Source organism: Sphingomonas sp. BL-S-29, assembly GCF_055521495.1.
On record NZ_CM145482.1, the window covers coordinates 3,582,999 to 3,808,455 of the forward strand.

Below are 225,457 nucleotides of genomic sequence, written 5' to 3' on the forward strand. Positions count from 1 at the left end.
CGCAAAGCTGCCCGCCTGGCCGAGCGCCGCCAGGGTCAGCCCATAAGTGAACTCCTTGACCCGGTAACGCGGCGCCGGCCCCGCGACCGTCTTGCCGCTCTCACGGAACCGGGCGAACACCGGCGTGCCGCTGGCCACGGCATTGTCGAACCCGATCTGGGTATAGGCATTGCCTTCGTTGCTGATGATGATCCCGGCGCGCGAGACATTCTCGAAGCGGACGTCCTTGCCCCACAGCCAGTCGCCATAGCCGCGGTCGATCTCGATCCCGACGGGTACGTTGCGGAGCACGGTATTCACCAAGGTCAGCCCGGCCTCATGCTCGCGGATCGCGGCATCGCGCTGGCCGTCGAACACGGAATCCAGCAACGTGTACTGCCAGGCGGGCGAGGTCTTCTCGGCCAGGATGCCATAGCGCCCGCCATAAAATCGCAAGTCCATGCCGAGATTGCCGACCTGGTAGATGCCGGCGAGCGCCGAGCCGAGATGGAAGTCGATATGGCTGAGATAGGTGTGCTGCGCGGTGTGGAAGCGCACCGCCGTCGCCGCCGGATTGCCATTGCCGATCTCGAAATTCACATTGGCCATCGCCGAATAGAAAGTGCCCGAATTGGCGTCCGCAATGTCTGGATCGAACGGCACGCTGGTCGGCGGCGGCACGGGCACCTTGCCGCGCAACGGCACCCCGCCCGGCCCCGGCGCGGTGCCGCTCGGCTGGTTGCCGGTAAAGAACACCATGCTCCCGACGCCGCGCTGGAAGCCGGGCGTATTGGGCGCGAGCAGGAGAACCGGGCGGGTCTTGCCCACACCGAACAGGCGCACGCCGGGCCACATATAGAGGGTGCGGGTGAGCCGATAACGTCCCGAGGGCAGAAACACGATGCCGCCGCCGGGACGCGCAGCCGCCGCATCGATCGCCGCCTGGATCGCGGCGGTATCGTCAGCCAGGCCGTCGCCCCGCGCCTTGACGGTGACCGCAGCGGGATCGTTCGGGGCGACGGAGAAGGCCGAAACCGCGGGCTGCTGCGCGCCGGCGACCGCACCGATCGGCATCGCCGCGACAATCAAACACCGCGCGATCATGCTCGCCTTCATGCGTCTTCACCTTTCGCGACAAACCCGCATTTTCGCGGTTAGCGCGCAGGGTACGCGGTCGCAGCCATGTCTGCGACCGCGACAAAGGTCGCAATAGTCAAAACCGTCACGTGCCCAATAAGGTCGCCCTGGATGCGTCGCTCGAATTCGCGCGAACGGTGACGAAAGCTGAGGACGCGAGGTGAAGGCACAGGGTAACATGACTGGATTGCCCCCCTGCGCGATCATCGCGATGGGCGTGAGCGGTTGCGGGAAGTCGACCCTGATCGCGCATCTCGGCGCACATCTGTCCTGCCCTGCCCTCGAAGGCGACGATTTCCATGCCGAGGCGAGCGTCGCCAAGATGCGGGCCGGGCAGCCCCTCGACGATGAAGACCGCTGGCCATGGCTAGACCGGCTGGGTGCCGCGATCGGATCGGCGGTGGATGAGCATGGAATCGCCGTCGCCGCCTGTTCCGCGCTCAAGCGACGCTATCGCGAGCGGCTCGAACGTGCGGCGGGCGTACCGTTGCTATGGGTATTGCTCGACGGCGAGCGGGACGAAATCGCCGCGCGGCTGGCCGCGCGAAAGAGCCATTACATGCCGACCAGCCTGCTCGACAGCCAGTTTGCCGCGCTGGAGCGGCCTATGCCCGACGAGCGCGCACTGATCCTGCATTGCTATGCGCCGATCGACAATCTCAGCCGGGAGGTCCTCGCCTGGGCACAGGCCGGCATCCTCTCCACCGCGCGTTAGAGTAGCTTGCATTAAATCGGAGCCACCCGTTCGTCCTGAGTAGCCATCGAGTAGCCGCGTAGCGGCGTATCGAGAGCCCGTATCGAAGGACAGGTTCCGCGCGATAACCTGTCCTTCGATACGGGCTCTCGATACGCCTTCGGCTACTCGATCCCTACTCAGGACGAACGGAGCGAATTAGGCACGCGCTGCTCTAGGTTTCCGGCATCAGCCGCTTGCGGCCCTGCGACAAATGCCAGCGCATCGCCAGTGCGGCGCCATCGGCATCCTGGGCACGGATCGCATCGACGATCGCGTCATGTTCTTCCATCATCGTGGCGATGACGTCGGGTGGACGCGAACGCGAGATATCGACCCCGGCACGCAGGATCAGCATCACGTCTTCCTGGAGACGATCGAGCGTGTCGGCAAAGGCGCTGTTGCCGGTCGCCTCCGCGATGGTCCGGTGCAGCACCCAATCCTCGGTATGGGCCGGGTCGCTGGACAACAGTGCACGGCGTAGCCCCTCAAGCGCCGCGTCGATCGCCTCCATCTGCTGGTGCGAACGCCGCTGCGCGGCCAGGCGGGCGGCTTCGGCCTCGAGCACGAAACGGACTTCATAGGTGCCGAGCGTCGCCGCGAGGCCGTGCATCGGCATGTGCGAGCCGAGCCGTTCCGACGGACGGCGCTTCACATAGGAGCCCGCGCCGCGCCGCGCCTCGGTGATGCCGTCGGCGGCGAGCCGGACCAGTGCCTCGCGCACGATCGAGCGCGACATGCCGAAGACTTCGGCGAGCCGCGCTTCGGATGGGAGCCGGTCGCCGGTCACCAGGCCTTCGTCGTTGATGATCTGAACGATGCCGGTATAGGCGCGCCCCGCCAGCGTCCCTTCCCGCACCACCGGGCCGTCCTTGCCGATGCGGGCGCCGCCGCCAGTCATATGACGTAGCTGAGCGCCACGACCGCGGCGAGCCCGGCCACCGAGATGACCGTCTCCAGCATCGACCAGGTACGGAAGGTGTCGGCCGTACTGGTGCCGACATAGCCCTTCACCAGCCAGAAGCCCGGATCGTTGACATGGCTGAAGAACACCGAGCCGGCGCCGATCGCCAGCACCACGAGTTCGGGCGAGACGCCGGACGCGGCGACCACGCCTGGCATGACCCCGACCGCCGTGATCGTCGCGACCGTCGCTGACCCGGCGGCGAGCCGGATGCCGACCGCAACCAGCCAGCCGAGCAGCAAGGGCGAGATCGCATACATCATCACCGCCCGCGCGAGCAGGTCGGACAGGCCGGCAGTGACCAGCACCTGCTTCAGCGCACCGCCGGCACCGATCGCCAGCAGGATCGCCCCCGCCGCGCCCATCGTCTCAAACCACACGGCATCCTGGATCGCCGCCTCACTGAGCCGGCGCCCGAACAACAGGGGCAGCGCGATGAGATTGGTGACGAGCAGCGCCAGCACCGGGTTGCTGGCGGCGGCCAGCCAGACGGCGTCCTTGAGCCCCGGCACCAGCTTGCCGAGCTCGCCCGCCGCGATCAGCACGATCGGCAGCAGCACGATGAACAGCGACACCGCGCGTGGCGGAGGCGTGAGGTCCAGGGAATGATCGCTGAGGACCGGTTCGACCAACTTCACGCCCCGCGTCGTAAACCTGGCGAGCACCGGGCCGGCGAGAATGGCGATCGGGATCGCGATGATGATGCCGTAGAGCATGGTGAGGCCTAGGCTGGCACCGAGCGCCTCGACTGCGAGCAACGGACCCGGATGCGGCGGTACCAGCGCATGGACCACGCCCAGGCCGGCCAGCGCGGGCATGATCAGCCGCAGCTTGGCGGCATCCCGGTCGCCATCGTCGGGCATCGCTTTCGCCGCCGCCACCACGATCGGCAACAACAGCACCAGCCCGGTTTCGAAAAAGAGCGGAAGCCCGATGATGATGGCGATGCCCAGCGTCGCCCAGGGCGCTGCCTTCGGCCCGGTCAGGCGCAGCGCGCCGGTGGCAAGCGACGCCGCAGCGCCCGACAAATGCAGCATGGCGCCGAGCGACAGACCCAGCGCAACCACCAGCCCGGTGCCGCCGACGATATCGCCAACTCCCTTCTGCACGGCTTTGGCCGTATCGGCGAGCGGCAGGCCGGCCAGCAGGCCGACCGCGAAGGCGCCGCACAACAGTCCGATGAATGGGTGGAGACGCCCGCGAACGATCAACAGGATCGCAAGGGTGATGCCGGCGATGGCGGCCATCACCAGCCTGATATCGGCACCGGTCACCAGCACCGCTCCAGCCGTGGCACGCGACTTTCAATCGCTACGGACATCGCCCCTCCTATCCCGGCGGCGTTTTCACCTCCGGATCCCTATATCATATCTGTAGGACAGGTTTCCGCGTCGTAGCAACGAAAAAAGACTTGATCCACCGTACGTTTCAAGAACATAAATAAAGCTGTCCAACTGATTCCGCGTAAACAGGAACCCGGACAGGGGTTGCGCGACGGTGCGGATGCGCGACACGGCAGGCCGAAGAGCCAAAGGAGCGAGGATGATATGACGGGGAATCGCCAACAAGCTCATCAGATCGGCGCGGGTGTGATGCCATGCGCGATGGATGGCATCGGCGCACCGGTGCGGCTCACGCCGACTCAGGTCAAGGTGATGCGAGGCGTCCGTTCGGGTCAGCTCAACAAGCAGATCGCGTTCGAGCTGGGGATCGCGGAAGCAACGGTCAAAGCGCACATGACGGCGCTGATGCGCAAGCTCAATGTCAGCAACCGGACGCAGGTCGCCATCGCGGCGCAGACTCTCACTCTCTACGCGTCCTGACCTGACCCACCCCTAATATGGGCGCCTTACTGCGACGCCCGTCGCGCTCGCCGAACGGTGACGCAGAAAAGCGGAAAGCCACGCGCGGACGGTGATTCGCCGATATTTCGGGACTCGATCCAGGCGAGGTTTGTGCCCTGGTTCGCATCCTGAAAATCTCAATTCAGTGCGCCATGTCTTGCTTAACGCGCTCCGCCGCCCGCATTACTCTCAGGACATTTTCGCCGGCGACCTTGGCGATATCGGCGTCGCTCCAGCCCCGGCGCATCAATTCCGCGAGCAGTGCCGGGTAGGTCGCGACATCCTCGAGACCGACCGGAAGCGCATCGCCGACACCGTCGAAATCGGAACCAAGCCCGACATGGTCGACACCGGCCACCCGAGCGATGTGCGCGATGTGATCCGCCACTTCCGACAAGGTCACGCGCGGCGCGGGATGGTCCTCGAGCCAAAGCGCATAGTCGGCCTTTGCCTTTTCGGGTTGCCCGATGTCGAGCCCGCCGAACGGCGGCGAATTCAGCCGGCTTTTTTCGGCCACCGAGTCCGCCGACCAGCGGCGATAGGCGTCCGACACATAGGCCGGCGCATAATTGACCATCACGACGCCACCATTCGCGCCGACCAGCTTGAGAACCGCGTCCGGCACGTTGCGCGGATGATCGTCGATCGCCCGCGCGCTCGAATGCGAGAAGATGACCGGCGCCTTTGACAGGGCGAGCGCGTCGCGCATCGTCGCCTCGCTGACATGGCTGAGATCGACGAGCATGCCGAGCCGGTTGAGCTCGAGCACGATCGACCGGCCAAAGTCGGTCAGGCCATCATGCCTGGGATCGTCCGTCGCCGAATCCGCCCACTCGATCGTGCGCGAATGGGTGAGCGTCAGATAACCGGCACCGAGGGCTGCATAGCTGCGCAATACCGACAGATTGTTATCGATCTGTCCCCCTCCCTCGACGCCGATCAGGCATGCGATCCGGCCTGCGGCATGAGCACGGACGACATCGTCGGCGGTCCGGACCATGGCGAAGGTCTGGGGATAGCGCGCGGCGATCGACTTCACGAGGTCGATCTGTTCCAGCGTCTGCTCGACCTGCTCCTTGCCCTCGAGCGCGGACGATACCCAGACGGACCAGAACTGGCCACCGACAAGGCCCTTGCGCAGCCGCAAGATGTCAGTGTTGTAGCGGATGGGGCGCCCCGACAGATCCGTCAGATCCGCAGTCCAGCGCGCATCGCCCTCGCGTTCACGCAGGGCCTCCGGCCAGTCATTGTGCCCGTCGATCAACGGCGTCGCCTTCAGGATGCGTGCGACGCGGGCATTGTAATCCTGTGCCGGCGATGCCGTCGGCGCCGCGAGCATCGCGACCGCGGACAGCAGCAGCAGGGAGCGCCTCAACGGCTCTTCCTGACACGACGCGGTACGCCCGGCGCATCGCCGCCGTCGCTCGCGGCGGTGGCGCCCTGGCGCGGCTCCTCATGCAGGGTCAGCAATGATTCCATCAATTCCTCTTCAGCGCTCGACATCACCGCCAGTACCTCCGCCTCATCGCAATCCTCCACTACGAGACACGCATGGCCCATGCTTGAATCGATATACAATGCCTCTCCCGGGCCCAATGTGACCGGATCGTAGAATTCGGTGTGCGCCAACGATCTTGCCGCTGAGGACGTAGAGGAACTCCTCGCCGGTGTGCCGGACGAGATCGCCGCTCCGCGGACCGGGCACGGATCTTGGTGACCGGGATCATGCGTTGGCAAGCGAACGCGTGGCAGGTTCATCGCAGGGTGAAATTCATCGCGCCGGCGAACCAGCGTGCGCCTTCCGCCTCCGGCTCGATATCGCCGCGTTTCGAGCGCGCGAATATGGTCAGCCCCACCAGCGTGTTGAGCGCGGTGCATCCTGTGTCCGATACGACAACCTGAGTGGCGCGGCCGCCCGGCGCGACGCGCACGGCAAAGCGCGCCTCGATATCGAAAGCCTTTTCGGTCTGGCCGGCAAACTTGCACTCGCCCTTCTTCAGCAGATCTTCCACGGCGAGGACAAGCTGGACATAAGGGAGGCGACCATGAAGCTTCAGGGCGGACAGCTTCTCCCAATTCGCCGTGCCGATGGAGATGCTCTGATCGGGCGCCAACTGGCCGGCCTGCAACGCCTCTTCGTATGAATAATCATCCTCTGCACGCCGCTCCACGCCCGAGCTATTCCAGGAAGCTTGCGTCTTGCAGAGGATGCGCTGCTTCAGGATGGAACCGGTTTCCACCGACCTGCGGCACACCACCCTGCCGGAATCATGACGTGGCCTCTCCGCCCGATCCGCGGCCTGGGCTGGCAAGGGCATCACGGCGAGGACGGCAAGCGCCGTAGCAACTGCAAACACGTGAATCTCCGTCGCGCATCCGCAAGCCTGCCCGTGAAACGGAACAGGAAACATGCGGCCAACGCGCCGTTGCCACAATATGGGCTGCACGGTCTCGCGCAATCGCTCGCGTCGAAAATCGCGATGTCCGCCGATATGGTAAAAGCTGTCCTGCAGGACCGGCAGGGCCAACCGCGATCGGCTATGGCGATCTTCTGCCCTTGGCGGCGTGGAAAGCAGGGCGCCCCGGTCGGCGGGCTGCCCGCTTTGGATGCGTGGCGCCAACCACGATGGGAGCGGCCATTCGTCGACCGCCCCCTCTCGTTGGTTCGACAGCTATTACTGGAAGTACTTCTTTCTGGCCAACCGAACCGCCGAAACTTGAGGCGGCGGCAGTCCGGCCGTCTCGGGCGTAAAGCCGCCACCGTTCACGCCGAAGAACAGGAAGCTGAAGTCGAACCCGTTCTGAGTCTGCGCGACACCATGGCACCCCTGGCAACCACCGCTCGACGTGAGCGACCCCCCGCTATGATAGTCGATGACGTTGACCTGATTGCGGATATTGGTGAGCACACCGTTCGTAATCGGCGGGAAGCCCCGGAACAACTGGATGCCCGGCTGGCTGCTTTCGACGACGATGTTGGCGAGATAGAAATCCCGGGTGCTTTCATTGTTCGTCGGGACCGCCTGGACGCCGGTGAGCTTGTAATATTGCCAGGTGAAATTCTGGTTGAAACCGGGAATTCCCTTCATCGCGGCGAGCGCCTGGGCGTTCACCGAGGCGACTTCCGGTACGGTCGGGACCGGTGAGGTGACCGGGATGGCGACCCCGCCAGGCACGGGCTTCGCCCCGGGGAAGGTGCTCGTATTGCCCTGGGGCAAGCTCACGCTGCCATTCACGCCATAAGGTTTCGCCGTCGGCTGAGCAGGGTTGAAGCCGATATTCGGGTTGGGCACCACCTGACCGGTAGGCGGAAAAGTCGTGGTCGCCGGCGTCGTGTACCCGACCGAATTGTAGGACGGGACATAATAAACGCCCGACGGTTGCCCGGTGACCTGGTTCTTGAAGTCGTCCACCTGTTCGAACGTCGCGAAGATGAAGGCGGGATAGTTGGGGGTCTTGTGGATGATGTGAAGCGCGATGAGCGCATAGGGCACGACATTGGTAACGGGCGCGGTGTCGGTGCCGGAATAAGTGAGCACATTCGCGATGTGATAGCGATAGCGCTGGTTGGCCGGGATCGACGATACCGGGCGCCAGGCGGCCTTCACCTCGACGGTCGTGGTCGGAAGATTGACCACCGGGAAGAGGCGGAACGGTTTGAACTGCGGAATGAAGCTCTTGTAATTCTGCGTCACATAATTGGATTCATACTGGTTCACCTTCGCCTCGAACAATATCTGGGCATCGGTGGCCGGTTGCGGATTTCCCGGCTGGGCCGGATAGAACAGGATATTCTGTCCGATCTGGTTCGCTTCATCGAGGTTGTTGAACGGCACTGGCCCGCCGCCCGGCACCGTGATGGTGCTACACAGGTTGTTGCTCGCGGCGGTCGTGACATATTTGGGAGCCGCACCCCAGGGCTGTGGCGGTATCGGCGACGTCACCGGCCCGGTCGAAGAACTGGTGGCATTGCACGGAAACAATTCGGTCCGATGCTGATAGGTCTCCCAGACCAGCGGGCCCTTATTGGCACCGGTGCCCGAGGCCGCAAAACTGCCGCCAGGCACGCCGCGCATGCCCGATTTGTTGGGTGATACGGCCGAGATGAACTCGAGCCAGGCAAAGGTCGCCAGATCCTGATGCGCGACAGAGCTGTTGCGATAGATGTCGCTGGGGATCAGCGGATTGGTGTTGGTCATATCCGCTGTCTGCACCGTCCGTCCCGGCCCGACGACTGGCCCGAATGGCGGCGCCAGCGGTACGGCGGAAGAAGAAGACGAAGAGGTTTGCGCCACGGCGGCGGCAGCCACCAGCGAGCCTGCGCACAGCAGCAAAGTAAGTTTCTTCATAGCGGCCCCATTTCAGAGAGATCGGCAAGCAGCTTTAAATTCTGCAAATCTCTATATTGCCACAGCCTATAATGGGGCCCGACGGGCAGCAATCGAAGAAGAGGCCAGAATGGCTACATCGGAGGAGGAAACTCTTGGCCGATGCGGTACGGACCCGGGATCACTTGATCCGAATGCCATCCACGGCGGCGATCCATCGATCCGGCGCGATCAGCCATGCATCCACATGGTGCATGCCCTTGCCGTTCCACCCTTCACCCGCCGGGCCGAGGATCGGGCTTTCGGCGGATTCGCGCTCGGCATAGAGATCGGGCGTCAGGCGCGTTATCTCGAAAGCCCGCACGCCGCTGCCATAGCGCGGCCCGCAATCCTGCGCGAAGCGGTACAGGCGACCGTCCCATACCACCACCCGCCCACCGGGCCGCGACCTGCTCTTGTCTTCGGTCTTCAGCGGACTGGCCGGATGTTCGCGCCAGGGGCCATGGAGTGAATCGGCATAAAATAGCGCGAGCGCGTCATGCGTGGACGGCGCCGGACAGGCGAACATCCACCACCGCCCCTCGAACCTGAACAGGGTGGGATCGGCCAGCCGACCCGAAATAAGGTCGGCGACCGGAACCCAGCGCGTTGGAAACGGATCGGCGCGGTAAAGCCGGACAGCGTTGGCATCGAGCGTCTCCGGAACCATGAAGACCTCGCCCTCATGTTCGAACACATAAGGGTAAGACAGATGGAACGGCTCGCTCAGCACGATTCCCCGATAGGACCAGGCGGTTGCATCCAGGCTGCTTGCCCAACCGATCTCGCCGGTCCGGCCATGGTTCAGCACCTCGAAGAACAAATGCCATTCGCCCCGCCAGGGCAGGAGGAACGGGTCGGCGACAAAGGCCGCCGGCACATCGGTCACCTGCTCGCGCGTCATGATCGGATTGGCGATGCCGGCGGGCGGTGCGAGATGAAGCGGATCGGGCCCGGCATAAAGGCCGATCGACCACGGGTCGCCGGGGAGCGGGTCAGTCATGGTAGCCGGCCGATCTCGCGCTGCCCGGAGCACCAGCGCAGCTTGTAGGTCTCCACGCCGCGAAGATAGTCGAACTCGGCCAGGCCAAGCGCGCACGCCTCGCGCACCGCGGCATTCGCCATCAGCATGCCGGGAGAGAAAGTCGCGAAGTCCGCGACGAACCCGGCGTTCCAGTTGCCGAGGCTGTCGGCACCCAGCATGCAGATGTCCAGTCCGATCAGCCGCTCCCCGGCCCACAGCCCGAACAGCGGTACACTGCCTTCGCGCCACAGCGCCGGGAGCATCGCGGTCGCAAAGGCCCGTGCCGCCGGATCGCGCAGGAACAGGCTGCGCTCGCCGAAGCGCGCTCGCTGCATGTCGAGGAAGAAAATGCCCGGGTCGACGTTCGTGTCGCGCTCGGGATCGAGCCGACGCGCGACAAGGCCGTTGCGCGCCGCGCGGCGCACGACAAGGCCAAGCTCGCGCTGGAAGCCGGGGCTGCGTCCGGCGAACCAGCCATCATAGCCGCCGGAAAGATCGGCGGTCGGGCAGATGAATGTCTTCTCGACGAGCATCGGTGCCCTGCCCTCGGCCGTCGCGCAGTTCGCGTCGGGACGGATGCAGGTCAGGTCGAGCCGGGGAAAGCGGTCCCGCGCAAAGATCATCAGCCGCCGCGCGACCGCGACGTCGCCATCCGCCACGATCAGGTCGTTATAATCGCTCAGCAGCGTGGCGAAACGCGCCGTTTCGTCGCGCGAGTGCCGGACCAGCGGAAAGATGCCGACGAGCTGTTCGCCGCGGCGCGCGGCGATCACACAGGGCAGGTGCTCGGGCCAGGCATCGAGCGCCGCCAGATACCAGCTCGGTCCACTGAAGGCGCGGTTGCAGCGAGAGCGTTCGAGCAGCGCACGCCACGCTCCCGCGATCGTCTCGACCGCCTCGCGATCCTCGAGCAGGTCGCAGGCGATCCCTCCGGTGACGATCTCCAGGTCAGCCGCGACCGTGTCCCGATCCGCATGGATCAGCGTGGCGACACCCGCCACCGGTGGCTGGGGTTGCCCGGCCGGTGCGTTCCAGGCGATGCGCTGGGCGGAAGGCAGCTTTTCGATCTGCCCCCTGAGGCTGTCGTCGCGCAGCAGTGCCATCGCGGTGCCGCTGGCCAGCGTATAGCGCCGCGAGACCTGGTCGAGAAAGCCGGCTGGATCGAGGCAGGATTGCACCAGCAGATCGAGCTGACTGGTCCCCGTGGCCGCGCGGCACATCAGATGGGCCGGCGGGCCACCATGGAGGCGAGCGCCGATCTCCACCAGCACCGGGCCGTGCTCATCGACGATCACCTCGCAATGCCCGGCACCGTGACGGATCTCCAGCGCATCCAGAACGCGCACGGCGAAGGCGAAGAGCAGATCGGCCAGCGGCCCCTCGGGCGGCAGCAGTTGCTTGGTGGACAGAAGCCCGATCGAGTCGAAACCCGGCGCCGGCTTGCCATAGGCCCACAACGCCGCCAGCCGATGGTGTCCATCATGGCTGACGGTGTCCACGACATATTCCGGCCCGCTCAGGAATTCCTGCACCAGCACGGTCTCGTTGCTGAACCCGAGCCGGTCGACCTGGCCGTGAACGGCATGGAAGGCGCGCGCCACCTCGTCCCGCGACGCGCACAGATGAACGCCCTCCGATCCCTTTGCGAGGCGGGGCTTCAACACCGCCGGCCAGTGACCGCCGGCATCCAGCCACTCCATGATCTCGTCGAGCCGTCCGGATTCGATCTGCCGCGGCACCCGGATACCGTGGCGACCGACCTCCTCGATCATGCGGGCCTTGTCACGGCGTGCCTGGCTGAGACGGATGCCGTTGCCCGCCAGGCCCAGCGCCTCGCCCAACCGATCGGCCAGCATCACGCCCCGTTCCGATCCGGCAATGACGCGATCCACCTTATGGCCACGCAACGAGGCGACGGTTTCAGTGATATCGTCATGCCAGAAGATCAGATCCCGGAAGGCCGCTGGATCGAAGGACGATGCCGCCTCCCGCGGAACTGCTGCCGTGCTTCCCACCATCACCGCCGCCACCCCATGCTCGGCAAAGGCGGGCGCCAGCATCGAACCGGCATCATAGGGATCGACGATGGCAATCGTGCGCGGCGTCACGGCTTGCGAAAGGCTCCGCGCCAGACCTGCTTGATCGGGTTTCCGTCCGGATCGAAGCTCGTCACCGGCTCCAGCACGAGCTGTTCCCAGCCGGCGAGCACGGCCTGGCAATAATCGCGGCTGAAGAAATGCATCGTCTGGCCGCCGGCGAGGATATAGGATCGAGGCCCGAGCTGGCGCTCCGGGGGCTGGAAGGCGAGCCTGCGCTCGAGATCCGCCATGGAATTGGCGTGAAACAGGAACAGCCCGCCGGGCCGGAGGCAGCGGCCGACCTCGCCGACGATGCGCCTCAGGACGATATCGTCGAAGCTGTGCAGCACCAGATTGCTGACCACCGCGTCGAACGCCTCGTCCGCATAGTCGAGCGGCAGACCGACATCGCCCTGGCGGAAATCGATCGCGAGCCCCTCCCCATCGGCGAGCTGTCGCGCCTGGTCGATCGCGACCTGCGCAAAATCCATGCCCTCGACCTGGAATCCCCGCCGCGCGAGCGCCAGCGCATCATAGCCGGTACCGCATCCGAGATCGAACACGCGGCGGCAATCATGCTCGTTCAACAACGGCAGGAACGGTTCCATCCACTGGCTCGACCGGTCCGGCTCGCCCATGGCGAGGATCGAGCGGAAGCGCGTATCCCAGACGCTCGCCCCGGCATAATGCTCTTCAGTCGCCATGACAGGAAGAAGGCCCTTTCTCCGGCACCGCGAGCGAGGCTAGACTTGCCGCCCGAACAGTTCATGTCTTGTTGGCCCAGTCCTTCCCGGAGCGAAAGATGACGAAACCACCGGAAGCGGTTCGATTCATCATCTTGAATGCCACCAGAACCGGCAGCAATTTCCTGTGCACGGTGCTGAATTCCCACCCGGGCATCCTGTGCCATCACGAAATCTTCAACCCTCATGTGATCGGGGTGGCGCGACACCTGCAGGACAGCGATTTCCGGCTGGGCAGCATGGAGGAGCGGGAACGCGATCCGGTCGAATTCCTCGATCGCGTATGGCGCACCGATCTCGGGCGCGCCGCGGTGGGGTTCAAGATGTGCCTGTGGCAGCACCAGCCGGCCTATGACGCCGTCGTGCCGGACGTGTCGGTGCGCAAGATCATCCTGAAGCGGCGCAACCGGGTGAAGAGCTTCGTGTCGCTGCTGCTGGCGCGGCAGACCGGCGAATGGGTGGTCTATGACGATCGCGGCGCGCCGGCGCCCCGCCCCCAGGTGCATGTCGATCGCGACGCCCTGCTGGAGAATATCGCGCTGCACGAGCGCTTCTATGCCGAGACCGAGCGCGCGCTGTGCGAGTCAGCGCAGGACCATGTGCTGCTCTGGTACGAGGATCTGTTCTCGCCAGACGGGATAGAGCCGGCGCTTGTCTTTCTTGGCGCCCAAGGGCGGCCGGCCCAGCCGGAAGGCCAGACCTGGAAGCTGACGCCGGTTGCGCTGCGGGAAACCATCGCGAATTTCGACGCGCTCAGCGAGGCATTGCGCGGAAGCGATCTCGAAGCGGAACTGCACGAGACGGGACGTTGAGCATCACTCCCCATTCGTTTCGAGCGAAGTCGAGAAACACTGACGAAGCGCCAAGCCCTGTTTCTCGACTTCGCTCGAAACGAACGGAGGGGGGGATACGGGTGAGTAGTTTCAGAGCGATTCCAGATAGCGCAGGACATGGCCCGCATCGGTTTCCGGCAGGAAGCGTAGCGCCGCCTCGCGGGACGCGTTCGCGCAGCGGCGATATGCGTTGCCGTCCAACAACAGGCTGTCCAGCGCAGCCTGCCACGGCGCGATGTCCTGTGGCGGCGCGACATGGCCTGCACCCGTTCGCCGGGCAGGCGCGACCGGCAGGATGAAATCCACCCCGAGCTTGGCCTCGGGCTGCCCGCCGAGATTGCCCGCGAGGACCGGGATGCCGCGCAGCATCGCGTCCAGCGCGACATAGCCGAAGGTTTCCGGCACCAGCGACGGCGCGACCAGAATGCGGGTGGTGCGCAGGACGGTGCCGACATCGTCGTCCGGCTCGAGAACCGTCATATTCGGCAGGCGCAAGAGCTGGTCGCGGACCGCCGCGTCACCACCCCAGGTCGGCACTGCGGCAAACGGCGTATCCGGAAACAATCCCGCCAGTTCGAGGAAGATCGGCAGCCCCTTGACCAGACAGGGGTTGATCATCGTCACAGTGCCGGAATCCGGTCGCCCGACCGGGTCGAACGAGCCGTCGCCGAATACCGGAAAATGCAGGACGACCGAGTCCAGGCCGCCAAACTCCCGGAGATAGGCCCGGCTATGTTCGCTCACCACGACGATGCTTCGCACACGGCGCAATCGTTCGTGTTGCGCCGGATCATGGACCTCGGCCTCGGGACCGAACGGCAGGTGAAAATGGGTATGTACCAGCGCCACCACCCGGTCGGGCGCGCAGGCCAGGGCGATGTCGAGCAGGATCGCCGGGCGATCGTCGGAGACGAGGATCCAGTCGGGCCCGATCCTGCGGATGGTCTCGGCGATGCGCGCCGGCGCCTCGGGACTGCCGAGATCGAGCGCCTCGACGCTCACTCCCTCATGGCGATAGGCCATGCCGCGCGCGCCGGTTTCGACCGCAATGCCGCGTGCCTCCAGCGCTTGCGCGCTGAACCGGTCGGCCAGGACCCGGCGCCCGGCGGGCAGGCGCGACACGGCGTGACAATCGAAGCCGCGCGCCGCGAGCGCCGTCAGCAAGAGACGGTTGGCCTTGTTGCCCCCGCCATAGGACGGGAAATACGCCGCATCCTGCAGCAGGAGTATCGTGGCGCCCATCGCCGCCACTAGGCCTTTCGGCACGCGTCGCGGTCAAGCCGGTTACCTGTCAAAATGGGGGCATCGACTATGCGCCTCGTCCGATCCGCCCGGTAGAGTCGTGCATCGACCTGGGGAGAGACATGTGCGCGACCTGATCTGCGGATTGCTCGGTTCACCGGAAAGCGCTGGTACCGGGACCCCGGCGGGGCGTGCGCGCGACCTCACCGTATCGTGGCTGCGCTGGCATTATTTCGGCGCGATCATCGAGGGTGCCGATCTCGACACGATCCTCACCCGTGCCCGCGAAACGGGCGCCCGCTATTGCCTCGTTCAGGGTTACGGTCATGTCGTCGCCGAGCATGCCGGCCCGAACGGCGGCAAGGCCCGCAGCTTTTTCGACGCGCTGGAGGAATGGACCGGCGACCACGACTTCGTCTTCGCCGGCCTTCCCGGTCGCTGCCTGCTGGTCGACCTCGCCGCCTGGGCGCGGGACGGCGAGCCGGACCTCGACACGGTTGCGGTGCTGCCGTTCGGCCCAGGGCTGGATGGACATCTGATCGACCTGCGGCCCGACCTCGCCAATGCGTCGGGCTTTCTCGGTTTTCTCGACGAGATGTCCGAAAAGGCCGGGCGCGGCGTATTCGTGCTGAATTACGAATCCTATGACGATGTCGCTGAGCCCCCGCCCGGTTTCGCCACGCCCGTGTCGACCCTTTATTGCGTCGCCGCCGGGCTGAAGCCCAACCGAATCCTCGCGACGCACGGCGTGGACGCGGACAGCCAGGTGGTGTTCTTCGATTACAGCAACCAGGCACTGGAGTTCCGGTGCACGCTCGACAGCGAATGGGACGGGCGCGACTATCCGCTTTTCCTGCGCGGCCTGTTCGCGCGGCAGAACGGGGCCCATTATTATCTCTGGCCCGGCGCCTCGCCCGACAACATGGATTGGGCGGAACTCGACCGGCTATGGGCGGCCGAACTGGCGCGCTGGGGCGGCGCGGTCGCTTTCGAGGATCATTGGCGGCAGTTCCGCATATTGAAGCGCGAGTATCTGCTCTGCAACATCCTCGAGGCCGACGTCCTGCTCGCGCGCATCCGCAACGAGCCCGGCGCGCTGATCTGGTGGAGCAATGCCTTTTGCACGATCTTCAGCGCTACTCATTACAGCCTGGAGCAGAAGCGCCGCATCTATGAGGACTGGATCGTCCGCCTCGCCGAGACGGCACCGGACATCTTCCTCTACGGTTCGGACCACAGCAACAGCAGCGTCAACGCGATCACCGCGCACGACTATCGCGAGCGCTATTTCGCGCATGGCGGGGATCCGCTCCTGGCGCGCGCCTTCCACCGCCATTCGATCCGGTTCTGAGGCACAAAAAACCCCGCCGCGAACCGAGGGTCGCGGCGGGGCGGATCATTCAGGCGGAGATCAGCGGAACGTCACCGTGTTCGGGAAGACGTGGCTGACGCTGGTGCCTTGCGTGCCGTTGAAGTCGCCATGGCAGCTGAAGCAGTTGGCGGCCGTGGCCTCCGGATCGGGATTGCCCGGTCGGACCTGCTGGAACGTCTCCATCGTCGTGTTCGCGACGAACTGCGACCCGATCAGCTGGTAGCCCGGCTGCGGCGGGATGATGCGGTTGCTCCAGATCGCGCCGACCAGGAAATAATTGGCCAGCGCCTTGCCGGTCGTGCCCGACGCGGCCAGCTTCGGTTGAAGCGATTGCATCAGCGATACCAGCAAGGTGTTGTTGAGCACGGCCGGGTCGGTCGGTGTCGGTGTGGCCGGCTGCTGACTGCCCCAGGGATTGAGGCGTGCGACGCTGGCCGGCGTCAATTTCGCCCCGGCCGAGACGATGCTGACGATGTTGGGGTCTTTGCCGGACGATGCCGTTTCGACGATCACATCGGGCGCGGTGGGAGCCCCTTTCGTGCCGTTGTAGAAAATCGAGGACTGGCTGCTCGTCTGGCTGAAGGTGACGGTGTTGAGGCAGCTCGTGCTCGCCTTGCACGCCTTGGTGGCGGGATCGTAATTCTGGTTGAGATAGGAATAGGTCGCATCGGGGCTGTTGAAGTTCGATTCGAACGTCGCCCAGACCATTTCCGGATGAGAGTTGACCGACCCCACGACGTGCATGCCGACCATCGCCAGGGTCCGCGTGACCATGGTCTCGCCATCCCAGGTCAGCACCAGTTGCCCCTGGGTATTGGTCGATTGGGTAAAGGCCGGGACGTCCGACTTGATCCGGATGAGGCTGCCGGCCTGAGCGGTGGTGAGATAGGCGACATCGACCCAGGCGGTCTTCACTTCGATCGCGAGCTGCTCGAGATTGGGCAGAGTCTTGCCGGAGGCTTTCTGGATCTCCTTCGCCTGGTCGAGCGTGATCGGGAAATTCGTCTTGTTCGGGCCGACCCGATAATAAGGCACCTTGCGCCAATGCTCCTTGAGCGCTGTGAAGACGTCATTTTCCTGGATCGCATAATAGACGACCGGATAGGTCGACATGCCGGGCGCGCTGGGCGCCGCGATCGGCTGTCCATTGACGATCAGCACGCCGCCGCCCGCCTGGCCGGTCGAGTCCGTATCGCCCGCCGGGCCGCCGACCACGTTATTGGTGGCGTTGGCCGATTTGAGCAGCAGCGTCCTGGGCTTGTTGACGCGGACGCGGAACGAGACGTTCGACTTACCCTGGGCATCCACGCCGGTGCTGTTGACCAGCTGGAAAGCACCAGTCGCGGTGTCCTCGACGGCATTATCGAACTTCGGCGAGAACATCAGCAGGTTGCCGCGCGCGTCCTTGGTGGTCAGCCAGAGGAACATCTGCGACGACCATTTGTAGAAAGCGCAATCCGATGAGGGCTGGAAGCTGGAACTGCTCGGCGGGGCGAAATTATTGCCGACCTTCCAGGTGGCGAACTCGGCGCTGCTGACGGCGCATAATGGCGCCGGGCCGGCGGGCGTCTGGGACTGGACGGATGATTTGGCGGCGATGCCGACAAACAGAAACAGGCCGGCCGATAATAGCCATTTGCTCGGTTTCATTTCGCATGCTCCTTCAGAAATTCAGTGAAATCGGGAACGCTGACAACATCGGTAGATTGCGGTCGAGTCAGGTGGCGCCGACCCGCTGGGTCATCGCGCGATAGACGTTGCGGACGGCGAGATCGGGGACGGACACGAGATAGATTCCCCCGTCATAGGAGGAGGCGATCAGCCCATCGCCGCTGCGCGACAGCGAGCTAATGCCGTTGGCGGCGATGGTCCGGCGGCTGACGCGGCCCGTGCGCAGATCGGCCTTGACCAGCGCGCCCCAATAATCGCCGACGATCACCGTCTCGGCATCCCAGAAGCAGAGCGATTTGGGGGAACGGCGCCCAAGCTCGATCGAATGAGTCAGCCGCGCGTCGGCCAGGTCATAGACGTTCAGCGTGAAATCGCGCGACGCGCTGGCGATCCGGTCGCCCGTGGGAGAGATGTCGACATCGTCGACGATCGCGGTGTGGCCCGGGAAGTGATTGAGGATCTCCCCGTCGAGCGTCCAGGACAGCAGCCCGCCATCGGCGCTGCAGCTCACCCCGATCGCCTCGCTCGGGTGCAGGCGCAGCGCCTTCACCGCGCCGTCGTGCAGCCCATGCGCCTGAACGTCCCGCCCGTCCGGTGAGACCCGAACGATCGCGCCGCTGTAGCAGGCAGCGAACAGCGCGCCTTCATGGCCGGCACACTGCGCCACCCGGATCGAATTGATCGGCCCCTGCCCCAGCGCCACCGCGGCCACGCTTTCCAGCCCGGCACCGAAGATATGCAGCTTGTGGTCATGCGAGCCGGCGATCACCCGGTCAGCGCCGGGATCGCGGGTCACCGCGTTCATCAGGCGGCGCCCGCCGGGCGGGGCAGTACGCGCGACGAGACTGGCCTCCCGATCGGTCAGGCGGATCAGCCGCACCATCCCGTCATCGGCGACCAGCGCCACGCTGCCGTCCGGCCCGGCGGCGGCCTCGTTGAAACAGGCATTGCCCTGGTCACCCGGCGCGCCGCCGATCTCGCACAGGATCCGGCCTGACGCCGCATCCCATTGCACGACGGTGCCGTCGAAGGTGCCGGCAAGGATGGTGCTGCCGTCCGGGGACCAGCCAAAGGACCGTTCCCATTTCGCCGCATGGTTTTCCAGATCGACCCGCGGCGCGAAGGACGCCGCATCCCAGATCCTGATCACCTGATCATAGGCGCAGGACAGGATGTCGCCATTGACCGGCGATACCGCGACTTTCTTGATCCCCGATCCGTGCGCCTCGATCGAGGCCAGCGCCGTGCCCTCACGGGCATCGAAGACGCGGATGACGCCGTCGTCGCAGCCCAGCACCACGCGGCCGTTCAGCATATCGATGGCGCAGGTGTCGGTTTCGGTCTCGAACGGGCCCCAGGTGCGGATCAGTCCGCCGGTGGCGAGATCCCATTGGCGCAGCGTCATGTCGTCGCCCGACGAATAGATCAGCCCGTCGCGGCAGGCGACCGACAGCACGTCCTTCTCATGCCCCTCGATCGTCCGGCGGATGGTGCCAGTGACGAGATCCCACACGATGATCCGCCGGTCGCGCGAGGCGGAAACGCCGGCCGACTCGTCGACAAAGGCAAAGCCTTCCACATCGTCGCTATGCCCGCGCAGCACGAGCGCCAGCTTCCGCGCCGCCAGGTCCCAGATATAGATATCGTAATCCGAGGAGGACGAAGCCGCCCAGGCGCCGTCCTCGCTCACCGTCACATGATTGGCGAGGTGGCGGTGATAGCCGAGCAGCTCGGCCGTTCCGGCATCGAGATCGAACAGGCTGACCGCGCCATCATAAGCGACGGCGACCGCGGCAGCGCGGCCCGGAATGGCGGCGACCGAGGTGACCGGGCCGCGGTGGCGGGTGAAGCCATCGGCTGCGATCGGGGCGATGTTGGCGTTGAGCATCAGCGGCGCTCCTACGGCGTGAAATCGTGGTGATGGAGTTCGGGCATGTCGCACCGGTAGAGATCGTCGAGCAGCGTGGTCCCGCGCAGGGCGCCGGCGAGGTCGTCGAAATTCTCCACCACGGCGCCCAGATCGGCGGGGCCGCGTTTGTGGCTGGCGGCCGACAGCGGCGACGGTGCCGCTATCCCCAGAAAGGAAAGCACGCCGGCCATCTCGCCGGGATCGCCCAGCGCCTCATAATGCGTGTCGCGCCATGTCTGTCCGGACGCGCGGAGCGAATCCACGATCGCGGCATAATAGGCTGCATTGAGAGCGCTGTGCCGGATCAGGTCGCCCGGCTCGACATGCACCACCGGCAGCGCCGGGTCGGCCGGCGCGTCGTAGCTCTCCCAGATTCCGGTCAGCTTCGCGATCTCCTCGGACACATAGGTCCGCACCCGGTTGCGCCGCCTGAGCAGGATCTTGCGCACCGACGGGTCGCGCAGGAGGATGTCCACCGCATCGCCATTCTCGTCCCGGTTCATCTTGAAGCCGATCGCCCGGGCATCGCCGCCCGAGGCCCAGACCGAAGCGATGAAACCCGCCGGATCGCGATCCCGCGCCGCCAGGCCGCCCGGAAAAGCGCCGTCCGGCTGCCAGTCCCGCGCCCAGTGAAGCCCGTCCGGATTGAACAGGCCGTGATGACACAGCACATCGGGATGAGCGTTCAACAGGCTGCACAGCAGGTTGCTGCCCGTCCGGGGCGCGGCAAAGATGACGAACCGGACCGGCTGGGCGAGCATCACCGCGCCGCCCCCGCCGCGAGCGCAACCTCCACCACCCCGGATTCGAGCAGGAAACCTTCGCCAAAGGCGCTCGCCCGAAACTCGACGGGCAACACGCCAAGCGTGTCACGAGCACCGCGATCGGCGCCCTCCGCCGTGCCCGCGCGGACGTAGATCGTCACCCGGTCGGCAAATCCCTGATTGAAGAAGGACCGCAACAATGTCGGCCCGCCCTCGACCAGCAGGCTTTCGATGCCGTGATCATAGAGCGACGTCAGTGGCCCATGCAGATCATGACCGTTCATCGCCAGCGCGACCGCGCTGGGATCGACATGGTCGTGCGAGCTGACCACGAACGCGGGGGCGCCGGGATGCGACATCGCGCAGGGTTGCGACCCGGCGAAGATGACCCGGTTCGGTTGCCGGCGCGGTTCTCGTCCCAGCTTTTCCGGCCGAACCGTCAGGCGGGGCCGATCGATGTTCCAGGTCCTGCCGCCGACCGCGATGGCATCGTAGCGCTCGCGCAGGATGTGCACCCGGTGCCAGTCGGCGCCACAGGAAATATTCCCGGAGATTCCCTGCGGCTGGCGAACGCTGCGCACGTCCTCCGTGGCGAAATTGATATGGATGAAGGGCCGCCGCATTCACTTCTCCAGCGCCTCTCCCCCCTGACCATCGTTGTCCACGACAATTGCATGTCGCAGAAAACAGGGCATCGCGCCGGCGCTGAATAGCATGGGAAGAACAGTGAGAAAGAAGTGTTACAACCATTTATAGTGGAACTTGCCGCACTGCACACAGAACATTGATTTCGCAGCTTGTCGGTGTTTACCACCATTCATGTGACATCTTGTCTGGACTTTTTATTTCACGTTTGCAGTAGCCATATCCTACCTTAATAGTATGAATTATACTACCGCGCCTTGCATGGAGTCGCGCGTCAGCAGAGGCGCTGATCCGATCGCACGAACGCGGTTTTGGCCGTTGTGCGGCCGAATTTTTCTGCACCTGTTATGTTGGATTCGGCGCGCGGATTTATCGTTCCGATCGAACACTTTAGGCACCGCCACCTGTTATTCGCCGAACAGGTGGGAACAGGTGGGATTGCCGGCGAAACAGGCAGCGCTTGATTCAAATCATCGGCGCGATCGGGTTTGAAGGCGGTGGGATCAACCATGGCTGGAACGATGACATGACCAGGCAGAGATTTGAATCGAGGGTCGAAACGAGGGACGACAACGACGCGCGGCCAACGCAGCGTGTTCGGGGGCGGTTCGCCAAGGGCAGTTCCGGCAACCCCGCTGGGCGTCCTTCCGGACGGCGCGCGACCGGCGCGCCAGGCGACCGCCTGCCCGGATCGGATCAGCCGACGCGCGCGATGATCCTCGAGGAGGCCTATCGCCTGGTGAGACTCGGCGAAGGAGACGCCGCAATCGAGCTGCCGGCGCATCGGGCGGTCTTCCGATCGCTCACCGAGGCGGCGATGAAGGGCAACCAGGCGGCATTGCGGCGCTGGACTCAAATGGTGCAGCAGGCCGAGAACGACCAGATGCGCGACCAGCTCGCGCTCTACAATCTGATGGAGCGGGCGCCTTATGGGCGTGAGCCCGAGGCTTCCTATGAGGACGACATCCTGGTCGATTCGCGCTCCGGGCGGGTGATCATCCGAGGCGGGTATGGTGAGGAGGGAGGCGGCGCGAAATAGCGGCGATCAGCCTTGGCTCCGGCCACTGATCCAGGTCGCCAGCGTACGGCCCTCCGAATCGAGCGCGACGAGATCGGCGGCATATCCCGCCGCGATCCGGCCATGGGTTCGATCGAGGCGCAGGAACCGCGCAGGATTGCGCCCGGCCATGGTCAGCGCCTGGGCCTGGGATACGCCCAGCATCGTCTCCGCATTGCGCACGGCCTGGGCCATATCGAGGTCCGAACCGGCAAGCGTGCCGTCCTCATTGACGCAGACTCCGTCGACCACCTCGACCCGGTGCCCCTGCAGCACGAAGCTCTTGTCGGTCTGGCCGACGCTCGGCATCGCATCGGTGACGAGCATGATGCGGTCGCGCTTCGCATTCACCGCCACGCGCATCGTCGCGGGATGGACGTGCCGCCCGTCGACGATCAGCCCGCACCAGCTTTCCCGATCCTCGAGCGCCGCGCCGACCGCGCCGGGCTCACGCGAGGCGAGCGGCGACATCGCGTTGAACAGATGGGTGAAGCCGGTCATCCCTGCGTCCAGGGCCCCGCGGATCGCGTCATAGCTGCCGTCGGTATGGCCTGCCGCGACGATCACGCCCGCCTGCGCAAGCCGCGCGATCATCGCCGGATTGGTCTTTTCCGGCGCGAGCGTGACGAGGGTGACACCGTTCTTCAGGCCAGTGACCGCGGCAAAGCCGTTATCGTCCAGGGTGATGATCTTGTCGGGATCATGGATGCCCTTGCGCTCCACATTGAGGAACGGCCCCTCGATATGAATGCCGAGCACGCCCGGCACGCCGCGCGCGATCGCGTCGTCCACCGCGGCCACGCCAGCGCGCACCGTAGCGAGATCGTCGCTGATCAGGGTCGGCAGGAAACCCGTCGTGCCGAAACGCCGGTGCGCGGCACCGATCGTCGCGATCGTCTCGACCGTCGGCGCATCGTTGAACAGCACGCCCCCGCCGCCATTGACCTGCGTGTCGATCAGCCCCGGTGCCAACACCGCGCCGTTCAGGTCGCGCCGTTCGGCCGACGCGGGGATATCGCGATCCGCGATGACCGCCGCGATCAGGCCGTCTTCGATGAGCACGGCCATGCCGCCGACCAGCGCGTCGTCGATCAACAGGCGGCAGTTGAAAAGGGCAGTGGCCATCAGACGGTTTCGGTCACTTTGCGCAGATGGGGCGGCGAATCGGGATCGAAGCCCCGGCGCACCGATAGCGCGTTGACCGCGCGGTAGAAGGACTGGATCTGCAGCATCGGCTGGGTCGCCGGTGCCGCGTCAAGCGTCGGCAGGGTGACCGCGCCCGAAATGCTGCCGCCCGCACAATAGACGATACCGCCCTGCCCCAGCGCTTCGCGCACCAGATCGTCGACGCCCGGTGCGGTCTCATCGTCCTGGCGGAACACCAGCACGGGAAAGTCGGGGCCGATCAGCGCCATCGGCCCATGCCGTACCTCGGCCGCGCTGAACGCTTCGGCATGCAGCCCGCAGGTCTCCTTGAACTTCAGCGCCGCTTCCTGCGCGACGCCGAGACCGAGGCCACGCCCGATGACATACAGGCCCCGCGCGTCAGCGAGCCCGTCGACCAGCGGCGTCCAGTCGGCTTGCCAGGATTTGGTGAGCAACTCAGGCGCTGCATCGAGCGCCTCTGACAGTGCAGCGTCCTCAGCCCAGGCCGCGACCAGCCCCACGATCGCCGCCAGCGACGCGATATAGCTCTTGGTCGCCGCCACGCTCTTCTCCGCGCCGGCGTGAAGCGGCAGCGGCGCATCGGCCAGCACAGCGAGCGGCGAGGTCGCGTCGTTGACCATCGCCGCCAGATAGGCGCCGCCGGCCTTGCCTGCCTCGACCATGCTCAGCAGGTCGGGGCTGCGACCAGACTGCGAAATCGCCAGCAGCAGCGTGTCGTCGAGCTGCGCCGCGGCATGATAGACCGAGGACACCGACGGCGCGGCCGAGCTGACGGGCACGCCAATCACCGTCTCGATCAGATATTTGGCGAAGGTCGCGGCGTGATCCGAAGAACCACGCGCGCAGGTCGATACCGCGCGCGGCGGCGCGGCGCGCAGCCGCGCGGCGAGCGCCTCGACCGCCCGGCGATTGGCCGCGCGTTGACGCGTAACCACCGCCGCGGCTTCGGCCGCCTCGGCGAACATCAAGGTCGATTCGGGCGCGATGCTCATGCCAGCGCGTTCAGCTCAGCGACGAAGTCATAGGCGTCACCCCGGTACCAGCTATGCGTCATCTCGATCGCGCGGCCATCCTCCAGGAAACCGCGACGCTCGATGAACAGTCCCGGCGCGCCGACCTCGATGCCGAGCAACGCCGCCTGGTCCTTGTCGAACAGCACCGCCCGCAAGCGCTGCAGCGCGCGTACCGGCCTATGCCCCGCCCCTTCGAGCGCTTCGTAGAGCGACACGCCGACCACATCGAGCCCGGGCAGGCCGAAGCCCGGCACCGTCGAATATTCCAGCGCCATGGGCTGATCGTCGGCGTAGCGGATGCGGTGGAAGCGGAACACGCGCGATCCGGGGCTGAGACCCAGGGTCAGCGACTCGTCCGAATTCACCGTGCTCTCGGTCTGCATGATCCATTCGCTGCGCGCGGTGCGACCGCGCGCCGCCATGTCCTCGGAAAAGGAGGTGAGCTTCGAGAATTGCTTCTCGACTCGTCCGCCGACAAAGGTGCCCGCGCCCTGGCGGCGGGTGAGCATGCCGTCCGCGACCAGCCCGTCGACTGCCTTGCGCACCGTGATGCGCGAGATGCCGAATTCCTTGGCGATATCGCGCTCGGGCGGCAGCGCTTCCTGCGGCCGCAGCGACCCGGTCTCGATCCCGCGCCGCAGGGCGTCCTGCATCTGCTGATACAGCGGCGCCCGCGCATTGCCGTCAAGCGACCCGATCTTGTCGGCCAGATTGGTCATTCGCGCATCCCCGCTCCTGCTCGCCAGCCGTTGCCGACCCAACCTCTATAAGACCAATCAAATACCATTTTCCACAACAAAATTGCACCAACGTGACTGGACTTGCAAAAATCCTGCTTGACGCTGTCATTGGTATGACACATGTTTCACAAATTGGTATGCGATTGGTAATCAATTGGCATGCCGACAGGGACAAGAAGGGGAGAACGGCAATGACCGCAATACGACTTCTGGCTGCATCCGTGAGTTCGTTAGCATTGGCCGCCACCGCGCAGGCCCAGAGCACCGTCACCGCCAACAACGCGCCACCCGGCCCGGCCCAGTCCGCGGAGGGCGATTCGGGCGAAAGCGACATCGTCGTCACCGGCATCCGTCAGTCGCTGCGCCTCTCGATCGACGCGAAGCGCGATTCGAGCGTCATCGCCGACGTGTTGTCGGCCGAGGACATCGGCAAATTCCCCGACAAGAACGTCGCCGAGGCGCTGCAGCGCGTACCCGGCGTCGTGATCAACCGCGAATTCGGCGAAGGCGAACGCGTCTCGCTGCGCGGCACCGCGCCGAACCTGACCAAGACGCTGGTCAACGGCCATGCCATCGCCACCGCCGACTGGTTCATCCTCGAACAGCTCGCGGCAACGCGCAGCTTCAACTACCTCACGTTGCCCGCCGAGATCGTCGGCCAGCTCGACGTCTACAAATCGGGCCAGGCGGACGTCGAGGAAGGCGGCATCGGCGGCACGATCAACGTGCACACCCGTAATCCGCTCGACCTGAAGGCCTTCACCGTCTCCGCCTCGGTCCAGGGCGTCTATTCGGACAAGCGCGGTTCGTTCGACCCGCAGGTCTCCGGCCTGTTCAGCTGGAAGAACGATGCGGATACCTTCGGCATCCTGATCGGCGGCGTCTATCAGAAGCGCGACATCCGCCGCGACGGCATCGAAGTGCTCGGCTATCAACCCGTCACCGTCGGCGGCCAGACCGCACAGATCCCGTCGTTGATCGGCTCGGCATTGTTCCAGCAGGAGCGCGAGCGGTACGGCGGCAACATCGCCCTGCAGTTCCGCCCGTCGGACGATCTCGAGCTCAACATCACCGGGCTCTATTCGAAGTTCAACGCCAACAACTTCAACCAGAACTACCTCGCCTGGGGCTCCAAGGCGCTGGGCGACGGCGGCACGCTGAGCAATGCGACCGTACGCAACGGCACCGTCGTGTCGGGCACCGTCACCTCGCTGCCGGGCAGCCGTGCGGCGGTCTATGACGCGATCGACCGCCAGGCCTTCGCCAAGACCTATTCGGCCGATGCCGATCTGGTGTGGCATCCGACCGATGCCTCCACGCTGCACCTGAAGGCCGGCTACACCAAGGCCAACGGCAACACGGAATCGCAGCCCTTCTACGAGGGCGCGGCGCCCGGCGCCTTCACCTTCGACATCAGCGGCAAGGTGCCGCAGGTGAAGTTCACCGGCATCGACCCGACCCAGCCGAGCAATCTGATCTTGGACTTCGCCTCGCTCCACAAGATCACCAACAGCGACGAAGAGAAGTATTTCTACGTCGATTACGAGCATGAGGTGGATTGGGGCCCGCTCCACGCGCTGAAATTCGGCGGCAAGTTCACCGATCATGACCGCGTCACCCGCTTCCTCGCGACGACGTACGGCGCCTTCTATCTCAACCTGGTCGGCGCATCCGGCTGCGGCAGCCATGCCTGCACCTCGGTCGATTTCGCCGGCGGCCCGACGCCCGACGATTTCCTCGACGGCGTCGCCCTGCCCGGCACGCTCACCAACTTCTTCCAGGTCGATCGCACGAAGCTGCAGACCATCCTGAACAACCTGCCCGCGTCGGCGCGTGAGCGCATCCTCAACCCGCCGGAGAATTACTCGATCAACGAGAAGACCTATGGCGGCTATGCCATGGCGAAGCTCGGCGGCAAGGAAGACGGCTGGAGCGCCAATTTCGGCCTGCGCATCGTGCGCACCGACCAGGATTCGCTCGGCAACCTGCTCGGCGTGCCGGCCTCGACGCCGGGTGCGGTGACCACCAATGCGTTCGGCGTCTATGTGCCGGTCGAGGTCAAGCGCAGCTATACCGACTTCCTGCCCAGCGCGAATTTGAGCGTGAACGTCACCCCCGACGTCATCGTGCGCTTCGCCGCGAGCCGCAGCGTCGCCCGGCCCGATTATACCGACATCGTGCCGCGCGTGTCGCTCAACCCGGGCTCGCTGACCGGCGACGGCGGCGATCCCCGCGTCGATCCATACCGCTCGAACAATTACGACCTGTCGATCGAATGGTATCCGGATCACGACACGATCGTCGCGGCCGCGCTCTACTATAAGGACATCCAGTCCTACATCGTGAACCGCACGGTGCAGGAAGTCTATCCGGTGCAGAACGCGACCAACCCGAACGCGTCGCGCTGCACGGTCGCGTCCAACTCGACCCCCGCCAACCCGCTGTTCAACTGCGCCTTCGACATCAACCGCCGATCGAACGGCGCGGGCGGCACCAACAAGGGCGCCGAGTTCCAGATCTCGCGCCCGATCGCCTATGGCTTCGGGGCAATCATCAACTACACCTATTCCGATGCGAAATCGGAAACGGGCGATCCGATCCCCGGCAATTCGAAGCACGCGCTGAACCTGACCGGCTATTACGAGAACGACTTCGCCTCGTTCCGCCTGTCCTACAACTACCGGTCGTCCTTCTTCATCAACATCGACCGGGCGGCACCGCTCAACCAGAAGGCGACTCAGTCGCTCGACGCCTCGGCGAGCTTCAAGGTGACCGAGAACATCTCGCTCACCGCCGATGCGGTCAATCTGACCAACAGCAAGATCGAGCAATATTCCGGCACTGAAGACCGGTTCCGCGCGATCTACGACAATGGCCGGCAGTTCTACGTCGGCGCGCGCCTGCGCTTCTGATAGGCATTGCGGGCCGGGGGATGCTCCGGCCCGCGTCCCTTCGTACAAGGACCTGTCCGTGCCGCGCATGATCCAGTTCCTCGGCAAGTCACTCCCGGCGCTCGCCGGGAGTTTCTTATGGGCGACGCCGCTTTCGGCCCAGGCGCTGCTCCCCGCCCCGCAATCGATGAAAGTCGCTGAGGGCGGCTTCACCCTGACCCCCGCAACGGGCATCGCCATTCCTCCGGGCGATGCCGGCGCCCGCAACGCCGGGGCGCGGCTCGGCGAATTGCTCCTCCGCACCGGCGGGCCGAAGCTCGCGGTAACCACTGGCGGCAAGATCCGCTTCGAACGCGTGACCGGCCTTCCCGCCGAGGGCTATCGCCTGACCACATCCGCCTCGGGCGCAACGATCAGCGCGAGCGACGATGCCGGCCTGCTCTATGGCGCCGTCACGCTGTGGCAACTCGCCCGCGCCGGGGAGACCAGCCCCTTCATTCCCGCCGTCTCGATCGACGATGCGCCGCGCTTCAAATGGCGCGGGCTGATGCTGGACAGTGCGCGGCACTTCCAGTCGCCCGCCTTCGTGAAGCGGCTGATCGATGCGATGGCGGCGAACAAGCTCAACACGCTTCACTGGCATCTGGTCGACGATCAGGGCTGGCGCATCCCGATTCCTAAATATCCGCGCCTGACCAGCGTCAGCGCGTGGCGCCGCCCGGCCACCGCGCCCGGCGCCCCTCCCCTGCCGGTCATCGGCGGTTTCTACACGCACGAACAGATCCGCGATATCGTCGCCTATGCCGCCGCGCGCGGCATCACCATCGTGCCCGAGATCGAGATGCCCGGCCATGCGCTGAGCGCGATCCGCGCTTATCCGCGGCTCGGCATGGGCGTTCCGATCCCGCCGGGTACGGAGAGCGACTGGGGCGTGTTCCCCTGGCTCTACAACAGCGACGACGCGACCTTCACCTTCCTGCAGGACGTGCTCGACGACGTGATGGCGCTGTTCCCGTCGCGCTACATCCATGTCGGCGGCGACGAGGCAGTGAAGCAGCAATGGGCCGCTTCGCCCGCGATCCAGGCGAAGATGAAGGCGCTCGGCATCACCTCCGAGGACAAATTGCAAAGCTGGTTCATCCAGCGCATCGGCCGTTATCTTGCCGCGCATGACCGGCGGCTGATCGGCTGGGACGAAATCCTCGACGGCGGCATCATGCCGGATGCGACCGTGATGTCGTGGCGCGGGCTGGACGGCGCGGTTGCCGCGGCCAAGGCGGGCCATGATGCGGTGCTGAGCCCGGCGCCGACGCTCTATCTCGACAATCGCCAGGGGGTCAGCGCCGCGGAGGGCACCGGGCGCGGCAATCTCATCACCCTGGCGACCGTCTATGGGTTCGATCCGGGCCCCGCCTCGATCCCGGCGGAGCAGCAGCGCCATATCCTTGGCCTGCAGGGTAATATCTGGGCCGAGCATCTGCGGAGCGAGTCCCTCGTCGCGGCGGCCGCCTTTCCGCGTGGCGCGGCGATCGCCGAACTAGGCTGGTCGAGCGGGAAACGCGATTTCGGCGATTTCGTCCGCCGGCTCGCGCCGCAGATGCAGCGGCTGAGCAGGCTCGGCATCGAGCCCAGCGCGGCGGTGTATCGCCCGGTGGCGAGGCTCGCCCCGGATGGCGACGGCGCGAAGGTCGTGCTCACCGGTCAGTCCGACCTGCCGGTTCGTTATACCATCGACGGCAGCCTCCCCAGCCCCACATCGCCGCTCTATTCGGGGCCGGTGACCTTGAAGCTGCCTGCCCGCCTCCGTGCCGCGACCATGCTCGACGGCGCGGCGCTGCCGGGTGCGATCGACCTGAACCTCACGCCAGCCTCGATCCGCCGGCGCGACGATACGCAGCTCAAGCTCTGCTCGCAGGGCATCGCGCTGCGGCTGGCCGACGACGCGCCGGCGAGGGAGCCGCGCGCCGCGCTGATGGTCGACGTCGCCAATCCGTGCTGGATCTATGATGCCGCGCCGATGGACGGCGTGCGATCGATCGCCGTCTCGGTCGGGCAGGTGCCGTTCAATTTCCAGATCGGCGCGGACAAGGACAAGATCAGATTCCGCCCGCCCGCGACGCCCGCCGGCGAGATCGAAATTCGCGACGGCTGCGATGGCGCGCGTGTCGCGACCCTGCCGCTCGCCGCCGCCGCTCGGCGACCGGGGATCACGTTGCTGACCACGTCGATCGCGCCGCTCAAGGGCCATCATGACCTGTGCATCACCTACACCGCGAAGGGCGTGAACCCGCTCTGGGCGGTGAGCACCGTGCAGCTGGTGACCGCTCCGTGATCGTCCGCCTGCACGCGCCCATGGCCGGCTGGGCGCTCGATCTGGCGCAGGTGCCCGATCCGGTCTTCGCCGAGCGCATGATGGGCGAAGGCTTTGCGATCGATCCGCTCGAAGGCGTGATCCGCGCGCCCTGCGACGCGACGGTCATCGCCGTCGCCCCGACCCGCCATTCCGTCACCCTGAAGCTCGCCAATGGCGCCGAACTGCTCATCCATGTCGGGCTGGAAACCGTCGCGCTGGCGGGAGACGGCTTCACCGCCAGAGTCCGCGACGGCGAGACGGTGACGCTCGGCCAGGTGCTGCTGGAGGTCGATCTCGACCCGGTCGCCGCGCGCGCCAAAAGTCTGATCACGCCGATCACCATCATCAGCGAGGGCTTTGCCGTCACGCTCCACGGCCTCGACGCTCGCGTAAAGGCCGGCGATCCTCTCGCCGATATCGCACCGCTCGCTACCGACAAGGTCGCAACCGACCTCGGCGAGGATACCGCCCGCTGCACGATCCGCGTGCTGCTTCCCAGCGGCATCCATGCCCGCCCCGCAGCCCGCATCGTCGCGGCACTCAAGCCGTTCACGGCCGAGGTAACGCTCTCCGCGCACGGCAAGACCGCCAATGCGCGCAGCATCGTTGCGCTGTTGTCGGCGGGCATCCGCCATGACGACGACATCGAGATCGCCGGAGGCGGCCCCGATGCCCGCGCTGCCATCGCCGCCGTCGCCACCCTGATCGAGCAGGGCATAAGCGAGGAAGCGCACCAGCCCGTCACCCCCGTCGCAGCGCCTGCAGCCGATGGCCTGATCCACGGCGTCCGCGCCGCGCCCGGCCTTGCCATTGGCCCGATTTTCCAGTTCCGTCCTGCCGATATCACCGTGCCCGAGCAGGGTGACGGCGCGGCTGTCGAGGGTGCTGCGCTTACCGCCGCTCGAACACGGTTGCTGGCCACCGCCGCGAATGGCCATGGTGCCGGCGCGGACATCGCCGCCGCGCACCGCGCCCTGATCGAGGACCCCGAACTGCTCGCCGCCGCGCAGGGCCTGATCGCGCAAGGCAAGAGCGCGGCGTTCGCCTGGCGCGGGGCGATCCGCGGCCATGCCGAGGCGATCCGCGCGACCGGCGACCGCTTGCTGATCGAACGCATCGCCGACCTGAAGGATATCGAGCGCCAGATGATCGCGCTGCTCGTCGGCGCCGATACCGCGATGCCGACGCCACCGCGCGGCGCGATCTTGGTCACTGACGAACTGCTCCCCTCGCATTTCGCCGCGCTGACCGATGCGGGCGTTGCCGGCATCTGCACCGCTTATGGTGGGCCAACCGCGCACGCCGCGATCCTCGCCGCCTCTGCGGGCATTCCGATGATCGTCGCAGCCGGATCAGCCGTCCTCGATCTCGATGACGGCCGCGAGGTCGTGCTCGATGCCGACTGCGCCACCCTCGATCCAGCACCGGAACCTGCCGCTCGCGATGCAGCCACCACTCGGCTGCTCCGCCAGCGCGACCGTGCTGCCACCGAAACCGCAACGGCGCGGGAATTATGCGTCATGACCGACGGGACCCGCATCGAGATCTTCGCCAACCTCGCGACCAGCGCTGAGGCGGCCCCGGCGGTAGCGCTCGGCGCTGAGGGCTGCGGTCTGCTACGCACGGAATTCCTCTTCCATGACCGCAGTTCAGCCCCTGGGGAAGAGGAGCAGCGGGTCGCCTATGCTGCCGTCGCTGAAGGGCTCGCCGGCAGGCCGTTGATCGTGCGCACGCTCGACATCGGTGGCGACAAGCCGGTCGCCTATCTGCCCCTTCTCCACGAGGAGAATCCGGCGCTCGGCGCGCGCGGTATTCGTTTCTCCCTCGCCAATCCCGGCCTGCTCGCGGTCCAGTTTCGCGCGATCCTGCGCGGCGTACCAACCGCACAATGCCGCATCATGCTGCCCATGGTGGTCGATGCGGGCGAGCTCGCCGCTGCCCGTGTGATCCTCGATCAGGTGCGCGCCGATCTCGGGATCGACGAACCCGTCCCGCTCGGCGTGATGGTCGAAACACCCGCAGCCGCTTTGCTCGCCGACAGCTTAGCGCGCGATGCCGACTTCCTCTCGATCGGCAGCAACGACCTGACTCAATATGCGCTCGCCGCCGATCGCGGCAATCCGGCGGTGGCGGCGATGGTCGATGCGCTTCACCCCGCCGTGCTGCATCTCATCGCCCGCGCCGCCGAGGGCGCGAGCAAGCATGTCCGCTGGCTCGGGGTCTGCGGCGGCATCGCCTCCGATCCGGCGGCTGCGCCGATCCTGATCGGCCTCGGCGTCACCGAACTTTCGGCAACGCCCGGCGCCATCCCCGCGCTGAAGGCGGCGGTCCGCACGCTCGACATGCCGGCCTGCCGAGCCCTCGCTGCAAAGGCCCTGTCGCTGTCCACCGCGGGCGACGTCCGCAAGCTGCTGGAAGGAGCCGAATGATGCGCCTGCGGATCGACGCCCTCCAGCCGCTCGGCCGCGCGCTGATGCTGCCGATCGCGGTGCTGCCGGTGGCGGGCCTGTTGCTGCGCCTCGGCCAGCCGGACATGTTGAACATTGCGTTCATCGCCGCCGCGGGCGAGGCGATCTTCTCCAATCTCGGGCTGATCTTCGCGATCGGCGTCGCAGTCGGGCTGGCGCGCGAGAACAACGGCGCGGCGGGCCTTGCCGGCGCGGTCGCCTTCCTCGTCACCGTCGAGGGCGGCAAGGCGCTGCTTTTCGTCCCGCCCGAAGTGACTGCCGCCTTTGCCGATCAGGCCGCACGCGATCTTGCTACCGCCGCGTGGAAAGCGAAGGAACTGGGCAAGCTCAGCGTGCCCGCCGGCATCCTTTCCGGGCTGGTCTCGGGCTGGCTCTACAATCGCTATTCCGGGATCAGGTTGCCCGACTATCTCGCCTTTTTCGGCGGCCGGCGCTTCGTGCCGATCGCGGCCGGGTTCGCCGGGTTGATCGGCGCGGCGCTGTTCGGCCTCGGCTTCCCCGCGCTCGAAACCGCGATCGACACGCTCAGCCGCTGGGTGGTCAACGCCGGGCCCATCGGCCTGTTCATCTACGGCACACTGAACAGGCTCCTCATCGTCACCGGCCTCCACCATATCCTCAACAACATCGCCTGGTTCATCCTCGGCGATTTCCATGGCGCGACCGGCGACCTGAAACGCTATTTCGCGGGCGATCCGAGCGCGGGCGCCTTCATGAGCGGCTTTTTCCCGGTGATGATGTTCGGCCTGCCCGCCGCCTGCCTCGCCATGTACCGCTCTGCCCTGCCCGAGCGGCGCATGGCGGTTGGCGGCATGCTGCTCAGCCTCGCGCTCACCTCGCTGCTGACCGGCGTCACCGAGCCGATCGAGTTCACCTTCATGTTCCTCGCGCCGCTGCTTTACGCGGTGCATGCGGTGCTGACCGGCCTGTCGATGGTCATCATGGACGCGCTGGGCGTCAGGCTCGGCTTCGGCTTTTCGGCGGGGCTGTTCGACTATGTGCTCAACTATGGCCTGGCGACCCGGCCGCTGCTGCTGCTGCCGGTCGGCGCGGCCTATTTCGCCATCTATTATTTCGCTTTCCGCTTCTGCATCGTCCGCTTCGACCTGAAGACACCCGGGCGTGAGGTGGAGACGGACAAACCCGCCGGTTCCGGCGCCACGGGCGATCAGGCGGCCGGGCTGGTGCTTGCCTTGGGCGGGGCCGCCAACCTCCAGTCGATCGATGCCTGCACGACGCGCCTGCGGCTGATCCTCATCGACCCGGCCAAAGTCGACGAAGCCGCGCTCAAGGCACTCGGCGCGCGCGGTGTGGTGCGTCCTGGCGGCAATGCGCTTCAGGTGGTGCTCGGCCCGATCGCCGACCGCGTTGCCGGGGAGATGCGCGCACTGGGCAAGACCACCCCCGTCCCCGAGGCAAAGGACGACGTCTGGCTGGCCGCACTAGGTGGCCGGCAGAATGTGCTGGAGATCGCGGTGAACACCGGACGGATGCGGGCGCGCCTGGCCGACATGGCGGCGATCGATTCCGCGGCGCTCGACAAGGCCGCGCCGCGGGGCTGGAGCGAGGTCTCGCCCGGCATCGTCCACGCCCTCATCTGAGCGCTCGCGAAAAAAGTTGCGGATTTTTCATTACCGCCCGTCTATCACGGTGCCGGCGATGAAGAATCGCACGTCGAAACGAGGAACCACCGGACCGTGCAGGGCATGTCGGCAGTGACGAAGAAAGCAGCGGCCTCCGCCCTGTCTTCGCACGCCCGAATGCCCGGCGTCCCCGCTCGCGCCTCGATCCGACTTATTATCCGGACCCGAATTACGACCGGGCAGATCTCCGCGATCTGACCCCAAAGGTCACAGGCGCTGGCGCGGGACGCATCCGCCACGCCGACTTACATAATTCAGTGTTTTCCGAAAGCTTCATCATGGACTTTTCCCATGCGCGCGACGCGCATCCGCCCGAGCAGGTCGTTCGCCTGCAGGATTCCGCCAGCGGCCTTGACGGTGTCATCGCCCTTCATTCCACGCATCTTGGCCCAGCCGCCGGTGGCTGCCGTTTATGGACCTATCCCGACTTCAACCACGCCACCCAGGACGCGCTCCGCCTCGCCGAGGGCATGAGCTACAAGAACGCGCTGGCCGGCCTGCCGCTCGGTGGCGGCAAGGCAGTGCTGCGTCGCCCCGAGGGCGATTTCGATCGCGCCGCGCTGTTCCGTGCCTTTGGCGAAGCAGTCGAGGAACTTGGCGGCCGCTATGTCACCGCCGAGGATGTCGGCACCACCGTCGGCGACATGGCCGAAGTAGCGCGGCAGACGCGCCATGTTGCGGGCCTGCCGCCGCAGGGCGGACGACCCGGCGGCGACCCATCGCCATGGACGGCGCTCGGCGTGTTCCGTGCGATGCAGGCGGCGGCGGAGCATCGGCTCGAACGCCCGATCGGCGACTGCACCGTCGCGATCCAGGGACTCGGATCGGTCGGCGCGGCGCTCGCCTATCTGCTCCATGATGCGGGGGCGAAGCTGATCGTGGCCGAACCGCGCTCCGCCGTGGTCGCCGAAGTCGCGACGCGTACCGGCGCCGATGTCGCCTCGCTGAGTGGCGTGCTGGAGGCGCGGTGCGACATCTTCGCGCCCTGTGCCCTTGGCGGCGTGCTCAATGCGCGCAGCATCCCGAAGCTGCGCGCCGCCGTGGTCTGCGGCGCCGCCAACAACCAGCTTGGGAGCGAGGAAGACGGCGCGGCTTTGGCCGAGCGCGGCGTGCTCTACGCCCCGGATTATGTCGTCAACGCCGGCGGGATCATCAATGTCTGCGCCGAATATCTCGGCTGGGACAGCGACGAGGTCGCGGCGCGGATCGATGCGATCCCGGGCCGCCTCCACCAGGTCTGGGCCGATGCCGAGCACGGCGGCATCGCCGTCAACCTCGCCGCCGACCGCCTGGCGCGCGCGACGATCGCGCGCGGCCGCACCCCGGCGATGGCGCTATTATGAGGGAGCTCAAGCGCCCCGTCGCGCGCTATCGGGTTCATGGCACCGATGATCCCGAGCTGGTCCCGCGCGTCTTCGGCCAGTTCGCGCGGCGCGGGCTCGTGCCCGCCTTCGCGCTGATTCGCCGTTCCGCCGGACTGGTCAGGATGCAGATCGAGGCCGATGTCGCCGATCCCCATCTCGCGCGCATTCTGGAGGAGACCTTGCGCTCCCAGTTCCTGATCAGGGAAGTAACGCTCGATTATGGGGATTCGGGATAGCGGCATGATCAGGAACGCGATCGAAGCGGATATAGGCACCCTCGCCCGCTTGTGGTTCCACGGCTGGCAGGACGGCCATGCCGCCGTGGTGCCGGCCGACCTGGCGCGGCTGCGTACGCTCGAGAGCTTCCACGAACGGCTCGTGGAAGCGCTCGACCGCGTACGGGTCTGCGTGCGCGACGGGACGCTGCTCGGCTTCTCGATGCTGAAGGACGGCGAGCTCTATCAATTCTATGTCTCGGCCGAGGCGCGCGGCAGCGATGTCGCGCCCTCGCTGATGGCGGATGCGGTGGAGCGGCTGCGCGCAAACGGTGTCGAGGTCGCGTGGCTCGCCTGTGCGATCGGCAATGATCGGGCGGCGCGCTTCTACGAGAAATCGGGCTGGCATCGCGCTGGCGTCTTCACCAGCGAGTTGTCCACGCCGGACGGCATCTTCCGCCTCGATGTCTGGCGCTACGAAATCCGCCTCTGACCGGACTGGCGAAAAACCGCGTCAGACGGCAGAAAGACTTCATGTCCTTCTCTCCTGCCGATGCGCCCCGCATCGAAACCTTCGCCGGCACCGCGACCGAGGCGGTCGCCCTCCTCCTGCCGCTGTGTGACGCCGTGTTTCCAGGCTTCGATCCCGCCTATCTCGCGGGCCGGCTGCCGCACGTCGCCGATCCGCATCTGCTGCTTGCCCGGCGGGAGGATGGCGTGCCGGTCGGATTCAAGCTCGGCTATCGCCGCGGCGATAGCCTGTTCTACAGCTGGCTGGGCGGCGTCGCGCCCGAGGCACGCCGCATCGGCCTCGCCGCGCTCATGATGGAGCGCCAGCACGCCGAAGTACGGGCGCTCGGCTATCGTCATGTGGAGACGCGCACGCGGGCCGCGAACAACCCGATGATCCTGCTCAACCTGCGCCACGGCTTCCATGTCGCGGGCTTCGAGGTCGATGCGCGCGGCAATGCGGTGGTCACCCAGCGCAAGGCCTTCGAAGAGTAGCGCGGAGCCCGGCCGCCCCGCGCATCCCGAACGCCGGGTTCAACGCGCGGCGGTGATGATGATCTCGACCTTATAGTCGGGCGTCGCCAGCCTGGCCTCGCCGGTGGCGCGGGTCGGCGCGTCCTGGCCGCCGATCCAGGCATCCCACACGGCATTCATCTCGCCGAAATCGGCCATGTCGGCCAGCCAGATCGTCGCCGACAACAGCTTCGACTTGTCGCTCCCAGTGCGCGACAGGAGATCCTCGATCTGTGCGAGGATCGACTTTGTCTGCGCCGTTACGCTCTCGCCCGGCGCGCCGACCTGCCCTGCCAGATACACCGTGTCGCCGTGAACCACGGCCTGGCTCATGCGCGGCCCTGCATCGATACGAGTGATGGTCATGCTTCAAATCTCCCGGCGCTTGCGCGCGCTTTTCAGGTGCAATCGACGATCCCCGGTCGCCCGAGTCGATCGCGCGCTGCCTGCCGGAGATGGCTCCCGCGCGCAACCGACGGGGAATCGGCGCGAATCGGACACCCGGCACGACTGATCTGAAAGCGGGTTGGCCCGTCCGAAAATATGGCGGCGTTGTTGCGCCGCTGCCACACTGGCATCCATCCGGCACGCCTGAGCCGGCAATGCCGCGCCGCGTCGTCGGAGACCCGAATCGCGCGGTGAATCGCACGCCAACCCGCGCATTTGTGCGGGATTTATACGAGCTGAACCATCGGCGCGACCTTGCTGCGCGCGCTAACATCCGGCACCGCCGAATCCATCACCCGGAAAAACATCGTCATTATGGTTTTATTCTCCTCGTCAAACTCGTCTCGTCGTCGTTGACAACGTCAGACATTTTGGTACCGTTACCATCAAGCAGCGCGAATCCTGCTTGCAGAAAACAACGGCCCGGGCGCCTCGCGGCGCGCCGGATAGGAGGGGTGATTTATGAAAAGCTTTGGGCGTTCGTCGGCGTTTGCGCGGTCCACATCCGCAATCGCGGTCGCGGTGTGTCTGATGATGCCGGCCGCAGCGCTGGCGCAAGCTGCGCCGGCCACGGCTGCCGATGGACAGTCGGGCGATACCGATCAGGACATCGTTGTCACTGGTATCCGCGCCAGCCTCGAGCGGTCGATCGCGATCAAGCGCGATTCTGCCGGTGTCGTCGACGCGATTTCGGCGGAAGATATCGGCAAATTCCCCGATACCAACCTGGCCGAGTCGCTTCAGCGCATCACCGGCGTGTCGATCAACCGCACCAATGGCGAGGGCGCGCTGGTCACCGTGCGCGGTTTCGGCCCTACCTATAACCTCGTCACGCTGAACGGCCGCACGCTCGCGACTTCGGTCGTCTCGGTCGTCGGCGGCGACCAGAACTCGGACGGCGCGCAGGGTACCAGCCGCTCGTTCGACTTCTCCAACCTCGCTTCCGAAGGCGTGAAGACGCTCGAAGTCTACAAGACCGGCCGCGCCGTCATCCCCTCGGGCGGTATCGGCGCGACGATCAACGTGGTCTCGCGTCATCCCCTCGACGGCAAGTCGGGGCTGTCGGGCAGCATCGGGGCGAAGGCCGTCTACGACACCAGCGTGAACGGCTGCCTGGACTGCGGCTCCAAGGTGACGCCGGAAGTTTCGGGCGTGCTCAACTGGGCGAATGACGCCGAAACGTTCGGCGTGTCCGTGTTCGGCAGCTACCAGAAGCGCAACTATACCTCGATCGCCGCGACGTCGAACAACTGGAACATCATTCCGTACAGCACCTTCCTCTCCGGCGGCTTCGCCCGGTCGGGCGGCGCCTGCCCCTCGTCCACGCCGGGGCCGAATTGCACGGTCGTCAACAATGCGCCGACCAATGCCAGCCAGCTGGTCGCGATCCCGAACGACAGCCGTTACCATTATGCCGAGGGCACGCGCGAGCGCTTCAACGGCCAGGGCGTCCTGCAATTCCGTCCCACCGAGTCGCTGACCCTCACGGCCGACGCGCTCTATGCGGAAAACAAGCAGCGTGAGGTCCGCTCGGATCTGTCCAACTGGTTCAGCCGGCCGTTCGACGTCGTCACCTTCGACGGCAACCCGACCGTCGCGACCGCGACCTATCTGCACGAGACCCTGGGCGGCCCCAAGGACGAAGGCTTCGAAGCGCAGAATCGCGCGCAGCGGAGCAAGCTGCAGGATTATGGCCTGAACGCGAAATGGGACTTTGCCGAGAATTTCTCGCTGAACCTCGACGGCCATATCAGCAAGTCGTCGAGCCGGCCTGACAATCCCAACGGCAAGAGTTCGACCCTGGTCGGCATGGGCGCGAACGTGGTGGCGGCGCACTCGGTCGACTACACCGGCGGCATCCCGAAACAGGCGATCACGATCAGCAGCAACGGCAACGGGCAACTCGACATCAACGATGTCGGATCGCAGGTCGGCCGCACCTTCGCCTCGACTCAGGACCAGACGGTCAAGGAAGTCCGCGCCGACTTCGGCTGGGATCTCGGCGGCGGAAGCCGGTTCGATTTCGGCGGCAATTACCGCACCGCCGACATGCACCAGACCTTCCTCGCGACTCAGCAGACGCTGGGCGACTGGGGCATCACCAGCCCCGGCGACGTGAACAAGCTGGCACCGGGCGCGCTTCAGGCCTTCTGCCTCGAATGCAAGTTCAACCAGTATAACCCCGGCGGCGATGCGCCGTCGCAGCTCGCCTTCCGCGGCAATGCGGCCAATATCTATTCGATCCTCTCGCCTTATTATGTCGGCCTGGATGCGAACTCGGCCACGAAGCCGCACGCTGTCGGCATCACGTCCAACCAGGACAACCGGGTGAAGGAAACCATCTGGGCAGCCTATGGCCAGATCACCTGGGACGGCGAGATCGCCGGCCGCAAGGCGAGCATGGTCGCCGGCGTGCGCTACGAGAACACCAAGACGACCTCCACCTCGCTGGTCGCGGTTCCGGCGGCGATCAACTGGGTTTCGGACAACGACTTCACCGTCGTCATCTCCAACCAGAACAGCTTCCTTACCGACAAGGGCAGCTACAACAATCTGCTGCCGTCCTTCGATTTCAAGATCGAGGCACTGCAGAATTTGGTCGCACGTTTCTCCTTCAGCCGGACGATCGGCCGGCCGAACTATAGCGACCTCTACACCGCAACCACGGTGGGCGGACCGCCGCGGCCGATCAGCAATGGCGGCGTCCCCAGCGGCAATACCGGCAACGCCCGGCTGGCGCCGCTGACGTCCGACAATTTCGACGTCTCGCTGGAATATTATTTCAAGCCGGACAGCTATGTGTCGATCGGCCTGTTCGACAAGCGCGTGCATAACTTCATCGGCCGGGGCCAGTTCACCAGTGACCTGTTCGGTCTTCGCGACCCCAGCTCGGGTGCTGCCGGCTCGCGGTCGGGCTCGGCAAAGACCGCGCTCCAGGGGCTCGGCGTCGATACCAGCGACGAGAATCTGTTCGCCATGACCGCGCTGATCCAGCAGACCGGCTCGGTGGCGGCCGCGACGGCGCAGTTCAGCGCGAACTATGATACGGCCAATCGCCGGTTGAACACCGCCTATCTCCAGAACATCAACAATACGCTCGACGTGACCGCCAATGCGAGCGATCCGCTCTATCAGTTCCAAGTCTCGCGCCCGATCAACAACAAGGACGCGAAAATCTGGGGCATCGAGATCGCCGGGCAATATTTCCTCGGCAATACCGGCCTCGGCGTCGCCGCGGCCTATACGATGGTCCGGGGCGATGTCGGCTTCAACCTCGGCGCGAGCCCCAGCGAGGATCAGTTCGCGCTGCTCGGGTTGAGCGACACGTTCAACGCGACGCTGATCTACGACAAGAACGGCCTCTCGGCCCGGCTTGCCTATAACTGGCGCGACAAGTTCCTCTCGGGGATCAACCGCCAGGATTCACGTAATCCGGAATTCACGGCACCGTTCGGCCAGCTCGACATGAACATCAGCTACGATGTCACGTCGAATGTTTCGGTCACGCTGGAAGCTCTCAACCTGCTGGAAGAAAGCGTCCGCACCTATGCTCGCGCCGAAACCGAGCTGTGGTACGCGCAGGAACTCGACCGGCGCTTCATGCTGGGTGCGCGGTTCAAATTCTGATCCGCCCCATCGATCGACTAAGGGGGAAGGCCGCTGTTCGCAGCGGCCTTTTTCCCGTTGGGAATTGAGCTTGGCCGGGCTTTGTCCCATCATCGTCGCCAATCCCCGTATCGGCGGTTGGAGAGCCGCCCGGTCGAAAGGCCGCACGTTCCAGGGGCTGGATATCATCGCATGACCAACCGTGTGCCGCTGAACAATGTCGACCACCCGAATCTTCGGGTGATCGCGCATCATCGCGCCGAGTTCGGCGACAGCGTCAACCAGGTGCTGGTCTTCCCGACCGAGTTCGAGGAGATTCAGCGCGAATATCCCGTCTTCTTCCGCCGCGAGGAAAGCGGCGCGTTCCAGGCCGTCGCGCTGCTCGGGCTGGACCGGGACGAGAATCTCTTTCTCGGCGAAGATGGCTGGCAGGGTCGCTACATTCCGGCCGTGCTGCAGCGCGGCCCCTTCCTGATCGGCTTCAAGGACGGCGGGACGGAGGGGGAGCCGATGATCCATATCGATCTCGACCATCCCCGCGTCAGCCATATAGACGGGCTTCCCCTGTTCCTGCCGCATGGCGGGAACGCGCCTTACCTCGAACATATCGCCGGTATCCTGCGGACGATCTATACCGGGCTGGAGGCGAACCAGCCGATGTTCGAGGCGTTCGAAGAGGCTGGCCTGATCGAGCCGGTCGCCGTCGAGATCGAGCTGGACGAAACGCGCAAATATGTCCTGCCCGATCTCTTCACCATCTCTCGCACCGCGCTGGCGCAACTCGACGGCGTCCGGCTCGAGCGGCTGAACGCCAGCGGTTTCCTGCCCCTCGCCTTTTTCGTGATCGCCTCCATGGGCAATATGAGCCGCCTGATCGACCTTAAGAACCGAAAGGCCGGCGCCGCCTGACCGGCGCGAACCGATGATGACCAGCCTCCGCAAAACCAGGGTGATCGAAGGCGTCGCAGCGGACGCGGTCCCGCTCGATGCGCTGATGGAGGCGCAGCAGCCGACCATCCTGCGGGGTGTCGCACGCGACTGGCCGCTGGTGCGAGCCGGGCTGGACTCGCCCGAAGCCGCGATCGCCTATCTGAAATCCTTCTATCTTGGAAAGCCGGTCGTCGGCTTTGTCGGCAAGCCCGAGATCGAAGGGCGCTTCTTTTACGACGAGGGAGCGACGGCGATGAATTTCGAAGCCGGTCGGATGCTGCTCGACGAGCTGCTCGACCGGCTTCAGGCTGAATGGCATCTGGATCGGCCGCCCTCCTATTATGTCGGCTCCACCGATCTCGACACCTATCTGCCGGGCCTTCGGCACGAGAACGACCTCGGGCTCGATCAGGCGATGCTCGGCGACAGTCCGCCGATCGTCAGCATCTGGATCGGCAACCGCACGACCGCGTCGGCGCACTACGACATGTCGAACAACATCGCCTGCTGCATGGTCGGCAAGCGCCGCTTCACGCTTTTCCCGCCCGAACAGGTGCCCAATCTCTATCCCGGCCCGCTCGAGCCGACACCCGGCGGCCAGGTCGTCTCGATGGTCGACTTCCGCGATCCCGATCTGGATCGACACCCCCGCTTCGCCGAGGCGCTGGCGGCGGGCCAGGTGGCCGATCTGGAGCCGGGCGATATCCTCTTCTACCCGGCGCTCTGGTGGCACCATGTCGAGGCGCTCGACCGCTTCAACGTGCTGATCAACTATTGGTGGAACGCCTCCCCCGCCTTCATGGATACGCCGCAGAACACGCTGCTGCACGCGCTGCTCAGCCTGCGCGATCGCCCGGAGTCGGAGAAGCGCGCCTGGCAGGCACTGTTCGACTATTATGTCTTCGGGCCCGCCGACCAGGCTGGCGCCCATCTGCCCGAGGCGGCGCGCGGTAATCTCGCGCCGCTCGACGAGACCAGGGCGCGCCGTTTGCGCGCCATGCTGCTCAATCGCCTGAATCGCTGACATGGGAGGCCCCGGCATGGACGGACAGGTCGTACGCAAGGTCGTCATCGCAGGCGGCGGCACCGCCGGCTGGCTCGCCGCCGCGGCCCTTTCGAAGCAGCTGGGCGGGCTGCTCGACATCACCCTGGTCGAATCTGACGAGATTGGCACGATCGGCGTGGGCGAATCCACCATCCCCACGGTGCGCGCCTTCCACACGCTGCTCGGCATCGACGAGCAGGAATTCATGCGCGCCACCCAGTCGAGCTTCAAGCTGGGCATCGCCTTCGAGAATTGGGGCCAGATCGGCGATCGGTACCTCCACTCGTTCGGCGTGCTCGGCAAATCGACCTGGATGGCGGATTTCCACCATTTCTGGCTTCAGGCCCGCGCCGAAGGCCATGCCGGCCCGATCGGCGACTATTGCTTCGAATTGCAGGCCGCCGAGGCAAGCAGGTTCGCGACGGGCGAGAATGCCCAGATCAACTATGCCTATCATCTCGATGCGACGCTCTATGCTCGCTTCCTTCGCACCCGGAGCGAGGCCAACGGGGTCAAGCGCGTGGAAGGCAAGATCGCGAAGGTCGAGCAGGACGCCGAAACCGGCTTCATCCAGTCACTCGTGCTGGAATCGGGACAGACGGTTTCGGGCGACCTGTTCATCGACTGCACCGGCTTCCGCGCCCTGCTGATCGAGCAGACGCTGCAGACCGGTTATGAGGATTGGGGTCACTGGCTCACCACCAACGGCGCCTATGCGGTCCAGACTGAATCGGTCGGCCCCGCCGTCCCCTATACCCGGGCGATCGCGCACAAGGCCGGCTGGCGCTGGCGCATCCCGCTCCAGCACCGCGTCGGCAATGGCCTGGTCTTCTCCAGCGAGCATATGGCGGATGAGGAAGCCAAGGCGCTGCTCCTCGACCAGATCGAGGGCGAGCCGTTGTTCGATCCGCGCCTGATCCGCTATCGCACCGGCACGCGGCGCAAGGTCTGGAACCGCAACTGCATCGCCCTGGGTCTCGCCAGCGGCTTTATCGAGCCGCTCGAATCCACCAGCATTCACCTCATCATGATCGCGGTGACGCGGCTGATGCAGTCCTTCCCGTTCAATGGCTTCGATGAGGCGCTGATCGATCGCTACAACCAGTTGTCGCGCACTGAGCTGGAGGGCGTCCGCGACTTCGTCATTCTCCATTATTGTCTTACCGAACGCGACGACAGCGCCTTCTGGCAGCGCTGCCGCACCATGGAACTCCCCGAAACGCTCGTCCGCCGCATCGCTCTGTTCCGCGAAAATGCCCAGGCCTATCAGGCATCGGACGAGCTGTTCCGCGTGGATTCCTGGGTCCAGGTCATGCTCGGCCAGCGGATTCAGCCCCGCGGCTATCATCATCTCGCCCGCCTGATGCCGCCGGGCCAGCTGCGCCAGGCGCTTGTCGATCTGAAGACCGGCATCGCCGGCGCCGTGGCGAGGATGCCCGCCCACCAGGATTTCCTTCAGCGCTACGGTGCCGCGCCCTTATGAGGCCTCCGCGCGATTTTCGCGCTGGCTTGGCGCGAAACTGGGCATATACGGCAGGAAAGCCGGGCGTATCGTAGCGTGCGGCGAACCAATTTTACCGATCGGCGTTCCATCACGCACATGATCAAGGTCGCCAGCTACAATATCCACAAGGGCATCGGCCTCGATCGCCGCCGCGATCCCAACCGGATCCTCGAGGTCCTGCGCGAGGTCGATGCCGACATCATCGCCTTGCAGGAGGCGGATCGCCGCTTCGGCACCAAGGCGGGCGTCATCCCGCTCCACACGCTGGAAGAACATAGCCCGTGGAAAGCGGTGCCGCTCGGCGCGCGCACCGGCAGCATGGGCTGGCACGGCAATGTCCTGCTGATCCGCAAGGATTCGGTGGTGATGGATTGCGAGGCGATCCACCTCCCCGCGCTCGAGCCGCGCGGCGCGGTGATGGCCGATGTCCGTGCCGATGGCGTGCCGATCCGCATCGTCGGCATGCATCTCGACCTGTCGGGTCTGTGGCGCCGTCGCCAGGCGCACGCGATCCTCGCTCATGTCGATGCGAGCACCAAGCGCCGCCCGACCGTGCTGATGGGCGACCTCAACGAGTGGAGCGCCCAGGCCGGCTGCCTGCGCGATTTCGGCCGCGATTACAGCTTCGCCGCGACCGGCCCGAGCTTCCATGTCCGCCGCCCGGTCGCCCGGCTCGACCGGATCATGGTCTCGTCCGATCTGCGCGTCACCGATTGCGGGGTCCATCACAGCGCCACCGCGCGCAAGGCATCGGATCATTTCCCGATCTGGGCGACGGTGGAACTCGCCTGATGCGTCAGAAGGAGCTCCGTCTCGCCCTGGTCTGCTATGGCGGCATCAGCCTTGCCGTCTACATGCACGGCATCACCAAGGAGATCTGGCGCCTGGCGCGCGCGAGCCAGGCCTTCCACAAGGGCGAGACACCGGCGGGCGGCAGCCAGGGTGTCTACCGCGACCTGCTCCAGGAGATCGAGGAAGAAACCGGCCTGCGTATGCGCGTGCTGGTCGATATCGTCGCCGGGGCCAGCGCCGGGGGCATCAACGGCGTGTTCCTCGCCCAGGCCATCTCGACCGGCCAGTCGCTCGAACCACTGACCAAGCTGTGGCTCGATTCGGCTGACATCGAGGCGCTGATCGACGATCATCAGGCCCCGTCCTCGCGCTTCTCCAAGATATGGGCGCTGCCGATCGCCTGGTACGCCGAGAGGCGCAGCGGCGACAATATCGACGAACTGGTCGAGGCCGGCGCGCGCGACGAGGTCCGCACCAAGCTGTCGCATTTCATCCGCTCACGCTGGTTCGAGCCGCCCTTTGGCGGTGCGCTGTTCACCGGGCTGATCCTCGATGCACTCAATGCCATGGCCTCGGCCCCGCGTGGCGCCCGCCTGTTGCCGGAAGGCCAGCCGCTCGACCTGTTCGTCACCGTCACCGATTTCCGCGGCCATCCCGAGCGCCTGATGCTCAATTCGCCGCCCGAAGTGCTGGAGACCGAGCACCGTCTCGTCGTCCCCTTCACCGATCACGGCACGTCCGGCGACACGCTTGCGCACGCGGCCGAACTCGCTTTCGCCGCACGATCGACCTCGAGCTTCCCGGGCGCCTTCCCGCCGTTCATGGTCGGCGAACTCGACAAGGTGCTGAAGCACCGCAAGGTCGAATGGCCCGGACGCGCCGACTTCCTGAAGCGAGTCCTGCCGCGCCAGTTCGCCGCCAATGCGGCTGACCAGGCAGTGTTGATCGACGGCTCGGTCCTGGCCAACGCGCCCTTCCGCCCGGCTATCGAGGCGCTGCGCGAACGGCCCGCCCGACGGGAGATCGACCGACGTTTCGTCTATATCGACCCATCGCCCAATGTGAAGCTGCGCTTCGGCCCGCACAATCCCAACGCGCCCGGCTTCTTCCAGACGATCATCGGCGCCGTGTCCGAGCTGCCGCGCCAGCAGCCGATCCGCGACAATCTGGAGGATATCGCCGAGCGCTCCCGCACGATCGAGCGCATGCGCGGTATCGTCGCGAGCATCCGGCCCGAGGTCGAGACTCGGGTGGAGGCGCTGTTCGGCTATACCCTGTTCCTCGATTCCCCGACCGTCTCGCGCCTCGCCACCTGGCGCGCCCGGGCGCAGTCCGCCGCGGCCAAGGCCGCCGGCTATGGCTATGCCGCGTACGGCCATCTCAAGATCGCCGGCGTGGTCGAGGCACTGACCTCCTTGCTCTACCATGCCGGCGGCGAACCGGGGCCGCAGCGCTGGGAGCGCATCCGCGGCCATATCGCCGAGGCGGTCCGCGAACGCGGCTTCGACGAGGTGAAGCCCAGCTTCTCCGGCGGCGCCAGCCAGACGACGATCGGCTTTCTGCGCTCCTATGATCTCGGCTTCCGCATTCGTCGCCTTCGCCTGCTCGCCCGCCGCCTGACCGAGCTCGAAGGCGATCATGACGAAGTCGATCTGGAGCCTGTTCGGGACGCGGTCTACGCCTCGCTCGCCGATTATCTGGAGTGCAAGCGTACCGACCGGCACGCGCATCTGCGCAAGGATGTCCGGCTGCTGCGCGGCGATGCGGGTCCGTTGCTCGACAAGCTCGCCGAATCGCTCGATCTCAAGCAGCTCGATACCGATACCGAGAAACGCCTTGCCGCTGCCTTCACTGGCCTGCCGCGCGAGTTGAAGCGGCCGATCCTGCTGACCTATCTCGGCTTTCCCTATTTCGACGTCGCCACCCTGCCGTTGCTCCAGGGCGAGGGGCTAGACGAGTTCGACCCGATCAAGGTCGACCGCATCGCCCCCGACGACGCCAAATCGATCCGCGCCGGTGGCGCCGAGGCGACGCTCAAGGGCATCCAGTTCAACAGCTTCGGCGCGTTTTTCAGCCGCGCCTATCGCGAGAACGACTATCTCTGGGGCCGCCTCCACGGCGCCGAGCGGATGATCGACATCGTCCTCTCTTCGCTGCCCGCCACGGCGAACCTGAAACCCGGCCGCGTCGCCGCGATCAAGCGCGCCGCCTTCTGCGCCATCCTCGACGAGGAGGAACCCAAGCTGGAGGCGATCCCGGGGCTGATCGCATCGCTGCGCAAGGAAATCGGTTAGCTGCGGCCTCTCTTCCCGTCACCCCGGGCTTGTCCCGGGGTCCATTTCTCCACTCGCGGCGACAGCGCTTGTTGCACAATGGATGCCGGAACAAGTCCGGCATGACGAACTTGGGGTGCGAGGCTGGTCAAAGCGGCACCGGAGACGTAAGAATTACCCAATATGGGAAATCTCAAAGGCCACAGCGCTCGATGCAGTTCCTGAAGATCCTGTTCTGGTGCCTGCTCGCCTTCATTGCCGCGGTGTTCACCCTGGGCAACTGGACCACGGTGCCGATCAAGCTGTGGGGCGGGCTGATCGCCGAGGTGAACCTGCCGCTGCTGCTGTTCGTCACCTTCCTGATCGGCCTGGTGCCGACCATGCTCTATTACAACGCGATCCGCTGGCGGCTGCGCAACCGGCTATCCACCTCGGAGCGCACCCTGGCTGATCTGCGCGGTGTGCTCGCGCCGGTCGCGACCACGCCGCTCGAACCCGATGCGCCGACCATCCCGCCGGCCGCCGTGCCCACCGCCGTTCCGCCGGGGGGCGCATGAGCAGCCGTATCTTCGTCGCGCTCGACACGCCTGACCTGGAAAAGGCCAAGGCGATCGCGCAGCGCGTCCATCACCATGTCGGCGGCATCAAGCTCGGCCTCGAATTCTTCATGGCCAATGGCCGCGCGGGCGTGCGCGAGATGGCCGAGCTCGGCCTGCCGATCTTCCTCGACCTGAAATTCCACGACATTCCCAACACCGTGGCCAAGGCGATCATGGCGCTGCGCCCGCTCGAGCCGGCGATCCTGACGGTACACGCGGCCGGCGGCCGCTCTATGCTCGAGGATGCCAAGGCGGCCGCGCCGACCGGCACCAAGGTGGTCGCGGTGACGACGCTCACCAGCCTCGACGCACGCGATCTCGCCTCGATCGGCTGCCCGGACGATCCGCACACCCAGGTGGTTCGGCTGACCGAGCTGGCGATGAGGGCCGGCGTTGACGGCGTGGTCTGTTCGGGCGAGGAAGTCGCGGCGGCCAAGGCGATCTGGCCCAAGGGTTTCTTCGTCGTCCCGGGCGTGCGCCCCGCCAATGGCGCGGCCGGCGACCAGAAACGCGTGGTGACGCCGCGCCAGGCGCTCGACGCGGGCGCCTCGATCCTGGTGGTCGGTCGCCCGATCACGCAGGCCGAGGATCCCGATACCGCCGCGCGCGAGATCGGCGCCACGCTCTAACCCATGTCCGACCTCGTGATTCGCCTTGCCGCGCCGGACGATCTGCCGCGCCTGCATCCCGTGATCGAGCGCGCCTATCGCGGCGACAGCGCCCGCGCCGGCTGGACTCATGAAGCTGACCTGCTCGACGGCACGCGCACCGATCTCGCCACGCTTCGGGCCGCGCTGGCCAACCCGGCCGAACGCCTGCTGATCGCGCTCGACGACGATACCCCGATCGGCTGCGTCGAGGTCACCGATCGCGGCAACGGTCTCGCCTATCTCGGCCTGCTGTGTATCGAACCCACCCTGCAGGCCGCCGGCCTCGGCAAGCGACTGATCGCGGCAGCGGAAGCCCTCGCTCGTGACGTCTTTGGCGTCTCGACGATGGAAATGACCGTCATCGAGAACCGGGTCGAGCTGATCGCTTATTATGAGCGGCGCGGTTACACCCGGACGGCGGAGCGTCGCGACTTCCCCGTCGCGGTGGAGCCGCCGCTCTACATGACGGTACTGGTCAAGCGCCTCGCCTGACGGCTATGGCGGCGCCGTGCCCGTCACCGCCAAGATCTGTGGCCTTTCGACGCCCGAGACCCTCGACGCCGCGATCCGCGGCGGCGCGAGCCATGTCGGCTTCGTCTTCTTCCCGCCCTCGCCCCGCAGTCTGAGTCGCGAGCGCGCCGCGCAGCTCGCCGCGCGCGTACCGGGGCACGTCAGCCGCGTCGGCGTGTTCGTCGACCCCGACGACGCGCTGCTCGAAGCCTCGATCGGCGCCGGACAGCTCCAGGCGCTCCAGCTCCACAACACCAGCCCGGCCCGCGCCGCGGCGATCAAGGCACGTATGGGCCTCGCCATCTGGGCCGCCATCGCGGTGAAGACCCGCGCCGACCTGGCCGCCGCCGAAAGCTTCGCCGGCGCCGCCGATCGCATCCTCTACGACGCGAAGACTCCGCCCGGCGCGACCTTGCCCGGCGGCATGGGCGTGCGCTTCGACTGGACGCTGCTTCAGGGTTTCCGCCACTCGCTGCCCTGGACGCTGTCCGGCGGACTCGATCCGCTCAACCTCGCGGAGGCCGTGGCGATCACCGGCGCGCCGATGGTCGACGTGTCCTCGGGTGTCGAATCCGCGCCCGGCATCAAGGACGTGACCAAGATCGCGACCTTCCTGGAAACCGTCAAAACCCTCTGAGGTCGCGCGGCTTCACCCGCGAACAGCTTTACTCAACTCGACACCGTCATCCGAGGTGCTAAAGCGCGCGCACCATGAACGTCCCCAATTCCTTCCGCGCCCAGCCCGACGATCGCGGGCATTTCGGCGAGTTCGGCGGCCGCTACGTCGCCGAGACGCTGATGCCGCTGATCCTCGAGCTGGATGAGGCCTATCGCGCCGCCAAGGCCGATCCCGCCTTCACCGCCGAGTTCGAGGATCTGCTCGAACATTATGTCGGTCGGCCCAGTCCGCTTTATTATGCCGAGCGGCTGACCGAGGCGCTCCGCGAGTCCGCCCCGCAAGGCAAGGGTGCCCAGGTCTGGTTCAAGCGCGACGAGCTGAATCACACCGGCGCGCACAAGATCAACAATTGCATCGGCCAGATCCTGCTTGCTATGCGCATGGGCAAGACGCGGATCATCGCCGAGACCGGCGCCGGCCAGCACGGCGTCGCCACCGCGACCGTTTGCGCGCGCTTCGGCCTGCCCTGCGTCATCTATATGGGCGCGCGCGATATCGAACGGCAGCAGCCGAACGTGTTCCGCATGAAGCTGCTCGGTGCCGAGGTCCGCCCGGTCACCTCGGGCGCGATGACGCTGAAGGATGCGATGAACGAGGGCCTGCGCGACTGGGTCGCGAACGTCCACGACACCTTCTACATCATCGGCACCGCCGCCGGCCCGCATCCCTATCCGGAGCTGGTCCGCGATTTCCAGAGCGTGATCGGCAAGGAAGCGCGCGCGCAGATGCTGAGCCGCATCGATCGCCTGCCCGACCTGCTCGTCGCCGCGATCGGCGGCGGATCGAACGCGATCGGTCTGTTCCACCCGTTCCTCGATGACGCCGGTGTCGCGATGCTCGGCGTGGAAGCGGCCGGCCACGGCCTCGACAAGCAGCATGCCGCCAGCCTCGCCGGCGGATCGCCCGGCGTGCTCCACGGCAACAAGACCTATCTGCTGCAGGACGAGGACGGCCAGATCGCCGAGGCGCATTCGATCTCGGCCGGTCTCGACTATCCCGGCATCGGCCCGGAGCATTCATGGCTCCACTCGATCGGTCGCGTCCAATATACCAGCGCGACCGATACCGAGGCGCTGGACGCCTTCCAGCTGCTCTGCCGGACCGAGGGCATCATCCCCGCGCTCGAGCCGAGCCACGCCATCGCCGCCGTTGCCCGCGTCGCGCGCGAGATGGATCGCGACCAGATCATCCTGTGCAATCTGTGCGGGCGGGGCGACAAGGACATCTTCACCGTCGCCGAGGCGCTGGGGGTCGAGATATGAACATCCCCAATCTGTTGACCGGCGCCGTGGTGGGCGCCGCGGCTGCGCTGATCGTGCGCGAGCTGAACCAATATGGCCTCGCTTTTTCCGACTGGCGCCTGCCGCTGCCCCGCGGCCTCGAGGCCGTCGAAATGGGCGCCCTGGTCGGCGTCCTGTCCCAGCTCTTCAGCCAATGGCGCGCTGCTCGATGACTCGTCTCTCCGCTGCCTTCGATCGTGCCCGCGAACAGCATCGTGCCGCGCTCGTCACGTTCGTCACCGCCGGCGATCCGACGCCCTGGGCCACCGGCTCCATCCTCGACGCGCTGGTTGCCGGTGGTGCCGATGTGATCGAGCTGGGTATGCCCTTCACTGACCCGATGGCCGACGGCCCCGCGATCCAGGCCGCCAATCTGCGCAGCCTCGGCGCCGGCACCACCACCGCCGACATCCTCGCCATCGCCAAGGCCTTTCGCGAACGCCATCCCGGCGTACCGGTCGTTCTGATGGGCTATGCCAACCCGATGCTCCGCCGCGGCGCCGACTGGTTCGCCAGTGCCGCGCGCGATGCAGGCGTCGACGGCGTGATCTGCGTCGACCTGCCGCCCGAGGAAGATGACGAGCTCGGCCCGAACCTGCGCGCCGCCGGCATCGACCTGATCCGCCTCGCGACGCCCACGACCGATGCGGCGCGCCTGCCCGCGGTGCTCGGCGGGGCGAGCGGCTTCGTCTATTATGTCTCGGTCGCGGGCATCACCGGCCTGCAACAGGCAGCGCAGGATTCGATCGAGAGCGCCGTCGCCCGGCTCAAGGCAGCGACTGACCTGCCCGTCGCCGTCGGCTTCGGCGTTCGCACGCCCGATCAGGCGGCCGCCATTGCCCGCGTCGCCGATGGCGTCGTGGTCGGCTCGGCGATCGTCGAGCTGGTCGGCCAGCACGCCGAGGGTGCAAGCGGGCCGGTCGAAGCCTATATCCGCTCCCTGTCCACGGCGATCGCCGCGGCCCGAAAGGAAACAGTATGAGCTGGCTCACCAGCGTCCGGAACGCGCTGTCGTTCGTCGTCCCGAAAAAGGATACGCCCGACAATCTCTGGCACAAGTGCAAGGGATGCGGGCAGATGGTGTTCCTGAAGGAACTGGAGGAGAATCTCCATGTCTGCCCGAACTGCCAGCATCATGAGCGCATCGGCCCGGTCCTGCGCTTTCAGTATGTCTTCGACGCGGGCAGCTACACGATCATCCCGCTCCCGCGGGTGCAGGACGATCCGCTCAAGTTTCGCGACACCAAGCGCTATGTCGACCGCATCAAGGCAGCCCGCGCCGCGACGTCGGAAGGTGACGCGCTGATCAACGCGCGCGGCACGATCGAAGGCCGCAAGGCGGTGGTCGGCGTGCAGGATTTCGCCTTCATGGGCGGATCGATGGGCCTGGCGGTCGGCGAGGCGTTCGTGCGCGGCGTCGAGAACGCGATCGAGGACAATTGCCCCTATATCATCTTCACCGCCGCCGGCGGTGCACGCATGCAGGAGGGAATTCTCAGCCTGATGCAGATGCCCCGCGCGACGGTGGCGATCCAGATGCTGCACGATGCCGGCCTGCCCTATATCGTCGTGCTGACCGACCCGACCACCGGCGGCGTCACTGCAAGCTATGCGATGCTCGGCGACGTGCAGATCGCCGAGCCAGGCGCGCTGATCGGCTTCGCTGGCCAGCGCGTGATCGAGCAGACCATCCGAGAGAAACTCCCCGAGGGCTTCCAGCGGGCCGAATATCTGCTTGAGCACGGCATGCTCGACATGGTGAAGCACCGCCGCGACCTGCGCGCGACCCTCGCCAGCCTGATCGATTATCTGTGCGCGAAGAAAGCGGCGTGACCATAAAGCCCTCTCCCCTCCGGGGAGAGGGTTGGGAGAGGGGCAGTGCCGAAGACTGACGAAGCCCTTCTCGCCCGTGCGAAATCCATGCGTAGCGACATGACGCAGCCCGAGCGCGAGTTGTGGATTGCGTTACGGGCCAAGCGCTTCGACGGTGTCAAATTCTCCCGGCAAGTTGTGATAGGCCCGTTCATCGCCGACTTCGTGGCGAGGTCTCGCAAACTGATTATCGAAATCGATGGCGACACGCATGCCGATGCCGCGAGAGACGACCGGCGTAGCGAGTGGCTGAACCAGCAAGGATATCGCGTGATCAGATTTGGCAATTCAGACGTGATGCGGAATTTAGAGAGCGTTCTCACAGCTATAAGCGCTGCGCTCGCGACTGCCCCTCTCCCAACCCTCTCCCCAGAGGGGAGAGGGCTTTAGATGCCCGACTTCGCCACCTCCACCTCCGCCGCGGTCCAGCAGCAGCTCGACCGCCTCTGGTCGCTGTCGCCCGGCGCCGACATCCTCGGCCTCGAGCGCATCACCGAATTGCTCGGCCGTCTCGGCAACCCGCAGGACAGCCTCCCGCCGGTGCTGCATGTCGCCGGCACCAACGGCAAGGGCTCGACCTGCGCTTTCCTGCGCTCGGCGATCGAGGCGGCCGGGCTGACGGCTCATGTCTATACCAGCCCCCATCTGGTCCGCTTCAACGAGCGCATCCGCATCGCCGGCACGCTGATCGGGGACGACGCCCTCGCCGCCCTCCTCGAGGAAGTGCTCGATGTCGCGGGTGATATCGGCGCCAGTTTCTTCGAGGTGACGACCGCCGCTGCCTTTCTCGCTTTCTCGCGCACGCCGGCGGACGCGTGCATCATCGAGGTCGGCCTGGGCGGCCGGCTCGACGCGACCAATGTCATTGCCCGTCCGCTCGTCACCGGCATCGCCCAGCTCGGCATCGATCATCAGAGCTTTCTAGGCGAGACCGCGGAAGAGATCGCCGGCGAGAAAGCCGGCATCGCCAAGCCGGGCATACCGCTGGTTACGATGCGCTACCCCATCCCTATCGCGCAGCGCGTCGAGGCGGTCGCCCGCGCGGCACGCGCGCCGGTGTCGGCGGCCGGAGATGGCTGGTTCTTCGCCGCCGATGACGGCAAGCTCGGCTATCGCGACGCCGCCGGCCGGATCGAGACTCCGCTGCCCGCCCTTGCCGGTCCGCACCAGCCCGAGAACCTCGCTCTCGCCATTGCGATGCTCCGTCACCAGACCTCGTTGATCATCCCGCCCGAGGCCTATCGCACCGCCGCCGAGACGACCCGCTGGCCCGCGCGCATGCAACGCCTCGGCGCCGGCCCGCTCGCCGAGCTGCTTCCGCCGGGCAGCGAACTCTGGCTCGACGGCGGGCACAACCCCGCCGCCGCCGCCACCGTCGCCGCGACGCTTCGCCAGATCGCCTTTCCCGGCACCGGTCGCAGCGAAGTCCACCTCATCCTCGGCATGCTGGCCAACAAGGACCCCGCCGGCCTGCTCGCGCCCTTCGTCGGCTTGGCCACCACGCTTCACGCCGTCCCAGTGCCCGACCATGAACACCATGCGCCCGAGGCACTGGTCGCCATCGCCCGCGGCCTCGGCATGATCGCCAATCCCGCCTCCGACGTCCGCACCGCGCTCGCCGACATCACCGCGGCCGCCGATCCGGCCGAGCCGCCGATCGTCCTGATCCTCGGCTCCCTCTATCTGGCCGGCGACGTGCTCGCCGCAAACGACGAACCACCGACCTGATCCTTATTGCTATTGACTTGCAATAACCAAATCGCGACGCTGCCATTCCAGCAGATGGAGTCGCGTATCATGACGGTCACCCCAGCCCCGGCCCCTACCCAGATGTTGCCGCACGCCATGCCGACCTGCCCCAATGGGCGGCTCGCCTTGTTCGCGATCCGGCGGATCGGAGCGCATGGCCTCGCCGATGCTCATGCAGCGCATGCCATGCTCAACGGTTTCGGCGAGGGTTTCCGTCGCCCGCTCGTGCTGATGCGCGCGCTGATGGCCGATCTCGCGACCACGGCGAACGGCCCCATTTCGATCGCGCCCTGTTGCTGCATGCGCATGACCGCAGCTGAAAGTGCAGTACTGACCGTGCTCGCCCGCGCCGAGACGGCGCCGGAGACGGCCCGGCTGTTGCTCGCCGACCTGCTCGGCATCCGCCGCATCGACGGCGTGCTCGCCAGCGCGATGGCCCTCGCCGCCGCCTTTGCCGATGCGGGTCGGCCGATTACGATCTAGCGCGAAGCTCGCCCAGCCGATCCATCGCCCAGCGATACATGTCGGCCTCGGCCGCGCGCTGCTGCCGGTCGAGCCGCTTCATCCGCGCCTCGACTTCCTCCAGCACGGTCCGCGCCTTTTTCTCCCAGCCCTGGTCGAGCAGCAGCGCGGCATAGCGGCACCGCCCTTCCTCGCCCGGCAGGCGCGTGACGAGATCGGCATACATCGCCAGCGCCTCCTCCTTGCGCCCGAGCGCTTCGAGGATTCGCGCCCGGAGCAACCCCTGGCGGTCGCGATCGCTCTGCGCGCTCGCCGGATCGTTGGCGTCGAGCACCGTCAGCGCCTCGGCCGGATCGCCCGTCTCGAACAGCGCCCGCGCCAGCTTTTCGCCCGTCCGCATATCGGCCGGCCCCCGCTCGATCGCCTCGCGCAGCAGGGGCAGCGCCTCGCCATATCGGCCCAATGCCGCCAGCGCGTCCGCCAGCCGGATGCGATTGGCCGCGGTATCCGCCAGGTCCAGCGCATCGCGCGCCGCCCGGACTTCCCGCTCCGGATCGAGCGCCGCCACTGCTTTGGCACGTGCGGTGCGGACATGACGATTGCCCTGCAGCCGCGGATAGACCTCGATCACCAGATAGGCGATCGTGCTGGGGCCCGGCAGGAACATCAGCGCCATGATCCACAACTGATTGCGCCCGTTGCGGATCACGTCGATCACCAGCATCACCTGGATTGCCAGGATCGCGAGATAGAGGATCATGTCGCGGGCGGCTCCGATGCCCCCGCAACGACGGGAGCCGCGCCAGGCACGGGCGGTTCATCGCCCCCGCCCGCGCTGCCGATCGACCGGTCGACCAGTCCCGACCGGATCATCCACCAGAACAGGAGCACCCCGGGAAAGGCGATCACGGTGGTGAGCAGATAGAAATTCACATAGCCCATGGCCTCTATCAACCCACCAGCCGTGGTGCCCGTCACGAACCGCCCGACGATGCTCGCGGCGGCGGAGATCAGCGCATATTGCGCGGCGGTGAAGCGCAGGTCGGTCAGCGCCGAGAAATAGGCGACCACCGCGACACCGCCGAACCCGCTCGCGAAATTCTCGAAGCCGATCGCGCCCGCCATGCCGATGTTCGAATGCCCCGCCGCGGCGAGCACGGCGAAGCTCAGATTGGACACTGCCATCAGCACCAGGGACAGCAGCACCGACCGCTTCATCCCCATTTTCGCGTAGAGCACGCCGCCGACGAAGATGCCGATCAGATAAGCCCAGAAGCCGATCCCGACATCGTAAAAGGCGATCTCGTCATTGGTGAATTTCAGATCGTCGAACAACAGGCGGAAGGTCAGGTTGGCGAGCGTGTCCCCGACCTTGTGGATCAGGATGAAGGCCAGCACGATCGCCGCGCCCTCGCGGGTGAAGAATTGCGCGAAGGGGCCCCAGATCGAGGCGAGCATGGCGCCGATGCCACGCCGCACCGCAATCTCCCGGTGCCGCGCCGGCTCGCCGACGATCAGGCCTGCCAGCATCGCCGGCAGCGCCAGCATCGCGCAGGCGAGATAAGCCCATTCCCAGCCGCCCCGCGCGGCGATCACCAGCGCCAGCGCCCCGGCGCCGGCCGACCCGATCCGCCAGCCATATTGCGACATGCCGGAGCCGACGCCGAGCTGGCGCGGTTCGAGGATCTCGATGCGATAGGCGTCGATCACGATGTCGAAGGTCGCGCCCGCCGCCCCCACCAGGATCGCGGCAATCGCCGCCGCCATGATATCCGCCTTGGGATCGATCAGCGCGAGGTTGGCGACCGCCGCCATCACCAGCACGCCCGCGAGCAGCAGCCACGACACGCGCTGCCCCAGCCGGCCGATGATCGGCAGCTTCACGCCGTCGACCGCCCAGGCCCATATCCATTTGAGATTATAGACCAGGAAGGCGAGGCTGAACGCGGTGACGGTCTTCTTGTCGATCCCGTCCTGCGCCAGCCGCGTCGTCAGGGTCGCGCCGATCATCGCATAGGGAAAGCCCGAGGAGATGCCGAGCGCCAGCGCCGCCAGCGGGGCCTTTTCGAAATAGGGGCGGACGCCGTCCATCCAGCCGCCCGGCCGCTCGATTTCCAGCTCGCTCATCCCGCTCTTGCTCCCCGGCCTTATCCGGCAGACACTAGCGTCAAAAATCGGGAGAGGAAGCGAGATGAACGCGCCCACCAAGATTACCGTGCCGACCCTGGGCCAGCTCGCGCTGGCCGCGCAGCTTGCCGCCGGCGGGACCCGGCCGACTCTCGGCATCACCCATGTCGATGCCCGCGCCTATACGGCGCCGGAACGCCATGCCGCGGAACAGGCACGCATCTTTGCCAAGGTGCCGCTGGTCATCGGGCCTTCCGCGCTGCTGCCGCAGAACAACATGGCGGTGCCGCATGACGGCTTCGGCAAACCCCTGCTCGTCGCCCGCGGCAGGCAGGGCAAGGCGCAGGTGTTCCTCAATGTTTGCCAGCATCGCGGCACTCGCCTGGTCGAAGGCAGCGAACCGGTCTGCGCGCCGCGGCTGATCTGCCCGTATCATGCCTGGAGCTACACGCTCGACGGCGCGCTCGCCGGCCTGCCCCGGCCGGACAGCTTTCCCGGCCTCGACAAGAGCGGCTTCGGCCTCAAGCGCCTGCCGACGCGCGAGGCCGGCGGCCTGATCTGGTTCGCTTTCGACGATCATGCCGATTTCGCCGAAGCCGAGGCGCTGGGCCATGATTTCGATGCCTTCGATCTCGCCGGCCAGCATCTCTTCCGCCGGCGGACGCACGACGTGGCCGCCAACTGGAAGCTGATCATGGACGCTTTCCTGGAGAGCTATCATGTCCAGCGGCTGCACGCGCAGACGATCGGCCGCTTCTTCAAGGACGGCGTCTCCACCGGCGACCATATCGGCCCGCACCAGCGCTCCGCGGTGGGCCGCGAGGCAGCGCTCGCTGCCTGCTCGGCCGAGGACTGGCCGACGCTGAGGGCGGCGATCACCTATACCTATCAGATGTTCCCCGGCACCGTGCTGATCGTCAGCCCGGACTATATGAACCTGATGGTGCTGATGCCCCAGTCCGAAGGCCGGGTGCTGGTCGAGGACTTCATGCTGATCCCCGAAGCCCCCACGACCGAAAAGGCGCTGGCGCATTGGGAGAAGAGCTGGAACCTGCTCGATGGCGGCGTCTTCGCCTCCGAGGATTTCCGTGCCGCCGCGCTGGGTCAGGAGGGGCTGGCCTCGGGCGCGATCGATCGGGTCACGCTCGGCACGCTGGAAACCGGCATCCGCGCCTTTCACGACCAGGTCGAAGCGAGACTCTGAGCGCCGGAGCTAGTGCAGACGCACGATGCGTGACAGCAAGGTCTCGGTGATCGCGACGAAGCGCTCCGGCTCCCCGAATGCCCGGGCGGAGAGCATCGCACCGTAGATCGCCGACATGAACGCATCCGCCTCTTCCGCCGGCGAGCGGACAAGCGACACGCTTCCCTGCCGCACGCCCAGTGCGAGGATATGCGCGAGCCATCCCGACAGCTCGGCGAAATGTGCGCGCACCGAGTGCGCGAGATCGTCCGGCAGGCTAGGCAGTTCGGCGGCGAGGATCGCGGCGACGCAGAAGGGCGCCGAATCGTCCAGGATGCAGCGCTCCCAATAACCCGCATAGGCGCGAAGCTGGACGCCGGCCTCGGGCTCGGTCTCCGCCAACTGGGCGACCTGCGCGCGGATGATCGCGCGCGATTGCTCCACCACGGCGACCGCCAGGTCGCTCTTGCCGGTGAAATGATGGTGGATGCTCGGTTTGCGGATGCCGATCGCCGCCGAGATATCGGCATAGCTGAACCCGTTATAGCCACGTGTCATGATCAGCTGACGCGCCGTCTCCACAATCTGCTGTGCCGTACTTCCCGCCATATGCCTACCTTCCAATAGGTAGGTATTTGCTTGCAAGCCGATGAGCAAGGGCCTAGTCGCCTACCTACTAGAAGGTAGAGAGAGAATCACTCATGTCGAGCATCGAACAACGCCATTCCCTGAGCACCGTCACGCCGGATGCCGCCGGGCTGCGAAACTATTATTTCCTGCGCGCCGTGGTCGCCGCCATCTGGGTCGCGGCGGCCTTTACGATCGGGGCGGCTTCCGCCGCGATCGGCGCTGCGCTGCTCGTTGCCTATCCGGCCTGGGACGCGCTGGCGAACCTGATCGACGCGACGCGCAATGGCGGACTGGCGCGCAATCGCACCCAGGCGCTCAACATGGTCCTCAGCACCCTAACCGCGGTCGCGGTGGCGGTGATGATCGGAAACCTGCATGCGGTGCTCGCGATCTTCGGCCTGTGGGCGATCTTTGCTGGCCTGTTGCAGCTCGCCACGGGGGTGCGGCGCTGGCAAACCTATGGCGCGCAATGGGCCATGATCCTGAGCGGTGCCCAGTCCGCGCTCGCCGGCGGGTTCTTCATCAAACAATCGCTGGGCAGCGCTACCCCGGGAATCACTGATGTGGCGCCCTATGCCGCGTTCGGCGCCTTCTACTTCCTCGTATCGGCGCTCTGGCTCACCTTCCGGCCAGGAGCCAAAGGCTAGGGTCCTAGGCCGCCTTGTCGAACAGGCTGAACCCGCTGGGCAGCCGTTTCGGCTTCCGGCCTTCGATCACCGCTTCGATCGCGTTGATCGCCGCCAGCAGGTCGCGTTGCGCATAGGGTTTGGACAGGCACCCCGCAGCCACGTCGCGTGCCCCCTCGGGGCACGCGCCGGTCACGAACAGCACCGGGATGCCGGCACCATGGGCCTCGTGCGCCACGTCGATTCCGCTGCCATCGGCCAGGCTGATGTCGACCAGCACCAGATCGATGTCCTCCTCGCCGCGAATCACTTCCACGGCCGTGGCGACGCGGTCCACCGTCGCGACGATCTCGAATTCCGCCTCGCGCAGGAAATGTTCCGTGTCGAACGCGACGAGAGGCTCGTCCTCGACAATCAACACCCTGCAAATGCGCCGTTTCTTTTTGCCGAACAACATCGTCCGGTGCCCGCCTTTGTACTGGGCCCGGGCAAGCAACTTCCCCCGACCTTGTTACGCATCCGTCTCTTAACGCGCGGCTTCGGGATCGGGCGCAATATTTTTTTCATGTCGACACGAAGAAAAGCGGTATCAGCGCCTCTGTGTCCATTTTCAGAGAATCCAAGGAGCAGCAGCGCATCGCCAAGCTGCTCGCCCGTGCCGGCATCGCCTCGCGCCGTGAAATCGAACGCATGATCGCCGAAGGGCGCGTCGCGCTCAACGGCACCGTCATCGATACGCCTGCAACGATCCTCACCTCGCTCCACGGCGTTACCGTCGACGGTAACCCGGTCCAGGCCGCGGCCCCCGCGCGGCTGTTCCTCTACCACAAGCCGAGCGGCCTGCTCGTCACCGAGCGCGATCCCGGCGGGCGCCCGACGATCTACGACAAGCTGCCGAACGACCTGCCGCGCGTGGTCCCGGTCGGCCGGCTCGATCTCAATACCGAAGGGTTGCTCCTCCTCACCACCGATGGCGAGCTGAAGCGCCAGCTCGAATTGCCGGCGACCGGCGTCGAGCGCGCGTACCGTGCCCGCGCCTATGGTGCCGTCACTCAGGCGCAGCTCGAGGAATTGATCCACGGCGTCGAGATCGAGGGCGTGCGCTACGGATCGATCAACGCCAATCTCGAACGCCGCACCGGTGCAAACGTCTGGATCGAAATGATCCTGACCGAGGGCAAGAATCGCGAAGTCCGCCGCGTGCTCGAGCATCTGGGTCTCCGCGTCTCGCGCCTGATCCGCACGCGCTATGGCCCGTTCGTGCTGGGCGACCTGCCGGTGGGCGAGGTCGGCGAAGTCCGCCAGGTCGATGTGATCGCCTTCCGCAAGAACCCGACGAAGAACATCACGCCGGAGAGTTCGCCCCCCGAGATCAAGCGCCGCGCCCCGGCGCCGTCGCCTGTCCGGCTCGGCGCGCAGACGCCGCAGCGGACGACGCGCGCGCCGCGCCATGACGAGCGCCCCGCCGCCGCCCGCGACGCGCGGATCGCGCAGGAAGCGCCCAAGCGTGCCGTCCGCCCCGCTGCCCGCATCACGCGCGAAGACGCGGCCAAGGCGGATCGCGCTGCCTTCGACGTCCGTCCGGCGCGCCGCGCGCCCGCGCCCCCACGCAATGGCGACAAGCCGGCGACATGGTCGCCGCGCGACAGCCGCCCGGCCGAGGAACGCGCTGCCCGTCCGGCGCCGTCGCCCGCGGGCGTGAAGCCCAAGCGCTTCTACGACGCCAAACCCAAGGGCGGCGGCAAGGCCGCGCCTCCGGGCGAAACCCGCCCGGCCCGCGTGTTCAACCCGGAACTCGGCCGCAACGTCCGCGCCAAGCCGCCGCGCCCGCCCCGCGACGAAGCGCCATCGGACTCCCGCGGCACCAAGCCCGCCGGCAAGCCGCGTCCCAAGGCCGGCTGGGCCAAGCCCAAGCCCAAACCCCGCACCCGGAAATAAGTCATGCGTATCATCTCCGGCCTGTGGCGCGGCCGCGCCATTATCGCCCCCAAAGGCGACGCCACCCGCCCCACCGCCGACCGCACGCGCGAGGCGCTGTTCTCGATGCTCACCAGCCGCCTCGGCAGCTTCGAGGGGCTGGCGGTGGCCGATCTCTTCGCCGGATCGGGGGCGCTCGGGCTCGAGGCGCTGTCGCGCGGGGCCGGATCGTGCATCTTCGTCGAGCAGGACCGCGCCGCGATCGATGCGCTCAAGGCCAATATCGCCAAGCTCGGCACGAAAGCCGATGTCCGCGCCCAGTCGGTGCTCGCGCTCCCGCCCGCCACCCAGCCGCTCGACGTGATCCTGATGGACCCGCCCTATGGCACCGGTGCCGGCATGGTCGCGCTCGACCGGCTCAACCGGCTCGGCTGGGTGAGCGATGCGACCTGGATCAGCATCGAGACCGCCAAGACCGAGACGGTCGAGGTCGATGGTTTCACGAGCGATGCCGAACGCACGCACGGCAAGATGAAGATCACCCTGCTGCGCCGCGCCGGCTAGCCCTACTCACTACGTCACCCCGGACCTGTTCCGGGGTCCATCGTGCCGCACACCCATCAGTTGAGGCTCTTGCGCAGACATGGATGCCGGAACCAGTCCGGCATGACGGTTACACCAAAGGCGCGCGTCCCTTGCGCAGCAGCGCCAGCCCGCCAAAGCTGAGCAGGCCCGCCACCAGCAGATAGACCCCAACCAGCCCCAGCCCGCCCTTGGCCGCCAGCCAGGACGCCACGATCGGCGCCATCGCGCCGCCCAGGATGCCGCCGACATTGAAGGTCATCGACACGCCGGTATAGCGCACCTCGGCCGGGAACAGTTCGGGCAGCCAGCCGCCGAGCGGGCCATAGGCAAAGCCCATCACGAACAGCGCAAAGGCCAGCCACAGGAACACGACAAACAGCGACGCCGCGCCGAGCATCGGCCCCATCAGCAGCCCCGCCATCGCGGCGCCGGCAAAGCCCCAGCGCAGCATCGCGGTCGCGCTGTGCCGGTCCGCCAGCACGCTCGCGACGATCACGCCAAGCGCGAGGAACAGGATCGCGGCGAGTTCGACCGCGAGAAACGCCTGGCGGTTATGGCCGAGCGTCGTCGTGCCGTATCCGAGCGCAAAGGCGGTCGCGAGGTAGAAGAGCGCGAAGCAGGCTACCACGCCGAAGATGCCGGCCATGGTCGGGCGGAGATGATCGCGGAACAAGGTGACGATCGGCACCTTGGGCAGCTTCTCCTCTTTTGCTGCCTCGAGGAAGGCCGGAGTCTCGGTCAGCTTCAGCCGCACCCACAGCCCCAGTGCGACCAGCACCGCGCTGGCGAGGAAGGGCAGCCGCCAGCCCCAGTCGCGGAATTGCGCATCGGTCAGGGTGGCGCCGAGGATCAGGAAGAAACCGTTCGCCGCGATGAACCCCACCGGCGCGCCGAGCGGCGGAAACATGCCGTAGCGGTTGCGCCAGCCCGGCGGCGCATTCTCCACCGCGAGCAGCGCCGCCCCGCCCCATTCGCCGCCGAGCCCGAGCCCCTGGCCAAAGCGCAGAATGCACAGGATCAGCGGGGCGACCCAGCCGATCTGGGCATAGGTCGGCAGGAACGCGATCGCGACGGTCGATCCGCCCATCAGCATCAGCGAAGCGACCAGCGTCGACTTGCGCCCGATCCGGTCCCCGAAATGCCCGAAGATCGCCGCGCCCACTGGCCGCGCGATGAAGGCGAGGCCGAAACTGGCATAGGACAGCAGCAATTGCGCCGACTGGTCCTCGGCCGGGAAGAATAGCGGCCCGAACACCAAGGCGGCGGCGGTCGCGTAAATGTAGAAATCGTAGAACTCGACCGAGGTGCCGATCAGGCTGGCGAGCAGCACGCGCTTGTGCGCGGTCATGGGGAGTGAGTTCATGACCACTGGTTCGCGCGGCCAATCCTTTCGGTCAAGAAACTATTCCCTCTTCCGGCAGAGCCGGCGAAATGGCCTGCACTACCTTTCCGGTCCGTCACCCCGGACTTGTTCCGGGGTCCATCGTGCCGGAGAAACAATGCTCGTTGCGCTTGCGGGACGATGGATGCCGGAACAGGTCCGGCATGACGTATGAGGTGAAGGCGGTCGCCCCACCCTTTTTCGTCGCTTCGCTCCTCCCTTCGCTCTCCCGTTGAGAAAGGGACTCCTCAACGCGTCGCGAACGTATCCAGCAAGGTCAGCATCAGCCAGTAGAGCCCGCCCGCCAGCAGCATCGCCGCCGGCAGCGTCATCACCCAGGCCAGCGCCATGCTGCCGATCGTCCGTGCGCGCAGCCCGGCGCCGTTCGCGACCGAGGCGCCGGCCACGCCGCTGGTCAGGATATGCGTGGTCGATACCGGCAGGCCGTAATGTTCGGCCGCGAAGATCGTGCCCGCCGCGACCAGCTCGGCCGAGGCGCCCATGCCATAGGTCAGGTGAGTCTTGCCGATCCGCTCGCCCACGGTGACGACGATCCGCTTCCAGCCGACCATCGTGCCCAGCCCCAGCGCGATCGCGACGGTGATCTTCACCCAGAGCGGGATGAAGCGCGTGCCCTCTTCGAGATGCTTCTGATAACCGTCGATCGTCTTCAGCTCGGGGCCGGAGAAGGTCTTCGCCGCCGCCGGATCCTTGGTCACCAGCCGCGTGGTGTCGAGCACCAGATACATGTCGTTGCGCAGGTTCGGCGTCGCCGCCGCCGGCACCTTGTCGAGCGAGCCGAAGCCGCTGATCCGCTGGCTCACGTCGCGCGACAGCGTGTCGACCGCGGCATAGACCTGCGGGCTCGCCGCCTGCTTGGTCTGGAGCGCATGAGTCAGCGTATCGCGCGCCACACCCACATCGTTGCTGGCGGCGCTGGTGGAGTGGGCGCTGAACGCGGCGCCGGCCGAAGTCGCGCTGGCGACGAAGGCCGGCATCGCGCTTTCCGGCATGGTGCGGTTGAGCGCATAGGCGGTCGGCGCGCAGCCGATCAGGATCAGCATGATCAGGCCCATGCCCTTCTGTCCGTCATTGCCGCCATGGGCGAAGGAGACGGCGGTGCAGGTCGCGATCAGCAGCGCGCGGATGCCCCGCGGCGGCGGCGCATTGGCCTCCGGCTCGCGGTAGAGCTTGGGGTTGCGCAGCACCAGCTTCATCACGAACAGCAACGCCATCGCGGCGAAGAAGCCGATCAGCGGCGCCATCCACAGCCCGGTCAGGATCTTGTAGGCCTGGCTCCAGTCGACGCCCGAGGTGCCGCCCTTGCTCGCCGACAGCAGCTGGTTGGCGAAGCCGACCCCCAGGATCGAGCCGATCAGCGCATGGCTGGAGGAATTGGGCAGGCCGACATACCAGGTCGCGAGGTTCCAGATCACCGCCGCGAGCAGCAGCGCGAAGATCATCGCGAAGCCGGCATTGCTGCCGACATGCAGGATCAGGTCGACCGGCAACAGGGTGATGATCGAATAGGCCACCGCCCCGCTGGAGAACATCACGCCGAGGAAGTTGAAGAAACCCGACCACACCACCGCGACATGCGCCGGCATGGAGTTGGTGTAGATCACCGTCGCGACGGCGTTGGCGGTGTCGTGGAATCCGTTCACGAACTCGAAGCCGAGCGCGATCACCAGCGCGAGACCGAGGAACAGGAACACGCCCGTCGCCATCTGCTCGCCGACCTGGGCGGTATCGAGGAAGATGCTGAACCCGGCATAGGCCAGGCCGCCGAGCAGTACCGCGAGAAACAGCCAGCGGCCGGCAGGATGCATCGACTGATCGAGCCGGGGCCCACCAGAGGATCGCTCGTCCGAATCGGCGAGCGCTGAGAATGTCGTTGCCATGGTGAAACCGCTTTGCGCGCTTGTGTGACAAGTTGATGACAAGGCCCGTCCCCTCCCGGGGCCGTCGGCTTCGCAGCCCTTGTCGTTCGTCCTGGGCGGCGTCTTTACCGATGACGAGGCAGGTCCGCCACCCTTTTCATCTCAAAGATAGGGCGCCGGCGTCACCGTCACCTGCAGCGCTTGGCCGCCGCGCCGGAGCGAGAGCGGCACCGCCGCCGCGCCGCGCCGCCCGTCGAGCTTGCCGATCAGCGGGCCGAACCGCTCGCCGACGATCTCGTCGCCCATCTGCACGCCCGCCTTCTCGCCCGGGCTGCCGCGGCCGACCTGCCCGACCACGATGCCCTCGCCCTTCCGGTCGATCCAGATGCCGGACATGGCGTAACGGTCCGGAACGGGCGGAAGCTGGTTAAGCTGGACCCACATGATGCCTGCCTTGACGTCGCTCGCCAGGTTCAGGCGGCGCAGCAGGGGCAGGCCGATATAGCCGTCCGCGATCTCGTAGCGGCCGGCCGAACCGCTTTCGACCACGACCAGCGGCGCATCGAACCTCGTATCGCCGATCTGCAGGCTGCCCGCGCGCACCAGGCGGCTCGCATGCTCCCCGCGCGCGGCGAGCGGCACCCAGGGCTTCGCATCGTCCCACAAGCCGCTCTTGCGCGAGGCAGGGCCATAAAGCCGCGCCGCGACCGGCGCGCCGGTATCGAGCAGGAAGCGATAGCTCTGCCCGTCGAGCATCACGTCGGCGAAGATATAGGCGGACCCGTTGACCAGATTGTGATGCCGGATCTCGGACGCGAGGCGGACATAGCCGGTGCGATCCTTGATGCCGTCGCGATAGATGCGCCACTCGCCCTTGCCGAAATCCAGCTCGCTGTCGAAGGCGGTCATCGCCCCCGCCGCGAGCGATCCCGACACGTCGTCGCCGAACGACACCCGGTCGGTTCCCGCCAGCGCCACATCCTCGTCGCGCAGGCTGCCGCCGATGATGAAGTCGCGCGCATCGTAGATCGGGTAGATACGTTTCTCCCCGCCGATGCCGAGCGACGCGGTCGTCTTCTTCACCAGCCCCAGCCGCTTCGCGAGATCGTCCCGGATCAGGCCCACCACGCCGCCGGTGTCCATCGCGAAGAAGAACGGCCCCTGCCCCGCCACGCCGCACGCCACCAGCACGCGGCCTTCCTCCAGCGCGATCGGGATGGTCACCGGCGGCCGCGCCGCTGCGGCGGCCCGCAGTCCACCGACGGGCAGGATCGTTGCGGCGGCCATTCCTCCGAGCAGGTTTCGGCGTGAAATCATGATGATGCGACTCCAGGTGGCGGTCACTTTGTAGCCGAGGAAAAATGACGGCGTGAAGACTCGGCATCCCGCCCTACTCCCTCTCACTCCAACACGCGCTTGCCCCCATCGCCCGCGTTCCCTACCTGTTCACCGATGAGTCTCCCCGCGCCCAGCCCTGCCGACCCGCCCTATCTCGCGGGCCTGAACGCCCCGCAGCGCGAGGCCGTGCTCACCACCGAGGGCCCGGTGCTCGTCCTTGCCGGCGCCGGCACGGGCAAGACGGCGGCGCTCACCGCGCGCCTCGCCCATCTGCTCTTCACCAAAAAGGCCTGGCCGTCCGAGATCCTGTCGGTCACCTTCACCAACAAGGCCGCGCGCGAGATGCGCGACCGGGTCGGCCGGCTCGTCGGCGATGTGGTGGAGGGCATGCCCTGGCTCGGCACCTTCCACGCGATCGGCGCGAAGATGCTGCGCCGCCATGCCGAGCTGGTCGGGCTGCAGAGCAATTTCACCATCCTCGACACCGACGATCAGCTGCGCCTGCTGAAACAGCTCATCCTCGCCGCCGATCTCGACGAGAAACGCTGGCCCGCGCGCCAGCTCGCCGGGCTGATCGACCAGTGGAAGAACAAGGGCCTGACGCCGTCCGACATCGATGCCGGCGAAAGCGAGCTCTACGCCAATGGCCGCGGGCGGGAGATGTACGCGCAATACCAGGCCCGGCTGAAGGCGCTCAACGCCTGCGATTTCGGCGACCTGCTACTCCACATGCTGACCATATTGAAGCGCGATCGCGGCGTGCTCGCCGACTATCAGCGCCGCTTCAAATATATCATGGTCGACGAATATCAGGACACCAACAGCGTCCAGTATCTCTGGCTCCGCCTGCTCGCGCAGGAGAGCAAGAACCTCTGCTGCGTCGGCGACGACGACCAGTCGATCTATTCGTGGCGCGGCGCGCAGGTGGAGAATATCCTGAAGTTCGAAAAGGACTTCCCCGGCGCCAGGGTGATCCGGCTCGAGCAGAATTACCGCTCCACCCCGCACATCCTCGCCGCGGCCTCGGGCGTGATCGCCAATAACAGCGGCCGGCTCGGCAAGTCGCTATGGACCGATGCGAGCGAGGGCGAGAAGGTCAAGGTGCTCGGCGTGTGGGACGGCCCCGAGGAAGCGCGTCGCGTCGGCGAGGAGATCGAGTCCTGCCAGCGGGCGGGCAAGAGCCTCGACGACATCGCCATCCTGGTCCGCGCGCAGCACCAGACGCGCGAGTTCGAGGAACGCTTCATCACTATCGGCCTGCCGCACAAGATCCTCGGCGGGCAGCGCTTCTACGAACGGCTCGAGATCCGCGACGCGATCGCCTATCTGCGCGTCGTCGCGCAGCCGGCCGACGACCTGGCCTTCGAACGCATCGTCAACACGCCGAAGCGCGGCCTTGGCGACAAGGCAGTGCAGAAGGTCCACCAGCTCGCCCGCGCCGAGGATGTGCCGCTGACCGTCGCCGCCGCGCGCATCCTCGACACCGACGAGCTGACCGGCGCGGCGCGCCGCGCGCTGGGCAATCTGGTCGGCGACATGGCGCGCTGGCGCGGCATGGCGGGCGAGATGCCGCATCCCGAACTGGCCCGGCAGATCCTCGACGAGAGCGGCTATACCGGCATGTGGCAGGCCGAGAAATCGGCCGAGGCCGCCGGCCGGCTGGAGAACCTCACCGAGCTGATCCGCGCGATGGAGGAGTATGAGACTCTCGGCGCCTTCCTCGAGCATGTCAGCCTGGTGATGGATAACGAGGCGCAGGCGGGCGAGGCGCGGGTGACGATCATGACGATCCACGCCGCCAAGGGCCTGGAATATGACACCGTCTTCCTGGTCGGCTGGGAAGAAGGCCTGTTCCCGTCGCAGCGCGCGCTCGACGAAGGCGGCATCGCCTCGCTGGAGGAGGAACGCCGCCTCGCTTATGTCGCGATCACCCGCGCCCGCCGCCGCGCGATCATCCTCCACGCCGCCAATCGCCGCATCTACGGCCAATGGACCTCGAGCATCCCGAGCCGCTTCGTGAACGAACTGCCCGATGCGCATATCGAGCAGGAAAATTCGATGAGCGGCGGCGAAAGCCTGTGGCGCGCCAACTGGTCCGAACGCGCCGATCCCTTCGCGGACGTGGCGCGCGGGACCGGGCGCGGGCCGGGCTGGCAACGCGCGGCCGGCGTGGCGCCCAATGGCGGCGGATTCACCAGCCGCACCTTTACGCGCGAGCCTTCACGGGTGGTGGAGGCGCGGGCCAGCGCGGTGAGCATCGGCAACAAGGGGCGCGACGACCTGTCCGTGGGGATGCGGGTGTTTCACCAGAAGTTCGGATACGGCTCGATCGCCGAGATCGAGGGGAACAAGCTCGAGATCGATTTCGAGAGCGCCGGGCGGAAGCGGGTGATGGATAGTTTTGTGAGTTTGGGGTGAACCGCATCGGGCGCCGGCTTGAAATCTATAGCTCCAGGGACTACACTATGCGCCATGATGGGCTTGTCCGGCCATGAGCGTCTACATGACCAAGCAGTTTGCGCGCTTTGCCCGCAAGGCTCGGTTGGAAGACTCCGGTCTGATGGAAGCGGCGGCCGATATTGCCGAGGGCCATTATGATGCGGATCTCGGCGGAGGCGTGTTCAAGCAGCGTGTTGCCCGCCCGGGCGGCGGCAAATCCGGCGGCTTCCGCACCATCATATTGTTCAGGGTCGGCGGGCACAGCTTCTTCGCACACGGTTTTGCGAAGAACGACAAGGCGAATGTTACGCCCGTGGAGTTGAAGGCGCTGAAGCGTCTGGCGGAGATATTTCTAGCCTTCTCCACGGACGAGATAGGCGTGGCGATGGACGCCGGGCAATTGATCGAGGTGACGGACGGTGACGACGAAGAACAAGGCTGAAAACGACATCCTGGCCTCGGTCTACAAGACTGCTGCCGGGCTGCATCAGATCGGACTGGTCGACAAGGCGACGATGCGCGAGTTCGACGCACTGTGCCTCACCCCTGTCGAGCCCCTGAGCCCGGTGGAAATCCGCGCCCTGCGCGAACGCGAGCAGGTCTCCCAGCCGGTCTTCGCGCGATATCTGAATGTGCGGAAGGACGCCGTCAGCAAATGGGAACGGGGCGAGAAGCGACCAGATGGTCCATCGCTCAAGCTGCTCAACCTGGTAAAGGCCAAGGGGCTACAGGCTATCGCGTGAGGCCCTTGCGTTCAGGGGTAATTGCACGCTTCCCGGTTATACGGTGCTGCGGAGGCAAAGAATTACGGTGCCAGTTTACTAATTATCGCCGCGCTGTTCGGAAAATCGTAAGCCAGTCGCAACCGATAGAGCCGCAAGATCGCGGGCAAGATCGCCCTGGGGACTCACTACATTATTCTGCGACAATTCGAGCAACGCCCCTTCGAATCGGCGCCTGACAAGGGGATCGGCGGCCAGATATGAAGCGCCCGCCTCGCTCGCCGCGTCGGGCCCGGCGGCGACGAGAAGATATTCTACGAGCGACTTCGGCCAAAGCGCCACATTCTTCACCAGGGGCAAGACCGTCTCGGTCCGCTCGAACGCGGCGAAAAAGGGGAAGATGATCTCCCGCATCGCGTTGGCGGCAGCTGCTCGACTGGAAGCCGGTCAAGGCGGGGGACTTCATCAGGCCGGTCGAAACCGCCCAATGCCTCCGATCTCGAAATCCCGGTGACGTTGCACTTTCAGCCACCGGAAAGCCGCCGTCAGCCCGGCGGCGCGTCAGGATCCGAGGTCAGGGCAGACGATACCGAACGAGCCCGCCGTCAGCGCCCGTACCGGCTCACCCCGGCGACCCCGGCGAGGCTGACCGGTGCGCGGATCCGGAGCCAGGTCGAATCCGATATCGTAAAGCTGCTCCCCCGCACCCAGGAGGAGATCGGCGCGGATCGTGACCTTTGGTTTCTGGCCCGCGGGAATGCCCGACCAGTCGCCCCCGAACGTCATCGCGCAGGTAAAGCGCGTGCTCCATTGCGGCGGGATGTCGAGATCGGCCCACGCATGGGTGAAATTGTTGGCGTTCGTGCTGGTGTCGCGATGGCCGAGCACCTGACCGTTCAGCGGCGTTCCCGATGAAATGGTGTAGCTGCTGCCCTTGGGGATGTTCTCGAATATCACCGAGAAGTCGACCCGGGCTTGCTCGTCGCCCTGATTATAACCCGATTCAAACGCGACCTGAGGCACGTCTCCGCGGATCGAATGGACATTGCGCTGGGCGACGTTCGCGTTGCGCGACAGTGCCGCAGCGAGGCTCGATATATCGCGGACGCCCCTCAGCGGATCGCGATGTTCGCGCGTTTCGGCGATCGCGATGAGGCAATAATACTCCGCGATATCGCTCGGTACCCAGGTGAAGGGATCGGTGGTGGCGCCGATCGCCCCGGGGCCGATCGCGAAGCGCGGGTTCTGGTCACCCGACGAGGTGGCTAGCTTGTTCTGTTCCCACAGCCAGGGATAGAGCAGGATGTTCGGCCTCGCCCAGAAGAGGTTCCACCAGCCCGACTGCGCATCCGGCGCGCAGTTCTTTCCCCGCACATAAAGATAGTTCGGCCAGCCGACATGAAGGCCGTTGTCATAAACCTTGCCATAGTTGCCGGGATCGAGGAGCAAGCCGGGATCCTGAAATGGGACCGGGCCGGCGAGAATAATGTCCGGCGACGTCGCCAGCGCGGAGCGCGGGACCGTGCCCCGCTCGTTCAGCGTGGCCCGGGCGACGATCCCGTCCCATTGCTCGTCCATCGCAATTCTCCTTCCATGCCGATTGCTTCACTCGGCCGAGTGAATTGCGGTGTCAGGTCGCTTAGCCCTTAAGCGATCCGGTGGCGACAGAGATAGAACAGCTCCCGCTGTTTATCCTCGGTCCGGCCTTACGCGCCCCGCCCGGCTATGGCATCCCGCGCCCGGCTCCCCGGCCCCAGCGCCACACCGACGCTCCCGCGAGCCGCCGCCGCCCTGCCGGGAACCCGTCACTCCTATTTCTTCTGAAACTTCTTGCCTGGGCCTTCCCCCGCATCGATCATCAGGGTGGCCCAGGCCTGCATGTCGATCCCGGCCAGCAGCCCGACCATCGATTTCTCGACGGCCGGATCGCTCATCAAGCCCGTCATCGCGGTCTCGCCCAGGACCCGGAAACCCTTTTCCAGGGCGTCCGTCCCGCCGGCCTTGATGCTGCCGATCGCCTCGGCGCGACAGTCGACCGTCAGCACCCGGGTGAAAATGATGCCGGCGGCCTTGGACAAGGCGTCACGCTGCGCCGGCGTGATCGAGGACATGGACGATACTTCCGGGCTGGCCGCCATCACCGAGAAGATCCATTTGACGAGGGCGCTGCGGTCACTGGGGCTGGTATGGGAAACGAGGCACTGCGCCAGCGGATCTTCGGCCTGCGCGTTCGCTGAGGCCGGCACGCCCGCGACGACAAGCAGGCCGCAAGCAAGTGCCGTGATTTTCCGTAGCATCGTCTTCCCCCCGGTTTGAAATCGCAGCATGGAAGAATTTAGGGCGCGATGCCAGTCGGATATCGGGCTGCGCGGCCGAAGCCTGCCGGGCCCGCGCGCGACGTCCCCGGCGGTCGGTATCACCCTTCGCCACCCCATTCACACCACCGTCGCAAACCGACGCTACCGGGCGCGCATCCAGTGCGGATGAACCGAAAGCCGGGAGCGACACGATATGCCGCGCAAGACGATACGGACCGCCCTGACCGCCCTCTCCCTCGTCCTACTGAGCCTGACCGCGGCGGTCGCGCAGCAGGAGAGCAGCGATCCGATCCAGAACGCGCAGCTCGTCGGCACCCTGCCGCTCGACGGGGAGTTGTTCCACATCCAGGGCGTCGATCTCGACAGCCGTCATATCTGGGTCACTTCGGTCGATCTCGCCGGCCACAAGGGCTATCTCCATCAGTTCGACCGGCGCAGCGGCCGGTTGTTGCGGCGGCTGGAGCTGACCGACGGCCCGCGCTATCATCCGGGCGGGCTGTCGCTGCATGACGGGTCGATCTGGGTGGCCGTCGCGGAAATGACCGCGAACAGCTCCGCCACGCTGATGGAAATCGACACGGGCTCGCTGGCGGTTCGCCGCAGGATCCCGGTCGCGGATCATCTCGGGTGCGTCGCGGTCTCGGGCGACACGCTCGTCGCGGGTAATTGGGACAGCCAGCTGTTGCGCATCTTCGATCTGGCCAGCGGGAAGCAGGTCCGGGTCGTGCCCAACCCCTTCCCCACGCGCTATCAGGACATCAAGTTCGTCGACGGCCAGCTCGTCGCGGGCGGCGTGGTGACGCCGCTCAGCGGCACGATCGACTGGATCGACTGGCCGTCGATGAAGCTCGTCCGGACCGCCCGCACCGGCGTCACCGACCGCGCCAGGCCCTATACCGGCGAAGGCATGGCAGTGAAGGGCCGCGACCTGTTCCTCGTGCCCGAAGACGGGCCGAGCCGGCTGTTCCATTTCAGGATGAGGGACGCGGCGGTTTAGAAGTAGCTTGCATCACATCGGAGCCACCAACACCCGTTCGTCCTGAGTAGCCATCGAGGTGCCGCGCAGCGGCGTATCGAGAGGGCGTATCGAAGGACAGGTTCCGCGCGACAACCTGTCCTTCGATACGGGCTCTCGATACGCCTTCGGCACCTCGATCCCTACTCAGGACGAACGGATCAGATTTAACGCTCGCCGCTCTATCCCGCAGGCGACGAAATAGAACCGGATCCCGCTGTTTAACCAGTATCCGGGTTTACAGGCTCCGCCCGGCCATGGCCTGTTGCGGCCCGGCCGCGACCTGTCGCCACGCCGGCGCCATGGCGAGCCCCTGGAGGTGCTTATGAGCGATACGCCCCCGACCGACCAGCCCAACGGCATTGGCGCGGATTTCACATCCACTACCTGCGCGGACCCCGATGGCGGCTCCGCGCTCGGCGCGACGCCGTTGCTGCCTGAGGCCGGCTGGCTCGCGATCAACGGCAACAGCGATCTGCAGGGCTGCGTGGTCGGGCCGTCCGGCGCCGTGGTCACCTGCGCCTATGTCACCAACCAGCCGCCAAAGGCGTATGAACACTATGCCTATGGCATCTGGGTGTTCGGCCAGGGCCCATCGGGTTTCGGGTCCGGCACGTTCCAGCTCGACTTCACCGACCAGGGCGGGTCCGGTTACAGCCTGAAGCTCTATTCCTCCACGCCGGCCTGGCATTACGTCAATTACAATTCGGATTCGCCGGGTATCATCGAGATGCGCTGGGCGCCCAACAACCTCCCCGTGGAATAGCGCTCATCCCCGATCGGGCCGCGCGGATCGGCCGCTACGCCGCCCCGATCCGCCGCAGCTTGGCCAGCAGCGCCTGCTCGTCGAACGGCTTGGTGATATATTCGTCGGCGCCGGCGGCGATGCCCTGATAGATGTCGGGCGTCTGCGTCTTGGAGGTGCAGAACACGACTTTCGGCGCGGCGCCGCCCGCAATCCGGCGCAGCGCGGCGACGAACTCGACCCCGCTCATCACCGGCATTTCCCAGTCGAGCAGGATCAGGTCCGGCATCGCCGCCCGGCACCGGGCGAACGCTTCCTCGCCATTTTCGGCCTCGGTCACCTGATAGCCGATGCCGGCGATGATGCGGTGCGCGACCTTGCGCATCACCCGCGAATCATCGACCAGCAGGCAATGCGGCTGGCGCGGCGCCGCGGCCGGCACGGGCGCCGGCGCTGCCTCGGGCGGCTGCGGGTCCGCGGGAAGGGGCGCGGCGCGACCGATGGCTGCGGCGCTCCCCAGGCGCTTGATCAGACCGTGAATGGCTGTGGCTCCCTCTGGCTCAGAATCTGGCTTGCCGCGGCGGCGACCACGGCCTGGTCCGCTTCGGTCATGCGGACATGGATATAGGGCACCCAGATCTCGCCGAACTCGGCCTTCTGGTACCACACGTCGATGATGTCATAGGACGCCCAGAAGCCGTCCGGCTGGCGCAGGCGCAGCCCCTCCCCGATCCGCGGGACCGCAGCGAAGCGCAGCCCGACCTGCGTCTGATTCGTCTCGTTCTGGACTTCGATCTCGATCAAGGACGGCAACCTCCAGTGCGCCGGGTCACCCTAGCCTGCAATTCTTGCCGAAAAGCGAACGAGCGGCGGGGAAAGTCATGAGGCCTGCCCGCCCGGGGCAAGCCTCCCGGCTCAGCAATCCAACGCTCGACAGGTCCGTGACCGGCTGTCGATTCAACTTTCCGGGAAATCGCCACAAGGTGCCGGCGAACGCAGCATTCGACGCCGCTGCCGCTCTTTGAAATCGTTGGCACGACAGACAGGTCGCTCATCGTCGAGAGACCGCCGAAACCGGCTCGCCGTTCGGGACAGTCTATCCCTGTTCCGCGCCGCTCGCTTCCCTGTTATCCCAATAACAGGGATAAGCCATGAATCCGATTGATATAACACGGAAAATCCAGACAATTTCGCCCTTGAACGTCCCGATAACAGCGAAGAAAAAAACCCTTCCCTGTTCCGTCGCTGTTATCCGCCCTGGAACAGGGAAAGCCGCGCCGTTCAACCGGCCAGGTCGATCGGGATCGCCAAGGCTGCGTTTGCCGGCGCCGAGCGCGACGTCCGTGGTGAATCGGCGCACATTGGGATCGTCGGCGATCCGCCGGCTCATGAACGCGTCATAGGCCTCGTTGTCCCGTGCGGTCACGACCAGGATGAAATCCGCCGTGCCGGTGACGTAGAAGATCTCCCAGGCCAGGCAGACTTTATTCCTTTGTGAGATCATCTTAAGGAATAGGTACTGCCTTGGGTGAAGCAGTCCTACCGGTGCGCATGTAGAATCATCGTTACTAAGACGCACTTGAGCGCGCTCGCCGCTTTGTTCCGTCATATCTTCGTGATATCGGTGACCGGTCGTCTCTTCCGAGGGGCGATGAACCACTGGCGCGAGCGAAATCCTATGAGGATGATCCGGGCGCTTCTCGGTTCAGGTTTGCCTGCCGACAATCGGCCAACGACAAGTCGAAGCAATTTCGGGTCTGCGCAACACAAATCTGAGATGGAGCATGAAATGCATAAAATCTGGATGAAGTTAGCGATGGCCCTGGCTGTCCTGTTCACTCTTTCCGCGACTCCGGCCCTGGCCCAGGCGACTCGTACCTGGGTCTCCGGCGTTGGCGACGACGTCAATCCTTGCTCACGCACGGCGCCCTGCAAGACCTTCGCTGGCGCGATCTCCAAGACCGCGGCGGGTGGCGAGATCAACATCATCGACAACGGCGCCTACGGTACCTTGACGATCACCAAGGCGATCACGATCCGTGCCGGTGGGGGGCAAGCGGGCGTTCTCGCCAGCGGCACCACTGGCTTCAATATCAATGCGGGCACGAACGATGTGATCGTGCTCGACGGCATCGATATCGAAGGAGGTACTACGGGCGTCACCGGGATCAATTTCATTGCCGGAAAGGCACTTTTGGTCATCGATTGCACTATTCGTAATTTTACCAACAACGGGATCAACATGACGGCGTCGGGCGGTGCGGCGCTTCATGTGAGCGATACGATCATCAGCAGGGCCGGACAGAGCGGCACCTTTGCAGGGATCAATATCCGCCCGGCGGGCGCCGCAACGACCGACGTCACAATCACGCGCACTCAGATCACCGGCGGGACCTTTGGCATCATTGCTGATGGGTCCGCCACGACCGGCAAAATCAACGGTGTCGTCCGCGACAGCGTCGTCAGCCGCAATACTCAAAATGGCATCACGACCAGCAACGGCACCGCGGCTAACGTGACGTTACTGCTCGACAATGTTGCCGTTTCCGCCAACGGCAACAAAGGCTTGGCGGTAAGCGGTGCCAATGCAGGCATGCTTGTTGGCAATTCGACGATCTTCGGCAATGTCGCCGGGCTGTTTCCCGCTGCCGGTGGGGTCCTAGCTTCCTACGGGAATAATCGCGTCAACGGTAACAATGGCGCCGACGGCGCCTTCTCGGCAACCATCCCGGTGAAATAACCACCGCGATCCGAACAACGTTTTGCGCGACCATCATATGGGCCTGACCCAAATGATGGTCGCTGCGTTGTCGAGCTGGATGCCCCGCATCCTCGAGATCTTGCTACGAACCGGCCATCGCTCTTTTCTCGAGCTGCGGCCCGCGATAGGCATCGGCGCCTTCTCCTTGCCACAACGGGACACGTCGCCGCATGCACGCCTCCTCCATGGAAAATATGCGCAGATGCTATGCGCGCCACGTTGTTGGAAACGCGCTGGAGACGCAGGACTGCGTACGCGTGCTCGATATTGGCGGCTCCGATGTCAACGGAAGCTACCGCGAAATCTTCGCGCATCCCCGTTACGCCTATACCGCGGCCGATATAGCTGCCGGACCGGGCGTACGCCTGGTTCTGGAGGACCCATATCGACTACCGCTCGACGACGCCTCGATCGACATCGTCATTTCCGGACAGATGCTGGAACATTGCGAATTTTTCTGGCTGACCTTTGCCGAAATGGTGCGCGTCCTCCGCCCTGGAGGTTTCATATTCCTGATCGCGCCCTCGGCAGGGCCGGAGCATCGCTATCCAGTCGATTGCTATCGTTTCTATCCAGATGCCTATCGTGCCTTGGCACGCTACACCCATTGCGAGCTGGTCGACCTTTGGCTGGACGAACGGGGCCCCTGGAAGGATTTGGTCGGTGTCTTCGCACGCCACGGTCCGCCGCCGGCGTCCGCACCGTTGGCGGAACCTGTTGCCATCGACCCGGCGAGCATCCCCCCCGGCACCGATGAGGAAGAGCGGACGCAAGGGCAGCGCGACTATATTCATGTCTTGGCAGATCTGCACCAGATACTGGCACCACGTTCCTATCTCGAGATCGGAATACGTTTCGGACGCAGCCTTGCCTTGGCGCAAGGAGCGGCGATCGGTGTCGATCCAGCACCGGAGATTCGGGTAGAGTTGCCGAGCTCCACACGTGTCTTCACTCAAATGAGTGATGATTTCTTTGCCGACCATGCCAGTACGATCTTTGTGGAGCCGGTGGACCTCGCCTTTATCGATGGGCTACATCTATTTGAAGCGGCTCTGCGTGATTTCATGAATATTGAACGCGTCGTCGGGCCGAATGCTATCCTCGTCGTCGACGACGTCCTGCCCAATCACCCGGCGCAAGCCGAACGACTGCGCCGCACTCGCGTATGGACCGGGGATGTGTGGCGATTGGTGCCCATATTGCAACGCTGGCGCCCCGATCTCACCCTGATATTGCTTGATACGTCACCGTCGGGCTTGCTGTTGGTAACCGGCCTCGATCCTGCCAATCGCGTTCTTTGGGAAAACTACAATCCCATTGTCCGCGAAGCGCTTGCGATGGGTGATCCACCGTCGTCGATAGTGATGCGGAGCGACGCGATATCGCCATCGACACCCGCGTATGACATTTTCCGTACCGATCTCGCGAGCGCGTCTCGAGAAGCCCGGATCGAGGCCTTGCGTCATTTCGCCGCCACAGGCAGCCCGTCGAAAGCCATGGCAGGCGATTTATGAACGGGTCTCTTTCGCTATCGGTGATTGTCGTTAGCTACGAGATGGGCCGGGAATTGCCCCGGACAATCCGCAGCCTGTCTCCCGCGCTTCAGCGTGATATCGGCGAAGGCGACTATGAGATATTGGTCGTCGATAACGGCTCCACGGATCCGCCGACGGCAGATCAAGTAGCGGAATGGTCGCCCAACGCTCGTCTCGTCGCGATAGCGGAGCCTACCGTGTCGCCGGTCCCTGCGATTAACCTCGCGATAGAGCAAGCGCGCGGTGATCTGGTCGGTGTCTGGATCGACGGTGCCCGCATGGCTTCGCCGCGCCTGCTGGCAACCGCGCGCGAAGCGTCACGACTGCACGATCGTGCGGTGGTCGGCACGCTTGCCTTTCATCTTGGTCCGGATGTGCAGATGCGAAGCGTGCTCGCGGGATATGATCAAGGGGTCGAAGATCGACTGCTCGCCTCCAGCGACTGGGAGGAAGACCCCTACAGGCTTTTCAACATTTCCACCTTCGCCGGATCCTCGGAAAATGGATGGTTCGTGACGCCCGCCGAGACCAACGCCCTGTTCCTCACGCGGACGCATTGGCAGGAGTTGGGCGGCTATGATCCGCGTTTCGCTACGCCCGGCGGCGGCCTGGCCAATCTCGATATCTGGGAGCGGCTCTGCGCCGATCCGCTTAACCGCATCATTCTACTGATCGGGGAGGCGACGTTCCATCAGGTGCATGGCGGCGTTGCCACTAATGCCGCGCAATCCCCTTGGGACCGTTTCCATGACGAATATGTCGCCATTCGCGGCAAGCCGTACGCACCGCCCGAAGTGGAACCGTTACTCGTCGGGCGCCCTCATCCCGCGAGCCTGCCGTCTCTACGCGAGTCTTTGGACCGACTTGCAGCCCCTCCCCGCCAGCCGCGACTGTCCGCTATGCCGGTGATTGCCGGCAGCAGCCCACGCGATTTCTCGTCCAATGTACCGAGCCTGGTTCTCGACGGGATCCAGGGAGGTGTAATGCGCTCGGTCTATCGAGGAGTGCCGTTCCTCAAAAGCCCGTTCGACATTGGGCTCTATCTCCAATTGCTCTCGAGATTGCGCCCGCGGACGATTGTGGAGATCGGGTGCCGTTTCGGAGGATCGGCCCTGTGGTTTGCTGATATGATGGCCGCTCACGGTGTCACGCCTCGGGTCGTCACCGTCGATCTGGATCCTCAAACACCATATGAGGATCCACGGATACACGTAGTTGTCGGCGATGCGGCAGACTTGGGGGCCTGCCTTCCCCCAGAATTGCTTGCCGCAGCGCCCAGGCCCTGGCTGGTGATCGAAGACAGCAGCCACTTCTACCGTCATTCACTGGCCGTCCTCGAATTCTTCCATCCATTGTTACAGACGGGCGATTATATCGTCGTCGAGGATGGCGTGGTCGCTCACCTCCCCGGCGAGCAGTATATTCAGTACGAAAATGGTCCCAATCGCGCCGTCGCGGACTTCCTTGCGCGAGAAGGCGCGGGATACCGTCTCGACACCGAACTTTGCGACTTTTACGGGCGCAACGCCACATACAATCCGAATGGGTGGCTACAGCGGCTCTAAGTTTAGTGGACAAGCTTGACGTTGTGACTCCTGGTTGATCCAAGGTTGCTTGTTGCGGCAGCTTTGGCGAGCGGATTGGTCTTCGGGCGAAAAATGAGACCTGATCATGAGCTCCGGTCCTGCCGGCGATGGACCATATCGGAAACAAGCAGGCAGATATTAAGTCAGGGAGTAGAGCCGCAACTAGGCGCCGGTCACCGCCGCAGCTTCGGCGCAAGCATGCCGACCTCGCCCTGATACCGGACATAAGGGTCGCCGAACATGTCGATCAGATCGCGCTCCTCGTGCCGGATCGCGATCAGGATATAGACGAACATCGCGGCGGCGAGCAGCAGATGCCCCGCGGTCATCACTGGGATCGCCCAGAAGGCCAGGATGAAGCCGCTATAAAGCGGATGCCGGACCAGCTTGTAGAAGAAGGGCTTGCGGAACACCGGGGCGCCCGCGGGCGCGTTTCGCGCATGGCCCCACACCTGCTTCAGGCCGAACAGCTCGAAATGGCTGATCAGGAAGGTGCTGAGCAGCACGATCCCCCAGCCCGCGACGAACAGGGCGTAGATCGCGATCACGGCGGCGCGGTTCTCGACCGACCAGATCACCGCCGGGATCGGCCGCCAGAACAGGAACAGGAGGATCAGCGCGATGCTGGCCAGCAGCACGTAGATGCTGCGCTCGATCGGCTCGGGCACGATGCGGGTCCACCACCGCTTGAAGCCCGGTCGCGCCATCACGCTGTGCTGCACGCCGAACAGCGCCACCAGCGCGAGATCGATAATCGCGGCAAGCGCCGTACCGCCTACTGGCCCGCCGCGATCGACCGTCAGCGGCAGCCAGGGCAGATTTCCGACAAAGCCTACGAGATAGAGGAAGGTCAGGAAGAAGATCAGATAGGCGGCAATGCCGAATAGCAGGAACAGACCCCGAGTCATCATCGCCCTCCGATGGCAGTAACATGATATCAGCGACGGGCGCGACGCTGCGGCTGGCGGGCGCGATCGTCTAGGCGATAATCGACCATGGCGACGGCGCTGCGACGGATCAGCGACGGATCGCCGCACCCGACGAGATGGCAGTCGCGATATCGCGTCGATTGGGTCCGCGCGCGTCTGGAACAACCGGCCCTCCCACCCCATATACCGCCCCGAAACGGAGGTACCCAATGACCGAGTATCGCAAGACGGCCGAGGCCGTTGCCGCCCTCACCCCCGAAGAGTTCTACGTCACGCAGAAAAGCGGCACGGAACGTCCCGGCACGGGCAAATATCTGAACAACAAGGAGCCCGGTATCTATGTCGATATCGTCTCCGGTGAGCCGCTGTTCGCCAGCAGCGACAAATATGAATCCGGCTGCGGCTGGCCCAGCTTCACCAAGCCGATCGAGCCCGCCAATGTGAACGAGCTGCGCGACGCCAGTCTGGGCATGGTGCGGACGGAAGTGCGCTCGGCGGGTGGCGACAGCCATCTCGGCCATGTCTTCGACGATGGCCCGCGCGATCGCGGTGGCCTGCGCTATTGCATCAATTCCGCCTCGCTCCGCTTCGTCCATCGCGACGACATGGAAGCACAAGGCTATGGTGCCTATCTCAACCAGGTGGAGGAAGTGGCATGAGTCAGGAAACCGCAATTCTCGCCGGCGGCTGCTTCTGGGGCGTGCAGGATCTGGTCCGCCGTCAGCCCGGCGTCATCTCGACCCGCGTCGGCTATTCCGGCGGCGAGGTCCCGAACGCGACCTATCGCAACCATGGCAATCATGCCGAGGCGATCGAGATCGTCTTCGATCCCGAGGTGACGAGCTTTCGCAACCTGCTGGAATTCTTCTTCCAGATCCACGACCCGAGCACCAGGAACCGCCAGGGCAATGATGTCGGCGCGAGCTACCGCTCGGCGATCTTCTACACCAGCCCGGAGCAGAAGGCCGTCGCCGAGGACACCATCGCCGATGTCGACGCCTCGGGCCTGTGGCCCGGCAAGGTGGTGACCGAAGTCACCCCCGCCGGCGATTTCTGGGAAGCCGAGCCCGAGCATCAGGATTATCTCGAGCGCATCCCGAACGGCTATACCTGCCACTTCGTGCGGCCGGGCTGGAAGCTCCCGCACCGCGCCGACGCGGCGTGACATTGTCGCGGGGAGGTTCGCCCTCCCCGCTTCATTCCGCAACGATCAGCGGCAGCGGCGCTTCTTGGTGATCGTCCGGTCGATCGCGCGACCGGCCAGGGCACCGCCCACGGCGCCCCCCGCCGTGCCGAGCAGCCCGTGGCCGAAGATCGACCGGCCGACCAGCGCACCGCCGACACCGCCCGCGACCAGGCCCGTGGTGCCCTTGGAATAACGGCAGCCGTGATGCCGGTAGGTGCCGTGATTGTAATGGTGCCGCGGTCGCGCTTCGGCACCGCTGGTCGGGAAGGCCATGGTGGCGGGAATGGCGAGTGAAAAAGCGCTGAGCGCGAGGATGGCTGTACGCATTGGATGCTCCGGATTGAAAGAACGATGCGGGCAGAACTGACGCAGCGCCCCGAAGGTTGCGTGACAGACTCTCGCATTGGGGTTCTTCAATCCAGCGCCAATGGTTGCCCATATGGATTGACGCTGAGCCCACCTCCGCTGATGGTAGCGCCCTCGCGCGAGGATTAAGTCATGCTTTTCGGATATCTCGGGGCCGCTGCGTTCGTCACGGCACTCGTCGCGACGCCCGATACGGCATCGGCGCAAACGCGCGACGGCATCCGCTATGATTGCGACACCGCCGCGAACCATTTCTCCGAACTCGTACTGCCTGCCGGTCCGGCTCCTTTCATTGTGACGGGGAAGGTCAAGCTGATGAGCCTGTCCACCAGCAAGGACTATGTGCCGATGACTCAGGTCGCGATCAGCACCGCGAGCGACAAACCCGGACCTGCGGATGAAGACCTGGCTGGCTTCAGATATATCGTCGCACCGACCGCGCAGGGCAAACCGCCCAGCCTCCCGTTCCTGGCCTTCGTGACGCAAAAGGCCGGCGGCAAGGACAAGGGCACGCAGATCGTGGCCAAGCCGAGCGATGCAGAAGTCGGCTTCACGGTCCTGTACGACGGCGCGGATATAACCGTGATTGTTGACGGCCATCAGATGAGATTCGAGCTCAGGGCACCACGGCCGGTCGTGCGGATCACCTGCTCGACTGGCGAGTTCCTCTATTCCGACCTGCGAATCCGGCCGAACGACTGAACGCGCGGGAGTGGGCGAGTCCGCCGACGCCATCAAATACAGCGCGTCTCCGATACATGTGCCGCCGCAGCCTGGCGCGGACGGAACCGTCGCCAGGCCAGCCCGCCGAGCAGCACGACAATTCCGGGCGGCCCGAAAGAACCAGCAGTGTCGGGGTCAATGGCGGTTGTACCCTGGAAGGCCGGTGTTTACGTTCGTCCGGACGACGGTTGGGGTGCATTCAGCGGCAGCCCGGCAACCCGGACAGGATGCGGATCCGGCAGCCCGTCGCCTGCGTTTATCGGGCGGACCGCAACGCCAAGGAGGCACTTATGTTCATCCACGGAGCCCAATGGGACAAGGAACTCAGCGCCCTGCTCGACCAGATCCAGGCCCATCCCTCGCGGGACTGGAGCGCCGAGCGCGAGCGCATCGCCGTCCTGAAGAACCTGATCGCGGCGCGCGACAAGGCACACGCCTGACACCGGCGCCGCGGGCGGTCACCCCGAGAACATGTCGTTCAGCTGCTTGCTCGCGGCCCCTCGCGTCAGGCCTTCGAAGCTTCCCGATGCCAGCGTCTGCGCGGCATCGATCGCCGCTGCCCAGGCGACGCGCGCGAGCCCGCCGCCGACGCTGATCCGGCGCACGCCCAGATCGGCCAGCGCGGCGACTGAAAGGCCGGGCACCGCCACCACGTTCAGCGGCAGCGGCGCGACCGCCCGCACCATCGCCGCGATATGTTCGGGGTGCTTGACGCCCGGCGCGAACAGGCAATCGGCGCCCGCCGCGGCGAAGGCGACCAGCGCGTCGGTCACCGGTCCGGTCGCTTCGGGATCGATCAGCAGGCCTTCCGCGCGCGCCACCAGCACCACGTCCTCGCCCGACCGGTCGATCGCCCGCCTTGCCGCGGTGATGCGCTCGACCGCGAACGCCCGGTCGTGGAGCCGCCCTGGCGCGCCGAGCACGCGATCCTCGATCGACAGCCCGGCAATGCCCGTCGCGATCGCCATCCGCACATTCTCCGCCACCGCTTCGGGCGCATCGGCGAAGCCCGTCTCGAAATCGGCGTTCACCGGGATGTCGACGGCTGCGGTCAGGGCAGTCAGATGGGCCAGCACATCGTCCCGCTCGCAGCCATAATCGGGGCGCCCGATCGTCCAGGCGAAGCCGGCGCTGCTCGATGCCACTGCCTTGAAGCCCAGCGCCTCCAGCATCCGCGCGCTACCTGCGTCCCATGGATTGGGGATGACGAAGCATCCCTCCTGATGGAGCGCACGAAACCTGCGTCTCTTCTCCGCTATGCTCGTCATGCGGGTCTTCCTTGTTACGGCCTCTGGCCGCGACCTGATAGCACGATCGCGGCGCGACATTCACGCCGCGCGCGCAGCATGACCGGTATAAACTCCGGTTGACCGCGCCGCGCCGGCGCGCGACCAAGGCGACGCGACCAGCGCCCCGAACGAAGGATCTCAGGTGCGGATTCCGATCACTCTCGCCGCGCTGGGGGCCGTCTTGCTCTCCGTCCCAGCCGCCGCCGAAACCAAATGCTCCGTCGGCCAGATGCTCGAACTGCCCATCACCATGATGGGTCTCCGGCCGACCGCGCCGGCAAGGATCAACGGCCATGAGGTCAGGTTCCTGGTGGACAGCGGCGCCTTCTACAGTTCCATCTCCCCCGGATCGGCCGCCGAACTTCAGCTGCGACTTACCGCGGCGCCGCCCAATTTTCGAGTCAGGGGTATCGGCGGCGAAGCGCGCATGTCAGTCGCCAAGGTCAAGGATTTCGGGCTCGGGACGGCGACCCTGCACAATATCGAGTTCCTCGTCGGGGGCAGCGAGATGGGCAGCATCGGCCTGCTCGGACAGAACGTTCTCGGCATCGGCGACACCGAATATGATCTTAATGGCGGCGCGATCCGGCTGATGAAATCCAAGGATTGCCGGGACATGAACCTGGCGTATTGGGCCGCGGAAAAGGGACTCGCCGTCTCGACGCTCGACATCGAGGCGCCGACGCCGCTCACGTCGCACACCATCGGCACCGTGCTGCTCAACGGCGTCAAGATCCGCGCGGTGTTCGACACCGGGGCGCCGACCACGATCCTCACCAGGGCCGCCGCGGCGCGCGCGGGGATCAAGCCCGACATGCCCGACGTGGTCGAAGCCGGATCGGTCGGCGGCCTTGGCCGGCGCTTCTCGGAAAGCTGGATCGGTCCATTCCAGAGCCTCAAGATCGGCGACGAGGAGGTCCGCAAGATCCGCCTGCGCTTCGCGGAGATGGGCGATCTCTCCGCCGACATGCTGATCGGCGCCGATTTCTTCCTGTCGCACCGGGTCTATGTCTCGAACGCGCAGAAGCGGATGTTCTTCACCTATAATGGCGGGCCGGTCTTCGACCTCAGCGTAAGGCACGCCGAAGCGCTGGCCGCCGCGCAGGAGAAACAGGCGCCGGCGAGCGGCGCGGGCGAGGGCAATGCTCCGGGCCCCGTCACCGCACAGGAATTCTTCCAGCGCGCCAATGCGCGCGCGGCACGAAGCGACAACAAGGGCGCCCTTGTCGACCTGAATCGCGCGGTGGAGCTCGCACCCGACAATGCCGAATATCGCTTTCATCGCGCGCTCGCTCTTCTGATCACCGGCAAACCGGCGGACGCCCGCGCCGACCTGGATCGCGCGCTGAACCTGAAGCCGGACTATGCCGACGCGCTGTTGCTGCGCGCGTCGGCGCGGCTGCGAACCGGCGACAGGCCGGGCGCCAGAGCGGATCTCGCGACCCTCGATCGCCTGCTGCCGGATGCCTCCAATCTGCGCCTGACGGTCGGCGCCTATTATCAGGACATGGAAGATCCTGAGGCATCCATTCCCCAATATGATCGGTGGATCGCCGCGCATCCCGACGACAATCGCATGCCCACCGCGCTCAACAGCCGCTGCTGGGCACGTGCCCTTCTCGGGCGCGATCTCGACAAGGCAATCTCCGACTGCGACCGGGCGCTCAGGCTGCGTCCGAAAACGGCGGCCTATCTCGATAGTCGCGGCCTGGCGCGTTTGCGCAACGGCGATCTCGACAAGGCGCTGGCGGATTACAACGCCGCGCTGGCGCTCGAACCGAAAATGGCCTGGTCGCTATATGGGCGCGGCCTTGTCGAGCATCGCAAGGGCATGGCGGCGCAGGCCAAGGCGGACATGGACGCCGCTATCGCCCTGCAAAAAACCCTGCCGGAAAGGGCGAAGAAGATTGGGCTGGACGTTCCGCAGTGAAAAGGCGTTCGGACACGCCCGAGCGATAATCGACCAGTGGCTTGGCGTTCCCGTCAGCCCCTTTTGGGCTGACCAGGCAACGGCACCGGGCCGTCACCGGCGGCACTGTCACTGTCGTAATCCTCGCCGGAGCTGCCGCCGCCCGCGCCGACGCCGCTGCCGTGAACTTCTCCTGTCGCAGAATCGATCGAGGCGCGGCGACCATTTTCAGGCGGAATCTCGGGTATGTGGGGGACTGTGTCGGCCATGGCTGTTCTCCTTGGAGCTTGAACGGACCGGATGCCGACGCGTTCCGATCTCGCCCCGACAGGTCTCAACAAAACGCCCGCCACAATTCGGTCATTTGGCAACAGCCGGCTTCAGCGCCTTCGCCAGGAAGGCATCGGCCTGCGCGAGCATATCCGCCCGGACCGTGCTGTCGTAAAGCTGATGGTCCAGCCCGGGATAGACGACCAGCCGGGTCGTCTTGCCAGCTGCCCGCAGCGCCGAATCCATCTTCCGAGAATCCTTGATGTCGACATTCAGGTCCTGGTCGCCATGGAACATCAGTACCGGCGCCTTGAACATCTCTGCATGGCGCGTCGGCGACCCCTCGCTCGCATTGGCACCCGATCCGACAAATTTCGAAACCAGGACGGCGTTCTGTGACTCGCGCGATTCGTTGCGCAACGCCTGCAGATCGGTCACCGGCGCTACCGCAACGACAGCCTTGAACAGCGCCGGGTCGAGGTAATTGACCTGCAATGCCGCATAGCCGCCATAGGACCAGCCGAAGATGCCCAGCCGGTCGGGGTCCGCAACACCCTGTTTGATCAGCCAGCGCCCGGCGTCGGTCACGTCGCCGATCGCGGTGCGCCAGGTCTTGAATCCGCTTTCGTTGAGGAACGCGTCACCATAGCCGGTCGATCCGCGAAACTGCGGCTGCAGCACGGCATAGCCGCGCGCCGCGAAGAACTGGGCCAGCCAGTCGAATCCCCAGACGTCGCGCGACGCCGGGCCGCCATGCGGCATCACGATCGCCGGCAACCCCTTCCCGGTCGATCCGACCGGCAGGGTCAGATAGGCCGGGATGATCGTACCATCGGCCGCGGGATAGGAAATGGCGCGCTGCTCCGCTAGCGTGCGGCCGTCGAGTTGCGGACGCGCGCGCAGCACCTCGGTCAGACGCTTGGTGTCGCGGTTGAAGATATAATAATGCCCCGCATCGACGTCGCTCGCCGCGAAGATGAGCAGCTTGCGCTCGTCCGAACTCGCGCCTTCGAAGACGATCGTCGGCAGGTTGGGGAGCACCTTGGTAAGGCTGGCCGCCAGAGCGCGATATTCCGGGTCGAAATAAACGACATATTTCTTGTCGGTGATGTAGCTGTAGCCGATCGGCCGTTCGTGACGACCGATCGTCTCGACGGAATCCACATCGACCTGGGCATGCGCAAAGACCAGGTCGGTCTTCATCGATCCGTCGAGCGCGACGCGGTATAGCGCGTCACGTCCGTCCAGTTTCTGAAATGCGTAGACGACATTAGTGCGCTCATCGACGATTGCGGGCCTCAGGCCCTTTTCGTCAGCATCGATCTTGCTGAAAATCTGCCAGTCGCCATCGTCCCCCGGACGATAACGATACGTCACCTTGCCGGTGTAATTGTACATGTTGTTGAAATTATAGTCCGCGGTGATGCGGACCGTGCCGTTACCATCAGTGATATAGCTTCCGGCATCGGGCGCCTTCACACGAACGCCATCGGCCGTGCGTGTGTCGACTCGCTCCAGCCCCAGCGCCCCGTCCTTGCGAAATCGCACCATCAGGATCTGCGCGTCGGCACCGGAAAGCCAGTCGACCACGCGCCCGTCATAAGTCTTGGGGCCATAATACATGGAGCGGTTCGGCTTTCCCATCGCCAGCGCCTTGGTGCCGTCGGCATTGACCGCAACGATCCGGTTCCATCCAAACTTGCGGTTCTCGAGTACCGAGACACCGTAGAGCTGGCACACCAGGCGGTCGTTGGCCGACCAGCCGCAATAAGTGAGGCGCAGCGGCTTGCCGTCCGCATAGGTGATCGTCTTCATCTCGCCCGTCGCGACGTTTTCGACCATCGCGACATTCATCGACCCGGCACCGGGCGAAATGAACACGACGTGTTTTCCATCCGGGGACAGGCTGGCGCTCTGCACCCAGGGCTGCGCCCCAAACGCCTCTGCGGTCTTTGCCGGGTCTTCCGAAGCGCGGGCCACACCGCTTCCGGCGGTGGACAGCATAACAAGGATCGCAAGTGGTCTGGTCATCTTCACGCGTGTCGCCCTCAATCGGGCAACTTTATCCTCGGGCGATGGAGGACGACAAGCGTGCGTGACATGAATTCGGTGTCACGACCGAGTGAATTTGTTCAGCAATATCCGTCGAGAGCGTGATCTGCGGCGCTCCGCCTGGCTCGGCCCGACGAATGTAGCGCGACACATGGTCGCGCCGCTCAGTGCCAGAAGATCAGCAGAAGGATGATGATCGGGAGCGGAATGCCGATCAGCCACAACAAGATGCCTTTACCCACGACATGTTCCTCTCGATTGTTACGTTGGTGATAGAACCATTTTGCCGCGTGCCCGTTCCACTTGCCCCTGCCTCTTTCGGATTATTTAACTAGCCGATCAGGACTAATGCCGGTGCTCGGAAAGCGGCCAGCGTCAGAGCGTCACCGTTTCCAGCGTCACCGTCTCCGGCTTGGGAAGTCCGGACGCCTTGTAGGTCGCGATCAGTTCTTCCTTGCGCGCGCGGAGCTGGTCGCCCAGCGCGTCCATGTCGAGCCCGGCATGCCGCGCCTGGGAGAACATGCCCTCCATGCGCTTCTCTTCCTCTTCGACATGATGCTCGATCTGCTCGGAGAGCACCTTCACCTTGGCGTCGTAATAGTCGTCGTCGGGGCTGCCCGCCTCGATCTCGGCGATCAGCACCTTGGCGCCGTCATGCTCGACATAGGCTTCCTTGAGCAGGTCTTCCTCGATCTTGCCCTCACAGGCCGGATAGAAGATTTCCTCCTCGATCGTCGCATGCACGGTCAGCTCCAGGCAGATCTGCATCGCGATCTTCTGCTTCTTCGCGGGGCTGCTCGCACCCTCGAACTGCTCGAACAATTGCTCGACCGTGCGGTGATCCGCCTTGAGCAGAGCGACCGCGTCCTGTTTCGTTTCAGCCATGAAAACCTCCTGTTTGTCGCTGGATCAACCGCAACGCGGAAGGTTCGTTCCGCGCGCTCAGCCTGTTGCGAGTCGTTAGCGGCCGGGCTTGATTCAGATCAGGCCGCTTGCCGCTGAACGACAAGTCATGCAGACGTCACGGCCCGTTCACGCAATCGACGGCAGATCGCGACGGACGTGAACCCAGATCACCAGGCCCGCCGCCCGCGGCGGCCATTAAGGCACGCGCTTGCTCCATTTCCCCCGATCGACTTTCCGGACCACCCGCCTCCAGAACACCTCACCATCCAGCGCCGCCGCCCATGCTATTCCAGGTACATGGGTGACCGCCGGCACGCTGCTCAGCCTCACCGCGCTGATCGTGCTGATGGCGTGGCAGGGACTCCGGATCGACCCCTGGGCGCGCAGCACGCTCGTCTTCTCCGCTCTGGGTGTCGTTGCCGCTGCCATCCGTTATGCCCTGCGCCACTCGCCCACCAGGGGCCGCCGCATCGCGCGCGACATGGCCGAGTATTTTGGCCTGTTCACCCTGATCTCGCTGATGGGCGCGACCGCGACCTATCCGCTATCCGCCGGCAGCCATGGCTTCATCGATCCCACCCTGCAACGGATCGACGCAATGCTGCGCTTCAACTGGATCGCCTGGTATGATCTGGTGGCCGCGCACCGTTCTCTGCAGTTGCTCGGCATCGCCGCCTATCAGAGCATCTTCGTCACGCCCGTCATCCTGCTCGGTTATTTCGCCTGGTTTGACCGCCGCCGTGCGGCTCGATCGTTCATCGCCGCCTTTTGGCTAGCCGCGGTCATCTCGCTGATCCTGTTCCGCTTCATCCCGGCGGAAGGACCGCTCGCCTTTCTGTGGCGCGGACCGATCCCCTATATGCCGGTCAGCCAGCTTTCCGAGGCGACGATCATCCCCGCGCTGCGCCTGCACGCCGTCAGCCATGTCGATCTGGGCGATCTGCGTGGGCTGGTATCGGCGCCCAGCTTCCATACCGCGAGCGCGGTGCTCTATATCGCCGCCGCCTGGCCGTTTCGCCGGCTGCGCTGGCCGCTCACCCTGCTCAATGTCGCGATGCTGCTGTCCACCCCGGTGGAGGGCACGCACTATCTGTCGGACATGATCGCCGGTGCGCTGGTGGCGCTGGTGGCGATCGTCGCCGTCCGGCAACTGGAAATGCGGCGCTCATCCTTAGGGATGATGGATAGTGTCATCATCGCGACCTAGATCGAGCCCATCGCGAACGGATCATCCCGCCCGCGATTGCCTTTACCCCCCGAGGAGACACCGCGATGAGCACGATCACGACCAAGGACGGCACCGAAATCTTCTACAAGGACTGGGGTACCGGGCAGCCGATCGTTTTCCATCATGGCTGGCCGCTGAGCTCGGACGACTGGGACGCGCAGATGCTGTTCTTCCTCGCCCAGGGCTACCGCGTGATCGCGCATGACCGCCGCGGCCATGGCCGGTCGAGCCAGCCGTCCTTCGGCAACGAGATGGACACCTATGCCGACGACGTCGCCGAGCTGACCGCCGCGCTCGATCTGAAGGACGCGGTCCATATCGGCCATTCGACCGGCGGCGGCGAAGTCGCGCGCTATCTCGGTCGTCACGGCACGTCGCGGGTCGCCAAGGCAGTGCTGGTCAGCGCGGTGCCGCCAGTCATGATCAAGAAGGAATCGAACCCGGGCGGTACGCCGATCGAGGCGTTCGACGATCTGCGCAATCAGCTCGCAGCGAACCGCGCGCAATTCTACAAGGATGTGCCCTTCCCCTTTTACGGGTTCAACCGTGAAGGCGCGACGATCTCGCAGGGCGTCATGGACCATTGGTGGCTGCAGGGCATGATGGGGTCGGCCCAGGCGCATTACGAATGCATCAAGGCGTTCTCGGAAACCGATTTCACCGAAGACCTGAAGAAGATCGACGTGCCCGTGCTGATCCTGCACGGCGATGACGACCAGATCGTGCCCTACAAGGACGCGGCATTGCTCTCGGCCGAACTGGTCCAGCAGCCGACCCTGAAAATCTATCCCGGCTATCCGCACGGCATGCTGACGGTGCATGCCGATGTGCTGAACGCCGATCTTCTGGCCTTTATCAAGGCATGAGCGACGCCGCCGCCCTCATCGCCCGGCTGGGGCTCGAGCCCCATCCCGAGGGCGGCTGGTACCGCGAGACGTTCCGCCAGCCCGCGCCTGCCAACGGGCGTGAGCCCGCGTCTGGCTCTGGCCGCGGGCTGGCGACGGCGATCCTGTTCCTGCTCGACCTGGGCCAGAGGTCGCACTGGCACCGGGTCGACGCGGCGGAGATGTGGCTGTGGCACGCCGGTAGCCCGTTGCGGCTGCTGATCGACGACGGCACCCCGCAGGAGCATCTGCTCGGCGGCGACGTGCTGGCGGGCCAGCTCCCCCAGGCGATCGTCCCGGCCAATGCCTGGCAGGCGGCGGAAGCGCAGCTCGGCTGGGCGCTGGTGAGTTGTATCGTCACCCCCGCCTTCGAATTCTCCGGCTTCGAGCTCGCCGCGCCGGGCTGGTCGCCCCGCTGACGCAATGCTCGGGTAGCTGGTCTCACTTGTCTCCGTTCGGGCTGAGCTTGTCGAAGCCCTGCTCTTTCTTTCCGATATCGCAAGAAGAACAGCCCTTCGACAAGCTCAGGGCGAACGGGAGTGGACTGCAGTCAGCCCGCGCCGTTGATCTGCTGGATCAGCGCGCGGTGCGGCGGCAGGTCGAGCGTGGCGCGCTCGCCGAAATTGCGGATGCGGGCAAAGGTCTTCTCCGCCGCGCCGACATTGGGGAAATCGCTGCGACTGGGTGCCAGGTCGGTCCTGAATTCCATGCCGTACAAGATGTACTGGTAGTTGAAGAAGGCGAAGGATTCGAGGTCGAGCGTGAAGTCGAACCGGCCCGGCGGCCGGTGCCGCCACTGATCGAGCATCTCTGCGAGGCGCTCGGGGATCGAGGCGGGGTCGGCGTTGTCGCGCCAGAACGGTTCGCTGCGCTGGCTCAGGCAATAATGCAGCTTCAGGAAATTGACGATATTGTCGTAGCGCGCAGCCATCAGCTCATTGAAGCGCCTGGCCGGCGCATCGATCGGGCCGTTGTGCGGGAACATCTCGGCGATCATGCCGATCGCCGCCTCGATCACCAGTACGCCGGTGGATTCGAGCGGTTCGAGGAAGCCGCCCGACAGGCCGACCGCGACGCAGTTCTTCACCCATTGCTGCTCGCGATAACCGGGCTCGAACAGGATGCGGCGTGGCACGATCTCCTCAGCACCCGGCCCGATATAGTCGCGCAGGATCTCGGCGGCGCGATCGTCGGACATATGGTCGCTCGAATAGACGCAGCCGATGCCGCGCGCACCATTCAGCCCGATATCCCAGGTCCAGCCGGCCTCATGCGCCGCGGCGATGGTATAGCTCTCGATCGGTGCGTCGGGCCGTTCATAGGGAATCTTGCAGGCAAGCGCCCGGTCGGTGAACAGGATCGACCGGACCGATTTGAACGGGACCTTCAGCGCCCGTCCGATCAGCTCGGCACGGAACCCCGTACAATCGATATAGAGATCGGCGTCGAGCCGGCCCTGTTCGGCGGTGACGACATGGTCGATCGCGCCGGCCGCATCGATCTCGACATGGTTGAGCAGGCCCTGGAGGTGCACCACGCCAAGCTCGCGCGCCCGTTCGGCCAGGATCTTCGCCAGCATCGTCGCGTCGAAATGATAGGCATAGCTGAGCGGCCCCGAGAAATCGCCCTCGCCCGGCCCCTTGGGCCCGCGCTTGGCCTCGGCCACGCGATTCTGGATCGTCATCGCCTCGGCGAAGGGCCGGCGCGTCTTTTCGTCCTGCAACAGCCAGTAAGGCACGAGGCTCACGCCCTCGACATGGAAGGGCGCCTCGAACGGGTGGAAGAAATGGCTGTGCTCGCCGTCCCGGGGCGTGCGCACCCAGTCGACGAAACGGATGCCCTGTTTGAAGGTCGCCGAGGTCTCGCGGATGAAGCGGCTTTCGTCGATGCCGATGAACTGGAGCGTGCTGCGGATGGTGGGGAAGGTCCCCTCGCCCACGCCGATGATGCCGATCTCGGGCGATTCGAGCAGCCTTATCTCGAGCCGTTCATTGCCGGACAGCTCCAGGAACTTGGCGAGATAGGCCGCCGTCATCCATCCGGCCGTACCGCCGCCGACGATCAGGATACTGCGTTTCCGGTTCATGCCGCCTTCCTGCCCCATGATCATGCCCTGACGAACAGGTTTTTGAGCCAGAGCGGCCCAGACTTCGCTGCCTGGCGCCAGTCACCATCCTCCTCCGCCGCCTCCGCGGTATAGGCCCAGGGATTGAGCAGCTTGACCCGGCCCGCCTTGAACGCGCCCGGATGGCGCGTCGCCAGGGTCAGACCATGTTCGATGGCGGTCGCGGCGAGCAGGCCGTCACGCGCATCGGCATAAGGCAGTTGCGCGCGCCGCCGCACCACGGCGGTATCGACCGGCAGGATCCGCCCGTCGAACGCGCCAAGCACCTGGTTGTCGATCCACTGGCGGAGCGCCGCTCCGGCGACCTTGTCCCGCTGCGCCGTGCGCGCGACGCCGCTATCCAACTCGAGCAGGGTCAGCGCCGAGATGAACAGACTCTGTCGGGCGAGCCCCGTTGCCCAGCTTGCGAAGCGCGGGTCGCTCTGGCCGGCGCGCGCGTTGCGCAGCTCGAAGACCACGCCGGTGTCGAGCAGATACATCAGCCGATCCCCTCATGCCGGCTCCACGCGTCATGCGCGCTGCCCGCCAGGTCGATGTCGGGCAGGCCCGGCATCGCCAGCAGGTCGACGATCGTCTCGGTCTGGCCGGTAAGCTGGCGAAACGCGTCGATGCTCATCAGCACATGGGTCGGCTTACCGCGATCGGTGACGAACACCGGTTCGAGTCGCGCGGCCCGCTTCGCAGCGGTCACATCCTGGTTGAAATCTCGGCTTGAGACGAGCTTCATCGTGCCGATTCCTGTATCTACATCGCTACAATGTTCACGCTAACTTGTAGGCACATTACTACTCTGTGGCGACTTCGCAACAACTGGGACGCTCCGACCGGAAAAATGACAGCGTGAGGCATGGCGGACGCATTTTCCGGTTGCGCACCGTACCGGATTTCGCCCCCATCATGAGCAGGCAACAGGAATTGCCGCGGGGACGAGCCCGGATTTAGGAGGGGAAGTACATGGCTGACGGAGTCATCGACAGCATCTGGTCTACTGTGGGCGGCATCTTGTCAGCCCATGGCCCGGCAACGCCGGCCGCGGCCGCAAGCTACACGCCGGGCGATTTCAGCGTTCACTTCTTCCTGCAGCTGGCGGTCATCCTGCTGGCCTGCCGCGTGGTCGGCTGGGCCGGCAAGAAGTTCCTCGGCCAACCCCAGGTCGTCGGCGAGATGATCGCCGGCGTGATCCTCGGGCCATCACTGATCGGCCTGCTTTTCCCGGGCCTGCAAGGCGCGATCTTCCCCAAGGAAACCCGCAACGTCCTCTATGCCGGGTCGCAGCTCGGCGTCGGGCTCTATATGTTCCTGGTCGGCACCACGCTGCAGCTCGACAAGTTCAAATCCAAGGCGAAGAGCGCCATGGGCGTATCCTTCGCCGGGATCGGCGCGCCGTTCCTGATCGCGTTCCTGATCACGCCCTTCCTGCTCACCGTGCCCGGCCTGTTCGCGAAGGACATCTCGACCTTCAACGCCACGCTGTTCATGGGCGCCTGCATCGCGCTGACTGCCTTTCCGATGCTGGCGCGGATCATCAACGAACGCGGCCTCGCCGACACCTCGCTCGGCACGCTGTCGCTGACCGCCGGCGCGTTCGACGATGCCTGTTCCTGGTGCGTGCTGGCGATCGTACTGGCGACCTTCGGCGGCGGGCCGGGCGTGGCCGTGCTCGCGATCGGCGGGGGTCTCGCCTATGCCGCCTTCATCATCCTGTTCGGCCAGCGCCTGCTGGCGCCGCTCGGCCGCGCGGTCGAACGCGCCGGGGAGATGAGCGTGACCGTGCTCGCCATCACCCTGATGCTGTTCTGCCTCTCCGCCTTCCTGATGGATGCGATCGGCATCCATGCGATCTTCGGCGGCTTCATCCTCGGCGTCGTCATGCCGCGCGGATTGTTCGTCGAGGAGCTCAAGAAGAAGGTGGAGCCGCTCGCCGTCGTGCTGCTGCTGCCGATGTTCTTCACCTATTCGGGCCTCAACACCCGGCTGGACATGGTCAACTCCCCTACCCTGCTGCTGATCGCACTCGGCATCCTGATCGCCTCGATCCTCGCCAAGGGCGGCGCCTGCTATCTCGCGGCGCGGCTGGCCGGGGAAGACAACCGGACTTCGCTCGGCATTGGCGCGCTGATGAACTCGCGCGGGCTGATGGAACTGATCATCATCAATATCGGCCTGCAAAAGGGCATTATCGGCCCGACGCTGTTCTCGATGCTGGTGCTGATGGCGATCGTCACGACGATGATGGCCGGCCCCCTGTTCGAGCTGGTCTATGGCCGCCAGGCGCGCGCCTCCGGTGAGCTCGGCGCGATAGACGGCGGGCTCGTCGCCAAGCCGGCCTGACCCTTGCCTCCCCTGGAGCGGGCGGCCCACCCCGCCCGCTCCATTTTTTCGAGTTCAAGGATTTGCTCATGAGCAAGACGATGGCGCGGGTCCTCGGACTCGCGGCGCTGGGAACATGCGCTCAGGCCGCCCATGCCCAGGATGTGACGCTGAAGCCGCTGATCGACGCGCGCCTCCGCTACGAACATGTCGACCAGGACGGCATCGCCGATACAGCCGACGCCGCCACCTTGCGCGTTCGCAGCGGCGTCCAGGCGAGCACCGGCCCCTGGTCGGCCTTGGTCGAGAGCGAAGCGACGATCGGGATTTCCAACCGCTATAATGACGGACTGAACGGCCGGCCGCTGCCGCTGGTCGCCGATCCGCAGAATATCGAGATCAATCGCGCCCAGCTCCGCTACGCCGCGCACAAGGCGAGCATCACCGCCGGACGCCAGGTGCTCGACCTCGCCGACCAGCGCTTCGTCGGACCCGCGCCATGGCGCCAGAACGAGCAGACCTTCGACGCGGTGCGGGTGACCTGGGCGGGCATTGCCCGGCTCAGCGTCGACGCCAGCTATGCCTGGAGCGTGCGCACCGTGAACGGGATCGACGGCACGGGCGCTCGTCCCACGGCGGTTCCCGGCAGCAACTGGTTCGGCCTGGTCAGTTACACGGCGCCGATCGGCACGCTGACCGGGTTCGCCTATCTCGTCGATCAGGATCTGGCGGCGGTGCAGGGCTTCCGCCTGTCGAGCCAGAGCTACGGCGTGCGCTTCGCCGGCAGCCGGCCGATCGGCGCGGGATGGAAGATCGGCTATATCGCCAGCGCCGCGCGGCAAAGCGACTATCGCCGCAACCCGAACAACTATGCCGCCAGCTATTATCTCGCCGAGGCCAATCTCAGCGGCAAGGTGATCGCAGCAACGGCGGGCTATGAAGTGCTGGGCGCCGATCATGGTACCGCACTGACCAGCTTCCAGACGCCGCTCGCCTCGCTGTTCCGTTTCCAGGGCTGGGCCGGCAAGTTCGGCACCACGCCGCCCAACGGCATCCGCGATCTCTACGGGACGCTCGGCGCCAACTGGAAGACAAAAGGCCCGATCAGCGGCGTCGGTCTCGGCGCGACCTGGCACCATTTCGACAGCGACCGGCTGTCGCAACATTATGGCGACGAGCTCGACCTGCTTGCCCAGGCAAGGCTGAAACGCTTCACCGTCGCGGCGCGACTCGCCCGCTACAAGGCCGACCGGTTCCAGACCGACACGACCAAAGGCTTTCTGTCGGTGGAGTGGGTGCTTTAAGCCGCTTCGACCGCGATCAGCGCCTCGACATATTTCGCGTCATTGGCGTGGAACAGCGTGCTCGCGGGGAATTCGCGCTCGATCAGCTTCAGCTCGTTGAGCCCGGCGAGCTTGAACGTGCCGATCTTCTCCTCGCGCGGCGGCTTGCCGTCCTTTTCGACCGCCACGGCGTCGATGAACAGGTCGCCATGCTTCGTGTAGATCACGTGCGGCGCGAGCGTCATGGTGACGCGGTTGTAGGTCGCGACCACGCAGCGCTTGCGCACGATCGCCTCGAAAATGGTCGGGACCGGGCCTGCGGGGGCCGCCTTGTCGCTTTCGATGGGTAGCTTCATGACATAGCCATACAATAATATGCTGCATCGCAGCAAGCACAGATCGATGAATTGTGTGTTTCCATTTTTTGGAACCCCGGCAATCGCCCACCCGTTCGGACATGGCAACATCAAGGAAATCGCCATGCCCGATACGCAGGACATCACCGCCAAGTTCTGGAAAGCGCTCCGCTCCGACATGACTCTGATGCTGGGTCTGGACGGCGTCGAGGACGGCCATGCCCAGCCGATGACCGCTCAGCTCGACGGTGACGAGGATCACGGCCCGATCTGGTTCTTCACCTCGAAGGAAGCCGATCTGACCAAGGAACTGCGCGACGGCCAGGGCAGCCGTGCGCTCGCTCATTTCGCCTCCAAGGGGCATGATCTGTTCGCCAGCATCCATGGCAGCCTGTCGCTGTCCGACGACCGCGCCGTGATCGACCGGTTGTGGAATCCGTTCGTCGCCGCCTGGTTCGAAGGCGGCAAGGACGATCCCAAGCTCCAGCTTCTGCGCCTCGACCCCGAGCGCGCGCAGATCTGGCTCAACGGTTCCAGCCTGTTCGCCGGGGTGAAGATGCTGCTCGGCCGGGATCCGAAGCAGGATTACAAGGACAAGGTCGCCGAAGTCTCGCTGGCCTGAGAAACGCGTTACCGGGGCGGCGCACCGGCATCGCCCCGGTTCGAAAAACTTCCCACAGGCGGCAATTTTGTCGCATAGGCGGCCCGTGACGACTCCGCCCCCTCCTCCTGCGGATACCGGTGCCGCCGGTGGCCTTGGCCTGTTCCGCCGCAAGCAGGAGCCCGACAAACACAATAGCGGCGACGGCCTTCCGCTCCCGCGCCGCTATGTCGCCATCGCGGCCATGTCGTTCGGCTCGGCGCTCGTAATCATCGACGGCGGTGTCGCCAATGTCGCGCTGCCCACCATCGCCCGGGATTTGGGCGTCGGGCAAAGCGCGATCGTCTCGGTCGTCACCGTCTATCAGGTGATGCTGGTGATGCTGCTGCTGCCCTTTGCGGGTCTCGGCGAACGCATCGGGCTGAAGACCGCCTATCAGGCCGGGCAGGCGATCTTCACCATTGCCACGATCCTCTGTTTCTTCGCCAAGAGCCTGCCCTTCCTGCTCATCGTGCGCGCCGCCCAGGCGATTGGCGCGGCGGGCGTGCTGAGCGTCTCCTCGGCGCTGATCCGCCAGATCTACCCGTCGAACCAGCTTGGTCGCGGGCTCGGCATCAACTCGGTGGTCGTGACCAGTTCGGCGGCGATCGCGCCCACGATCGGCGGCCTGATCCTGTCGGTCGCGCCCTGGCCCTGGGTATTCGCCAGTGCCGTGCCCTTCGCGCTCGCCAGCCTTGCGCTCGGCCGCGCCATCCCCAATCCGCGCGCGCGCCACGCGACGTTCGACATATTCGGCGCGGTGCTCTGCGCGGCAATGTTCGGGCTGATCATCGGCGGGCTGGAAAGCATGGTGCATGGCGACAGCCCGGTCGTCTCGGCGGCGATCGTCCTGGTCGGCGTGCTGGTCGGCATCTATTTCGTCCGGCGCGAACGCGGCGAGCCCAACCCGATCCTGCCGATCGACCTGCTGGTCCGCCCGGTGCTTGCTTTGTCGGCGATCGGCGGCTTCATTGCTTTCACCGCCTCGATGACCCTGCTCATCTCGACGCCCTTCCGCCTCCACGCGCTCGGCTTCAGCGCAGCGGCGATCGGCGCCGCGATCGCGCCCTGGCCGCTGACCAACATGATCGTCGCACCGGCTTCGGGCTTCCTGTCGGACCGTGTGCCCGCGGGCATCCTGGGCGGCATCGGCATGAGTATCTCGATCGTCGCATTGCTGCTCCTCGCCTTCATGCCGGCGGACCCGAGCCTGTTCGATGTCGCATGGCGGATGGCGCTGTGCGGGTCCGGCTTCGGCACCTATCTGCCGCCCAACGCCAGACTGCTGGTCGGCTCGGCCCCGCGCGAACGCGCTGCCGCTGCCGGCGGCCTGGTGTCGACCGTACGCCTTGCCGGCCAGACCACGGGCGCGACACTGGTCGCGGCACTGCTTGCGCTCGGCATCGGCGAGGGCCGCATCCCGCCGATGGTGTCCGCCGGCCTCGCGATCATCGCCGGCCTGTGCAGCATCGCCCGCCTCCGCCCCTCGATCCGCAACCCGCGCCCCGAAGAGGCCGAAAACGTCCAGCCCGAGGCGCAGAACCGCTAGGGGCTGGCCAGCACCACACCCTCTCCGTTCGTTTCGAGCGAAGTCGAGAAACGTGGCTTGGCGCTCGATCGATGTTTCTCGATTTCGCTCGAAACGAACGGGGTGGTGGTGGCGATCTACGGCTTAGCCGCAGTCTTCTCGTTCGCGAGATAGTTGGCGCTGATCGTCGCATGCGCCGTCGCGACGGGTAGCAGCGTCGGGTAGAATTGCACGAAGGTCGAATCGACCGCCGCATTGGCCTGATGGCAGGCATAGCAGCTCGCATCATAGCCGATCATCGCTGCGGGCTTGGTGCCGTCGAAGCCGAAAAAGCCCCAGCCGCCCTTGAAGCGCTTGCGGTCATGGACATGCACTTCCACCGCCAGCGGCGCGCCCGACTGAAAGGCGCCGCTCCTGTTGATCGATCCTTTCGAGGTGCTGCCGCGAATCTCCAGCACCAGCACCGTTCCCTCGGGCCAGTGCCCGGTCTTCAGGAATGCGGCATGCGCCTCCGGATTGACGAAGACATTGTCGAACGGCCCCTCGGGCGAGGCGGCATTGGCCGAGGCGTTGTAACTCATCGCATGGCCCGAAGTGACAAAGGTCCAGCTGCGATATTCGGCCGGAAACAGCATCTCGCCCTTGTCGTTATAGTGCGCCGCCGCCGCTGCCTCGGGCGCCTTGGCCGGCGCTACCGACATGGCGAACAGCGCCGCCGCGCCCGCTGGAACCAGATATCGCCCGAACCCCATAAAACCCCTCGCTTTCAGACGGGAAGCCATAGGGCGCGGCCGGCCCCGCGAGGATGTCGACTATCCTGCCGTTCCGGACATGCGCCGCCGGTCGCGCGTCACCTCGGGCGGCTCGCCATGCGCGCGGGCATAAGCGCGGCCGAACGCGTCGGGACTGCGATAGCCGGCGAGCCGCGCGACCTCTCCCACCGGCACCGCATCGGCGCTGAGCATGTCGCGCGCCGCCGCGAGGCGCAGCCGTGTCACCAGCGCGCCGGGGCTCTCGCCCAACCCCTCGCGGAACATGCGCGACAATTGCCGCTCTCCGATTGCCGCGCGTTCCGCCAGCGCCGGCAACGACAGGTCGGCCTCCAGATTGGCGCCGATCCACGCTATCAGATCGGCCAGCCGGCGCGGGGCGCGCGCCTGGGCGCGGAGCGGCTCGGAGAATTGCGCCTGCGGACCGGCGCGCATGCTCGGCACGACCATCTCGTGCCCGACCGACAGCGCCAGGGTCGGCCCCAGGTCGGCGCGGACCATCGCCAGCGCAAGATCGATGCCGGCACAGACTCCGCCCGAGGTGAAGCAGGGTCCGTCCTCCACATAGATGCAGTCGCTCTGCATCCGGATCGCGGGAAAGCGCCGCTGCACGTCAGCGATGAAGCGCCAATGCGTCGTCGCCCGCCGCCCGTCGAGCACGCCGGTCGCCGCCAGCCCATAGACTCCAGTGCAGACCGACGCGATCCGGCGGGTCGTTTGGAGCCGCGGCCTGAGCCATCCGGCGACGGCGGCGCTGATCTCCGGTTCCCGCAGGCCGACCCCGCCCGGGACGATGATCGTGTCGTACGCGCCGCCTTCCGCGAAGCCGCGATCGGGCAGGATGCGCATGCCCGCCTCCGTCGTGACCGGATCGAGCGTGGCGGCGACGATCTCGACGCCATAGGCCGCGCGGGCCGGATCAATGGCCGTCGCGGTGGCGAACACTTCCAGCGGCCCGGCAATGTCGAAGCCGTTGACCCGGTCATAGGCGAGCAGGCCTACCCGCCAGCGAACGGGCGAGCCCGCCCCGCTCAAAACACCGCTTTCCCGTCGCCGCCCATCATCGCCTTGCGCACCAGCGGGATCGGCGGGCCGCCAAAGCTCAGGAACTGGTCGTGGAACGCCTTCCACCCCTGCCGCCCGCCATGCGTCGCGGTCCAGTCGTCGCGCAGCTTGCGGATCATCAGCTTGCCCATCGTATAGTTGAGATAGGCCGGGTCATAGGTGCCGCGCGCCGCCTGCTGCCTCGCATTGCCCTCGTCCTGATAGCATTCGTCGCGGAACATCCGGTATGACTGTTCCTGCGTCATGCTGCGCGCATGCAATCCGATCGCCGAGAGATAACGGCAATTGCGCAGCAACGCGTTGGACAGCTGGCCGACATGCGTTTCCGGGTCGCCATCATTGAGGCCCGCGTCCCACATCATTTCCTCGGCATAATGCGCCCAGCCCTCGGCATAGGCATAGCCGACGAACAGCCGCCCGAAGAGCGAGGGCGATTTGTTGGCATGGCGGAACTGCAGGAAATGCCCGGGCATCACTTCGTGCACCGAGGTGAACAGCAGGTCCATCTTGCCCGGCACGAACGAGTCCTGCACGGCCTTGGCCCAGGCCGGATCAGGCGGAGAGATGTAATAGACCGAGGGGATGCCCTTTTCGAACGGTCCCGGCGGATCGATATAGGCGGAATTCTGCCGGTTATAGGGCGGGCTTTCCTCGACCAGCGCCTGTTCCGCGTCGGGGATCGAGACAATGTCCTTGGCGATCACGAACGCCTTGAGCTCGGGGATCTGTCGCCGCGCCTCGGCGACCGGGCCGCCTTCGGGCTTGTTGGCATTCATCTTCGTCATGCAGGCCGGGATCGTCGCGCCTGGCGCGAACTTCGCGCAGGCGGCCGTGAGCGCGTCCTGGTTGCGCTTCAGGTCCGCCTTCCCCGCCGCCTCGAGCTGGTCGAGCGGCACGTCCACGCCCTCGGTCATCTTGACCATGCGGGAGAATTTGTCGGCGCCGAGCGCAAAGCCCTGCGTCGCGGTGGCGCGCTGCCCGTCGAGATAGCCGGCAAGGTCATGCATCGATTTGGCCGCGGCACCCGCCGCCTGGTCGAACTGGCCCTGCAGCTCGGGGCTCTGCACCCCGGCAAAGGCCTTTTTCGCGTCGCCCGTGTAATAATCGGCGAAACCGTTGAAGCCCGCCACGCCATAATCGATGAAGCTCAGCGGCATCGGCGTCTTCAGGTTCGCCTTGATGTTCGCCGCCGCGCCGGGAATCTGGCGCAGGAACTTGATCATCGCCTTCATGCGTGTCGGCGCATCGGCATAGTTGCGGGCGACATAGCCGTTCGGGTCGAGCCCGGCGCCGATATACCAGGCCGGGTTGGTGTGCGGCTGGTCCGCATCGGTCAGCCAGAACAGCTTACCCTCGGCGACATTCACCAGATAGTCGCGCTCGAACGCGTCCTGCTTGCTCAGCTTGGCCGCATCGAAGGCCGATGCCTTGATGATCGAGGCGCGCAGGAAATCAGCCTGGCGCTTCAACCCCGCCTCGCTCCAGTCGCCCAGCCCGCCGTCGAAATCATGCCGCCCCTGATAGACCGCATTGGCCGGGTCGAGCTTGAACCAGCCTTCGATGAACGCCTCTCTGAACGCCGGCCAGTCCGTGGTCGGCAGCGCCAGTTCGGCGTCGTTGGTGATGGGCTTGGTTTCAGACGGCCCGCATGCCGTGACCGCCAGCAAGGCCGCCCCGGCGAGCAATATCCTGCGCATACCCGTTCCTTTTGATTCGTCTTGTCGCGCGATGCTGGCAGGTTGAATCGAGGGGCGCCAGCCCGGGGGGTGGCCGCCCGCAGCGCGGAGGGGCTATTTGTCCAGGTCGACGATCATGTCGTCGGGATGCACCACGTTGAGCTTCTTGCGCGCCAGCTCGTCGACCATGTCCGGATCGGCATGGCGCGGGTCGAGCAAGGCGACGCGGTTCTTCAGCTCGGCGCGCTGCTTCTCCAACACGGCGAGGTCGCTCTGGCGCTTGTCGAGCTGGCGCTGGATGTCGCCATATGCGAGCGCACCGTTCGGGCCCATGATCGCATAGCCACCGAAAAACGCGCCCACGATCAGCAACGCGGCCGGTGGGCCGGCGCGGCGGAGCATGGTGCGGAAGGTGGAACGCTTGGCCATTCCACGATTCTCGCAGGTCGCGACTCGCGGATCAAGCAGGAATTTTACCTACTCGGCGCAAATCAAGCACGAAATCGCGCCCGGAGTCAGGCCCGGAATCAGGCGCGCAGAATCGAGCGCCCCGCATAGACCGCCGCCTCGTCCAGTTCCTCCTCGATGCGGATGAGCTGGTTGTACTTGGCGAGCCGGTCCGACCGGGCGAGACTGCCGGTCTTGATCTGCCCGCAATTGGTCGCGACGGCGAGGTCGGCGATGGTCGCATCCTCGGTCTCGCCCGAGCGGTGCGACATCACCGCGGTATAGCCCGCGCGCTGCGCCATCGACACGGCCTCGAGCGTCTCGGTCAGGGTGCCGATCTGGTTGACCTTCACCAGCAGCGAATTGGCGAGGCCGTCCTTGATGCCCTGCTTCAGCCGCTTCGGGTTCGTCACGAACAGATCGTCGCCGACAAGCTGGACCTTGTCGCCGATCAGGTCGGTCAGCGCCTTCCAGCCCACGAAATCATCCTCGGCCATGCCGTCTTCGATCGAGAAGATCGGATAACGGCGCGTCAGGTCGGCGAGATATTCGGCCATCTCGTGGCTGGACAGGATCTTGCCCTCGCCCGAGATGTCGTACTTGCCGTTCTTGAAGAACTCGGTCGCGGCGCAGTCGAGCGCCAGCATCACGTCGTCGCCCGGCTTGTAGCCCGCCTTCTCGATCGAGCTCATGATGAAATCGAGCGCGTCGCTGGTCGAGGCGATGTTCGGAGCGAAACCGCCCTCGTCGCCGACCGAGGTCGCCAGGCCCTTGTCGTGCAGGCCCTTCTTCAGCGTGTGGAAGATTTCCGAACCGCAGCGCACCGCTTCGGCGATCGACGAAGCGCCGACCGGCACGACCATGAATTCCTGGAAATCGATCGGGTTGTCGGCATGCTCGCCGCCATTGATGATGTTCATCATCGGCACCGGCAGCACATGCGAGGAAACGCCGCCGACGTAGCGGTACAACGGCAGGCCCCGCGCATCGGCCGCCGCCTTGGCCACCGCGAGGCTGACGCCCAGGATCGCGTTCGCGCCGATCCGGCTCTTGTTCTCGGTGCCGTCGAGATCGATCATCACCCGGTCGACATCGGCCTGATCCTCGGCCTCGAGGCCGAGCACCGCGTCGGCGATCTCGGTGTTGACCGCTTCGACCGCCTTCAGCACGCCCTTGCCGAGATAGACGCTTTTGTCGCCGTCGCGCAGTTCGACCGCTTCATGCGCGCCGGTCGACGCGCCCGAGGGAACGGCGGCGCGACCGAAGGAACCGTCATCGAGCAACACGTCGACTTCCACGGTCGGGTTGCCCCGGCTGTCGAGGATTTGGCGCGCGTGGATGTCGATGATTGCGGTCACGTTATGATCCTTCTAACGATTGATGCCCCAGACAGACGGGCGTGCCTCTATCGGCTATCATCGGCGGCGGCAATTCGTCTCGTTCGATGGAACCGCGGACTGCGCTGGCCGGTTGACGATGGACAAGCGAGGAAAGGGCGACAGCATGGCTGACGAAACTCCCAAGGCCCCCAAACCGGCCAAACCGGTGAAGAAGGCCGCGACCACCGCGACACCGCGGAAAGCGGCTGCCGCCACGACCTCGCCTGCCGCGACAACCGCAAAGCCGGCCCCCAAGCCGGCCAAGCCGAAGAAAGGCCCGACCGTGGAAACCACCGCAGACACCGCCACCCCACGCTTCAAGGCCGAGACCAAGGCCGCGACGCAGACGCTGAAGGACAGCGCCTCCAAGCTCACCAAGGACGCCGGCGACAAGGCCCGCGCCTATGCCGAGGACGGCAAGGCCCGTGCGGGCGGCGTGCTCGACGAACTGGCCAAGATGATGACCGAGGCCGCCGGCACCGTCGACGAGAAGGTTGGCCCGCAATATGGCCAATATGCCCGCAGCGCCGCCGACGCCGTCTCGGGCTTTTCGGAATCGATCAAGCAGAAGAATCTCGACGACCTGATCGACGATGCGCGCGGCTTCGTGAAGAAGAGCCCGGCCGTGGCGATCGGCACCGCCGCGGCGATCGGTTTCGTGCTGGTGCGCTTGATCAAGTCGGGCCTCGACGCGGCCGACCGCGACGACGCCTGATCCGACAGGAACCGGGGGGAACATGGCCGAGCAACCGCCGGAAGAGCATGACAGCAACAGCATTGCGGCCCTGTTCTCGCGCCTGATCGACGACGCCGAACGCTTCGTGCGCGCGGAGATCAGGCTGTATCGCGCCCAGTTCCTCAGCCGCGTCGGCGAGGCGCGCACCGCGATCATCCTCGGCGTGGTAGCGTTGCTGCTGGCCCAGTCGGCGATGATCGCGACGGTGCTCGGCCTGTTGCTGATCCTGCGGCGTCCGCTGGGCGAGGTCGGGGCGACGATCCTGGTCGTGCTGCTCTCGCTCGGGGTCGCCGCCCTGCTTGTCCGCTTCGCCATCGCCAAGGTTCGTAAGATCACCGATATGTCGGACAAGCCCGAATGAGCCCGCCTAAAAACCTGCCCGAGGCAATCGACGACGCTACCGACCTGCCAGCGGCGAAGCGGCGGGCCGAGGCGGCGCGCGCTCGCCTGGCCGGGACGCTCGTCGACCTCCAGGCCCGGCTCAACCCGAAGGCGCTTGCCCGCGAGGCCATGGGAGAGTTGAAGGAGGCGGCGCAGGAAATCGGGCGGGACGGTCTGGAAAGCCTCAAGCGCCACCCCCTCACCCTCGCGGGGGGCGCCGCGGCGGTCGGCCTGCTCCTTGCCCGCGGGCCGATCAAGCATCTCATCGAGGTCTATCTCGATGAAACTCCCGAGCGTCCCGCGAGTTTGAAACCCAAACGGGCGCCTGCCCGACGGAAAGGATCCTCCGAATGAACGCCCCCACCACCGAAAAGCCCGCAACCCCGAAGGCCACGCCGCGCAGCACCGCCGAAAAGGCGCTGGAGACCACGCGTGACACCGCGCGCGAGGCCGTGCGCCGCACCGCCGAGGGGATCGAAGCCAATCCGCTCGCCGTTCTGGTCGGCGGCGTCGCGATCGGCGTGCTCGCCGGCGCGGTGATCCCGCGCACCGAGCAGGAGGGCAAGCTGCTCGGCCCGGTCGGCAAGCGCATCACCGACACGGCTGCCGGCGCGGCTCAGGCAGCGAAGGAAGCGGGCAAGGCGGAACTCGACGCGCTCGGCCTCAACAAGGCGGCAGCGCGCGACCAGGTCGGCAAGCTGCTCGACGGCGTGGTCAAGGCGCTGTCCAGCGCCGGTTCGGCCGCCGCCGCCAAAGCGTCCAGCAAGTAACAAAAAGCCGCGCTGGATGGTTCACCTCGCGGAATTCACGCTCTAAGGACGGGTGACTCCTCCCTTGGGAAGCCCGATCCATGAGCAAACTCCACCTGGTCTTCGGCGGCCGCGTCAAGGACCCCCGCCATCTCGATTTCGACGATCTCGATTCGATCGAGGTCGTCGGCATCTATCCCGATTATGCCAGCGCCGAGAAAGCCTGGCGCTCCGCCGCGCAGCGCACTGTCGACGATGCCGAGATGAAGTTCGTGGTGGTGCATCTCCACCGCCTGCTCCAGCCGGACGTGCTGGACACGCCCAAGGCCTAATCCTTCGCCGCGAAAACGCCGTAGCGCTCGCGCCACGCCCCCACTTCGTCTTCAAGATGCGCGGGCGCGGCGTCTCCCGAGAGCACGAGGCTGGCGACGTCGTTGTCCGGGTGCATCAGCATCTTCCTCGACCCGTCGCTGAACCAGACCGGGACCAGTTGATCGCACAGGCTGTCGAGGATCGTCGCCGCCATGCCGGTCTCGATCGCTTCACTGCCGGCGAGCGCGCGGACGTTGATCGATACGCCTTCGAAGCAGTTGCGCGGCTTCTTCTCGAAATTGAGCGACACGAGAACGCCTGACCGGTCCGGCCGGGCCTCGTCGGGCATCGCCGCGACCCGGCGCCAGGCGCAGAACCAAGTCCGGCAGATAGGCGGCCGCACCGCATGGATGCCGCATCCGCGCGCCGTCAGATAAGTGCAGGGCGTTCCCGCCGGCTTGCTGAAATCGGGCGTATCGACGGTGAGCACGGTGCAGCACGCCGTGCACGCCCCGCATACGCGATCGGCGAGGACCGGCCCCAGCAACATGGTCTCCAAGTCTGTCTCGCTGTCCATCCGGGGCCAATACAGGCGTCGCGGTCGCCGCGCCATCGGCCTCGGTTCGTCGCACGCCGCGCTCGAACCGACCGCCGGGACAGAGACTCTCCCGGCCCTGTTCATCTGGGAGACAGCTTCACCCGAACACGCAAGGGCCGTCGGGGGGCAAAGTAGAGGAGATTGCTCAATGCGTGTCATTCCCCAAAGGGCAGGCGTGCCTTTCCTGGCTGCCGCTCTGGCCGTGTCCGTGTCGGGCGCCGTGTCCGCGCAGGATCAGCAGCCGCAGCAGGACCAGCAGCAGCAGAGCGCGCCCGAGTCTAACGTCGTCGTCTATGGCACCCCGCCCGCGATGACCGCCGGGCCCGAGGTCAAGGGCGTCATCACCGCGCGCAATGGCGACAAGATGAAAGTCAGGACCGCCGACGGTAGCGCCGTGGTCATCGCCGTCACCGATTCCACCCGCATCAAGGGCGGCGGCGGGCTGTTCGGCGGTGGCGGCAAGCTCGGCGCAGATGCGCTGCTCAACGGCATGCCGGTCACCGTCAAGACCTTGCAGGCGGACGGCCAGCCAGGCGCCGAGCTGGTCGCGAGCCAGGTCAGCTTCCGCAAGAACGACCTCAAGACCGCGACGATGATCCGCAACGCGACGGACCAGCGCTTCGATGAACAGACCGCAGCAACCGAGTCGCTGCGCGGCCGCCTCGGCGATATCGACAAATATAACATCAAGGGCACCACCAACGTGCACTTCGATACCGGCAAGTCGGAACTCTCCGCTGAGGACAGGGCTCAGCTCTGCTCGACGGCCACCACGGCCGAGGCAACCGAAAACGCCCTGATCCTGGTGGTCGGCTACACCGATTCGACCGGCAGCGACGATATCAACCAGGCACTCAGCGAAAAGCGCGCCAACCGGGTCATCAATTACCTCCAGCAGAAATGCGGCTGGAAACCCTATCGCATGCTCACCCCCACCGGCATGGCCACGGCCGACCCGCTGGCGAGCAACGACACCGAAGAAGGCAAGGCGCAGAACCGCCGCGTCGCGGTCAATATCCTGGTCAGCAAAAGCGTCGACGTGATGTGAAGGGCGCGGGAGCAGCTCCGGAACGCGCCCAATAGCGCTTTCTAAGCTGAATTGATCCACCTCCCCCGTTCAGGTTGAGCGGCGAACGGGGAGGTTATCCATCAGGCCGGGAGCGGCACCCGCTCCCGGCCTGATGTCCGATCAGGTGAGCCGTCATTCCCGCGCCAGTGGCGCAAGGAACACCCGCTCATAGCCCCTGAACGGCGGCGCGGCGAAGCGTTCGATGACGGACGCGGCCTCGGGATCGAGCGGAACCTGTGTGCGATAGTTGTTGTAGCTTTCCTCATCGGGAAACCCGTACAGCGCGATCGCCACATCCTCGGCGCCCGGCTGTCCCTCGCCCGGAAAACTGATCGTCGCATCGCCCGGCGCCGCCCGCGGCATGAAAAAGCCGTAATGGACGCCGCCGTGCCGCTCGATCAACCGGGTCCAGGCCCGGCCATAGTCCTCGAACGCCTCCAGCCTGTCCGGATCGAGCCGGTACCGGATCTCGCAAAACACGGGCTTGGCCTGCATCGTCATCCCCTTACGCAGCGTCACGCATAGGGCGTACCCGCCATCGCCGCGACCAGCCCCACACTCCCCCGGTCGACGATCGAGAGAAAGGCGGCATTCGCTGCCCCCCCATCCCCCGTCCGGCGATAGGTCCCATTCGCCTCGAGAAAGGCCACCGTCCAGGTCGCCAGCAACAGGCCCGCCGCCAGACGCGCATCGCCATCGGGCTCCCGCCCGACGCTCTCGGCCAGCGCCGCCGCCACCACGCCGGCCAGCTCGTCGCGGATCGCCCGCGCCCTCGCCTTCAGCGTCTCGCTCGCCTCGATCGTCGCGATGAAGCGCTGGCTGATCGCGGAGAACTCCACGAACGGCCGCCCTTCCGCCACCAGCCGATGCGCGAGCAGGCGCAGGCTCTCGATCGGCGGAACCCCCGGATCGCGATCCCGCAACGCCTCGCGCAGGACCGCGCGGCCCTCATCGTCGCGGTCGAAGAACATGTCCTCCTTGCGCGGAAAATGATTGAACACGGTCATGCGCCCGACATCGGCGGCGCCGGCGATCTCGTCGATCGTCACCGCGTCGAAGCCGCGCTCCAGGAACAGGCAGGTGGCGGCGTCCGAGATCGCCTGCCGCGTGGCGAGGCGCTTGCGCGATCGGCGGTCGGTCGGCGTTGACAGGTCGCTCATTCACTCCCACCTATTATGTATCGAGTATATATTGGGATTGAGTATATGGAAACGCCCTATGATGTCGTCGTGGTCGGCGCGGGTCCGGTCGGCCTCCTTGCCGCGATCGAGCTGACCCTTGGCGGCGCCAGCGTGCTTGTATTGGAACGGCTGACCGAACCGAGCAAGGTGCTGAAGGCCGGCGGCATCGGCGCGCTCGGCATCGAGGCACTCCGGCGGCGCGGCATGGCCTCGGCGATCGACGCCGCGCAGGCCCGCGCCTTCGCCGCGATGGCGCGGCCGACGGGCCATGGCCAGGCGGCGCCGCGCGGTCCCGGGGGCCGCTATAGCGGCCATTTCGCCGGCCTGATGCTGATCCGACGCAATGCGCAGGTCGAGCCGGACCGGCTCGGCAGCCCGATCGACCAGCAAAATATCGAAGCGATGCTGAGTGAGCGCGCCGGCGCGCTCGGGATCGAGGTCCGCCGCGGATGCGAGGTCCACCGCCTGACGCAGCGGCCCGACGGGATCGATGTCGACTGGAGCTCGGAGACCGGTAACGGCCAGGTCCGCTGCTCATGGCTCCTCGGCTGCGACGGCGGCCGCAGCGCCGTCCGCAAGCTGTCGGGCTTCGCCTTTCCCGGCTGCGACCCGACGATGACGATGTACCAGGCCATCGCCGCGGTGGATCATCCCGAACGGCTTGCCGCCCATGGCTTCCACTACACGTCCGGCGGCATGTACATGTCCTTCGCCGGCCGCCTGGTCATGCTGGATTTCAGCGGCCCGCCCGAAGCCCGCGACGCGCCGATCACCCGCGACGCGTTCGAACAGGTGCTGCGCCGGGTCAGCGGCGCGGACGTGCGCGTGACGGCGTTCGAAAATGCCAGCCGCTGGACCGACAATACGCGCCTCGTCGACACCTACCGCAAGGGCCGGGCGCTGCTCGCCGGCGACGCCGCGCATATTCATTCGCCCTTTGGCGGCCAGGGCCTGAGCCTCGGGCTCGCCGATGCCGCGAACCTCGGCTGGAAGCTGGCCGCGGTGGTTCGCGGGACGATGCCGGAAAGCCTGATCGACACCTATCAGGCCGAGCGGCGGCCGGTCGCCGAAGCCGTGCTGGCCAACACCCTCGCCCAGGCCGCGATCATGCGGCCCGACCCGCAAGCGGCCGCGATGCGCGCCATCGTCGCGACGCTGATGGAGGGCGACGAGGCCAACCGCTTCATCGGCGGGATGATGAGCGGGCTGGCCACCCGCTACGACCTCGGCTCGGAGCATGACGCGGTCGGGCGGCTCATCGGCGACCGGCCAGTCGGCGGCGGGTCGCTCTACGACCTCATGCAGGACGGAATGGGCGTGTTCCTCGACGCCTCGCCGGACGGGTCGGCCTCCAGGCTCGTTTCGGCCGCCACGCAACGGGTGCGCTGTGCGGCGGTCGATACGGGGCCCTCGATGCTGATCCGCCCCGATGCGTGCGTCGCCTGGGCCGGCGAGAAGGATAGCGTGCTCGGCCTGGAACAGGCGCTGGATCGTTGGTGCGTGCCGGCATAGGCTGGGTGCACGGCAGCCGTTGGGCTTAGCCCGTCAGACTCTTGGCGAATGCCTGCCATGCTGGCATCGCGTTCAGCGCGATGCGGATCAGCTGAGTCGCCAGGAAGAACCCGCCGCCCCAGATCGTCGCGGGATGCAGGGTGCCGCGCGTCCTGACATCATAGACCACCAGCGCCGCCAGCATGATGTCGGTCAGGATCATCCCGCCGAAGGCCGGGCTCAGCCCGATATGCGTGAAGCGCGTCACCCGGGCGAGCGGCGTGGTCAGGATCGCCAATGTCCCCAGGAGCATCAACCGCTTGTGCCAGGCTGATCGCTTGCGCATCGTCACGCCCGCGCCGACCAGCACCGCGAAGGTGAGGACCGCCCCCAGGGGAAAGACCAGAGGCGGCCCCTGCGGCGGCAGGTGATGAACCGCCGCGACGTGCTTGGTGATGATCGCGGTCGCGATACCCAACGGGACCATGACGACGGCGAGCACGGCCGCAACCGGCCCGACGAGCCGATGCATGTCGGTGCGCCCCGCCGAGATCAGCGCGGTCTGCGCGACATAGAGCAATATCCATGCGGTGAAGACGAGACCGTGAAGATGCAGCAGGGCCGACAACGGCCTGGCATGGAACGTGGGCGCCAGATAATAGCTTGGCGCGAAGCCAACGAACGTCGCTACGGCGACAGCGATCGCCATGGCTGCGAAGAATCGACACTCGCCCACCGGCTTCCCGCGTCCCACCTTTGTTGGTGTAGCCACATTTGCTCCTCTCGAGGGACGGCGACCCCTTCATCCGGTCGTTGCGTGAACCATGCCGTGGCGGCACCGTGTGGCGCGCTCTTCATTCGGGTAGGAAATGGGAAAATCGCCATGCGGTCCGCGGTTGCCAAGCCCACAGCGATGAGTTTGAAGATGCACATCTTGCGCAATGTTGCCGAGGCCGGTCGACGCGCTTCAGCCCGGTCGCGGCAAAGAAAATTGGCGCCGTTCCCAAATGCGACCAGTCGTCATCCGTATCAAAAATTTACGAGACGATGTCGAATATCGATCCGCTCATTCGTCGTTCCGATGCCACTCGATGGGAGCGGTGGTCCGACGGCACGCCGGCAGCGACGGCGGCAATGCAGTCGTCACGTGGGAGAAACGAGGCTGTGCGGAGGTTATGCGCGTCGCGCCAAAAAGCCCCGCCCAGCAATCAGGTGCCGAAACTCGGCCGACAGCGAAAGGACATCGCATGACAAAAGTTTCGGGCAATCAGCCTGCCACCACAAGAGAGTCAGAACTCCTCGTTGCCATGACGGGCAAAGCCAGTTCGGCCAAGGCCGCAGAAGGGGACAAGCCGGTGTTCGCCTATATCGCCAGTCTACCGCAGCCGCACCGCGCTATCGCCGAGCGTGTCGACGAACTCGCCATGCAGGCAGTGCCTGACCTCAAGCGCGCGGTGAAATGGGGCATGGCCTATTATGGTGTGCCTGACGGCTGGTGCTTCTCGTCCGGCGCCTTTGTCGGCCATGTGAAGCTGATGTTCATTCGGGGCACCGAGCTAAGCCCCGAGCCTCCGGTAACGCCTGTCGGAATGGGCAAGGCCACGCGCGGCGTCGAGCTGGCATCGACGGATGAGCTGGACGAAGCCCAGCTACTGTCATGGATGTCGCAAGCCGCGCTGAAGCCGCTTGCTACGGGGAAAAAGCCGAAATCAGGCTGATGGCCCGTGGCTGGGCGTTTGGTGATGTTGTGAAGGCGCTCAGACCGGCGATTTGCGATCGACATGGTCGCGGGCGGCAATCGCGACGCCATCATCGCTCCCGACTTCAGTGCGTTTTACGAGCGGATTGGGGTTGAGGCAGAGGGCAGTCTAACGTCCCTCCCTCAAGCCTTGCGATAAGCCCAGGCCAGCATTGGCCGTGCCAGCGCCACGCCCGCCAGCAGCCCCCCGATCGGCTCGACGATCGTCACCGATACCGCGAAGCTTTGCGACAGCACGGCAAAGGCGATCTGGATCGCCATCCAGATGCCGGCAAGGATCGCGATCTGGGTCAGCCGGCTATGGTGCCGCGCGATCGGGATGGCGCTCGGCACGCCGTACAGCATGAAATAGGCGCCGATCACCGCGAACACCGATGCGTCGGCCCCGGCGCTGGCCAGCGCCGATCCGGGCGTCAGGATCAGCCGCGCGAGCGCGCCGCCATAGGCGCCCGCGACGAAGATAACGCCCAGCCCGACCGGCCGGATCGCCTTTTCGACATAGCGACCGGCGATCAGCAGGAAGACCAGGTTGAAGATCGCCGAGATGAAATCGCGCGCCAGAAAGGCGGAGGCGAGCGGCGACAGCCAGGACCGGATAGGGTCGTTGCTCCACCCGCCCGCCAGGAAATCACCCGGGGTGAAGCCGAACCAGATCGCGGCGGCGTCCAGGCCGAACACCGCCGTGGCGAGCAAGACGGTAAAGACCGACAGCGCAACCAGCGCGTCGGTGAACCGGCCCCGCGGAAGATCGATTCCGTTCAGATGAATTCGATCTTCGAGACGACGTAATAACGGTCGCCCGACGGCACCGTCACTTCGACCTCGTCGTCGACCTTGCGCCCGATCAGCGCCCGACCCAGCGGCGAATTGTACGAGATGCGACCGCCCTTGGCATCGGCCTCGGTCTGGCCAACGATCTGATAGCGGATCGGCTTGTCGTCCTCGTCGAGCAGGGTGACGGTCGCGCCGAACACCACCTTGTCGCCCGACAGGTCGCGCGGATCGATCACCTGCGCGCGGCTCAGCTTGTCCTCGATATCGGAGATCGACGCTTCGATCTGCCCCTGCCGCTCCTTGGCGGCATGATATTCGGCGTTTTCCGAAAGGTCGCCGTGCGCGCGCGCTTCCTCGATCGCGTCGACGATGGTCGGGCGCTCCGCTTTCAGCCGCTTCAGGTCCGCATTGAGCTTCTCATAGCCCTCTTGCAGCATCGGCATCTTGTCGACGGTCGCCATCCCTTTAGGTCCTTCGTCAAAAAATCTTCTTCAAGCCGGCCCTTCACGGACCCGCCCGCACGTCACTCTCATGTGGGAAATTATTTGTGCGAGTGCGAATAATAGGATTGCAGGGGCCGTACTTCAAGGCTGCGTGTCGCAAGCGCCACGATCGCCTGTGCCGCAGCCACGCTGGCGGGGGCCGTGGTGAAGTACGGGATCTTCTGATTCAGCGCCGACGCGCGGATCGGCTGCGAGTCCTTCAGCGACTGCCAGCCTTCCGTCGTGTTGAAGATCAGGCCGATCTGACCGTCCTTGATCCGGTCCACGATATGCGGCCTGCCCTGCGCCACCTTGTTCACGCGCTCGACCGGCACGCCGTGCGCGAGCAGATAATCCGCCGTGCCGCCGGTGGCGACGATGGCGAAGCCATTCTCGGCGAGCAGCTTCACGCCCGGCAGGACCACCGGCTTGTCGCTGTCCTTCACGCTGACGAACAGGGTGCCGCTTTTGGGCAGCACATTGCTCGCGCCGAGTTGCGACTTGGCAAAGGCCATGACGAAATCGCTATCGATCCCCATCACTTCGCCGGTGGACTTCATTTCCGGTGAGAGCACCGGATCGACCCCCGGGAAGCGATTGAACGGGAACACCGCTTCCTTCACCGCGACATAGTCGATCGCCCGGTCGATCGCCGGCAGCGCCGCGAGCTTCTCGCCCGCCATCACCCGCGCCGCGATCTTGGCGATCGGCGCGCCGATCGCCTTGGCGACGAACGGCACCGTCCGGCTGGCGCGCGGGTTGACCTCGATGAGATAGACAAGGCCGTCCTTCACCGCGAACTGGATATTCATCAGGCCGACGACCGACAGCGCCTTGGCCAGCGCCTTGGTCTGGCGCTCGATCTCGGCGATGATCTCGTCCGACAGGCTGTAGGGCGGGATCGAGCAGGCGCTGTCGCCGGAATGGACTCCCGCTTCCTCGATATGCTGCAGCACGCCCGCGACCGTCACGTCGGTCCCGTCGGAGATCGCGTCGACATCCACCTCGATCGCGTCGCGCAGATACTGGTCGATCAGCACCGGCGAGTCGCCCGACACCTGCACGGCGGTCTGGATATAATCGTCGAGCTGCGCCGGGCCGTCGACAATCTCCATCGCCCGGCCGCCCAGCACATAGCTCGGCCGCATCAGCACCGGATAGCCGATCCGCTCGGCGACCTTGATCGCTTCGTCGCGGCTGCGCGCGATGCCGTTGGCCGGCTGGCGCAGGCCGAGCCGGGTGATCAGCGCGGCGAACCGCTCGCGGTCCTCGGCCAGGTCGATCGCGTCCGGGCTGGTGCCCAGGATCGGAATCCCCGCCTGTTCCAGCGCATTGGCCAGATTCAGTGGGGTCTGACCGCCGAACTGCACGATCACGCCGACCAGCGTGCCGTTCTGCTGCTCGACATGCAGGATCTCGAGCACGTCCTCGGCGGTCAGCGGCTCGAAATAGAGCCGGTCCGACGTGTCGTAATCGGTCGACACCGTCTCCGGGTTGCAGTTGACCATGATCGTCTCATAGCCGGCCTCGGCCAGCGCGAAGCAGGCATGGCAGCAGCAATAATCGAACTCGATGCCCTGCCCGATCCGGTTCGGCCCGCCGCCCAGGATGACGATCTTCCGCCGATCCGACGGCATCGACTCATTCTCGGGCTCGCCGAAGCTCGGCGCCTCATAGGTCGAGTACATGTACGGCGTCTTCGCCTCGAACTCGGCCGCGCAGGTGTCGATCCGCTTGAACACCGGCCGCACGCCGAGCTTGTGGCGGAGCTTGCGCACCTCGTCTTCGGTGATGCCGCCGGTCATCGCCACCACCGCCTCATGGATCAGGCCCGATCCGCGCGCGATGCCGCGGTCCATGCCGCCATGGAGATTGGCCGATTTGAGCGCGAGCCAGGCAAGCCGCTTGTCGCTGAAGCCCATCGACTTGAGCTGGCGCATGCCCGCCGCATCGCGCGGCAGGCCGCCGCGGCACACCTCTTCCTCGGCCGCGATGATCTCGGCGATCCGCTCCAGGAACCAGGGATCGTATTTCGCGATCGCATGCACCTCGGCGACGGTGAAGCCCTCGCGCAGCGCCTGCGCCGCGACCAGCAGCCGGTCGGGCGTGGCGCGCGCCAGTGCCGCCTCGATCTCGTCGCGCGGCGCGCCGACCAGCGCATCGACCTGGTTGAAGCCGCTCAGCCCCGTCTCCAGGCCGCGCAGGGCCTTCTGCATCGATTCATGGATGTTGCGGCCGATCGCCATCACTTCGCCGACCGACTTCATCGCGGTCGACAGGATCGGCTCCGCGCCCTTGAACTTCTCGAAGGCGAAGCGCGGGATCTTGGTGACGACATAGTCGATCGTCGGCTCGAACGAGGCCGGGGTCGCGCCGGTGATGTCGTTGATGATCTCGTCGAGCGTGTAACCGACCGCCAGCTTGGCCGCGACCTTGGCGATCGGGAAGCCGGTCGCCTTGGACGCCAGCGCCGACGAGCGCGACACGCGCGGGTTCATCTCGATCACGACGAGGCGCCCGTCCTTCGGATTCACCGCGAACTGGACGTTGGAACCACCTGTTTCCACACCGATTTCACGCAGCACCGCGATGCTCGCGTTGCGCATGATCTGATATTCCTTGTCGGTCAGCGTCAGCGCCGGCGCGACGGTGATGGAATCGCCGGTATGGACGCCCATCGGATCGACATTCTCAATGGAGCAGATGATGATGCAATTGTCGTTGCGGTCGCGCACGACCTCCATCTCATATTCTTTCCAGCCGAGCAGCGATTCCTCGATCAGCACTTCGGTGGTGGGCGACGCATCGAGCCCCTTGCGCACGATCTCCTCGAACTCGGTCCGGTTATAGGCAATGCCCCCGCCCGATCCGCCCATGGTGAAGCTGGGGCGGATGATCGCCGGCAGCCCGGTCGTCTCGAGCCCGGCAACCGCTTCTTCCAGCGTATGCGCTATGGCGGAGCGGGCGGATTCCAGCCCGATCTTGTCCATCGCGTCGCGGAACTTCAGCCGGTCCTCGGCCTTGTCGATCGCCTCGGCATCGGCGCCGATCATCTGGACGCCGTATTTCTCCAAGGTGCCGTCGTTGAACAGCGCCAGCGCGGTGTTGAGCGCGGTTTGCCCGCCCATCGTCGGCAGGACGGCGTCGGGCCGTTCCTTCTCGATGATCTTGGCGACGATCTCGGGCGTGATCGGCTCGACATAGGTCGCGTCGGCCAGTTCGGGATCGGTCATGATCGTCGCCGGGTTCGAATTGACCAGGACGATGCGATAGCCTTCCTCGCGCAGCGCCTTGATCGCCTGCGTGCCGGAATAATCGAACTCGCACGCCTGGCCGATGACGATCGGGCCGGCGCCGATGACGAGGATCGAGGAGATGTCAGTGCGTTTTGGCATTAGTGGCTCGATCCCGTTTCGGCCATGCAGCCCCAACCTTCATATTCCACGTCGTACAATATCTCGATCTGCAGGCATTGCAGCGTCAGCGCCTTGATCGACGCCGCGTCCGCCTTCTGGTGTCTCGCGAGGAACAGCGATTCGCCGCCATCCTCATTCTCTTCGCGCTCGATCATCGAGAAGCCGAACTTGCCGGCCTCCTCGGAGAGCTGGTCCAGCGCATCCTCGTCGCCGGTGAAGCTGACATCGACCAGTCGCTCGAGCTCGGGCCGGTCGCCGCTCTCGGCCAGCCGCGCGAGCACGTCCTGGTCGCCGAGCCATTCCTGCTCGAACCTGGTCTGGTCTACCTCGGGCAGGCTCATGCCGCCTTCTCCAGCGATCCGACGAACTTTTCGAACAGATACAGGCTGTCCTGCGGCCCCGGGCTCGCCTCGGGGTGATATTGCACGCTGAAGGCCGGCCGGTCGGTCAGCTCGAACCCGGCGTTCGACCCGTCGAACAGCGACACATGAGTCTCGCGCGCGGTGGCGGGCAGCGTTTCGCTGACGACGGCGAAGCCATGGTTCATGCTGGTGATCTCGACGGCGCCATCGCTCAGCCGCTTGACCGGATGGTTCGCGCCGCGATGGCCCTGGAACATCTTGGTGGTCTCGGCCCCCACCGCAAGGCCGAGCAGCTGGTGGCCGAGGCAGATGCCGAACAGCGGGATACGCGTCTCGAGCAGCTGCCGGATCACCGGGACGGCATAGTCGCCGGTCGCGGCGGGATCGCCCGGGCCATTCGACAGGAAGATGCCGTCGGGCTTCAGCACCATGACCTGCTCAAAGGTCGCGGTCGCCGGCAGCACGCTGACCTTGGCGCCGGCCTTGACCAGATTGCGGTAGATGTTGCGCTTTGCGCCGTAATCGATCGCGACGACATGCGGCTTCTCCCCTCCCGCCCCGCGGGAGGGGTCGGGGGAGGGCATGTCCGCAGGAGAGTCAGTAGTCTTACCATTAGACGACAGGCCCTCCCCTAACCCCTCCCGCAAGCGGGAGGGGGAATCTTCATAACCGAAGCCGAGCCGCCAGATGCCGCCCTCCCAGCCATAATGCGTCTCGGTGGTGACCGAGATGGCGAGGTCCATGCCCTCCAGCCCCGGCCAAGCCTTCGCCATCTCCAGCAATAGAGGGATGTCGAACTTGCCGTCCGCCCGGTGCGAGATGACGCCGTTGGGCGCGCCGCCGGTGCGGATGCGACGGGTCAGCGCGCGCGTATCGATGCCGGAAAGGCCGATTCGGTCATGCCGCTTCATCCAGTCGTCGAGCCGCTCGACCGAGCGGAAATTGGACGGCGCGGTCACGTCCTCGCGCACGATGATACCCAGCGCATGCGGGTCGTTCGCCTCGATATCCTCGGGGTTCGCGCCGACATTGCCGATATGCGGGAAGGTGAAGGTGATGATCTGCCCGGCAAAGGACGGATCGGTCATCACTTCCTGATAGCCGGTCATCGCGGTGTGGAAACACACCTCGCCCACCGCCTCGCCTTCAGCGCCGAATCCGCGCCCCCACGCAATGTCCCCATTGGCGAGGACGAGGACTCCCGTCGCTCCTTCGGGCGCAGTTACGGGTTTGGCGTCGGCCATCGTGGCGGGCACTCCTTCGGGTTTCGATGTCGCTAAGCGGCGGTCGCTAAGCCTCGCGGGGCGGAGCGTCAATCTGTTAAAGATGGGGCCGCCGCGCTATCTGTACGGATTACCGAAAAGGACCGACAATGATTCGCGACGACATCAAGGCCGCGCTCGTCACCGCCATGAAGGGCGGAGACAAGCAAGGCACCGCCGCCCTCCGCCTGATCCAGTCAGCGATCAAGAACCGCGATATCGAAGCACGCACCGGCAAGGCGCCCGAGGACGACGACACTTTGGTGGTCGAAGTGCTGCAGAAGATGGTCAAGCAGCGCCGCGAATCGATCGAGATGTTCGTGAAGGGCAACCGCCAGGAACTCGCGGACGCCGAATCCGCCGAGGTCGCGGTGATCGAACGCTTCCTGCCGCAGCAGATGAGCGAGGCGGAAACCTCGGCGGCGATCGAAGCGATCAAGGTCGAGCTGGGCGCGAGCGGCATGAAGGACATGGGCCGCGTGATGGCGGAACTGAAGGCGCGGCATGCGCAGAGCCTGGATATGAGCAAGGCGAGCGGGCTGGTGAAGGCGGCGCTGGCGTAAGAGTCGGCACCACCCCCTCCGTTCGTTTCGAGCGAAGTCGAGAAACCGGGCTGGCAACGCCCTCAATCTGTCTCGACGACGCTCGACACGAACGGGGAGCGTGAGGCACAATGGCCCATGGCTTTCTGGGCATATATTTTGCGGTGCGCGGACGGCAAATTCTACACCGGCCACACCGACGATCTCGACCGTCGCATCGGCGAGCACCAGACCGGCGGATATTGCGATTACACCTCGCGGCGCCTTCCGATCGAGCTGGTCTGGTCCGAGAGTTTCGGGTCGCGGATCGAGGCACTGGAGGCCGAGCGAATCGTAAGCGGCTGGTCCAGAGGCAAGAAAGAAGCGCTGATCGCCGGCGACTGGTCGATGGTCTCGCATCTCGCGAAGCCACCCAAGGAAAGAAACATACGTCCCGTGCCACAAGGTTTCTCGACTTCGCTCGAAACGAACGGTGGGGTGGGTGAATCTGCAAAAAACAAGCGGGGGAACAAAGGCGCGCGCCCGGAGGAGGCGCCCCAATGAGCCTCTCCCCCCAATTCCTCGACGAACTCCGCAGCCGCACCCTCCTCTCGGCGCTGATCGGCCGCACCACCAAGCTGCAAAAGGCCGGCCGGGAATTCCGCGCCTGTTGCCCGTTCCACAACGAGAAGAGCCCAAGCTTCTACGTCAACGACGACAAGGCCTTTTACCATTGCTTCGGCTGCGGCGCGCATGGCGACGCGATCCGCTGGATGACCGACCAGCGCGGCCTGCCCTTCATGGATGCAGTGAAGGAACTGGCCCAGGCGGCGGGCATGGAGCTGCCGGCGATGGACCCGCGCTCGGCCGAAAAGGCGGAGCAAGCCAAGGGCCTGCATGACGCGATGAAAGCCGCGGCAGACTGGTTCGAAGGCCAGCTCGGCGGTCTCGATGGCGGCGAGGCGGTGGCGCTGCTCAAGCGCCGGGGGATTACGGACCAGGCGCGGCGGGATTTCGGTCTCGGCTTTGCCCCCGATTCGCGCGGCAAGCTGCGCACCGCGCTGCGCGATTTCGGCGATCCGATGCTGGTCGAGACCGGGCTGCTGATCTCGGTGGAAGGCAAGGACCCGTACGACCGCTTCCGCGGCCGGCTGATGATCCCGATCCGCGATCCGCGCGGGCGCACCATCGCCTTTGGCGGGCGCATCATCGGCGATGGCGAGCCCAAATATCTGAACTCGCCCGAGACGCCGCTCTTCGACAAGGGCCGCACGCTCTACAATCTCGACCGCGCCGCGCCCGCATCGCGCAAGTCCGGCCGGGTGCTGGTGGTCGAGGGCTATATGGACGTCATCGCCCTAGCCCAGGCTGGTTTTGGCGAGGCGGTCGCCCCGCTCGGCACCGCGCTGACCGAGGCGCAGCTCGAACGCCTCTGGCGCCTCTCCGACATCCCGATCCTCTGCTTCGACGGCGATTCGGCCGGACAGAAAGCCGCGATGCGTGCCGCCCACCGTGCGCTACCGATGCTTGCCCCCGGCCGCAGCCTCGCCTTCGTCACCCTGCCCGAGGGCATTGACCCCGACGATCTGGTCCGCATGAAGGGCCCTGCCGCGTTCGAGGAACTGCTCCGCGCGCCCGAACCCCTGGTCGACCGGCTCTGGGCGCATGAGCTCGCCGCCGAGCCGCTGAACACGCCCGAACAAAAGGCCGGGCTGAAGATGCGCCTCAACGAGATCGCCCAGTCGATCGCCGACAAGAATGTCAGCATCGAATATCAGGCCGAATTCCGCCGGCGCTTCGACCATCTGTACGCTCGGGTCCGCGAGCCCTTCCGCGCCTTCCAGCCGGGGCCGAAGCGCAAGCCCGGCCAGAAGTGGAAAGCGCCCGATCCACCCGTGGGCGACGTCGCCAAGGGCGTGCGTGCCACCGGAATCGACCGGATCCTCGCCAAGGCCGTGCTCGCCGGCCTGATCCGCCACCCGGCCGAAATCGCCCGTCACATGGAGGTTCTCGGCTCGCTGAAACTTGCCGACGGCGCGCTGGGAAGGCTGTTCGAGGCGGTCGTCGATCTCGCCGTTGAAGATCAGGCGCTTGATAGCGACGGCTTGCTCACCATATTGGCGAAATCAGGATTCGATAACATCGCCAGCAATCTGCTACGGGCCGACCAATTATCGTGGTCGTTCACGCTGAAAGGCGCCGAACCCGTGCGAGCGAGGGAGGATCTGGACGAAGCCATCGCCATTCTGGTGGCACGGCCGGAAGTGGATGCGGCACTGGCGGAAGCAACGGCGGCGCTCATGGCGCGTTATTCGGACGAAGCCTTTGAACGGCAGGTTTCGCTGGTGAAGGAACAACAGGCGCTCGACGCACGACTTGCAAATCTGGTGCAAGCGAACGAAGACGCCAGAGCTTTAGGTACCGAGGGCAATTAATGGCGAAGACGGAAATGGCGGACGTCGCTGACACGACCGAAAACAGCGATGCGCCGCTGATCGACTTGAACGATGCGTCGATCAAGAAGCTGGTCGCCCGCGCGAAAAAGCGTGGCTACATCACCTATGAGCAGCTCAACGAAGCGCTGCCGCAGGACCAGATGTCGTCCGATCAGCTCGAGGACGTGATGTCCGCGCTGAACGAGATGGGCATCAACATCGTCGAGAACGACGAAGCCGGCGAGGACGGCGAAGAGGCCGATCAGCCCGAGGACGAGGTCGAATCGGTCGATTCGTCCGAGGAAAGCGCGCCCGCGCTCGACGTGAAGAAAAAAGAGGTCATCGATCGCACCGACGATCCGGTGCGCATGTACCTGCGCGAGATGGGCGCGGTCGAGCTGCTCAGCCGCGAGGGCGAGATTGCCATCGCCAAGCGCATCGAGGCCGGGCGCGACACGATGATCCTCGGTCTCTGCGAGAGCCCGATCACCTTCAATGCGATCATCGACTGGTCGACCGCGCTGAACGAAGGCACGATGCAGCTGCGCGAGATCCTCGATCTCGACGCGATGCTCTCCAAGGATCCGGCTCCCGAGTCGCTGACCGACGACGACGCCGAGGGTTCGGGCGAAATCTCGGAAAAGACCGCCGGCCCGTCGTTCAAGGAAGAGGAAGAGCCCGAGGAGGCCGCCGCCGACGAGGACGAGGATTCGATGACCGAGCGGCGCACGCCGCGGCCGTCGGATGACGAGGAGGAGGACAACACCCTCAGCCTCGCCCAGATGGAAGAGCAGCTCAAGCCCCAGGCGCTCGAGCGGTTCGCCAACATCACGGCGATCTACAAGAAATTCTCGAAGATGCAGCAGCAGCGGCTCGAGGCGATGGCCGCGGGCGGCGAGCTGTCGGCCGCCGAGGAGCGCAAGTACCAGAAGCTGCGCGAAGACCTGACCGCCGAGGTCGAGAGCGTCCAGTTCCACAACGCGAAGATCGAATATCTCGTCGATCAGCTTTATGCCTTCAACCGGCGCCTGACCGCGCTGGGCGGCCAGATGCTGCGCCTTGCCGAGCGCCACAAGGTGCCGCGCAAGGACTTCCTCGATCGCTATATCGGCCATGAGCTGGACGAGCAGTTCCTGCCCAGCGTGTCGAAGCTCGACAAGAAATGGACGGCGTTCGTCGCGAACGAGAGCGATGCGGTCGACCGGATTCGCATCGAGATTTCGGAGATCAGCCAGGCGACCGGCATGTCGCTCGGCGAGTTCCGCCGCATCGTCAACATGGTCCAGAAGGGCGAGCGCGAAGCGCGTATCGCCAAGAAGGAAATGGTCGAGGCGAACCTGCGGCTCGTCATCTCGATCGCGAAGAAATACACCAATCGCGGCCTGCAGTTCCTGGATCTCATCCAGGAGGGCAATATCGGCCTGATGAAGGCGGTCGATAAATTCGAATATCGCCGCGGCTACAAGTTTAGCACCTATGCCACCTGGTGGATCCGCCAGGCGATCACTCGCTCGATCGCCGACCAGGCGCGCACCATCCGTATCCCGGTGCACATGATCGAGACGATCAACAAGCTGGTGCGGACCAGCCGCCAGTTCCTGCACGAGCAGGGCCGCGAGCCCACGCCCGAGGAAATGGCCGAGCGGCTGTCGATGCCGCTCGAAAAAGTCCGCAAGGTGATGAAGATCGCCAAGGAGCCGATCAGCCTCGAAACGCCGATCGGCGACGAGGAGGATTCGCATCTCGGCGATTTCATCGAGGACAAGAACGCGGTCATCCCGGTCGACGCCGCGATTCAGGCCAATCTCAAGGAAACGGTCACCCGCGTCCTTGCCTCGCTCACCCCGCGCGAGGAGCGCGTGCTACGCATGCGCTTCGGCATCGGCATGAACACCGATCACACGCTGGAAGAGGTCGGCCAGCAATTCTCGGTGACGCGCGAGCGTATTCGGCAAATCGAAGCGAAGGCATTGCGCAAGCTCAAGCATCCGTCACGATCGCGCAAGATGCGCAGCTTTCTCGATCAGTAAGAACCGCAATATCTATTTTGCGCAAAAAGCGCCCCGGATTTGTTTCCGGGGCGCTTTTTCGTACACTAAAGCCTGAGTGAATCCGGCTGACGAAGAAAATACGACTGATCCGGGGCGCAAGGCCGATAAAATGGGTGCGATTTGGAAACGCCTAACGGGGTTTTAACCAAGTCTTTACGCCCTTCGGTATACTCCGTGAGCCCATTGATGAACCGCACCGGGATTCGCCGGCGCGTTCACGAAAACCCCGGGGGGTCATGGCTTTCGATTCGGCACTTGGTCAGCGTATCGGCGGCAGCTGGGGCACCATCGCCACGCTGGCGTCCGTCGACGGAACCGCGACTCATGCAGTGCCGCGCTCGCTGTCGGACGCGCATGTCGCGGTAAGGGACCTGGCCGACGCGGTGCACGCCCTGTGCTGGCTGCATGGCCGCCACCCGGGCGTGGTCGATCGCGCCGCTGCCCATAATCACCAGCCCGCCGCGCAGGACTGGTTCGAGTCGGCCGCCGCGGCGTTCGTCGGCGAGCGTACCTATCTCGCGCGGCTCACCGCGGTGGCCGGCCCCCTGCCCTCGACTCCCGGCCAGGCCGAGTCCGAGGCCGCCGTCGCGGGTCAACGCCACGCGCTCGAGATGCTGGCCCAGTCCGACCGTACCGGCTGCGCGACCGGTGCCGCGATCGCCTTCGTGCTCGACTGGGCGGCGATACGAGTCATGCTCGATGCCGCCGCCCGCCGCTTCGGCATCGAGCCGCCCGCCGCCGACCTGCCCGACGAGATGGAGACGGCCTCCCTCGTCTCGGCGCTTGCCGAAACCCCAGCGATCGAACGCGCCATGGCGTTCGGCGCGCAGCAGATCCTCGCGCAGCATCGTGGCTTGTGGGATCTGCTCGAAGCCCGTGCGAGCGCGCGCAATCACCCGTAACGCCGGCTTGCGTCAGGCGTAGTATTCCCTCTATCCCCAAACCCGATATTCGAAACGGGATTGGACGGCTGGATGAAGCGCTTCGAGGGCACGCAAAGCTATGTGGCGACGGACGACCTGAAGGTCGCGGTCAACGCGGCCGTCACCCTGCGCCGCCCGCTGCTCGTCAAGGGCGAGCCCGGCACCGGCAAGACGGTGCTCGCCTATGAGATCGCCAAGGCCGTCGGCGCCCCGCTGATCGAATGGAACGTCAAATCGACCACCAAGGCGCAGCAGGGGCTGTACGAATATGATGCGGTCGCCCGGCTGCGCGACGGTCAGCTCGGCGACGAGCGAGTCCATGACATCTCCAACTATATCCGCCGCGGCAAATTGTGGGAGGCCTTCACCGCGCCCGAGGTGCCCGTCCTGCTGATCGACGAGATCGACAAGGCCGATATCGAATTCCCCAACGATCTTCTCCAGGAACTCGATCGCATGGAATTCCATGTCTACGAGACCAAGGAGACGGTCCGCGCGGTCGAGCGCCCGATCGTCGTCATCACCTCCAACAACGAGAAGGAACTGCCCGACGCCTTTCTGCGCCGCTGTTTCTTTCACTACATCAAATTCCCCGATCGCGAGACGATGCAGGCGATCGTCGACGTGCACTTCCCCGGCATCCAGAAGATCCTCGTCTCGAAGGCGATGGACATCTTCTACGACGTGCGCGACGTGCCGGGCCTGAAGAAAAAGCCCTCGACCAGCGAGCTGCTCGACTGGCTCAAGCTGCTCCTGCACGAAGACATGCCGCTCGAGGTCCTGCAGAATCGCGACCCGACCAAGGCGATCCCGCCGCTCCACGGCGCGCTGCTCAAGAACGAGCAGGATGTCATGCTGTTCGAACGGCTCGCCTTCATGGCGAAAAGGCAGGCGAACAAGAACTGATCGTCGCGCGCGAAGCGAACGTTGCGCGCAACTGGCGCGAAACAGGGTTTACGTGCTAGTAATCATCGCCGATCAGGCAGATGCGGAACCATCGGGACGACGGCGCTTATGCGTATCCTTTCCTCGAACGCCCTTTTGTCAGCGGCCGCCTGCGCCATGTCGTGCGCGGTAATGTCGCCTGCCGGCGCGGCATCCCTGCTCGATTATGTCGGCGAATGCGTGCCTTTCGCCCGCGCCGCCTCGGGCATCCAGATCTATGGCGACGCGTGGACCTGGTGGGACCAGGCCGACGGCAAATACAAGCGCGGCGACAAGCCCAGGATCGGATCGGTCATCGTCTTTGCCAGGACCGCGCGCCTGCCGCTCGGTCATGTCGCGGTGATCAGCCGGGTCGTCACACCGCGCGTGGTGATGGTCACGCATGCCAACTGGTCGCGCCAGAACGGCGAACGCGGCCACGCCGAGCAGGACGTGACCCTGACTGACATGTCGCGCGACAATGACTGGAGCGAAGTGCAGGTCTGGTACCGCGATCGCGACGGCCTCGGCACCACGACCTATCCCGTCTACGGGTTCATCTATGGCACGCCGGAGTCGAAGCAGGTCGCCAAAGCCCGCCCGGCATCCGAACTGACCGGCGACGATCCCGACTATGTCGGCGCGATGATCGATGTCTACGCGCGCTGAGCATAAAAGCATCGACTTGACCGGGATGCAGCGCCTACTCTCCCGACGATGTTCCTGAACTTCCTCGACGAGCTCCGCGCGGCCGGCATTCCGGCGAGCATGAAGGAGCATCTCATCCTGCTCGAGGCGCTCGACCGCGACGTGATCGAGCATACGCCCGAGGATTTCTATTATCTGTCGCGCGCGGTGTACGTGAAGGACGAGGGGCTGCTCGACCGGTTCGACCAGGTCTTCTCCAAGGTGTTCAAGGGCATCGCCACCAGCTTCGGCACGCAGCATGCAGACATCCCCGAGGAATGGCTCCGCGCCGTCGCCGAGAAATACCTGACGCCCGAGGAGATGGAGGCGATCAAGTCGCTCGGCTCCTGGGAAGAGATCATGGAGACCTTGCAGAAACGGCTCGAGGAGCAGCAGGGCCGGCATCAGGGCGGCAACAAATGGATCGGCACCGGCGGCACCAGCCCCTATGGCAATTCGGGTTATAACCCCGAGGGCGTGCGCATCGGCGGCGAGAGCAGGAACAAGCGCGCGCTGAAAGTCTGGGACCAGCGGGACTTCAAGAATCTCGACAACACCAGGGAGCTCGGCACTCGCAACATCAAGATCGCGCTGCGCCGGCTGCGCCGTTTCGCCCGCGAGGGCGCCGCCGACGAGCTCGACATCGACGCGACGATCGACGGCACCGCCCGCCAGGGCTGGCTCGACGTGGTGATGCGGCCCGAGCGGCACAATGCGGTCAAGCTGCTGCTGTTCCTCGACGTCGGCGGATCGATGGATCCCTGGGTGAAGCTGTGCGAGGAGCTGTTCTCGGCCGCGACCAGCGAGTTCAAGAATCTCGAATTCTTCTATTTCCACAATTGCCCGTACGAGGGGGTGTGGAAGGACAATCGCCGCCGCTTCACCGAGCGCACCCCGTTATGGGACGTGCTGCACAAATACGGTCATGACTATAAGCTGGTGCTGGTCGGCGACGCCTCGATGAGCCCCTATGAGATCACCCATCCCGGCGGCTCGGTCGAGCATTTCAATGAGGAATCGGGCGCGGTGTGGATGCACCGCCTGACCACCACCTATCCCGCGGCGATCTGGCTCAATCCGGTGCCTGAACAGCAATGGGGCTATTCGCAATCGGTCCGCATCATCCGCGAGCTGATGAACGACCGCATGTACCCGCTGAGCCTGGCCGGGCTCGACGACGCGATGCGGGAATTGACGCGGAAGCGGTGAGGGATCAGGCAATTCAACGACCGACCGCAGTCCTTGTCTCCGAAGCGCTGAATATCACGACCATCAGGATGGCGGCTATGGTTCGCCCAGCGTGATCCATCTCGAATCGCTGGTTGACCTCACTTTCGTGCCGCGGCTTCGACCGCCCTTGCGATCGCGCTGATCTGATAACCCACCCGCCGGTTACCAGGCATCGCATAAAGTGCCTTCAGATAGGCGACATCCACGTCGGTCACGGATTGCGGCGGGCTCGTTTCGGGATCGAACAGGGTGAGGATCGTGCCGACCTTCGCGCCGCCTTCCACCGGCCTGGTTTTCGCCAGCGCGCGCATCGCGACATAATCGGCAAGCTGGATCACCGTCTTGCCGGCCATGACCGGGGAGTCGATCACCACCGTCGAGGTGTCGATGATCCGCTTGCTCGATGGATTGAGGATCGATGCGGTCTTCACGTTGAGCGAGGAGGGGCCCATCGGGTTGCTGCTCGACGGCGCGGACAGGCGCTGGCCATCCTCGTTCACCGTGGCGGTCGCGCTCCATGCGCGTACCGGGCCGCCGCCGTCGATGAGCCGACGGATTTGCGTGGTCTCCAGCCCAGCGAGCAATTCGGGGTTGGTCGCCCGCATGCCCTTCACCAGCGCCCCGCCATCGGGCGTCGCGACCAGCGCGACATTGCCCGCACAGTCCTCCGGCGCCACCTCGGCACCCACTGCCTTTGCGACCTTGCGGATGCGCGCGACGATCTGGCGCGATATCTCGGGCGTGAATCCGATCACCATCGGGCACACGGGTGCCTCGAACCGGGCCACCTGGCCGTCGCTCTTGCCGGCGGTGATGCTGCTGACGAAACGGGTCGCCTCGTCGCGATCCAGCGGCTTGCGCGCGGTCACGACGACATCGTCCTGCGACGAATCCTGGGCGGCGGCATGTCCTGCCCCCATCAGGCCGATCGCCATGGCGACACTCAATCCGATCTTACGCATCCCACGCTCTTTCCAAGGAAAATCGTGGCTTTCCCCTGAACGTCCCGGCGCCCGATGGCCAGCCTTTACGCCGCAGCCCTGGCCAATAATGCTTCAGCCAGCATCGGCTGTACTGCGAACGCCCCATCCTGCCAGCCTGGGACCAGCCGGTCGACCACCAGCATCAGCCCCAGCCCCTCGTCCTGCGACCATTGTTTGCGCCCACGCCGCACTGCCTTCAACGCCACTCCCGGCGCGTAGACCTTGCCCGGCCCATCGACATAATATTTGTAGATCAGCCATTGGCCGAGCCCTTCTATCTGCAGGAAGATATCGTCGAGCGGCTTCCACTTAGCCCCCGGCCCGACGAACCACATCGCGTGCCGCACGCGCATCGCCGTCAGCGCTTTTCGAGCGAGCCGGCGCGCCTCGGCATCGGTCGGTGCCGCCGCGGCGGCGTAGAGCAGGTCCGTCTCCGCCAGCCAGGCGCTGACATAGGCGGGGTCGTCCTTGAATGCGGCCTGGATCGAATCGTCGTTGATGTCCTCGGGCAGGCCATAGCGCTTGCTCAGCGCCGCCATTGCCGGGTTGGCGAAGGCGAATTGCCGCGTGTGCATCATCTCGTGCAGCAGCACGCCGTCCATCAGCGTTTCCAGGCCGAGTTCGCTCGTCACCCCGCCTTTCCGCCACACCGACGGCATACTCATCACGAAGAAGCCGCGCGGGTCTTTCGGATTCGGGCCCGCAAAGGACATCACGCCGACGGGCGCGCCGTTGCCGTCGGGCATCATCACCTTGCCGTGATGCAGCCGCCCGCGCCACCGGATCGGCGCGCCGGTGTGCGGCACGGCATTCGCCTGGCAGGTCGCATCGACTGCCACCACTTCCGGCATCGGCACGGCCGGCCGGTGAAGCATGTTGGTTTCGGCCCAGCGCCAATTGCCCAGCGCCCGTTCGGTCCACAACCGGTCGGCGGGTTGCAGCCGGCAAGCGCGTCCGTCACCTGCCACGGCCGATGCCGGCCCCATGGCTAGGCAAGCCAGAAGGCCAAGGTGCCGCATCCACATCATCGGTCGCATGCTCGCCTCCGCCGGTCCCGCGGCGCATCAATACAGCAGATAGGGCTTCCGCTCTTCCACCCAGGCGCTCTCGTCCGGGCGCGCTACAGCATCCAGGTCGCCCGCGACCGCCGCCGCGTCGTCGACCCATTCGCGCAGGCCGGGCCCGCCATTGATCACGTCGATCGCCAGCTTGCCGAATTCATATTCGTACGGAAAATCGCGCCACAGGTCATAGTCGGGGTATAGCAGCCGGATCGCCTTGAACCCGAGCGCCTGCACCCGCCACGGCTGGAAGGCATGATGGTCGTAGAACGGCCCCTCGGCATGGATATGCACGCCATTGCAGAGCTTCCCGACATGCTTGTGAAAGGTCGGCTGGAACCAGATGTCGCGCAGCGCGCAGCCCTTCAGCCAGTCGGGTGCGAGCCGCCGCATCTCGGCGATCACCGCGCGCGCATCCACATCAGGCGCGCCGAACAGTTCCAGGGGCCGCGTGGTGCCGCGCCCTTCCGACAAATTGGTGCCCTCCAGCATAACGGTACCGGCATAGGCCCGCGCCATGTTGACATTGGGCGCGTTCGGACTCGGGTTGATCCAGATCCGCTCGTCCGGCCAGCCGAAGCCCGGCGCGGCCTCGGGCGTCCAGACTTCCATCTCGATCACGCGGTAATCGACATTGAGTCCCTTCAGCGCGACGAACCAGTGGCCGAGTTCGCCGAGCGTCATCCCGTGCCGCATCGGCATCGGCCCGGCGCCGACGAAACTCTCCCAGCCCGGCAACAGCGTCAGCCCCTCTACCGGACGCCCGGCCGGGTTGGGCCTATCGAGCACTACGACGGTTTTGCCATGCTCGGCCGCCGCCTCGAGCACATAGAGCAAGGTCGTGATGAAGGTGTAGATGCGGCAACCCAGGTCCTGCAGGTCGAACAGCATCACGTCGAAGGTGCCCATCGACTGGCCGGTCGGCCGGCGCACTTCGCCGTACAGGCTGAACACCGGCATACCATAAGTCGGATCGGTGAAGTCGGGCGACTCCATCATGTTGTCCTGCAGGTCGCCGCGCACCCCGTGCTGCGGCCCGAACACTGCGGTAACGTTCAGCCCGCTCGCCACCAGGGCGTCGAGCGAATGCGTGAGATCCGCCGTCACCGAGGCCGGATGAGCAAGCAAGGCGATACGCTTCCCCTCCAGCGGCGCACGCAGGGCGGGGTCGGCGAGCAGGCGATCGATACCGAATTTCATGGGGCGGTGGGTGCCGCGAGCCGTGCCGTAAAGCAATCCCGATCGTGGAAATCCTCCGGCCCCGCCGGATGCGCCAACGCCCAGAAGGACTTGGTCCCGTCGCGTTCCTCGATCACCGTGGTCAGCGCGACATCCCAGTCGACACCCGCCAGCCCTGGCAAGTCGGCGGCCGCCCGCAATTCCGCGACCTCCGCCTCCGGCTGCCACATCACGTCACTCACCGCCGCACCGGCCGCGCGGCGCATCCCGGTACGATGATCGTCGAAATCATAGGCCGCCCATTGCGCCGACGGCGCGATATTGAGCTCCACATAGCGCGACGTCCCTTCGTCCCCGACAAAGGCCTCGAAGCAGCTATGCCGCCACAGCTCGTCCCTGAAGCCGGGCTCCGCCGGCTCGGGCCACAGCACATCGCCGATCGCGCCGGTAACGCGATAGGTCAGGCTCAGCCGGTTCCCATCCCGCCGCGCCGTGACCGCGATCGATCGTACCGCATTGCTCGGACAATCGGGGTGCGGGACGAGCGAAAACGATTCCCCCTGCCCTTCTTCCTTCCCCGGCGAAGGCCGGGGTCCAGTCGGGATGTCGGTCATGGTTGCGCGATCCGGTCGTAAAGGTCTTCCCAATCGGGATTGAGCCCCTCGATCTCACGCACCTTCCACGCCCGCTTCCATTCCTTCATCCGAACCTCTCGCACCCTCGCAGACTCAAGATCGCCGTGCATCTCGTACCAGACCAGCAACCGGCAATCGTATTTCTTCGTGAAGCCCGCAATAACGCCGTTACGATGCTCCCACGCACGCCGGATCAGATGGTTGGTCGAGCCAATGTAGATCGCGCCGTTTCGCCGGTTCGTCATGATGTAAACGTAGAATTGCTCTTCCATTCCAGCGTCCCCCAACTGGACCCCGGCCTTCGCCGGGGAGGGCTATGGTGGCAAGAGCGACATCCTCAAATGCCCCTTATAGCAGCGCGAAAACCACGCCCATCACCGCATAAATCACCAGCCAATACCCCGCATCGATCAGGAACAGCCGCAGCGACTGGCGCGAGAACAGATAATTCACCCCGATCGACGGCACGATGAAGCCCAGCGCGATGCCGCCCGAGATCATCACCGACAGGCTCAGGCCCGGCGCGCCATAAGTGGTCAGCGTGTGATCGAGGATGAAGGCCGAGAACAGGTTGAGCAGAAAAGTCAGGCCGAAGATCATCGGCATGTTGGCGTTCTTCATCGCGTCGTCGCTCAGGCCGCGCGCTGCCTGCCACGCCTTGCCGAAGACCGGGCCGTACCACAGCCCGCCGACAAGAAACCCCGAAACCGCGGCGACCAGGATCGCCAGCCAGTGCACTTCCGTTCCCATCGTGCTTCTCCCCTCGTTTCGTCCGCGGCACGATATGCTCGTTCTGGCCCGACAGGAAGCCGACTCTCCGGCCCATGAAGGCGATGACTGGAAAATCCCGCGCGATGCGCCTATGTGGCGCGTTCCCCATGGCAACGATTCTCCCCACCCCGCCGAAAATCGGCATGGTTTCGCTCGGCTGTCCGAAGAACCTGGTCGACAGCGAACGCATCCTGACCAAGCTCCGCTCGGACGGTTATGCGATGTCGCCCGACTATGCCGGCGCAGACGTCGTGCTCGTCAACACCTGCGGCTTCCTCGATTCCGCCAAGGAAGAGAGCCTCGAAGCGATCGGCGAAGCCATCGCCGAGAACGGGCGGGTCATCGTCACCGGCTGCATGGGCAAGGAAGCCGAGACGATCCGCGCCCGCTTCCCCAATGTCCTCGCCGTGACCGGCGCGCATCAATATGAAGAAGTGGTCGGCGCCGTGCATGAGGCAGCGCCGATGCCGCCCAGCGCCTTCCTCAACCTGGTGCCCGAAAGCGGCCTGAAGCTCACCCCGCGCCATTACAGCTATCTGAAGATCTCGGAGGGCTGCAACCATCGCTGCTCCTTCTGCATCATCCCGTCGCTGCGCGGCGACCTGGTCAGCCGCCGCCCCGACGCGATCCTGCGCGAAGCCGAGAAGCTGATCGAGGCCGGCACGAAGGAACTTCTGGTCATCAGCCAGGACACCTCGGCCTATGGCGTCGACATCAAACACCACCCACGCATGTGGCACGGCCAGGAAGTCCGCGCGCACATGACCGACCTGTCGCGCGAGCTCGGCAAGCTCGGCGCCTGGGTGCGGCTGCACTATGTCTACCCTTACCCGCATGTCGACCAGGTCGTCCCGCTGATGGCCGAGGGGCTGGTGCTGCCCTATCTCGACATCCCGTTCCAGCATGCCTCGCGCGCGGTGCTGAAGGCGATGCGCCGCCCGGCCAACGAGGCGAAGGTGCTGGAGCGCATCAGGAACTGGCGCACGATCGAACCCGATATCGCGATCCGCTCGACCTTCGTCGTCGGCTTCCCTGGCGAGACCGAGGATGATTTCCGCTATCTGATGGACTGGCTGGAAGAAGCCCGGCTCGACCGGGTCGGCGCCTTCCGCTTCGAACCCGTCGAGGGCGCCGCGGCGAACGACCTGCCCAACCCGGTGCCCGAAGAGATCAAGGAAGAGCGCTACGCCCGGCTGATGGAGCTGACCGCGCGCATCTCGGCGGAAAAGCTGGAAGCCAAGATCGGCCGCACGCTCGACGTGATCATTGACGCGGTCGATGGCGACGGCGCGACTGGCCGGTCCAAGGCGGATGCGCCGGAGATCGACGGCGAAGTCCATCTCCGCGACGCCGGCCATCTCCGCCAGGGCGATATCGCCCAGGTCGAGATCGAGGATGCCGACGAGCACGACCTGTTCGGCGTGCCTGTCGCGTAACCAAAAAGGGAGGCGGCGCCCTGACGGTCGCCACCTCCCCCTCCGATCGCGGTCAACCCCTGTTGGTTACGCCGCCGATACCATCGACGATGCTGCCGACCAGCACACCGCCGGCAAAGCCGGTCAGGGCGCTGGCGAAGATCCCCGCCTCGCCGATCACCGGTGCGAAGACGGTGCCCGCGAGTACGCCGCCGATGGCCCCGGCAAGACCGACGATCCACCACCAGGGATCCGGCTGCGGCGGCCGTGGACCGCGCCACCAGCCGGGCCATTTAGTCCCGCACCACCCCATCATCGCCAAGAATGCATATCCCATGGACAACCTCTCCTGCGTCTCAAATGGCGGACATCGGTCCGACTGGCCGGTGTCTCGCGGGGAGCATCCTCTCATTTCGGGCGTATTCAAGTCATGTTGGCACCGATCTGAGGATTTTCGGGATGCAACTGGCATTCAACATGGCGCTTACTTGCTCACGACATGATATGGTCTTTCACCGTAACCAGTGTTTCCGTCGCTGCCGCATATTGACAGTGTATTGCTTAAACAATACACTTTCGCGACGATGACGAAGGGGTGACAATGGTCAAGACAGCGGTCCTGATGTCGGTGCTCGCGGCGACCCTCGCCGCCTGCGGCCCGGCGCATTTCGACGAGCTGGCCTATTCGGCCGATGTCGATGCGAATCAGAGCGTCGCTCTTTTCACCTGCCGCATATCGTCGAGCGGCAAGTGCGTCTTCCGCTTCGACGGCAATGCCAGCCCCTCCACCGCGACCGTCGCGGTGAACGAGACCGGGGCCGTCAGCGGAATCGGCCCCGGCACCAGCTATTGCGCGACGTCAGGCGCGGACGGCGCGACATGCCATCCCCAGACGCTCCAGGCAGGCAAGCAGACGATCCGCCACGTCAAGCGCAGCTCCTAGGCTTCGGCCCGCTCGCTGCGATAATAAGCGAAGGTCAGCCAGGTCGCGACGGCGCCGAGCAGGTGCCAGATCGCGTGCCCCTGGATCAAGCTGGACGGCGCACAGGCCAGCCCGTGCTGGTCGAGGTTCCAGATCGCGAAGGCGATCGCGTTGACCAGGATGCCGGCCAGATAGAAACGCAGCCGCACCCCCTGCCGACGGGGACGCGCAAGGCCGAGTTCGAGGACGATCGCCGCGATCAGCACCACCGCGAACAGCCAGCGCCGGACCTCGGGCGCGACGATCAACACCCCGACAAGAACGAGGCACAACAGCAGGTAGAGCGCGATCGCCTGCCCGTCCGCCATACGCCGCCAGCGAGCCAGCGCGCTCACCAGCAGGAACGACCCCACCAGATACATGCCGAGCACATCGAGGAACTGCCCCCACAAGGTCAGCGTCGCATGGAGCAGCACGGAGCCAAGCCCGACGATGATCGCGGTGATCCCGAAGGCGACCGCGGAAACCGGCGTCATCGCCGAATGCCAGGCCGGCGCGCGGGCCAGCACGATCATCAGGCACCCGGCAAACACGAAGCCCAGCGACGACCAGCTATTGGCCCGCTGGAGGATCAGCGCGCCGATGCGCGGCATCTCGCAGAAACATCGCGTCGCGGTGCAACTCGCCGGAGCATAGACGCTCCAGTCGGGGCCGAGCGCCAAAAGCAGCAAGACGATGCCGATCCCGGCAAGGGCAGTCGCCGCCAGGGCGATCGCCAATGGGCGCAGTCCTGTCTCCTGCATCGCTCTCCCCCTTTGGGGGAGGCTAGCGCGCGCGAGGCAGGTCGCCAAGCGCGCGCCGATCCGTCAGGCCAGGTTTGCCTTGTACAGCTTGAGCAACTCGCCCCACGCCTTTTCCGCGGCCGCCTCATTATAGGTCTGGCTGCCCGGCACGCACCAGCCATGGTCGGCGGGATAGACCTCGACCGTCGCGGGGCGCCCGGCGGCCTCGAACGCTTTTTTCAGCACGTCCTTCGCCTCGGGCTGGCGCGCATCGTCATTCTGGGCGACCGCGACCAGATAGGCCGCCTTGGTCTTCGGAATCAGCAGATGCGGGCTGGACGGCTCGGCGGTGACGAGCCCGCCGCCATGAAAGCTGCCGACCGCGCCGATCCGCCCCGGTACCGCAGCCGCCGTGCGGAACGACAATGGCCCGCCCATGCAATAGCCCTGCACGCCGACCTTCTTCTTTTTATTGGTCTGCGGTTGCTGGTCGAGAAAGGCGAGATAGGCGGCGGCATCCGTGTCGACGCCGGCGTCGGTCATCGCCTGGCGGAAGCCCATGACCTTGGCGCGGTCGTCCGGCTTGCTGAAATCGAACGCCCCGTCGACCACGGGCGCGCGCTTGCTGCGGTAAAAGGGGTTGGGCACGAGCACGACATAGCCTTCGTTCGACAGGCGCCGGCCCAGTTCGCGGAACACCGGGCGCAGGCCGAGAATGTCGGGCCAGACCACCACCGCCGGCCAGGGCCCCTTGCCCTTGGGGTAGAAGAGCGCGGCGTCGGCTTCGCCGTCGGCGGTCTTCACCGTCACGTCGGTCTCGACGACATTGTCCGCGAGCGCCGTCGTCGCCAGCCCGGCCACCGCCACGCCAGCGATCACGAACGCCCGGCGGGACAATGCGGACGTCTCTACCAGCCCTTGATGGATGTCGCTGTCACACATGCCGTCTCTCCCGGTTTTTGCGTGGCATCATTCGACGGGCGGCGTCGGCGCCTGTCAAGGGCTGTGGCGGCCCTATCGGCCCTAACTCCGCTGCGGCAGGGCATAGGCGATCACCTGGTCGCCGATCGGCGTCTCCATGAAATGATGCCCGCCGGTCACGATCACCAGATATTCGCGCCCGCCCTGTTCATAGACCATCGGCGTTGCCTGCCCGCCCGCCGGCAGCACGTCGGACCAGAGCGTCTTGCCCGTGCGCAGGTCGATCGCGCGGATCAGATTGTCGGTCGCCGCCGCGACGAACACCAGGCCGCCCGCCGTCACCACCGCACCGCCATTGTTCGGCGTGCCGATATGGAAGGGCAGCATCGAGGGGATGCCGAACGGCCCGTTGGTCCGCGCGGTGCCGAGCGGCCGGTCCCACAGGGTCTTGCCCGTGGCGATCTCGATCGCCCTGATCCCGCCATAAGGCGGCTGCTTGCAGAGGAGGCCGGTGAAGGGCATCCGCCAGCCGGCATTGACGTTGATCGCATAGGGCGTGTTCGCCTGCGGGTCGCCCGCGCCCTCGATGCCGCCGATCTTGCCGCGTGCCTGGTCGCGCGGCGTCCAGCCGCGCTTGTTCGCCTCGGCGCGCGGCACCAGCCGGACATAATTAGGCATGTCGTTGTAATTGGCGACGATCACCCCGCGCTGCGGATCGACCGCGATACCGCCCCAGTCGCTGCCGCCATTATAGCCGGGATATTCGATCGAGGGCCGATCAGCCTCGGGCGGCGTGAAGAAGCCCTTGTAGCTCGCCCGGTGGAACTGGATGCGGCAGATCATCTGGTCGATCGGCGACATGCCCCACATGTCGCGCTCGGTCAGCGCCGGCTTGCGCAGCGTCTGCCACAGCGAGACGATCTGGGTCGGCGCGCGCTGCTCGGGTTCGACCCCGCCGCCCGGCGCCCTGATCGTGCCCACCGGCGTCAGCGGCCGCCCGGTGCGACGGTCGAGCACATAGAGATCGCCCTGCTTCGACGGCAGCACCAGCGCCGGCGTGCCCTTGTAATCGATCAGCGTCGCCTGGCTGCCGAAGTCGTAATCCCACACATCCTTGTTCACCGCCTGGAAGCGCCAGCGCGGTTTGCCCGTCGTCACGTCGATCGCGACCAGCGAGGTGGCGAAGAAATTCTCCGCCGGGCGGCGCAGGCTCGAATAATAATCCGCCGTCGAATTGCCCATCGGCAGATAGACCAGGCCCAGCTGCTCGTCGCCCGACGCCGTGGTCCACATGTTCGGCGTGCCGCGCGTATAGGTCTGGCCCGCCGGCGGCATGCCGGTGATGTCGGGGCGCATCATGTCCCACGCCCAGCGCAGCTTGCCGGTCACCGCGTCATAGGCCTGGATCACGCCCGACGGCTCCCAGCGATCCTGTCCGTCGAGCACCTGGTGCCCGGTCACGATCACCCCGCGCACGATGGTCGGCGCTGAATTGATCGAGACATAGCCCGGCGGCACCGCGCCCATGCCGGCCTTGATGTCGACCTGCCCGCCCGTGCCGAAATCGGCACAGGGCTTGCCCGTCGCCGCGTCCAGCTCGAAAATCCGGCCGTCGAGCGTTCCCTCGACGATCCGCGCCGCGCAGGCCGATCCGGCGGCGGCGCCCGGCACCGCATAATAGCTCACCCCGCGGCAGGCCGCGGTATAGGGGATCGCGTCGTCCGCCACCTTGGGGTCGAAGCGCCAGCGCTCCTTGCCGGTCGCCGCATCGAGCGCGATGGCGAGGTTCTTCGGGGTGCAGAGATACAGGCTGTCGCCGATCTTGAGCGGCGTGGTCTCCGCGCCATAGGTCCCGGCGATCGCCTTGCTCGACGGCATGTCGCCGGTGTGGACCAGCCAGGCACGCTTCAGCCCGCCGACATTGCCGTTGTTGATCTGCGCCAGCGGCGAGAAGCGCCGCGCGCTATAGGTGCCGCCATAGGCCGGCCAGTCGGGCCCGGTCGCCTGGCCCGAGGGGTCGGCGAACCCGGGCGATTGCGGCGCGGGCAGCGCGGCCACCGCCACATCGTCGCGCGTGCCGAGCATGCCGAACAGCACCACCGTCGCGACCAGCAGCACCGCGATCGCGCCCTGCGCGATGCGCCAGCGCTTCGGCGCGGTCGACAGGGTCGGCATCACCGCCAGCACCGCCACCAGCAGCACGATCGGCGCGATCACGCGCGGCACCAGCGCCCAGACATTGGTCCCGACTTCGGCAAACGCCCATAACAGGGTGAGCGCAACCACCGCGACATAGATCCAGCCGCCCAGCAGCCGCTGGCGGACCAGCAGCACCCCGGCGGCGACCATCGCCACGCCCGTCACGAGATAATAAAGCGACCCGCCCAGCACGGCGAGCCAGACCCCGCCGATGCTCAGCACTGCCCCGATCAGCGCGACGACGATGCCGATGATGGCGGCGATCCAGCTGTGACGGACCGGCATGACGATTTCCCTGTTGCCCCGCTCCATCCAAACCAGCGAAGGCACTGGTTGTTTCCATGACAAAATCGTCATCGCCGCCCCCTTCCCTTTGCGGCGCTAAGGTGAAAAGACGGGCTCCCCCGCCACTGGCAAGGTGACCGATTGACGATGCTGCTCCGCTCGACGCTGACTCTGGTCGCGCTGTTCGCCGCGACCCCCGCTTTCGCCCAGGCCCTCACTGCCGAGGAGCGCGCCCAGGTCGACCGGATCGTCACGGACTCGCTGAAGGCGACCGACGTTCCCTCGGCCTCGATCGCGGTGGTGCGCGGCGGCGAGATCGTCTTCGCCAAGGCCTATGGCAAGCAGGCCGAGAACCAGCCCGTTCCGCGCGACGAGGCGCCGTACCAGATCGCGTCGGTCTCGAAGCAGTTCACCGCCGCGGCGCTGCTGCTGCTCCAGAAGGACGGCAAGCTCAGCCTCGACGACAGCGTCGCCAGATATGTCCCGGACATCACTGACGGCGACCGGATCAGCATCCGCCAGCTGCTCAGTCACACCTCGGGCCTGCAGGATTACTGGCCGCAGGATTACAGCTTCAAGGCCATGGCTACCCCGGTCACGCCCCAGGGCATCGTCGATCGCTGGGCGAAGAAGCCGCTCGATTTCGCGCCGGGCACGCAGTGGCAATATTCCAACACCGGCTATGTCGTCGCCGGCATGATCGTCGAGAAGGTCGCCGGCATGCCGCTGCTCGACTTCCTCGAGCTGCGCATCTTCAAGCCGCTCGGCATCACCGCCTACGATCAGGATCTCGCGATCGGCAAGGGCTTCCCCCAGGGCTATGGCCGCGCCGCGATGGGCCCGGTGCGCGTCGCTACCCCCGCAGCGCATGGCTGGCTGTTCGCCGCGGGCGAGCTGGCGATGAGCGCGCGCGACCTCGCGAAATGGGACGTCGCCCGGCTCGACCGCAAGATCCTCGCCCCCGACGACTGGATGCTGCAGGAAACCCCAGTCAAGCTGACTGACGGCAGCTCGACCGGCTATGGCCTGGGCGTCTCGATCGGCAATGCCAATGGCCGGCGCTTCATCGAGCATAGCGGCGAGGCGGTCGGCTTCCTGTCCGAGAATATCGTCTATCCGGACGAGAAGGCGGCGATCGTCGTGCTGACCAACACCTGGTCGAGCGACGCCTTCATCTCGATCAGCCAGGCGCTCGCCCGGACCCTGCTCCCGCCCCTGCCCCCGGCCGCCGCCGACACCGCGGACGCCGCCGCGCTCGGCACCGCGCGGCGCGTGTTCGATCAGCTCCGCACCGGCGCGCTCGACCGCGCGCTGCTGACCGACAATGCCAATTATTATTTCACGAGCGTAACGCTCGACGATTACCGCGCCAGCCTGGTCCCGCTCGGCGATCCGGTCACCTTCGTCCAGACCGGCCGCGCCCGGCTGCGCGGCGGTTTCGTCGGCCGTTCCTACCGCGTCACCTATGCCAGTCGCGCGCTGACCATCAGCAGCTATGCCGACCAGAGCGGCAAGATCGAACAATTCCTCATTACCCCGGTGCAACGCTGATGCCCACGAAACTGCTCCAGCCCGATCGCGGCCAGCCCGCGCATGCGATCGAAATCGTCGAGGCCGACGGCTTCGAGGCGTGGATCAAGGCTCAGCCGCCCCGTATCCGCGCGGCGGTCGCGGCGCAGAAGCTCAGCGGCAAGGGCGGCGCCAAAGCGGGCGCCAGCGCGATCCTGCCCGGCGAGGCCGACGACTGGTCGGTCATACTGGTGGTGAAGCACGCCGCGCTCGGCGCCTGGGATCTCGCCAGGCTGGCCGAGACGCTGCCCGAGGGAAGCTACCGCCCCTCGCGCGATGCCGGCGCCGCGATGCTCGGCTGGGTGCTCGGCCAATACCGCTTCGACCGCTACCGCAAGCCCGAGGGCGAGGGCCCGCGTATCCTGTTGTCGGGAGAGCCGGCGCGGTTCGAGGAGATCGTCCGCATCGCCGCCGCCACCAACAAGGTGCGCGACCTGGTCAATATCGGCGCGTCCGATCTCGGCCCGGCCGAGCTCGAGGCCGAAGTCGCGACCCTCGCCGAGGCGCATGGCGCGACGCTCCACGTCACCAGGGGCGAGGCGCTGGCCAAGGGTTATCCGATGGTCCACACCGTCGGCCAGGCCGCCGCCAAGGGGCGCGAGCCGCGGCTGATCGAACTCGAATGGGGCGACCCGAAACACCCGCGCATCGCGATCATCGGCAAGGGCGTGTGCTTCGATTCCGGCGGGCTCGACATCAAGCCCTCCTCGGGCATGCGGCTGATGAAGAAGGACATGGGCGGCGCGGCGCACGCGCTGGCGCTGGCCGGGCTGGTCATGGCGGGACGGCTCGAGGTCCGGCTTCACCTGCTGATCCCCGCGGTCGAGAATGCCATTGCCGGCAATGCCTTCCGCCCCGGCGACGTGCTCAGAACGCGCAAGGGCCTGACCGTCGAGAACACCAATACCGATGCCGAGGGCCGGCTGATCCTCGGCGACGCGCTCACCCGCGCCGGCGAGGACAAGCCGGCGCTGATCCTCGATTTCGCGACCTTGACCGGCGCCGCGCGCGTCGCGGTCGGGCCCGATCTCCCGGCGACCTTCGTCAATGACGAGCCGCTGGCGGACGCGCTGTTCGCCGCCTCGCGCGCGGTGGACGACCCGCTGTGGCGCCTGCCGTTATGGGACGGCTATGATGAGATGCTCAAATCCGACATCGCCGACATGGTGAACTCCCCCGATGGCGGCTATGCCGGCGCGGTGACGGCAGCGTTGTTCCTCCGACGCTTCGTGCCCGAGGGCACCCCCTGGGCGCATCTCGACACCTTCGCCTGGCGCCCCGCCGCCAAGCCCGGCCGCCCCAAGGGCGGCGACGCCCTCGGCCTGCGCGCGACATGGGCGATGCTCAAGGCGAAATATAGCTGAGGCGCCACACATCCCCCGTTCGCCCTGAGCTTGTCGAAGCCTGTCCTGAGCGCCTGCCTTGGCAGGCAGTCGAAGGGGGCTGCTCTTCTAAGTCGCCAGCCATGAAGAAGGTTAGTCGACGGGCTCGGCACGAACGGGTGAAGATGTAGGACCGGGCCCTACTGAACCACGATCGTCCCGGTCATCCCGAAGGTCGAATGCATGAAATGCGTGCAATGCGCCTCGTAGCGGCCGGCCACAGGCGCGGTCAGGTGCACATCGGCCGACTGGCCGCCGTCCAGCGCGATCTTGCCCTTGGCGATCGCCGCCCGATCCTCCGGCGCGACGCGCGCCGCGTCGAAGAACGCCTTGGCCTCGAAATCATGCCCGCCCTTCACCTGGTTGACGACGTGCAGCACATAGGGCTGGCCGTGCTGCAGGGTGATCGTGTCGGGCGTGAACTTGAAGTTGGACAGGTCGATCTCGACCCGCTGCGCGTTGCCCTGTGCGGGCGCCTGCGCCCCGGCCAGGGCAAGCAGCGCGACGGCGGAGAGAATGAGCGGTTTCATGTGGCGATACTCCGAACGGGCACCCCTGCCGATGCCTCAATAGGAGCGCGCTGCCGGTGCGTTCAACCATATCTTGGTTGGGGGCATTCTCGCCCTGCCCCCGCGGCGCAACGGATGTCACTGATACCGTGCCGGCCGGCGACGTCGCCATCATGGATAAACTGAGCAGTCACAAACGGCTCGCCATCCGTAAGGCGATCCGCAGCGCCGACGCCAGGCTGTTGTTCCTGCCGCCCTACAACCCCGATCTCGATCCGATCGAGCAGGTCTTCGCCAAGCTCACGCACCTGATGCTCAAAGCCGCTGCAGCGGATCAGCCATCCCGGCGAAGGTTGGTTCGAGAAGGATCTGGCGTCGCTGTTCCTCGACCTTGCGCAACGGCTATCCGAAATAGAAGTCGTCGGGTGTCAGCGCCTCGAGAATCCCGCCCCACAGGGTGATCGTGTTGCCTTGCGATATCGTAATGACAACATCGCCGCCAACCTGTGCACTCGCGGCCATCACCGTATCGTAATCGGTGAAGACCGATGGATCGAACACCAGCAGGTCATGTGCCGGTCCACGTCCGACCTCGGCGGAGAAATCGTAGATGATGTCGTTGCCGGTCGCCCGATCGCCGAAGTAGAAATGATCCTCGCCCGCCTCGCCGCGCATCTGGTCGTTCCCGGCACCGCCCATGAGGCCGTCATTGCCGGCACCGCCGTAGAGAATATCGTTCCCGGTGCCGCCGACCACCTGATCGTTGCCGTCGCCGCCCCAGAGCTGGTCGTCGCCCGCATCGCCATAGATGAAGGCACCGGTGTTGGTCCCGCTCACCTGGATCAGGTCGTTGCCGTCCTCGCCATAGAGCAGGTCGCCGCCGCCGGCCTTATCGAAGATGAGATCGTCGCCCGCGCCGCCGGCCAGCTCGTCCCGGCCCTCGCCGCCTTCGAGACTGTCATTGCCAGCCTCGCCAAAGAGGTGGTCGTCATTGCCATAACCCTCGAGCGTATCTTTTCCGTCGCCGCCGTAGAACCAGTCGGCAACGCCCCCCCCGAGCCCCGAGCCAACCGACGAGCCAGCGATGTGGTCGTTGCCCGCATAACCGAATACCGTCTCGGTAGCGCCACCACGACTCATATTAATGGAGTCGGCATACGGCGTTCCATAAACAAGATTACTTTCCGCGTTATCAACGAACGAGGCGCCTCTATTATTAGAGCGCGCGAGAAACCCATCTGTAACAAACAGATAAATACGTTCTACGTTCTCGACGCCACCCGTACTTTCGCTATCAAGCAACATGACAGTGTCATAGCCACCCCCCACTTCCTCCCGAACGCTATCATCGTTTCCTTGAGCCCCGACTATCCAATAGGTGTCGTCGCCGGCGCCGCCATAAAGCGTGTCCCTGATGGTGCCAGAGTTGTTGTTATAGACACCCGTGTAATTATACCCCCAGCTGTACAGGATATCGTTGCCGTCGCCGCCATAGAGCGCGTTGCTGCCCCAGCCGCCGTTCAGGAGATCGTCGCCGGCGCCGCCGTAGAGCGTGTCGTCCCCTGAAAGATTGACGAATTCGTCGTCGCCGAACAGGCGGTCATTGCCGTCCCCGCCGTATAAGGTGTCAGTGCCTTGCCCGCCTGCGACGAAATCGTCGCCCTCATCACCATAGACGATGTCGTCGCCGCCGCTGCCACGGCTCGGATCGAACGCCGATCCGCCGTACAGCGTATCATTCCCCAGCCCGCCATGAATGAGGTCATAGCCCTCCTTGCCGTCCACCTGGTCGTCACCGGCACCCGCGTCGATATCGTCCTGGAGGTTGGTGCCCACCAGGACGTCGTTGCCCGGCGTGCCGGTGATCGTCGCCATGGCGACTATTCCAGGATCGTTCTCGGGCAGGATCGTCGCCACATAGCGTCCCCCGAAAGGATATCCGACGCCACCGATGGTCGAGACATCGACCCTGCCGCGATCATTTGCCAGAAAACTGCTAATGGCTGCCATGGAATCTCTCCGGATCAGCCACCTGAGCGCGTGACCGGGGCCATGAATAACTCTCTAACAGGCCGATGCAAATCGGTTTTTGGCGCCACTGTCCTTTAGGCTGGCTCGTTGGGAGGCGTTGACAAATTGTCGCATCCACAGGCGGATTGAGACGAGATGTACGAAGCCGAAATAGCTATCGATGGGTTGCGAGACGCCCGGCGTTCTTGACCTTGTCGAAGCAGCGCTCGACCATGTTGCGCAAGGCATAGATGTCGGCATCGACGGGTAGTTGCACCTATTTCGGCCCGCCATCCGTAAGGCGATCCGCAGCGCCGACGCCAGGCTGTTGTTCCTGCCGCCCTACAACCCCGATCTCGATCCGATCGAGCAGGTCTTCGCCAAGCTCACGCACCTGATGCTCAAAGCCGCTGCAGCGGATCAGCCATCCCGGCGAAGGTTGGTTCGAGAAGGATCTGGCGTCTCTGTTCCTCGACCTTGCGCAACGGCTATCCGAAATAAAAGTCGTCGGGTGTCAGCGCCTCGAGAATCCCGCCCCACAGGGTGATCGTGTTGCCTTGCGATATCGTAATGACAACATCGCCTCCAACCTGGGCACTCGCGGCCATCACCGTATCGTAATCGGTGAAGACCGATGGATCGAACACCAGCAGGTCGTGTGCCGGTCCACGTCCGACCTCGGCGGAGAAATCGTAGATGATGTCGTTGCCGGTCGCCCGATCGCCGAAGTAGAAATGATCCTCGCCCGCCTCGCCGCGCATCTGGTCGTTCCCGGCACCGCCCATGAGGCCGTCATTGCCGGCACCGCCGTAGAGAATATCGTTCCCGGTGCCGCCGACCACCTGATCGTTGCCGCCGCCGCCCCAGAGCTGGTCGTCGCCCGCGTCGCCATAGATGAAGGCACCGGTGTTGGTCCCGCTCACCTGGATCAGGTCGTTGCCGTCCTCGCCATAGAGCAGGTCGCCGCCGCCGGCCTTATCGAAGATGAGATCGTCGCCCGCGCCGCCGGCCAGCTCGTCCCGGCCCTCGCCGCCTTCGAGACTGTCATTGCCAGCCTCGCCAAAGAGGTGGTCGTCGTTTCGATTGCCTTCAATCCGGTCGTTTCCTTCGCCGCCGTAGAGCCAGTCCGCCGCGGGATCGCCCCGGAAATAGTCATTGCCAGCGCCGCCATATACAAGCTCGGTGGTGTCGCCCTGATCCACATAAAAACGGTCGTCGCCCGGTGTTCCATAGACAACGTTGCTTAGCTTATTATCGTTAAAGGTCACGCCGCTAAAGGGCTGGATTGCTGCGAATCCGGGAGAAATGAATAGATAGAATCGCTCGATGTTCTCTCCAGGAAACATCCCGTCATTATTCAAGATCATGGCCGTATCGTAGCCACCGTTGGGGTCCTCACGCATGATATCCCGGAAACCGTTGGCGCCAATTACCCAATAGGTGTCGTCGCCGGCGCCGCCATAAAGCGTGTCCTTGATGTTGGCAGAGTTGTCATAGACATCCGGGTTGTAGTCATACCCCCAGCTGTACAGGATATCGTTGCCGTCGCCGCCATAGAGCGTGTTGCTGCCCCAGCCGCCGTTCAGGAGATCGTCGCCGGCGCCGCCGTAGAGCGTGTCGTCCCCTGAAAGGTTGACGAATTCGTCATCGCCGAACAGGCGGTCATTGCCGTCCCCGCCGTATAAGGTATCAGTGCCTTGCCCGCCTGCGACGAAATCGTCGCCCTCGTCACCATAGAGGATGTCGTCGCCCCCGCTGCCGCGGCTCGGATCGAACGCCGATCCGCCGTACAGCGTGTCATTCCCCAGCCCGCCATGAATGAGGTCATAGCCCTCCTTGCCGTCCACCTGGTCGTCACCGGCACCCGCGTCGATATCGTCCTGGAGGTTGGTGCCCACCAGGACGTCGTTGCCCGGCGTGCCGGTGATCGTCGCCATGGCGACTATTCCAGGATCGTTCTCGGGCAGGATCGTCGCCACATAGCGTCCCCCGAAAGGATATCCGACGCCGCCGATGGTCGAGATATCGACCCTGCCGCGATCATTTGCCAGAAAACTGCTAATGGCTGCCATGGAATCTCTCCGGAGATCAGCCACCTGAGCGCGTGACCAAGGTTATGAATAACTCTCTAACAAACCAGTGCAAATCGGTTTTTGCAGCCGCTGTCCTTTAGGCTGGAATTACGGTGACAGGAATTGCGGTGGAATTGCGGTGGAATTGCGGTGACATGACCATATCTCCACGCCTGCAGCCGCGCAGTGCCGGCCCAGCAGGTCGCGGTACAGCGCATAATCCTCATCGCCGAAGAAGGTCTGCGCGCGACCGCTGCCGCGCTGCGTCACATGGTGGGCGTGACCCGTGAAAACCGCGCGAGCACGGCGACCCATGCGGTAAACCATCGCGACATCGCTGACCGGTCAATTGAATGGACTGTCGCTGGAACTACGGTCAAATTGAGTGGACTGTCACCGGTACCATCCGTCGCCCCCGCCTTGACCTCGTGCTTCGAGATCTTCTGGCGGCCCGGCTGGATAGAACTCACTACCCATTTTACCGTCGACAGTTCCAATGAAACGAAAATCGCGCCAAGATCGGTGCGGATAGTGGTCTGTTCGATCGGGCAGTCCAAAAGCTTCACGGTCGCCTCCAGGGTTGGTGTTAGCAACCGCATCCTGCCAAAGGCCGGGCCGCCATCCACCACACATGGAATCTGTCACCGGTACCTTCTCGCTCCAGGCCGATCATGGCGACGCGCGTGGATGCGGCACCGCGACCTCAAGGGTGGCGCGAACGTCCCTTACTGCACCACGATCGTCCCGGTCATCCCGAAGGTCGAATGCATGAAATGCGTGCAATGCGCCTCATAGCGGCCGGCCGCCGGCGCGGTCAGGTGCACATCGGCCGACTGGCCGCCGTCCAGCGCGATCTTGCCCTTGGCGACCACCGCCCGATCCTCCGGTGCGACGCGCGCGGCATCGAAGAACGCCTTGGCCTCGAAATCATGCCCGCCCTTCGCCTGGTTGACGACGTGCAGCACATAGGCCTGGCCATGCTGCAGGGTGATCGTATCGGGCGTGAACTTGAAGTTGGACAGGTCGATCTCGACCCGCTGGGCGTTGCCCTGCGCGGGCACCTGTGCCCCGGCCAGGGCAAGCAGCGCGACGGGGGACAGAATGAGCGGTTTCATGTGGCGATACTCCGGACTGACAACCCCCAGGCGCTACATGGGTGGGAGCGTTCTGGCCGTTCAATCATATTCAGGTATGAACGCCGACCACTCATAGCGCCCGCCGCCCTCGCACGCTCAATCTAGCAGAAGCGGGCCCGATTACGGGCGACCGGCACTCGCCTAGATGAAGATTTCGCGCCTCAACTAATGCCATCCGAACGCACAGGGTGCTATCGTGCCATTCCGTCATCATTCACATACGCTCTTGCGCCGAAGAACGGCTTTCTCATCGTCGCCATAGCCATGATAGGTAATGTCAACGCAAATCTTCTTCGAAGAAGTCCTGTCAGCAAATCCCTTGTCTAGAATATTGAATTCAACGTTCGTTTCTCCAGGCAACACCTCAATTTCGCACTCACCCGCTATATCTATCCCAGTCCGGTTCTCATAATTTCTGGTAACGCCGAATCTATTATAATACATCTTGTAGGTAACGATGCAGATTTTTTCGGACGCCGTTATACGCCCGACTAAGCCGCCCTCTCCTCTTACGACATTGACGTCAAAACCCGGACCGACATCGCGACATCCGCAGAGAAGGAAGATCAGCAATAAATATAGCGATCTCATTTTAATGCCCCACCACCAACGCCGCATAGCTGTCGGCGTTATTCAACCCGTCATTCCAATGCCATGGCAGATAGCTGGACCAGCTGTGCGTCAGCGCGGCGTCCGCGGTCATCCTGTAGGCGTTGTCCACGGCCCCGAATATATGTGTCGGTTCATGGATCAGTGTGCCTTCGCGATGCCACGCCGGCTCCGTGTAATAACTCGGTAGGATATTTATCTTTTGAGAGCCCAGGCTGGTGTAGGCCACGGCGTTGCCCGGCGCGCGCGCTGCGGTGACTTCACGGGCCGACGGCGTATGGTAATTATATTTCGCCCCGCTGTCCGCCAACACGCGCTCCGAATTGCCAAGCATGGCATCGACTTTCTTGAGCGTCGAATTGCTCGTCGAACCGAAGACTTTCGAAATAGCGGCTTTCACGGCCGCATCGCCGGCGGAGAGCTTACCGCCGCCCTCGATTCGACCGATCGCGCTCCTGACGGACCGCACATCTGTGAGCGCCTTGGCCTGTTCCTGCATGAGAACCGCACAATCGCTCTTCGAAACCGTGCCATCGCAGCCTGCAAGGCCTCTGGGATCGCTGCGATTGATCGGATCGTTTCCGACATAGGAATACAGATCCATTTGATCCTTGTATCCGATCGGGTCGGTCTGCAGAAATCGGCCCAGCTTTGCCGAGTAGATCCGCGCCTTGTAATGATACATCCCAAGGTCCGGCAGCCATGCCTGCCCGGTATATTGAAAGCGGCCGACATTGCCCGATCCAGGCACGCCATATTCGTCATAGCGATTGATCGCGGTCGGATTGCCCCAGCAATCTGCCTGCGCCACGATCGAGCCCTGGTGATCGCTGTGGAGGAACCGCGTCTGCGAACAGTCCAGCGCGCTGCCGGTATCCGCCAGGATCGGCTCATCCTGGCCGGCGCCATGAACATAACGTGCCAGCATCGCACCCGCGCCGTCATATTCGGCGACCAGCGCATCGCCATCGTACAGAAAGCGGGTGGTGCCCGACGCTCCGCCGGAGGTCTGGAACAGGCGGCCGAGGGGGTCATAGACCATGGTCGTCGTGAGCGTGCCCACCGCCGAGACCAGGCGGTTTTCCACGTCATAGGTGAAGCTGCTTCCGCCGGTCGATGCCAGGTTGCCGTTTGAATCATATCCAAGCGACCCCGCGCCGACCACGGTATATTGGTTCAGCCCGTTCACCGCATAGCCGGTCGTCCCGGCCACATATCCGGCGAACGCATAGGCGTCGTTCGATAGGTTCTGGCTGACGATCTGGCTCGCCGGATTATAGCTGAACGTCGTCGCGCCGTTCGACGCGCCCGAGGTGAAGGACTGAATCTCCGAAGCCAGACGCGACACTGGATCATAGCCATAGCTCGTCCCGCTGCTGGCGCGCAGCGTCGCCACTCGTCGCCCCTGCGCATCATAGGGGATGGTCAGGAACGGAACCGTGCCGGAACTCGCCGTATGCCAGGCCGCACTCGTCATCCGGTCGAGACCATCATAGCCATAGTCGACATAAACGCCGTCCGGATGGGTCAGGCGGATACGGTTGCCGTCGGCATCATATTGATAGCCGAGCGTGCGGCTGAGGCCGGCCATGCTGGTGTTGCTCGAGGTGAGCCGACCCGCGGAGTCATAGGACTGGGTGACCCCTTCGCTGCCCGCCGCGCTACTGTCGAACCGCGCGCTGAGCTGAAGCCCGCGTATGTCGTAATCATAATAGACGCTACGCACCGCCCAGGACGGCGGCGTCGTGCAGGCATAGCCGGCCACGCAGGCGCCGCTCACCAGTTTGGAGGTCATCCGGTTCAGCGCGTCGTAACCATAGGTCAGCATGCGCCCGTCACGCTTTCTCACGCTGGTCCGGTTGCCGTTCGCGTCATAGCCATATTCCTCATAGTCGGTTGCGCTGACGGCGCCGACCGCCGTCGCGGAGGGGAAACGCCAGCGATTTTGGCGATCCTGGCCGTCATATTCATATTGCGCCACATTGCCGTCGGCGTCGGTGACATATTGCTGCTTGCCATTGGGCGTATAGCTGTAGCCCGCATAGACCTGCTCCAGCGGCGTCCCCACCGCCTTCCTCGTCTGGGCGAGATGCCCGGCCGCGTCGTAGAGCAATTTGGTGATGCGGTCGGTCCCGAAGCTTCCCTGCGCGCCGAGGGAGCAGGCGCTTGCCGGCAAGGACGCGAAAGCGGCTGGATTCATCCGGATCGCAGTGCATTCGAGCCGCCCCATCGCATCGTAGCTGTACTGAGTCAGGATATGGATAATGTCTTCGCCCGACGTGCCTTTGGTGATGACGCTTTCCGTTACCTTTCGGTCCATCGCGTCATAGGCGGTCCTGACGATCTTGAAGACGGTGAAGCCGGCCCAGTCGGCCGGCCTGACGGTCTCCGCCTGCCATGCGGCGAGTTCTCCCGTCTCGACCTCCACCAGCCGTCCTGACGCGTCATAGCTGTTGCGCGTCGCGGCATGATGCAGCCCCCCCGCACCATCGGGATCCGCGGAAATATCCCCCGTCAGGCGCTGCATCAGGTCATAGCGGTGCCCGCTGGTAAAGGGCGACGCCGCGGATTGCGCCACGGCCTGTCCCGCCCCCATCATCATGGGCAGCGCGGCGATGGCGCCGATCGACTTGCTGTTCATCGAACGGATTCTCCCGAAGCCACTCATGGGCAACTCGTCAGCCCCGCACGGGGCGAGGTTTCGGACATGACATTGCCGTAGTCGTCATAGCCGTAGCACGAGCGCAGATTGAGCTTTCCGGCGCCCTGATCGACTACCTTGCCCCGGGGCAGCAGCGTATTGGCTGATCCGGCCGCGCCATATTCGTAGGTCGTCACGACCTTCACCGCACCGGCTGCGGTCGAACAGGCGGCCGCGCTGCTGCCGGCCGCGCCTTCGCATAGCGTCTCGCTCGTCAGCATCGACACGGGGCTGGCCGCCTGGGCCAGCGAACCGGCACTGTTCTTCACATAGGCATAGAGGTCGGCATAGGTGAATAGCTTCACCTGCCTGACATTATGGGCATCCGCAGGGCCGACTTCCGAGACCGGCTGACCGTGCCCGTTGTACGCGATCGCCGTCACGCCGCCCGCGGGGTCAGTGACGGTTCTGGGCTTGTCGCAGGTCATCGAACTCCATGTGCAGGGATCGAATGTCTGGTGACGCGCCAGGGTCGGCCCGCCTGATGGCTTGGGATAGGCGATCTCGTCGACCGCATTGCCGGCGGCGTCGCGGACCGAACTCACATAGTTGAGCTCAGGCCATTGCGCCTTCGTCTCCATGCCATCCTGGTTGGTCTGGAATGTATAGACACGGTTGAGCGGGTCGACCCACTGAACCAGAGCGGATTCGCCATCGCGCAGTGTGTTTTGAGAGTAATATTTGTTGATCACTCCGCCCGGCTCGGTGGACGTGACCAGACCGGCAGACACATTATAGGCGTAGCTGGTCGTCTTTCCCGGCAGGATCGCGCTTACCACCCGGGAATCCGACCCCATCGAACAGGCGGACGGCGGGCTGGCGGGAACGGGGACGCACTGCGGCACATAGTTGAAGACATATTTTATGTTTTCCACCGTGCTGCCGGGATTGGTGATCGACAAGGTCGAGGAGGGGCCGCTCACGCTGCGATAGACGGTCACGCCCCCCATCGCGTCCGTGACGGAGGTGGTGCCGATGACCGGCGGGGAAGTGGGGGAACCGGTCGAGGTATAGGAATAGGTCGCCGTCGGCCACGGATGGGACAATACGCAGGAATCCGCGTCCGGATCGCAATATTCGACGGCGTTGTTGATCGCCTTCGCCGATGTCCGGGTGCCCCACCCCGCACCTGTCACGATGTTGCTCTGATAGGTGAACTTTATCTGATAGCCGGTGTTCGTGGTCACCGATTGAATGCGCACGGCGGGGAAATATGTCTGGGGAATAACCTTGTAATGGATCGTCCAGACTACCCCGCTGCCGTAGACGACCGAATCCGCGAGACGATATACGTCCTCTGATCCGTCCCCATATGATCCGTAATGATCCCAGATGCTAAGGCCGAATATTACCTTGGTGCCGTTCCTCTGCTTGTAGACCGGGACCGCGCTAGTTTGGGAGCTGATAGTGGCGCCCGGCCCCACGCCCCAACTCCCGAAACTGTCGCCGGCCGGGCCGAAGGATGCGGTAATGGACTGATACGGCGCATCCATCGTGTCGACTTCGTAATAGGTATTGTCGAACGAATCGCGGAAGATGCCGCCGCCGAGATATCGCGCGAAGTGCAACCCGTTTTCTCCGGGCGGCCCGATGTCGAGCTCCGCGCGGAAATAGACCGGGTTGCCGGTCCGCACGTCGACTCCGTTCGAATCGATGCGCGGGCTCTTGGGCGGTGGCGGGAGCTGGGCGGAAGCCTGGGCACCGATCGACGCCAGTATCGCCATGGCGATATAACCTGGTCCACCGGCAAGCGACGAAAAACGTCTGGACGACGTGGATCTTCCGATAATGCGCGACATCTGGAATGGGCTCATTACAGTTCACCCCGATAAATATACGCCATTCAGTCAGTAATTTGATGCCGCCCGGCCGGGCGGGCCCGCGATCATGCGTGTCCGCCGGTCGGTCATTGGAGTCCCCCTCCGCTGCACGCAAGGACCGGCCCAGTGACTTGCACCGAGAGCGTGCCGGTGGATGACGCGCCCAGGCTGTCCCGCACCAAATAATTGAAGGTCGTGCTGCCCCTGTCGCCGGCATCGACCTGTACCGAGCTGCTGCTGACTATTGTCGCGACCGTGTCCGATCCGCCGCTGACGGAAAGCAGCACGAGCGGCAAGTTGTTCTCCGGATCGCTGTCATTGGCGGTGAGGTTCACCGTGGCGCTGGTCCAGCAGCGCAGGCTCAGCGAATCCGCGACGGCAACCGGCGGAAGGTTTGTCGGGGTAGGTGTGGGTGTGGGTGTGGGTGTGGGTGTGGGCGTTGGCACGGGGGTAGGTGTTGGTGTTGGTGTTGGTGTTGGCGTCGTCGCGCAGGAGGGCGCGCCGCTCGTCCCCACGAAATACTGAGTCCGGTTGCCCGCCGGATCGAAGCATGTCGCCATGGTTACGCCGCTGCTCGGCCCGCCGGTCCTCGTCGTCGTTACCAAACGGCCGAGCGAATCGTACGTGTAGCTCGTCGTTTCGGAGGCGTGCGCAGGGGTTCCGGCAACGAGCACCGCGGGCGCAACCCCACAAAGCAGCAACCGACGCGCCGGCATATGGCGATCCCTCCTCCGCCGTCCGGATCCTGCCCGAACCGCACGCCGAAACTCCGTTATCCCGCCCGAGTCGTCAATCGCGCGGGCGGCAGATGGATCGGATTTGGTTGCTTTAACCGACTCATTTTGCAGGGTTTATCCTGCGCGCTGGCGCCGAGCCCGTCGAATGGCGCTTCGAAAACGGATATGCCGGCGTCACGCCGATAACCGGTTGAAGCGAACAACACAGGATGCGACCACAGCGGACTTTCGGCGACCTTCCGCCGCGCCTGGCTGGCGCAAACGTCCGGCCGCTTTCCCGCTCCAATGCGGCAAGAAACGCGGCATCGCCCACCGGACGGCCGATCGTCTCGGCTTTCCGCAGTCTCGCAAACCGCGCCTCCTCCTCCCCGGCCGAAAGCAAGGCGTGGAAGTCGGGCTGGCGCTCCCGCACCGGCGCGACCGCCGTCACCCGGTCGTCCGCGACTTGGCCCAGATGCGCATGAAGGCTCGACCGAGAGACCGCCCCTGCCACATTCCCCCCGAATCGTAATCATCGATCAGACATCGCCAGACTACGTGCCAATCCTAAGATCAGGCACAGGAGATGCTTCGAAAATGGCGGTTATTTTATTCGCCGGGGATTGAGGTTACCTCGAAACGCAGGGGCTTGCCGTTACCCTGCCGGAGCCAGTATCGCTGGCACGCGCGACCGATTTTCTCAAGCGTCGCAGGCGACTGCGTCACCCTCGCGATTCGTGCGGCGACGTCGCGAACCAGGCGCCGGCCGGCTTGGGCGCATGCCGATAGCTGGCCCGATTATCTCCATTATCGCGCGAATTGCGCCAGCGGATGGCACGCCCCCGGCCACAGCACAGGTCAATTCAATCGCCCCGCGCACCCGCCTAAGCTGCGCCCGCCGCCGGCATCGCCACCGCCGCCGAAGGGATGCGCCATGACAGTAAACCCGACCCGCCCCACCTATTCGCAACTACAGCCCCAAGAACAACCGATAGGGGTCGCGAAATTCGGAAAGAACCCGCCCAATCCACGTCCCGGACTTTTTCACCGCGCGTTTCTTGCCGCACCCGCATCAATAGTAACGACTACGCAACCCTCGCCGCAAACCGCTAATACCGCCCGATTCCGCCCCTCTCGCAAGTGGGTCGCGAAATTCCGCGAATACTGTCCGATTCGCCCCCGCTTCCAACACCAATACTTCACGCGAGGCGGCGCGCCCTCACCCCAGCGCCGCGCCTGCCTCGATGATCGGCACGAACTTCGCCGCGGTCAGGCTCGCCCCGCCGACCAGCGCGCCGTCGACATCGCCTGCCCCCAGCAGTTCCGCCGCATTGTCGCCCGTCACCGATCCGCCGTACAGGATGCGCACCGCATCGGCCTCCACGCCGATCAGGTCGCGCAGCCGCGCGCGGATCGCGCCGTGCATCGCAGCGACGTCGTCGACGGTCGGCGTGCGCCCGGTGCCGATCGCCCAGACCGGCTCGTATGCGATCGACAGCCAGTCGGCCGCCGTGCCCTCGGGCAGCGATGCCGCGAGCTGCCCGGTCACCACGTCTTCCGCCCGGCCCGCATCGCGCTCGTCGAGCGTCTCGCCGACGCACAGGATCGCGCTCAGCCCGCCGCGGCGCAACGCCTCGGCCTTGGCCTTCACCTCGGCGTCGGTCTCATGGCAATCCGCCCGGCGCTCGCTATGCCCGACGATCGAGAAGACGGCCCCCGCCTCCTTCACCAGCGCGACCGAGATGCAGCCGGTATGCGCGCCCTTGTCGACCGGGTGCACGTCCTGCGCGCCGATCGCGAGACTAGGCACGCGCGCTGCGGCGCCGGCGATCAGGGTCGCCGGCACCGCGATCGCGACATCGACGCCGGGCGCCGCCACCGCCGCCGCGGCGATGCCGTCCAGCTCGGCCAGGGCAGCCAGGCTGCCGTTCATCTTCCAGTTCCCTGCAATCAGCCTGCGTCGTGCCAAAGCCGCGTCTCCCCGTTTGATGCGTCAGCCGATAGCGCCCCCTTTCCGGATCGCACAAGCTTGAAGGAGCGTGCCGGTCCCCGTAAAGCGTCGCAGTTCGTTACCTTTCAGCCCCAATAGATCGGCTCTTCTCGACCATGCTCAGTCTCATCCGCCGCGCCGTCAATTCGAAGGTGGGGGTCTTCATCACCCTCGGCGTGCTCGCGCTGATCGCGCTCCTGTTCGGCATGGAAGGCACCGGCATGGGCGGCTCCGGCCGTATATCGGGCGATTCGGTCGTGAAGGTCGGCGGCACCCAGCTCAGCGAGGTGGATCTGCGCGAGCGCGTGCAGAACCAGCTCGACGGCGCCCGCCGCGAGCAGCCGACGCTCGACATGGTCCAGTTCGTCAACCAGGGCGGCGTCGAGTCGACGCTGGAAGGCACGATCAACACCTTCGCGCTGACCGAGTTCGCGCAGGACCAGGGTCTGGTCGCGTCGAAGCGGCTGGTCGACGGCCGCATCGCCAGCCTGCCCGCGGTCCAGGGGCTCGACGGCAAGTTCAGCCAGAGCGCCTATGAGCAGTTCCTCGGCCGCGCCCGCCTGACCGACCGGCAGCTCCGCGCCGAGATCCTCAACGACACGCTCACCCAGCATCTGCTGGTGCCGACCTCCGGCGCGTCGCAGGTGCCGGTCAAGATGGCCCTGCCCTTCGCCTCGCTGCTGCTCGAAAAGCGCGACGGCCTGGTCGGCTTCATCCCCACCCCCGCCATGGGCAAGGGCGCGCCGCCCACCGATGCGGAACTCGCCACCTTCTACAAGCGCAACCTCGCCCGCTACACCGTGCCGGAACGCCGCGTGATCCGCTACGCGACCGTCACGCTGGACGGCATCAAGGCGATCGCGATCCCGACCGAGGCCGAGATCGCCAGGGGCTATGCGGCGCTGCAAAAGGCGAAGTTCCAGGCGACCGAGAAGCGCGACATCGTCCAGGTCGTCGTGCCGACCCAGGCGGCGGCGGCCACGCTCGTCGCCGCGGCCAAGGCCGGCTCGCTGGAGGCGGCGGCCCGCGCCGCCGGGCTCGAGCCCAACACGGTGAAGGCCGCGGAGAAGCCCGCTTACACCACTGCCAACTCGCCCGAGATCGCCAATGCCGCCTTCGCCGCCGCCAAGGGCGCGGTGCTCGGGCCGTTCCGCACGCCGCTCGGCTTCACCGTGCTGCGCGTCGACGGAATCGAGAAGGTCGAGGCCAAATCGCTCGAACAGGCCCGGCCAGAGCTGGTCACGCAGCTGAGCGCCGAAAAGGCGACCGCCATGCTCCAGCAGAAGCGCGATGCGATCGACACGGCGATCGGCAACCACGCGACCTTCGACGAGATCGTCGCCGACCAGAAACTGGCGGCCGCCAACACCGCGCCGCTCACCGCCAACGGCCTCAACCCCGACGATCTCGCCGCGAAGGCCGATCCCGCTTTCGACCAGGCGCTGCTTGCCGCCTTCGCCGCCGAGCAGGGCGACGATCCGCAGCTGGTGCCGGTCGGCCAGGACGGCAGCTTCTCGCTCGTGTCGCTGGCACGCATCGTGCCCTCGGCCGCCCGTCCGCTCGCCCAGATCCGCGAGAAGGTCGCCAGCGACTTCGTCATCGATCGCGCCCAGCGCGCCGCGCGCCAGGCGGCGGTCGACGTCACCGCGCGCGTCAACAAGGGCATGACGCTCGCCCAGGCCATGGCCGAGACCAAATTGGCCATTCCCGGGCCGCAAACGGTCCCCGCCATCGCGCGCGGCCAGATCGAGAATACGCGCGAGCCGGTGCCGCCGGCGATCACGCTGATGTTCAGCATGGCGGAAAAAAAGGCGCGCATGATCGAGGCGCCGAACAAGGCCGGCTGGCTCATCGTCTATCTGAACCATATCGAGCGCGGCAACGCCGCCGGCCAGAAGCCGGTGATCGACCGCGCCCGCGCGCAGATCGGCCAGGCGATCGGCCGCGAATATATCCAGCAGTTCACGGAGGCGGTGCGCCGTTCGGTGGGCGTGAAGAAGAATGAAAAGGCGATCGGCGTGGTCCGCGCAGCGCTCACCGGCCAGGGCGGTTCCAATTAATCCTGGAGCGTCCGGAATGACCGAAGCTGCTGTCGCCGCCCTCGCGGCGGGGCGGCCGGCCCTCGTCTGGCGCCGCCAGATCGCCGACACCGAGACCCCGGTCGCGGCGGCGCTCAAGCTGATCGAGCCGGGCCGCGGCGACTTCCTGCTTGAATCGGTCGAGGGCGGCGCGACGCGCGGGCGGCACAGCCTGATCGGCCTCGCCCCCGACCTGCTGTTCCGTGCCGCCGGCCCGCGCGCCGAGATCAACCGCCACTGGCTGACCGACAGGGCGGCGTTCGAACCGTGCGACGCGCCGACGCTGGAGGCCTTGCGCGCGCTGGTCGCCACCTGCCGCATGGACGTGCCGGCGGAGCTACCCCCAGCGCTTGCCTGCCTGGTCGGCTATTTCGGCTATGAGACGGTCGGGCTGGTCGAAAAGCTCGATCGCCCGGCGAACGATCCGCTCGGCCTGCCCGACATGATGTTCGTGCGCCCGACGGTCGTGCTGATCTTCGACCGGCTGGCCGACGCGCTGTTCCTCGTCGCCCCGGTCTGGCCCGATACGGCGCGCGAGCCGGGCGCGATCGTCGCCGAGGCCCAGGACCGCATCGACGCCGTCGCCGCCCGCCTCGCCACCGCTGCGCTCCCCGCCCCGGTACGCGCGGTCGATACGGCCGAGATCGCGCTCACGCCCGTCCTGGCCGAGGGCCGCTATGGCGAGATGGTCGCGCGCGCCAAGGACTATATCGTCGCCGGCGACATCTTCCAGGTCGTGCTCGCCCAGCGCTTCACCGCGCCCTTCGCGCTGCCCGCGTTCGAGCTCTACCGCGCGCTGCGCCGGATCAATCCGTCGCCCTTCCTCTATCATCTCGACCTGCCCGGCTTCGCGCTGACCGGCTCGAGTCCCGAGATCCTGGTGCGCGTGCGCGACGGCGAAGTCACCATCCGCCCGATCGCCGGCACCCGCCCGCGTGGACGTACGGCAGTCGAGGACGAGGCCAACCGCCAGAGCCTGCTCGCCGACCCCAAGGAGCGCGCCGAGCATCTCATGCTGCTCGACCTCGGCCGCAACGATGTCGGCCGGGTGGCGGAGGCAGGCTCGGTCAAGGTGACGGCGAGCTACACCACCGAGCTGTACAGCCATGTCATGCACATCGTGTCGAACGTGGTTGGGCGGCTCGACCAGAGCCACGACGCGCTCGACGCACTGTTCGCCGGCTTCCCCGCGGGCACGGTCAGCGGCGCGCCCAAGGTGCGCGCCTGCGGCGTGATCGCCGAACTGGAGCAGGAAGTGCGCGGCGCCTATGCCGGCGGCGTCGGCTATTTCTCGCCTGATGGATCGATGGACAGCTGCATCGTGCTGCGCACCGCGGTGGTCAAGGACGGCGTCATGCACGTCCAGGCCGGCGCCGGCATCGTCGCCGACAGCGACCCGGCCTATGAACAAAGGGAGTGCGAGGCCAAGGCCGGCGCGCTACTCGCGGCGGCACGCGAAGCGGTCGCGCAGGCATCGTCAGTGGGGTTCGGCCAATAACTCTTTTCATCCCTCCCCTTCAGGGGAGGGGCAAGGGGTGGGGCAGCCTTGATCGGGGCTCGACGCCCCGATCAAGGCTTCGGGCTTGGCGGGACGAGTTTTTCGGAGCGCGCAGACACGCGCACCTACCCCTTAACCCCTCCTTTTCGGCGAGGGGGAGGCTCAGGGAATTACGCTCTCCTGGCGCTTCTTCTCCGCGCGCTCGGCGGCGAATTGCTGATTCATCTTCAGCGCGCAGCCGGTCTGGCCACCCGATCCGACTGGCGAGCAGGTGTCGGGCAGACCGCCCGCCTCGCGCCCGACCTCATCGAGCGTCGCCGCGCGGTTGACCCAGCTGTTGGTCGCGGCGCTCTTCTTGGTCTCGCGCAGCGCCTTGGGGATTCGGTACGGCTCCTCCAGCGTGCTGCACACCACGACTTCGCCATCGACCGGCTTGGGGCAGGTTTCGGCGCCGGTCAGCGTCACGTTGCGGATGCGCTCGGGCGGCTTGCCGGATTCGGCCTGCTGGTCCTGCGCATGCGCAACGCCCGAGAGCGACAGCAGAGCGGCGACGGCAATCATACGAAACATAAACGCGACCTCCTGGGCGGGCATCACTTCCACGCCTCGCTATTGCTCCGCCCTGAATGAAGCGGGAGCCGGCCCAAACCATGTCGGTATCGTGGCGTGGTTGCGCAAGCGCGCGCATCCTATATGGCGACGCGCATGATCCTCGTCATCGACAATTACGACAGCTTCACCTGGAACCTGGTCCATTATCTGATGGAGCTTGGCGCCGAAGTGAAAGTCGTGCGCAACGATTCCCTCACCGCCCGCGAGGCGATCGAGAGCAACGCGCAGGGCTTCCTGATCTCGCCCGGGCCCTGCACGCCGAACGAGGCGGGCATCAGCCTGGAACTCGTCGCGGCCTGCGCACAGGCCGAAAAGCCGTTGCTCGGCGTCTGCCTCGGCCATCAGGCGATCGGCCAGCATTTCGGCGGCCAGGTCGTGCGCGGCGGATTGATGCACGGCAAGACCTCGCCGGTGGTGCATGACGGCACTGGCCTGTTCGAAGGCCTGCCCTCGCCCTTCACCGCGACGCGCTATCACTCGCTGATCGTCGAGGACATTCCCGCCGACCTGATCGTCAACGCGACCGCCGACGACGGATCGGTGATGGGCTTCCGCCACGCGACCCTGCCGATCCACGGTGTGCAGTTCCACCCGGAAAGCATCGCGACCGAGCACGGCCATGCATTGCTGGCGAATTTCGTGCGGCTCGCCGGTATCGATGTGAAGGCGCTGGCGTGAAGGCTGGAGGCGCTATCGCTCGCGGCGAAACTCTCCCCTCCCGCTTGCGGGAGGGGTCGGGGGAGGGCCTGTCCAATTCAGGGCGGCTTTCGGGGACGTGCCCTCCCCTAACCCCTCCCGCAAGCGGGAGGGGAATATGACCCCCCTCCCCGATCCCACCACCCCCCTCTCCCACGAAAGCGCGGCACAAGCGTTCGCCGACATTCTCGACGCGAAGACCTCGGAAGAGGCCATCGCCGAATTCCTTATCGCGCTCAGCGAGCGGGGCGAGACCAGCATCGAGATCGCCGAGGCCGCCAGGGCGCTCCGCGCCCGCATGATCCCGATCGACGCGCCGCACGGGGCGATCGACGTGTGCGGCACCGGCGGCGACGGCCACCACACGCTCAACGTCTCCACCGCCGTCTCGATCATCGTCGCGGCCTGCGGCGTACCCGTCGCCAAGCACGGCAACCGCGCCGCCTCGAGCAAGGCCGGCGCCGCCGATACGCTCGAGGCGCTTGGCCTCGACATGGAGCGCGCCGGCCTGAACGCCGAGGCGAGCTTGCGCGATATCGGCATCGCTTTCCTGTTCGCGGCGAACCATCATCCGGTGATGAAGCGCATCACCCCGATCCGTCGCCATATCGGCCGCCGCACCATCTTCAACCTGATGGGCCCGCTCTCCAATCCGGCACGCGTCACCCGCCAGCTGATCGGCATCGCCCGCCCCGATTACGCCTGGCCCTATGCCCAGGCGCTCGAACAGCTCGGTATCGAAGCTGCTCTGGTCGTCTCGGGCGAGGAAGGGCTGGACGAAGTCTCGGGCGCCGGTCCGACCGTCACGGTCAGCATCGGCAGCCTCTCGATGCCGGCCCGCATCGCCCCCGAGGACGCCGGCCTGCCCCGCCATGCCATCGCGGCGATCCGCGGCGGCGATCCCGAATACAACGCCGCGGCGCTGCGCCGCCTGCTCGCCGGCGAGCAGGGCGGATATCGCGACGCCGTCCTCCTCAACGCGGCCGCCGCGCTGATGGTCGCGGACAAGGCCGCCGACCTGACCGAAGGCGCCAGCCTGGCCGCTGAAGCGATCGATTCCGGCGCGGCCCGGACTCTGCTCGATCGCTGGATCGCTTACCCATGACTGACATCCTCGCCCATGACTGACATTCTTGAACGCATCCTCGAAACCAAGCGTGCCGAAGTCGCCGCGCGCAAGGCGACCATGCCGCTGTCGGAGATCGACGCATGCATCGAGCGCCAGACCAAGCCGCGCGGCTTCCGCGCCGCGCTCGACGCCAGGGCGAAGACCGGCCACGCGCTGATCGCCGAGATCAAGAAGGCGAGCCCCTCGAAAGGCCTGATCCGCGCCGATTTCGATCCCCCCGCCCATGCCCGTGCCTATGAGGCCGGTGGCGCCGTCTGCCTCTCGGTGCTGACCGACGAACCCTGGTTCCAGGGCGCGGATTCCTATCTTACCGCCGCGCGCGATGCGTGCAGCCTGCCGGTGCTGCGCAAGGACTTCATGGTCGATCCCTGGCAGGTCCCCGAATCCCGCGCGATCGGCGCGGACGCGATCCTGCTGATCATGGCCGCGCTCGACGACAGCCTGCTCGCCGAGATCGAGGCGAGCGCGCTCGAATGCGGCATGGACGTGCTGATCGAGGTGCACGATGCGAAAGAGCTCGAACGCGCGCTGAAGCTCAAGTCGCGGCTGATCGGGGTCAACAACCGCAACCTGCGCGATTTCAGCGTGGATTTCGAAAACAGCTACCGCCTCGTCGGCAAGGCGCCCGCCGGCTGCACCTTCGTCGCTGAAAGCGGCCTCACCATCCGCGCCGATCTCGACCAAATGGCAGAGCACGGCGTGCACTGCTTCCTGATCGGCGAGGCGCTGATGCGCCAGCATGACGTCGAGGCAGCGACACGGGCGCTGGTGGGGTAACCTTACCTCCGTCATGCCGGACTTGTTCCGGCATCCATGTCTCCGCAAGAGTTGCGTTCGGTGCGTGTGCGGCACGATGGACCCCGGAACAAGTCCGGGGTGACGGTCAGTTTATAGGGCGAAGTGGGTGCATCAGGGCGCAAAGACCCGATTTTCCTTCCGTTCGTTTCAAGCGTAGTCGAGAAACAGGCGCTAGAAGGATTGGGACAGACAATCCCTCCCCCGTTCGGGCTGAGCTTGTCGAAGCCCTGTCCTTCCTTCCATGGAAGAGAAGAGCAGCCCTTCGACAGGCTCAGGGCGAACGGGGAGTGGATCGCTCGCACGAAAAACGAAGGCCGGCCCTATGACCCTCACCCATCTCGACGAAACCGGTGCCGCCCATATGGTCGATGTCTCGGGCAAGCCCGTCACCGCCCGCGAAGCCAGGGCCACCGGCCGCATCGAAATGTCCCGCGAAGCCGCCGGCGCGATCCGCGACGGCACCGCGCTGAAGGGCGACGTCCTCGCCGTCGCCCGCGTCGCCGGCATCATGGCCGCGAAGCGCACCAGCGAACTGATCCCGCTTTGCCACCCGCTGCCCCTCACGCGCGTCGCCATCGACCTGTCCGTGGACGAGACCGGCGTGACCGCCACCGCCACCGCCGCGACCGAAGGCAAGACCGGCGTCGAGATGGAAGCCCTCACCGCCGTCTCGGTCGCGCTGCTGACGATCTACGACATGGCCAAGGCGATCGACAAAGCCATGACGATCGGCGGCGTCCGCCTGCTGACCAAGACCGGCGGCAAATCGGGCGACTGGAAAGCCTGACCTCTCCATCCGCGGCAAACACTAAAGCAATTGCCTAACTATCGACGCCGCGTTAGTTAGGCATATGCTTAACCAACACGATTCGCTCGATCTCGCCTTCAGCGCGCTCGCCGACCGCACCCGCCGGTCGATCGTCGAGCGGCTGTCGCGCGGTGAGGCCTCGGTCAGTGAGCTGGCCCGCCCGCTCGCCATGTCGCTGCCCGCGGTCATGCAGCATATCGCCCTGCTCGAAAGCTCTGGGCTGGTCAGGTCGGAGAAGATCGGCCGGGTGCGCACCTGCAGCCTCAACACCGCCGCGCTCGGCCACGCGGAGCAGTGGATCCAGCAGCGTCGCGCCGAATGGGATCACCGTCTCGATCGGCTTGGCGACTATCTCGGCACGCTCATGAACAAAGGAGAAGACCATGGCACAAAAGGCTGAAACGCTTGAGCCCCTGCGCATCTCGCGCGTCTATCCGGTGCCGCGCTCGCTCGCCTTCGAGGCGTGGAGCACGGCCGAGCATGTGAAGCAATGGTTCGCGCCGGCGGTGTTCACGGTCCCCGAGGCGACCGTCGACATGCGGGTCGGCGGCACCTTCGATGTCTGCATGCGCGGCCCCGACGGCACGGAGCATTGGTCGCGCGGCAGCGTTGCCGAACTCGTGCCAAACGAGCGGCTGGTGCTCGACATGCGCGCCGAGGGCGGGGACGGGAAGCTGCTGTTCAACGCCTGGACCGAGGTGACTTTCTCGGACGAGGCCGGCGGCACGCGGATCGACGTCGTGCAGACCTATGTCTTCGCCGACATGACCTTGGCGCCGATGATGGTCCAGGGCGCGCCGATGGGCTGGAGCCAGACGCTCGACAAGCTGGGCGAGGAACTCGCCCGCATGGCCGGCTGAGTAATTCCTGAGCCGCTGCCCGTCAGCCAAGGCCTGACGGCAGCTATTGGCCACCCTCCGTTCGTCCTGAGTAGGGGCTGAGTAGCCGAAGGCGTAGCGAAGACCCGTATCGAAGGACATGGCGTGAGGCCTGTCCTTCGATACGCCATTTCGACAAGCTCAATGGTTACTCAGGACGAACGGAAGATATAAAGGTGCTTAGCGGAACTTGCCGCTCACCGAGATACCGATGACGCGCGGTTCGTTGAACACCGCCGCCATATAATTCTCGATCACACCCTTCAGGTTCTTCTCGTTGGTGATGTTGCGCCCGAACAGCGCAACCTCATAGGCACCGCCCGGCGCGGAGTATCCGAGCTTCAGGCCGCCCTCGAACGTGCCGTCCGAATAGAACTCCTTGGTCTTGTAGAGCACGAAGTTCGTATAGCCCTGCAGGTTCCAGTCGGTCGCCACGAACACCTTGCCGCCATTGCCCAGCGGCACGTCGTAACGGCCGTTGAAGTTGACGGTATATTCCGGCGCGTTCGGCAGCGGCTGGCCGTCGATCTGGGCGAACACCGCCGGCGATCCGAACACCGGCACCGTGATCGTCGGGTTCTGCACGGTGCAGACCACCACGCCGTTCAGCGCGCAGACCTGCGCATAAACGCGCTTGTCCTTGATCTCGCTGTGCAGCAGGCTGAGGCCCAGGCCGAGGCTCAGGTTGGACGTGGGGCGGAACTCCGCCTCGGCTTCCAGGCCGTACGCCTTGGCCTTGTCCGCGTTGAACAGCACGCCATTGCCGTTGGAGTCGTTGCCGTTCAGCTGGATGTCGTCGACGGTGTAGGTGAAGGCCGTCGCGTTCAGGCTCAGCATGTTGTTGAACAGCCGGCTCTTGAAGCCAGCTTCCCAGGACAGGATCGTCTCGGAATTCGCCGTGGTGAAGTCCGAATTGAACACCGCCGAACGACCCTGGATGGTCGGGCCGCGGAAACCGCGCGCGACGCGGGCATAGAGGCTCACGTCCGGATTGACCTGGTAGAGCGCGCTGAAATCCCAGCTCGGCTGCGTGTCCTTCAACTCGACGAAGCGGCGGCCGGTATAGGTCACCGCGTTCGTCGCGCTGTTGGCGGTCTTCAGCAGCTGGGTGGTCTTCTTGTCCTCCGTCACGCGGCCGCCGGCGGTGAGGGTGAGGCTCGGCAGGATCTCGTAGCTGAGCTGGCCGAACGCCGCCCAGGAGGTGTTCACGTCATGCAACCGCACCCAGTTGTTCGGGTTGCGCGCGGCAGTGGTGAGGAAATAGGCGCGCTGGTAGAAATCGGTGATGTCGCGAGAATCGAAATACATGCCGCCGATCTGCCACTTGAAGCGGCTGTCGCCGTCGCTGGCGAGCCGGACCTCCTGGGTGAACTGATCGAGATTGCGCACATTGCCTTGCGACTCGCCGAAGCCGGTGCCGCCGAAATTAGCCGCCGCGCCGCCATCCGTGTCGCCGCGGCTGAAGCCCGACGTCGTCTCGTACGCGCTGATCGAGGTCAGCACGACGCCGCCGAAATCATAGGCGGCGCGAACCGACTCGCCATAGGTGGTATAGGCTTGCGGGTTGTTCATCGCTTCATCGAAAGCGACCTTGTCGCGCGGCTCGGCGTCGACGCTGTTCGAACCCTTTTTCAGCGCGGCGCGGTGGAACAGGGTGGAGGTGCCGTCATAATCGCGGGCATGCGCCGAGAGGTTGACCGAGAAGCGGTCGCCCGGCGTGAACAGCAGCTGGAAACGGATGTCGCGCTCGTCGAAGCCGCCCATCGCGTCCTTCTTCGGCGAGACGGTGCCGTCGGCGCTGGTGCCGGTGAATGTGTTGTCGACCCAGTCGTCGCGGTGCTGGTACAGCGCCGAGACGCGGAACGCGAGCAGGTCCTTGACGATCGGGCCGCCCACGCCGGCATCGGCCGTGATCGTGTTGTAGCTGCCATAGGAGAATTGCCCGCGGCCTTCGAACTCCTGGGTCGGCTTGATCGTGTCGAACTTGATGATGCCCGCCGTGGTGTTGCGGCCGAACAGCGATCCCTGCGGCCCGCGCAGCACTTCGGTCTGCGCCACGTCGAACACCGGGTTCGACTTCAGCACGACATGCTCGAGCACGACATCGTCCTGGATGATCGATACCGGCTGCGACGCGCCGAGATAGAAATCGATATTGCCGAGGCCGCGGATGTAGAAGCGCGGAAGATGCGGCCGGTCGTCGTCTCGGCATACAGGCCGGGCACGCGGCCGGAGAGCGAGAGGATGTCGTCGCCGCCGGTCTGGAAGGAGCGCAGCGAGTCACCGGTGAGCGCCGTGACCGACAGCGGCGTGTTCAGCAAGGTCTCGGGGCGCCGTTCCGCCGTCACCACGATATCGTTCAGCCCGACCTCCGCCGACTCCTGCGCCACCGGCGCGGCGGCCTCCTGGGCGGAGGCCCCGGTCGAACAGAGCAGCGCGCTGATAGCGGCACCGAACAGGAGGGAAGATTTGGCAACGGTGGATCTGGACACGGGAAACCCCTTTTAATCTGAACAAGACGCGCGGCTTTTTCCGAACCGAGACGAACGTCACGGTCCCCCGAATCGTTATCGATTTCGCTGGACGAGCCCCACGGACCGGGCCCCTAGGCGCGGAATAAGACCGTGGAATGACAGAGTCATTTCCTAGATGGAACGATCTGGTCGATTCAATCCGGAAGTGATCCGTGCGAGCGCGGCGCCCCGGGCAGCCGGCGTTCTTTCTCATCGTAACCATGAATGGTGGCGGCTCGGCCTGCGCGCTACAGCGGAAAGCAACCGCTATTTCCCGCGTTTTTTCCGTCAAAATCGACCGATTTTTCCGCTGTTATGCCGTAACAGGGAAACGCGACCTAACGCGCTGCGAACAGAGCGAAAAATCGCGCCGAAAATCCAACATTACAGCGGAAGAAAAAAGAAGATCGGAAACGGCGCTAAAAATCGCGCGCCGTCGTGGGAATCAGTCGAGCTTGCGACCGGCGATCCAGACCTGCTCCAGGCTGTGCGTGTTGCGGATATCGGTCAGCGGATTGGCCCCGAGCACCAGCAGGTCGGCCTGACGCCCGGGCCGCAAGGTGCCGACCATGTCGTCGATGTGCATCACCTTGGCCGCCCCACCCGTCGCGGCGACCAGCACCTTCATCGGCGTCAGGCCGGCCTCTACCATCATCTGCATTTCAAGATGCTCGAAATAGCCCTGCCAGCGACCGGTGGGCGCGCCGGTGTCGGTGCCCATCGCGATCTGCACGCCGGCATCGGACAGCAGCTTGAGGTTGCGCTCGGCCTGTTCCAGCGCTGACTTGATCGCCTGCGCGCTGGCGCTTGCCTTCACCCTGGCCTGGGCCTCGGGATCGAGCAGCGGGGCGAGCGGCGCGCGATAGGCCGCTTCCTTCGTGAAGAACGGATCGCTCGTGAAATCGGGGGTGGATTCATACACGAACACGGAAAGGTCGCGCGTCAGGGTCGGAATATAGCCCACGCCGTTCGCCTTGATCGCGGCGATCAACGCCGGGTCGACGTCCCGGTCGCGGATGCTGTGCGCCAGGATGTCGGCGCCGGCATCGACCACGCCCTTGGTCTCGTCGGCGGTGAACATATGGACGGCGATGCGCAGCTTCTCGAGATGCGCCTGGTCGATCATCGCGCCATAGACGGCCGGGGTGCGGATCGGCGCGTCGGGCGGCCCTTCCAGCCGGATCTTGATGATGTCGACGCCGCGCGCGGCATTGGCCGTGACGGTGGCGCGACCTTCCTCCGGCGTCTTCGCGGTGAGCACCGGGCCGGAGACGTAGAGCCGGGCCATGCCGGGTCCAAACGGCGCCGTGCGCAGTTCGTCGCGCAGCTTCACCGTCTCCACCCCGTCATCGCCCAGGCTGTAGACGGTGGTGACGCCGTAGCGGGCATAAAGCGCGAGCTGGTCGGTCAGCTGGGTGCGTGGCGGCACCGCCGACTTCGCGTCGAAGAACAGATGGCCATGCGCGTTGACGATGCCGGGCATGATCGTCTTGCCGGTCACGTCGATCACCGTGGCACCGGCGGGGACCCGGGTCCCCGCCCTGGTGCCGACCGCGACGATCTTGCCGTCGGTCACCACCACCACGCCGTTCGCGATCGGTGCCTTGCCGGTGCCGTCGATTACGCGTGCACCAGTAAAGGCGATCGTCTCGGCCTGGGCCGGCGCCAGTGCGACCAGCGACAAAACCCAGAGACCAAGCCCGCTCAACAACCGCATGCTCTTACCTCTTCGCAGCCAAAGCCGGAGCATAGCAGCGCGACCGCGCTTGGGTAGCGCGGTTCAGCCCTCCCCGCCGCCGAGCCGGCGTTTCCGCTCGAGGATGCGCACCACGCCGAAGATCATGAACAGCACGACCGGGATCAGCGCCACGACTTGGAAGGACCGCGTCGCCGCATAGGCCAGCACATCGTTCAGCACCGGCCCCGGCTGAAGCGCGGCAAAGGCTGCCTCGCCCCCTGCCCGCTCAAGCTTGGCCTTGTCGTAGATCGCGCCGAGCTTGGGCAGCACCAGCTGGATCGCCATCGCACCGGCAAAACCGACCAGCCCGATCGTCCAGGCCCCGCCGCGCGGATAGCGATAGGCCACCGCCGCGATCATCGTCGGCCACATGAAGGCGACACCCACCGCCCACACCGTCGCGGCGACCAGCGCCGTCACCGGCGAGGACGCGACGCTCAGCAGATACAGGCCCAGGCCGGCCGGTATGGTGCACAGCCACAACAGCCCCATGTCGGACACGCGGTGCGACAGGACGCCAGCGAAATGCCGCATCACGAACATGATCGCCGAGACATAGACGAGTAGCAGGATGCCCTTCATGCCCACCGTGTGCGTGAGCGCGACGTCCACCCAGGAACCCGGCGCCAGCTCGGCCGACGCCGTCAGGAACATGATCGCGAAGAAGATCCAGAAGGTCGGCCGCTTGAACGGCACCGCGATCATCTCGCCGAACCCCACGCCCAGCGCGGCGCTCTCGGTGGGCGGGAATTTCTGGGTGAGCGTCCACAGGCCGAAGGCGACGCCCGGCACCATGATCAGCGCGATGTCCCAGCGCCAGTCGAGCCCGATCTGCCCCACGCCGATGCTCGCCAGCCCGCCGACGACGATGCCCGCCGGCCACCAGGCGTGCAGCACGTTCAGCCGGTGAGTCTTGTCCGCCGGATAGAGCGCCGCCGTCATCGGGTTGATCGATGCCTCGGTGCAGCCCCAGCCCACGCCCGTCAGCGCCATGCCCAACGTGACCAGCGTCCCGATGCCCGCGCCGCTGCCCATGCTGGGCGCGAGCACCATCAGCAGCGAGCCGCCGACAAAGCTGCACGCCGCCAGCAGCAGCACCCGCTTCGCCCCGATCACGTCGAGGAACGGGCTCAGCACCAGCAGCGAAAAGGCGAACCCGCTGAACGCCGCGCCGAGCGCGCCGCCGATCATCCGGCCCGAATTCGCTGGGTCGATCGGATCGAACACGGCCTGGCGGATCGCATCCGACGCGGCGGTGCGCATCGAAAAGGCGACCGCGGCGGTGAACAGCGCCAGCACGCAGATCCAGAACAGGGCAGTACGATTATAGGCGTCAGGCGCCGGTGCTTGCGTCATGCATCTTCCCCCGTGACATGGCCCATGGCCATGCGAAGCACCCCGCCGACTTGATCGCGGCCAGTCTGCTACCGAAGCGATTGCTATAACACTCGTTTGCAAGATGGTAGCGGTAACTGACACGCCTGCCGTCTCGACCCATGGCGCCCCGCCGGATAGGGATGCGGGATGATCTCCGTCACCGAAGCCCAGGCCCGCCTGTTCGCACTTGCCCCTCCCGTCGAGATGGAGACCGTGCCCCTGCGTGAGGCAGCCGGACGCTGGACCGCCCGCAACATACTCGCCCTGCGCACTCAACCTGCCAGCGACCTTTCGGCGATGGACGGCTATGCGATCCGCTTCGCCGACTTGCCCGGCCCCTTCACCCTGGCCGGCGAGAGCGCGGCCGGCCGGCCCTTCGCCGGCGAGGTCGGCACGATGGAGGCGGCGCGTATCTTCACTGGCGCCGCGATGCCCGCCGGCGCTGACACCGTGCTGGTGCAGGAGGAGGCAAGGCAGGAGGGCGACCTGATCCTCCTCACCGGCGAAGGGCCCGGCGCCTGGGGCAAGAACACGCGCCGCAAGGGCCTCGACTTCTCCACCGGCGACCTGCTCATCCCTCAGGGCGCGCGCCTCACCCCGGCCCGGATCGCGGTGGCGGCAACCGGCGGGCACGGCGCTCTCCCCGTCACCCGCCGCCTTCGTGTCGCGATCGTCGCGACCGGCGACGAGCTGGTCGTACCGGGCAGCGCGCTGACGGACGAAGTGCTGCCCGAGTCCAACGGCGCCATGCTGGCCGCGCTGCTCGCCGACCTGCCCGTCGAGGTGATCGACCTCGGCATCCTGCCCGACCGGCTCGATGTAACCACCGCTGCCTTTGCCGCGGTCGATGCCGACATCCTCGTCACCACCGGCGGCGCCTCGGTCGGCGACCACGATCTGGTCCGCCCGGCGCTCGCTGCCGCGGGCGGCAGCATCGATTTCTGGCGGATCGCGCTCCGCCCGGGCAAGCCGATGATGGCGGGCCGGCTCGGCGGCGCGGTGGTGCTCGGCCTGCCGGGCAACCCGGTTTCGGCCTTCGTCACCGCCTTCCTGTTCCTCCGCCCGCTGATCGCTATCATGGCGGGCGCGCCCGATCCGTTCCCGCGCACCTCCACCGCGATCCTCGGCGAGGACCTGCCGGCGAACGACCACCGCCAGGATTATCTGCGCGCCGCGATCCGCGACGGCCATGTCTTCGCCGCCGGCATTCAGGACAGTTCGATGCTGCTGACGCTCGCCCGCGCCGACTGCCTGATCGTCCGCGCGCCCAATGCACCGGCGCTCGGCGCCGGCGAGGTGGTGGAAATCCTTCCATTCGCTTGACACGGCACCGGAACATTGCATAAACGTTCCCAGTCTGTTCCGACGGAGGAATTGGGATGCTTACCCGCAAGCAGCACGAGCTGATCTGCTTCATCAACGACCGGCTCGAGGCGAGCGGCGTTTCGCCCTCGTTCGAGGAAATGAAGGAGGCGCTCGACCTCAAGTCCAAATCGGGCGTCCACCGCCTGATCAGCGCGCTGGAGGAACGCAAGTTCATCCGCCGCCTGCCCAACCGCGCCCGCGCGCTCGAAGTGCTGCGCATGCCGGAACGGCCCGAGGCAGTGCGCAAGGGCGCCGCTGCGGCCGCCGCGCCGACCGGCAATGTGAAGAAGCTCCCCGAGCCGGCGAACGACGTGATCGAGATTCCGCTGCACGGCCGGATCGCGGCCGGCGTGCCGATCGAGGCGTTCGAGGGCCAGTCGATGCTCGCGGTGCCCGCCGCATTGCTCGGCGGCGGCGAACATTATGCGCTCGAGGTCTCGGGTGACTCGATGGTCGATGCCGGCATCCTCGACGGCGATTATGCCCTGATCCGTCGCGCCGACACGGCGCGCGACGGCGAGATCGTCGTGGCGCTGATCGACGACAGCGAAGCGACGCTCAAATATTTCCGGAAGGAAGGCGCGATGATCCGCCTCGATCCGGCGAACCGCGCCTATGATCCGCAGCGTTATTCCCCGCATCAGGTGCGCGTGCAGGGTAAGCTCGCCGGCCTGCTCCGCCGCTACGTCTGACCGGCACGGGCGCCGTCACCCGCCAGGGGTGGCGGTCGCCCGGCTGCAACACGGTGGTGACATGGCCGGTACGCAGCGTCACCGCGACACCACCGGTCTTGGCCAGCATGTCGCGGTCGAGCTTTAGCCAGCGCGGGCGGCAGCCATCGGGCAGCCAGCGCTCGCTGACCACGATATCGGCGGTGGCGCATGCCGCGATCAGCTCGCCCGCCGGCACTAGATAGGCGCTCCGCGTCGCGAGGATCCGCCAGCTCCGGCCGCCCGCCTTCTGCTCGACCAGACAGAGATCGCGGCTGCACCGCGCCTCTGGTTGATCGGCGAGGAACAGGGGCTCGCCGTCCACCCCGCTATTCTCCGCCAGCATGTCCGACGTGTAGTCGCCGACCCGATCACGCAGCAGCGCCAGCCCGCCCCGCGCCGTCCGGATCGCGACATGCCGTCCGTCGCCGGTGACGAGCAGGTCGGGCGTCGGCGTCGTCAGCGCCCAGGCAGCGCCCATCGCGAACGGCACGCCGCCGAGCTGCCGCCAGCGCGTCCGCCACAAGGCGACCCACAGCCCGCCGAACGCCATCAGCCCGAAAGCCCCGCCCGGCATCGCCGGTAGCGCCGCGACCGATCCGGGGATGCTCGCGGTAGCATGCGCGATCCACAGCAGCAGGTCGAGCGACCGCGCCGTCAGCCACCACAAGGGCGCGCCAATCCCCGCCAGGTCGAACAATAGCGCCAGCGCTTCGAGCGGCATGACGATGAAGGTGGTCAGCGGGATCGCGACGATATTGGCGACCGCGCCATAGATGCCCGCCTTGTGGAAGTGGAACAGCGCGATCGGGATCAGCGACAGCTCGACCACCACGCCGGTCAGCAGCAGCGACAGCAAGGTCCGCCCCAGCTTCTGCCACCAGGGCTGTTCGCGCGGCGCGAACCACGCCTTCACCCGCGGATGCTCGTGCAGCGCGACGATCGCCGCGACCGCCGCGAAGGAGAGCTGGAAACTCGGCCCGGCCAGCGCGTCGGGGAAGAGCAGCAGCACGATGAAGGCGCCGGCCGCGACCAGCCGCAGGGTAATCGCCTCGCGCCCCATCGCCATCGCGATCAGTACCAGCAGCGCCGCGACGCAGGACCGGATCGTCGGCACCTCGGCGCCGGTCAGCCAGGTATAACCGATCGCCGCCACTGCACCCGCCCCGGCAGCGATCAGCGGCAGGCGGAAACGCAGCGCCAGCCACGGGCTGAGCGCGAGCAACCGCAACACCAATAGCATCACTGCGCCGACCACCGCAGTGATGTGCAGCCCGCTGACCGATAGGAGATGCGCCAGCCCCGACCGGCGCATCGCTTCGGCATCCTCCTCGGAGATGCCGCCCTGGTCCCCGGTCGCCAGCGCCGCCGCAATCGCCCCACCGCTGCCCGGCGCGCTCGCCTGGATGTGCTTCGACAGTTTTTCGCGCAGGCCGGCGCCACTGGATGCCCCCGGACTGACGACGCTGACCGGCCCGAAGCCGCGCCCGGTGGCGCCGATTCCATCGAACCAGGCGACACGGGCGTAGTCGTACGCCCCAGGCACCGCCGGCTGGGGCGGCGGCATCAACCGCGCACCGAGCCGGATCGTCGCGCCCCGCGACAGCGCCGCCGGCACATCCGCCTCGGCCAGATTGACGCGGACATGCTGCGGCAAGGTCGGCAGCGGCCGCGTGTCCTTACGCCCCGGACGCGCGGGGACGGCCACGACACGAACCGGCGTCAACCGCAACCGCACCAGATCGCGCGACGGCAGCGGCTCGGCTCGTTCCACCCGCGCTTCGAAGGTCGCGATCACCGGACGGGCCAGCACCTGTCCGTCCGACCTCTCCGCCCGCCACCAGATCAGCGCCAGCCCCGCCGCCGCGAGCAGCGACCCCACCGCCACCACGCGCCCGGCCCGCCCGCCGCGCCCGACGGCAATCGCGAACAGCGCCACGCCGGCCAGCGCGAGCAACAGCGTCCACCACCATGCCGAATCGGGCAACACGAGCCACGCAGCGATCCCCGCCCCGAACGACACCGGCACCCACAGGAAAAGCTGATCGCGCTCGGCTTCGAGCCACAGCTCCAGCCCTGCCTTGGCCTTGCGCAACCGGGCGCCAGCCCCGATTTGAAGGAGCCGGGGTCGCGTGCTAGGGGCCTCGGCGGCTGTACTGGCCATCGATTTTCAAGTCTGGGAGCAAGCGCGTTTGGGCGCAAGGTCTGATACCGCGGCGGCCGATACCGGCACGCCCGACACATCCGCAGTGGTGACGCGCTTCGCGCCGTCGCCCACCGGCTATCTGCATATTGGCGGCGCCCGCACGGCGCTGTTCAACTGGCTGTTTGCGCGCCATCATGGCGGCAAGTTCCTGTTGCGCATCGAGGATACCGATCGCGCCCGCTCGACCCAGCCGGCGATCGACGCGATCATCAGCTCGATGACATGGCTCGGTCTCGACTGGGACGGCGACACCGTGTTCCAGTTCGAGCGCGCGAAACGCCATGCCGAAGTCGCCTATCAGATGGTCGAGCAGGGCAATGCCTATCGCTGTTACGCGACCGCCGACGAACTGACCGCGCTGCGCGAGAGCCAGAAGGCGGCCGGCAAGCCGATGCGCTATGACGGCCGCTGGCGCGACCGTGATCCATCCGAGGCACCAGAGGGCGCGCCCTTCGTGGTTCGGCTGAAGGCACCCAAGGAAGGCGCGACGACGATTGTCGACCAGGTCCAGGGCTCGGTCACCGTGCAGAACGAGGAGATCGACGATCTCGTCCTGCTGCGGTCGGACGGCACACCGACTTATATGCTCGCGGTCGTGGTCGACGATCACGACATGGGCGTGACTCACGTCATCCGCGGCGACGATCATCTCAACAACGCCTTCCGGCAGCTCCCGATCATCAAGGCGATGGGCTGGCCCGTGCCGGTCTACGCCCATATCCCGATGATTCATGGCAGCGACGGCGGGAAGATGTCGAAGCGCCACGGCGCGGTCGGCGTGGAATATTATCGCGACGAACTCGGCATCCTCCCCGAGGCGCTCAGCAACTACCTGCTCCGGCTCGGCTGGGGGCACGGCGACGACGAGATCATCAGCCGCGAGCAGGCGACCGAGTGGTTCGACCTGGCGGATGTCGGAAAATCACCAAGTCGGTTCGATCTGAAGAAACTCGAGAACCTGAACGGTCACTATATCCGCAGCGCCGACAATGCCCGACTGGCCGAGCTGGTGATCCCGCGACTCGGTTTCGAAATCACCGAATCGCAGGCCGGATTGCTTCAGCGCAGCATGGAGTCGCTGAAGCCTCGCGCGGCCAATCTCAACGAGCTTACGACCGGCACGGCCTTTCTTTTTCGCACGCGCCCACTTGAAATGGACGCGGATGCAGCATCGCTCGTCTCCGGCGACGCACCGGCGCTGCTGGCGCGTCTGCATGCCGCTCTTGACGCGGTTGCCAACTGGGATGCAGAGGCTCTCGAAGACGCGGTCCGCCGGGTCGCGGACGATGCGGGGGTGAAACTTGGGCAGGTCGCGCAGCCGTTGCGGGCAGCGCTGACCGGGCGCAAGACATCACCCGGGATTTTCGACGTGCTCGAATTGCTCGGGCGCGACGAAAGCCTGGGCCGCATCGCCGACCGGATGACTGCCTGACGGGTCGAGAAAGGACATATCGATGAGCAACACCGCGAAGCTGGACGTGGCAGGAACTGCGCACGACTATGCGGTGATGTCTGGCAGTACCGGGCCCGACGTCATCGATATCCGCCGGCTCTATGCCGATACGGGCATGTTCACTTACGATCCCGGCTTCACTTCGACGGCGAGCTGCGATTCGGCGATCACCTATATCGACGGTGACGAGGGCGTGCTCCTCCACCGCGGCTATCCGATCGGCCAGCTCGCGGAACATTCGAGCTTCATGGAAGTGTCCTATCTCCTCCTGAACGGCGAATTGCCGAACGCGAAGGAGCTCGAAGGCTTCAGCTACACGATCTCGCGCCACACCATGCTGCACGAACAGCTCGCGACCTTCTATCGCGGCTTCCGTCGCGACGCGCATCCGATGGCGATCATGTGCGGTATCGTCGGCGCGCTCTCCGCCTTCTATCACGATTCGGCCGACATCACCGATCCGCACCAGCGCATGATCGCCAGCCACCGGCTGATCGCGAAGATGCCGACGATCGCGGCGATGGCGTATAAATATTCGGTGGGTCAGCCCTTCCTCTACCCCGACAACAGCCTGTCCTACACCGGCAACTTCCTGCGCATGACCTTCGGCGTTCCGGCCGAGCCCTATGTAGTGAACCCGGTGGTGGAAAAGGCGCTCGACCGCATCTTCATCCTGCATGCCGATCACGAGCAGAACGCGTCGACCTCGACCGTCCGTCTCGCCGGCTCGTCGGGCGCGAACCCGTTCGCCTGCATCGCGGCCGGCATCGCCTGCCTGTGGGGTCCGGCGCATGGCGGCGCCAACGAGGCGGCGCTCAACATGCTGCGCGAGATCGGGACGGTCGATCGTATCCCGCATTATATCGAGCGCGCCAAGGACAAGAACGATCCGTTCCGCCTGATGGGCTTCGGCCACCGCGTCTACAAGAACTACGATCCGCGCGCGACCGTGATGCAGCAGACCGTGCGCGAAGTGCTCGGCGCGCTGGGCGTCAACGATCCCGTGTTCGACGTCGCGCTCCACCTCGAGGAAATGGCGCTCAACGATCCGTACTTCATCGAGAAGAAGCTGTTCCCGAACGTCGATTTCTATTCGGGCGTGATCCTGTCGGCGATCGGGTTCCCGACGACGATGTTCACCGCGCTCTTCGCCCTTGCCCGCACCGTCGGCTGGGTCGCGCAGTGGAATGAGATGATCTCCGATCCCGCGCAGAAGATCGGCCGTCCGCGCCAGCTCTATACCGGACCGACCCAGCGCGATTACACGCCGGTCGCGAGCCGGTGATGCGCGCAGCGGTCACCATCCTCGGCATCCTGGTGCTGCTGATGGGGCTGCTGTGGATCGGCCAGGGCACCGGCTATATCCAGTGGCCGGCGTCCAGCTTCATGATCGATCAGCGCATCTGGGCGCTGTGGGGCGCGTTGCTGGCGGTCGTCGGCATCGTGCTGATCCGGATCGGGCGGCGGTAGCAGCGACGCCCGATCATTCCCGATAGGGTAGCGTGAAGACGAACCGGGCGCCCTGCCCCGGCGCGCTGTCGACCGTCACGTCACCCCTCATGGCGCGCGCCAGCTTGCGGGCGATGTAGAGCCCCAGCCCGCTACCACCAGCCTCGCGTGAATCGACCCGTTCGAACTTCTCGAAGATGCGGGCCTGGTCCGCGACTGCGATACCCTTGCCCTGGTCCGCCACGCTCACGGCGGCGATGCCGTTCTGGTGCTCGACACGAATCCGCACCATGCCGTCGCGCGGCGAATAGCGCACCGCATTGCCGATAAGGTTGACCAGCACCTGCACCGCCCGGCGGAACTCGCCCGTCGCCGGCAGCATGTCCTGCGGAGCCGGCTTGTCGATGCGCACCTGCGCCGCGGAAGCGCGTCCATCGAGCAAGGCCGCCGCCCGGCGCGCGACGTCGGCAAGATCGAGGGCTTCCTTCGCCACAGTGAAATCGGGATGTTCGATCGCCCGCAGATCGACCAGGTCGTCGACCAGGCCCATCAGATGTCGACCCGCGCTCGCAATATCCGCCGCATAAGTCGCATAATCCTGATGCAGCGGCCCATCCGACCGGGCGTTGATGCTGTCGGCATTGGCGATGATGCGGTCAAGCGGACTGCGCAGCGCCCGGTCAAGCCTCGCGGCAAGGGCTTCAGTCAGATCCTCGAATTGCGTGGAGTGCGGGACGGCAGCCGGTGCATCCTTGATCATGTGTGCGGTGCCGACGAAGCCGGCAAAGGCGCCGGCAACGTCCGTGCGCGCCGCCGTCAACAGCCGGACCGGCCGGCCAGTCGCGCGGATCGTCGCACGCTGATCATCGAGACGGCGGTGCATCGCCGGACCGTCCAGAATCGGGAACGCTTCCGCCCGATCATCGTCGAACGCGAACAGGCGGCTCAACGGCTGGCCGAGCATCGACGCCGAATCGAAACCGTGCTTTGCCCCGGCGCTGACTGGAAGGGAGGTGATGCGCAGCGCCGAATCCGTTTCCCATGTGCACTCGCCCGAACTGCGCAGGAAATCGCCATCGCGCTCGACCTGCATCGTGTCGGGACGCCAGGCGGCCCGGCTGCGCCAGCCAGTGATCCTCAGGCGCATGCCGGCCGCCTCGGGCTCAGCACGGACCCATAGCTCGACATCGTCGTCACCGTCCGCGACGATCAGGCCACGCGAGACGAGGATGCCGAGACGCTGCGCGAGCCGCGCCAGCGTCGCGATCTGGGGGATCGCGACTGGTTGGCCGATCCCGCCGCCCGCGCGGCTGTTGAGGTCGATCAGCCGCTGGTCGGCCTGGACCAGCCGGCCGGCGCGATCGACCATCCCAAGCACGGGCGCCAGCACCGGATCGCTCACGTGCAGGGCCGTGCCCTCCCCGCCGCCAGCGCACGCTGCGCGGCACGATAATCGGGCGGCAGCAACAACGGCGCGAGCGCCGCCAGCGCATGTGCCGATGATGTGGCAGCGATCGCGTCGAGCTGTTCGGCGAAGCGCTCGATATCGCGGCGGGGATCGGCTTCGCTCAGCGCGAGCGCGATCCGCGCAATCGATTCCCGATCGAGCTCCAAGGCACGCAACACCAGCCACAGGCGGTCGGCGCCTGGGTCGAGCAGTATCTCTCGCGCATCGGTGTAATTCAGGCCGAGCGCGTGGCCGATCAGCGCTACGACCAATGACAGGCGGCGGTCCAGCAGGGCTTCGATCAGCAGCCGGGCGCGTTCGTCGGCGCGTGTATCGAGGGCCGCGGCAAGGCGCATTGCCGCCACTTCGAGCCGACCGCCTTCATCATGAGAGGAGATGCTGCGTGCGGCAGCATCCACCAGCGCGCAGTCGAGTATCGCGAGATCGTCACCCGCCGCTTCGGCGAAATGCGCGCGGAGCGCGGCCGCCGTCCACCATGTCAGGCGATGGTGCAGCCCGGCGGGAAGGTCAGCACGCGCCGACGTCGTAACGGCGTCGCCATGACGGCGGTTCTCCGCGGCAAACAGTGCCATGGCCGCGGCCGCGACCACGCCGTCGGGATCCTGGGCCAAGCGGGCGAGCAGGCTGAGGCCATCGGGGTTCTCCGGCGCGGTGACGGGCAAGGCGGCGGCAAGCACGTCCTGTCGCGCCCGGCCGACCAGCTCACGCATCAGCTCGGCATCGCGCAACAGGCCCGATGCGCTGAGCCTCTCCAGAACGAACGGATTGCCATGGGCCAACGCCTTGGAAAGCACCGGCGCCCCACGCGCGGCGAGCAGGCGGGCGGCATGATGGCCCACCAATTTCTCGACAGTGGTAACGAGCGCGCCGAGCATACCCGCCAGGGCCGAGCGCAATCGTTCGTCGAGCCGCGCTTCAGCGGGGAGGAAGAAATCGTTGATTGCGACCGCCAATCTTTCATCGGCGCAAAGCTCCACTGCCGCCTCGCGCGCGCCCGGCTGGCCAGCCCCCCAACGGGCGCCATCATCCATGTCGCCAACATCGCTCGACATGCGCCCCTGCTACGAAAACATCCTTAATATGACACTAAGGTTTTTCGCGAAGACCCTCAATGGCGGCGCCCAGTGTCGCAACGGCACAGATTCCCGCGACTAGGAGGGCAGCGAGCGGTTGCCCGATCGCGACCAGGGGAAGCATCAGCATCGGATAAGCGGCCGGGCTCGCCCACCAGCGGCGGCGAAGTCGCGCATTGCCGGCCCGTTCGGCCAGCCCCGCCGCCACGATCGCGCTGCTCGCCGCGATCAGACCGGCGGTCGAGCCCCGGCCCAGCAGCAGGGCAGACAGTGCCGGCACCGCCAGCATCGCGCCTTGCTGAACGCGTAGCTGGATCGCCTCGTCCCGCAAGGCCGAAGCGGTCATCCCCACCGCCAACGCGACCAGGGCGACGATCGACAGCCCCAAACCGGTGATCGACCATCCGAAAAAGAGCGCCGCGAATCCGGCGACCGCCAGAGTGAACGCCAGAGCAGTAACGGCGATGCTGGAAATATTCCGCGCTACCATATGCGGCAGGGCGAGGCGCGCCAGCGGTGCCAGCACGAACCGGTCGGCCCAGCGCGTCGGAGCGGGCGTCAGCGCCGACAGGATCACCTTGCCGCGTTCCGCCAACCGGCGCGAATCGCGTTCGATGCCATGCGCTTCACCTGCGGCACCGGCCGGCAGGCGAATCTGTGCCGGACCAGCCTGTGCCGCGACACGGAGCAGGGTCGACTGGAAATCATAGTCCTTCGGCATCGCCGCGACCTCGGCGATCCGCTTCGCGTCGAGCAGCGCCATGCCGGCCCAGGCGGTCAGCGCGCCGACCCGTTCGAACGGTGCGCCACTACCCTGGTCGTCGATGACGAGCAACGCGTCCCCATGTTCGGCAGCCAGCGAAGCCACGACCTCTCCGGTCGTCATCACGCCATCGGCGACGACCAGCACCCGTGACAGAGGGTGCAGCTTCTCCGCCGCCTCGGTGGCGGTGCGAACGGCATCGACCGATGCGCCGCGCCGTCCGATCCGGTTGATCGCACCGAGCAGCTCGGGCGTAAGCCGGGCGATGACGAGGACGAGCTGCGACGCGCCCGCCGCGACGAGCAACCGCGCCTGGAATTCGATCAGGGTCAACCCGCCGAACGGCAAGGTCGCGGCAAGCGTACCGGGCCGGTCAACGGCATCCTCGGTCGCGAAAATCAGCCCGGCCAACATGCTGAGCTGTTAGGCTGAACCATCGCCATTGGCAAAGGTGACGATATTCAGAGGCATTTCGCCGCCTGGCGCAGGCGACGAAGCAGGCCTTCGTCCGGCGCGCGCGCCTCGGTCGCCTCGGACGCGATGTCCATCAGGGCAATGGCGCCGAAGCTCGCGGCGAGGCCCTTGAGACGTGCCGCAGCACGCCGCCATTCGTCATCACCTTCGGCGCTCTGGAGGGTGTCGAGACCGCGCCGGACACCGTCGAGAAAGGCTTCGCGAAGCTCAGCGATCAGCTGGGGCTCGTCGCCCACCGCGGCCGCCAGAGTCGCATCGATTGCACCAGGATCGTACGCCATGCCTGTGTTTCTACGCAGAAGCGCTTAAGACAAGGTTTCGCTATTCTCTTTCCGCAGGCAGAAATCGTGATAAACAGCTGATATGAACGGGGGTTCGCGCATCATCGATCTTCGACCAGGTACCGGTCCCAAAGCGCCTGCTGAAGCTGCGGCGTCACCGGACCCTGCCACGGTCGAAACGGTCGAGCCGCACCAGTATATCGATGACTATGACGACGAGCCGGCGCCGCAGCGCGTACGGTGGATCGTTCCCACGCTCGGCATTCTCGTCTCGCTCGGCTGGATCGCAGGCATGCTGTGGCTGGCGTGGCCGAGCCTGCAGCGCGCATTGCCGATCGAGCTGACCGGTTTCATCGCGGCCTTGTGCGTGCCCCCGGCGCTGATCGGCATCCTGATGTTGCTGGCGCTCCGGACCAGCACCGCCGAGGCGCGGCGCTTCGGCCGTACCGCCGAAGCCATGCGCGCCGAGGCGGCCAGCCTGGAACGCACGGTCGCGGCCTTGTCCAACGCGATCGACGCGAACAGGACCAGGCTCGCCGAGCAATCCTCCAGCCTGATGGCGATCGGCGACGGCGCGGCCGCAAAGCTGACCGGCATCGGGACCGGCATTGCCGAGCAGGTCGATCTGGCTGACGCTCAGGCGCGCAAGCTGGCCGCCGCCGCCGCCGCCGCGGAAAAAAGCCTCGCCATCTTGCTCGCCACCCTGCCCAAGGCGCATGACGAAACCGAGGACCTGACCAGGCTGCTCGAACAGACGGGAATCTCCGCGGGCCGCCATGCCAGTGCGCTCGACGCCCAACTGGTCGCCCTGGCCGAACGGGGGCGGGAAGCAGACGCCGTCGCGGGCGGCGCGGCGCAGAGGCTTGCCGCACACATCACTCGCATGGAAGCGACCAGCGAGACGGCTGGCGCGCGCCTCGAGGCAGTCACCGGTGACATGTCAGCCGCGGTCGACGGACTGCTCGGCCGCACCGCGGGAGCGGTGGACGAAGCGCGCAAGGGTATTGCCGCGCAGGGCGAGGCGATGCTGGCGATGCTCGGCACCAACCAGGCAGCGCTTGACCGTGCCAGCCGGGACAGTGTCGAGGCGCTCGCGGCGCGCATCGGCACGATCGAACAGATCATCGACCGGATCGCGGCCCGTCTGGGCGAGCAGCGCGTCGCCAGCGAGATGGTGATTGGCGAACTCGACACCGGGCTGACGCGGGTCTCCCGCCAGCTCGACGCGCTTCACGCGCAGGGCGTCGACCGGACCGAGCATCTTTCCGCCTCGATCGGCGCGCTCGGCGGATCGGCCGATGCGATGACCGCTGCGCTGAAGACTGGCGATGCGATCGCGACCACGGCGATCGGCACGACCGAGCGGTTGCTGACGGCGCTCGATGCGGCGGCGCGCGAGATCGACGAAACATTGCCCGGCGCCCTGGCGCGGCTCGATGCGCGGATTTCCGACAGCCGGCGCATGGTCGGCGATGCGACGCCGGAATTGCTGGCGCTCGTCACCGCCGCCGAAAACACGCATGAAGCGGTCGCGGCAATTGCCCAGGCCATCGCCACGCAGCGCGACACGATCGACACGCTGTCCAACACGCTGATCGAGACGCTCGCCAGCGGCCGCGCCAGGGCGAATGCGCTCGGCGAAATGGTCGAGGAGACGATCGGCCAGACCCATCGCTTCGCCGACGAGGCCGCGCCGCGCCTGGTCGAAGCGCTGCTGCGAGTCCGCGACACCGCCAGCGCCGCGGCAGATCGCGCCCGCGAGACGCTCGCTTCGGTCATTCCCGAAGCGGCGATGGCGCTGGAAAATGCCAGCGTCGAGGCAATGCGGCGCGCATCCTCCATGGCCCTGGATCAGCAGATCGCCGCGATCATCGACGCCGGCGACGCGGCAGCGGAGTCGGCTCAACGCACGTCCGAACGACTGACTCGCCAGATGCTGGCGATCGCCGAGTCGACTGCCACGGTGGAGAGCCGGATCGAGGAAGCCCGGATCGAACGCGAGGATGCCGACAAGGACAGCTTCGCCCGCCGGGTGTCGCTGCTGATCGAATCGCTCAACTCCGCGTCGATAGACATCACCAAGGCCTTCTCCGCCGAAGTGTCGGACAGCGCATGGTCGGCCTATCTCAAGGGCGATCGCGGTATCTTCACGCGGCGGGCGGTGCGGCTGCTCGATAGCGGCGAGACGCGGGAGATCAGCCGTCTCTATGAGGCGGACATGGCCTTTCGCGAGCAGGTGAACCGCTACATTCATGATTTCGAGGCGATGCTGCGCGCGATCCTGGTCCAGCGCGACGGGTCTCCGCTGGGTGTTACCTTGCTGTCGTCCGATATGGGCAAGCTCTATGTCGCCCTGGCCCAGGCGATCGAGCGACTGAGAACCTAAGCCATTACAGCGCGCGGCGGCCAAATACGGGCCGGCGCGCGACCAATGGGTTCGATTCACGCTCGAGCAGTTCCAGCGTCTTGTCGAACAATGGCCGAAGTTCGACCACCGATTGCAGCGCTTCATCGGGCGTATCGCGATTCTCTACGCAATCGCGCGCGATCGTCTCGATCTTCTCCGCCAGCGCGCCGAGCGGTTCTGCGCCGAACTGCCGGGACTCGCCCTTCAGCGTGTGGGCGGGCAGGACCATCGCGGCGGCGTTGCGAGACCGCATGGCAGTCTCGATCGCTCCGACCGATTTCACGCCGTCTTCCCGAAAATAGCCCAAAATCCGCACGAAGCCGGCACCAAGCTCGTTCCGAGCCCGCGAAAACACCATCCAGTCGACCAGGCGAGGATCGTCGAGCGACACCGCAATCTCCCACTTCGGGCCGCAAGGCCGCGAAGACATGCCCCGCTCTTATGCAAACGGGGTAAAGGATGCGTTGACGGGCGTGCCGGCAGTCGCACCGACACCGTTCAAACGGCCTTTACCGGTCGAACGGATTCTTGGGCGCGCGCAGCGTCAGCCGGACCGGCACCGCACCGAATCCGAGGTCGCGCCGGATGCCGTTGATCAGATACCGCTGATAGCTCGTCGGCAATTGATCGACGCGGGTACCGAACAGGACAAAACCGGGCGGGCGCGTCTTGGCCTGGGTCAGGTAGCGTAGTTTGATGCGCTTGCCGCCCGGCGCGGGCGGCGGATTGGCCTCGATCGCCTTTTCGAACCAGCGGTTGAGCTCGCCCGTGCCGATACGGCGCGACCAGGCTTCCCGCGTCTCGAACGCCACCTTGAGCAAGGTATCGATGCCCTTGCCGGTCGCCGCAGACACCGTCAGCACCGGGATGCCCTTCACCTGCGAGAGCCCTTCCTCCAGGGCGCCGCGGATGCCGTTGAACAGGCTGCTGGCATTTTCCGCCACGTCCCATTTGTTGATCGCGACGACCAGCGCACGCCCCTCCTGCAGCGCCGCGTCGGCGATGCGCAGGTCCTGCGCCTCGAGCCCGCGAGTCGCGTCGAGCAGCAGCACGACCACTTCGGCGAAGTCGATCGCGTGAAGCGCGTCGGCGACCGACAGCTTTTCCAGCTTGTCCTGCACATTGGCGCGCTTGCGCATGCCGGCCGTGTCGATCAACCGAACGGCCCGGGCCTCGCCTTCCGGATCGTGCCAGGTCCAGTCGATCGCGATCGAATCGCGGGTGATCCCGGCCTCGGGACCAGTAATCAGCCGCTCCTCGCCGAGCATGCGGTTGATCAGCGTCGATTTGCCGGCATTGGGGCGGCCGATAATGGCGAGCTTCAGCGGCGCGTCGAGGCTCTCCTCATCAATCTCCTCGGCTACCGCTTCCGCGTCCTCCTCGGGCTCGACGTGCGGCAGCAGTGCCTCGAACAACTCGACCATGCCCTCACCATGCTCGGCGGAGAGCGCGACCGGATCCCCGAAGCCGAGCGACAGCGATTCGAGGATACCGTTTTCGCCGGCGCGGCCTTCGGCCTTGTTCGCGACCAGGATTACGGGGGTTTTCGATCCACGCAGCCAGCGGGCGATCTCCTCATCGAGCGGAACGAGGCCGACACGGGCGTCGATCAGGAACAGAGCAACATCGGCCTGGGCGACGGCGGCTTCGGTCTGCGCGCGCATGCGGCCGGGCAGCGAAGCGGCGTCCTGGTCCTCGTACCCGGCGGTATCGATGACACGGAATTCCATGCCGACGAGCGTTGCATCACCCTCCCGCCGGTCGCGGGTCACGCCTGGGCGGTCGTCGACGAGCGCAAGCTTCTTGCCGACGAGACGGTTGAACAGAGTCGATTTGCCGACGTTGGGCCGGCCGATGATCGCGACCACGGGAAGATTGGGCATGGCGCGCCTTAGCGCGCCGCGCCGCATTCGTCACCCCGGAGTCGCACCGGAGTCACGAAGCGGTCGCCGTCGATCAGCGATACGCCGAGATCCGGCCCTTCTGATCGAGCACATAGAGCGTGGAATTCGCCACGATCGGCGGCAGGCTGTAGGATTTGCCGCCCTCGATTACCGCGCCGGGTTCGCCCGTGTCGGGCGAGGCCGACAGGATTTCGCCGCGCGAGTTGGTCAGGATCAGGCGGTTGCCGGCGAGAACCGGGCCATACCAGGTGACCGGATTCTTCTTTTTCTTCTCGCTGCCATAATGGCGGAGCTGCTGGATCCATCGGACCTTGCCGGTCGCGCGGGCGAGGCAGACCAGCCGGGCATCGTCCGTGACGATGAACAGCCATTCACCCGCGACCCAGGGGGTCGAGATGCCGGCGAAATTCTGTTCCCAGATGCGCTGGCCCGAGACGATTTCCAGCGCGACCATGCGCCCACCCTGGCCGACGGCGAAGACGAGGCCGCGGTCGATGACCGGCGACGCGTCGATATCGGCAAGCGACGACACCGAGGTGGAGATGGTCGAACGCGACAGCGCGTCCTGCCACAGGGTGCGGCCATTCTCGTAGCGATAGGCGTTCAGTTCGCCGGAGGAGAAACCGGCAATGACCGTGCCCTGCCCCATCGCGGGCGCCGCGACGCCGAACACGCCCTGAGTCTCAAGCGAGCCGGACTGAGTCCAGACGACCTTGCCGTCGGTCTTGGTCAGCGCGAACAGCTGATTGTCCTGGCTCAGCACATAGAGATTGTCGTTGTCGATGGTCGGTGAGCCGCGCAGCGGGCCGCCCGGCTTGGCGCGCCACAGCTCGGCGCCGGTCGCGGCGTCGAGTGCCACCACGTCGCCGAGACCATCCGTCGCATAGACCTTGCCGTCATCGAAGCTGACACCGCCGCCGAAACGCGCGCTTTGGGTCTTCTTGTCGGTCTTGGCGATATTGGTGGTCCAGACCTTTGCGCCGGTATCCGCGGTGAAGGCATGGACATTGGCGTCCACGTCCATCGCATAAAGCCGGCCGCCGGCAACGACCGGTGGCGCGGCGAGCCGCTGGCGGTTGGAACCGCCATCGATCGAAGCGCTCCATGCACGCGACAGCGTGGCGCCGAGCGCAAGCTGCCCCATCGACTTGGAGGCATTGCCGCCTGGCTGCGCCCAGCTGTCATTGGCCTCTGGCGCGGGGAGAAGCACCTGCACGTCCGCCAGACTCTTGTCGGAGGTGACTTCGCTCTCGGACATGAGGATCGGCACGCGATCACCCAGCACCGGAGTCTTCTTGCCGCCGCCCTTGAAAATGCCGCAGCCACTGAGCGCGAGGAGCGCGGCGCCGGCCAGCAGCACCCGGTTCTTGTACATCATTGCGCTTTCTTTTCCTCAACCGGGCCGACCGCGTCGACGCCCATGGTGCCCGCGAGCTGAACCGCGCGTTGACGGATCGTATCGGGCACCGTCTCGTCCCGGGCGATCTGCCCGAAGAGCGGTGCCGCGAGATCGGGCTTGTTCATTTGGAGATAGGCGGCACCGACGAGCTCGCCCGCGCTGCCGAACCAGGGATTACCCTTCACCGCAAGCGGCTTCAGCCGGTTGACGACGACATCGGGCTTCAACGTATCGAATTCAGCGGAGGTCTGGCGGATCAGCGCCAGGTCGCGCAGCGGCTGGCCGATCGAACTGTCGCCCGCGACCGCGGCGAACTTGGCGGCAGCGCCCTTCAGGTCTTCCTTCTGCAGCAGCAGGTCGGCCTGGGTGAACAGCGCCATCGCGCGGTAGCCGGCGATCTTCGACCCGGCGAGCTCGACCAGGCCCTTCTCGGCGGTGCCGATCTTCTGCACGGCCAGATCGTCATAGACGGCCTGAAGCTTCTCGCCCTGCTCGCCCGCGACCTCGCCGCTGTGATGCTGCCAATAGAGGAAGCCGCCGAACGCCGCGAGGCCGGCGATGATCGCGACAATCAGCCAGCGGCCAAAGCGCGTCCACATGCTCGCGAGCTGATCGCGGCGAAGTTCCTCATCGACCTCACGCAGGAATGCTTCGTCGGTATTCGGCGTAACGGCCAAGGGATGCTCCATGTGGCGAAGGCTGGAAAGGCGCGGACCTTAGCGATGGCCGCGCACAAACGGAAGGGATCAATCCTTGGGCGCGTAGGTCTGCTCCGGACCCGGAAACGCGCGGGATCGGACGTCCGCCGCATAGGTTTCAACCGCGGCGGAAATACGGCCGGCCATGTCGTCGAACTTCTTCACGAAGCGTGCCGTGCGCTCGAACAGGCCGAGCATGTCCTCCGCCACCAGCACCTGCCCGTCGCACTCGGCCGAGGCGCCGATGCCGATGGTCGGGCAGGCGATTTTCCGGGTGATCTCGATCGCGATCGGCTCGACCACACCCTCGATGACGATCGAGAAAGCGCCGGCATCAGCCACCGCGACGGCATCGGCAACGATCTTCGCCGCTTCCTCGGGCGTGCGGCCGCGCGCGCCATAGCCGCCGAGCACGTTGACCGCCTGCGGTGTGAGGCCGACATGACCCATCACCGGGATGCCGCGCTCGACGAGGAAGCGGACGGTCGGTGCCATCGCCTCGCCGCCTTCCATCTTCACACCGGCCGCGCCGGTCTGCTTGAGCAGCCAGGCCGCGCTCTCGAACGCCTTTTCGGGCGAGGCCTCATAGCTGCCGAACGGCATGTCGATGATCACGACCGAATGATAGCTGCCCCGCACCACCGCGGCGCCGTGCGCAGCCATCATCTCCAGCGTGACCGGCACCGTCGAGGGCAGGCCGTAGACGACCTGGCCGAGGCTGTCTCCGACCAGCAGCAGATCGCAATGCGGATCGAGCAGCTGCGCGGTGCGGACGGTATAGGCCGTCAGCATCACCAGCGGCGTGCCGCCCTTGGCCTTGCGCAGGGCCGGAATGGTGAGCCGCTTCATCGGCGCCGGCGTGGGATTCGCGCGGCTGGTCGAGGTGTCGATCGTGAAGGTCGTGGACATGGCCCCGCTGTTAGCGCCGCCGCCGATGGGACGCCAGCCACAGCGGGCATCCAGAATGCGGCAATGTTCCCATCACTTGACTCAATGTTAGATATGTTTTACATTGAGTCGCATAAAGTTGACGTTGGAGGCCGTTATGGCGTTTCGGGAAAAGATGATGTGGGGGTCGGTCGCGGCGACGATCGTGATCTGGGGCTGGTATTTCCTGGGGTTCGTCCGGGCACTGGAGGGACCGAGTTTCGATGTCGGTGCCGAGCTGGGCCATTTCATCTTCGCGGTGGTCGCGCTGACCATCGTGCAGATCGTGGTGGCGATCATACTCGCTATCCTGTCGCCAAAGGAAGCGAGCGCGCCGGCGGACGACCGCGAGCGGGAATTCGCGCTGCTCGCCTATCGCCCGGCCTTCGTCACCCTGAGCGCGCTGGTCGCGACACTCACCGTGGTCGCGCCGCTGACCATGGCGACCGCACCGGCCTGGCTGAACGGCAAGCCCGTCACGCTGGTGCCGATCGTGATCAGCAACGCGCTGCTGCTGGCGCTGGTTCTCGCCGAACTGGTGCGCGCCGGCACGCTGCTGTTCCTGTATCGCCGGGGGAGCTGAGGCATGGCCAGCACCCCGATCGTGAACCAGATCCGCACGTTGCGCTTCATGGCCGGCGAGATGACTCAGGCCGATCTCGGCGCGCGGATCGGGATGACGCGGCAGACGATCGCCGCGATCGAAGCGGGCAAATATTCTCCGTCGCTCGAGGCGGCGTTCCGCATCGCGCGGGTGTTCGGCAAGCCGCTCGACGAGGTGTTCCAGTGGGAGGAGTGACGTCCTCCCACCGATATTGCCCTCAGGGGCGCAGATATTCCCGCTTCTTCGCGACGCCGGCGAACCAGATCGAGAAGATTCCGATGACGATGATCAGGATCGGGAAGGGCAGCACCGTCCCCGCGCCCTTCACCGCGATGATGTCCGTCGCGAGGAAGAGATAGCCGAACTGGATGACCGCCGCGACGAGCGAGACGATGAAGAGAATGCGCACCGCGCGCGAGCGCATCAGCAGGCCGATCGCGCCGAGCAGGCCGGTGAGCACCGCAAGCGCGAACACGACATTGTACCAGGCGGGCAGGCTTGCGTAGAGCTTGAGATCATAGTCAGTCGCGGGGCCCATCGCTTCAGCCCCGTGAATGAACTGCATATAGCAGGCATAGCAGCCGAGCGCGCTCCACAGCGCCAGCGCGCCGCCAACGACATAGTACCAAACAGGTGGCTGGTCGCCGTCCTCTGTCATGACCTTCTCCCCTCCAATGGTGAGAGGGAGAATCTGCGCCTTTCGAGGGAGAAAGGCAATGTTTAGCGCCGAATCGGACCTAGCTTTCAGCGGATCTGGACGCCCTTCCAAAAGGCGAAGCGGCCCTTGATTTCAGCGGCGGCGGGCAACGGATCGGGATAGAACCAGACCGCGTCCGGATTGCGCTTTCCGTCCACCACGATCGACTTGTAATGCGCCTGTCCCTTCCATGGGCAGGTGGTGTGCGAAGGGCTGGCCTCGAGCAGATCGGCGTTGACGCTATCGGGCGGGAAATAGTGATTGCCCTCGACCACCACCGTGTCGTCGGATTCAGCGATGACGGCCCCGTTCCAGCATGCGGTCGGCATTGAGTGTCTCCCGGATTATCCAAGCCCTGCCGCATCATAGAGGTCCGGCTTGAAGCCGACCAGCAGCTTGCCACCGGTATCCAGCACGGGCCGCTTGATCATCGAGGGATTGGCCAGCATCAGCGCGATCGCCTTGTCCTCGCCGATATCGGCCTTGTCGGCATCGGGCAGCGCGCGGAAGGTCGTGCCGGCGCGGTTGAGCAACACGTCCCACCCGACCTGCCCTGCCCAGCCGCGCAGGGTCGCCTCATCAATGCCGGCCTTTTTGTAATCATGGAAGTCATAGGCGACGCCGTGCGCGTCGAGCCAGGTCCAGGCCTTCTTCATCGTGTCGCACGCGCGGATGCCATAAATGGTGACAGTCATCTTGATCCTTCAACAACTCTCGCACCAATCAAGCGTCAATCTCACTCATCTACGCGCAATGATCGTATAGATGGGCCGAATGCGATCTCCGTATTTGAAATTGCTCCACGACACCGAGCAATTCTTAAAACCCAGGATGCCGAGATATTCCTGCACAAGCAGGGGAGGCAACCGGAACCAGCCGTCGCTTATACCCTTTGGCTTCAGGCTGCGCGGCATAAACCGCGGATTTCTTTTGAAGTTGCTGGCGAACCTCCCAAAGGGAGAGAGATCCGCAACTATAATAGTCTCGCGGGTCAGGCTTGCAGCATTCTGCAACGCGAGAAACGGGTCTCTCAAATGGAGAAGTATGCTGCCGAAGACCGACACATCCACAGAGCCGATCGACGCGGGAATATCATAGACAACGCCATTTACCATCCGTGCCTTCGACTCAAAGGCTTCGTGGCACAACCAATAGCCATTATTGATTTTACGAAGATGGTTCCGACGCTCGCTACGCGCCGCGTCATTGTCATTTTCCGCAAATGGAACAATGTCCCAATCATAATTTTCGGAGAGATCGAACGACACGACCTCAGCACCCTGCTTCTCGATGTGAAAGCTCAGAATGCCCGAAGCGGCACCCACATCCAGGACACGCTTTCCCGAGAAATCAAAATGCCCAAGATAGTCGTCGATCGATCCACGCAGATCCCATTCACCGTTGATGGTGCCATAGCCCGGCACATCCATCGTATGATAAAAATAGCATTCATCCAGGGACTTTATCGATCGAGCATGGGCGTACGGGTCCGCGCCTGCCGGACCCTCGCCGTGAGCGTTATCGTCAATCATCACACCCCCAAGGACATCATCTTCATTCCGCCCGGCGGCCAAAGCGAGCACGCAGCGGTCGCTCCACCTGCCCGCCAACTGAAAGCCGTCCGCCACCTATCCGCCAGAACCGCCATATACCAGCGGCTCACGACCCTCATGCTCTCGAAAGACCTCAGGGATCGCTCCCGGTCCACGACCACATGGAGCGACGCATCATGTTCAATCCTTCAGGAATTTGCCGAGCGTCACGACCTTTTGCCGTTCGAGCCCGAGCGCTTCGTAGAAACCGAGCGCGTCCTGATTGTCGTCGCGTACCATGAGCTGGATCTTGGGGGCGCCGCGGGCACGAAGCCAGGCCTCTGCGGCGCCCATCAGAATGCGGCCGAGACCGTGGCGGCGATGGTCGGGCCCGACCGCGAGATAATAGACCCAGCCGCGATGTCCGTCGAAGCCGATCATCACCGAGCCGGAGAGAGGCCCCTGCCCCGTCACCAGCACGGTCGAGGTGGAACCGCCGAGCGCCTGAGTGAAATCGGCGTGAGGGTCGTTCCAGGGGCGGGTAAGACCACAGGCTTCCCATAAAGCGACGACGGCGGCGGCATCGTCGGGCATGGCCTCGCGCGGCGCGGTTTCGGACAGATCGGGCATGGACGCGCTCTCGCCCAGCCGCGCGCGCCGCGCAAGATCGGTGGCGCAAGAACCCGGTGCAACAATGAGAAACAAGCGATGCCCGTACACCGCCACACCCGGCCTATGAGGCTTTGCGCACCGTTTGAATCGAGGAAAACGACGCTCGCGGGCTGCAAAGTAATGGTGTTGGAGTCGGCGCCGGACCGGCAAGTCATCTCCGATTTATGCGACCCACCTGCGAAGGGGTCGGAATCGGACGGTACTTCGGCCCTGCTCGGCGCCGCAACTATAGGATAGTATCGGTGTTGGAGGACCAAGAAACACCCGACGAACATGCCGGCGCGATCATCCTGACGAATTCTCGCCGAATTCCGCGAGGGGTATCGGATTTTGTTGGAGCTGTAGTTGCGAGTACTCACGGTGCGAATCCTGTTCTTTCGTCTCGGTTTCCCGCGGATCGAGGGGTGAACCGTTTGAGTCGACCTCGGTGCGGAGAATCGCGCTGCCTTGAGTCGCTGCCCCTTTTGCCGGGTTCGCCGCGCGCGGGTTTCCGGGATGCCTTTGGACTTGGTGTCGTATCTCTAAGCCATTCCGCGTTGGATTGAATCGGGGGCCGGGCGTTGGAAATGTCAGCAGGGTCGCTGACATTTTCGGGTTGCGGTCATAGTATAAATATCATTTTATTATAGATAGTTAGGCTCACGCAGAGTGCTGACCCGCGCGACGCCCGGCACGCTATGCGTGTTCGCCGGTTCCCTGATCTGCTGGCCGCGCCGCTGCTGCGGGAAAAGAAGAACGGATCACGCGAAGGCGCGAAGACGCGAAGCGTATGTCGGGGCGAATCGACATTCTGCCCCCCCGCCGGAGGCACGCCTATATTTGTTCGCGCGGAGGCGCGGAGGCGCAGAGATCGTCTGACTGGGGCGCACGGGCGGGTAGTGACCACCAGCCTGGCCACGATATCTCCGCGCCTCTCTGCGCGAATCCTCCTCCTTACTGTGCCCCTGCCGATGTGGGCGACGGCCCGCCCAAGTCTACTTCTCTCTTTGCGCCTTCGCGCCTTCGCGTCTTCGCGTCTTCGCGTGAATCCACCTTCGCGGTGTCGGATCGCGACGGCGCCCAGACGCGGAGCCAATCCACCGCTGGATGGTTCAGCAGGTGGCGGGACATCCCGACAGCCTAATTCCCGCCGCCAACCAGCGGTGCGATCTTCGGAGAAACATGGTGGACCTGACCGAGCGACGGGATCTTCGCGGCGGCCGCGCGTGCTGGGCGGCGGACGCCGGCAACACGCTGATTTCCGATGAGCTTCCCTCGGGCGAGATCGATATCGCAATCGTCGGCGCGGGCGTGATGGGGGCGATGCTGGCGGAACGGCTGTCCGGCGAGGGCCGGCGTGTGCTGCTGCTCGATCGCCGCCCGCCAGCGCATGGCAGCACGGCCGCCTCCACCGCGCTGGTGATGTGGGCCGCCGATGTGCCGCTGATCCGGCTGGCCGGGACCATCGGTGCGGCGGAAGCAGCGCGGCGCTGGCGGCGGGTGTTCGCGGCGGTGGAGCGGCTGGCAGCGCATATCGATGATGCGGGGATCGAGTGCGGGCGGATCGACCGGCCGGAGCTGTATCTGGCGGGGACCTTGCTCGACGAAGAAGCACTGAAGGCCGAGGGTGTGGCGCGACGCGAAGCGGGCTTGCCGTCCGATTATCTGGACGCAGCGGCGGTGGCGGCCCGGTTCGATATCGCGCCGCGGGCGGCGCTGATTTCGGCGGGGAGCTATGAGGTCGATCCGGTTCGGCTGACGCTCGGGTTGCTCGCGCGAGCCCGGACGCAAGGCGCTATGGCCTGTTTTCCGTTCGACGTGACGCGCATCGAGCAGGCAGGCAACGGATCCGTGTTGCATGAAGCGGACGGGCGGCGGATCGAAGCGCGGCAGGTTATCCTGGCGCCGGGCTATGAACGTGCGAGCTGGTTCCTGCCCGCTGCCTTCACGGTCGGGTCGAGCTACGCCATCGCGACCCCGCCGGGGCATGCACCGCTATGGCGGGAGAATGCGATGATCTGGGAAGCGTCCTCGCCCTATCTCTACACGCGGGCAACGGCCGATGGGCGGGTGATCGCCGGCGGCGAGGACGAGGATTTCGACGATGCGCGCCAACGCGATGCTCTGATCGAGGCCAAGGGCGGTACGATCCGCGCGAAACTGGGGGCGATGATCGCGGTCGAGGACGTAACGGTGGATTGCGTGTGGTCGGCGGCGTTCGGATCGTCGCCGGATGGGCTGCCGGCGATCGGCGCCGCGCGCAACCATGACGGTCTCTGGCTGGCGAGCGGGTTCGGCGGAAACGGGGTGAGCTTTGCCGCGCTGGGGGCGGAGCTGATCGCGGCGGCGCTTGGCGGGACGGCCGATACGGATGCCGGGTGTTTTGATCCCTATCGGTTTGGGTAATCGGCAAGATGCACCGCGGTTCGCTGTTTCGCATGTAGCCTTCCCCGGCGGAGGCCGGGGTCCAGTTGGGAATGGAAGAGAACGGGCGAAGCGCCCATTTTAACGGTCCCCCAACTGGACCCCGGCCTCCGCCGGGGAAGAACCATGGTGGGGCCGCCATCTAACCAAGCAATCCCTTCCGAAGGGCTTTCAGCGCTCGCCCGGCTTCGGCGGCATCCCGGCAAACGCCACAAGCGCCGGATCGAGCAGGTCCCAGGCAAGAGCGCGCGCTGCATAGGTCACGGCCTGGGGTTGGAAGCGGCCCGGATCGTCCAGGCCGGTGGCATGGATAGTGAACAGGTCGGGCATGGCGCTGAAGGTCAGATACACCGGCGATCCGCAGGTAGCGCAGAAACCGTGCGTCTTCGCATTGCCGCTGTCGGCGACGATGCCCCAATGCGTGGCATCGCCCTTCAAGGCCACGTCAGCGCGCTGCGGGAAGGTGAGATAGGAACCGTGGCCGGTGCCGCTCTTGTGCTGGCAATCCCGGCATTGGCAATGGTTCTGGAAGATCGGTTCGGCGGCGATCTCGTAACGGATGGCGCCGCACGCGCATCCCCCGGTATAGGGCTCGCTCATTTTCTCTCTCTCTCTCTCTCTCTCTCTCTCTCTCTCTCGTTCTGCAGAGGGTTGGGGGCGTGATCGCGCCTTTTACGAGTCGAGCTCACCGGCGACCTGAACCATGTTGGGCACGACCTTCTTCCAGCCCTGGCTCATCTTGGAGAAGGCGCTTTCGTTCGTCGGCAGCACGAAGCCCGAATGGACCATGCGGACGCGGGTGCCGCCTTCGGCTGGCGAGAGTGTCCAGGTGACGACCGTGTCGAGCGGCGAACCATAGCCCGTGTTGCCTTCGTGCCCGCCCTTCCACGCGAAGGCGAGGCGCTGGTTCTCGACCACTTCGAGCACCTGGCAGCGGATCACGCCGTCCCATTCGCCGGCCGGGGTGGTCTGGAAGGTGAAGCTGGTGCCCACCACCGGCGCGAAGCCGGTCGGTGCCATCAGCCAGCGGCCCATGACGGGGCCGTCGGTGAGCGTCTTCCAGATCGTCTCGGGCGCGTGCGGGAACACTTCGTCGACGACGATGTCGCAGGTTTCGGCCGGGGACCCCGGGGTCATCTGGGCAAGCTGGTTCATGGATCGATTTCCTTGAGCAGGGAGCGGAGGTCGGCGAAGCGGTCGCGCCAGAAGACGCCGTAATGGTCCATCCAGTCGACCAACGGCGCGAGGCCGTCGGGCGTGGCGCGGTAATGGACCTTGCGGCCCTCGGGCCGCTCGGCGACGAGACCCGCCTGTTTGAGCGACTTGAGATGCTGGGAAATGGCGCCCTGAGTGACGCCGCTTCCTTTGGTCAGTTCGGCAACGGTGATCTCTTTGGCGTTGACGACGCGCTCGAAGATGCCGCGCCTTGTGGGGTCGGCGAGGGTACGCATGACGGTGGTGATGGCGGCGGCTTCGAGCATGGGCGAATCATTAGTCATCACTAATGCATTAGTCAATACTAATGTATTGCCGCTCAGGGTGCCGGTGTCGCCGGGCTGGTTCTCAGCGCCTTGAGCACGCCATTCGCCACGGCAGCGGCGGGGCCGTCTCCGGTAAGCGCGACAGCGACGATCGTCTTGTCCGCGGGCGACCAGGCGAGCATCGCGCTGACGCCGGGAGCACCGCCGGCATGGCCAAGCCAGGTATCGCTACGGGCGCCATCGGTAACGTCGAGCACCATGACGCCGAGGCCGTACCAGGTGCCCGGATCGAACATCGGATGGAGTGCGCCGAACATCTGCTGCACCGTTGCCGGACGAAGCAGCCTGCCTTGCAGCAGCGCGCTCCAGAAACGGACCATGTCGGCCGGGTCGCCGGCGATCGGACCACCCGCGCCAGCGCTTGAGGGATCGATCGGATCGCCGCTTGACAGCATCGGCGGGGCGACGTTCGGCGCAGGCTGGCCGGGGCGCAGGGCGATGATCGAGGCGAGACCGAGCGGCTTCACGATGCGTGCATCGATCGCATCAGGCAGTGGGCGGTGATCGACCGCTTCGACGATAACCGCGAGCAGATCATAGCCGCTGTTGGAATAGCGCCAGTTGGCGCCCGGGCAGAACATCGCGCCGTGGCGGCGGAGGATCGTCAGCATTTCTTCCGGCGGCAGATAATGCGGTCTGGCGTGGACGCGCAGATCCTCATTGGCGCTGAACAGGCCGCCGGTGTGAGCGAGCAGGTCGCGCACGGTGACGACATCACCGTTCGGCACGCCCTTGATCCAGCGCGAGGCGGGATCGTCGAGCGAGAGCTTGCCCTCCTCGACAAGCTGGAGGACGACCACCGCGACAAAGGCCTTGCCGGTACTGGCCCACCAGAGTCGCTTTCCGGCGGGCGCCTCGATGCGGGTCCAGAGCCCCTCCCCTGTGCGCCCGACCGCGATGCCGAGCGCCTGGGCCCTGGCGGCGGTGCGCATGGTATCGAACAGGCGGTCGAGTTGCGCGGTGGTGGCGGGCGCGAGCGGGGTTTCGGGAACGGTGCCTTCGAATGCGGGCGTGACAGCCGCGTGAAGAGGGCGGCCCTGCCAGACCTGGTGCGCGGCGCAGGTGACGGGCTCGTAATCCTTGGCGAGCGCGGGGCTCGCTATGATCGCCGCGGCCAGGACGCCCGCACCCCACCACATCAAACGCGCCATCAATCCGCCCCGTGATTCGACCCGGACGCGGGGTATCGGGCCGCTTCTGAACGGCGCCGAAACGGTTAGCGGACCAGTCTGCCGCCCTTCATGACGTGATCGACCTTTTCGAGCGCGCCGATATCGGCGAGCGGATCGGCTGCCACCGCGATCAGATCGGCATAATGGCCGGGCGAGACCGCGCCGACATCGGCCGACTTGCCCATCAGCGCGGCGGCGCTGGTCGTCGCGGACTGGATCGCCTGCATCGGGGTCATGCCGAAGCGGACCATGTAGCGGAATTGCCGTGCGTTCAGGCCGTGCGGATAGACGCCGGCGTCCGTGCCATAGGCGATCTTCACACCGGCGCGGACTGCCTTGCGGAAACCCTCGCGCTGGGCGTCGGTGGTCTCGGTGTTCTTGCGCAAGATCTCGGCGGGCCAGCCGTCGCGCTTGCCGACCTGATCGATAAAGTCGCCATTATAGATGTCCATCACCAGCCAGACGCCCTTCGCCTTGGCCAGCGCGATGCCTTCGTCGTCGATCAGCGAGGCATGTTCGATCGAGCGGACACCGGCGCGGATCGCCAGCTTGATGCCCTCGGCGCCGTGCGCGTGCGCGGTGGCGTAGCTATGGTTGCGGGCGGCCTCGGCGACGGCGGCGCGCATTTCCTCCTCGGTCAGTTCGGGCGCACCGGGCTCGGTACCGGCGGCGAGCACCGCGCCGGTCGCGATCAGCTTCAGGAAATCGGCTCCACCCTGGAACAGGCGGCGGGCCTTGACCGTCATGTCGGCAGGACCGGTGACCACGCCCATGCGCATGATCGCGGGAACCTCGACATCCGGCGCCATGCCGGTGACTTCGCCGCCGCCGCCCGGCACGGTGAGATAGGCGCCGGCCACACTCATGCGCGGGCCGTCCACCAGCCCGGTATCGATCGCGTTGCGCAGCGACACGTCGCCGAACGCGCGGAAAGTGCCGACGTCACGGACGCTGGTGAAGCCGGCGCCGAGCGTGTCGCGCGCATGTTTCGCGCCGAGCAGCGCGATGTCGGCGCCCGAATGGAGCAGCGGCTCGGCGACATTGGCCGATTGTTCGGTGTCGACGAGATGCGTGTGCATGTCGATCAGGCCGGGGAGAACGGTGAACGCGCTCCAGTCAGTCAATGGCGTGCCCGGCGGCGGCGGCGCCCAGGGCGTCACGGCGGTGACGCGGCCATCGTCGATGCGGATCAGCCGGTCAGTGAGGACCACGCCCTTTTCGGTGTCGACCAGTTTTCCGGCGCGAACGTAGAGGGTTTCCGCCAATAGGGGTGACGATGCCGTTATCAGGGCCGCCATCCCTAGGATGCGCGCGATCAGCCTGGACGCCATCATTCCCTCCCGCTCGTCGCCGGCAATTGTCTCTAGTTGTTGGACGCTCGTCAAACAGGAAATGACGAGATGAGCATGGAACTATCGGAGGCTAAACGCTATATGACCATCTAGTTGGTCAGGAGCGACATATGGACTCGATTAGTCTGGCGGATGCCAAGGCGCATTTGAGCGAACTCGTCGATCGCGTCGAAGCGGGGGATTCAATCGATATTACCCGGCGCGGCAGGCCGGTCGCGCGACTTACGGCCATTGTCAGATCGCGCAAACCGATCGACGCCGCGTTGCTGAACGCACTCACGGCGACCATGTCGCCACAGGCCGGGAGTGCGGTCGATCTGGTGCGGTCGATGCGCGACGGCGATCGCTATTGATGCTCTATATCGATACATCGCTGATCGTCGCGGCGCTTTCCAATGAGGCGATGACGCCGCCGGCGCAACGCTGGCTGGCGGAGCAGGATCCAGCGCTGCTCTCGATCAGCGACTGGACCATCACGGAAATATCCTCGGCCATGGCGATCAAACTGCGTACCAGGCAGATCGACCTGGAAGAGCGCGCGGCCGCGATGGCCATGTTCAACAAACTAAGCGCCGAGAGCTTCACGATTCTCGCGGTGACGGGCGGTCATTTCCGCGCGGCAGCCAGATTCGTCGACCAGTACCTGCTTGGCCTTCGCGCGGGTGACGCGCTCCACCTTGCGATTGCGGCGGAGCACGGCGCCACCATGCACACGCTCGACCAGCGGCTCGCCGAGGCTGGCCCCATGCTCGGCGTGCCCACGCAGCTGCTCGACGCCTGACGTCCGGCCTAATGTTTCGCCGGTTTGAGCGAGGCGAGCCCGGCGGCGAGATTCAGCATGTCGGTCTGAGTCATCGGCGCAACGACCGCCTTCATTGGTTCGGCCAGGGGGCCTGAGCGCGCACCGGAATGGAAGTCGTACAGCTGGCGCGCGATATAGCTGGGCGACTTGCCGGCGAGCGACGGGACCGCGTCGGTGCCGCCGAGATCGTCGCCATGACAGGCCGCACAGGCGGGAATGCCCCTGGCCTCGTCGCCCCGCGCCAGCGCCCTGCCGCGGGCGATGCTGCCGGGCGGTACATAAGCGAGGATCGGGACATGGGCATCGCGTTGCTCGAACCGATCGAGATCGGCGGGCGTTTCGACGATGCGGTCGCCCAGCGGCTCGGTGCCGCCACCGGGCACCAGGGTGAACAGCCAGCCCCTGGCGACGGTGCGCGGTACGGTGGCGGTTTCGATGACCGACACATGGGATCGCAAGGGCAGCTTCGCGAAATAGGCGGCGGCGCTGCGCACTTCCTCATCCGTCGCGGCCTTGCCGATATCCGCCATCCAGTCGGTGGGAAGGCGATGCGGAACCGAGGACGTGCGTGCGCCACTTTTGAAATCGGCCATCTGCCGGACGATGTAGGATTCGGGCAAGCCGGCAAGCGGGGCGTTTTCGGGCCGGCCGTCGCCGCTCGGCAAGTGACAGAAACCGCAGGCACGCACGCCCGGCGCGCGGCCGTGCACGACCACTTCCGGCATCGCCGGATGATCGCCGGGATGCCAGTCCGGCACGGCGAACAGGTTGCGCAGATCCTTGCGCGCGAACGATATGGCGCTGCCGGGCACACGCAGTTGCTCGTTCGCATCCTGTGGCGCCTGCGCGGCGGCTGGGACATTGCCGGGATAGGCCCAGTCGGGTGGTCCTTCGGGCGTATCGCTGGCCCCGGAGGTCGCCAGGGCGCAGGCGACCAACGCAAGGAGCAGCAAGACGTCGCGGCTCATATTCTGCATCGAAAGCCCCCTGCCCCAAGGGGACGGAATTAGGGCAAAGCGAGCCCGGCGGCAATCTCAGGTCAGCGCGGCGGCGGGAAGCATGTGCCCCGGTTCGCGGCTGATCCTCGCGAGCCGCGCGGTCCTCCGTGCGATCCTCACTCCTGCAATGAGGCACGCTGGTTTCACGGCCTGCATTTGACGACGAAAAAGATAGCACCGAAGTCCGATGCAATTCAACCGCTCAAAGCAACAATGTTTTATCGATATCCTTAAATTCGGTTGTAATGATTTTTCCAGATTCTCTCCGTCATCAATCGCATGTCATTGCTTCTCAAATTGAGAAAATCGCCAATAACTGCTCAAAAGTCTCAAAACTGGAACATTTTGCAATATTGACTCCGAAAGATCGGCAATATTATCTGAAGAAAACTTGAGGAGCGATCCATGATCAGAAACGGCAAGGATATCGCCGACGGTACCGTCGTCTCGACCGAGGTGTGCATCGTCGGATCCGGCCCCGCCGGAATCACGGCGGCGTGGCACCTGCAACAGGCCGGGGTGAAGGTCACCCTGATCGAGGGAAGCCGCGATTATCGGACCGCCGACATGAAGGCGAGCTGGCCGGATAAGACCCTGCTCTACCAGGGGCTGGCCGACGGCCTGTTCGCGACCAACGAACCCGAATTCCTGATCCAGCCCTATTTCGGGCAGACCAACAGCGCCTGGGAGCGCGAGCGTATCTATGGCGGTACGTCGGCGCATTGGGGCGGCCAGTCCCGCCCGCTCGATCCGATCGACTTCGAGAAGCGTCCCGGTTTCCCCGGCTGGCCGATCAGCCGCGCTGACCTCGATCCTTATTATGCGGAGGCAGCGGCCTTCTGCAAACTGCACAGCGCCGATTTCACGGCCCATTATTGGGCGAAGGTCCTGGGGGCCGATGTTCCCCAGCTCGCCGGTTTCGATACCGACATGTACCAGTTCATCGGCGCGAATTACCTGAATTTCGCGACGAGGACGTTCGACGGAATCACCATCGGGGAAAGCCCGGTCGACGTAATCCTCAACGCGAGCCTGCTCGACATCGATCACGCGCAAGGCAGCGTCAGCGCGCTGAGCGTGGCCAGCATGGACGATCAGGTACCGCCGCAAAAGGCGACTCAGTTCACCATCAAGGCCGATGTCTTCGTGCTGGCCTGCGGCGCGGTCGACAATGCCCGCCGGCTGCTGCTCTCCAATGCAGGCAATGAGCATGATCAGGTCGGCCGTTATTTCCTGTGCCACCCGCTGTCGGCCAGCAACGTTATCACCATCACCAAGCCCTATCTGACTGAAGCCCAGACGAGGCTGATGAACGGCGATACGCTTTCCGGCGCCCGCCCGGTCCGGTGGCAGGACGAGAATGGCGTGACGGTCAATGGGCGATTTTCGCCAAGCGCGGACGAGCAGCGCGCACGGGGAATCGGCAGTTGCTGGTTCTGGGCCGGCAGCAGTCGTTATTATTTCGAAATGGCGCCGAACCCGGACAGCCGGGTCACGCTGGCCGATACCGTCGACCCGGTCTTCGGCCAGCAGCAGACTCATATCACCTGGCTGCTCAGCGACACGGACGAGGCGACCTACACCCAGTCGACCCAGATGTTCAAAGCCGCGGTCAACAGCCTGAACGGCGACGTCTATTTCCCGTCATGGCAAAGCGTGAAGAACCAGTTGATCGTCAACGGGCACCATATCGGCACGACACGCATGTCGTCCGACCCGACCCAGGGTGTGGTCGATGCCAATCTCAAGGTGCATTCGCTCGACAATCTGTATGTCGCCGGGTCGTCGGTGTTCGCATCGTCCGGAATCTCCAATCCCACCTTCTCGATCATCACCTTTTCGATCCGCCTGGCCGAGCATTTGTCCGGCGTGTTGGGCAAATAGGGACGCGACGTCGCGATCGTCAGCCTGTTCCGCCCGCCGTCCTGCACGGTATGGCGGTTCAGGCAAAAGCGGGTTCAGCCGGGAGACTCCGGAGGCTGTGGTGGAACAGGCGCTCTCCGCCCGGCCTGCTCCTCGCACCGCCCGGACCGTCATCAGTCCCTTGCGCGATAGGCCTCCGGGATGACGAAGACCTGGTCGGCACGGGCATAGCCGCCGTCCCTGACCTCCTCGATCAGCACCATGGTGTGCGGCCGTGCTGCCTCCGAGAAATATTCGACGAGCATGGCAGTGGTGCGGTGGACGATCTCTTCCTTCTGCGCGCGGCTGAGCGCGGCTTCGGGTATCTTGAAATTGGCGAAGGGCATGGAATTTCTCCTGGTGATTATTCTCAGATCACGCCGCCATTGGCGCGGAGGATCTGGCCGTTGACCCAGCCGCCATCGGGGCCGGCAAGGAAAGCGACGACATTAGCGATGTCCTCGGGGGTGCCGAGCCGGCCGAACGGGTTCGCCCGCGCGATGGTCGCGACCAGCTCGTCCGACTTGCCGGTCAGGAAAAGGTCAGTCGCCACCGGGCCGGGCGCGACGGCGTTCACCGATATCCCGCGCGGCCCCAGTTCCTTGGCGAGGATATGAGTCATCGCCTCGACCGCTGCCTTGGTCGCGGCATAGACGCCGTAGCCGGGCTGATAGAGACCGACCACGCTCGATGAGAAACTGATGATGCGCCCGCCATCGCGAAGGCGGCGGGCAGCTTCACGCATGCCGCGAAAGACGCCGGCGAGATTGGTCGCCACATGCCGGTCAAACACATCGTCCCCGGTATCCGCGATCGGCAGCACATCCATCGTGCCGGCATTGTTCACCAGGATATCGACGCCGCCGAATGCCTCGGTGGCGGCGTCGAACAAGGCGCGCGCTGCGGTGGGGTAGGAAATGTCGGCTCTGACGGGGATTGCACGCCCGCCCGCCCGCTCGATATCGCTGACGACCCCATCGGCGGCTGCGGCGTTGCTTGCATAGTTCACGACGACAGCGACGCCGTCAGCCGCCAGGCGCTTTGCGATAGCCGCGCCGATGCCTTTGGAGGCGCCGGTCACGATGGCGATCTTGTCCGATGGGGGCATGGAATTCTCCTTCGGGCGAGAGATAGCGCTCGACATCCCGTCGGATAATCCAGCAAATTGCGGAAACACTATCCGCTGAGGACGTACAAAGATCATGGACCATCTCGACAGCCTCCGCCTGTTCATGCGCGTGGTCGAACGCGGCAGCTTCAGCGGCGCCGCAGCCGATCTCGGCGTCAAGCGCTCGACCGCGACCGATATGATCCGGCGCCTGGAGACCCGGCTGAACGCGCGGCTGCTCGACCGCACCACCCGACACGTCGCGCCGACGCATGACGGGCAGGAATTCTATCAGCGCTGCGTCACCATCATCGCCGATATCGAGGATGCCGAGGCCGTGCTGCGTGACGCGGAGCCGCATGGCCGGTTGAGGATCGAGGCACCCGCCCTGCTGACGCGCACCTTCCTGTTGCCCGGGCTCCCCGCCTTCCTGGATCGCCATCCGCGGATCGACCTGCAATTCGGCCAGACGGACCGGCTGGTCGACCTTATCCGCGAGGGTGTGGACTGTGCGATCCGCGTGGGAGACCTGGCCGATAGCGGGCTGGTGCGGCGTCGGCTCGGCGCGCTCGAGGAGGTGACGGTCGCCAGCCCCGGCTATCTCGCCCGACACGGCACGCCGCGCACGCTGGAAGATCTGGACGGCCACCAGATGGTCGGCTTCGTCTCGTCGCGAACGGGCGAGGTGATGCCGCTCGAATTCACCAGCGAAGGGCGGGTAAGAACGGTCCTGCTGCCCACTCGCGTGGCGGCCAACCATTCCGACACGACGGCCGACCTCGCGCGCCTGGGGTTCGGCCTGATCCAGGCGCCCCGTTACCGCTTCGCCCGCGAACTGGTGTCGGGAGCATTGATCGAAGTCCTGCCCTACCATCCGCCGACGCCGACGGCCGTGTCGGCGCTCTTCGCGCAAAACCGGCAGCTGTCACCGCGCCTCAGGGTATTTCTCGACTGGATAAGCGGAATCTTCCGCAGCGAGGATTTCCCGAATCACGCTCACTCAACGGTATCTTGACGCTCAATGGCTCGATGAACGAACCTAGAGTAGCTTGCATTAAATCAGAGCCACCACCACCCGTTCGTCCTGAGTAGCCATCGAGTAGCCGCGCAGCGGCGTATCGAGAGGGCGTATCGAAGGACAGGTTCCGCGCGACAACCTGTCCTTCGATACGGGCTCTCGATACGCCTTCGGCTACTCGATCCCTACTCAGGACGAACGGATCAGATTTAACAATCGCCGCTCTATTTTGATCGGTACGGCCCAAACCGCGTCGTGATCTCACGACGCCGATCAGTGTCGCTGAGGACATAGACCTCATATTGCTCGCCACCGGGTGCAACCCGGATCACGACATGGCCGCCATAGCTCTTGTAGATGCTGTCCATGACGGGGCCGATCACCAGGCGACTTTCCGCGCTCATCCCGGTGGAGAAGACGTCCCGATCGCCCGGATAGAGGCCCTTCGACGCCATTCTGGTGACCACTTCCTCGCCCGGCTGCGGCGAGAGCCAGTTCTCCTGCACGATAACGCGAGGGGCGAGGTTTCGAAGGATATTCTCGTTCGTCGAATCCCGGTTCCCGTGGTGATCGAGCAACATCACGTCGACCGGTCCGACAACCGCGGAGACCGGTGTTTCGATATCGCGCCACCAGGGCTGGGTATAGTTCGGTACGCCCGGGATATCGCCGCCCGAATAATAGGTGAACCGGCCATAGGAAAATCTCAGCACGTTGCTGAACGGATTCTCGTCGAAATGGCAATCCGAGACTGCGCCCTTGGGTATATAGTGTTGAGTCTCGTCGCGTGCGCCAGTCCAGATAATGCCGTTGGACGCGATATTGCGGATGTGAAAGCTCGGGAATGCCGCCGCCTGCGCAAGCCGGATCTGGTCGAGCGCGCCCGGTTTCAGACCCGTCACCGCCTGGCCGTGGCCCATCCGATACCCGGTGAAGCTGAGGTAGTTCGCCAGCGACCGCTGATCGGAATCCTGAACGCCATCCACGCCCTTGACGCACTGCCGCAGGTCGACCGGATAGTCATAGGCCGGCGCGGCCCGATCGATGAGCGTGCCGATCGGAATCAGGTCGGCGACCTCGGTAATGCCGGCGAGCCGATAGGCGCCGGTCTTCGACATGGGCTTGCCGGGTGTGATCGTACCCAGATGATCCGTATGGAAATGCGTGATGAGTGCATAATCGAGCTTTGCCGCCTGTCCGGCCGGCGCGAACTGACGAATATAATCCGCGATCCAATAAGCAGCGGAATGTTCCCCGTCCGGACGGGGTGGGAAGGCTTTCAATGGGCGTACGCGCTCAACGAACGCCGGATCGGCTTCGCCCGCGTCGATCAGCAATGTCGTCCCGTCCGGGAAGACGAAATAGGTGGCATTGCCTCGCCCGGTGCTGATGTGATGAATGTCGAAATAGCCTTTCGACCACGCCGGAAGCATGTCTACCGCCGCACTGACGGCCGCGGATTTGCTCGACTGAGCGACAGCCGGCAAAGGTGTCAGGCATCCAAGGACAGTCGCCGCCAGCGCAGCGGACGTGCCGCATTCCGCGCCCGGTCGCTTCAGCTGTGCGGCAATGCGACCGAGCGACTTGCGCAGATGGTTTCGCGACTTCCTCATCCGATCATCCTCCCATCATCGTCTTGCTGTTGGCGAAGCGATCAGCAGCCGTCCTGCGCGAGATCAGCGCACGCGCTCGCCGGCATCCGACCGCTCGAGCAATTCCAGCGTGACGCCATTCGTCCATCCAAATCCGATCTCGGTGCCGTATTCGCCGCCGCCGCCGGCGGTGCCGCGCTCGACATCGTATTTTTCGAGCAACTGACCGGTATCGCGGTAATAGGCGTCGATCAGGCGCAGCCAACGCCCTGCGATGGTCTCGGCTAGCGCATCCAGGCCATAGGCGCGGAGGCCAGTTATCGCGACCCATTGCAGCGGCGCCCAGCCGTTTGGGGCATCCCATTGCTGACCTGTCCGTGTACCCGTCGTCACCAATCCGCCCGCCCGCAGCAACCGCCCGAGGGCATCGGCAATCGACGCCGCCCTCGCGGAAGGAGCGACACCGGTGAAGAGCGCGAACCCCAAGGCGGCGGTCAACATGTCATTGCAGGCGCCGAGGTCGAGGTCATAGTCGGCGTAGAAGCCGGTCCGGTCGTTCCAAAGGTACCGGTCGAATGCACCGGCCCGGTCGACCGCACGCTTTGCGAACGCTCGTGCAGTCGGGGCATCGCCAAGCGCTTCGGCCTCCGCGGCAATGGCGCGCTCGAGCCCGTAGATCAGGGCGTTCAGGTCGACCGGCAGCAATCGCGTCGTGCGGATCGTTGCGAGCGTCGCGCGGTCGCCGAGCCAGCGCGAGCTGAAGTCCCACCCGCTTTCGGCCGCGGCGCGCAGATCGCGCCAGAGCTCTCCGGCATCGCGATCGGGCGTCGCGCGCGCCAGTTCGACATCCTCGCGCCAGGACTCGTCGCGCGGCGCGGCACGATCGTCCCAATAGCGATTGAGCAGCGCGCCATCGGCGAGCCGGACGATGCGACGATGCGCGCCGGGTCCCTCCAGCATATCCTCGCCCGCCATCCAGAAGGAGTGCTCGATCCGCATCCAGCCGAGGCGCTGGCGCCGCCCCTCGTCGCTCCTGTCCTTCGACAAGGCCGCCATCAGGTAGAAGACGGGCGGATGCGAGCGGCTGAGATAATAGCTGCGCGTGCCATTGGGGATGTGGCCGTAGCGGGTGAGCAGATCGCCAAAGATGGCGATCATGTCCTCGACCAGATCCTGGCGGCCCGATCGGGCGAGGCCGAGCATCGTGAAATAGCTGTCCCAATAATAGAGTTCGCGGAATCGCCCCCCCGGCACGACATGACGACGCGGCAGCGGGAGCAGCGATCCGCCTTCGTCCGACCGGTCGGCTTCGCGGGTCAGGCTAGGCCACAGCGCGACGATATGCTCGGCGAGGGGCAGGTCATCGGGAGGCGGCACGCAAGCCTCGATTTCCGGCAGGACGAAATTCGCGCGGACGAATGCGTCGAGCGCCGCATCATCCGGCTGGATTCGCGCCCAGTCCTCCAGGATTGCCTCCGCCGGGCGACGCGGAACCGCGTCGGCGAAGGTCTTGGAGTCGGGGAACAGCCCGCGCTCCTGTACGGCGGCGAACAAGGGTCCCCAGATTTCGGAAGGCGACAGCGTCACGCAGCGACTCCGCTATCCTGTCGGCGGCGGATGATGGGCAGGATCAGCGCGATCAGCCCCAGCGGCACGAGCGTGAAGTAGAAGGCGAGCGTGCCCGGCAGATGCTGGAACACCATACCGGTGATGAACGAGCCGATCGTACCGCCCAACGCGGAGAAGATCACGATCAACCCCATCATCGCGGCGTGCCGGTGGCGAGGAAGCGCACTCAGCGCGACCGAGCAGAGCGTCGGGTAGATCGGCGCCAGGAAAAGGCCCAGCAGCGGAAAGAGATAGGCCGCGAGTGGCGCGTGGAACCAGTCGGTCGCGCCATTCGGGTGCCCGCCATGGGCAAGCGGCAGCGACAGCAGCACGAGCGCCGCAACGCAGGCGAGACATCCCAGCAGCGCAGGCAACCATGCGACACGCCGCAACACCACGCCTGAGGCCAGCCGTCCCACCGCCGAGGCGCCGACGAAGATGCTCGCCAGCTGCACGCTCATCGCCGGCGGCAGGTGCAGCACTTCGTTGTTGAAGGTCGGCAGCCAGGTGCCGACGCTTTGTTCGACAAGCACGTAGAAAAACAGCCCGGCGAGAACCGCCACGCTGGCGGGCAGGACGGCGAGCCGCGCCATTTCGCCCCAATGCGCACTTTCCGCGCCGGCGGGCGCGGCGGCGGCGCGTTCGTCGATCGGCGTCGCGATCCACACCAGCGACATCACCGCAAACGCCGCGCCCAGCGCCCAATAGATGCGCAGCCAGCCATTGCCGGTGTCGTCGAGCGCAATGAACCAGCCGAACAGCCATACGCCTGCAAGGATTCCGACCATGAACACGCCTTCGATGATGCCGGTGATGCTGGCATGGTCGTTGGAATCGCGCGCGAGCAGGCCGATCGTCGCATAGGTCGCGACCTTGGCGATCGCGAAGCTGAAGCCGATCGCCACGAACAGCGCCTGCATCATGAAGAAGCTGCCCGCGAACGAGACCACGAAGCATGTCAGCGCCATCAGCACCATCATGGCGGTCAGCGCGCGGCGGAAGCCGAACAGCGGCACCCGGGTCGCGGCGAGGAAGGAGGCCGCCACCACGGTCAGATCCTTGCACGCCTCCAGCGTGGAGCCCATCGGCTTGGTCGCGTCGAAGTGCCGGATCGATTGCAGGATGACGATGCCCACGCTGTTCATCATCACGCCGAGCAGCGCGTAAGTGAGAGCGAGCGCGACGATGACACGGATGCGGTTCATTTCGGGCTTCCCTGGGCGAGGTGGCGATCGAAGAAGCCGGCGATCAGGCGGAACGCCTCGATGGATTCGGGCATGTCGGGCCACATGAAGAAGGCGTGCGGCAGGCCATCGAAGAGATAGAGCTCGGAGGGCACGCCGGCGGCCGCAAGACGACGATGCGCCAGGGTCAGCGTGCTCGCGGCGAAATCGCGGCCGCCGGCCAGCAGCAGAGTAGGCGGCATGGCGCGGGTCTCTGCGTCGGACAGCAGTGGATAGGCGCGCGCGTCGCTCGACGGAACACCGGCAAGATAGGGGCTGACCGGTGGCACCGTCACTGGCGCCTTGCCGGCAAATGGCCCTGAGAGGACGACGCTGTCGCCCGTATAAGGCGCCCCGGTGCTGCAGAAGGTGCCGATCGCGCCCGGGACGGGAAGCTTCGCCAGATGAAGGGAGGCGGTGGTCTGCGCGACCAGCGCACCGCCGGCCGAGCAGCCATAAAGGCCGATGGCACCAGGTTGGTAGGTCTTCAGAAGCGCGCGATAGACCGACATCATGTCGTCCGAAGCGGCCGGATAGAGATGCTCGGGCGCAAGGCGGTAGTCCACCGTCACCACGCGCACCCGCATCGTCGCCGCGATCGGGATCGCTTCGACCAGCGCGCCGCTGCCCGCGCCCCACAGGAACGCGCCGCCATGCGCATTGACGAGAACGCGGTCGCGATTGGCCGGGCTGATGCCTTCGGCCGGCTCGACCACGTCGACGGCGACGCCGCCGATCGTCTCGTGGCGGACAATCGTCCTGAAGCGCCGCCGCATCTCGGCAAGACGGTCGTCGTTGAAACGCTGGTAGAAAGCGCGCTGCTTCGGGATGTTTCCGGCGATGTCCGCGGGTGCTGTCGCCGCGTCCATGCGCTTGAGGATTGCCAGCGCCTCCGGGCTAAGCTGGTTCGACGGCGGCATGGTAAAGGCCGGCATCGCCACCTGCGCACCGACCATCGATGGTGCCGCGCCGGACGCGGCAACGGCGAGCATCAGTCCCAGCCGGACACCTATCATCGACAACCCCTCCCCAGCCTGCGGAAGCGGATGCTCCTCGCGCCTTTCTTCACGCCTAGGTCGCCATGAAATGCATTTCAAGAAAATAGGTGCTCAGGTCTCGCGGATCACCATCTCCGTCGGGAGCAAGGTCGAACGCGCGCGCGCTCCATCGAGCTGCTGCATCAGTTTCTCCACGAGCAGGGCGCCGGCCACGTCGGTCTTCTGATTGATCGTCGTTAGCGCCGGTGTGAAATGTGCGGCCGGTGGTATGTCATTGTAACCAACTAGAGAAAAATCGCGCGGCGCGGTCAGGCCATGCTCGCGAAAGGCACCAAGGGCCGCCATGGCAGCGGTGTCCGAAAAGGCGAAAACCGCATCGGGGCGCGCGCCGCCGACGAGGTAGGAGGAGACGGTCTGCGCGGTGGCGGTGAACGCCATCGACACGATCGGCAGGAAATCGACCGTAATATTCTCGGCCGCATCCGCCTCCTGGCAAAGTCCCTCATAGCGCAGGCGTAATTCTTCATGACGGATATCACCGAGAAACAGCCAGCGCTTGCGGGCCCGCTCGCAGAAATATTTGCCCGCCAGCCGGCCGCCGCGAATATTGTCGCTCCCTACCGCGCAATAGCCCGAATCCTTACGCACCGCCCCCCATACGACCATCGGCACGCCACGCTGCGCCATGGTCCGCAGCATGGCGTCGCGCGTTCCCTGACCGAGGATGATGAAACCGTCAGCGCCGCGGGCGCGGAAAAAATCCTCGAAGGCGCGTGCATCATCGAGACCGGGCGGCGACAGCAACAACTCCTGGTCGCGGATCGACAGCGCCTCGGAAACGCCCGCAAGTAGCTCGAAGATAAAGGGATCGCCGATCGCGCCGTGCCGGTGCGAGGCGAAATCGAGCATCACCGCGACGGTCCCGGTGCGCGCGTGGCGCAGCTTCTGCGCGTTACGGTTGACGACATACCCCTGCTCTCGCGCGACCTGGAGCACGCGCGCGCGGGTTTCTTCGGTGACGAGCGGGCTGTCGCTGAGGACGCGCGAGACGGTCGGCATCGACACATTGGCGAGTCGTGCAATGTCCTGCATCGTCGGGCGTGCGGCGCGCGCGGCGCGCCCCGGCATTCTCGGCACATCATCACTCATGGGGCAAGACCGTAGGCGAGCGCAGGAGGGTGTGGCAAGCCTGCAACATCTCCTTGCACTGCGCTCTTGAAATGCATTTCATAACGATTTAGCAAGCACCCCTGCCAAGGCAATCATGCCGGTTTATCCGCAAGGGGAGGATTCATGATCCGCACCGCTCTCTATATGCTCAGCGCAGCACCGCTCGCGCTTTCCGCCCAAATCGCTTACGCTCAGTCGGCGCCCGCCGTGCCCGCGGACACGGCAGCGCAGCCGGCGGATGAACCGGAACAGCAGGACATCGTCGTCGTCGGTACCGCCGGCGCCGGGACGCGGCGCCAGGACGCTGCCTTTGCCGTCACCACGCTCAGCAGCGCTGCGATCACGCGCGCCGCGCCGACGAGCACGGCGGACCTGCTGCGCACCGTTCCGGGCGTGATGACCGAGAGCTCGGGTGGCCAGAATGGCGCGAACATCTTCGTCCGCGGCTATCCGGCGGGCGGCGACGCGCAGTTCGTGACGTTCCAGGTGGCGGGCGTGCCGATCTTCCCGCCAGCGACATTGTCGTTCCTCGAAAACTCGCAGCTCATCCGCCTCGACGAAACGGTCGAGCGCGTCGAGGCCGTGCGGGGCGGCACCGGGTCGCTCTTCTCGGCGGGACAGCCGGGTCTGACCGTCAACGTCGTGCCGCGCATCGGCGGCGATACGCTGAAGGGCTTCGCGAAATTCTCCATCACCGATTACGGCGACAAGCGCGGAGACGCCTGGGTCTCGGGACCGCTCGGCGGCGACACCAGCTTCATGGTGGGGGGCTATTATGCGCAGGGCCACGGCATCCGCGATCCGCGCTTCGATGCGGAAAAAGGCGGTCAGATCACCGCCAATATCCATCATGATTTCGATGGCCGCGGCTCGGTCGAGATCTATGGCCGTTATCTCAACGATCACGGCCAGTGGCTGCTGACGATCCCGGTCGTGCAGAACGGGAGCGAGATCAGCCAGTATCCGGGCTTCACCGGCAACAGCAACAGCCTGATCGGCCCGGAGACGAAGGTCGTTACCAACGTGGCGGGCCGCCGCATCGATCTGTCGCAGGGCCGCGGCGCCAAGGTTTTCAACACCGGCATCAATTTCGAATATGAGATCGCCGACGGACTGCGCGTGCGCGAGCGTACCGCCTATCTTGGCGGCAACGCCGACACCAACGGCCTCGTCCCCGTGGCGGCGCCAACGACCGCGGCGGCAATGGCGGCGACGTTGGGCGGCACGGGCTCGACCGTCGGCTCGCTGACCTACGCCAATGGTGGCGGCACAGTCTCGACTGGCGCCAGCACGCAGGTGATGCAGGCCGGTGTGTGGAGCGTTAAGAAGAAGATCTCGTCGTTCGTCACCGATTCCGCGCTCGAATGGAAGAGCGGGGGCAACACGCTGACCGGCGGGTTCTACTATGCCAACTACACGACGCGCGATAACTGGGCGCTTGGCAACAATGTCCTGCTGACGGCCACGCCCAATGCGCGTCTGCTCAGCCTGACGCTCGCCGACGGTCGGGTCGCGTCGAGCGCTACCGGCCTCAGCGGTGGCCAGGGCTTCCTTGTGGACGGCAGCTACACCGGCAACGATTACGCCTTCTACGCAGTGGACGAGTTCCAGATCACGCCGGAACTGCGCGTCGATGGCGGCCTCCGCTGGCAGCGCCACGAGGTGAGCGGCCAGGTCCGTACGCCGGGCGGCACCGTCAATGTCGATGGCAACATCAACACGCTGTACGACAACGCCTCGAACGTGCTGGCGGTGGCGCCGCAGATCATCGACTATAGCGACTCGCAATGGTCCTGGACGGCAGGCGCCAATTACGATTTCTCCCGCAGTCTCGGCGTGTTCGCGCGCTACAGCCGCGGGCACAGCTTCCCACAATTCGACAATCTTCGCGGGTTGACGGCGGCCCAGATCGCCAACCACACCGGGACTGCGGTCACCGCCAAGGTCGACACTTATGAGGGCGGCATCAAATTCTCCAGCCAGATGCTCAACCTGTACCTGACGGTGTTCCACAACAAGTTCGATGGGCTGGCCACGACGGGGATCGTCAACAACGTGCCGACCAGCTCAATCGGTGGCGCCAAGGCCACCGGCGTCGAGCTCGAAGGCATCGTGCGTCCGGTACAATGGTTCAGCGTTTCCGCATCCGGCACCTATCTGGACGGCACCTATCAGGACTTTTTCTCCAACAACGGTCTCAACGACGACACCGGCAACATGGTGCAGCGCCAGCCGCGCTGGGCCTGGCGCGTGACGCCGGCGGTCGACGTGAACGTCGCCGGGCTGAAGCCGTCGCTATATGCGACGGTGCAATATACCGGCGACCGCTTCTCGGATCCCGACAACAAGCAGTTGCTGCCGCATTATTATCAGCTCGATGCCGGCGTGTCGGTCGAGGTGATGAACCGCGTGACCTTGCAGGTGACGGCCAACAACCTCACCAACGAGTTCGGCCTGACCGAGGGCAACCCGCGCGTCATCGGTTCGCAGGGCTCCGGCGTGGTACTGGCGCGTCCGATCCTCGGCCGCTCGTTCCGCTTCAGCGCGGCGGTGAAATTCTGACCTGACCGAGCCCGCTTCCAGCCGCGCGCCGGAAGCGGGCTCAGCTCTCGCTTCCTCCTCGAGACGGAGACGTTGGTGGATCGTCGCAATGTCCTGAAGGCGATCGCAGGCGCCGCCGCGATTTCCGCGGCGCCGCTGCGCGCGACGGTTGCCGCGCCCTCCAGGCGCAACGTGTTGCTGCTGATCTCCGACGACCAGGGGCTGGATGCCGGCTGCTTCGGCGTCGACATCAAGACGCCCCGCATCGACCGGCTCGCGCGCGAAGGGACACGCTTTTCACAGGGCTATGCCACGGTATCGTCCTGCAGCCCCAGCCGGGCGTCGATCTATACCGGCCTCTATACGCATCAGAACGGCATGTACGGTCTGGAGCATGATGTGCATCACCAGTCGTTGTTACCGGGCATCGAGACGCTGCCGGCGATGCTGCGCCGTGCCGGCTATGCCACTGCCCTGGTCGGCAAGAAGCATGTCGGCCCGGATGCCGCCTTCCCCTATGAGGCCGAACTGGTTCCGGAACGCGGCGGCATCCGCGACGTACACGAATTGTCGGTCGCCGCGGCCAGCTTCATCCGGTCGAGCGACGACCGGCCGTTCTTCGTGACCATCGGCTATAGCGATCCGCATCGTGCCGCGGTGGATTACGGCAACGATCGTCCCTGGCCGGATGTGAAGCCGGTCAGATACGATCCGGGCCGGGTTCCAATCCCGTCACACCTGCCCGATCTTTCCGCGGTCCGGCAGGATCTGGCGGCCTATTACGAGTCGGTCAGCCGTCTCGACAGCGGCATCGGCATGCTGCTCGACGATCTTGCCGCGATGGGCCGCGCCGACGATACGCTGGTGATCTTTCTGAGCGACAATGGCCGCCCCTTCCCTGGCGCCAAGACCAACCTCTACGATCCGGGTCTCCATCTGCCGCTGATCATTCGCGCGCCGGGCGCGAACGCTTCGGTCAACGATGCGATGGTGAGCTGGGTCGATATCGCACCGACCATCCTCGCCTGGACCGGTGCGCAAGGGCCCGGCTACGAACTCTCCGGCCAGTCGCTGCTGCCGCTGCTCGGCAAGCCGGGCGATGCGGCGCGCGACGCGGTGTTCGCCAGCCATGATTTTCACGAGATCAATCAATATTATCCCATGCGCGCGATCCGCACGCGCGATCACAGCTATATCCTCAATCTCGCGCACCCGCTCGATTACCCGATCGCGGGCGATGTCGCCGCATCGCCGAGCTGGCGCGCGATCATTGCCGACCCGTCGATCAGGCTGGGTAAGCGTACCCAGGCGTCGTATCTGAAAAGGCCGGCCGAAGAACTGTACGATCTGAAGCGTGATCCGGACGAACTGACGAACGTCGCGAACGATCCTGGCTACGCCTCGGTGCGGGCACAGCTCGCGGAGCGCCTGCGGGCGCGCCGGGCGGCGACCAAGGACCCCTGGCTCGCCGGCCAGACCGACCCGTACAGCCATGTCGGCAAGCCCGAATGAGCGAAGCGCCAGATCGTCGCGACCCCCCTGCTTTCGGGTAGCCTCGGGACGTTCGGACTCAATAGCTGGGCCGCGACCGCTCGCGGCGCTCACGCGCAAGGCGGAGTAAAGCCCGGACACCGACTATGGTCGCGGTAGGAATGAGCGCTGAAATCTGGAGGCTGGGTCGCAATGCGAGCAGCATGCGCTGCTCGGGAGAGTCCACCATGCTCGTCAGTGCCGTCTCCGTCTTTGCCCTGTTGATTGCCGCGCCGTCCACGGCCCCGGCAGAAACGCCGTCCGCGGTGGCCAGCGGCCCGGCGACGGTGTCGCTATGGCCACGCGGCGCGCCAGGCTCCGAGCAACGGTCGAGCGACCCGGAGATCGTCGAGAACACCTATGTGCGAAGCGTCCACAGCCCGTCCCTGACCGTGTTTCCCGCCGACCCGCGTCATGCCAATGGCGCGGCGATCATCGTCGTGCCCGGCGGTGGGCATCGCATGCTGGTCTTCGTCAATGAGGGCGTCGGCCCGGCCAAGGCCCTCAACCGCTACGGCGTCACGACCTTCGTCCTGAAGTACCGCCTCGCGCGTGAGGCGGGATCGACCTATGCGATCGAGCGCGACGCCGCCGCCGACCTGCGCCGGGCGATCCGCTGGGTGCGTACCAACGCCGCTCAGTACGGCGTGGATCCCCGCCGCATCGGGGTGATGGGCTTTTCGGCCGGCGGCGAACTCGTCTCGCTGGTCGCCGACAATCCGGAGCCACTCCAGCCGCCCTCGGCCGATCCACTCGACGCGGTCAGCGCCCGACCCGATTTCCAGGTGCTGGTCTATCCGGGACCCTTGGGCATCCCCGCCCGCGCAGCGGCGGGCGCCCCGCCGGCCTTCATCACCGCCGGCTCACTGGACCAATGCTGCGCCGAGCCTGCCATGACGCTCTTCGGCCAGCTTCGCAAAGCCGGCGTGTCCGCGGAGGTGCATATGTTCGCCGACATGGACCACGGTTTCAACATCGCCGCCCATTCCGAGAGCCTGTCGATCCTGCACTGGCCGGACCGGCTGGCCGATTGGCTGAGCGACGGCGGGTGGCTGCACGAGCGGCCTCTGAAAGACCCAAAACCCTTCAGTCCCTGAATGGAATCATTCCCACTCGATTATTCCGTTCGGCGTAATGCGTTGAAATGCCGAAAGAAAATTAATATCGTGCACATCACCGCCGCGAACAAGACCGACAAAATACTTTGGCTTTGATTTTATTGAATAATTTAGCCGAAAAAAATTTTTGGCCTTCAGCCACATTCGCACGCCGCTTGGCGCCTTAGGAAGTGATCTCAACCTTGATCCGCTGACCGCTGGACGGAGCCTGAAACAGCGGTCCCCATCGAATATTGCATTGCGCAGAAAGATATCGTCACATTCCTCAGGGTGATGGGCGAGCGCGGCCGTATGCGCCCTCGCGATGGCGCGGCACTGGGCATCGCTGCGTGATCTCGGCGATCCGCTTTATGGGTCGAGCGCTATCATGTAGCGACCTGGCTCGACTATGTCCGGCACAACCAGCGGTGAACCCACGCCGATGCGGACAACATCGCCCAACTGGCGACGCCGCACGAGGGACCAGTGCCTCCAGTCGTCTACCCCATTATCAAACGGCAAGCCGGATCACTGCCCTTCAGCCGAACGCCCGGATCGAGAGAGATGTCCTGATATGAATTAAGAACCTACTCTTTTTTTTGGGGACGGGCAACCTGAGCTTTGACGGAACCCGGTGTGGCGCCCAGGGCTGCCCGGAATAAAGACGTTATGCGGCCATCGCGACGATCGGGACGACCGCGCGGGCGATCTAGTTTTGACCGATGGTGACCAACACGGCAAAACCTTCTCCGTCCGGTGGCGGCGCCTAGAGACTGAAGATTTTGCCTGGATTCATCAGGTTTTTCGGATCAAGGGCGCGTTTCAACACACGCATCAGATCGACGGCGTCGCCAAGCTCCGCCACGAGCCAATCCTGCTTGCCGAGCCCTATCCCGTGCTCGCCGGTGCATGTGCCGTCCATGACCAGGGCGCGCTCGACGAGACGTCGATTGACGGCTTCGACCTCCGCGAACTCTCCCGGCTCATTCGGGTCGATCGAGAAGATGACGTGGAAATTGCCATCTCCCACATGACCCAGGATCGTCGCCGGCACAGGGCAGGCGTCGAGATCGGCCCGTGTCGCCAGGATGCAGTCGGGCAGCCGGCTGATCGGCACGCATACATCCGTCGTCCATCCCACGGCGTTGGACCGGACGTTGATCGCCGCATAATAGGCCTCGTGACGCGCCTTCCAGAGCCGGGCGCGCTCTTCCGGCCGGTCGGAGAATGCGAATGCGCCGCCGCCATTCGCTGCCGCGAGGCCGCGCACGATCTCGACCTGCTCGGCCACGCCGCCCGGCGAGCCGTGGAACTCGAAGAACAACGTCGTGACTTCGGGCAACCCGAGCTTCGACCAGGCGTTCACCGCCGCGATCTGCCGATCGTCCAGTAGTTCGACGCGAGCAAGCGGCACGCCGCTCTGGATCGACTGGACCACGGTATCGACCGCGCCCTGCAACGTGGCGAAACCGCACACCGCCGCCGAGATGGTCTCCGGGACGGGATGAAGCCTCAGCGTCACTTCCGTGATGATGCCGAGCGTGCCTTCCGACCCCACGAAGAGACGGGTGAGGTCATAGCCCGCCGCGGACTTGCGGGCACGACGCGCGGTCCGGATGACCTTGCCGTCCGCGGTGACGACGGTGAGCGACAGCACTGCCTCGCGCATGGTGCCATAACGGACAGCGTTGGTGCCGCTGGCCCGCGTAGCGGCCATTCCCCCGATCGTCGCATTGGCCCCGGGATCGATCGGGAAGAACAGACCGGTGTCACGCAGGTGGGCGTTAAGCTCCTCGCGGCGCACGCCGGCTTCGACCGTGCAGTCGAAATCCTCCGCGTTAACGGCGACGATGCGGTTCATCCGCGACAGGTCGATCGAAACACCACCGTGGACGGGAAGCGCGTTGCCCTCGATCGAGGTGCCCGCTCCAAACGCGGTTAACGGCACGGCATGCTCAGCGCAGAGCTTTACGCAGTCGACGACATCCCCGGTGGTCCGCGCTACAATGACGACGTCGGGCAGCGCCTCCGCGAAATGCGCCTCGCTCCGTCCATATTGGCGACGCATTCCCTCGGACAGAAGCGCGTCCTCCCCGAACCGCACCGCAATCGCGGCCAGAAATGACGAAGAAGGCGGCATGCGCGTTGCAACCGGGCTCATCGCGGGCGGCGTCATGGCCGATAATCCGTCGATATGCTTCCGGCATCGTGAGCCAGGGCGAAATTCAGGGCCGCGCATATCGCCGCGACCTGCGCCTCCACACACGTCTCAGCTGTCATGCCCGGGGCATCCGGGTAAACTTCGGTCGCCGACGTGAAGCGGGCTTCGGTGATGGATGTGCAAAGAAAGAGTTCAGCCACGGGATAGGCGATTACGCCGTGCGCGATGACGGGCGAGCCGATGATCTTCCCTTCCCCATCCGGCGGCGCTATCCGCGTGATCCCCTCCACGGCGGCAATGATCGCGTGTTGAAAGGCGAGTTGCGGTTCGACGGCATCGGCGACCAGATAGAATCCGTCGGGTATCGCCTCGGCTTCGAACGTCTTGCCGTCGCGAGCGCTCAGTGCAGGTCGGAACTCGCTTTCATCGCTATCCGTCGTTTCGTGCAGATCGATGTGCAGAAGATAGTGGTCCGCCGTAGCGTTCACGAGGTCGATCAACGCCGTCGCTTCTCGCGATGGCCCTCCCCTTCGAAAGTTCCGGTTCGGATCGATAGCGTCATAGTTCCAGCGGTTGATGCGTTCATAGGCCCAGGGACTGACGCAGGGAATCACCAGCAGATTGACGCGGCCGGAATACGCGCTGGCGTGATGCTCGAGAAATTCGAATGCGCCCAGAACGCCGCTGGTTTCGTAACCATGGACCCCGCCCGTTACCACGGCAGTGGGTAACGCGAGGTCGATCGGCTGGCTGCGCAGCGCATACAGGTTGTAACTGTCCTCCGCGTAGTCGATCTTCCCATAGGCTATTTTCTTGAAGCGATCCGCATGCGCGTCGATGCGCGCCACGACATCTTCGTCATAGCTGCGCCGACGCGTTTGCCGAGCCCGCCACTGGGCACGTTCCTGCTCGCCCCAGGGCCGCCCGGCCGTGCCGATGGGATAGAAATCATTGGCCGTCATGCAGCCACCACGACCTTCGCGTGAGCAATCCAGTCGTCGATTAGGATCTCAAGCACCGGCAGCGTCACGGCACCGGCCGCCATCAACGCGTCGTGAAAATCGCGAATCCGGAAATCGTCACCGAGAGCATTCTCGGCGCGAGCCCGAAGTTCGCGAAACTTGAGATTGCCGAGTTGATAGGCGAGCGCCTGCCCGGGCAAACCAATATAACGATCGACCTCGGCCGTCAGCGTCTCCAGCGGCATCGCCATATTCTCCCGGAAGAAGGAAATCGCCTGATCGCGGCCCCATCCCCTGGAATGAATACCAGTGTCCAGCACCAACCGCACCGCGCGCCACATCTCCATCTCGAGACGGCCGTACCGCTTCTCCGGCGTGTCGTAGAAACCCATCTCTTCGCCCAATGCTTCGCAATATAGCGCCCAGCCTTCGAGACAGGCGGCATATTTCATCGCGCCGTAGCGGCGAAAGTCGGGGAGCTGATCCATCTCCTGGATCAGCGCGAGATGCATCAGATGGCCGGGCCAGGCCTCGTGCAGCGCCAATGGCAGATGCATGTAGCGCGGGCACTTGCCGGGAATCGAGGTGATCCAGTGGACACCCGCCGCGCTGCCATCGGCCGGATTGGGTTGGGCATAGGCCGGCGGCATGCGTTCGGCGACGGCGAGCGGAATGCTGCTCACGCCATAGCTGATGCGGGGTATCCGCCCGAAGAATTCGGGAATCCGCGCATCGATGCGTTTCGACAGGATCTCGATCTGCTCGCGCAATGCTTCCGCGCTTTCGGCAAATTGCCGGTTGTCGGTCTGCAGACGGTGACGAAAACCTTCGAGGTCGTCGGCAAAACCTGCATCGGTCGCGACGGCCAGCATCTCGCCTTTGAGACGCTCGACTTCCGCAAGCCCGGTCGCGTGGATGTCCGCCGGCGGCAGATCGATCGTGGTATATTGGTTGATATTGTACCGATAGAAGCGCTCTCCATCCACGTCGTCAGCGCCTGAAATGCTGTCGCGTGACGCCGGCAGCAGCATCTCTTCGAGAAAGTCGGCATAGTCGAGGAATGCCGGGCGGACCACGTCCTCCACCAATGCACGCCCCTCGCCTGCCAGATCCGCCATCACGCCACCCCTGCCCGCGATGCGCCCGAGCGGACCATAAAAGGGATTCGCCTCCAGGTCGGCCGCCATCTGGCCGCGGACCTGCGCGATGGCGCGCTCCACCACGAGACGGGGATAGGACATTCCTTGCGCTACGCCCCGGGCCAGCGCGACCTGCACGGTCGCGAACGACGCCGGTGTTGCGACAAGCCGCGCCAGATACAGCCGCGCATCGGCTGCGGTGGCCAAGGCAGTGGCGTTGGCCCAGTAGATCAGCGTGAACTCCGGACCGAGCGGATAGATGGCCGGGCGCAGATGCGCCCCGCTTTCGACCAGCTCGACCAGAAGGCGAAGCTCATGGCCGAGCAGCAGATGCGTCGCCCGATCCTCGACTCCCAGCGATGCCGTCTCGATCGCCGCGAGCTCGACAAGGGCTTTCCGCGCCCAGTCGGCGCGCCGTTCATGGTCGATCGGCGCCTCGCGCATCAACTGCGTGGCTTCGGTCGCCACGCCCGCCGCGATCGCGTTGATCGGGAGCTCCTCGCATTGAAACGTCCAATAGCGCGCGGCCAGTCCGGCCAGGGCGGCGTTGATACCCATCTTCACTCTCCTATAAACGGCTAGCATTGCGGCGTGGCATGCGGTTCAAGCCGCCAGGGCAACCCCGGTGCGGCGCGGATCCGCACAGGCGCTGGCGAGCCCGTCCGCGGCGAGATGGACGCCTTCGTAGCTGCCGCTGTGATAATTCCAGGGGTTGACCAGCTCGGTCTTCAGCCCGCGTTTCCTGACCTCCGCCTGGATTTCCGGGGTACCGCAATCCAGCTCCAGGAAGAACGCGTCCGGTGCCAGGCTGTCGCTGGTGTAGGTCGGTCCGCCGATGCGGGGTTGATGGACCGAGGTTTCGATGTCCATGCCGAAATCCAGGATATTGAGCGCGTTGGTGACGCAGTTCTGGATCAGGCCGACGCTTGGCGACCCTGCCGCCAGGACCGGCGTGTCGTCCGCGTCGAAGATGATGTGCGGCGCGACATAGCATGTCCCGCGATCGCCTGGCTTGGGCATGTTGCGGAAGAAATGCACGCCCCCGGCCCACAGGTTCATGCCGTCCACGATCAGCCCGTTCGACCAGCCGTGCGACATCACCGAATGCAGTACCGTGGCGATATTACCCTCGCGATCGACCACGGTCAGATGGTTCGAACCCGGATACGCCTTCTTCGACGGATCCACGCCTTTGGGATCGCGCATCTTCATCAGCTCGAAGCGCATCGCGGCATAGTCCTTGGAAAGGATGGTCTCCATTGGGAGCGGCCAGCTGTTGGGATCACCTTGCGCTGCGCCCTCGGAGAACACTTCCAGGCAGAAGCGCGCCAGCCAGTACATGGAGTCCGCGCTCTCGGTGGGCATGCCCCACTCCCTGAGCGGAATCTGCTCCACCAGATTCAGGATCTCGATGATGTGCGTGCCGCCCGTGTCGGGCGGAGGCGAGCCGGCGATCTTGTACCCGTGATAGCTGCCCCAGGCAGGTTCCATCCAGCGCGTCTCGTAGCGATCGAAATCCTCCATCGTCAGGACGCCGCCGGCGCGCCTGACCGTCTCGACCACCTTCTCGGTGAAGGCCGAGCGGTAGAAATAGTCGACGCCGTCCGCGGCCATCCGCTCCAGCGTGTCGGCGAGCGCGTGGTTGACCAGCGGCTCGCCGGGGCCGCGGATCACCTTGTCGCGGAAATAGATATTCCGGCCTTCGTCGCTCAGCCCGATCTTGGGCGCCGCCTCGAACATCATGCCGTACAGGACCGGATAGATCGGGAACCCGTTGCGGGCGAGTTCGATCGCGGGCGCGGCCAACGCCTCCCGCGACTTGTTGGCAAAGCGCGCGCGCGACGCTTCCCAGGCCGACCAGAAGCCGGGGACCGCAACGCTCCGTCCGGTGGCCACGTCGGCAGCCGAGAAGCCGGGCAAGCCCGCGAGCGGCGCGTTCATGGAGCCGTTGACATATTGGGTCGCGCCCGTCGCCGCGTCGTAGTGCATCATGCTCAGCACCCCGAACGCCGTCGTCATATGCGGCTCGACGACGGTCTGGGCGAGCGCAGCCGCGAGAGCCGCATCGACGGCGTTCCCCCCGTCCCCGAGAATGTTCAGCGCGACCTGCGAGACGATCGGGTGCGACGAGACCACGATCCCGTTCCGGCCCGATGCCTTTTGCTTCCGGCCGGCCACCGCGGCCTTGCAAAGCCGCGCAATTTCATCCTGGTCGAACATGATCCTTAACTCCTTTGGGACAGGCCCAGATACTCGGCGAAAAACGCGAGAACTTCGGCGGATTGACGCGTCTGATCCTCCCTGCCGATGGCGCCGTGCCCGGCGCCGCTCCGCACCCGCAACAGGACCGGGAGCGCGCCCGCGCTCGCCTGCTGCATCCGCGCCGCGAGCTTGCGTCCATGCCATGGGGGACAGCGCGGATCGTTCGCGCCGCAATCGATCAGCATCGCGGGATAGTGTGTGCCATCCTCCACATTCTGATAGGGCGACCAGCCGTAGAGGATCTGCGCCATTCCAGGGTCCGACGGGGCGCCATAGTCGAGCGTCGCGGCCATCGAGAACGGATCGCGACACCGCGCCAGCACATCAGTGATCGGTGCCTCGGGGGAACTGGCGCGGAACAGGTCCGGCCGCTGGACAGCGGCCACCGCAGCCATCACCCCGCCATTGGATCCGCCGGTGACGCCGAGTTGCAACGGCGTCGTGATGCCCTGGGCGATCAGATCCTCCGCTATGGCATACAGATCGTTGAACGTATTCTGCTTGTGCTGGAGGCGGCCCTGCTCCCACCAGGCCGATCCGAACTCGCCGCCGCCGCGCAAATGGCTGAGGACAAATATGCCGCCAGCCTCGACCCAGGCGGCCCACCGGTTCCCGAACCAGCCGGGGAGTACGGCCACGTTATAGCCGCCATAGCCAGTGACGATCGTCGGATGCGGCTTCGACAGGTCGAGGTCGCTGCGCGCGATGACGTGATAGATGACCTCGGCGCCGTCCTGGCTGACCGCCTTGCGATCGACCACCTGCGCGTCGATCGTTCGTTCCGGCTTGCTGATCTGGGTGAGCTCGCGGGTCCTGACATTCGCCGAATACAGCGCCGGCGCCACGGACGGCGTCGCGAACAGGAAATCGATCCGCTCGCCTTGGCCGCGCAAGATCGTGTTGGTGACGTTGAAGAAGGAGAAATAGCTGCCCGTGCAATTGACGAGCCCTTTGCCCGGAAGCGCGATCTCGCCTTCCAGTTCGCCATGCCTGTCGAAGACGCGAAGACGCGAATAGGTATCGACATAATCGAGCACGAGCGCGCGATCACCGACTGCGAGCACATTCGCCAGGACATCGGCGGATGGTGGAATGATCTCCTTCCACATCTCACGCTGGGCAGGCGCGGCAAGCGGGATCGACAGCATCCGTCCGCGCGGTGCGCCGTCATCGGTGATCGCGAAAAAGCGATCTCCCACGATATCGCCGCGAAAAATCCCCGGCACATCCTTCAGGAAAGGACGCCATTTACCGTCGCCATGCGTATCGAGGATGAACTCAGGTTTCGGGGCGAGATGGTTGACGAAAAGCAGGACATGACGCTTGTCGGCGGCGACGACGGGCCGGACGTAGAAATGGCTGGGTTCGACAGGTTCCAGCATCGCGTGCTTTGGATTGTCGACCATCACGCGATACAGCGTCTTTCCGGCTGCGATGTCCGCCGGATCCATGCTCATGTAGAAGAAACCGCTGTCGTCCGGCAGCCAGACGAAGGTGCTGAGTCGCTCGCTCGGCAGGCCTTCTGAAACTATCCTCCCGGTTTCGACCTCGACAAGTTGAACGATGGGCTTCTCGCGCCCGCCGGCAGTATGCGCGAAGACCGCCATCCTGCCGTCGTTCGACAGCGCATATCCCGCCATCTGCAGCGGTTCGTCCGCACGCATCGCGTTCAGGTCGACGACGCGCCGACCCGGGCCGACCGGCGAGTCCGAAAGCTCGACGACGGTAAGATCCTGCCCCTCGGGCACGAACCTGCGAACATAGTGACCGCCGGCAAAGGGAAAAATGACGATGTCCTCGCTGTCACCCATTGCATGAAGCGTTTCGAGGAACGCCTGGTAGCTTGGCAGACCCGAGAGATGCGAGCGGGCAAGCGCGTCCTGGGCGCTTTGCCAGTCGAGCACGTCGCGATCCG

Annotated in this window: 207 protein-coding genes and 6 pseudogenes (2 of these 213 only partly in view); 100 read left to right on the top strand and 113 right to left on the bottom strand. The window is 65.5% G+C overall.

Annotated elements, in window-relative coordinates; all coding sequences use genetic code 11:
- A protein-coding gene (locus ACZ1I2_RS16885) for a glycosyl hydrolase family 28-related protein (RefSeq protein ID WP_465176456.1) crosses the window boundary here: on the bottom strand, positions 1-1,095 show its start. It extends 1,962 nt beyond the left edge of the window; only the first 1,095 of its 3,057 coding nucleotides appear in the window; the start codon lies at positions 1,093-1,095; the stop codon falls past the left edge of the window.
- Positions 1,096-1,294: 199 nt separating this feature from the next.
- Here ACZ1I2_RS16885 and ACZ1I2_RS16890 point away from each other — a divergent pair, with 199 nt between their 5' ends.
- Positions 1,295-1,831 (top strand): gluconokinase, encoded by a 537-nt coding sequence (locus ACZ1I2_RS16890; protein WP_465176455.1) that lies wholly within the window; start codon positions 1,295-1,297, stop codon positions 1,829-1,831.
- 193 nt (positions 1,832-2,024) lie between these two features.
- Here the strand turns inward: ACZ1I2_RS16890 and ACZ1I2_RS16895 are convergent, their stop codons facing one another.
- Both ACZ1I2_RS16895 and ACZ1I2_RS16900 read right to left on the bottom strand, forming a co-directional pair.
- Complete coding sequence (locus ACZ1I2_RS16895) at positions 2,025-2,708, bottom strand: FadR/GntR family transcriptional regulator (protein ID WP_465173914.1); 684 nt, start codon at positions 2,706-2,708, stop codon at positions 2,025-2,027.
- A gap of 38 nt (positions 2,709-2,746) precedes the next feature.
- Complete coding sequence (locus ACZ1I2_RS16900) at positions 2,747-4,087, bottom strand: GntP family permease (RefSeq protein WP_465176454.1); 1,341 nt, start codon at positions 4,085-4,087, stop codon at positions 2,747-2,749.
- 318 nt (positions 4,088-4,405) lie between these two features.
- Between ACZ1I2_RS16900 and ACZ1I2_RS16905 the strand changes: the two genes are divergently transcribed.
- Positions 4,406-4,636, top strand: coding sequence for a response regulator transcription factor (locus tag ACZ1I2_RS16905; RefSeq protein ID WP_465173913.1), 231 nt, complete (start codon positions 4,406-4,408; stop codon positions 4,634-4,636).
- 163 nt (positions 4,637-4,799) lie between these two features.
- Here the strand turns inward: ACZ1I2_RS16905 and ACZ1I2_RS16910 are convergent, their stop codons facing one another.
- The 7 genes from ACZ1I2_RS16910 to ACZ1I2_RS16940 form a co-directional block, all read right to left on the bottom strand.
- On the bottom strand, positions 4,800-5,996 hold the full coding sequence (locus tag ACZ1I2_RS16910) for a dipeptidase (RefSeq protein WP_465177122.1): 1,197 nt from the start codon (positions 5,994-5,996) through the stop codon (positions 4,800-4,802).
- Positions 5,997-6,028: 32 nt separating this feature from the next.
- Positions 6,029-6,235 carry a hypothetical protein gene (locus ACZ1I2_RS16915; protein WP_465176453.1) on the bottom strand — a complete coding sequence of 69 codons (207 nt, stop codon included), beginning with the start codon at positions 6,233-6,235 and terminating at the stop codon, positions 6,029-6,031.
- A 176-nt stretch (positions 6,236-6,411) separates the two neighbouring features.
- Positions 6,412-7,185, bottom strand: a complete 774-nt coding sequence (locus ACZ1I2_RS16920) for a hypothetical protein (RefSeq protein WP_465176452.1) — start codon at positions 7,183-7,185, stop codon at positions 6,412-6,414.
- Between the two features lie 147 nt (positions 7,186-7,332).
- Positions 7,333-9,006, bottom strand: coding sequence for a hypothetical protein (locus ACZ1I2_RS16925; RefSeq protein WP_465172993.1), 1,674 nt, complete (start codon positions 9,004-9,006; stop codon positions 7,333-7,335).
- 160 nt (positions 9,007-9,166) lie between these two features.
- A complete protein-coding gene (locus ACZ1I2_RS16930; protein WP_465176451.1) occupies positions 9,167-10,027 on the bottom strand; it encodes a glucosamine inositolphosphorylceramide transferase family protein in 861 nt (286 codons plus the stop codon).
- On the bottom strand, positions 10,024-12,156 hold the full coding sequence (locus ACZ1I2_RS16935) for a GNAT family N-acetyltransferase (protein WP_465176450.1): 2,133 nt from the start codon (positions 12,154-12,156) through the stop codon (positions 10,024-10,026). Before ACZ1I2_RS16935 ends, ACZ1I2_RS16930 begins: the two co-directional genes overlap by 4 nt.
- Positions 12,153-12,830 carry a class I SAM-dependent methyltransferase gene (locus ACZ1I2_RS16940; protein ID WP_465172990.1) on the bottom strand — a complete coding sequence of 226 codons (678 nt, stop codon included), beginning with the start codon at positions 12,828-12,830 and terminating at the stop codon, positions 12,153-12,155. The genes ACZ1I2_RS16935 and ACZ1I2_RS16940 overlap by 4 nt, the downstream gene beginning before the upstream one ends.
- Before the next feature lie 98 nt (positions 12,831-12,928).
- On the opposite strand from ACZ1I2_RS16940, the gene ACZ1I2_RS16945 reads away from it, so the two are divergent.
- A complete protein-coding gene (locus tag ACZ1I2_RS16945) occupies positions 12,929-13,681 on the top strand; it encodes a hypothetical protein (protein ID WP_465176449.1) in 753 nt (250 codons plus the stop codon).
- A gap of 111 nt (positions 13,682-13,792) precedes the next feature.
- On the opposite strand, the gene ACZ1I2_RS16950 is transcribed toward ACZ1I2_RS16945, so the two are convergent.
- The gene (locus ACZ1I2_RS16950; RefSeq protein WP_465176448.1) at positions 13,793-14,968 is read right to left on the bottom strand and encodes a glycosyltransferase family 4 protein; all 1,176 of its coding nucleotides are present in this window, start codon (positions 14,966-14,968) and stop codon (positions 13,793-13,795) included.
- 100 nt (positions 14,969-15,068) lie between these two features.
- Here ACZ1I2_RS16950 and ACZ1I2_RS16955 point away from each other — a divergent pair, with 100 nt between their 5' ends.
- On the top strand, positions 15,069-16,295 hold the full coding sequence (locus ACZ1I2_RS16955; protein WP_465176447.1) for a hypothetical protein: 1,227 nt from the start codon (positions 15,069-15,071) through the stop codon (positions 16,293-16,295).
- A gap of 60 nt (positions 16,296-16,355) precedes the next feature.
- Here the strand turns inward: ACZ1I2_RS16955 and ACZ1I2_RS16960 are convergent, their stop codons facing one another.
- The 4 genes from ACZ1I2_RS16960 to ACZ1I2_RS16975 form a co-directional block, all read right to left on the bottom strand.
- The gene (locus tag ACZ1I2_RS16960; protein ID WP_465176446.1) at positions 16,356-17,966 is read right to left on the bottom strand and encodes a hypothetical protein; all 1,611 of its coding nucleotides are present in this window, start codon (positions 17,964-17,966) and stop codon (positions 16,356-16,358) included.
- A gap of 67 nt (positions 17,967-18,033) precedes the next feature.
- On the bottom strand, positions 18,034-19,875 hold the full coding sequence (locus tag ACZ1I2_RS16965; RefSeq protein WP_465176445.1) for a WD40 repeat domain-containing protein: 1,842 nt from the start codon (positions 19,873-19,875) through the stop codon (positions 18,034-18,036).
- A gap of 11 nt (positions 19,876-19,886) precedes the next feature.
- A complete protein-coding gene (locus tag ACZ1I2_RS16970) occupies positions 19,887-20,660 on the bottom strand; it encodes a hypothetical protein (RefSeq protein ID WP_465176444.1) in 774 nt (257 codons plus the stop codon).
- Positions 20,657-21,283, bottom strand: coding sequence for a RibD family protein (locus tag ACZ1I2_RS16975; protein WP_465172983.1), 627 nt, complete (start codon positions 21,281-21,283; stop codon positions 20,657-20,659). Before ACZ1I2_RS16975 ends, ACZ1I2_RS16970 begins: the two co-directional genes overlap by 4 nt.
- 548 nt (positions 21,284-21,831) lie before the next feature.
- On the opposite strand from ACZ1I2_RS16975, the gene ACZ1I2_RS16980 reads away from it, so the two are divergent.
- Positions 21,832-22,344 carry a DUF5681 domain-containing protein gene (locus ACZ1I2_RS16980; protein ID WP_465181487.1) on the top strand — a complete coding sequence of 171 codons (513 nt, stop codon included), beginning with the start codon at positions 21,832-21,834 and terminating at the stop codon, positions 22,342-22,344.
- Between the two features lie 6 nt (positions 22,345-22,350).
- Here ACZ1I2_RS16980 and nagA read toward each other — a convergent pair whose 3' ends face one another.
- From nagA to ACZ1I2_RS16995, 3 genes are read right to left on the bottom strand one after another with little or no spacing between them, the layout of a single operon-like run.
- Positions 22,351-23,487, bottom strand: coding sequence for an N-acetylglucosamine-6-phosphate deacetylase (nagA, locus tag ACZ1I2_RS16985; protein ID WP_465176442.1), 1,137 nt, complete (start codon positions 23,485-23,487; stop codon positions 22,351-22,353).
- A complete protein-coding gene (locus ACZ1I2_RS16990; RefSeq protein ID WP_465176441.1) occupies positions 23,487-24,521 on the bottom strand; it encodes an SIS domain-containing protein in 1,035 nt (344 codons plus the stop codon). The genes nagA and ACZ1I2_RS16990 overlap by 1 nt, the downstream gene beginning before the upstream one ends.
- Positions 24,518-25,261 carry a GntR family transcriptional regulator gene (locus tag ACZ1I2_RS16995; protein WP_465176440.1) on the bottom strand — a complete coding sequence of 248 codons (744 nt, stop codon included), beginning with the start codon at positions 25,259-25,261 and terminating at the stop codon, positions 24,518-24,520. The genes ACZ1I2_RS16990 and ACZ1I2_RS16995 overlap by 4 nt, the downstream gene beginning before the upstream one ends.
- A gap of 257 nt (positions 25,262-25,518) precedes the next feature.
- Here ACZ1I2_RS16995 and ACZ1I2_RS17000 point away from each other — a divergent pair, with 257 nt between their 5' ends.
- The 8 genes from ACZ1I2_RS17000 (at position 25,519) to ACZ1I2_RS17035 (ending at position 37,221) form a co-directional block, all read left to right on the top strand.
- Entirely contained in the window at positions 25,519-28,194 is a 2,676-nt protein-coding gene (locus tag ACZ1I2_RS17000; protein WP_465176439.1) for a TonB-dependent receptor, read from the top strand.
- Positions 28,195-28,261: 67 nt separating this feature from the next.
- Positions 28,262-30,505 (top strand): family 20 glycosylhydrolase, encoded by a 2,244-nt coding sequence (locus ACZ1I2_RS17005; RefSeq protein WP_465177121.1) that lies wholly within the window; start codon positions 28,262-28,264, stop codon positions 30,503-30,505.
- On the top strand, positions 30,502-32,955 hold the full coding sequence (gene ptsP, locus ACZ1I2_RS17010; RefSeq protein WP_465176438.1) for a phosphoenolpyruvate--protein phosphotransferase: 2,454 nt from the start codon (positions 30,502-30,504) through the stop codon (positions 32,953-32,955). The genes ACZ1I2_RS17005 and ptsP overlap by 4 nt, the downstream gene beginning before the upstream one ends.
- Positions 32,955-34,595, top strand: a complete 1,641-nt coding sequence (gene nagE, locus ACZ1I2_RS17015; RefSeq protein WP_465176437.1) for an N-acetylglucosamine-specific PTS transporter subunit IIBC — start codon at positions 32,955-32,957, stop codon at positions 34,593-34,595. The genes ptsP and nagE overlap by 1 nt, the downstream gene beginning before the upstream one ends.
- 320 nt (positions 34,596-34,915) lie before the next feature.
- Positions 34,916-35,980 (top strand): Glu/Leu/Phe/Val family dehydrogenase, encoded by a 1,065-nt coding sequence (locus ACZ1I2_RS17020; RefSeq protein WP_465172974.1) that lies wholly within the window; start codon positions 34,916-34,918, stop codon positions 35,978-35,980.
- Positions 35,977-36,237, top strand: a complete 261-nt coding sequence (locus tag ACZ1I2_RS17025) for a hypothetical protein (RefSeq protein ID WP_465172973.1) — start codon at positions 35,977-35,979, stop codon at positions 36,235-36,237. Before ACZ1I2_RS17020 ends, ACZ1I2_RS17025 begins: the two co-directional genes overlap by 4 nt.
- A gap of 4 nt (positions 36,238-36,241) precedes the next feature.
- A complete protein-coding gene (locus ACZ1I2_RS17030) occupies positions 36,242-36,709 on the top strand; it encodes an N-acetyltransferase family protein (RefSeq protein ID WP_465176436.1) in 468 nt (155 codons plus the stop codon).
- 41 nt (positions 36,710-36,750) lie between these two features.
- The gene (locus tag ACZ1I2_RS17035; RefSeq protein WP_465172971.1) at positions 36,751-37,221 is read left to right on the top strand and encodes a GNAT family N-acetyltransferase; all 471 of its coding nucleotides are present in this window, start codon (positions 36,751-36,753) and stop codon (positions 37,219-37,221) included.
- A gap of 39 nt (positions 37,222-37,260) precedes the next feature.
- Here ACZ1I2_RS17035 and ACZ1I2_RS17040 read toward each other — a convergent pair whose 3' ends face one another.
- Complete coding sequence (locus ACZ1I2_RS17040) at positions 37,261-37,605, bottom strand: RidA family protein (protein WP_465172970.1); 345 nt, start codon at positions 37,603-37,605, stop codon at positions 37,261-37,263.
- Between the two features lie 543 nt (positions 37,606-38,148).
- On the opposite strand from ACZ1I2_RS17040, the gene ACZ1I2_RS17045 reads away from it, so the two are divergent.
- From ACZ1I2_RS17045 to ACZ1I2_RS17125, 17 genes are all read left to right on the top strand, one after another.
- Positions 38,149-41,313 (top strand): TonB-dependent receptor, encoded by a 3,165-nt coding sequence (locus ACZ1I2_RS17045; RefSeq protein WP_465181488.1) that lies wholly within the window; start codon positions 38,149-38,151, stop codon positions 41,311-41,313.
- Between the two features lie 171 nt (positions 41,314-41,484).
- The gene (locus ACZ1I2_RS17050; protein WP_465176434.1) at positions 41,485-42,201 is read left to right on the top strand and encodes a SapC family protein; all 717 of its coding nucleotides are present in this window, start codon (positions 41,485-41,487) and stop codon (positions 42,199-42,201) included.
- 13 nt (positions 42,202-42,214) lie between these two features.
- Positions 42,215-43,246, top strand: a complete 1,032-nt coding sequence (locus ACZ1I2_RS17055) for a cupin-like domain-containing protein (protein ID WP_465176433.1) — start codon at positions 42,215-42,217, stop codon at positions 43,244-43,246.
- 16 nt (positions 43,247-43,262) lie between these two features.
- Positions 43,263-44,750 (top strand): tryptophan halogenase family protein, encoded by a 1,488-nt coding sequence (locus ACZ1I2_RS17060; RefSeq protein WP_465176432.1) that lies wholly within the window; start codon positions 43,263-43,265, stop codon positions 44,748-44,750.
- Between the two features lie 117 nt (positions 44,751-44,867).
- Complete coding sequence (locus ACZ1I2_RS17065) at positions 44,868-45,563, top strand: endonuclease/exonuclease/phosphatase family protein (protein WP_465172965.1); 696 nt, start codon at positions 44,868-44,870, stop codon at positions 45,561-45,563.
- Complete coding sequence (locus ACZ1I2_RS17070) at positions 45,563-47,857, top strand: patatin-like protein (RefSeq protein WP_465176431.1); 2,295 nt, start codon at positions 45,563-45,565, stop codon at positions 47,855-47,857. Before ACZ1I2_RS17065 ends, ACZ1I2_RS17070 begins: the two co-directional genes overlap by 1 nt.
- Positions 47,858-48,048: 191 nt before the next feature.
- Positions 48,049-48,393: a LapA family protein gene (locus ACZ1I2_RS17075; RefSeq protein ID WP_465176430.1), complete on the top strand. Its 345-nt coding sequence runs from the start codon at positions 48,049-48,051 to the stop codon at positions 48,391-48,393.
- Complete coding sequence (pyrF, locus tag ACZ1I2_RS17080) at positions 48,390-49,064, top strand: orotidine-5'-phosphate decarboxylase (protein ID WP_465176429.1); 675 nt, start codon at positions 48,390-48,392, stop codon at positions 49,062-49,064. The genes ACZ1I2_RS17075 and pyrF overlap by 4 nt, the downstream gene beginning before the upstream one ends.
- A gap of 3 nt (positions 49,065-49,067) precedes the next feature.
- Positions 49,068-49,577, top strand: a complete 510-nt coding sequence (locus tag ACZ1I2_RS17085; RefSeq protein ID WP_465176428.1) for a GNAT family N-acetyltransferase — start codon at positions 49,068-49,070, stop codon at positions 49,575-49,577.
- A 16-nt stretch (positions 49,578-49,593) separates the two neighbouring features.
- The gene (locus tag ACZ1I2_RS17090; protein WP_465176427.1) at positions 49,594-50,232 is read left to right on the top strand and encodes a phosphoribosylanthranilate isomerase; all 639 of its coding nucleotides are present in this window, start codon (positions 49,594-49,596) and stop codon (positions 50,230-50,232) included.
- Between the two features lie 74 nt (positions 50,233-50,306).
- Entirely contained in the window at positions 50,307-51,536 is a 1,230-nt protein-coding gene (gene trpB / locus ACZ1I2_RS17095; protein WP_465176426.1) for a tryptophan synthase subunit beta, read from the top strand.
- The gene (locus tag ACZ1I2_RS17100) at positions 51,533-51,727 is read left to right on the top strand and encodes a hypothetical protein (protein WP_465176425.1); all 195 of its coding nucleotides are present in this window, start codon (positions 51,533-51,535) and stop codon (positions 51,725-51,727) included. The genes trpB and ACZ1I2_RS17100 overlap by 4 nt, the downstream gene beginning before the upstream one ends.
- Positions 51,724-52,536, top strand: coding sequence for a tryptophan synthase subunit alpha (gene trpA, locus ACZ1I2_RS17105; RefSeq protein WP_465176424.1), 813 nt, complete (start codon positions 51,724-51,726; stop codon positions 52,534-52,536). The genes ACZ1I2_RS17100 and trpA overlap by 4 nt, the downstream gene beginning before the upstream one ends.
- Positions 52,533-53,387: an acetyl-CoA carboxylase, carboxyltransferase subunit beta gene (accD, locus tag ACZ1I2_RS17110; protein WP_465172956.1), complete on the top strand. Its 855-nt coding sequence runs from the start codon at positions 52,533-52,535 to the stop codon at positions 53,385-53,387. Before trpA ends, accD begins: the two co-directional genes overlap by 4 nt.
- Positions 53,388-53,432: 45 nt before the next feature.
- Positions 53,433-53,816: an endonuclease domain-containing protein gene (locus tag ACZ1I2_RS17115; protein ID WP_465172955.1), complete on the top strand. Its 384-nt coding sequence runs from the start codon at positions 53,433-53,435 to the stop codon at positions 53,814-53,816.
- A complete protein-coding gene (locus ACZ1I2_RS17120; RefSeq protein WP_465176423.1) occupies positions 53,817-55,154 on the top strand; it encodes a bifunctional folylpolyglutamate synthase/dihydrofolate synthase in 1,338 nt (445 codons plus the stop codon).
- Between the two features lie 69 nt (positions 55,155-55,223).
- On the top strand, positions 55,224-55,658 hold the full coding sequence (locus tag ACZ1I2_RS17125) for a DUF6628 family protein (protein WP_465172953.1): 435 nt from the start codon (positions 55,224-55,226) through the stop codon (positions 55,656-55,658).
- On the opposite strand, the gene ACZ1I2_RS17130 is transcribed toward ACZ1I2_RS17125, so the two are convergent.
- Positions 55,648-56,397, bottom strand: coding sequence for a tetratricopeptide repeat protein (locus ACZ1I2_RS17130; RefSeq protein ID WP_465172952.1), 750 nt, complete (start codon positions 56,395-56,397; stop codon positions 55,648-55,650). The two genes, ACZ1I2_RS17125 and ACZ1I2_RS17130, sit on opposite strands and share 11 nt — an antisense overlap.
- Complete coding sequence (locus tag ACZ1I2_RS17135; protein WP_465172951.1) at positions 56,394-57,764, bottom strand: AmpG family muropeptide MFS transporter; 1,371 nt, start codon at positions 57,762-57,764, stop codon at positions 56,394-56,396. The genes ACZ1I2_RS17130 and ACZ1I2_RS17135 overlap by 4 nt, the downstream gene beginning before the upstream one ends.
- A 64-nt stretch (positions 57,765-57,828) precedes the next feature.
- On the opposite strand from ACZ1I2_RS17135, the gene ACZ1I2_RS17140 reads away from it, so the two are divergent.
- Entirely contained in the window at positions 57,829-58,968 is a 1,140-nt protein-coding gene (locus ACZ1I2_RS17140) for an aromatic ring-hydroxylating oxygenase subunit alpha (protein ID WP_465176422.1), read from the top strand.
- Between the two features lie 9 nt (positions 58,969-58,977).
- Here ACZ1I2_RS17140 and ACZ1I2_RS17145 read toward each other — a convergent pair whose 3' ends face one another.
- Entirely contained in the window at positions 58,978-59,556 is a 579-nt protein-coding gene (locus ACZ1I2_RS17145; RefSeq protein WP_465172949.1) for a TetR/AcrR family transcriptional regulator, read from the bottom strand.
- Between the two features lie 92 nt (positions 59,557-59,648).
- Between ACZ1I2_RS17145 and ACZ1I2_RS17150 the strand changes: the two genes are divergently transcribed.
- Entirely contained in the window at positions 59,649-60,224 is a 576-nt protein-coding gene (locus ACZ1I2_RS17150; RefSeq protein ID WP_465172948.1) for a DUF308 domain-containing protein, read from the top strand.
- A gap of 4 nt (positions 60,225-60,228) precedes the next feature.
- Here ACZ1I2_RS17150 and ACZ1I2_RS17155 read toward each other — a convergent pair whose 3' ends face one another.
- Positions 60,229-60,660 carry a response regulator gene (locus ACZ1I2_RS17155; protein ID WP_465172947.1) on the bottom strand — a complete coding sequence of 144 codons (432 nt, stop codon included), beginning with the start codon at positions 60,658-60,660 and terminating at the stop codon, positions 60,229-60,231.
- 233 nt (positions 60,661-60,893) lie between these two features.
- On the opposite strand from ACZ1I2_RS17155, the gene ACZ1I2_RS17160 reads away from it, so the two are divergent.
- Together ACZ1I2_RS17160 and rsmD are read left to right on the top strand one after the other, a co-directional pair.
- Positions 60,894-62,141, top strand: a complete 1,248-nt coding sequence (locus tag ACZ1I2_RS17160) for a pseudouridine synthase (RefSeq protein WP_465177120.1) — start codon at positions 60,894-60,896, stop codon at positions 62,139-62,141.
- A gap of 3 nt (positions 62,142-62,144) precedes the next feature.
- On the top strand, positions 62,145-62,684 hold the full coding sequence (gene rsmD / locus ACZ1I2_RS17165; protein ID WP_465172946.1) for a 16S rRNA (guanine(966)-N(2))-methyltransferase RsmD: 540 nt from the start codon (positions 62,145-62,147) through the stop codon (positions 62,682-62,684).
- 109 nt (positions 62,685-62,793) lie between these two features.
- On the opposite strand, the gene ACZ1I2_RS17170 is transcribed toward rsmD, so the two are convergent.
- From ACZ1I2_RS17170 to ACZ1I2_RS17180, 3 genes are all read right to left on the bottom strand, one after another.
- Entirely contained in the window at positions 62,794-64,068 is a 1,275-nt protein-coding gene (locus ACZ1I2_RS17170) for an MFS transporter (protein ID WP_465176421.1), read from the bottom strand.
- 266 nt (positions 64,069-64,334) lie between these two features.
- Positions 64,335-65,987, bottom strand: coding sequence for an inorganic phosphate transporter (locus tag ACZ1I2_RS17175; protein ID WP_465176420.1), 1,653 nt, complete (start codon positions 65,985-65,987; stop codon positions 64,335-64,337).
- 141 nt (positions 65,988-66,128) lie between these two features.
- Positions 66,129-67,253 (bottom strand): pepsin/retropepsin-like aspartic protease family protein, encoded by a 1,125-nt coding sequence (locus tag ACZ1I2_RS17180; RefSeq protein ID WP_465176419.1) that lies wholly within the window; start codon positions 67,251-67,253, stop codon positions 66,129-66,131.
- A gap of 165 nt (positions 67,254-67,418) precedes the next feature.
- Between ACZ1I2_RS17180 and ACZ1I2_RS17185 the strand changes: the two genes are divergently transcribed.
- The 3 genes from ACZ1I2_RS17185 to ACZ1I2_RS17195 all read left to right on the top strand — a co-directional run bounded on the left by ACZ1I2_RS17185 (position 67,419) and on the right by ACZ1I2_RS17195 (position 70,486).
- Entirely contained in the window at positions 67,419-69,722 is a 2,304-nt protein-coding gene (locus tag ACZ1I2_RS17185; RefSeq protein ID WP_465176418.1) for an ATP-dependent helicase, read from the top strand.
- A gap of 85 nt (positions 69,723-69,807) precedes the next feature.
- Entirely contained in the window at positions 69,808-70,185 is a 378-nt protein-coding gene (locus ACZ1I2_RS17190) for a type II toxin-antitoxin system RelE/ParE family toxin (protein WP_465172941.1), read from the top strand.
- On the top strand, positions 70,163-70,486 hold the full coding sequence (locus tag ACZ1I2_RS17195; RefSeq protein ID WP_465176417.1) for a helix-turn-helix domain-containing protein: 324 nt from the start codon (positions 70,163-70,165) through the stop codon (positions 70,484-70,486). The genes ACZ1I2_RS17190 and ACZ1I2_RS17195 overlap by 23 nt, the downstream gene beginning before the upstream one ends.
- Before the next feature lie 78 nt (positions 70,487-70,564).
- Here the strand turns inward: ACZ1I2_RS17195 and ACZ1I2_RS17200 are convergent, their stop codons facing one another.
- The 3 genes from ACZ1I2_RS17200 to ACZ1I2_RS17210 all read right to left on the bottom strand — a co-directional run bounded on the left by ACZ1I2_RS17200 (position 70,565) and on the right by ACZ1I2_RS17210 (position 72,885).
- Positions 70,565-70,879, bottom strand: a complete 315-nt coding sequence (locus ACZ1I2_RS17200) for a hypothetical protein (RefSeq protein WP_465176416.1) — start codon at positions 70,877-70,879, stop codon at positions 70,565-70,567.
- A gap of 147 nt (positions 70,880-71,026) precedes the next feature.
- A complete protein-coding gene (locus ACZ1I2_RS17205) occupies positions 71,027-72,043 on the bottom strand; it encodes a hypothetical protein (RefSeq protein WP_465176415.1) in 1,017 nt (338 codons plus the stop codon).
- A 233-nt stretch (positions 72,044-72,276) separates the two neighbouring features.
- Positions 72,277-72,885 carry a hypothetical protein gene (locus ACZ1I2_RS17210; protein WP_465176414.1) on the bottom strand — a complete coding sequence of 203 codons (609 nt, stop codon included), beginning with the start codon at positions 72,883-72,885 and terminating at the stop codon, positions 72,277-72,279.
- A gap of 91 nt (positions 72,886-72,976) precedes the next feature.
- Between ACZ1I2_RS17210 and ACZ1I2_RS17215 the strand changes: the two genes are divergently transcribed.
- A complete protein-coding gene (locus ACZ1I2_RS17215) occupies positions 72,977-73,780 on the top strand; it encodes a DUF6454 family protein (RefSeq protein WP_465176413.1) in 804 nt (267 codons plus the stop codon).
- Between the two features lie 343 nt (positions 73,781-74,123).
- Positions 74,124-74,564, top strand: coding sequence for a hypothetical protein (locus ACZ1I2_RS17220; RefSeq protein WP_465176412.1), 441 nt, complete (start codon positions 74,124-74,126; stop codon positions 74,562-74,564).
- A gap of 34 nt (positions 74,565-74,598) precedes the next feature.
- Here ACZ1I2_RS17220 and ACZ1I2_RS17225 read toward each other — a convergent pair whose 3' ends face one another.
- The 3 genes from ACZ1I2_RS17225 to ACZ1I2_RS17235 all read right to left on the bottom strand — a co-directional run bounded on the left by ACZ1I2_RS17225 (position 74,599) and on the right by ACZ1I2_RS17235 (position 76,047).
- Positions 74,599-74,985, bottom strand: a complete 387-nt coding sequence (locus tag ACZ1I2_RS17225; protein WP_465176411.1) for a response regulator — start codon at positions 74,983-74,985, stop codon at positions 74,599-74,601.
- 86 nt (positions 74,986-75,071) lie between these two features.
- Positions 75,072-75,347 carry a hypothetical protein gene (locus ACZ1I2_RS17230; RefSeq protein WP_465172934.1) on the bottom strand — a complete coding sequence of 92 codons (276 nt, stop codon included), beginning with the start codon at positions 75,345-75,347 and terminating at the stop codon, positions 75,072-75,074.
- Between the two features lie 292 nt (positions 75,348-75,639).
- Complete coding sequence (locus ACZ1I2_RS17235; RefSeq protein ID WP_465176410.1) at positions 75,640-76,047, bottom strand: Lrp/AsnC ligand binding domain-containing protein; 408 nt, start codon at positions 76,045-76,047, stop codon at positions 75,640-75,642.
- Between the two features lie 75 nt (positions 76,048-76,122).
- Between ACZ1I2_RS17235 and ACZ1I2_RS17240 the strand changes: the two genes are divergently transcribed.
- The 3 genes from ACZ1I2_RS17240 (at position 76,123) to ACZ1I2_RS17250 (ending at position 80,404) form a co-directional block, all read left to right on the top strand.
- Positions 76,123-77,283, top strand: a complete 1,161-nt coding sequence (locus tag ACZ1I2_RS17240) for a right-handed parallel beta-helix repeat-containing protein (RefSeq protein ID WP_465176409.1) — start codon at positions 76,123-76,125, stop codon at positions 77,281-77,283.
- 191 nt (positions 77,284-77,474) lie between these two features.
- Positions 77,475-78,818, top strand: a complete 1,344-nt coding sequence (locus tag ACZ1I2_RS17245) for a methyltransferase domain-containing protein (protein ID WP_465172931.1) — start codon at positions 77,475-77,477, stop codon at positions 78,816-78,818.
- Positions 78,815-80,404, top strand: coding sequence for a CmcI family methyltransferase (locus ACZ1I2_RS17250; protein ID WP_465176407.1), 1,590 nt, complete (start codon positions 78,815-78,817; stop codon positions 80,402-80,404). The genes ACZ1I2_RS17245 and ACZ1I2_RS17250 overlap by 4 nt, the downstream gene beginning before the upstream one ends.
- Positions 80,405-80,598: 194 nt before the next feature.
- Here the strand turns inward: ACZ1I2_RS17250 and mddA are convergent, their stop codons facing one another.
- Entirely contained in the window at positions 80,599-81,336 is a 738-nt protein-coding gene (mddA, locus tag ACZ1I2_RS17255) for a methanethiol S-methyltransferase (protein WP_465181489.1), read from the bottom strand.
- A 227-nt stretch (positions 81,337-81,563) separates the two neighbouring features.
- Between mddA and msrB the strand changes: the two genes are divergently transcribed.
- Together msrB and msrA are read left to right on the top strand one after the other, a co-directional pair.
- Complete coding sequence (gene msrB, locus ACZ1I2_RS17260) at positions 81,564-82,013, top strand: peptide-methionine (R)-S-oxide reductase MsrB (protein ID WP_465172928.1); 450 nt, start codon at positions 81,564-81,566, stop codon at positions 82,011-82,013.
- A complete protein-coding gene (gene msrA / locus ACZ1I2_RS17265; RefSeq protein ID WP_465172927.1) occupies positions 82,010-82,519 on the top strand; it encodes a peptide-methionine (S)-S-oxide reductase MsrA in 510 nt (169 codons plus the stop codon). The genes msrB and msrA overlap by 4 nt, the downstream gene beginning before the upstream one ends.
- A 45-nt stretch (positions 82,520-82,564) precedes the next feature.
- Here the strand turns inward: msrA and ACZ1I2_RS17270 are convergent, their stop codons facing one another.
- On the bottom strand, positions 82,565-82,867 hold the full coding sequence (locus ACZ1I2_RS17270; protein WP_465176406.1) for a hypothetical protein: 303 nt from the start codon (positions 82,865-82,867) through the stop codon (positions 82,565-82,567).
- A 171-nt stretch (positions 82,868-83,038) separates the two neighbouring features.
- Here ACZ1I2_RS17270 and ACZ1I2_RS17275 point away from each other — a divergent pair, with 171 nt between their 5' ends.
- The gene (locus ACZ1I2_RS17275) at positions 83,039-83,608 is read left to right on the top strand and encodes a hypothetical protein (RefSeq protein WP_465176405.1); all 570 of its coding nucleotides are present in this window, start codon (positions 83,039-83,041) and stop codon (positions 83,606-83,608) included.
- 311 nt (positions 83,609-83,919) lie between these two features.
- A complete protein-coding gene (locus ACZ1I2_RS17280) occupies positions 83,920-84,069 on the top strand; it encodes a hypothetical protein (RefSeq protein ID WP_465176404.1) in 150 nt (49 codons plus the stop codon).
- An 18-nt stretch (positions 84,070-84,087) separates the two neighbouring features.
- On the opposite strand, the gene ACZ1I2_RS17285 is transcribed toward ACZ1I2_RS17280, so the two are convergent.
- A complete protein-coding gene (locus ACZ1I2_RS17285; protein ID WP_465176403.1) occupies positions 84,088-84,897 on the bottom strand; it encodes an isocitrate lyase/PEP mutase family protein in 810 nt (269 codons plus the stop codon).
- A 163-nt stretch (positions 84,898-85,060) separates the two neighbouring features.
- Here ACZ1I2_RS17285 and ACZ1I2_RS17290 point away from each other — a divergent pair, with 163 nt between their 5' ends.
- Complete coding sequence (locus ACZ1I2_RS17290; RefSeq protein ID WP_465176402.1) at positions 85,061-86,848, top strand: aspartyl protease family protein; 1,788 nt, start codon at positions 85,061-85,063, stop codon at positions 86,846-86,848.
- Between the two features lie 53 nt (positions 86,849-86,901).
- Here the strand turns inward: ACZ1I2_RS17290 and ACZ1I2_RS17295 are convergent, their stop codons facing one another.
- From ACZ1I2_RS17295 to ACZ1I2_RS17305, 3 genes are all read right to left on the bottom strand, one after another.
- A complete protein-coding gene (locus tag ACZ1I2_RS17295; protein WP_465172921.1) occupies positions 86,902-87,096 on the bottom strand; it encodes a hypothetical protein in 195 nt (64 codons plus the stop codon).
- Between the two features lie 91 nt (positions 87,097-87,187).
- On the bottom strand, positions 87,188-89,128 hold the full coding sequence (locus tag ACZ1I2_RS17300; RefSeq protein ID WP_465181490.1) for a S9 family peptidase: 1,941 nt from the start codon (positions 89,126-89,128) through the stop codon (positions 87,188-87,190).
- Between the two features lie 396 nt (positions 89,129-89,524).
- Positions 89,525-90,034 carry a hemerythrin domain-containing protein gene (locus ACZ1I2_RS17305; protein WP_465172919.1) on the bottom strand — a complete coding sequence of 170 codons (510 nt, stop codon included), beginning with the start codon at positions 90,032-90,034 and terminating at the stop codon, positions 89,525-89,527.
- A gap of 322 nt (positions 90,035-90,356) precedes the next feature.
- Here ACZ1I2_RS17305 and ACZ1I2_RS17310 point away from each other — a divergent pair, with 322 nt between their 5' ends.
- The 3 genes from ACZ1I2_RS17310 to ACZ1I2_RS17320 all read left to right on the top strand — a co-directional run bounded on the left by ACZ1I2_RS17310 (position 90,357) and on the right by ACZ1I2_RS17320 (position 92,586).
- Positions 90,357-91,262 (top strand): phosphatase PAP2 family protein, encoded by a 906-nt coding sequence (locus ACZ1I2_RS17310; RefSeq protein ID WP_465176400.1) that lies wholly within the window; start codon positions 90,357-90,359, stop codon positions 91,260-91,262.
- Positions 91,263-91,327: 65 nt separating this feature from the next.
- On the top strand, positions 91,328-92,149 hold the full coding sequence (locus ACZ1I2_RS17315) for an alpha/beta fold hydrolase (RefSeq protein ID WP_465172917.1): 822 nt from the start codon (positions 91,328-91,330) through the stop codon (positions 92,147-92,149).
- Positions 92,146-92,586 carry a cupin domain-containing protein gene (locus ACZ1I2_RS17320; RefSeq protein ID WP_465172916.1) on the top strand — a complete coding sequence of 147 codons (441 nt, stop codon included), beginning with the start codon at positions 92,146-92,148 and terminating at the stop codon, positions 92,584-92,586. Before ACZ1I2_RS17315 ends, ACZ1I2_RS17320 begins: the two co-directional genes overlap by 4 nt.
- A gap of 131 nt (positions 92,587-92,717) precedes the next feature.
- On the opposite strand, the gene ACZ1I2_RS17325 is transcribed toward ACZ1I2_RS17320, so the two are convergent.
- Genes ACZ1I2_RS17325 through ACZ1I2_RS17335 form a run of 3 tightly spaced genes read right to left on the bottom strand, consistent with a single transcriptional unit; the run spans position 92,718 to position 95,019 of the window.
- Positions 92,718-94,253, bottom strand: coding sequence for a tryptophan halogenase family protein (locus ACZ1I2_RS17325; protein WP_465176399.1), 1,536 nt, complete (start codon positions 94,251-94,253; stop codon positions 92,718-92,720).
- Between the two features lie 20 nt (positions 94,254-94,273).
- On the bottom strand, positions 94,274-94,771 hold the full coding sequence (locus ACZ1I2_RS17330; protein WP_465176398.1) for a PIN domain-containing protein: 498 nt from the start codon (positions 94,769-94,771) through the stop codon (positions 94,274-94,276).
- On the bottom strand, positions 94,771-95,019 hold the full coding sequence (locus ACZ1I2_RS17335) for a type II toxin-antitoxin system Phd/YefM family antitoxin (protein WP_465172913.1): 249 nt from the start codon (positions 95,017-95,019) through the stop codon (positions 94,771-94,773). Before ACZ1I2_RS17335 ends, ACZ1I2_RS17330 begins: the two co-directional genes overlap by 1 nt.
- 227 nt (positions 95,020-95,246) lie before the next feature.
- Between ACZ1I2_RS17335 and ACZ1I2_RS17340 the strand changes: the two genes are divergently transcribed.
- Entirely contained in the window at positions 95,247-96,623 is a 1,377-nt protein-coding gene (locus ACZ1I2_RS17340; RefSeq protein WP_465172912.1) for a cation:proton antiporter, read from the top strand.
- 68 nt (positions 96,624-96,691) lie between these two features.
- Positions 96,692-97,906, top strand: coding sequence for a hypothetical protein (locus tag ACZ1I2_RS17345; RefSeq protein ID WP_465172911.1), 1,215 nt, complete (start codon positions 96,692-96,694; stop codon positions 97,904-97,906).
- On the opposite strand, the gene ACZ1I2_RS17350 is transcribed toward ACZ1I2_RS17345, so the two are convergent.
- Positions 97,903-98,241 (bottom strand): hypothetical protein, encoded by a 339-nt coding sequence (locus ACZ1I2_RS17350; protein ID WP_465172910.1) that lies wholly within the window; start codon positions 98,239-98,241, stop codon positions 97,903-97,905. The genes ACZ1I2_RS17345 and ACZ1I2_RS17350 overlap by 4 nt on opposite strands.
- 124 nt (positions 98,242-98,365) lie before the next feature.
- On the opposite strand from ACZ1I2_RS17350, the gene ACZ1I2_RS17355 reads away from it, so the two are divergent.
- Positions 98,366-98,863 carry a pyridoxamine 5'-phosphate oxidase family protein gene (locus tag ACZ1I2_RS17355; RefSeq protein ID WP_465176397.1) on the top strand — a complete coding sequence of 166 codons (498 nt, stop codon included), beginning with the start codon at positions 98,366-98,368 and terminating at the stop codon, positions 98,861-98,863.
- 223 nt (positions 98,864-99,086) lie between these two features.
- Positions 99,087-100,430: an MFS transporter gene (locus ACZ1I2_RS17360; protein WP_465173909.1), complete on the top strand. Its 1,344-nt coding sequence runs from the start codon at positions 99,087-99,089 to the stop codon at positions 100,428-100,430.
- Positions 100,431-100,546: 116 nt separating this feature from the next.
- Here ACZ1I2_RS17360 and ACZ1I2_RS17365 read toward each other — a convergent pair whose 3' ends face one another.
- The 5 genes from ACZ1I2_RS17365 to eno all read right to left on the bottom strand — a co-directional run bounded on the left by ACZ1I2_RS17365 (position 100,547) and on the right by eno (position 105,725).
- On the bottom strand, positions 100,547-101,161 hold the full coding sequence (locus ACZ1I2_RS17365) for a cytochrome P460 family protein (protein ID WP_465172908.1): 615 nt from the start codon (positions 101,159-101,161) through the stop codon (positions 100,547-100,549).
- A 60-nt stretch (positions 101,162-101,221) separates the two neighbouring features.
- Entirely contained in the window at positions 101,222-102,214 is a 993-nt protein-coding gene (locus ACZ1I2_RS17370) for a GlxA family transcriptional regulator (RefSeq protein WP_465172907.1), read from the bottom strand.
- Entirely contained in the window at positions 102,211-103,941 is a 1,731-nt protein-coding gene (locus ACZ1I2_RS17375) for a DUF885 domain-containing protein (RefSeq protein WP_465176396.1), read from the bottom strand. The genes ACZ1I2_RS17370 and ACZ1I2_RS17375 overlap by 4 nt, the downstream gene beginning before the upstream one ends.
- Before the next feature lie 93 nt (positions 103,942-104,034).
- A complete protein-coding gene (locus ACZ1I2_RS17380) occupies positions 104,035-104,349 on the bottom strand; it encodes an FtsB family cell division protein (RefSeq protein WP_465176395.1) in 315 nt (104 codons plus the stop codon).
- Positions 104,350-104,447: 98 nt separating this feature from the next.
- The gene (eno, locus tag ACZ1I2_RS17385) at positions 104,448-105,725 is read right to left on the bottom strand and encodes a phosphopyruvate hydratase (protein ID WP_465176394.1); all 1,278 of its coding nucleotides are present in this window, start codon (positions 105,723-105,725) and stop codon (positions 104,448-104,450) included.
- A 145-nt stretch (positions 105,726-105,870) separates the two neighbouring features.
- Here eno and ACZ1I2_RS17390 point away from each other — a divergent pair, with 145 nt between their 5' ends.
- From ACZ1I2_RS17390 to ACZ1I2_RS17410, 5 genes are all read left to right on the top strand, one after another.
- A complete protein-coding gene (locus ACZ1I2_RS17390) occupies positions 105,871-106,461 on the top strand; it encodes a hypothetical protein (protein ID WP_465172903.1) in 591 nt (196 codons plus the stop codon).
- Between the two features lie 22 nt (positions 106,462-106,483).
- The gene (locus tag ACZ1I2_RS17395; RefSeq protein ID WP_465176393.1) at positions 106,484-106,843 is read left to right on the top strand and encodes a phage holin family protein; all 360 of its coding nucleotides are present in this window, start codon (positions 106,484-106,486) and stop codon (positions 106,841-106,843) included.
- Complete coding sequence (locus tag ACZ1I2_RS17400; protein ID WP_465172901.1) at positions 106,840-107,217, top strand: DUF3618 domain-containing protein; 378 nt, start codon at positions 106,840-106,842, stop codon at positions 107,215-107,217. Before ACZ1I2_RS17395 ends, ACZ1I2_RS17400 begins: the two co-directional genes overlap by 4 nt.
- A complete protein-coding gene (locus tag ACZ1I2_RS17405) occupies positions 107,214-107,633 on the top strand; it encodes a hypothetical protein (RefSeq protein WP_465172900.1) in 420 nt (139 codons plus the stop codon). The genes ACZ1I2_RS17400 and ACZ1I2_RS17405 overlap by 4 nt, the downstream gene beginning before the upstream one ends.
- A gap of 80 nt (positions 107,634-107,713) precedes the next feature.
- Entirely contained in the window at positions 107,714-107,944 is a 231-nt protein-coding gene (locus ACZ1I2_RS17410) for a DUF4170 domain-containing protein (protein WP_465176392.1), read from the top strand.
- On the opposite strand, the gene ACZ1I2_RS17415 is transcribed toward ACZ1I2_RS17410, so the two are convergent.
- Entirely contained in the window at positions 107,941-108,501 is a 561-nt protein-coding gene (locus ACZ1I2_RS17415; protein ID WP_465176391.1) for a YkgJ family cysteine cluster protein, read from the bottom strand. The two genes, ACZ1I2_RS17410 and ACZ1I2_RS17415, sit on opposite strands and share 4 nt — an antisense overlap.
- Positions 108,502-108,670: 169 nt before the next feature.
- On the opposite strand from ACZ1I2_RS17415, the gene ACZ1I2_RS17420 reads away from it, so the two are divergent.
- A complete protein-coding gene (locus ACZ1I2_RS17420) occupies positions 108,671-109,570 on the top strand; it encodes an OmpA family protein (protein ID WP_465172898.1) in 900 nt (299 codons plus the stop codon).
- 153 nt (positions 109,571-109,723) lie between these two features.
- Here ACZ1I2_RS17420 and ACZ1I2_RS17425 read toward each other — a convergent pair whose 3' ends face one another.
- Both ACZ1I2_RS17425 and ACZ1I2_RS17430 read right to left on the bottom strand, forming a co-directional pair.
- Positions 109,724-110,086: an NIPSNAP family protein gene (locus tag ACZ1I2_RS17425; protein ID WP_465176390.1), complete on the bottom strand. Its 363-nt coding sequence runs from the start codon at positions 110,084-110,086 to the stop codon at positions 109,724-109,726.
- 20 nt (positions 110,087-110,106) lie between these two features.
- The gene (locus tag ACZ1I2_RS17430) at positions 110,107-110,751 is read right to left on the bottom strand and encodes a TetR/AcrR family transcriptional regulator (protein ID WP_465176389.1); all 645 of its coding nucleotides are present in this window, start codon (positions 110,749-110,751) and stop codon (positions 110,107-110,109) included.
- Positions 110,752-110,796: 45 nt separating this feature from the next.
- On the opposite strand from ACZ1I2_RS17430, the gene ACZ1I2_RS17435 reads away from it, so the two are divergent.
- Entirely contained in the window at positions 110,797-112,284 is a 1,488-nt protein-coding gene (locus ACZ1I2_RS17435) for an FAD-dependent monooxygenase (RefSeq protein WP_465176388.1), read from the top strand.
- Positions 112,285-112,309: 25 nt separating this feature from the next.
- Here ACZ1I2_RS17435 and ACZ1I2_RS17440 read toward each other — a convergent pair whose 3' ends face one another.
- Complete coding sequence (locus ACZ1I2_RS17440) at positions 112,310-112,972, bottom strand: hypothetical protein (RefSeq protein ID WP_465176387.1); 663 nt, start codon at positions 112,970-112,972, stop codon at positions 112,310-112,312.
- Between the two features lie 538 nt (positions 112,973-113,510).
- Between ACZ1I2_RS17440 and ACZ1I2_RS17445 the strand changes: the two genes are divergently transcribed.
- Positions 113,511-113,981: a DUF1801 domain-containing protein gene (locus tag ACZ1I2_RS17445; protein WP_465172893.1), complete on the top strand. Its 471-nt coding sequence runs from the start codon at positions 113,511-113,513 to the stop codon at positions 113,979-113,981.
- A 164-nt stretch (positions 113,982-114,145) separates the two neighbouring features.
- Here ACZ1I2_RS17445 and ACZ1I2_RS17450 read toward each other — a convergent pair whose 3' ends face one another.
- From ACZ1I2_RS17450 to carA, 5 genes are all read right to left on the bottom strand, one after another.
- A complete protein-coding gene (locus tag ACZ1I2_RS17450) occupies positions 114,146-114,715 on the bottom strand; it encodes a rhomboid family intramembrane serine protease (protein WP_465172892.1) in 570 nt (189 codons plus the stop codon).
- A gap of 65 nt (positions 114,716-114,780) precedes the next feature.
- Positions 114,781-115,257 (bottom strand): transcription elongation factor GreA, encoded by a 477-nt coding sequence (gene greA / locus ACZ1I2_RS17455; RefSeq protein WP_332715884.1) that lies wholly within the window; start codon positions 115,255-115,257, stop codon positions 114,781-114,783.
- 80 nt (positions 115,258-115,337) lie between these two features.
- The gene (carB, locus tag ACZ1I2_RS17460) at positions 115,338-118,673 is read right to left on the bottom strand and encodes a carbamoyl-phosphate synthase large subunit (protein WP_465176386.1); all 3,336 of its coding nucleotides are present in this window, start codon (positions 118,671-118,673) and stop codon (positions 115,338-115,340) included.
- On the bottom strand, positions 118,673-119,035 hold the full coding sequence (locus ACZ1I2_RS17465) for a ribonuclease E inhibitor RraB (protein ID WP_465172890.1): 363 nt from the start codon (positions 119,033-119,035) through the stop codon (positions 118,673-118,675). The genes carB and ACZ1I2_RS17465 overlap by 1 nt, the downstream gene beginning before the upstream one ends.
- The gene (carA, locus tag ACZ1I2_RS17470; protein ID WP_465176385.1) at positions 119,032-120,300 is read right to left on the bottom strand and encodes a glutamine-hydrolyzing carbamoyl-phosphate synthase small subunit; all 1,269 of its coding nucleotides are present in this window, start codon (positions 120,298-120,300) and stop codon (positions 119,032-119,034) included. The genes ACZ1I2_RS17465 and carA overlap by 4 nt, the downstream gene beginning before the upstream one ends.
- A gap of 128 nt (positions 120,301-120,428) precedes the next feature.
- Here carA and ACZ1I2_RS17475 point away from each other — a divergent pair, with 128 nt between their 5' ends.
- The 8 genes from ACZ1I2_RS17475 to ACZ1I2_RS17510 all read left to right on the top strand — a co-directional run bounded on the left by ACZ1I2_RS17475 (position 120,429) and on the right by ACZ1I2_RS17510 (position 129,068).
- Positions 120,429-120,881 (top strand): GatB/YqeY domain-containing protein, encoded by a 453-nt coding sequence (locus ACZ1I2_RS17475; RefSeq protein ID WP_465176384.1) that lies wholly within the window; start codon positions 120,429-120,431, stop codon positions 120,879-120,881.
- 117 nt (positions 120,882-120,998) lie between these two features.
- Complete coding sequence (locus ACZ1I2_RS17480) at positions 120,999-121,403, top strand: GIY-YIG nuclease family protein (protein WP_465176383.1); 405 nt, start codon at positions 120,999-121,001, stop codon at positions 121,401-121,403.
- On the top strand, positions 121,400-123,274 hold the full coding sequence (dnaG, locus tag ACZ1I2_RS17485; RefSeq protein ID WP_465172886.1) for a DNA primase: 1,875 nt from the start codon (positions 121,400-121,402) through the stop codon (positions 123,272-123,274). The genes ACZ1I2_RS17480 and dnaG overlap by 4 nt, the downstream gene beginning before the upstream one ends.
- Positions 123,274-125,304, top strand: coding sequence for an RNA polymerase sigma factor RpoD (rpoD, locus tag ACZ1I2_RS17490; protein ID WP_465176382.1), 2,031 nt, complete (start codon positions 123,274-123,276; stop codon positions 125,302-125,304). The genes dnaG and rpoD overlap by 1 nt, the downstream gene beginning before the upstream one ends.
- A gap of 257 nt (positions 125,305-125,561) precedes the next feature.
- Entirely contained in the window at positions 125,562-126,227 is a 666-nt protein-coding gene (locus ACZ1I2_RS17495; RefSeq protein ID WP_465176381.1) for a DUF6975 family protein, read from the top strand.
- Between the two features lie 72 nt (positions 126,228-126,299).
- Positions 126,300-127,154, top strand: a complete 855-nt coding sequence (locus tag ACZ1I2_RS17500; RefSeq protein ID WP_465172883.1) for an AAA family ATPase — start codon at positions 126,300-126,302, stop codon at positions 127,152-127,154.
- A 171-nt stretch (positions 127,155-127,325) separates the two neighbouring features.
- Complete coding sequence (locus ACZ1I2_RS17505) at positions 127,326-127,841, top strand: CHAP domain-containing protein (RefSeq protein WP_465176380.1); 516 nt, start codon at positions 127,326-127,328, stop codon at positions 127,839-127,841.
- Between the two features lie 48 nt (positions 127,842-127,889).
- A complete protein-coding gene (locus tag ACZ1I2_RS17510) occupies positions 127,890-129,068 on the top strand; it encodes a vWA domain-containing protein (protein WP_465176379.1) in 1,179 nt (392 codons plus the stop codon).
- Positions 129,069-129,187: 119 nt separating this feature from the next.
- Here ACZ1I2_RS17510 and ACZ1I2_RS17515 read toward each other — a convergent pair whose 3' ends face one another.
- The 6 genes from ACZ1I2_RS17515 to ACZ1I2_RS17540 all read right to left on the bottom strand — a co-directional run bounded on the left by ACZ1I2_RS17515 (position 129,188) and on the right by ACZ1I2_RS17540 (position 133,697).
- Positions 129,188-130,051 carry a hypothetical protein gene (locus ACZ1I2_RS17515; protein WP_465176378.1) on the bottom strand — a complete coding sequence of 288 codons (864 nt, stop codon included), beginning with the start codon at positions 130,049-130,051 and terminating at the stop codon, positions 129,188-129,190.
- Positions 130,052-130,116: 65 nt separating this feature from the next.
- A complete protein-coding gene (locus ACZ1I2_RS17520) occupies positions 130,117-131,109 on the bottom strand; it encodes a hypothetical protein (RefSeq protein ID WP_465176377.1) in 993 nt (330 codons plus the stop codon).
- 27 nt (positions 131,110-131,136) lie between these two features.
- Positions 131,137-132,333, bottom strand: coding sequence for an exo-beta-N-acetylmuramidase NamZ family protein (locus ACZ1I2_RS17525; protein ID WP_465176376.1), 1,197 nt, complete (start codon positions 132,331-132,333; stop codon positions 131,137-131,139).
- Complete coding sequence (locus ACZ1I2_RS17530) at positions 132,330-132,926, bottom strand: DOMON-like domain-containing protein (RefSeq protein ID WP_465172877.1); 597 nt, start codon at positions 132,924-132,926, stop codon at positions 132,330-132,332. Before ACZ1I2_RS17530 ends, ACZ1I2_RS17525 begins: the two co-directional genes overlap by 4 nt.
- Entirely contained in the window at positions 132,923-133,219 is a 297-nt protein-coding gene (locus ACZ1I2_RS17535; RefSeq protein WP_465172876.1) for a GIY-YIG nuclease family protein, read from the bottom strand. The genes ACZ1I2_RS17530 and ACZ1I2_RS17535 overlap by 4 nt, the downstream gene beginning before the upstream one ends.
- Before the next feature lie 76 nt (positions 133,220-133,295).
- The gene (locus ACZ1I2_RS17540) at positions 133,296-133,697 is read right to left on the bottom strand and encodes a DUF1761 domain-containing protein (protein ID WP_465176375.1); all 402 of its coding nucleotides are present in this window, start codon (positions 133,695-133,697) and stop codon (positions 133,296-133,298) included.
- A gap of 128 nt (positions 133,698-133,825) precedes the next feature.
- Here ACZ1I2_RS17540 and rimO point away from each other — a divergent pair, with 128 nt between their 5' ends.
- A complete protein-coding gene (gene rimO / locus ACZ1I2_RS17545; RefSeq protein WP_465176374.1) occupies positions 133,826-135,154 on the top strand; it encodes a 30S ribosomal protein S12 methylthiotransferase RimO in 1,329 nt (442 codons plus the stop codon).
- Between the two features lie 52 nt (positions 135,155-135,206).
- Here rimO and ACZ1I2_RS17550 read toward each other — a convergent pair whose 3' ends face one another.
- On the bottom strand, positions 135,207-135,470 hold the full coding sequence (locus tag ACZ1I2_RS17550; RefSeq protein ID WP_465172873.1) for a hypothetical protein: 264 nt from the start codon (positions 135,468-135,470) through the stop codon (positions 135,207-135,209).
- Between the two features lie 264 nt (positions 135,471-135,734).
- Here ACZ1I2_RS17550 and ACZ1I2_RS17555 point away from each other — a divergent pair, with 264 nt between their 5' ends.
- Positions 135,735-136,076 (top strand): hypothetical protein, encoded by a 342-nt coding sequence (locus ACZ1I2_RS17555; protein WP_465172872.1) that lies wholly within the window; start codon positions 135,735-135,737, stop codon positions 136,074-136,076.
- Here ACZ1I2_RS17555 and ACZ1I2_RS17560 read toward each other — a convergent pair.
- The 3 genes from ACZ1I2_RS17560 to ACZ1I2_RS17570 form a co-directional block, all read right to left on the bottom strand.
- A complete protein-coding gene (locus ACZ1I2_RS17560) occupies positions 136,073-136,858 on the bottom strand; it encodes a ceramidase domain-containing protein (protein WP_465172871.1) in 786 nt (261 codons plus the stop codon). The two genes, ACZ1I2_RS17555 and ACZ1I2_RS17560, sit on opposite strands and share 4 nt — an antisense overlap.
- Positions 136,859-136,921: 63 nt before the next feature.
- A complete protein-coding gene (locus ACZ1I2_RS17565; protein ID WP_465172870.1) occupies positions 136,922-137,779 on the bottom strand; it encodes a dienelactone hydrolase family protein in 858 nt (285 codons plus the stop codon).
- Positions 137,780-137,860: 81 nt separating this feature from the next.
- On the bottom strand, positions 137,861-140,242 hold the full coding sequence (locus ACZ1I2_RS17570; protein ID WP_465177119.1) for a membrane-bound PQQ-dependent dehydrogenase, glucose/quinate/shikimate family: 2,382 nt from the start codon (positions 140,240-140,242) through the stop codon (positions 137,861-137,863).
- A 147-nt stretch (positions 140,243-140,389) separates the two neighbouring features.
- On the opposite strand from ACZ1I2_RS17570, the gene ACZ1I2_RS17575 reads away from it, so the two are divergent.
- Both ACZ1I2_RS17575 and ACZ1I2_RS17580 read left to right on the top strand, forming a co-directional pair.
- On the top strand, positions 140,390-141,793 hold the full coding sequence (locus ACZ1I2_RS17575) for a serine hydrolase domain-containing protein (RefSeq protein ID WP_465177118.1): 1,404 nt from the start codon (positions 140,390-140,392) through the stop codon (positions 141,791-141,793).
- Positions 141,793-143,175, top strand: coding sequence for a leucyl aminopeptidase family protein (locus ACZ1I2_RS17580; protein WP_465176373.1), 1,383 nt, complete (start codon positions 141,793-141,795; stop codon positions 143,173-143,175). Before ACZ1I2_RS17575 ends, ACZ1I2_RS17580 begins: the two co-directional genes overlap by 1 nt.
- 158 nt (positions 143,176-143,333) lie before the next feature.
- On the opposite strand, the gene ACZ1I2_RS17585 is transcribed toward ACZ1I2_RS17580, so the two are convergent.
- Positions 143,334-143,723: a cupredoxin domain-containing protein gene (locus tag ACZ1I2_RS17585; protein WP_465176372.1), complete on the bottom strand. Its 390-nt coding sequence runs from the start codon at positions 143,721-143,723 to the stop codon at positions 143,334-143,336.
- Positions 143,724-143,860: 137 nt separating this feature from the next.
- Here ACZ1I2_RS17585 and ACZ1I2_RS17590 point away from each other — a divergent pair.
- A pseudogene (locus tag ACZ1I2_RS17590) lies at positions 143,861-144,028 on the top strand (transposase); the annotation flags it as partial.
- Positions 144,029-144,104: 76 nt separating this feature from the next.
- Here ACZ1I2_RS17590 and ACZ1I2_RS17595 read toward each other — a convergent pair.
- Together ACZ1I2_RS17595 and ACZ1I2_RS17600 are read right to left on the bottom strand one after the other, a co-directional pair.
- Complete coding sequence (locus tag ACZ1I2_RS17595; protein WP_465176371.1) at positions 144,105-145,712, bottom strand: calcium-binding protein; 1,608 nt, start codon at positions 145,710-145,712, stop codon at positions 144,105-144,107.
- A gap of 129 nt (positions 145,713-145,841) precedes the next feature.
- Positions 145,842-145,989, bottom strand: a pseudogene (locus ACZ1I2_RS17600) (IS5/IS1182 family transposase); the annotation flags it as partial.
- 12 nt (positions 145,990-146,001) lie between these two features.
- Between ACZ1I2_RS17600 and ACZ1I2_RS17605 the strand changes: the two are divergent.
- Positions 146,002-146,128 (top strand): annotated as a pseudogene (locus ACZ1I2_RS17605) (transposase); the annotation flags it as partial.
- A 72-nt stretch (positions 146,129-146,200) separates the two neighbouring features.
- Here ACZ1I2_RS17605 and ACZ1I2_RS17610 read toward each other — a convergent pair.
- From ACZ1I2_RS17610 to tpiA, 7 genes and pseudogenes are all read right to left on the bottom strand, one after another.
- Positions 146,201-147,784, bottom strand: coding sequence for a calcium-binding protein (locus ACZ1I2_RS17610; RefSeq protein WP_465176370.1), 1,584 nt, complete (start codon positions 147,782-147,784; stop codon positions 146,201-146,203).
- 413 nt (positions 147,785-148,197) lie between these two features.
- Positions 148,198-148,341: pseudogene (locus tag ACZ1I2_RS17615) on the bottom strand (IS110 family transposase); the annotation flags it as partial.
- A 168-nt stretch (positions 148,342-148,509) separates the two neighbouring features.
- Positions 148,510-148,899 (bottom strand): cupredoxin domain-containing protein, encoded by a 390-nt coding sequence (locus ACZ1I2_RS17620; protein ID WP_465176369.1) that lies wholly within the window; start codon positions 148,897-148,899, stop codon positions 148,510-148,512.
- A 613-nt stretch (positions 148,900-149,512) separates the two neighbouring features.
- Positions 149,513-152,170: an RHS repeat protein gene (locus ACZ1I2_RS17625; RefSeq protein WP_465172864.1), complete on the bottom strand. Its 2,658-nt coding sequence runs from the start codon at positions 152,168-152,170 to the stop codon at positions 149,513-149,515.
- A 23-nt stretch (positions 152,171-152,193) separates the two neighbouring features.
- Positions 152,194-153,954, bottom strand: coding sequence for a hypothetical protein (locus ACZ1I2_RS17630; RefSeq protein WP_465176368.1), 1,761 nt, complete (start codon positions 153,952-153,954; stop codon positions 152,194-152,196).
- A 182-nt stretch (positions 153,955-154,136) separates the two neighbouring features.
- Positions 154,137-154,766, bottom strand: a complete 630-nt coding sequence (locus tag ACZ1I2_RS17635; RefSeq protein WP_465181491.1) for an Ig-like domain-containing protein — start codon at positions 154,764-154,766, stop codon at positions 154,137-154,139.
- 1,219 nt (positions 154,767-155,985) lie between these two features.
- Positions 155,986-156,699 carry a triose-phosphate isomerase gene (tpiA, locus tag ACZ1I2_RS17640; protein ID WP_465181492.1) on the bottom strand — a complete coding sequence of 238 codons (714 nt, stop codon included), beginning with the start codon at positions 156,697-156,699 and terminating at the stop codon, positions 155,986-155,988.
- Between the two features lie 173 nt (positions 156,700-156,872).
- Here tpiA and ACZ1I2_RS17645 point away from each other — a divergent pair, with 173 nt between their 5' ends.
- Together ACZ1I2_RS17645 and trpE are read left to right on the top strand one after the other, a co-directional pair.
- Entirely contained in the window at positions 156,873-158,816 is a 1,944-nt protein-coding gene (locus tag ACZ1I2_RS17645) for a peptidylprolyl isomerase (protein ID WP_465176366.1), read from the top strand.
- Between the two features lie 16 nt (positions 158,817-158,832).
- A complete protein-coding gene (gene trpE / locus ACZ1I2_RS17650) occupies positions 158,833-160,332 on the top strand; it encodes an anthranilate synthase component I (protein WP_465176365.1) in 1,500 nt (499 codons plus the stop codon).
- A 162-nt stretch (positions 160,333-160,494) separates the two neighbouring features.
- Here trpE and ACZ1I2_RS17655 read toward each other — a convergent pair whose 3' ends face one another.
- Complete coding sequence (locus ACZ1I2_RS17655; protein WP_465176364.1) at positions 160,495-160,902, bottom strand: hypothetical protein; 408 nt, start codon at positions 160,900-160,902, stop codon at positions 160,495-160,497.
- 135 nt (positions 160,903-161,037) lie between these two features.
- Between ACZ1I2_RS17655 and ACZ1I2_RS17660 the strand changes: the two genes are divergently transcribed.
- The 6 genes from ACZ1I2_RS17660 (at position 161,038) to ACZ1I2_RS17685 (ending at position 165,235) form a co-directional block, all read left to right on the top strand.
- A complete protein-coding gene (locus ACZ1I2_RS17660) occupies positions 161,038-161,622 on the top strand; it encodes an anthranilate synthase component II (RefSeq protein ID WP_465172858.1) in 585 nt (194 codons plus the stop codon).
- Positions 161,623-161,758: 136 nt separating this feature from the next.
- Entirely contained in the window at positions 161,759-162,745 is a 987-nt protein-coding gene (gene trpD / locus ACZ1I2_RS17665) for an anthranilate phosphoribosyltransferase (protein WP_465176363.1), read from the top strand.
- Positions 162,746-162,760: 15 nt separating this feature from the next.
- Positions 162,761-163,546 carry an indole-3-glycerol phosphate synthase TrpC gene (gene trpC, locus ACZ1I2_RS17670; protein ID WP_465176362.1) on the top strand — a complete coding sequence of 262 codons (786 nt, stop codon included), beginning with the start codon at positions 162,761-162,763 and terminating at the stop codon, positions 163,544-163,546.
- A gap of 343 nt (positions 163,547-163,889) precedes the next feature.
- Positions 163,890-164,354 carry a cyclic pyranopterin monophosphate synthase MoaC gene (gene moaC, locus ACZ1I2_RS17675; protein WP_465176361.1) on the top strand — a complete coding sequence of 155 codons (465 nt, stop codon included), beginning with the start codon at positions 163,890-163,892 and terminating at the stop codon, positions 164,352-164,354.
- Positions 164,355-164,418: 64 nt separating this feature from the next.
- On the top strand, positions 164,419-164,775 hold the full coding sequence (locus ACZ1I2_RS17680) for an ArsR/SmtB family transcription factor (protein WP_465176360.1): 357 nt from the start codon (positions 164,419-164,421) through the stop codon (positions 164,773-164,775).
- The gene (locus ACZ1I2_RS17685) at positions 164,759-165,235 is read left to right on the top strand and encodes an SRPBCC family protein (RefSeq protein WP_465176359.1); all 477 of its coding nucleotides are present in this window, start codon (positions 164,759-164,761) and stop codon (positions 165,233-165,235) included. Before ACZ1I2_RS17680 ends, ACZ1I2_RS17685 begins: the two co-directional genes overlap by 17 nt.
- A gap of 198 nt (positions 165,236-165,433) precedes the next feature.
- Here the strand turns inward: ACZ1I2_RS17685 and ACZ1I2_RS17690 are convergent.
- The 3 genes and pseudogenes from ACZ1I2_RS17690 to ACZ1I2_RS17700 all read right to left on the bottom strand — a co-directional run bounded on the left by ACZ1I2_RS17690 (position 165,434) and on the right by ACZ1I2_RS17700 (position 170,860).
- A pseudogene (locus tag ACZ1I2_RS17690) lies at positions 165,434-167,745 on the bottom strand (TonB-dependent receptor).
- Between the two features lie 466 nt (positions 167,746-168,211).
- A complete protein-coding gene (locus ACZ1I2_RS17695) occupies positions 168,212-169,483 on the bottom strand; it encodes an amidohydrolase family protein (protein WP_465176358.1) in 1,272 nt (423 codons plus the stop codon).
- Between the two features lie 63 nt (positions 169,484-169,546).
- A complete protein-coding gene (locus ACZ1I2_RS17700) occupies positions 169,547-170,860 on the bottom strand; it encodes an MFS transporter (protein ID WP_465176357.1) in 1,314 nt (437 codons plus the stop codon).
- A 168-nt stretch (positions 170,861-171,028) separates the two neighbouring features.
- On the opposite strand from ACZ1I2_RS17700, the gene ACZ1I2_RS17705 reads away from it, so the two are divergent.
- Positions 171,029-172,204, top strand: coding sequence for a molybdopterin molybdotransferase MoeA (locus tag ACZ1I2_RS17705; protein ID WP_465176356.1), 1,176 nt, complete (start codon positions 171,029-171,031; stop codon positions 172,202-172,204).
- Positions 172,205-172,260: 56 nt separating this feature from the next.
- Positions 172,261-172,938, top strand: coding sequence for a transcriptional repressor LexA (gene lexA, locus ACZ1I2_RS17710; RefSeq protein WP_465172848.1), 678 nt, complete (start codon positions 172,261-172,263; stop codon positions 172,936-172,938).
- A 4-nt stretch (positions 172,939-172,942) separates the two neighbouring features.
- Here lexA and ACZ1I2_RS17715 read toward each other — a convergent pair.
- Positions 172,943-175,120: pseudogene (locus tag ACZ1I2_RS17715) on the bottom strand (ComEC/Rec2 family competence protein); the annotation flags it as partial.
- Between the two features lie 28 nt (positions 175,121-175,148).
- Here ACZ1I2_RS17715 and gltX point away from each other — a divergent pair.
- From gltX to ACZ1I2_RS17730, 3 genes are read left to right on the top strand one after another with little or no spacing between them, the layout of a single operon-like run.
- On the top strand, positions 175,149-176,594 hold the full coding sequence (gene gltX, locus ACZ1I2_RS17720) for a glutamate--tRNA ligase (protein WP_465176355.1): 1,446 nt from the start codon (positions 175,149-175,151) through the stop codon (positions 176,592-176,594).
- Between the two features lie 22 nt (positions 176,595-176,616).
- Positions 176,617-177,900, top strand: coding sequence for a citrate synthase (locus ACZ1I2_RS17725; protein WP_465176354.1), 1,284 nt, complete (start codon positions 176,617-176,619; stop codon positions 177,898-177,900).
- Positions 177,900-178,085 carry a hypothetical protein gene (locus ACZ1I2_RS17730; protein WP_465176353.1) on the top strand — a complete coding sequence of 62 codons (186 nt, stop codon included), beginning with the start codon at positions 177,900-177,902 and terminating at the stop codon, positions 178,083-178,085. The genes ACZ1I2_RS17725 and ACZ1I2_RS17730 overlap by 1 nt, the downstream gene beginning before the upstream one ends.
- A 13-nt stretch (positions 178,086-178,098) precedes the next feature.
- On the opposite strand, the gene ACZ1I2_RS17735 is transcribed toward ACZ1I2_RS17730, so the two are convergent.
- The 4 genes from ACZ1I2_RS17735 to ACZ1I2_RS17750 are packed head-to-tail and all read right to left on the bottom strand — an operon-like array spanning position 178,099 to position 182,123.
- Positions 178,099-179,472, bottom strand: a complete 1,374-nt coding sequence (locus tag ACZ1I2_RS17735) for a sensor histidine kinase (RefSeq protein ID WP_465177116.1) — start codon at positions 179,470-179,472, stop codon at positions 178,099-178,101.
- On the bottom strand, positions 179,463-180,563 hold the full coding sequence (locus ACZ1I2_RS17740) for a DUF2336 domain-containing protein (protein ID WP_465176352.1): 1,101 nt from the start codon (positions 180,561-180,563) through the stop codon (positions 179,463-179,465). The genes ACZ1I2_RS17735 and ACZ1I2_RS17740 overlap by 10 nt, the downstream gene beginning before the upstream one ends.
- 55 nt (positions 180,564-180,618) lie before the next feature.
- A complete protein-coding gene (locus ACZ1I2_RS17745; protein WP_465176351.1) occupies positions 180,619-181,782 on the bottom strand; it encodes a hypothetical protein in 1,164 nt (387 codons plus the stop codon).
- Positions 181,783-181,829: 47 nt separating this feature from the next.
- Positions 181,830-182,123: an Hpt domain-containing protein gene (locus ACZ1I2_RS17750; RefSeq protein ID WP_465172842.1), complete on the bottom strand. Its 294-nt coding sequence runs from the start codon at positions 182,121-182,123 to the stop codon at positions 181,830-181,832.
- 82 nt (positions 182,124-182,205) lie between these two features.
- Between ACZ1I2_RS17750 and ACZ1I2_RS17755 the strand changes: the two genes are divergently transcribed.
- Positions 182,206-184,509, top strand: coding sequence for a coiled-coil domain-containing protein (locus tag ACZ1I2_RS17755; RefSeq protein WP_465176350.1), 2,304 nt, complete (start codon positions 182,206-182,208; stop codon positions 184,507-184,509).
- Between the two features lie 4 nt (positions 184,510-184,513).
- On the opposite strand, the gene ACZ1I2_RS17760 is transcribed toward ACZ1I2_RS17755, so the two are convergent.
- The 5 genes from ACZ1I2_RS17760 to panB all read right to left on the bottom strand — a co-directional run bounded on the left by ACZ1I2_RS17760 (position 184,514) and on the right by panB (position 189,440).
- Positions 184,514-184,960 (bottom strand): Hpt domain-containing protein, encoded by a 447-nt coding sequence (locus ACZ1I2_RS17760; RefSeq protein ID WP_465176349.1) that lies wholly within the window; start codon positions 184,958-184,960, stop codon positions 184,514-184,516.
- Between the two features lie 79 nt (positions 184,961-185,039).
- The gene (der, locus tag ACZ1I2_RS17765; protein ID WP_465172839.1) at positions 185,040-186,413 is read right to left on the bottom strand and encodes a ribosome biogenesis GTPase Der; all 1,374 of its coding nucleotides are present in this window, start codon (positions 186,411-186,413) and stop codon (positions 185,040-185,042) included.
- Between the two features lie 73 nt (positions 186,414-186,486).
- On the bottom strand, positions 186,487-187,812 hold the full coding sequence (locus tag ACZ1I2_RS17770) for an outer membrane protein assembly factor BamB family protein (RefSeq protein ID WP_465172838.1): 1,326 nt from the start codon (positions 187,810-187,812) through the stop codon (positions 186,487-186,489).
- Positions 187,809-188,510, bottom strand: coding sequence for a tetratricopeptide repeat protein (locus tag ACZ1I2_RS17775; protein WP_465172837.1), 702 nt, complete (start codon positions 188,508-188,510; stop codon positions 187,809-187,811). The genes ACZ1I2_RS17770 and ACZ1I2_RS17775 overlap by 4 nt, the downstream gene beginning before the upstream one ends.
- Positions 188,511-188,579: 69 nt before the next feature.
- On the bottom strand, positions 188,580-189,440 hold the full coding sequence (gene panB, locus ACZ1I2_RS17780) for a 3-methyl-2-oxobutanoate hydroxymethyltransferase (RefSeq protein ID WP_465176348.1): 861 nt from the start codon (positions 189,438-189,440) through the stop codon (positions 188,580-188,582).
- Positions 189,441-189,576: 136 nt separating this feature from the next.
- Here panB and ACZ1I2_RS17785 point away from each other — a divergent pair, with 136 nt between their 5' ends.
- Together ACZ1I2_RS17785 and ACZ1I2_RS17790 are read left to right on the top strand one after the other, a co-directional pair.
- Complete coding sequence (locus ACZ1I2_RS17785; RefSeq protein ID WP_465176347.1) at positions 189,577-190,041, top strand: hypothetical protein; 465 nt, start codon at positions 189,577-189,579, stop codon at positions 190,039-190,041.
- 3 nt (positions 190,042-190,044) lie between these two features.
- Positions 190,045-190,257, top strand: coding sequence for a helix-turn-helix transcriptional regulator (locus ACZ1I2_RS17790; RefSeq protein WP_465172834.1), 213 nt, complete (start codon positions 190,045-190,047; stop codon positions 190,255-190,257).
- Positions 190,258-190,279: 22 nt separating this feature from the next.
- Here ACZ1I2_RS17790 and ACZ1I2_RS17795 read toward each other — a convergent pair whose 3' ends face one another.
- From ACZ1I2_RS17795 to ACZ1I2_RS17815, 5 genes are all read right to left on the bottom strand, one after another.
- Entirely contained in the window at positions 190,280-190,720 is a 441-nt protein-coding gene (locus tag ACZ1I2_RS17795; RefSeq protein ID WP_465172833.1) for a hypothetical protein, read from the bottom strand.
- 86 nt (positions 190,721-190,806) lie between these two features.
- A complete protein-coding gene (locus ACZ1I2_RS17800) occupies positions 190,807-191,088 on the bottom strand; it encodes a DUF427 domain-containing protein (protein WP_465172832.1) in 282 nt (93 codons plus the stop codon).
- Positions 191,089-191,103: 15 nt separating this feature from the next.
- Positions 191,104-191,454, bottom strand: a complete 351-nt coding sequence (locus ACZ1I2_RS17805) for an arsenate reductase (protein ID WP_465176346.1) — start codon at positions 191,452-191,454, stop codon at positions 191,104-191,106.
- A gap of 45 nt (positions 191,455-191,499) precedes the next feature.
- The gene (locus tag ACZ1I2_RS17810) at positions 191,500-192,387 is read right to left on the bottom strand and encodes a class I SAM-dependent methyltransferase (RefSeq protein ID WP_465176345.1); all 888 of its coding nucleotides are present in this window, start codon (positions 192,385-192,387) and stop codon (positions 191,500-191,502) included.
- Positions 192,388-192,492: 105 nt separating this feature from the next.
- Entirely contained in the window at positions 192,493-192,921 is a 429-nt protein-coding gene (locus ACZ1I2_RS17815; protein WP_465176344.1) for a GNAT family acetyltransferase, read from the bottom strand.
- Between the two features lie 1,203 nt (positions 192,922-194,124).
- On the opposite strand from ACZ1I2_RS17815, the gene ACZ1I2_RS17820 reads away from it, so the two are divergent.
- Positions 194,125-195,348, top strand: coding sequence for an NAD(P)/FAD-dependent oxidoreductase (locus ACZ1I2_RS17820; RefSeq protein ID WP_465176343.1), 1,224 nt, complete (start codon positions 194,125-194,127; stop codon positions 195,346-195,348).
- Positions 195,349-195,537: 189 nt separating this feature from the next.
- On the opposite strand, the gene ACZ1I2_RS17825 is transcribed toward ACZ1I2_RS17820, so the two are convergent.
- The 5 genes from ACZ1I2_RS17825 to ACZ1I2_RS17845 all read right to left on the bottom strand — a co-directional run bounded on the left by ACZ1I2_RS17825 (position 195,538) and on the right by ACZ1I2_RS17845 (position 199,410).
- A complete protein-coding gene (locus ACZ1I2_RS17825; RefSeq protein ID WP_465172827.1) occupies positions 195,538-195,966 on the bottom strand; it encodes a GFA family protein in 429 nt (142 codons plus the stop codon).
- 72 nt (positions 195,967-196,038) lie between these two features.
- Positions 196,039-196,521: an SRPBCC family protein gene (locus ACZ1I2_RS17830; RefSeq protein ID WP_465176342.1), complete on the bottom strand. Its 483-nt coding sequence runs from the start codon at positions 196,519-196,521 to the stop codon at positions 196,039-196,041.
- Positions 196,518-196,847, bottom strand: a complete 330-nt coding sequence (locus ACZ1I2_RS17835) for an ArsR/SmtB family transcription factor (protein ID WP_465176341.1) — start codon at positions 196,845-196,847, stop codon at positions 196,518-196,520. Before ACZ1I2_RS17835 ends, ACZ1I2_RS17830 begins: the two co-directional genes overlap by 4 nt.
- A gap of 53 nt (positions 196,848-196,900) precedes the next feature.
- On the bottom strand, positions 196,901-198,058 hold the full coding sequence (locus ACZ1I2_RS17840; RefSeq protein WP_465176340.1) for a serine hydrolase domain-containing protein: 1,158 nt from the start codon (positions 198,056-198,058) through the stop codon (positions 196,901-196,903).
- A 65-nt stretch (positions 198,059-198,123) separates the two neighbouring features.
- Complete coding sequence (locus ACZ1I2_RS17845; RefSeq protein WP_465181493.1) at positions 198,124-199,410, bottom strand: Xaa-Pro dipeptidase; 1,287 nt, start codon at positions 199,408-199,410, stop codon at positions 198,124-198,126.
- A gap of 131 nt (positions 199,411-199,541) precedes the next feature.
- Between ACZ1I2_RS17845 and ACZ1I2_RS17850 the strand changes: the two genes are divergently transcribed.
- Positions 199,542-199,784: a type II toxin-antitoxin system Phd/YefM family antitoxin gene (locus ACZ1I2_RS17850; RefSeq protein ID WP_465172822.1), complete on the top strand. Its 243-nt coding sequence runs from the start codon at positions 199,542-199,544 to the stop codon at positions 199,782-199,784.
- Positions 199,784-200,212, top strand: coding sequence for a type II toxin-antitoxin system VapC family toxin (locus tag ACZ1I2_RS17855; protein ID WP_465172821.1), 429 nt, complete (start codon positions 199,784-199,786; stop codon positions 200,210-200,212). The genes ACZ1I2_RS17850 and ACZ1I2_RS17855 overlap by 1 nt, the downstream gene beginning before the upstream one ends.
- 8 nt (positions 200,213-200,220) lie before the next feature.
- Here ACZ1I2_RS17855 and ACZ1I2_RS17860 read toward each other — a convergent pair whose 3' ends face one another.
- Positions 200,221-201,210 (bottom strand): c-type cytochrome, encoded by a 990-nt coding sequence (locus ACZ1I2_RS17860; RefSeq protein WP_465176338.1) that lies wholly within the window; start codon positions 201,208-201,210, stop codon positions 200,221-200,223.
- A gap of 426 nt (positions 201,211-201,636) precedes the next feature.
- On the opposite strand from ACZ1I2_RS17860, the gene ACZ1I2_RS17865 reads away from it, so the two are divergent.
- Entirely contained in the window at positions 201,637-203,115 is a 1,479-nt protein-coding gene (locus ACZ1I2_RS17865; RefSeq protein ID WP_465176337.1) for an FAD-dependent oxidoreductase, read from the top strand.
- 152 nt (positions 203,116-203,267) lie between these two features.
- Here ACZ1I2_RS17865 and ACZ1I2_RS17870 read toward each other — a convergent pair whose 3' ends face one another.
- Together ACZ1I2_RS17870 and ACZ1I2_RS17875 are read right to left on the bottom strand one after the other, a co-directional pair.
- On the bottom strand, positions 203,268-203,480 hold the full coding sequence (locus ACZ1I2_RS17870; RefSeq protein WP_465176336.1) for a tautomerase family protein: 213 nt from the start codon (positions 203,478-203,480) through the stop codon (positions 203,268-203,270).
- A 23-nt stretch (positions 203,481-203,503) separates the two neighbouring features.
- Entirely contained in the window at positions 203,504-204,241 is a 738-nt protein-coding gene (locus tag ACZ1I2_RS17875) for an SDR family oxidoreductase (RefSeq protein ID WP_465176335.1), read from the bottom strand.
- A gap of 94 nt (positions 204,242-204,335) precedes the next feature.
- Here ACZ1I2_RS17875 and ACZ1I2_RS17880 point away from each other — a divergent pair, with 94 nt between their 5' ends.
- Positions 204,336-205,256: a LysR substrate-binding domain-containing protein gene (locus tag ACZ1I2_RS17880; RefSeq protein WP_465176334.1), complete on the top strand. Its 921-nt coding sequence runs from the start codon at positions 204,336-204,338 to the stop codon at positions 205,254-205,256.
- Between the two features lie 227 nt (positions 205,257-205,483).
- Here ACZ1I2_RS17880 and ACZ1I2_RS17885 read toward each other — a convergent pair whose 3' ends face one another.
- The 5 genes from ACZ1I2_RS17885 to ACZ1I2_RS17905 all read right to left on the bottom strand — a co-directional run bounded on the left by ACZ1I2_RS17885 (position 205,484) and on the right by ACZ1I2_RS17905 (position 211,808).
- Positions 205,484-206,872: a ComEC/Rec2 family competence protein gene (locus ACZ1I2_RS17885; RefSeq protein WP_465176333.1), complete on the bottom strand. Its 1,389-nt coding sequence runs from the start codon at positions 206,870-206,872 to the stop codon at positions 205,484-205,486.
- Between the two features lie 63 nt (positions 206,873-206,935).
- Positions 206,936-208,438: an alpha,alpha-trehalase TreA gene (gene treA / locus ACZ1I2_RS17890; protein ID WP_465176332.1), complete on the bottom strand. Its 1,503-nt coding sequence runs from the start codon at positions 208,436-208,438 to the stop codon at positions 206,936-206,938.
- The gene (locus ACZ1I2_RS17895) at positions 208,435-209,664 is read right to left on the bottom strand and encodes an MFS transporter (protein ID WP_465176331.1); all 1,230 of its coding nucleotides are present in this window, start codon (positions 209,662-209,664) and stop codon (positions 208,435-208,437) included. Before ACZ1I2_RS17895 ends, treA begins: the two co-directional genes overlap by 4 nt.
- On the bottom strand, positions 209,661-210,698 hold the full coding sequence (locus ACZ1I2_RS17900; RefSeq protein ID WP_465176330.1) for an alpha/beta hydrolase: 1,038 nt from the start codon (positions 210,696-210,698) through the stop codon (positions 209,661-209,663). The genes ACZ1I2_RS17895 and ACZ1I2_RS17900 overlap by 4 nt, the downstream gene beginning before the upstream one ends.
- 93 nt (positions 210,699-210,791) lie before the next feature.
- On the bottom strand, positions 210,792-211,808 hold the full coding sequence (locus ACZ1I2_RS17905) for a LacI family DNA-binding transcriptional regulator (protein WP_465177115.1): 1,017 nt from the start codon (positions 211,806-211,808) through the stop codon (positions 210,792-210,794).
- A gap of 165 nt (positions 211,809-211,973) precedes the next feature.
- Here ACZ1I2_RS17905 and ACZ1I2_RS17910 point away from each other — a divergent pair, with 165 nt between their 5' ends.
- The 3 genes from ACZ1I2_RS17910 (at position 211,974) to ACZ1I2_RS17920 (ending at position 217,018) form a co-directional block, all read left to right on the top strand.
- Entirely contained in the window at positions 211,974-214,412 is a 2,439-nt protein-coding gene (locus ACZ1I2_RS17910; RefSeq protein WP_465176329.1) for a TonB-dependent receptor, read from the top strand.
- Positions 214,413-214,487: 75 nt separating this feature from the next.
- Entirely contained in the window at positions 214,488-215,903 is a 1,416-nt protein-coding gene (locus ACZ1I2_RS17915; protein ID WP_465176328.1) for a sulfatase family protein, read from the top strand.
- A 140-nt stretch (positions 215,904-216,043) separates the two neighbouring features.
- Positions 216,044-217,018: an alpha/beta hydrolase gene (locus ACZ1I2_RS17920; RefSeq protein ID WP_465176327.1), complete on the top strand. Its 975-nt coding sequence runs from the start codon at positions 216,044-216,046 to the stop codon at positions 217,016-217,018.
- A 766-nt stretch (positions 217,019-217,784) separates the two neighbouring features.
- Here the strand turns inward: ACZ1I2_RS17920 and ACZ1I2_RS17925 are convergent.
- The 5 genes in view from ACZ1I2_RS17925 to ACZ1I2_RS17945 are tightly spaced (at most 45 nt apart) and all read right to left on the bottom strand, a layout consistent with a single transcriptional unit that may run on beyond the window.
- Positions 217,785-219,194: an FAD-binding oxidoreductase gene (locus ACZ1I2_RS17925; RefSeq protein WP_465176326.1), complete on the bottom strand. Its 1,410-nt coding sequence runs from the start codon at positions 219,192-219,194 to the stop codon at positions 217,785-217,787.
- Positions 219,191-220,141: a M14 family metallopeptidase gene (locus ACZ1I2_RS17930; RefSeq protein ID WP_465176325.1), complete on the bottom strand. Its 951-nt coding sequence runs from the start codon at positions 220,139-220,141 to the stop codon at positions 219,191-219,193. Before ACZ1I2_RS17930 ends, ACZ1I2_RS17925 begins: the two co-directional genes overlap by 4 nt.
- Positions 220,138-221,838, bottom strand: a complete 1,701-nt coding sequence (locus ACZ1I2_RS17935) for a DUF885 domain-containing protein (protein WP_465176324.1) — start codon at positions 221,836-221,838, stop codon at positions 220,138-220,140. Before ACZ1I2_RS17935 ends, ACZ1I2_RS17930 begins: the two co-directional genes overlap by 4 nt.
- Before the next feature lie 45 nt (positions 221,839-221,883).
- A complete protein-coding gene (locus tag ACZ1I2_RS17940) occupies positions 221,884-223,500 on the bottom strand; it encodes a gamma-glutamyltransferase (protein ID WP_465176323.1) in 1,617 nt (538 codons plus the stop codon).
- A gap of 5 nt (positions 223,501-223,505) precedes the next feature.
- Positions 223,506-225,457 carry the 3' portion of a prolyl oligopeptidase family serine peptidase gene (locus ACZ1I2_RS17945; protein ID WP_465176322.1) on the bottom strand. The gene runs 46 nt beyond the window's last position, so 1,952 of the gene's 1,998 nt are visible here — the last part of the coding sequence; its start codon lies off the right edge, out of view — the gene reads right to left on this strand; the stop codon is at positions 223,506-223,508.

What these genes read in the sequence shown, in the direction of transcription:
- ACZ1I2_RS16890 (WP_465176455.1), top strand. Translation starts at nt 1,295, where the DNA reads ATGACTGGATTGCCCCCCTGCGCGATCATCGCGATGGGCGTGAGCGGT.
- ACZ1I2_RS16905 (WP_465173913.1), top strand. Translation starts at nt 4,406, where the DNA reads ATGCCATGCGCGATGGATGGCATCGGCGCACCGGTGCGGCTCACGCCG.
- ACZ1I2_RS16910 (WP_465177122.1), bottom strand. Translation starts at nt 5,996, where the DNA reads ATGCTCGCGGCGCCGACGGCATCGCCGGCACAGGATTACAATGCCCGC.
- ACZ1I2_RS16925 (WP_465172993.1), bottom strand. Translation starts at nt 9,006, where the DNA reads ATGAAGAAACTTACTTTGCTGCTGTGCGCAGGCTCGCTGGTGGCTGCC.
- ACZ1I2_RS16930 (WP_465176451.1), bottom strand. Translation starts at nt 10,027, where the DNA reads ATGACTGACCCGCTCCCCGGCGACCCGTGGTCGATCGGCCTTTATGCC.
- ACZ1I2_RS16940 (WP_465172990.1), bottom strand. Translation starts at nt 12,830, where the DNA reads ATGGCGACTGAAGAGCATTATGCCGGGGCGAGCGTCTGGGATACGCGC.
- ACZ1I2_RS16945 (WP_465176449.1), top strand. Translation starts at nt 12,929, where the DNA reads ATGACGAAACCACCGGAAGCGGTTCGATTCATCATCTTGAATGCCACC.
- ACZ1I2_RS16960 (WP_465176446.1), bottom strand. Translation starts at nt 17,966, where the DNA reads ATGAAACCGAGCAAATGGCTATTATCGGCCGGCCTGTTTCTGTTTGTC.
- ACZ1I2_RS16965 (WP_465176445.1), bottom strand. Translation starts at nt 19,875, where the DNA reads ATGCTCAACGCCAACATCGCCCCGATCGCAGCCGATGGCTTCACCCGC.
- ACZ1I2_RS16975 (WP_465172983.1), bottom strand. Translation starts at nt 21,283, where the DNA reads ATGCGGCGGCCCTTCATCCATATCAATTTCGCCACGGAGGACGTGCGC.
- ACZ1I2_RS16980 (WP_465181487.1), top strand. Translation starts at nt 21,832, where the DNA reads ATGACCAGGCAGAGATTTGAATCGAGGGTCGAAACGAGGGACGACAAC.
- nagA (WP_465176442.1), bottom strand. Translation starts at nt 23,487, where the DNA reads ATGGCCACTGCCCTTTTCAACTGCCGCCTGTTGATCGACGACGCGCTG.
- ACZ1I2_RS16990 (WP_465176441.1), bottom strand. Translation starts at nt 24,521, where the DNA reads ATGAGCATCGCGCCCGAATCGACCTTGATGTTCGCCGAGGCGGCCGAA.
- ACZ1I2_RS16995 (WP_465176440.1), bottom strand. Translation starts at nt 25,261, where the DNA reads ATGACCAATCTGGCCGACAAGATCGGGTCGCTTGACGGCAATGCGCGG.
- ACZ1I2_RS17005 (WP_465177121.1), top strand. Translation starts at nt 28,262, where the DNA reads ATGATCCAGTTCCTCGGCAAGTCACTCCCGGCGCTCGCCGGGAGTTTC.
- nagE (WP_465176437.1), top strand. Translation starts at nt 32,955, where the DNA reads ATGCGCCTGCGGATCGACGCCCTCCAGCCGCTCGGCCGCGCGCTGATG.
- ACZ1I2_RS17020 (WP_465172974.1), top strand. Translation starts at nt 34,916, where the DNA reads ATGGACTTTTCCCATGCGCGCGACGCGCATCCGCCCGAGCAGGTCGTT.
- ACZ1I2_RS17025 (WP_465172973.1), top strand. Translation starts at nt 35,977, where the DNA reads ATGAGGGAGCTCAAGCGCCCCGTCGCGCGCTATCGGGTTCATGGCACC.
- ACZ1I2_RS17030 (WP_465176436.1), top strand. Translation starts at nt 36,242, where the DNA reads ATGATCAGGAACGCGATCGAAGCGGATATAGGCACCCTCGCCCGCTTG.
- ACZ1I2_RS17035 (WP_465172971.1), top strand. Translation starts at nt 36,751, where the DNA reads ATGTCCTTCTCTCCTGCCGATGCGCCCCGCATCGAAACCTTCGCCGGC.
- ACZ1I2_RS17040 (WP_465172970.1), bottom strand. Translation starts at nt 37,605, where the DNA reads ATGACCATCACTCGTATCGATGCAGGGCCGCGCATGAGCCAGGCCGTG.
- ACZ1I2_RS17045 (WP_465181488.1), top strand. Translation starts at nt 38,149, where the DNA reads ATGAAAAGCTTTGGGCGTTCGTCGGCGTTTGCGCGGTCCACATCCGCA.
- ACZ1I2_RS17050 (WP_465176434.1), top strand. Translation starts at nt 41,485, where the DNA reads ATGACCAACCGTGTGCCGCTGAACAATGTCGACCACCCGAATCTTCGG.
- ACZ1I2_RS17055 (WP_465176433.1), top strand. Translation starts at nt 42,215, where the DNA reads ATGATGACCAGCCTCCGCAAAACCAGGGTGATCGAAGGCGTCGCAGCG.
- ACZ1I2_RS17060 (WP_465176432.1), top strand. Translation starts at nt 43,263, where the DNA reads ATGGACGGACAGGTCGTACGCAAGGTCGTCATCGCAGGCGGCGGCACC.
- ACZ1I2_RS17065 (WP_465172965.1), top strand. Translation starts at nt 44,868, where the DNA reads ATGATCAAGGTCGCCAGCTACAATATCCACAAGGGCATCGGCCTCGAT.
- ACZ1I2_RS17070 (WP_465176431.1), top strand. Translation starts at nt 45,563, where the DNA reads ATGCGTCAGAAGGAGCTCCGTCTCGCCCTGGTCTGCTATGGCGGCATC.
- ACZ1I2_RS17075 (WP_465176430.1), top strand. Translation starts at nt 48,049, where the DNA reads ATGCAGTTCCTGAAGATCCTGTTCTGGTGCCTGCTCGCCTTCATTGCC.
- pyrF (WP_465176429.1), top strand. Translation starts at nt 48,390, where the DNA reads ATGAGCAGCCGTATCTTCGTCGCGCTCGACACGCCTGACCTGGAAAAG.
- ACZ1I2_RS17085 (WP_465176428.1), top strand. Translation starts at nt 49,068, where the DNA reads ATGTCCGACCTCGTGATTCGCCTTGCCGCGCCGGACGATCTGCCGCGC.
- trpB (WP_465176426.1), top strand. Translation starts at nt 50,307, where the DNA reads ATGAACGTCCCCAATTCCTTCCGCGCCCAGCCCGACGATCGCGGGCAT.
- ACZ1I2_RS17100 (WP_465176425.1), top strand. Translation starts at nt 51,533, where the DNA reads ATGAACATCCCCAATCTGTTGACCGGCGCCGTGGTGGGCGCCGCGGCT.
- trpA (WP_465176424.1), top strand. Translation starts at nt 51,724, where the DNA reads ATGACTCGTCTCTCCGCTGCCTTCGATCGTGCCCGCGAACAGCATCGT.
- accD (WP_465172956.1), top strand. Translation starts at nt 52,533, where the DNA reads ATGAGCTGGCTCACCAGCGTCCGGAACGCGCTGTCGTTCGTCGTCCCG.
- ACZ1I2_RS17120 (WP_465176423.1), top strand. Translation starts at nt 53,817, where the DNA reads ATGCCCGACTTCGCCACCTCCACCTCCGCCGCGGTCCAGCAGCAGCTC.
- ACZ1I2_RS17125 (WP_465172953.1), top strand. Translation starts at nt 55,224, where the DNA reads ATGACGGTCACCCCAGCCCCGGCCCCTACCCAGATGTTGCCGCACGCC.
- ACZ1I2_RS17130 (WP_465172952.1), bottom strand. Translation starts at nt 56,397, where the DNA reads ATGATCCTCTATCTCGCGATCCTGGCAATCCAGGTGATGCTGGTGATC.
- ACZ1I2_RS17135 (WP_465172951.1), bottom strand. Translation starts at nt 57,764, where the DNA reads ATGAGCGAGCTGGAAATCGAGCGGCCGGGCGGCTGGATGGACGGCGTC.
- ACZ1I2_RS17140 (WP_465176422.1), top strand. Translation starts at nt 57,829, where the DNA reads ATGAACGCGCCCACCAAGATTACCGTGCCGACCCTGGGCCAGCTCGCG.
- ACZ1I2_RS17145 (WP_465172949.1), bottom strand. Translation starts at nt 59,556, where the DNA reads ATGGCGGGAAGTACGGCACAGCAGATTGTGGAGACGGCGCGTCAGCTG.
- ACZ1I2_RS17150 (WP_465172948.1), top strand. Translation starts at nt 59,649, where the DNA reads ATGTCGAGCATCGAACAACGCCATTCCCTGAGCACCGTCACGCCGGAT.
- ACZ1I2_RS17155 (WP_465172947.1), bottom strand. Translation starts at nt 60,660, where the DNA reads ATGTTGTTCGGCAAAAAGAAACGGCGCATTTGCAGGGTGTTGATTGTC.
- ACZ1I2_RS17160 (WP_465177120.1), top strand. Translation starts at nt 60,894, where the DNA reads ATGATCGCCGAAGGGCGCGTCGCGCTCAACGGCACCGTCATCGATACG.
- rsmD (WP_465172946.1), top strand. Translation starts at nt 62,145, where the DNA reads ATGCGTATCATCTCCGGCCTGTGGCGCGGCCGCGCCATTATCGCCCCC.
- ACZ1I2_RS17170 (WP_465176421.1), bottom strand. Translation starts at nt 64,068, where the DNA reads ATGAACTCACTCCCCATGACCGCGCACAAGCGCGTGCTGCTCGCCAGC.
- ACZ1I2_RS17175 (WP_465176420.1), bottom strand. Translation starts at nt 65,987, where the DNA reads ATGGCAACGACATTCTCAGCGCTCGCCGATTCGGACGAGCGATCCTCT.
- ACZ1I2_RS17180 (WP_465176419.1), bottom strand. Translation starts at nt 67,253, where the DNA reads ATGGCCGCCGCAACGATCCTGCCCGTCGGTGGACTGCGGGCCGCCGCA.
- ACZ1I2_RS17185 (WP_465176418.1), top strand. Translation starts at nt 67,419, where the DNA reads ATGAGTCTCCCCGCGCCCAGCCCTGCCGACCCGCCCTATCTCGCGGGC.
- ACZ1I2_RS17190 (WP_465172941.1), top strand. Translation starts at nt 69,808, where the DNA reads ATGACCAAGCAGTTTGCGCGCTTTGCCCGCAAGGCTCGGTTGGAAGAC.
- ACZ1I2_RS17200 (WP_465176416.1), bottom strand. Translation starts at nt 70,879, where the DNA reads ATGCGGGAGATCATCTTCCCCTTTTTCGCCGCGTTCGAGCGGACCGAG.
- ACZ1I2_RS17205 (WP_465176415.1), bottom strand. Translation starts at nt 72,043, where the DNA reads ATGGACGAGCAATGGGACGGGATCGTCGCCCGGGCCACGCTGAACGAG.
- ACZ1I2_RS17215 (WP_465176413.1), top strand. Translation starts at nt 72,977, where the DNA reads ATGCCGCGCAAGACGATACGGACCGCCCTGACCGCCCTCTCCCTCGTC.
- ACZ1I2_RS17220 (WP_465176412.1), top strand. Translation starts at nt 74,124, where the DNA reads ATGAGCGATACGCCCCCGACCGACCAGCCCAACGGCATTGGCGCGGAT.
- ACZ1I2_RS17235 (WP_465176410.1), bottom strand. Translation starts at nt 76,047, where the DNA reads ATGATCTCACAAAGGAATAAAGTCTGCCTGGCCTGGGAGATCTTCTAC.
- ACZ1I2_RS17245 (WP_465172931.1), top strand. Translation starts at nt 77,475, where the DNA reads ATGCACGCCTCCTCCATGGAAAATATGCGCAGATGCTATGCGCGCCAC.
- ACZ1I2_RS17250 (WP_465176407.1), top strand. Translation starts at nt 78,815, where the DNA reads ATGAACGGGTCTCTTTCGCTATCGGTGATTGTCGTTAGCTACGAGATG.
- mddA (WP_465181489.1), bottom strand. Translation starts at nt 81,336, where the DNA reads ATGATGACTCGGGGTCTGTTCCTGCTATTCGGCATTGCCGCCTATCTG.
- msrB (WP_465172928.1), top strand. Translation starts at nt 81,564, where the DNA reads ATGACCGAGTATCGCAAGACGGCCGAGGCCGTTGCCGCCCTCACCCCC.
- msrA (WP_465172927.1), top strand. Translation starts at nt 82,010, where the DNA reads ATGAGTCAGGAAACCGCAATTCTCGCCGGCGGCTGCTTCTGGGGCGTG.
- ACZ1I2_RS17270 (WP_465176406.1), bottom strand. Translation starts at nt 82,867, where the DNA reads ATGCGTACAGCCATCCTCGCGCTCAGCGCTTTTTCACTCGCCATTCCC.
- ACZ1I2_RS17275 (WP_465176405.1), top strand. Translation starts at nt 83,039, where the DNA reads ATGCTTTTCGGATATCTCGGGGCCGCTGCGTTCGTCACGGCACTCGTC.
- ACZ1I2_RS17280 (WP_465176404.1), top strand. Translation starts at nt 83,920, where the DNA reads ATGTTCATCCACGGAGCCCAATGGGACAAGGAACTCAGCGCCCTGCTC.
- ACZ1I2_RS17285 (WP_465176403.1), bottom strand. Translation starts at nt 84,897, where the DNA reads ATGACGAGCATAGCGGAGAAGAGACGCAGGTTTCGTGCGCTCCATCAG.
- ACZ1I2_RS17295 (WP_465172921.1), bottom strand. Translation starts at nt 87,096, where the DNA reads ATGGCCGACACAGTCCCCCACATACCCGAGATTCCGCCTGAAAATGGT.
- ACZ1I2_RS17300 (WP_465181490.1), bottom strand. Translation starts at nt 89,128, where the DNA reads ATGACCAGACCACTTGCGATCCTTGTTATGCTGTCCACCGCCGGAAGC.
- ACZ1I2_RS17305 (WP_465172919.1), bottom strand. Translation starts at nt 90,034, where the DNA reads ATGGCTGAAACGAAACAGGACGCGGTCGCTCTGCTCAAGGCGGATCAC.
- ACZ1I2_RS17315 (WP_465172917.1), top strand. Translation starts at nt 91,328, where the DNA reads ATGAGCACGATCACGACCAAGGACGGCACCGAAATCTTCTACAAGGAC.
- ACZ1I2_RS17320 (WP_465172916.1), top strand. Translation starts at nt 92,146, where the DNA reads ATGAGCGACGCCGCCGCCCTCATCGCCCGGCTGGGGCTCGAGCCCCAT.
- ACZ1I2_RS17325 (WP_465176399.1), bottom strand. Translation starts at nt 94,253, where the DNA reads ATGAACCGGAAACGCAGTATCCTGATCGTCGGCGGCGGTACGGCCGGA.
- ACZ1I2_RS17330 (WP_465176398.1), bottom strand. Translation starts at nt 94,771, where the DNA reads ATGTATCTGCTCGACACCGGCGTGGTCTTCGAGCTGCGCAACGCGCGC.
- ACZ1I2_RS17335 (WP_465172913.1), bottom strand. Translation starts at nt 95,019, where the DNA reads ATGAAGCTCGTCTCAAGCCGAGATTTCAACCAGGATGTGACCGCTGCG.
- ACZ1I2_RS17340 (WP_465172912.1), top strand. Translation starts at nt 95,247, where the DNA reads ATGGCTGACGGAGTCATCGACAGCATCTGGTCTACTGTGGGCGGCATC.
- ACZ1I2_RS17345 (WP_465172911.1), top strand. Translation starts at nt 96,692, where the DNA reads ATGAGCAAGACGATGGCGCGGGTCCTCGGACTCGCGGCGCTGGGAACA.
- ACZ1I2_RS17350 (WP_465172910.1), bottom strand. Translation starts at nt 98,241, where the DNA reads ATGAAGCTACCCATCGAAAGCGACAAGGCGGCCCCCGCAGGCCCGGTC.
- ACZ1I2_RS17355 (WP_465176397.1), top strand. Translation starts at nt 98,366, where the DNA reads ATGCCCGATACGCAGGACATCACCGCCAAGTTCTGGAAAGCGCTCCGC.
- ACZ1I2_RS17360 (WP_465173909.1), top strand. Translation starts at nt 99,087, where the DNA reads ATGTCGTTCGGCTCGGCGCTCGTAATCATCGACGGCGGTGTCGCCAAT.
- ACZ1I2_RS17365 (WP_465172908.1), bottom strand. Translation starts at nt 101,161, where the DNA reads ATGGGGTTCGGGCGATATCTGGTTCCAGCGGGCGCGGCGGCGCTGTTC.
- ACZ1I2_RS17375 (WP_465176396.1), bottom strand. Translation starts at nt 103,941, where the DNA reads ATGCGCAGGATATTGCTCGCCGGGGCGGCCTTGCTGGCGGTCACGGCA.
- ACZ1I2_RS17380 (WP_465176395.1), bottom strand. Translation starts at nt 104,349, where the DNA reads ATGGCCAAGCGTTCCACCTTCCGCACCATGCTCCGCCGCGCCGGCCCA.
- ACZ1I2_RS17390 (WP_465172903.1), top strand. Translation starts at nt 105,871, where the DNA reads ATGGCTGACGAAACTCCCAAGGCCCCCAAACCGGCCAAACCGGTGAAG.
- ACZ1I2_RS17395 (WP_465176393.1), top strand. Translation starts at nt 106,484, where the DNA reads ATGGCCGAGCAACCGCCGGAAGAGCATGACAGCAACAGCATTGCGGCC.
- ACZ1I2_RS17400 (WP_465172901.1), top strand. Translation starts at nt 106,840, where the DNA reads ATGAGCCCGCCTAAAAACCTGCCCGAGGCAATCGACGACGCTACCGAC.
- ACZ1I2_RS17405 (WP_465172900.1), top strand. Translation starts at nt 107,214, where the DNA reads ATGAACGCCCCCACCACCGAAAAGCCCGCAACCCCGAAGGCCACGCCG.
- ACZ1I2_RS17410 (WP_465176392.1), top strand. Translation starts at nt 107,714, where the DNA reads ATGAGCAAACTCCACCTGGTCTTCGGCGGCCGCGTCAAGGACCCCCGC.
- ACZ1I2_RS17415 (WP_465176391.1), bottom strand. Translation starts at nt 108,501, where the DNA reads ATGGACAGCGAGACAGACTTGGAGACCATGTTGCTGGGGCCGGTCCTC.
- ACZ1I2_RS17420 (WP_465172898.1), top strand. Translation starts at nt 108,671, where the DNA reads ATGCGTGTCATTCCCCAAAGGGCAGGCGTGCCTTTCCTGGCTGCCGCT.
- ACZ1I2_RS17425 (WP_465176390.1), bottom strand. Translation starts at nt 110,086, where the DNA reads ATGCAGGCCAAGCCCGTGTTTTGCGAGATCCGGTACCGGCTCGATCCG.
- ACZ1I2_RS17430 (WP_465176389.1), bottom strand. Translation starts at nt 110,751, where the DNA reads ATGAGCGACCTGTCAACGCCGACCGACCGCCGATCGCGCAAGCGCCTC.
- ACZ1I2_RS17435 (WP_465176388.1), top strand. Translation starts at nt 110,797, where the DNA reads ATGGAAACGCCCTATGATGTCGTCGTGGTCGGCGCGGGTCCGGTCGGC.
- ACZ1I2_RS17440 (WP_465176387.1), bottom strand. Translation starts at nt 112,972, where the DNA reads ATGGCGATCGCTGTCGCCGTAGCGACGTTCGTTGGCTTCGCGCCAAGC.
- ACZ1I2_RS17445 (WP_465172893.1), top strand. Translation starts at nt 113,511, where the DNA reads ATGACAAAAGTTTCGGGCAATCAGCCTGCCACCACAAGAGAGTCAGAA.
- greA (WP_332715884.1), bottom strand. Translation starts at nt 115,257, where the DNA reads ATGGCGACCGTCGACAAGATGCCGATGCTGCAAGAGGGCTATGAGAAG.
- carB (WP_465176386.1), bottom strand. Translation starts at nt 118,673, where the DNA reads ATGCCAAAACGCACTGACATCTCCTCGATCCTCGTCATCGGCGCCGGC.
- ACZ1I2_RS17465 (WP_465172890.1), bottom strand. Translation starts at nt 119,035, where the DNA reads ATGAGCCTGCCCGAGGTAGACCAGACCAGGTTCGAGCAGGAATGGCTC.
- carA (WP_465176385.1), bottom strand. Translation starts at nt 120,300, where the DNA reads ATGGCCGACGCCAAACCCGTAACTGCGCCCGAAGGAGCGACGGGAGTC.
- ACZ1I2_RS17475 (WP_465176384.1), top strand. Translation starts at nt 120,429, where the DNA reads ATGATTCGCGACGACATCAAGGCCGCGCTCGTCACCGCCATGAAGGGC.
- ACZ1I2_RS17480 (WP_465176383.1), top strand. Translation starts at nt 120,999, where the DNA reads ATGGCTTTCTGGGCATATATTTTGCGGTGCGCGGACGGCAAATTCTAC.
- dnaG (WP_465172886.1), top strand. Translation starts at nt 121,400, where the DNA reads ATGAGCCTCTCCCCCCAATTCCTCGACGAACTCCGCAGCCGCACCCTC.
- rpoD (WP_465176382.1), top strand. Translation starts at nt 123,274, where the DNA reads ATGGCGAAGACGGAAATGGCGGACGTCGCTGACACGACCGAAAACAGC.
- ACZ1I2_RS17495 (WP_465176381.1), top strand. Translation starts at nt 125,562, where the DNA reads ATGGCTTTCGATTCGGCACTTGGTCAGCGTATCGGCGGCAGCTGGGGC.
- ACZ1I2_RS17500 (WP_465172883.1), top strand. Translation starts at nt 126,300, where the DNA reads ATGAAGCGCTTCGAGGGCACGCAAAGCTATGTGGCGACGGACGACCTG.
- ACZ1I2_RS17505 (WP_465176380.1), top strand. Translation starts at nt 127,326, where the DNA reads ATGTCGCCTGCCGGCGCGGCATCCCTGCTCGATTATGTCGGCGAATGC.
- ACZ1I2_RS17510 (WP_465176379.1), top strand. Translation starts at nt 127,890, where the DNA reads ATGTTCCTGAACTTCCTCGACGAGCTCCGCGCGGCCGGCATTCCGGCG.
- ACZ1I2_RS17515 (WP_465176378.1), bottom strand. Translation starts at nt 130,051, where the DNA reads ATGCGTAAGATCGGATTGAGTGTCGCCATGGCGATCGGCCTGATGGGG.
- ACZ1I2_RS17520 (WP_465176377.1), bottom strand. Translation starts at nt 131,109, where the DNA reads ATGCGACCGATGATGTGGATGCGGCACCTTGGCCTTCTGGCTTGCCTA.
- ACZ1I2_RS17525 (WP_465176376.1), bottom strand. Translation starts at nt 132,333, where the DNA reads ATGAAATTCGGTATCGATCGCCTGCTCGCCGACCCCGCCCTGCGTGCG.
- ACZ1I2_RS17530 (WP_465172877.1), bottom strand. Translation starts at nt 132,926, where the DNA reads ATGACCGACATCCCGACTGGACCCCGGCCTTCGCCGGGGAAGGAAGAA.
- ACZ1I2_RS17535 (WP_465172876.1), bottom strand. Translation starts at nt 133,219, where the DNA reads ATGGAAGAGCAATTCTACGTTTACATCATGACGAACCGGCGAAACGGC.
- ACZ1I2_RS17540 (WP_465176375.1), bottom strand. Translation starts at nt 133,697, where the DNA reads ATGGGAACGGAAGTGCACTGGCTGGCGATCCTGGTCGCCGCGGTTTCG.
- rimO (WP_465176374.1), top strand. Translation starts at nt 133,826, where the DNA reads ATGGCAACGATTCTCCCCACCCCGCCGAAAATCGGCATGGTTTCGCTC.
- ACZ1I2_RS17550 (WP_465172873.1), bottom strand. Translation starts at nt 135,470, where the DNA reads ATGGGATATGCATTCTTGGCGATGATGGGGTGGTGCGGGACTAAATGG.
- ACZ1I2_RS17555 (WP_465172872.1), top strand. Translation starts at nt 135,735, where the DNA reads ATGGTCAAGACAGCGGTCCTGATGTCGGTGCTCGCGGCGACCCTCGCC.
- ACZ1I2_RS17560 (WP_465172871.1), bottom strand. Translation starts at nt 136,858, where the DNA reads ATGCAGGAGACAGGACTGCGCCCATTGGCGATCGCCCTGGCGGCGACT.
- ACZ1I2_RS17565 (WP_465172870.1), bottom strand. Translation starts at nt 137,779, where the DNA reads ATGTGTGACAGCGACATCCATCAAGGGCTGGTAGAGACGTCCGCATTG.
- ACZ1I2_RS17570 (WP_465177119.1), bottom strand. Translation starts at nt 140,242, where the DNA reads ATGCCGGTCCGTCACAGCTGGATCGCCGCCATCATCGGCATCGTCGTC.
- ACZ1I2_RS17575 (WP_465177118.1), top strand. Translation starts at nt 140,390, where the DNA reads ATGCTGCTCCGCTCGACGCTGACTCTGGTCGCGCTGTTCGCCGCGACC.
- ACZ1I2_RS17580 (WP_465176373.1), top strand. Translation starts at nt 141,793, where the DNA reads ATGCCCACGAAACTGCTCCAGCCCGATCGCGGCCAGCCCGCGCATGCG.
- ACZ1I2_RS17585 (WP_465176372.1), bottom strand. Translation starts at nt 143,723, where the DNA reads ATGAAACCGCTCATTCTCTCCGCCGTCGCGCTGCTTGCCCTGGCCGGG.
- ACZ1I2_RS17595 (WP_465176371.1), bottom strand. Translation starts at nt 145,712, where the DNA reads ATGGCAGCCATTAGCAGTTTTCTGGCAAATGATCGCGGCAGGGTCGAT.
- ACZ1I2_RS17610 (WP_465176370.1), bottom strand. Translation starts at nt 147,784, where the DNA reads ATGGCAGCCATTAGCAGTTTTCTGGCAAATGATCGCGGCAGGGTCGAT.
- ACZ1I2_RS17620 (WP_465176369.1), bottom strand. Translation starts at nt 148,899, where the DNA reads ATGAAACCGCTCATTCTGTCCCCCGTCGCGCTGCTTGCCCTGGCCGGG.
- ACZ1I2_RS17625 (WP_465172864.1), bottom strand. Translation starts at nt 152,170, where the DNA reads ATGAACAGCAAGTCGATCGGCGCCATCGCCGCGCTGCCCATGATGATG.
- ACZ1I2_RS17630 (WP_465176368.1), bottom strand. Translation starts at nt 153,954, where the DNA reads ATGGCGATACTGGCGTCGATCGGTGCCCAGGCTTCCGCCCAGCTCCCG.
- ACZ1I2_RS17635 (WP_465181491.1), bottom strand. Translation starts at nt 154,766, where the DNA reads ATGCCGGCGCGTCGGTTGCTGCTTTGTGGGGTTGCGCCCGCGGTGCTC.
- tpiA (WP_465181492.1), bottom strand. Translation starts at nt 156,699, where the DNA reads ATGAACGGCAGCCTGGCTGCCCTGGCCGAGCTGGACGGCATCGCCGCG.
- ACZ1I2_RS17645 (WP_465176366.1), top strand. Translation starts at nt 156,873, where the DNA reads ATGCTCAGTCTCATCCGCCGCGCCGTCAATTCGAAGGTGGGGGTCTTC.
- trpE (WP_465176365.1), top strand. Translation starts at nt 158,833, where the DNA reads ATGACCGAAGCTGCTGTCGCCGCCCTCGCGGCGGGGCGGCCGGCCCTC.
- ACZ1I2_RS17655 (WP_465176364.1), bottom strand. Translation starts at nt 160,902, where the DNA reads ATGTTTCGTATGATTGCCGTCGCCGCTCTGCTGTCGCTCTCGGGCGTT.
- ACZ1I2_RS17660 (WP_465172858.1), top strand. Translation starts at nt 161,038, where the DNA reads ATGATCCTCGTCATCGACAATTACGACAGCTTCACCTGGAACCTGGTC.
- trpD (WP_465176363.1), top strand. Translation starts at nt 161,759, where the DNA reads ATGACCCCCCTCCCCGATCCCACCACCCCCCTCTCCCACGAAAGCGCG.
- trpC (WP_465176362.1), top strand. Translation starts at nt 162,761, where the DNA reads ATGACTGACATTCTTGAACGCATCCTCGAAACCAAGCGTGCCGAAGTC.
- moaC (WP_465176361.1), top strand. Translation starts at nt 163,890, where the DNA reads ATGACCCTCACCCATCTCGACGAAACCGGTGCCGCCCATATGGTCGAT.
- ACZ1I2_RS17680 (WP_465176360.1), top strand. Translation starts at nt 164,419, where the DNA reads ATGCTTAACCAACACGATTCGCTCGATCTCGCCTTCAGCGCGCTCGCC.
- ACZ1I2_RS17685 (WP_465176359.1), top strand. Translation starts at nt 164,759, where the DNA reads ATGGCACAAAAGGCTGAAACGCTTGAGCCCCTGCGCATCTCGCGCGTC.
- ACZ1I2_RS17695 (WP_465176358.1), bottom strand. Translation starts at nt 169,483, where the DNA reads ATGCGGTTGTTGAGCGGGCTTGGTCTCTGGGTTTTGTCGCTGGTCGCA.
- ACZ1I2_RS17700 (WP_465176357.1), bottom strand. Translation starts at nt 170,860, where the DNA reads ATGACGCAAGCACCGGCGCCTGACGCCTATAATCGTACTGCCCTGTTC.
- ACZ1I2_RS17705 (WP_465176356.1), top strand. Translation starts at nt 171,029, where the DNA reads ATGATCTCCGTCACCGAAGCCCAGGCCCGCCTGTTCGCACTTGCCCCT.
- lexA (WP_465172848.1), top strand. Translation starts at nt 172,261, where the DNA reads ATGCTTACCCGCAAGCAGCACGAGCTGATCTGCTTCATCAACGACCGG.
- ACZ1I2_RS17725 (WP_465176354.1), top strand. Translation starts at nt 176,617, where the DNA reads ATGAGCAACACCGCGAAGCTGGACGTGGCAGGAACTGCGCACGACTAT.
- ACZ1I2_RS17730 (WP_465176353.1), top strand. Translation starts at nt 177,900, where the DNA reads ATGCGCGCAGCGGTCACCATCCTCGGCATCCTGGTGCTGCTGATGGGG.
- ACZ1I2_RS17740 (WP_465176352.1), bottom strand. Translation starts at nt 180,563, where the DNA reads ATGGATGATGGCGCCCGTTGGGGGGCTGGCCAGCCGGGCGCGCGCGAG.
- ACZ1I2_RS17745 (WP_465176351.1), bottom strand. Translation starts at nt 181,782, where the DNA reads ATGTTGGCCGGGCTGATTTTCGCGACCGAGGATGCCGTTGACCGGCCC.
- ACZ1I2_RS17750 (WP_465172842.1), bottom strand. Translation starts at nt 182,123, where the DNA reads ATGGCGTACGATCCTGGTGCAATCGATGCGACTCTGGCGGCCGCGGTG.
- ACZ1I2_RS17755 (WP_465176350.1), top strand. Translation starts at nt 182,206, where the DNA reads ATGAACGGGGGTTCGCGCATCATCGATCTTCGACCAGGTACCGGTCCC.
- ACZ1I2_RS17760 (WP_465176349.1), bottom strand. Translation starts at nt 184,960, where the DNA reads ATGTCTTCGCGGCCTTGCGGCCCGAAGTGGGAGATTGCGGTGTCGCTC.
- der (WP_465172839.1), bottom strand. Translation starts at nt 186,413, where the DNA reads ATGCCCAATCTTCCCGTGGTCGCGATCATCGGCCGGCCCAACGTCGGC.
- ACZ1I2_RS17770 (WP_465172838.1), bottom strand. Translation starts at nt 187,812, where the DNA reads ATGATGTACAAGAACCGGGTGCTGCTGGCCGGCGCCGCGCTCCTCGCG.
- panB (WP_465176348.1), bottom strand. Translation starts at nt 189,440, where the DNA reads ATGTCCACGACCTTCACGATCGACACCTCGACCAGCCGCGCGAATCCC.
- ACZ1I2_RS17785 (WP_465176347.1), top strand. Translation starts at nt 189,577, where the DNA reads ATGGCGTTTCGGGAAAAGATGATGTGGGGGTCGGTCGCGGCGACGATC.
- ACZ1I2_RS17790 (WP_465172834.1), top strand. Translation starts at nt 190,045, where the DNA reads ATGGCCAGCACCCCGATCGTGAACCAGATCCGCACGTTGCGCTTCATG.
- ACZ1I2_RS17795 (WP_465172833.1), bottom strand. Translation starts at nt 190,720, where the DNA reads ATGACAGAGGACGGCGACCAGCCACCTGTTTGGTACTATGTCGTTGGC.
- ACZ1I2_RS17800 (WP_465172832.1), bottom strand. Translation starts at nt 191,088, where the DNA reads ATGCCGACCGCATGCTGGAACGGGGCCGTCATCGCTGAATCCGACGAC.
- ACZ1I2_RS17805 (WP_465176346.1), bottom strand. Translation starts at nt 191,454, where the DNA reads ATGACTGTCACCATTTATGGCATCCGCGCGTGCGACACGATGAAGAAG.
- ACZ1I2_RS17815 (WP_465176344.1), bottom strand. Translation starts at nt 192,921, where the DNA reads ATGCCCGATCTGTCCGAAACCGCGCCGCGCGAGGCCATGCCCGACGAT.
- ACZ1I2_RS17820 (WP_465176343.1), top strand. Translation starts at nt 194,125, where the DNA reads ATGGTGGACCTGACCGAGCGACGGGATCTTCGCGGCGGCCGCGCGTGC.
- ACZ1I2_RS17825 (WP_465172827.1), bottom strand. Translation starts at nt 195,966, where the DNA reads ATGAGCGAGCCCTATACCGGGGGATGCGCGTGCGGCGCCATCCGTTAC.
- ACZ1I2_RS17830 (WP_465176342.1), bottom strand. Translation starts at nt 196,521, where the DNA reads ATGAACCAGCTTGCCCAGATGACCCCGGGGTCCCCGGCCGAAACCTGC.
- ACZ1I2_RS17835 (WP_465176341.1), bottom strand. Translation starts at nt 196,847, where the DNA reads ATGCTCGAAGCCGCCGCCATCACCACCGTCATGCGTACCCTCGCCGAC.
- ACZ1I2_RS17840 (WP_465176340.1), bottom strand. Translation starts at nt 198,058, where the DNA reads ATGGCGCGTTTGATGTGGTGGGGTGCGGGCGTCCTGGCCGCGGCGATC.
- ACZ1I2_RS17845 (WP_465181493.1), bottom strand. Translation starts at nt 199,410, where the DNA reads ATGGCGTCCAGGCTGATCGCGCGCATCCTAGGGATGGCGGCCCTGATA.
- ACZ1I2_RS17850 (WP_465172822.1), top strand. Translation starts at nt 199,542, where the DNA reads ATGGACTCGATTAGTCTGGCGGATGCCAAGGCGCATTTGAGCGAACTC.
- ACZ1I2_RS17855 (WP_465172821.1), top strand. Translation starts at nt 199,784, where the DNA reads ATGCTCTATATCGATACATCGCTGATCGTCGCGGCGCTTTCCAATGAG.
- ACZ1I2_RS17860 (WP_465176338.1), bottom strand. Translation starts at nt 201,210, where the DNA reads ATGCAGAATATGAGCCGCGACGTCTTGCTGCTCCTTGCGTTGGTCGCC.
- ACZ1I2_RS17865 (WP_465176337.1), top strand. Translation starts at nt 201,637, where the DNA reads ATGATCAGAAACGGCAAGGATATCGCCGACGGTACCGTCGTCTCGACC.
- ACZ1I2_RS17870 (WP_465176336.1), bottom strand. Translation starts at nt 203,480, where the DNA reads ATGCCCTTCGCCAATTTCAAGATACCCGAAGCCGCGCTCAGCCGCGCG.
- ACZ1I2_RS17875 (WP_465176335.1), bottom strand. Translation starts at nt 204,241, where the DNA reads ATGCCCCCATCGGACAAGATCGCCATCGTGACCGGCGCCTCCAAAGGC.
- ACZ1I2_RS17880 (WP_465176334.1), top strand. Translation starts at nt 204,336, where the DNA reads ATGGACCATCTCGACAGCCTCCGCCTGTTCATGCGCGTGGTCGAACGC.
- ACZ1I2_RS17885 (WP_465176333.1), bottom strand. Translation starts at nt 206,872, where the DNA reads ATGAGGAAGTCGCGAAACCATCTGCGCAAGTCGCTCGGTCGCATTGCC.
- ACZ1I2_RS17895 (WP_465176331.1), bottom strand. Translation starts at nt 209,664, where the DNA reads ATGAACCGCATCCGTGTCATCGTCGCGCTCGCTCTCACTTACGCGCTG.
- ACZ1I2_RS17900 (WP_465176330.1), bottom strand. Translation starts at nt 210,698, where the DNA reads ATGATAGGTGTCCGGCTGGGACTGATGCTCGCCGTTGCCGCGTCCGGC.
- ACZ1I2_RS17905 (WP_465177115.1), bottom strand. Translation starts at nt 211,808, where the DNA reads ATGCCGGGGCGCGCCGCGCGCGCCGCACGCCCGACGATGCAGGACATT.
- ACZ1I2_RS17910 (WP_465176329.1), top strand. Translation starts at nt 211,974, where the DNA reads ATGATCCGCACCGCTCTCTATATGCTCAGCGCAGCACCGCTCGCGCTT.
- ACZ1I2_RS17920 (WP_465176327.1), top strand. Translation starts at nt 216,044, where the DNA reads ATGAGCGCTGAAATCTGGAGGCTGGGTCGCAATGCGAGCAGCATGCGC.
- ACZ1I2_RS17925 (WP_465176326.1), bottom strand. Translation starts at nt 219,194, where the DNA reads ATGACGCCGCCCGCGATGAGCCCGGTTGCAACGCGCATGCCGCCTTCT.
- ACZ1I2_RS17930 (WP_465176325.1), bottom strand. Translation starts at nt 220,141, where the DNA reads ATGACGGCCAATGATTTCTATCCCATCGGCACGGCCGGGCGGCCCTGG.
- ACZ1I2_RS17935 (WP_465176324.1), bottom strand. Translation starts at nt 221,838, where the DNA reads ATGGGTATCAACGCCGCCCTGGCCGGACTGGCCGCGCGCTATTGGACG.
- ACZ1I2_RS17940 (WP_465176323.1), bottom strand. Translation starts at nt 223,500, where the DNA reads ATGTTCGACCAGGATGAAATTGCGCGGCTTTGCAAGGCCGCGGTGGCC.